General features: G+C 58.0%; 261 protein-coding genes, 10 tRNA genes and 3 pseudogenes. 99 read left to right on the forward strand and 175 right to left on the reverse strand.

Annotated features, from left to right (window positions below; all coding sequences use genetic code 11):
• Positions 1-57: 57 nt before the first annotated feature.
• The 3 genes from ACM6J5_RS08920 to ACM6J5_RS08930 form a co-directional block, all read right to left on the reverse strand.
• The gene (locus tag ACM6J5_RS08920; RefSeq protein ID WP_108217669.1) at positions 58-1,269 is read right to left on the reverse strand and encodes a M24 family metallopeptidase; all 1,212 of its coding nucleotides are present in this window, start codon (positions 1,267-1,269) and stop codon (positions 58-60) included.
• Between the two features lie 220 nt (positions 1,270-1,489).
• Positions 1,490-2,515 carry a GlxA family transcriptional regulator gene (locus ACM6J5_RS08925; protein WP_414928226.1) on the reverse strand — a complete coding sequence of 342 codons (1,026 nt, stop codon included), beginning with the start codon at positions 2,513-2,515 and terminating at the stop codon, positions 1,490-1,492.
• A 28-nt stretch (positions 2,516-2,543) separates the two neighbouring features.
• A complete protein-coding gene (locus ACM6J5_RS08930) occupies positions 2,544-3,920 on the reverse strand; it encodes an L-serine ammonia-lyase (protein ID WP_414928227.1) in 1,377 nt (458 codons plus the stop codon).
• A 91-nt stretch (positions 3,921-4,011) separates the two neighbouring features.
• On the opposite strand from ACM6J5_RS08930, the gene ACM6J5_RS08935 reads away from it, so the two are divergent.
• The 5 genes from ACM6J5_RS08935 (at position 4,012) to ACM6J5_RS08955 (ending at position 6,466) form a co-directional block, all read left to right on the forward strand.
• Entirely contained in the window at positions 4,012-4,557 is a 546-nt protein-coding gene (locus tag ACM6J5_RS08935; protein WP_414928228.1) for a RecT family recombinase, read from the forward strand.
• A gap of 21 nt (positions 4,558-4,578) precedes the next feature.
• Entirely contained in the window at positions 4,579-4,827 is a 249-nt protein-coding gene (locus tag ACM6J5_RS08940; protein WP_224790011.1) for a hypothetical protein, read from the forward strand.
• Positions 4,827-5,489 carry a lambda exonuclease family protein gene (locus tag ACM6J5_RS08945; RefSeq protein WP_150672760.1) on the forward strand — a complete coding sequence of 221 codons (663 nt, stop codon included), beginning with the start codon at positions 4,827-4,829 and terminating at the stop codon, positions 5,487-5,489. The genes ACM6J5_RS08940 and ACM6J5_RS08945 overlap by 1 nt, the downstream gene beginning before the upstream one ends.
• A 2-nt stretch (positions 5,490-5,491) precedes the next feature.
• Positions 5,492-6,085 carry a hypothetical protein gene (locus ACM6J5_RS08950; protein ID WP_150672761.1) on the forward strand — a complete coding sequence of 198 codons (594 nt, stop codon included), beginning with the start codon at positions 5,492-5,494 and terminating at the stop codon, positions 6,083-6,085.
• A gap of 69 nt (positions 6,086-6,154) precedes the next feature.
• Positions 6,155-6,466 (forward strand): hypothetical protein, encoded by a 312-nt coding sequence (locus ACM6J5_RS08955; RefSeq protein ID WP_150672762.1) that lies wholly within the window; start codon positions 6,155-6,157, stop codon positions 6,464-6,466.
• A 48-nt stretch (positions 6,467-6,514) separates the two neighbouring features.
• Here ACM6J5_RS08955 and ACM6J5_RS08960 read toward each other — a convergent pair whose 3' ends face one another.
• Both ACM6J5_RS08960 and ACM6J5_RS08965 read right to left on the reverse strand, forming a co-directional pair.
• Positions 6,515-7,024: a hypothetical protein gene (locus tag ACM6J5_RS08960; protein ID WP_414928229.1), complete on the reverse strand. Its 510-nt coding sequence runs from the start codon at positions 7,022-7,024 to the stop codon at positions 6,515-6,517.
• A gap of 477 nt (positions 7,025-7,501) precedes the next feature.
• Complete coding sequence (locus ACM6J5_RS08965; RefSeq protein ID WP_150672764.1) at positions 7,502-7,933, reverse strand: hypothetical protein; 432 nt, start codon at positions 7,931-7,933, stop codon at positions 7,502-7,504.
• Positions 7,934-8,033: 100 nt separating this feature from the next.
• On the opposite strand from ACM6J5_RS08965, the gene ACM6J5_RS08970 reads away from it, so the two are divergent.
• The gene (locus ACM6J5_RS08970; RefSeq protein WP_150672765.1) at positions 8,034-8,801 is read left to right on the forward strand and encodes a phosphoadenosine phosphosulfate reductase family protein; all 768 of its coding nucleotides are present in this window, start codon (positions 8,034-8,036) and stop codon (positions 8,799-8,801) included.
• 2 nt (positions 8,802-8,803) lie between these two features.
• Here ACM6J5_RS08970 and ACM6J5_RS08975 read toward each other — a convergent pair whose 3' ends face one another.
• Positions 8,804-9,775, reverse strand: coding sequence for an HNH endonuclease (locus tag ACM6J5_RS08975; protein ID WP_414928230.1), 972 nt, complete (start codon positions 9,773-9,775; stop codon positions 8,804-8,806).
• Positions 9,776-9,877: 102 nt separating this feature from the next.
• Between ACM6J5_RS08975 and ACM6J5_RS08980 the strand changes: the two are divergent.
• A pseudogene (locus tag ACM6J5_RS08980) lies at positions 9,878-10,799 on the forward strand (DNA cytosine methyltransferase).
• Between the two features lie 13 nt (positions 10,800-10,812).
• On the opposite strand, the gene ACM6J5_RS08985 reads toward ACM6J5_RS08980, so the two are convergent.
• Complete coding sequence (locus ACM6J5_RS08985) at positions 10,813-11,109, reverse strand: hypothetical protein (protein ID WP_414928231.1); 297 nt, start codon at positions 11,107-11,109, stop codon at positions 10,813-10,815.
• Between the two features lie 84 nt (positions 11,110-11,193).
• Between ACM6J5_RS08985 and ACM6J5_RS08990 the strand changes: the two genes are divergently transcribed.
• Positions 11,194-11,625, forward strand: coding sequence for a hypothetical protein (locus ACM6J5_RS08990; RefSeq protein ID WP_414928232.1), 432 nt, complete (start codon positions 11,194-11,196; stop codon positions 11,623-11,625).
• Positions 11,626-11,829: 204 nt separating this feature from the next.
• Here ACM6J5_RS08990 and ACM6J5_RS08995 read toward each other — a convergent pair whose 3' ends face one another.
• Positions 11,830-12,873, reverse strand: coding sequence for a putative phage abortive infection protein (locus ACM6J5_RS08995; RefSeq protein ID WP_414928233.1), 1,044 nt, complete (start codon positions 12,871-12,873; stop codon positions 11,830-11,832).
• 238 nt (positions 12,874-13,111) lie between these two features.
• Between ACM6J5_RS08995 and ACM6J5_RS09000 the strand changes: the two genes are divergently transcribed.
• The 5 genes from ACM6J5_RS09000 (at position 13,112) to ACM6J5_RS09020 (ending at position 16,010) form a co-directional block, all read left to right on the forward strand.
• Positions 13,112-13,384 (forward strand): hypothetical protein, encoded by a 273-nt coding sequence (locus ACM6J5_RS09000; protein WP_414928234.1) that lies wholly within the window; start codon positions 13,112-13,114, stop codon positions 13,382-13,384.
• 42 nt (positions 13,385-13,426) lie between these two features.
• On the forward strand, positions 13,427-13,846 hold the full coding sequence (locus ACM6J5_RS09005) for a hypothetical protein (protein ID WP_223507772.1): 420 nt from the start codon (positions 13,427-13,429) through the stop codon (positions 13,844-13,846).
• Positions 13,732-14,895: a tyrosine-type recombinase/integrase gene (locus tag ACM6J5_RS09010; RefSeq protein ID WP_414928535.1), complete on the forward strand. Its 1,164-nt coding sequence runs from the start codon at positions 13,732-13,734 to the stop codon at positions 14,893-14,895. Before ACM6J5_RS09005 ends, ACM6J5_RS09010 begins: the two co-directional genes overlap by 115 nt.
• Positions 14,896-15,228: 333 nt before the next feature.
• Positions 15,229-15,438, forward strand: a complete 210-nt coding sequence (locus tag ACM6J5_RS09015) for a hypothetical protein (protein WP_008020772.1) — start codon at positions 15,229-15,231, stop codon at positions 15,436-15,438.
• A gap of 236 nt (positions 15,439-15,674) precedes the next feature.
• The gene (locus tag ACM6J5_RS09020; protein WP_414928235.1) at positions 15,675-16,010 is read left to right on the forward strand and encodes a hypothetical protein; all 336 of its coding nucleotides are present in this window, start codon (positions 15,675-15,677) and stop codon (positions 16,008-16,010) included.
• Between the two features lie 109 nt (positions 16,011-16,119).
• On the opposite strand, the gene ACM6J5_RS09025 is transcribed toward ACM6J5_RS09020, so the two are convergent.
• From ACM6J5_RS09025 to ACM6J5_RS09150, 26 genes are all read right to left on the reverse strand, one after another.
• Positions 16,120-16,458: a hypothetical protein gene (locus tag ACM6J5_RS09025; protein ID WP_414928236.1), complete on the reverse strand. Its 339-nt coding sequence runs from the start codon at positions 16,456-16,458 to the stop codon at positions 16,120-16,122.
• Between the two features lie 96 nt (positions 16,459-16,554).
• Positions 16,555-17,070, reverse strand: coding sequence for a DUF2514 family protein (locus ACM6J5_RS09030; RefSeq protein WP_414928237.1), 516 nt, complete (start codon positions 17,068-17,070; stop codon positions 16,555-16,557).
• On the reverse strand, positions 17,067-17,489 hold the full coding sequence (locus tag ACM6J5_RS09035; protein ID WP_414928238.1) for a cell wall hydrolase: 423 nt from the start codon (positions 17,487-17,489) through the stop codon (positions 17,067-17,069). The genes ACM6J5_RS09030 and ACM6J5_RS09035 overlap by 4 nt, the downstream gene beginning before the upstream one ends.
• 62 nt (positions 17,490-17,551) lie before the next feature.
• Entirely contained in the window at positions 17,552-17,917 is a 366-nt protein-coding gene (locus tag ACM6J5_RS09040) for a phage tail protein (RefSeq protein ID WP_414928239.1), read from the reverse strand.
• Entirely contained in the window at positions 17,907-18,242 is a 336-nt protein-coding gene (locus ACM6J5_RS09045) for a hypothetical protein (protein ID WP_414928240.1), read from the reverse strand. Before ACM6J5_RS09045 ends, ACM6J5_RS09040 begins: the two co-directional genes overlap by 11 nt.
• Complete coding sequence (locus ACM6J5_RS09050) at positions 18,242-19,414, reverse strand: phage tail protein (RefSeq protein WP_414928241.1); 1,173 nt, start codon at positions 19,412-19,414, stop codon at positions 18,242-18,244. The genes ACM6J5_RS09045 and ACM6J5_RS09050 overlap by 1 nt, the downstream gene beginning before the upstream one ends.
• A 21-nt stretch (positions 19,415-19,435) precedes the next feature.
• A complete protein-coding gene (locus ACM6J5_RS09055) occupies positions 19,436-20,113 on the reverse strand; it encodes a hypothetical protein (protein ID WP_414928242.1) in 678 nt (225 codons plus the stop codon).
• A complete protein-coding gene (locus ACM6J5_RS09060) occupies positions 20,113-20,424 on the reverse strand; it encodes a hypothetical protein (RefSeq protein WP_414928536.1) in 312 nt (103 codons plus the stop codon). Before ACM6J5_RS09060 ends, ACM6J5_RS09055 begins: the two co-directional genes overlap by 1 nt.
• Before the next feature lie 15 nt (positions 20,425-20,439).
• Positions 20,440-24,042 (reverse strand): phage tail protein, encoded by a 3,603-nt coding sequence (locus tag ACM6J5_RS09065; protein ID WP_414928537.1) that lies wholly within the window; start codon positions 24,040-24,042, stop codon positions 20,440-20,442.
• A gap of 59 nt (positions 24,043-24,101) precedes the next feature.
• The gene (locus tag ACM6J5_RS09070) at positions 24,102-24,695 is read right to left on the reverse strand and encodes a tail assembly protein (protein WP_414928243.1); all 594 of its coding nucleotides are present in this window, start codon (positions 24,693-24,695) and stop codon (positions 24,102-24,104) included.
• Positions 24,696-24,750: 55 nt separating this feature from the next.
• Positions 24,751-25,173: a hypothetical protein gene (locus ACM6J5_RS09075; RefSeq protein ID WP_414928244.1), complete on the reverse strand. Its 423-nt coding sequence runs from the start codon at positions 25,171-25,173 to the stop codon at positions 24,751-24,753.
• A gap of 13 nt (positions 25,174-25,186) precedes the next feature.
• On the reverse strand, positions 25,187-26,122 hold the full coding sequence (locus tag ACM6J5_RS09080) for a hypothetical protein (RefSeq protein ID WP_414928245.1): 936 nt from the start codon (positions 26,120-26,122) through the stop codon (positions 25,187-25,189).
• A 93-nt stretch (positions 26,123-26,215) separates the two neighbouring features.
• Positions 26,216-26,983 (reverse strand): C40 family peptidase, encoded by a 768-nt coding sequence (locus ACM6J5_RS09085; RefSeq protein WP_414928246.1) that lies wholly within the window; start codon positions 26,981-26,983, stop codon positions 26,216-26,218.
• Between the two features lie 2 nt (positions 26,984-26,985).
• Positions 26,986-27,738, reverse strand: coding sequence for a phage minor tail protein L (locus ACM6J5_RS09090; protein WP_414928247.1), 753 nt, complete (start codon positions 27,736-27,738; stop codon positions 26,986-26,988).
• An 11-nt stretch (positions 27,739-27,749) separates the two neighbouring features.
• A complete protein-coding gene (locus ACM6J5_RS09095) occupies positions 27,750-28,088 on the reverse strand; it encodes a phage tail protein (protein WP_414928248.1) in 339 nt (112 codons plus the stop codon).
• A 6-nt stretch (positions 28,089-28,094) separates the two neighbouring features.
• Positions 28,095-31,112: a phage tail tape measure protein gene (locus ACM6J5_RS09100; protein WP_414928249.1), complete on the reverse strand. Its 3,018-nt coding sequence runs from the start codon at positions 31,110-31,112 to the stop codon at positions 28,095-28,097.
• A 27-nt stretch (positions 31,113-31,139) separates the two neighbouring features.
• The gene (locus ACM6J5_RS09105) at positions 31,140-31,406 is read right to left on the reverse strand and encodes a DUF1799 domain-containing protein (RefSeq protein ID WP_414928250.1); all 267 of its coding nucleotides are present in this window, start codon (positions 31,404-31,406) and stop codon (positions 31,140-31,142) included.
• Positions 31,407-31,459: 53 nt separating this feature from the next.
• Positions 31,460-31,843 (reverse strand): phage tail assembly chaperone, encoded by a 384-nt coding sequence (locus tag ACM6J5_RS09110; RefSeq protein ID WP_414928251.1) that lies wholly within the window; start codon positions 31,841-31,843, stop codon positions 31,460-31,462.
• A gap of 9 nt (positions 31,844-31,852) precedes the next feature.
• The gene (locus tag ACM6J5_RS09115; RefSeq protein ID WP_414928252.1) at positions 31,853-32,500 is read right to left on the reverse strand and encodes a phage tail protein; all 648 of its coding nucleotides are present in this window, start codon (positions 32,498-32,500) and stop codon (positions 31,853-31,855) included.
• A gap of 71 nt (positions 32,501-32,571) precedes the next feature.
• Positions 32,572-32,988 (reverse strand): phage tail terminator-like protein, encoded by a 417-nt coding sequence (locus tag ACM6J5_RS09120; protein WP_414928253.1) that lies wholly within the window; start codon positions 32,986-32,988, stop codon positions 32,572-32,574.
• Positions 32,985-33,581, reverse strand: a complete 597-nt coding sequence (locus ACM6J5_RS09125) for a hypothetical protein (protein WP_414928254.1) — start codon at positions 33,579-33,581, stop codon at positions 32,985-32,987. Before ACM6J5_RS09125 ends, ACM6J5_RS09120 begins: the two co-directional genes overlap by 4 nt.
• Positions 33,578-33,946: a hypothetical protein gene (locus tag ACM6J5_RS09130; protein ID WP_414928255.1), complete on the reverse strand. Its 369-nt coding sequence runs from the start codon at positions 33,944-33,946 to the stop codon at positions 33,578-33,580. Before ACM6J5_RS09130 ends, ACM6J5_RS09125 begins: the two co-directional genes overlap by 4 nt.
• 16 nt (positions 33,947-33,962) lie before the next feature.
• Positions 33,963-34,466: a DnaT-like ssDNA-binding protein gene (locus ACM6J5_RS09135; RefSeq protein ID WP_414928256.1), complete on the reverse strand. Its 504-nt coding sequence runs from the start codon at positions 34,464-34,466 to the stop codon at positions 33,963-33,965.
• Positions 34,467-34,524: 58 nt separating this feature from the next.
• Entirely contained in the window at positions 34,525-35,085 is a 561-nt protein-coding gene (locus ACM6J5_RS09140; protein WP_414928257.1) for a hypothetical protein, read from the reverse strand.
• A 49-nt stretch (positions 35,086-35,134) separates the two neighbouring features.
• Positions 35,135-36,082, reverse strand: coding sequence for a major capsid protein (locus ACM6J5_RS09145; RefSeq protein ID WP_414928258.1), 948 nt, complete (start codon positions 36,080-36,082; stop codon positions 35,135-35,137).
• Between the two features lie 11 nt (positions 36,083-36,093).
• A complete protein-coding gene (locus tag ACM6J5_RS09150; RefSeq protein ID WP_414928259.1) occupies positions 36,094-36,810 on the reverse strand; it encodes a hypothetical protein in 717 nt (238 codons plus the stop codon).
• Positions 36,811-36,936: 126 nt separating this feature from the next.
• Here ACM6J5_RS09150 and ACM6J5_RS09155 point away from each other — a divergent pair, with 126 nt between their 5' ends.
• A complete protein-coding gene (locus tag ACM6J5_RS09155) occupies positions 36,937-37,422 on the forward strand; it encodes a hypothetical protein (protein ID WP_414928260.1) in 486 nt (161 codons plus the stop codon).
• Between the two features lie 8 nt (positions 37,423-37,430).
• Here ACM6J5_RS09155 and ACM6J5_RS09160 read toward each other — a convergent pair whose 3' ends face one another.
• From ACM6J5_RS09160 to ACM6J5_RS09175, 4 genes are read right to left on the reverse strand one after another with little or no spacing between them, the layout of a single operon-like run.
• Positions 37,431-38,516 (reverse strand): minor capsid protein, encoded by a 1,086-nt coding sequence (locus ACM6J5_RS09160; protein WP_414928261.1) that lies wholly within the window; start codon positions 38,514-38,516, stop codon positions 37,431-37,433.
• On the reverse strand, positions 38,491-39,951 hold the full coding sequence (locus tag ACM6J5_RS09165; protein WP_414928262.1) for a DUF4055 domain-containing protein: 1,461 nt from the start codon (positions 39,949-39,951) through the stop codon (positions 38,491-38,493). Before ACM6J5_RS09165 ends, ACM6J5_RS09160 begins: the two co-directional genes overlap by 26 nt.
• On the reverse strand, positions 39,951-41,438 hold the full coding sequence (locus ACM6J5_RS09170) for a terminase (protein ID WP_414928263.1): 1,488 nt from the start codon (positions 41,436-41,438) through the stop codon (positions 39,951-39,953). Before ACM6J5_RS09170 ends, ACM6J5_RS09165 begins: the two co-directional genes overlap by 1 nt.
• 1 nt (position 41,439) lies before the next feature.
• Entirely contained in the window at positions 41,440-42,039 is a 600-nt protein-coding gene (locus ACM6J5_RS09175) for a hypothetical protein (protein WP_414928264.1), read from the reverse strand.
• Between the two features lie 76 nt (positions 42,040-42,115).
• On the opposite strand from ACM6J5_RS09175, the gene ACM6J5_RS09180 reads away from it, so the two are divergent.
• The 3 genes from ACM6J5_RS09180 to ACM6J5_RS09190 all read left to right on the forward strand — a co-directional run bounded on the left by ACM6J5_RS09180 (position 42,116) and on the right by ACM6J5_RS09190 (position 43,275).
• Positions 42,116-42,325, forward strand: a complete 210-nt coding sequence (locus tag ACM6J5_RS09180) for a hypothetical protein (RefSeq protein WP_414928265.1) — start codon at positions 42,116-42,118, stop codon at positions 42,323-42,325.
• Positions 42,322-42,561 carry a hypothetical protein gene (locus ACM6J5_RS09185; protein ID WP_414928266.1) on the forward strand — a complete coding sequence of 80 codons (240 nt, stop codon included), beginning with the start codon at positions 42,322-42,324 and terminating at the stop codon, positions 42,559-42,561. The genes ACM6J5_RS09180 and ACM6J5_RS09185 overlap by 4 nt, the downstream gene beginning before the upstream one ends.
• Before the next feature lie 351 nt (positions 42,562-42,912).
• On the forward strand, positions 42,913-43,275 hold the full coding sequence (locus ACM6J5_RS09190) for a hypothetical protein (RefSeq protein ID WP_414928267.1): 363 nt from the start codon (positions 42,913-42,915) through the stop codon (positions 43,273-43,275).
• A 94-nt stretch (positions 43,276-43,369) separates the two neighbouring features.
• Here ACM6J5_RS09190 and ACM6J5_RS09195 read toward each other — a convergent pair whose 3' ends face one another.
• The gene (locus tag ACM6J5_RS09195) at positions 43,370-43,714 is read right to left on the reverse strand and encodes a hypothetical protein (protein WP_414928268.1); all 345 of its coding nucleotides are present in this window, start codon (positions 43,712-43,714) and stop codon (positions 43,370-43,372) included.
• The gene (locus ACM6J5_RS09200; RefSeq protein WP_223507810.1) at positions 43,711-44,040 is read right to left on the reverse strand and encodes an MFS transporter; all 330 of its coding nucleotides are present in this window, start codon (positions 44,038-44,040) and stop codon (positions 43,711-43,713) included. Before ACM6J5_RS09200 ends, ACM6J5_RS09195 begins: the two co-directional genes overlap by 4 nt.
• Before the next feature lie 110 nt (positions 44,041-44,150).
• Here ACM6J5_RS09200 and ACM6J5_RS09205 point away from each other — a divergent pair, with 110 nt between their 5' ends.
• The gene (locus ACM6J5_RS09205) at positions 44,151-44,450 is read left to right on the forward strand and encodes a hypothetical protein (RefSeq protein WP_223507809.1); all 300 of its coding nucleotides are present in this window, start codon (positions 44,151-44,153) and stop codon (positions 44,448-44,450) included.
• Here ACM6J5_RS09205 and ACM6J5_RS09210 read toward each other — a convergent pair whose 3' ends face one another.
• From ACM6J5_RS09210 to ACM6J5_RS09255, 10 genes are all read right to left on the reverse strand, one after another.
• Positions 44,451-44,654, reverse strand: a complete 204-nt coding sequence (locus ACM6J5_RS09210) for a hypothetical protein (protein WP_223507808.1) — start codon at positions 44,652-44,654, stop codon at positions 44,451-44,453.
• A 324-nt stretch (positions 44,655-44,978) separates the two neighbouring features.
• Entirely contained in the window at positions 44,979-45,161 is a 183-nt protein-coding gene (locus ACM6J5_RS09215) for a hypothetical protein (protein ID WP_223507807.1), read from the reverse strand.
• 143 nt (positions 45,162-45,304) lie between these two features.
• On the reverse strand, positions 45,305-45,850 hold the full coding sequence (locus ACM6J5_RS09220; RefSeq protein WP_223507806.1) for a hypothetical protein: 546 nt from the start codon (positions 45,848-45,850) through the stop codon (positions 45,305-45,307).
• The gene (locus tag ACM6J5_RS09225; RefSeq protein WP_414928269.1) at positions 45,847-46,449 is read right to left on the reverse strand and encodes a recombination protein NinG; all 603 of its coding nucleotides are present in this window, start codon (positions 46,447-46,449) and stop codon (positions 45,847-45,849) included. The genes ACM6J5_RS09220 and ACM6J5_RS09225 overlap by 4 nt, the downstream gene beginning before the upstream one ends.
• The gene (locus ACM6J5_RS09230) at positions 46,446-46,697 is read right to left on the reverse strand and encodes a hypothetical protein (RefSeq protein ID WP_414928270.1); all 252 of its coding nucleotides are present in this window, start codon (positions 46,695-46,697) and stop codon (positions 46,446-46,448) included. The genes ACM6J5_RS09225 and ACM6J5_RS09230 overlap by 4 nt, the downstream gene beginning before the upstream one ends.
• A complete protein-coding gene (locus ACM6J5_RS09235; RefSeq protein WP_414928271.1) occupies positions 46,694-47,164 on the reverse strand; it encodes a hypothetical protein in 471 nt (156 codons plus the stop codon). The genes ACM6J5_RS09230 and ACM6J5_RS09235 overlap by 4 nt, the downstream gene beginning before the upstream one ends.
• Positions 47,161-47,958 (reverse strand): hypothetical protein, encoded by a 798-nt coding sequence (locus tag ACM6J5_RS09240; RefSeq protein WP_414928272.1) that lies wholly within the window; start codon positions 47,956-47,958, stop codon positions 47,161-47,163. Before ACM6J5_RS09240 ends, ACM6J5_RS09235 begins: the two co-directional genes overlap by 4 nt.
• The gene (locus ACM6J5_RS09245; protein WP_414928273.1) at positions 47,945-48,922 is read right to left on the reverse strand and encodes a phage replication protein; all 978 of its coding nucleotides are present in this window, start codon (positions 48,920-48,922) and stop codon (positions 47,945-47,947) included. Before ACM6J5_RS09245 ends, ACM6J5_RS09240 begins: the two co-directional genes overlap by 14 nt.
• Positions 48,923-49,102: 180 nt before the next feature.
• Positions 49,103-49,720, reverse strand: a complete 618-nt coding sequence (locus ACM6J5_RS09250; protein WP_414928274.1) for a hypothetical protein — start codon at positions 49,718-49,720, stop codon at positions 49,103-49,105.
• 272 nt (positions 49,721-49,992) lie between these two features.
• The gene (locus ACM6J5_RS09255; RefSeq protein ID WP_414928275.1) at positions 49,993-50,226 is read right to left on the reverse strand and encodes a Cro/CI family transcriptional regulator; all 234 of its coding nucleotides are present in this window, start codon (positions 50,224-50,226) and stop codon (positions 49,993-49,995) included.
• A gap of 98 nt (positions 50,227-50,324) precedes the next feature.
• Between ACM6J5_RS09255 and ACM6J5_RS09260 the strand changes: the two genes are divergently transcribed.
• From ACM6J5_RS09260 to ACM6J5_RS09275, 4 genes are all read left to right on the forward strand, one after another.
• Entirely contained in the window at positions 50,325-51,173 is an 849-nt protein-coding gene (locus tag ACM6J5_RS09260) for a S24 family peptidase (protein WP_414928276.1), read from the forward strand.
• Positions 51,174-51,229: 56 nt separating this feature from the next.
• The gene (locus ACM6J5_RS09265; protein ID WP_414928277.1) at positions 51,230-51,433 is read left to right on the forward strand and encodes a hypothetical protein; all 204 of its coding nucleotides are present in this window, start codon (positions 51,230-51,232) and stop codon (positions 51,431-51,433) included.
• 480 nt (positions 51,434-51,913) lie between these two features.
• On the forward strand, positions 51,914-52,654 hold the full coding sequence (locus tag ACM6J5_RS09270) for a hypothetical protein (RefSeq protein WP_414928278.1): 741 nt from the start codon (positions 51,914-51,916) through the stop codon (positions 52,652-52,654).
• Positions 52,655-53,152 (forward strand): type II toxin-antitoxin system VapC family toxin, encoded by a 498-nt coding sequence (locus ACM6J5_RS09275; protein WP_414928279.1) that lies wholly within the window; start codon positions 52,655-52,657, stop codon positions 53,150-53,152.
• A 45-nt stretch (positions 53,153-53,197) separates the two neighbouring features.
• Here the strand turns inward: ACM6J5_RS09275 and ACM6J5_RS09280 are convergent, their stop codons facing one another.
• A complete protein-coding gene (locus tag ACM6J5_RS09280) occupies positions 53,198-53,803 on the reverse strand; it encodes a hypothetical protein (protein ID WP_414928280.1) in 606 nt (201 codons plus the stop codon).
• 198 nt (positions 53,804-54,001) lie between these two features.
• A complete protein-coding gene (locus ACM6J5_RS09285) occupies positions 54,002-54,157 on the reverse strand; it encodes a DUF2188 domain-containing protein (RefSeq protein ID WP_414928281.1) in 156 nt (51 codons plus the stop codon).
• Between the two features lie 128 nt (positions 54,158-54,285).
• Here ACM6J5_RS09285 and ACM6J5_RS09290 point away from each other — a divergent pair, with 128 nt between their 5' ends.
• Positions 54,286-54,861, forward strand: coding sequence for a hypothetical protein (locus ACM6J5_RS09290; protein WP_414928282.1), 576 nt, complete (start codon positions 54,286-54,288; stop codon positions 54,859-54,861).
• A 48-nt stretch (positions 54,862-54,909) separates the two neighbouring features.
• Here ACM6J5_RS09290 and ACM6J5_RS09295 read toward each other — a convergent pair whose 3' ends face one another.
• Positions 54,910-55,227, reverse strand: coding sequence for a DUF1654 domain-containing protein (locus tag ACM6J5_RS09295; RefSeq protein ID WP_414928283.1), 318 nt, complete (start codon positions 55,225-55,227; stop codon positions 54,910-54,912).
• A gap of 435 nt (positions 55,228-55,662) precedes the next feature.
• Between ACM6J5_RS09295 and ACM6J5_RS09300 the strand changes: the two genes are divergently transcribed.
• The 10 genes from ACM6J5_RS09300 (at position 55,663) to ACM6J5_RS09345 (ending at position 61,162) form a co-directional block, all read left to right on the forward strand.
• Positions 55,663-55,935 (forward strand): hypothetical protein, encoded by a 273-nt coding sequence (locus tag ACM6J5_RS09300; protein ID WP_414928284.1) that lies wholly within the window; start codon positions 55,663-55,665, stop codon positions 55,933-55,935.
• Between the two features lie 576 nt (positions 55,936-56,511).
• Positions 56,512-56,907, forward strand: a complete 396-nt coding sequence (locus ACM6J5_RS09305) for a hypothetical protein (RefSeq protein ID WP_414928285.1) — start codon at positions 56,512-56,514, stop codon at positions 56,905-56,907.
• Positions 56,907-57,098: a hypothetical protein gene (locus ACM6J5_RS09310; protein ID WP_414928286.1), complete on the forward strand. Its 192-nt coding sequence runs from the start codon at positions 56,907-56,909 to the stop codon at positions 57,096-57,098. The genes ACM6J5_RS09305 and ACM6J5_RS09310 overlap by 1 nt, the downstream gene beginning before the upstream one ends.
• Positions 57,095-57,289, forward strand: coding sequence for a hypothetical protein (locus ACM6J5_RS09315; protein WP_414928287.1), 195 nt, complete (start codon positions 57,095-57,097; stop codon positions 57,287-57,289). The genes ACM6J5_RS09310 and ACM6J5_RS09315 overlap by 4 nt, the downstream gene beginning before the upstream one ends.
• Positions 57,286-57,513, forward strand: a complete 228-nt coding sequence (locus ACM6J5_RS09320) for a hypothetical protein (protein ID WP_414928288.1) — start codon at positions 57,286-57,288, stop codon at positions 57,511-57,513. Before ACM6J5_RS09315 ends, ACM6J5_RS09320 begins: the two co-directional genes overlap by 4 nt.
• Positions 57,514-57,670: 157 nt before the next feature.
• Positions 57,671-58,771: a hypothetical protein gene (locus ACM6J5_RS09325; RefSeq protein ID WP_414928289.1), complete on the forward strand. Its 1,101-nt coding sequence runs from the start codon at positions 57,671-57,673 to the stop codon at positions 58,769-58,771.
• Positions 58,772-58,778: 7 nt separating this feature from the next.
• Complete coding sequence (locus tag ACM6J5_RS09330; protein ID WP_414928290.1) at positions 58,779-59,540, forward strand: ERF family protein; 762 nt, start codon at positions 58,779-58,781, stop codon at positions 59,538-59,540.
• 3 nt (positions 59,541-59,543) lie between these two features.
• Positions 59,544-60,161, forward strand: coding sequence for a lambda exonuclease family protein (locus ACM6J5_RS09335; RefSeq protein WP_414928291.1), 618 nt, complete (start codon positions 59,544-59,546; stop codon positions 60,159-60,161).
• Positions 60,158-60,751: a hypothetical protein gene (locus ACM6J5_RS09340; protein ID WP_414928292.1), complete on the forward strand. Its 594-nt coding sequence runs from the start codon at positions 60,158-60,160 to the stop codon at positions 60,749-60,751. Before ACM6J5_RS09335 ends, ACM6J5_RS09340 begins: the two co-directional genes overlap by 4 nt.
• A 69-nt stretch (positions 60,752-60,820) precedes the next feature.
• Complete coding sequence (locus ACM6J5_RS09345) at positions 60,821-61,162, forward strand: hypothetical protein (RefSeq protein ID WP_414928293.1); 342 nt, start codon at positions 60,821-60,823, stop codon at positions 61,160-61,162.
• Here ACM6J5_RS09345 and ACM6J5_RS09350 read toward each other — a convergent pair.
• Entirely contained in the window at positions 61,140-61,439 is a 300-nt protein-coding gene (locus ACM6J5_RS09350) for a hypothetical protein (protein WP_414928294.1), read from the reverse strand. The genes ACM6J5_RS09345 and ACM6J5_RS09350 overlap by 23 nt on opposite strands.
• Positions 61,440-61,553: 114 nt before the next feature.
• Entirely contained in the window at positions 61,554-62,288 is a 735-nt protein-coding gene (locus tag ACM6J5_RS09355; RefSeq protein ID WP_414928295.1) for a DUF5677 domain-containing protein, read from the reverse strand.
• A gap of 382 nt (positions 62,289-62,670) precedes the next feature.
• Between ACM6J5_RS09355 and ACM6J5_RS09360 the strand changes: the two genes are divergently transcribed.
• Positions 62,671-63,231, forward strand: coding sequence for a hypothetical protein (locus ACM6J5_RS09360; RefSeq protein ID WP_414928296.1), 561 nt, complete (start codon positions 62,671-62,673; stop codon positions 63,229-63,231).
• Here ACM6J5_RS09360 and ACM6J5_RS09365 read toward each other — a convergent pair.
• Positions 63,213-63,413, reverse strand: coding sequence for a hypothetical protein (locus tag ACM6J5_RS09365; RefSeq protein ID WP_414928297.1), 201 nt, complete (start codon positions 63,411-63,413; stop codon positions 63,213-63,215). The two genes, ACM6J5_RS09360 and ACM6J5_RS09365, sit on opposite strands and share 19 nt — an antisense overlap.
• A gap of 75 nt (positions 63,414-63,488) precedes the next feature.
• Positions 63,489-63,650: a hypothetical protein gene (locus tag ACM6J5_RS09370; protein WP_414928298.1), complete on the reverse strand. Its 162-nt coding sequence runs from the start codon at positions 63,648-63,650 to the stop codon at positions 63,489-63,491.
• Between the two features lie 83 nt (positions 63,651-63,733).
• Between ACM6J5_RS09370 and ACM6J5_RS09375 the strand changes: the two genes are divergently transcribed.
• Positions 63,734-64,654, forward strand: coding sequence for a DNA cytosine methyltransferase (locus ACM6J5_RS09375; RefSeq protein ID WP_414928299.1), 921 nt, complete (start codon positions 63,734-63,736; stop codon positions 64,652-64,654).
• Positions 64,655-64,790: 136 nt separating this feature from the next.
• Here the strand turns inward: ACM6J5_RS09375 and ACM6J5_RS09380 are convergent, their stop codons facing one another.
• Both ACM6J5_RS09380 and ACM6J5_RS09385 read right to left on the reverse strand, forming a co-directional pair.
• Positions 64,791-65,696, reverse strand: coding sequence for a hypothetical protein (locus ACM6J5_RS09380; protein WP_414928300.1), 906 nt, complete (start codon positions 65,694-65,696; stop codon positions 64,791-64,793).
• A gap of 244 nt (positions 65,697-65,940) precedes the next feature.
• Positions 65,941-66,363: a hypothetical protein gene (locus ACM6J5_RS09385; protein WP_414928301.1), complete on the reverse strand. Its 423-nt coding sequence runs from the start codon at positions 66,361-66,363 to the stop codon at positions 65,941-65,943.
• A gap of 49 nt (positions 66,364-66,412) precedes the next feature.
• Here ACM6J5_RS09385 and ACM6J5_RS09390 point away from each other — a divergent pair, with 49 nt between their 5' ends.
• Genes ACM6J5_RS09390 through ACM6J5_RS09400 form a run of 3 tightly spaced genes read left to right on the forward strand, consistent with a single transcriptional unit; the run spans position 66,413 to position 67,329 of the window.
• Entirely contained in the window at positions 66,413-66,847 is a 435-nt protein-coding gene (locus ACM6J5_RS09390; protein ID WP_414928302.1) for a hypothetical protein, read from the forward strand.
• Positions 66,848-66,849: 2 nt separating this feature from the next.
• Positions 66,850-67,146: a hypothetical protein gene (locus ACM6J5_RS09395; RefSeq protein WP_414928303.1), complete on the forward strand. Its 297-nt coding sequence runs from the start codon at positions 66,850-66,852 to the stop codon at positions 67,144-67,146.
• A 3-nt stretch (positions 67,147-67,149) separates the two neighbouring features.
• Positions 67,150-67,329, forward strand: a complete 180-nt coding sequence (locus ACM6J5_RS09400) for a hypothetical protein (protein WP_414928304.1) — start codon at positions 67,150-67,152, stop codon at positions 67,327-67,329.
• Between the two features lie 272 nt (positions 67,330-67,601).
• On the opposite strand, the gene ACM6J5_RS09405 is transcribed toward ACM6J5_RS09400, so the two are convergent.
• A complete protein-coding gene (locus tag ACM6J5_RS09405) occupies positions 67,602-67,913 on the reverse strand; it encodes a hypothetical protein (RefSeq protein ID WP_414928305.1) in 312 nt (103 codons plus the stop codon).
• Between the two features lie 155 nt (positions 67,914-68,068).
• Here ACM6J5_RS09405 and ACM6J5_RS09410 point away from each other — a divergent pair, with 155 nt between their 5' ends.
• The 5 genes from ACM6J5_RS09410 to ACM6J5_RS09430 all read left to right on the forward strand — a co-directional run bounded on the left by ACM6J5_RS09410 (position 68,069) and on the right by ACM6J5_RS09430 (position 71,687).
• Positions 68,069-68,482 (forward strand): hypothetical protein, encoded by a 414-nt coding sequence (locus ACM6J5_RS09410; protein ID WP_414928306.1) that lies wholly within the window; start codon positions 68,069-68,071, stop codon positions 68,480-68,482.
• Entirely contained in the window at positions 68,413-69,531 is a 1,119-nt protein-coding gene (locus tag ACM6J5_RS09415) for a tyrosine-type recombinase/integrase (RefSeq protein WP_414928538.1), read from the forward strand. The genes ACM6J5_RS09410 and ACM6J5_RS09415 overlap by 70 nt, the downstream gene beginning before the upstream one ends.
• Positions 69,532-69,846: 315 nt before the next feature.
• Positions 69,847-70,404, forward strand: coding sequence for a DUF4145 domain-containing protein (locus ACM6J5_RS09420; RefSeq protein WP_414928307.1), 558 nt, complete (start codon positions 69,847-69,849; stop codon positions 70,402-70,404).
• A 294-nt stretch (positions 70,405-70,698) separates the two neighbouring features.
• Positions 70,699-70,908, forward strand: coding sequence for a hypothetical protein (locus ACM6J5_RS09425; RefSeq protein ID WP_414928308.1), 210 nt, complete (start codon positions 70,699-70,701; stop codon positions 70,906-70,908).
• 53 nt (positions 70,909-70,961) lie between these two features.
• Positions 70,962-71,687, forward strand: a complete 726-nt coding sequence (locus ACM6J5_RS09430) for a hypothetical protein (protein ID WP_414928309.1) — start codon at positions 70,962-70,964, stop codon at positions 71,685-71,687.
• 29 nt (positions 71,688-71,716) lie between these two features.
• On the opposite strand, the gene ACM6J5_RS09435 is transcribed toward ACM6J5_RS09430, so the two are convergent.
• Genes ACM6J5_RS09435 through ACM6J5_RS09445 form a run of 3 tightly spaced genes read right to left on the reverse strand, consistent with a single transcriptional unit; the run spans position 71,717 to position 72,959 of the window.
• Entirely contained in the window at positions 71,717-72,229 is a 513-nt protein-coding gene (locus tag ACM6J5_RS09435; RefSeq protein WP_414928310.1) for a DUF2514 family protein, read from the reverse strand.
• Between the two features lie 2 nt (positions 72,230-72,231).
• Complete coding sequence (locus ACM6J5_RS09440) at positions 72,232-72,537, reverse strand: DUF6527 family protein (RefSeq protein WP_414928311.1); 306 nt, start codon at positions 72,535-72,537, stop codon at positions 72,232-72,234.
• Positions 72,534-72,959: a cell wall hydrolase gene (locus ACM6J5_RS09445; protein WP_414928312.1), complete on the reverse strand. Its 426-nt coding sequence runs from the start codon at positions 72,957-72,959 to the stop codon at positions 72,534-72,536. Before ACM6J5_RS09445 ends, ACM6J5_RS09440 begins: the two co-directional genes overlap by 4 nt.
• 106 nt (positions 72,960-73,065) lie before the next feature.
• On the opposite strand from ACM6J5_RS09445, the gene ACM6J5_RS09450 reads away from it, so the two are divergent.
• Complete coding sequence (locus ACM6J5_RS09450) at positions 73,066-74,097, forward strand: acyltransferase family protein (protein WP_414928313.1); 1,032 nt, start codon at positions 73,066-73,068, stop codon at positions 74,095-74,097.
• On the opposite strand, the gene ACM6J5_RS09455 is transcribed toward ACM6J5_RS09450, so the two are convergent.
• The 24 genes from ACM6J5_RS09455 to ACM6J5_RS09570 form a co-directional block, all read right to left on the reverse strand.
• A complete protein-coding gene (locus ACM6J5_RS09455) occupies positions 74,069-74,488 on the reverse strand; it encodes a tail fiber assembly protein (protein ID WP_414928314.1) in 420 nt (139 codons plus the stop codon). The genes ACM6J5_RS09450 and ACM6J5_RS09455 overlap by 29 nt on opposite strands.
• Positions 74,485-75,975 (reverse strand): hypothetical protein, encoded by a 1,491-nt coding sequence (locus ACM6J5_RS09460; protein WP_414928315.1) that lies wholly within the window; start codon positions 75,973-75,975, stop codon positions 74,485-74,487. Before ACM6J5_RS09460 ends, ACM6J5_RS09455 begins: the two co-directional genes overlap by 4 nt.
• 3 nt (positions 75,976-75,978) lie before the next feature.
• Complete coding sequence (locus ACM6J5_RS09465) at positions 75,979-76,569, reverse strand: YmfQ family protein (protein ID WP_414928316.1); 591 nt, start codon at positions 76,567-76,569, stop codon at positions 75,979-75,981.
• A gap of 8 nt (positions 76,570-76,577) precedes the next feature.
• Positions 76,578-77,636: a baseplate J/gp47 family protein gene (locus ACM6J5_RS09470; protein ID WP_414928317.1), complete on the reverse strand. Its 1,059-nt coding sequence runs from the start codon at positions 77,634-77,636 to the stop codon at positions 76,578-76,580.
• A complete protein-coding gene (locus tag ACM6J5_RS09475) occupies positions 77,636-78,103 on the reverse strand; it encodes a phage GP46 family protein (RefSeq protein ID WP_414928318.1) in 468 nt (155 codons plus the stop codon). Before ACM6J5_RS09475 ends, ACM6J5_RS09470 begins: the two co-directional genes overlap by 1 nt.
• Positions 78,103-78,591 carry a phage baseplate assembly protein V gene (locus ACM6J5_RS09480; RefSeq protein WP_414928319.1) on the reverse strand — a complete coding sequence of 163 codons (489 nt, stop codon included), beginning with the start codon at positions 78,589-78,591 and terminating at the stop codon, positions 78,103-78,105. The genes ACM6J5_RS09475 and ACM6J5_RS09480 overlap by 1 nt, the downstream gene beginning before the upstream one ends.
• Complete coding sequence (locus ACM6J5_RS09485; protein WP_414928320.1) at positions 78,588-79,712, reverse strand: phage baseplate assembly protein; 1,125 nt, start codon at positions 79,710-79,712, stop codon at positions 78,588-78,590. Before ACM6J5_RS09485 ends, ACM6J5_RS09480 begins: the two co-directional genes overlap by 4 nt.
• Entirely contained in the window at positions 79,705-81,033 is a 1,329-nt protein-coding gene (locus ACM6J5_RS09490; protein WP_414928321.1) for a DNA circularization protein, read from the reverse strand. The genes ACM6J5_RS09485 and ACM6J5_RS09490 overlap by 8 nt, the downstream gene beginning before the upstream one ends.
• 12 nt (positions 81,034-81,045) lie before the next feature.
• Entirely contained in the window at positions 81,046-82,983 is a 1,938-nt protein-coding gene (locus ACM6J5_RS09495) for a hypothetical protein (RefSeq protein WP_414928322.1), read from the reverse strand.
• A gap of 100 nt (positions 82,984-83,083) precedes the next feature.
• The gene (locus ACM6J5_RS09500) at positions 83,084-83,386 is read right to left on the reverse strand and encodes a phage tail assembly protein (RefSeq protein ID WP_414928323.1); all 303 of its coding nucleotides are present in this window, start codon (positions 83,384-83,386) and stop codon (positions 83,084-83,086) included.
• Positions 83,386-83,754 (reverse strand): phage tail tube protein, encoded by a 369-nt coding sequence (locus tag ACM6J5_RS09505; RefSeq protein WP_414928324.1) that lies wholly within the window; start codon positions 83,752-83,754, stop codon positions 83,386-83,388. Before ACM6J5_RS09505 ends, ACM6J5_RS09500 begins: the two co-directional genes overlap by 1 nt.
• A 24-nt stretch (positions 83,755-83,778) precedes the next feature.
• A complete protein-coding gene (locus ACM6J5_RS09510; protein WP_414928325.1) occupies positions 83,779-85,251 on the reverse strand; it encodes a phage tail sheath subtilisin-like domain-containing protein in 1,473 nt (490 codons plus the stop codon).
• Complete coding sequence (locus ACM6J5_RS09515) at positions 85,251-85,445, reverse strand: DUF2635 domain-containing protein (protein ID WP_414928326.1); 195 nt, start codon at positions 85,443-85,445, stop codon at positions 85,251-85,253. The genes ACM6J5_RS09510 and ACM6J5_RS09515 overlap by 1 nt, the downstream gene beginning before the upstream one ends.
• Positions 85,442-85,996 (reverse strand): hypothetical protein, encoded by a 555-nt coding sequence (locus ACM6J5_RS09520; protein ID WP_414928327.1) that lies wholly within the window; start codon positions 85,994-85,996, stop codon positions 85,442-85,444. The genes ACM6J5_RS09515 and ACM6J5_RS09520 overlap by 4 nt, the downstream gene beginning before the upstream one ends.
• 2 nt (positions 85,997-85,998) lie before the next feature.
• On the reverse strand, positions 85,999-86,346 hold the full coding sequence (locus ACM6J5_RS09525; RefSeq protein ID WP_414928328.1) for a hypothetical protein: 348 nt from the start codon (positions 86,344-86,346) through the stop codon (positions 85,999-86,001).
• On the reverse strand, positions 86,346-86,696 hold the full coding sequence (locus ACM6J5_RS09530; protein WP_414928329.1) for a DUF2190 family protein: 351 nt from the start codon (positions 86,694-86,696) through the stop codon (positions 86,346-86,348). Before ACM6J5_RS09530 ends, ACM6J5_RS09525 begins: the two co-directional genes overlap by 1 nt.
• Before the next feature lie 62 nt (positions 86,697-86,758).
• The gene (locus tag ACM6J5_RS09535) at positions 86,759-88,843 is read right to left on the reverse strand and encodes a prohead protease/major capsid protein fusion protein (protein ID WP_414928330.1); all 2,085 of its coding nucleotides are present in this window, start codon (positions 88,841-88,843) and stop codon (positions 86,759-86,761) included.
• Complete coding sequence (locus tag ACM6J5_RS09540; RefSeq protein WP_414928331.1) at positions 88,749-90,269, reverse strand: phage portal protein; 1,521 nt, start codon at positions 90,267-90,269, stop codon at positions 88,749-88,751. Before ACM6J5_RS09540 ends, ACM6J5_RS09535 begins: the two co-directional genes overlap by 95 nt.
• Position 90,270: 1 nt before the next feature.
• On the reverse strand, positions 90,271-90,474 hold the full coding sequence (locus ACM6J5_RS09545) for a phage head-tail joining protein (protein ID WP_339500201.1): 204 nt from the start codon (positions 90,472-90,474) through the stop codon (positions 90,271-90,273).
• A complete protein-coding gene (locus ACM6J5_RS09550) occupies positions 90,474-92,420 on the reverse strand; it encodes a phage terminase large subunit family protein (RefSeq protein ID WP_414928332.1) in 1,947 nt (648 codons plus the stop codon). The genes ACM6J5_RS09545 and ACM6J5_RS09550 overlap by 1 nt, the downstream gene beginning before the upstream one ends.
• Positions 92,392-92,937, reverse strand: coding sequence for a terminase small subunit (locus ACM6J5_RS09555; protein WP_414928333.1), 546 nt, complete (start codon positions 92,935-92,937; stop codon positions 92,392-92,394). Before ACM6J5_RS09555 ends, ACM6J5_RS09550 begins: the two co-directional genes overlap by 29 nt.
• Before the next feature lie 123 nt (positions 92,938-93,060).
• Complete coding sequence (locus ACM6J5_RS09560) at positions 93,061-93,804, reverse strand: hypothetical protein (RefSeq protein WP_414928334.1); 744 nt, start codon at positions 93,802-93,804, stop codon at positions 93,061-93,063.
• 16 nt (positions 93,805-93,820) lie between these two features.
• Positions 93,821-94,171, reverse strand: a complete 351-nt coding sequence (locus ACM6J5_RS09565) for a hypothetical protein (RefSeq protein WP_414928335.1) — start codon at positions 94,169-94,171, stop codon at positions 93,821-93,823.
• Positions 94,168-94,497, reverse strand: coding sequence for an MFS transporter (locus ACM6J5_RS09570; RefSeq protein ID WP_168757708.1), 330 nt, complete (start codon positions 94,495-94,497; stop codon positions 94,168-94,170). Before ACM6J5_RS09570 ends, ACM6J5_RS09565 begins: the two co-directional genes overlap by 4 nt.
• A 184-nt stretch (positions 94,498-94,681) precedes the next feature.
• Between ACM6J5_RS09570 and ACM6J5_RS09575 the strand changes: the two genes are divergently transcribed.
• Positions 94,682-94,936 (forward strand): hypothetical protein, encoded by a 255-nt coding sequence (locus tag ACM6J5_RS09575; RefSeq protein WP_414928336.1) that lies wholly within the window; start codon positions 94,682-94,684, stop codon positions 94,934-94,936.
• A gap of 265 nt (positions 94,937-95,201) precedes the next feature.
• Here the strand turns inward: ACM6J5_RS09575 and ACM6J5_RS09580 are convergent, their stop codons facing one another.
• From ACM6J5_RS09580 to ACM6J5_RS09615, 8 genes are all read right to left on the reverse strand, one after another.
• Complete coding sequence (locus ACM6J5_RS09580) at positions 95,202-95,555, reverse strand: antiterminator Q family protein (protein ID WP_414928337.1); 354 nt, start codon at positions 95,553-95,555, stop codon at positions 95,202-95,204.
• A gap of 3 nt (positions 95,556-95,558) precedes the next feature.
• Complete coding sequence (locus tag ACM6J5_RS09585; protein WP_414928338.1) at positions 95,559-95,843, reverse strand: hypothetical protein; 285 nt, start codon at positions 95,841-95,843, stop codon at positions 95,559-95,561.
• Between the two features lie 32 nt (positions 95,844-95,875).
• Entirely contained in the window at positions 95,876-97,162 is a 1,287-nt protein-coding gene (locus tag ACM6J5_RS09590; protein WP_414928339.1) for a tyrosine-type recombinase/integrase, read from the reverse strand.
• Positions 97,159-97,590, reverse strand: a complete 432-nt coding sequence (locus ACM6J5_RS09595) for a VRR-NUC domain-containing protein (protein WP_414928340.1) — start codon at positions 97,588-97,590, stop codon at positions 97,159-97,161. The genes ACM6J5_RS09590 and ACM6J5_RS09595 overlap by 4 nt, the downstream gene beginning before the upstream one ends.
• Before the next feature lie 192 nt (positions 97,591-97,782).
• Complete coding sequence (locus ACM6J5_RS09600) at positions 97,783-98,466, reverse strand: replication protein P (protein WP_414928341.1); 684 nt, start codon at positions 98,464-98,466, stop codon at positions 97,783-97,785.
• The gene (locus ACM6J5_RS09605; RefSeq protein WP_414928342.1) at positions 98,463-99,212 is read right to left on the reverse strand and encodes a DnaT-like ssDNA-binding domain-containing protein; all 750 of its coding nucleotides are present in this window, start codon (positions 99,210-99,212) and stop codon (positions 98,463-98,465) included. Before ACM6J5_RS09605 ends, ACM6J5_RS09600 begins: the two co-directional genes overlap by 4 nt.
• Positions 99,212-99,916: a phage regulatory protein/antirepressor Ant gene (locus ACM6J5_RS09610; protein ID WP_414928343.1), complete on the reverse strand. Its 705-nt coding sequence runs from the start codon at positions 99,914-99,916 to the stop codon at positions 99,212-99,214. The genes ACM6J5_RS09605 and ACM6J5_RS09610 overlap by 1 nt, the downstream gene beginning before the upstream one ends.
• Positions 99,917-100,200: 284 nt before the next feature.
• Complete coding sequence (locus ACM6J5_RS09615; protein ID WP_414928344.1) at positions 100,201-100,437, reverse strand: hypothetical protein; 237 nt, start codon at positions 100,435-100,437, stop codon at positions 100,201-100,203.
• Between the two features lie 112 nt (positions 100,438-100,549).
• Here ACM6J5_RS09615 and ACM6J5_RS09620 point away from each other — a divergent pair, with 112 nt between their 5' ends.
• On the forward strand, positions 100,550-101,398 hold the full coding sequence (locus tag ACM6J5_RS09620; RefSeq protein ID WP_414928539.1) for a S24 family peptidase: 849 nt from the start codon (positions 100,550-100,552) through the stop codon (positions 101,396-101,398).
• Positions 101,399-101,449: 51 nt separating this feature from the next.
• Here the strand turns inward: ACM6J5_RS09620 and ACM6J5_RS09625 are convergent, their stop codons facing one another.
• Positions 101,450-101,770, reverse strand: coding sequence for a DUF1654 domain-containing protein (locus ACM6J5_RS09625; protein ID WP_414928345.1), 321 nt, complete (start codon positions 101,768-101,770; stop codon positions 101,450-101,452).
• Between the two features lie 474 nt (positions 101,771-102,244).
• Between ACM6J5_RS09625 and ACM6J5_RS09630 the strand changes: the two genes are divergently transcribed.
• From ACM6J5_RS09630 to ACM6J5_RS09660, 7 genes are all read left to right on the forward strand, one after another.
• Complete coding sequence (locus ACM6J5_RS09630) at positions 102,245-102,637, forward strand: response regulator transcription factor (RefSeq protein ID WP_077182853.1); 393 nt, start codon at positions 102,245-102,247, stop codon at positions 102,635-102,637.
• Positions 102,638-102,657: 20 nt separating this feature from the next.
• Positions 102,658-102,909, forward strand: a complete 252-nt coding sequence (locus tag ACM6J5_RS09635) for a hypothetical protein (protein WP_414928346.1) — start codon at positions 102,658-102,660, stop codon at positions 102,907-102,909.
• A gap of 69 nt (positions 102,910-102,978) precedes the next feature.
• A complete protein-coding gene (locus tag ACM6J5_RS09640; protein ID WP_414928347.1) occupies positions 102,979-103,866 on the forward strand; it encodes a TAXI family TRAP transporter solute-binding subunit in 888 nt (295 codons plus the stop codon).
• Between the two features lie 455 nt (positions 103,867-104,321).
• Complete coding sequence (locus tag ACM6J5_RS09645; protein WP_414928348.1) at positions 104,322-104,594, forward strand: hypothetical protein; 273 nt, start codon at positions 104,322-104,324, stop codon at positions 104,592-104,594.
• Positions 104,591-104,905, forward strand: coding sequence for a hypothetical protein (locus ACM6J5_RS09650; protein WP_414928349.1), 315 nt, complete (start codon positions 104,591-104,593; stop codon positions 104,903-104,905). The genes ACM6J5_RS09645 and ACM6J5_RS09650 overlap by 4 nt, the downstream gene beginning before the upstream one ends.
• A gap of 91 nt (positions 104,906-104,996) precedes the next feature.
• Positions 104,997-105,344: a hypothetical protein gene (locus ACM6J5_RS09655; protein WP_008055925.1), complete on the forward strand. Its 348-nt coding sequence runs from the start codon at positions 104,997-104,999 to the stop codon at positions 105,342-105,344.
• A 26-nt stretch (positions 105,345-105,370) separates the two neighbouring features.
• Complete coding sequence (locus ACM6J5_RS09660; RefSeq protein WP_414928350.1) at positions 105,371-106,186, forward strand: YfdQ family protein; 816 nt, start codon at positions 105,371-105,373, stop codon at positions 106,184-106,186.
• Between the two features lie 129 nt (positions 106,187-106,315).
• Here ACM6J5_RS09660 and ACM6J5_RS09665 read toward each other — a convergent pair whose 3' ends face one another.
• Positions 106,316-106,978, reverse strand: a complete 663-nt coding sequence (locus tag ACM6J5_RS09665) for a hypothetical protein (protein ID WP_414928351.1) — start codon at positions 106,976-106,978, stop codon at positions 106,316-106,318.
• 46 nt (positions 106,979-107,024) lie between these two features.
• Here ACM6J5_RS09665 and ACM6J5_RS09670 point away from each other — a divergent pair, with 46 nt between their 5' ends.
• The 9 genes from ACM6J5_RS09670 (at position 107,025) to ACM6J5_RS09710 (ending at position 113,364) form a co-directional block, all read left to right on the forward strand.
• Complete coding sequence (locus ACM6J5_RS09670; RefSeq protein ID WP_414928352.1) at positions 107,025-108,839, forward strand: DNA cytosine methyltransferase; 1,815 nt, start codon at positions 107,025-107,027, stop codon at positions 108,837-108,839.
• A gap of 320 nt (positions 108,840-109,159) precedes the next feature.
• Positions 109,160-109,717, forward strand: a complete 558-nt coding sequence (locus tag ACM6J5_RS09675) for a hypothetical protein (RefSeq protein ID WP_414928353.1) — start codon at positions 109,160-109,162, stop codon at positions 109,715-109,717.
• Between the two features lie 14 nt (positions 109,718-109,731).
• Entirely contained in the window at positions 109,732-110,376 is a 645-nt protein-coding gene (locus tag ACM6J5_RS09680; protein ID WP_414928354.1) for a hypothetical protein, read from the forward strand.
• On the forward strand, positions 110,373-110,666 hold the full coding sequence (locus tag ACM6J5_RS09685) for a hypothetical protein (RefSeq protein WP_414928355.1): 294 nt from the start codon (positions 110,373-110,375) through the stop codon (positions 110,664-110,666). Before ACM6J5_RS09680 ends, ACM6J5_RS09685 begins: the two co-directional genes overlap by 4 nt.
• A gap of 86 nt (positions 110,667-110,752) precedes the next feature.
• Positions 110,753-111,118, forward strand: a complete 366-nt coding sequence (locus tag ACM6J5_RS09690; protein WP_414928356.1) for a hypothetical protein — start codon at positions 110,753-110,755, stop codon at positions 111,116-111,118.
• Positions 111,115-111,495, forward strand: coding sequence for a hypothetical protein (locus tag ACM6J5_RS09695; RefSeq protein WP_414928357.1), 381 nt, complete (start codon positions 111,115-111,117; stop codon positions 111,493-111,495). The genes ACM6J5_RS09690 and ACM6J5_RS09695 overlap by 4 nt, the downstream gene beginning before the upstream one ends.
• A 212-nt stretch (positions 111,496-111,707) precedes the next feature.
• Complete coding sequence (locus ACM6J5_RS09700) at positions 111,708-112,001, forward strand: hypothetical protein (protein WP_414928358.1); 294 nt, start codon at positions 111,708-111,710, stop codon at positions 111,999-112,001.
• A gap of 38 nt (positions 112,002-112,039) precedes the next feature.
• Positions 112,040-112,252 (forward strand): hypothetical protein, encoded by a 213-nt coding sequence (locus ACM6J5_RS09705; protein WP_151213167.1) that lies wholly within the window; start codon positions 112,040-112,042, stop codon positions 112,250-112,252.
• The gene (locus ACM6J5_RS09710) at positions 112,252-113,364 is read left to right on the forward strand and encodes a phage integrase Arm DNA-binding domain-containing protein (RefSeq protein WP_414928540.1); all 1,113 of its coding nucleotides are present in this window, start codon (positions 112,252-112,254) and stop codon (positions 113,362-113,364) included. Before ACM6J5_RS09705 ends, ACM6J5_RS09710 begins: the two co-directional genes overlap by 1 nt.
• Before the next feature lie 89 nt (positions 113,365-113,453).
• Here ACM6J5_RS09710 and ACM6J5_RS09715 read toward each other — a convergent pair.
• From ACM6J5_RS09715 to thrS, 9 genes are all read right to left on the reverse strand, one after another.
• A tRNA-Pro gene (locus tag ACM6J5_RS09715) sits at positions 113,454-113,530 on the reverse strand.
• A gap of 89 nt (positions 113,531-113,619) precedes the next feature.
• Positions 113,620-113,976 (reverse strand): MerR family transcriptional regulator, encoded by a 357-nt coding sequence (locus tag ACM6J5_RS09720; protein ID WP_003179985.1) that lies wholly within the window; start codon positions 113,974-113,976, stop codon positions 113,620-113,622.
• A complete protein-coding gene (gene ihfA / locus ACM6J5_RS09725; protein WP_002553164.1) occupies positions 113,957-114,259 on the reverse strand; it encodes an integration host factor subunit alpha in 303 nt (100 codons plus the stop codon). Before ihfA ends, ACM6J5_RS09720 begins: the two co-directional genes overlap by 20 nt.
• Positions 114,260-114,262: 3 nt before the next feature.
• Positions 114,263-116,641: a phenylalanine--tRNA ligase subunit beta gene (gene pheT / locus ACM6J5_RS09730; protein WP_414928359.1), complete on the reverse strand. Its 2,379-nt coding sequence runs from the start codon at positions 116,639-116,641 to the stop codon at positions 114,263-114,265.
• 26 nt (positions 116,642-116,667) lie between these two features.
• Positions 116,668-117,684, reverse strand: a complete 1,017-nt coding sequence (gene pheS, locus ACM6J5_RS09735; protein ID WP_007975711.1) for a phenylalanine--tRNA ligase subunit alpha — start codon at positions 117,682-117,684, stop codon at positions 116,668-116,670.
• A 109-nt stretch (positions 117,685-117,793) separates the two neighbouring features.
• Complete coding sequence (gene rplT / locus ACM6J5_RS09740; RefSeq protein WP_007905879.1) at positions 117,794-118,150, reverse strand: 50S ribosomal protein L20; 357 nt, start codon at positions 118,148-118,150, stop codon at positions 117,794-117,796.
• 28 nt (positions 118,151-118,178) lie between these two features.
• Positions 118,179-118,373 carry a 50S ribosomal protein L35 gene (gene rpmI, locus ACM6J5_RS09745; RefSeq protein WP_002553160.1) on the reverse strand — a complete coding sequence of 65 codons (195 nt, stop codon included), beginning with the start codon at positions 118,371-118,373 and terminating at the stop codon, positions 118,179-118,181.
• Positions 118,374-118,433: 60 nt separating this feature from the next.
• Positions 118,434-118,985 (reverse strand): translation initiation factor IF-3, encoded by a 552-nt coding sequence (infC, locus tag ACM6J5_RS09750; protein ID WP_172435341.1) that lies wholly within the window; start codon positions 118,983-118,985, stop codon positions 118,434-118,436.
• Entirely contained in the window at positions 118,985-120,907 is a 1,923-nt protein-coding gene (gene thrS, locus ACM6J5_RS09755) for a threonine--tRNA ligase (protein ID WP_095943643.1), read from the reverse strand. Before thrS ends, infC begins: the two co-directional genes overlap by 1 nt.
• A 374-nt stretch (positions 120,908-121,281) precedes the next feature.
• On the opposite strand from thrS, the gene ACM6J5_RS09760 reads away from it, so the two are divergent.
• Together ACM6J5_RS09760 and ACM6J5_RS09765 are read left to right on the forward strand one after the other, a co-directional pair.
• On the forward strand, positions 121,282-121,584 hold the full coding sequence (locus ACM6J5_RS09760) for a hypothetical protein (RefSeq protein ID WP_095943644.1): 303 nt from the start codon (positions 121,282-121,284) through the stop codon (positions 121,582-121,584).
• A gap of 290 nt (positions 121,585-121,874) precedes the next feature.
• Entirely contained in the window at positions 121,875-122,087 is a 213-nt protein-coding gene (locus ACM6J5_RS09765) for a cold-shock protein (RefSeq protein ID WP_003179963.1), read from the forward strand.
• A gap of 70 nt (positions 122,088-122,157) precedes the next feature.
• Here ACM6J5_RS09765 and ACM6J5_RS09770 read toward each other — a convergent pair whose 3' ends face one another.
• Entirely contained in the window at positions 122,158-122,478 is a 321-nt protein-coding gene (locus tag ACM6J5_RS09770) for an I78 family peptidase inhibitor (RefSeq protein ID WP_095943645.1), read from the reverse strand.
• 159 nt (positions 122,479-122,637) lie between these two features.
• Positions 122,638-122,943, reverse strand: coding sequence for a hypothetical protein (locus ACM6J5_RS09775; protein WP_007975706.1), 306 nt, complete (start codon positions 122,941-122,943; stop codon positions 122,638-122,640).
• 132 nt (positions 122,944-123,075) lie between these two features.
• On the opposite strand from ACM6J5_RS09775, the gene ACM6J5_RS09780 reads away from it, so the two are divergent.
• Positions 123,076-123,288 carry a hypothetical protein gene (locus tag ACM6J5_RS09780; protein WP_095943646.1) on the forward strand — a complete coding sequence of 71 codons (213 nt, stop codon included), beginning with the start codon at positions 123,076-123,078 and terminating at the stop codon, positions 123,286-123,288.
• Between the two features lie 33 nt (positions 123,289-123,321).
• Here ACM6J5_RS09780 and ACM6J5_RS09785 read toward each other — a convergent pair whose 3' ends face one another.
• From ACM6J5_RS09785 to ACM6J5_RS09820, 8 genes are all read right to left on the reverse strand, one after another.
• Entirely contained in the window at positions 123,322-124,350 is a 1,029-nt protein-coding gene (locus tag ACM6J5_RS09785) for a nucleoside hydrolase (protein ID WP_095943647.1), read from the reverse strand.
• 44 nt (positions 124,351-124,394) lie between these two features.
• Positions 124,395-124,799, reverse strand: coding sequence for a D-ribose pyranase (gene rbsD, locus ACM6J5_RS09790; protein ID WP_414928360.1), 405 nt, complete (start codon positions 124,797-124,799; stop codon positions 124,395-124,397).
• A complete protein-coding gene (gene rbsK / locus ACM6J5_RS09795; protein ID WP_414928361.1) occupies positions 124,796-125,713 on the reverse strand; it encodes a ribokinase in 918 nt (305 codons plus the stop codon). The genes rbsD and rbsK overlap by 4 nt, the downstream gene beginning before the upstream one ends.
• A 75-nt stretch (positions 125,714-125,788) precedes the next feature.
• A complete protein-coding gene (locus tag ACM6J5_RS09800) occupies positions 125,789-126,808 on the reverse strand; it encodes a LacI family DNA-binding transcriptional regulator (RefSeq protein WP_414928362.1) in 1,020 nt (339 codons plus the stop codon).
• Between the two features lie 3 nt (positions 126,809-126,811).
• The gene (locus tag ACM6J5_RS09805; RefSeq protein WP_414928363.1) at positions 126,812-127,789 is read right to left on the reverse strand and encodes an ABC transporter permease; all 978 of its coding nucleotides are present in this window, start codon (positions 127,787-127,789) and stop codon (positions 126,812-126,814) included.
• The gene (locus tag ACM6J5_RS09810; RefSeq protein WP_095943652.1) at positions 127,786-129,339 is read right to left on the reverse strand and encodes a sugar ABC transporter ATP-binding protein; all 1,554 of its coding nucleotides are present in this window, start codon (positions 129,337-129,339) and stop codon (positions 127,786-127,788) included. The genes ACM6J5_RS09805 and ACM6J5_RS09810 overlap by 4 nt, the downstream gene beginning before the upstream one ends.
• A 55-nt stretch (positions 129,340-129,394) precedes the next feature.
• Positions 129,395-130,351, reverse strand: a complete 957-nt coding sequence (locus ACM6J5_RS09815; protein WP_095943653.1) for a sugar ABC transporter substrate-binding protein — start codon at positions 130,349-130,351, stop codon at positions 129,395-129,397.
• A 193-nt stretch (positions 130,352-130,544) separates the two neighbouring features.
• On the reverse strand, positions 130,545-131,006 hold the full coding sequence (locus ACM6J5_RS09820; protein ID WP_095943654.1) for a hypothetical protein: 462 nt from the start codon (positions 131,004-131,006) through the stop codon (positions 130,545-130,547).
• Positions 131,007-131,358: 352 nt separating this feature from the next.
• Between ACM6J5_RS09820 and ACM6J5_RS09825 the strand changes: the two genes are divergently transcribed.
• From ACM6J5_RS09825 to ACM6J5_RS09835, 3 genes are all read left to right on the forward strand, one after another.
• On the forward strand, positions 131,359-132,447 hold the full coding sequence (locus tag ACM6J5_RS09825) for an asparaginase (RefSeq protein ID WP_095943655.1): 1,089 nt from the start codon (positions 131,359-131,361) through the stop codon (positions 132,445-132,447).
• A gap of 180 nt (positions 132,448-132,627) precedes the next feature.
• The gene (locus ACM6J5_RS09830; protein WP_414928364.1) at positions 132,628-132,897 is read left to right on the forward strand and encodes a DUF1654 domain-containing protein; all 270 of its coding nucleotides are present in this window, start codon (positions 132,628-132,630) and stop codon (positions 132,895-132,897) included.
• A 4-nt stretch (positions 132,898-132,901) separates the two neighbouring features.
• Entirely contained in the window at positions 132,902-133,591 is a 690-nt protein-coding gene (locus ACM6J5_RS09835) for an endonuclease (protein WP_414928365.1), read from the forward strand.
• A gap of 84 nt (positions 133,592-133,675) precedes the next feature.
• On the opposite strand, the gene ACM6J5_RS09840 is transcribed toward ACM6J5_RS09835, so the two are convergent.
• The gene (locus tag ACM6J5_RS09840) at positions 133,676-134,041 is read right to left on the reverse strand and encodes an SPOR domain-containing protein (protein WP_150672781.1); all 366 of its coding nucleotides are present in this window, start codon (positions 134,039-134,041) and stop codon (positions 133,676-133,678) included.
• A 250-nt stretch (positions 134,042-134,291) separates the two neighbouring features.
• Here ACM6J5_RS09840 and csrA point away from each other — a divergent pair, with 250 nt between their 5' ends.
• A complete protein-coding gene (csrA, locus tag ACM6J5_RS09845) occupies positions 134,292-134,483 on the forward strand; it encodes a carbon storage regulator CsrA (RefSeq protein WP_007975691.1) in 192 nt (63 codons plus the stop codon).
• Positions 134,484-134,668: 185 nt separating this feature from the next.
• On the opposite strand, the gene ACM6J5_RS09850 is transcribed toward csrA, so the two are convergent.
• Positions 134,669-135,124, reverse strand: a complete 456-nt coding sequence (locus ACM6J5_RS09850) for a DUF2214 family protein (protein WP_414928366.1) — start codon at positions 135,122-135,124, stop codon at positions 134,669-134,671.
• Between the two features lie 203 nt (positions 135,125-135,327).
• On the opposite strand from ACM6J5_RS09850, the gene ACM6J5_RS09855 reads away from it, so the two are divergent.
• Entirely contained in the window at positions 135,328-136,080 is a 753-nt protein-coding gene (locus ACM6J5_RS09855) for a carbonic anhydrase (protein WP_095943660.1), read from the forward strand.
• Between the two features lie 77 nt (positions 136,081-136,157).
• Here the strand turns inward: ACM6J5_RS09855 and ACM6J5_RS09860 are convergent, their stop codons facing one another.
• Positions 136,158-136,352 (reverse strand): hypothetical protein, encoded by a 195-nt coding sequence (locus tag ACM6J5_RS09860; RefSeq protein ID WP_095943661.1) that lies wholly within the window; start codon positions 136,350-136,352, stop codon positions 136,158-136,160.
• A 251-nt stretch (positions 136,353-136,603) separates the two neighbouring features.
• Here ACM6J5_RS09860 and ACM6J5_RS09865 point away from each other — a divergent pair, with 251 nt between their 5' ends.
• Positions 136,604-136,816 (forward strand): hypothetical protein, encoded by a 213-nt coding sequence (locus tag ACM6J5_RS09865; RefSeq protein ID WP_095943662.1) that lies wholly within the window; start codon positions 136,604-136,606, stop codon positions 136,814-136,816.
• A 4-nt stretch (positions 136,817-136,820) separates the two neighbouring features.
• Here the strand turns inward: ACM6J5_RS09865 and ACM6J5_RS09870 are convergent, their stop codons facing one another.
• The 3 genes from ACM6J5_RS09870 to ACM6J5_RS09880 all read right to left on the reverse strand — a co-directional run bounded on the left by ACM6J5_RS09870 (position 136,821) and on the right by ACM6J5_RS09880 (position 137,892).
• Complete coding sequence (locus tag ACM6J5_RS09870) at positions 136,821-137,030, reverse strand: hypothetical protein (protein ID WP_095943663.1); 210 nt, start codon at positions 137,028-137,030, stop codon at positions 136,821-136,823.
• A 39-nt stretch (positions 137,031-137,069) separates the two neighbouring features.
• A complete protein-coding gene (locus tag ACM6J5_RS09875; protein WP_095943664.1) occupies positions 137,070-137,390 on the reverse strand; it encodes a hypothetical protein in 321 nt (106 codons plus the stop codon).
• A 425-nt stretch (positions 137,391-137,815) separates the two neighbouring features.
• Positions 137,816-137,892, reverse strand: a tRNA-Val gene (locus ACM6J5_RS09880).
• Between the two features lie 184 nt (positions 137,893-138,076).
• Here ACM6J5_RS09880 and ACM6J5_RS09885 point away from each other — a divergent pair.
• Entirely contained in the window at positions 138,077-139,360 is a 1,284-nt protein-coding gene (locus ACM6J5_RS09885) for an NAD(P)/FAD-dependent oxidoreductase (protein WP_150672783.1), read from the forward strand.
• A 131-nt stretch (positions 139,361-139,491) separates the two neighbouring features.
• On the opposite strand, the gene ACM6J5_RS09890 is transcribed toward ACM6J5_RS09885, so the two are convergent.
• From ACM6J5_RS09890 to leuC, 23 genes are all read right to left on the reverse strand, one after another.
• A complete protein-coding gene (locus ACM6J5_RS09890) occupies positions 139,492-140,463 on the reverse strand; it encodes an XdhC family protein (RefSeq protein WP_414928367.1) in 972 nt (323 codons plus the stop codon).
• A 1-nt stretch (position 140,464) separates the two neighbouring features.
• Positions 140,465-141,703 carry a cytochrome c gene (locus tag ACM6J5_RS09895; RefSeq protein ID WP_150672785.1) on the reverse strand — a complete coding sequence of 413 codons (1,239 nt, stop codon included), beginning with the start codon at positions 141,701-141,703 and terminating at the stop codon, positions 140,465-140,467.
• Positions 141,704-141,705: 2 nt separating this feature from the next.
• Entirely contained in the window at positions 141,706-142,245 is a 540-nt protein-coding gene (locus ACM6J5_RS09900; RefSeq protein ID WP_007982256.1) for a (2Fe-2S)-binding protein, read from the reverse strand.
• On the reverse strand, positions 142,238-145,069 hold the full coding sequence (locus ACM6J5_RS09905) for a xanthine dehydrogenase family protein molybdopterin-binding subunit (RefSeq protein WP_414928368.1): 2,832 nt from the start codon (positions 145,067-145,069) through the stop codon (positions 142,238-142,240). Before ACM6J5_RS09905 ends, ACM6J5_RS09900 begins: the two co-directional genes overlap by 8 nt.
• Positions 145,070-145,530: 461 nt before the next feature.
• A tRNA-Asp gene (locus ACM6J5_RS09910) sits at positions 145,531-145,607 on the reverse strand.
• Between the two features lie 92 nt (positions 145,608-145,699).
• A tRNA-Asp gene (locus ACM6J5_RS09915) sits at positions 145,700-145,776 on the reverse strand.
• Positions 145,777-145,829: 53 nt separating this feature from the next.
• Positions 145,830-145,905, reverse strand: a tRNA-Val gene (locus ACM6J5_RS09920).
• 245 nt (positions 145,906-146,150) lie between these two features.
• The gene (locus ACM6J5_RS09925) at positions 146,151-146,927 is read right to left on the reverse strand and encodes an SDR family oxidoreductase (RefSeq protein ID WP_095943669.1); all 777 of its coding nucleotides are present in this window, start codon (positions 146,925-146,927) and stop codon (positions 146,151-146,153) included.
• On the reverse strand, positions 146,924-148,135 hold the full coding sequence (locus ACM6J5_RS09930) for an O-succinylhomoserine sulfhydrylase (RefSeq protein WP_150672787.1): 1,212 nt from the start codon (positions 148,133-148,135) through the stop codon (positions 146,924-146,926). Before ACM6J5_RS09930 ends, ACM6J5_RS09925 begins: the two co-directional genes overlap by 4 nt.
• Before the next feature lie 73 nt (positions 148,136-148,208).
• Complete coding sequence (purF, locus tag ACM6J5_RS09935) at positions 148,209-149,714, reverse strand: amidophosphoribosyltransferase (RefSeq protein WP_095943671.1); 1,506 nt, start codon at positions 149,712-149,714, stop codon at positions 148,209-148,211.
• A gap of 41 nt (positions 149,715-149,755) precedes the next feature.
• Positions 149,756-150,316: a CvpA family protein gene (locus ACM6J5_RS09940; RefSeq protein ID WP_056722189.1), complete on the reverse strand. Its 561-nt coding sequence runs from the start codon at positions 150,314-150,316 to the stop codon at positions 149,756-149,758.
• A gap of 98 nt (positions 150,317-150,414) precedes the next feature.
• Positions 150,415-151,068 (reverse strand): SPOR domain-containing protein, encoded by a 654-nt coding sequence (locus tag ACM6J5_RS09945; RefSeq protein ID WP_414928369.1) that lies wholly within the window; start codon positions 151,066-151,068, stop codon positions 150,415-150,417.
• Entirely contained in the window at positions 151,052-152,359 is a 1,308-nt protein-coding gene (gene folC, locus ACM6J5_RS09950; RefSeq protein ID WP_414928370.1) for a bifunctional tetrahydrofolate synthase/dihydrofolate synthase, read from the reverse strand. The genes ACM6J5_RS09945 and folC overlap by 17 nt, the downstream gene beginning before the upstream one ends.
• Positions 152,356-153,276 (reverse strand): acetyl-CoA carboxylase, carboxyltransferase subunit beta, encoded by a 921-nt coding sequence (gene accD / locus ACM6J5_RS09955; protein WP_095943674.1) that lies wholly within the window; start codon positions 153,274-153,276, stop codon positions 152,356-152,358. Before accD ends, folC begins: the two co-directional genes overlap by 4 nt.
• 216 nt (positions 153,277-153,492) lie before the next feature.
• Entirely contained in the window at positions 153,493-154,119 is a 627-nt protein-coding gene (locus tag ACM6J5_RS09960) for a phosphoribosylanthranilate isomerase (RefSeq protein ID WP_414928371.1), read from the reverse strand.
• 63 nt (positions 154,120-154,182) lie between these two features.
• On the reverse strand, positions 154,183-155,007 hold the full coding sequence (gene truA, locus ACM6J5_RS09965; protein WP_414928541.1) for a tRNA pseudouridine(38-40) synthase TruA: 825 nt from the start codon (positions 155,005-155,007) through the stop codon (positions 154,183-154,185).
• A 299-nt stretch (positions 155,008-155,306) separates the two neighbouring features.
• Positions 155,307-157,916, reverse strand: coding sequence for a FimV/HubP family polar landmark protein (locus ACM6J5_RS09970; RefSeq protein ID WP_414928372.1), 2,610 nt, complete (start codon positions 157,914-157,916; stop codon positions 155,307-155,309).
• Between the two features lie 128 nt (positions 157,917-158,044).
• On the reverse strand, positions 158,045-159,055 hold the full coding sequence (locus tag ACM6J5_RS09975) for an aspartate-semialdehyde dehydrogenase (protein WP_150672790.1): 1,011 nt from the start codon (positions 159,053-159,055) through the stop codon (positions 158,045-158,047).
• A gap of 258 nt (positions 159,056-159,313) precedes the next feature.
• On the reverse strand, positions 159,314-160,426 hold the full coding sequence (gene asd, locus ACM6J5_RS09980; protein ID WP_007975660.1) for an aspartate-semialdehyde dehydrogenase: 1,113 nt from the start codon (positions 160,424-160,426) through the stop codon (positions 159,314-159,316).
• Positions 160,427-160,492: 66 nt separating this feature from the next.
• Positions 160,493-161,575, reverse strand: a complete 1,083-nt coding sequence (leuB, locus tag ACM6J5_RS09985) for a 3-isopropylmalate dehydrogenase (RefSeq protein ID WP_095943680.1) — start codon at positions 161,573-161,575, stop codon at positions 160,493-160,495.
• Between the two features lie 64 nt (positions 161,576-161,639).
• The gene (locus ACM6J5_RS09990; protein WP_095943681.1) at positions 161,640-162,407 is read right to left on the reverse strand and encodes a class I SAM-dependent methyltransferase; all 768 of its coding nucleotides are present in this window, start codon (positions 162,405-162,407) and stop codon (positions 161,640-161,642) included.
• Between the two features lie 156 nt (positions 162,408-162,563).
• On the reverse strand, positions 162,564-163,208 hold the full coding sequence (gene leuD / locus ACM6J5_RS09995; RefSeq protein ID WP_045057951.1) for a 3-isopropylmalate dehydratase small subunit: 645 nt from the start codon (positions 163,206-163,208) through the stop codon (positions 162,564-162,566).
• A gap of 2 nt (positions 163,209-163,210) precedes the next feature.
• Complete coding sequence (gene leuC, locus ACM6J5_RS10000) at positions 163,211-164,641, reverse strand: 3-isopropylmalate dehydratase large subunit (protein ID WP_414928373.1); 1,431 nt, start codon at positions 164,639-164,641, stop codon at positions 163,211-163,213.
• A 306-nt stretch (positions 164,642-164,947) separates the two neighbouring features.
• On the opposite strand from leuC, the gene ACM6J5_RS10005 reads away from it, so the two are divergent.
• Both ACM6J5_RS10005 and ACM6J5_RS10010 read left to right on the forward strand, forming a co-directional pair.
• Entirely contained in the window at positions 164,948-165,838 is an 891-nt protein-coding gene (locus ACM6J5_RS10005; RefSeq protein ID WP_414928374.1) for a LysR family transcriptional regulator, read from the forward strand.
• Positions 165,839-165,903: 65 nt separating this feature from the next.
• Entirely contained in the window at positions 165,904-169,182 is a 3,279-nt protein-coding gene (locus tag ACM6J5_RS10010) for an EAL and GGDEF domain-containing protein (RefSeq protein WP_414928375.1), read from the forward strand.
• Between the two features lie 46 nt (positions 169,183-169,228).
• On the opposite strand, the gene ACM6J5_RS10015 is transcribed toward ACM6J5_RS10010, so the two are convergent.
• The 10 genes from ACM6J5_RS10015 to gltX all read right to left on the reverse strand — a co-directional run bounded on the left by ACM6J5_RS10015 (position 169,229) and on the right by gltX (position 175,235).
• Positions 169,229-169,675: an Hsp20 family protein gene (locus ACM6J5_RS10015; RefSeq protein ID WP_095943686.1), complete on the reverse strand. Its 447-nt coding sequence runs from the start codon at positions 169,673-169,675 to the stop codon at positions 169,229-169,231.
• A gap of 132 nt (positions 169,676-169,807) precedes the next feature.
• Entirely contained in the window at positions 169,808-170,767 is a 960-nt protein-coding gene (locus ACM6J5_RS10020) for a tRNA dihydrouridine synthase (protein ID WP_008050845.1), read from the reverse strand.
• A 195-nt stretch (positions 170,768-170,962) separates the two neighbouring features.
• Positions 170,963-171,397: an acyl-CoA thioesterase gene (locus tag ACM6J5_RS10025; RefSeq protein WP_414928376.1), complete on the reverse strand. Its 435-nt coding sequence runs from the start codon at positions 171,395-171,397 to the stop codon at positions 170,963-170,965.
• Positions 171,398-171,446: 49 nt separating this feature from the next.
• Positions 171,447-172,280, reverse strand: coding sequence for an alpha/beta fold hydrolase (locus ACM6J5_RS10030; RefSeq protein WP_095943689.1), 834 nt, complete (start codon positions 172,278-172,280; stop codon positions 171,447-171,449).
• Positions 172,281-172,309: 29 nt separating this feature from the next.
• Positions 172,310-172,849, reverse strand: coding sequence for a TetR/AcrR family transcriptional regulator (locus ACM6J5_RS10035; RefSeq protein WP_414928377.1), 540 nt, complete (start codon positions 172,847-172,849; stop codon positions 172,310-172,312).
• Between the two features lie 186 nt (positions 172,850-173,035).
• Positions 173,036-173,111 (reverse strand) — tRNA-Glu (locus tag ACM6J5_RS10040).
• 80 nt (positions 173,112-173,191) lie between these two features.
• A tRNA-Ala gene (locus ACM6J5_RS10045) sits at positions 173,192-173,267 on the reverse strand.
• Positions 173,268-173,320: 53 nt separating this feature from the next.
• Positions 173,321-173,396: transfer RNA gene (locus tag ACM6J5_RS10050), tRNA-Glu, on the reverse strand.
• 79 nt (positions 173,397-173,475) lie between these two features.
• Positions 173,476-173,551: transfer RNA gene (locus tag ACM6J5_RS10055), tRNA-Ala, on the reverse strand.
• 202 nt (positions 173,552-173,753) lie between these two features.
• Positions 173,754-175,235: a glutamate--tRNA ligase gene (gltX, locus tag ACM6J5_RS10060; RefSeq protein WP_414928378.1), complete on the reverse strand. Its 1,482-nt coding sequence runs from the start codon at positions 175,233-175,235 to the stop codon at positions 173,754-173,756.
• A 219-nt stretch (positions 175,236-175,454) separates the two neighbouring features.
• Between gltX and ACM6J5_RS10065 the strand changes: the two genes are divergently transcribed.
• Together ACM6J5_RS10065 and ACM6J5_RS10070 are read left to right on the forward strand one after the other, a co-directional pair.
• The gene (locus ACM6J5_RS10065; protein ID WP_414928379.1) at positions 175,455-176,543 is read left to right on the forward strand and encodes an HlyD family secretion protein; all 1,089 of its coding nucleotides are present in this window, start codon (positions 175,455-175,457) and stop codon (positions 176,541-176,543) included.
• A 49-nt stretch (positions 176,544-176,592) separates the two neighbouring features.
• Positions 176,593-178,083: an MDR family MFS transporter gene (locus ACM6J5_RS10070; RefSeq protein ID WP_191628394.1), complete on the forward strand. Its 1,491-nt coding sequence runs from the start codon at positions 176,593-176,595 to the stop codon at positions 178,081-178,083.
• A gap of 103 nt (positions 178,084-178,186) precedes the next feature.
• Here ACM6J5_RS10070 and uvrB read toward each other — a convergent pair whose 3' ends face one another.
• A complete protein-coding gene (gene uvrB / locus ACM6J5_RS10075; protein WP_095943693.1) occupies positions 178,187-180,202 on the reverse strand; it encodes an excinuclease ABC subunit UvrB in 2,016 nt (671 codons plus the stop codon).
• On the opposite strand from uvrB, the gene ACM6J5_RS10080 reads away from it, so the two are divergent.
• From ACM6J5_RS10080 to ACM6J5_RS10090, 3 genes are all read left to right on the forward strand, one after another.
• Positions 180,201-180,377, forward strand: coding sequence for a hypothetical protein (locus ACM6J5_RS10080; RefSeq protein ID WP_172435339.1), 177 nt, complete (start codon positions 180,201-180,203; stop codon positions 180,375-180,377). The two genes, uvrB and ACM6J5_RS10080, sit on opposite strands and share 2 nt — an antisense overlap.
• Positions 180,378-180,538: 161 nt before the next feature.
• Entirely contained in the window at positions 180,539-181,735 is a 1,197-nt protein-coding gene (locus ACM6J5_RS10085; RefSeq protein WP_095943694.1) for an amino acid aminotransferase, read from the forward strand.
• 206 nt (positions 181,736-181,941) lie between these two features.
• The gene (locus tag ACM6J5_RS10090; protein ID WP_150672795.1) at positions 181,942-182,151 is read left to right on the forward strand and encodes a hypothetical protein; all 210 of its coding nucleotides are present in this window, start codon (positions 181,942-181,944) and stop codon (positions 182,149-182,151) included.
• Here ACM6J5_RS10090 and ACM6J5_RS10095 read toward each other — a convergent pair.
• Positions 182,148-182,378: a hypothetical protein gene (locus ACM6J5_RS10095; protein WP_414928380.1), complete on the reverse strand. Its 231-nt coding sequence runs from the start codon at positions 182,376-182,378 to the stop codon at positions 182,148-182,150. The genes ACM6J5_RS10090 and ACM6J5_RS10095 overlap by 4 nt on opposite strands.
• 227 nt (positions 182,379-182,605) lie before the next feature.
• On the opposite strand from ACM6J5_RS10095, the gene ACM6J5_RS10100 reads away from it, so the two are divergent.
• The 4 genes and pseudogenes from ACM6J5_RS10100 to ACM6J5_RS10115 form a co-directional block, all read left to right on the forward strand.
• A tRNA-Asn gene (locus ACM6J5_RS10100) sits at positions 182,606-182,681 on the forward strand.
• A gap of 545 nt (positions 182,682-183,226) precedes the next feature.
• A complete protein-coding gene (locus tag ACM6J5_RS10105) occupies positions 183,227-183,559 on the forward strand; it encodes a carboxymuconolactone decarboxylase family protein (protein WP_414928381.1) in 333 nt (110 codons plus the stop codon).
• A gap of 44 nt (positions 183,560-183,603) precedes the next feature.
• Complete coding sequence (locus tag ACM6J5_RS10110; RefSeq protein WP_414928382.1) at positions 183,604-184,710, forward strand: alkene reductase; 1,107 nt, start codon at positions 183,604-183,606, stop codon at positions 184,708-184,710.
• Positions 184,711-184,800: pseudogene (locus tag ACM6J5_RS10115) on the forward strand (4-oxalocrotonate tautomerase); the annotation flags it as partial.
• A 36-nt stretch (positions 184,801-184,836) separates the two neighbouring features.
• Here ACM6J5_RS10115 and ACM6J5_RS10120 read toward each other — a convergent pair.
• The 5 genes from ACM6J5_RS10120 to ACM6J5_RS10140 all read right to left on the reverse strand — a co-directional run bounded on the left by ACM6J5_RS10120 (position 184,837) and on the right by ACM6J5_RS10140 (position 188,508).
• A complete protein-coding gene (locus ACM6J5_RS10120; RefSeq protein WP_414928383.1) occupies positions 184,837-185,166 on the reverse strand; it encodes a thioredoxin family protein in 330 nt (109 codons plus the stop codon).
• A gap of 63 nt (positions 185,167-185,229) precedes the next feature.
• Entirely contained in the window at positions 185,230-185,928 is a 699-nt protein-coding gene (locus ACM6J5_RS10125) for a DsbA family oxidoreductase (protein ID WP_414928384.1), read from the reverse strand.
• Positions 185,929-186,148: 220 nt separating this feature from the next.
• Positions 186,149-186,922, reverse strand: a complete 774-nt coding sequence (locus tag ACM6J5_RS10130; RefSeq protein WP_414928385.1) for an SDR family NAD(P)-dependent oxidoreductase — start codon at positions 186,920-186,922, stop codon at positions 186,149-186,151.
• 98 nt (positions 186,923-187,020) lie between these two features.
• Positions 187,021-187,575 (reverse strand): OsmC family protein, encoded by a 555-nt coding sequence (locus ACM6J5_RS10135; RefSeq protein WP_414928386.1) that lies wholly within the window; start codon positions 187,573-187,575, stop codon positions 187,021-187,023.
• Positions 187,576-187,932: 357 nt separating this feature from the next.
• Complete coding sequence (locus ACM6J5_RS10140; RefSeq protein WP_414928387.1) at positions 187,933-188,508, reverse strand: TetR/AcrR family transcriptional regulator; 576 nt, start codon at positions 188,506-188,508, stop codon at positions 187,933-187,935.
• Positions 188,509-188,585: 77 nt separating this feature from the next.
• On the opposite strand from ACM6J5_RS10140, the gene ACM6J5_RS10145 reads away from it, so the two are divergent.
• Positions 188,586-188,801: a hypothetical protein gene (locus ACM6J5_RS10145; RefSeq protein WP_414928388.1), complete on the forward strand. Its 216-nt coding sequence runs from the start codon at positions 188,586-188,588 to the stop codon at positions 188,799-188,801.
• Between the two features lie 10 nt (positions 188,802-188,811).
• On the opposite strand, the gene ACM6J5_RS10150 is transcribed toward ACM6J5_RS10145, so the two are convergent.
• Positions 188,812-191,946: an efflux RND transporter permease subunit gene (locus ACM6J5_RS10150; RefSeq protein WP_414928389.1), complete on the reverse strand. Its 3,135-nt coding sequence runs from the start codon at positions 191,944-191,946 to the stop codon at positions 188,812-188,814.
• Positions 191,943-193,052 (reverse strand): efflux RND transporter periplasmic adaptor subunit, encoded by a 1,110-nt coding sequence (locus ACM6J5_RS10155; protein ID WP_414928542.1) that lies wholly within the window; start codon positions 193,050-193,052, stop codon positions 191,943-191,945. The genes ACM6J5_RS10150 and ACM6J5_RS10155 overlap by 4 nt, the downstream gene beginning before the upstream one ends.
• Positions 193,053-193,270: 218 nt before the next feature.
• Between ACM6J5_RS10155 and ACM6J5_RS10160 the strand changes: the two genes are divergently transcribed.
• Together ACM6J5_RS10160 and ACM6J5_RS10165 are read left to right on the forward strand one after the other, a co-directional pair.
• A complete protein-coding gene (locus ACM6J5_RS10160) occupies positions 193,271-194,731 on the forward strand; it encodes an efflux transporter outer membrane subunit (RefSeq protein WP_414928390.1) in 1,461 nt (486 codons plus the stop codon).
• A gap of 172 nt (positions 194,732-194,903) precedes the next feature.
• Positions 194,904-195,689, forward strand: coding sequence for an SDR family NAD(P)-dependent oxidoreductase (locus ACM6J5_RS10165; RefSeq protein WP_414928391.1), 786 nt, complete (start codon positions 194,904-194,906; stop codon positions 195,687-195,689).
• A gap of 108 nt (positions 195,690-195,797) precedes the next feature.
• Here the strand turns inward: ACM6J5_RS10165 and ACM6J5_RS10170 are convergent, their stop codons facing one another.
• The 3 genes from ACM6J5_RS10170 to ACM6J5_RS10180 form a co-directional block, all read right to left on the reverse strand.
• Positions 195,798-197,069, reverse strand: a complete 1,272-nt coding sequence (locus ACM6J5_RS10170; RefSeq protein ID WP_414928392.1) for an OmpP1/FadL family transporter — start codon at positions 197,067-197,069, stop codon at positions 195,798-195,800.
• 314 nt (positions 197,070-197,383) lie between these two features.
• Complete coding sequence (locus ACM6J5_RS10175) at positions 197,384-198,010, reverse strand: TetR/AcrR family transcriptional regulator (protein WP_414928393.1); 627 nt, start codon at positions 198,008-198,010, stop codon at positions 197,384-197,386.
• 113 nt (positions 198,011-198,123) lie between these two features.
• Positions 198,124-199,641, reverse strand: a complete 1,518-nt coding sequence (locus ACM6J5_RS10180) for a nucleobase:cation symporter-2 family protein (protein ID WP_095943699.1) — start codon at positions 199,639-199,641, stop codon at positions 198,124-198,126.
• A gap of 326 nt (positions 199,642-199,967) precedes the next feature.
• Here ACM6J5_RS10180 and ACM6J5_RS10185 point away from each other — a divergent pair, with 326 nt between their 5' ends.
• Positions 199,968-200,273 carry a BrnA antitoxin family protein gene (locus ACM6J5_RS10185; protein ID WP_150672799.1) on the forward strand — a complete coding sequence of 102 codons (306 nt, stop codon included), beginning with the start codon at positions 199,968-199,970 and terminating at the stop codon, positions 200,271-200,273.
• Positions 200,274-200,328: 55 nt separating this feature from the next.
• On the opposite strand, the gene ACM6J5_RS10190 is transcribed toward ACM6J5_RS10185, so the two are convergent.
• Positions 200,329-201,159: an arylamine N-acetyltransferase family protein gene (locus ACM6J5_RS10190; RefSeq protein WP_414928394.1), complete on the reverse strand. Its 831-nt coding sequence runs from the start codon at positions 201,157-201,159 to the stop codon at positions 200,329-200,331.
• Between the two features lie 113 nt (positions 201,160-201,272).
• Positions 201,273-202,067, reverse strand: a complete 795-nt coding sequence (locus ACM6J5_RS10195; RefSeq protein WP_414928395.1) for an exodeoxyribonuclease III — start codon at positions 202,065-202,067, stop codon at positions 201,273-201,275.
• A gap of 206 nt (positions 202,068-202,273) precedes the next feature.
• Here ACM6J5_RS10195 and ACM6J5_RS10200 point away from each other — a divergent pair, with 206 nt between their 5' ends.
• Positions 202,274-202,600 (forward strand): hypothetical protein, encoded by a 327-nt coding sequence (locus ACM6J5_RS10200; RefSeq protein ID WP_414928396.1) that lies wholly within the window; start codon positions 202,274-202,276, stop codon positions 202,598-202,600.
• 35 nt (positions 202,601-202,635) lie between these two features.
• Here the strand turns inward: ACM6J5_RS10200 and ACM6J5_RS10205 are convergent, their stop codons facing one another.
• Positions 202,636-204,042: a DUF1254 domain-containing protein gene (locus ACM6J5_RS10205; protein WP_414928397.1), complete on the reverse strand. Its 1,407-nt coding sequence runs from the start codon at positions 204,040-204,042 to the stop codon at positions 202,636-202,638.
• 112 nt (positions 204,043-204,154) lie between these two features.
• Complete coding sequence (locus ACM6J5_RS10210) at positions 204,155-205,726, reverse strand: GGDEF domain-containing protein (protein WP_150672801.1); 1,572 nt, start codon at positions 205,724-205,726, stop codon at positions 204,155-204,157.
• Positions 205,727-205,940: 214 nt separating this feature from the next.
• Here ACM6J5_RS10210 and ACM6J5_RS10215 point away from each other — a divergent pair, with 214 nt between their 5' ends.
• The gene (locus tag ACM6J5_RS10215; RefSeq protein ID WP_095943705.1) at positions 205,941-206,408 is read left to right on the forward strand and encodes a hypothetical protein; all 468 of its coding nucleotides are present in this window, start codon (positions 205,941-205,943) and stop codon (positions 206,406-206,408) included.
• A gap of 159 nt (positions 206,409-206,567) precedes the next feature.
• Here ACM6J5_RS10215 and ACM6J5_RS10220 read toward each other — a convergent pair whose 3' ends face one another.
• Complete coding sequence (locus ACM6J5_RS10220) at positions 206,568-208,322, reverse strand: L,D-transpeptidase family protein (RefSeq protein WP_414928398.1); 1,755 nt, start codon at positions 208,320-208,322, stop codon at positions 206,568-206,570.
• 85 nt (positions 208,323-208,407) lie between these two features.
• Here ACM6J5_RS10220 and ACM6J5_RS10225 point away from each other — a divergent pair, with 85 nt between their 5' ends.
• From ACM6J5_RS10225 to ACM6J5_RS10250, 6 genes are all read left to right on the forward strand, one after another.
• Positions 208,408-209,109: a murein L,D-transpeptidase catalytic domain family protein gene (locus ACM6J5_RS10225; protein ID WP_414928399.1), complete on the forward strand. Its 702-nt coding sequence runs from the start codon at positions 208,408-208,410 to the stop codon at positions 209,107-209,109.
• A gap of 107 nt (positions 209,110-209,216) precedes the next feature.
• Positions 209,217-210,923 carry a copper resistance system multicopper oxidase gene (locus tag ACM6J5_RS10230; RefSeq protein ID WP_414928400.1) on the forward strand — a complete coding sequence of 569 codons (1,707 nt, stop codon included), beginning with the start codon at positions 209,217-209,219 and terminating at the stop codon, positions 210,921-210,923.
• Positions 210,924-210,933: 10 nt separating this feature from the next.
• Positions 210,934-211,836 carry a copper resistance protein B gene (locus ACM6J5_RS10235; protein WP_414928401.1) on the forward strand — a complete coding sequence of 301 codons (903 nt, stop codon included), beginning with the start codon at positions 210,934-210,936 and terminating at the stop codon, positions 211,834-211,836.
• 52 nt (positions 211,837-211,888) lie between these two features.
• Positions 211,889-212,272, forward strand: coding sequence for a copper homeostasis periplasmic binding protein CopC (gene copC, locus ACM6J5_RS10240; protein ID WP_095946177.1), 384 nt, complete (start codon positions 211,889-211,891; stop codon positions 212,270-212,272).
• A 3-nt stretch (positions 212,273-212,275) separates the two neighbouring features.
• A complete protein-coding gene (copD, locus tag ACM6J5_RS10245) occupies positions 212,276-213,199 on the forward strand; it encodes a copper homeostasis membrane protein CopD (protein WP_414928402.1) in 924 nt (307 codons plus the stop codon).
• A 91-nt stretch (positions 213,200-213,290) separates the two neighbouring features.
• Positions 213,291-214,076 (forward strand): transporter substrate-binding domain-containing protein, encoded by a 786-nt coding sequence (locus ACM6J5_RS10250; RefSeq protein ID WP_414928403.1) that lies wholly within the window; start codon positions 213,291-213,293, stop codon positions 214,074-214,076.
• Positions 214,077-214,143: 67 nt separating this feature from the next.
• Here the strand turns inward: ACM6J5_RS10250 and ACM6J5_RS10255 are convergent, their stop codons facing one another.
• Together ACM6J5_RS10255 and ACM6J5_RS10260 are read right to left on the reverse strand one after the other, a co-directional pair.
• Positions 214,144-214,365: a hypothetical protein gene (locus ACM6J5_RS10255; RefSeq protein ID WP_414928404.1), complete on the reverse strand. Its 222-nt coding sequence runs from the start codon at positions 214,363-214,365 to the stop codon at positions 214,144-214,146.
• A 107-nt stretch (positions 214,366-214,472) separates the two neighbouring features.
• Positions 214,473-214,856 carry a DUF6124 family protein gene (locus ACM6J5_RS10260; RefSeq protein WP_414928405.1) on the reverse strand — a complete coding sequence of 128 codons (384 nt, stop codon included), beginning with the start codon at positions 214,854-214,856 and terminating at the stop codon, positions 214,473-214,475.
• Positions 214,857-214,916: 60 nt separating this feature from the next.
• Here ACM6J5_RS10260 and ACM6J5_RS10265 point away from each other — a divergent pair.
• From ACM6J5_RS10265 to ACM6J5_RS10280, 4 genes and pseudogenes are all read left to right on the forward strand, one after another.
• Positions 214,917-215,118 (forward strand): annotated as a pseudogene (locus ACM6J5_RS10265) (hypothetical protein).
• Positions 215,119-215,306: 188 nt separating this feature from the next.
• Positions 215,307-215,537: a DUF3644 domain-containing protein gene (locus ACM6J5_RS10270; protein ID WP_414928543.1), complete on the forward strand. Its 231-nt coding sequence runs from the start codon at positions 215,307-215,309 to the stop codon at positions 215,535-215,537.
• The gene (locus ACM6J5_RS10275) at positions 215,489-215,641 is read left to right on the forward strand and encodes a hypothetical protein (RefSeq protein ID WP_414928549.1); all 153 of its coding nucleotides are present in this window, start codon (positions 215,489-215,491) and stop codon (positions 215,639-215,641) included. The genes ACM6J5_RS10270 and ACM6J5_RS10275 overlap by 49 nt, the downstream gene beginning before the upstream one ends.
• Positions 215,642-215,792: 151 nt before the next feature.
• A complete protein-coding gene (locus tag ACM6J5_RS10280) occupies positions 215,793-216,578 on the forward strand; it encodes an FRG domain-containing protein (RefSeq protein WP_414928406.1) in 786 nt (261 codons plus the stop codon).
• Positions 216,579-217,102: 524 nt separating this feature from the next.
• On the opposite strand, the gene ACM6J5_RS10285 is transcribed toward ACM6J5_RS10280, so the two are convergent.
• Positions 217,103-217,666 carry a hypothetical protein gene (locus ACM6J5_RS10285; RefSeq protein WP_414928407.1) on the reverse strand — a complete coding sequence of 188 codons (564 nt, stop codon included), beginning with the start codon at positions 217,664-217,666 and terminating at the stop codon, positions 217,103-217,105.
• Between the last annotated feature and the right edge of the window lie 35 nt (positions 217,667-217,701).

The raw sequence follows: 217,701 nt of genomic DNA on the forward strand, positions 1-217,701 counted from the left end.
TACACAACCATTCCTCAAAAAGAAACGCCGCACAGGTTCACTGTGCGGCGCGGGATCTTACTTCTTGATGATGTTGTGTTCCGGGCCATACGGGAACTTGGTGATGTTTTCCCCACCCTGTTCGTTGACAATCAGGATGTCGTGTTCACGATACCCGCCGGCACCCGGAAGGCCTTCGGGCAGCATGATCATCGGTTCAATGGACACCACCATCCCTGGCTCCAGCACCGTGTCGATGTCTTCGCGCAATTCCAACCCGGCTTCGCGTCCGTAGTAATGGCTCAGCGTACCGAAGGAGTGGCCGTAGCCGAAGGTGCGGTATTGCAGCAGATCGTGTTCCAGGAAAATCTCGTTCAATTGCAGCGCGATATCGCAGCAGCGCATGCCTGGCTTGATCAGCTTCAGACCGGCCTCGTGCACTTTGACGTTAACTTCCCATAAGCGCAGATGCTCATCGGAGCAGTGGTCCAGGAACAAGGTACGTTCCAGTGCGGTGTAGTAACCGGCAATCATCGGGAAGCAGTTAAGGCTGAGGATGTCGCCCTTGTTGACCTTGCGCGACGTGACCGGGTTATGTGCACCATCGGTGTTGATACCGGACTGGAACCAGGTCCAGGTGTCCATCAGTTCGGAATCCGGGAAAGTGCGGGCAATTTCGCGCACCATCGCCTGAGTCGCATGCAGGGCTACTTCGTATTCTGGCACCTGATCACGCAAGGCTTCGACGATGGCCGCACCGCCGATGTCCGCGATGCGTGCGCCATGACGGATGATCGCGTGTTCTTCGGCGGACTTGATCATGCGCATACGCATGCACGGTGCGGCGATATCCACCAGCTCAGCCTGCGGATAGCGGCTGGCGAGTTTGTCGCGATTGAGCAAGTTCAGATGGTCGAATTCGATGCCGATGCGCCCGGCCTTGGGCAAGGCTTGCTGGATCGCGACGAAGTAATTGTCGCGCTGCCAGTCGGTGTAGACGATGTTTTCGGTGCCGACGGTACGGCGCCATGGCTGACCGCCATCAATGTTGGCGCTGATGGTCACGGCGCTGTCCTGGGTCACGACCAGCGCGTACTGACGCCCGAAGGAGCAGTACAGGAAATCGCTGTAGTAGTTGATGTTGTGATAAGACGTGAAGACTGCCGCGTCAATATTGTTCTGCGCCAGATAAGCCCGCAATTTGGCCTGGCGGTTGGCATATTCCTGAGCCGAGAACGTCGGGTTCACTTTTTCGCCGTTCTTGATCTGGATGGTTTTCGGCATTTGCATGTCATTTATCCTTGTCATTGATTGAGCAACAGAAGGCGCCAATCTGGCGGGCCGTTGAAGATCATTCGAACAGATGCAAGGTGAGGTTTTTTGTGCGAATCCGACCTGTAGTTGGTCATATCCGCTGTCTGCGAATCGGGTCCCCGAGTCCCCCGGCAGAAACAAAAATGCCCCCGGCAAGCGCAATAAAAGCCGCTTGGCGGAGGCATTGGCAACGCAGTCAGTGCGCGAGCGTGCTTGCTCGCGATGTGGCCGGTGTGTTCAACATTGCTACCCGCTGATTCTGCGCCTTCGTGAGCAAGCTCGCGCCCATATGATCGCGAGGGTGTGCTCCGAAGTATTGGCGATAGCAGCGCGAGAAATGTTGCACCGAGACGAAACCGCACTCCCCGGCGACATCTGACAAAGCATGTTCACCGGCCCGCAACAACTGGCGCGCCTGTTGCAGCCGCAAGTCCAGGTAGTGTCGGGACGGCGAACAACCCAGACTGCGCTTGAACAGCCGTTCCAGATGTCGCCGGGAAATGCCCATGGTGTCGGCCAGTTCGTCGATACCCAGCGTTCGGCGCAAATGCTCGTTCATTAATGCCAGTGTTGCTTGAAGTTTTTCCGGGGCGTCATGCAGGGGAAGTAGCGGCCGGGCCTGGCGTGCTGCATGTTTTTCCATCCGCAGTATCAGACCACGACCGTGGGTCCGGGCGAGAAGCTCGTGCATCAACCCTTGAACGGCCTGCGGGCCGACGCAGGTCAGACGCTGGCGATCGACACAGAACGGCGCTGCTACCGGCGTCAACTTGCGAAAAGCAGCAAAGGTCAGTGATGGGGTGGGCTGCGGCAAACTGCAGCGGAAACCATCCAGCGCGCCAATCTGCGCCAGCAGCCAACCGGCCTTACCCAACGCCCCCAGGCTGATCGGCTGCCTCGCCCAGTGGTTCAGTTGCTGGAGCAAGTCTGGATATTCGGTTTGAAGATGCAGGTTATCTCCACCGCAGAGGATCAATATATCGAACATTTGTGCCTGATCCAGTCGTGCAGTGGCGGTTGCGATGCCGTTGCTGGCGTTCAGTTGCTGTCCGTCCAGGCTAAGCATTTGCCATTGGCAAACATTGCACCCCGCCAACTGATTGGCCAGGCGCAATGGCTCCAGCGCATTGGCAAGGGCATACAAATCGAAGGCTTCCATCAACCAGAAACCAATACGCAGCACCGGCGGTTGTGGCCGGCCAGACTCGGTCAGTTGCAGCATGTTCCACTCCCCCGTTGGTCAAGGTAACTCAGCATTCGATGGAGTTGACCGCCAGCCCGCCACGGGAGGTCTCTTTGTATTTGTCATGCATGTCGGCACCGGTATCGCGCATGGTGCGGATGACCCGGTCAAGAGAAATGAAATGTGTTCCGTCACCGCGCAAAGCCATCTGCGCAGCATTGATCGCTTTCACCGCCGCAATAGCGTTGCGCTCAATGCACGGTACCTGCACCAGGCCCCCGACGGGATCGCAGGTCAGTCCGAGGTTGTGTTCCAGGCCAATTTCCGCAGCGTTTTCCACTTGCTCGGGACTGGCTCCGAGGATTTCCGCCAAGCCCGCAGCAGCCATTGCGCAAGCCGAGCCGACTTCGCCCTGACACCCTACTTCCGCTCCGGAAATCGAAGCGTTGCGTTTGCACAAAATGCCCACCGCGGCAGCAGCGAGGAAATAGTCCACGACGTCGCTGTCCTTGGCTTCGGGGCAGAACTTCATGTAGTACTGCAATACCGCCGGAATAATCCCTGCCGCTCCGTTCGTGGGGGCGGTCACCATACGCCCGCCGGCAGCGTTTTCTTCATTGACTGCCAGGGCAAACAGATTCACCCACTCCATGGCGCTCAAGGTCGATCCGATGACATTGGGTTTGCCGATTTCCAGCAGGCTGCGGTGCAGACGCGCCGCGCGGCGCTGCACATTCAATCCTCCGGGCAAGACACCTTCATGCCGCAGGCCCGCGTCCACGCAATTGCGCATCGCCTGCCAGATCTGCGCCAGCCCGTGGCGGATGTCTTCTTCACTGCGCCATACCCGCTCATTGGCCAGCATCAGCTGGGAAATACGTAGCCCATGAGCCTTGCACTGGCTCAGCATCTGCGCGGCAGTGCCGAAGTCGTAGGGCAGTTCGCTCTGATCCCGATCGAGCCGGCCACTGGCGGCTTGCTGTTGATCTACGACAAAGCCACCGCCGATGGAGTAGTAGGTTTCGCACAACAGCGGTTGATCCTCGGCAAATGCGCTCAAGGTCATGGCGTTGGGATGGTATGACAGGTTTTCATCCAGCAGTCGCATGTCCCGCTGCCAGATAAAAGGCACACGGAACTCGCCGGCCAATAGCAGGCATTGTGTCTCGCGCAGATCCAGCAAGCGTGGCTCGATCAGCAGCGGGTCGACTTTATCCGGCCACTCCCCCATCAACCCCATGATCACCGCTTTATCGGTGCCATGGCCGATACCCGTGGCCGACAGCGAACCATACAACCGCACTTCGATACGCTGCACTTGCGCCAGCATTTCCCGTTCGCGCAAGGCCTCGACAAATAGAGCCCCGGCACGCATCGGGCCGACGGTATGGGAGCTGGAGGGGCCGACTCCAATCTTGAACAAGTCAAAAACACTGATAGCCATCGTCGATCTCCGCGCCGCTTCAAAGGTGACAGGAACTCACCCGATTGTCGGCGTCAGGAATCATCAAGGCGTGTCAGATATCGACCCCTAAGTGCTCGCCACTACCAATGGCGAGCTGGATGTGTTGCTCGCACTAGCCTTTGCGGTTGCGCAGAAGACGTTCATCGTCAATGGCGGTGCATTGAGCTATGAGGCGCAATTCGTCAACGCAGTGATCACCGCCAAGGCTCCAGTCAAGGGTCGCTTGAACTTCGAGTGGTTCGGCGCCTGGGAAAACGTCATCGGCAAGATGCGCGAAGTCACCAGCAGGACCAAGAAGGACGAGGACACTGGCGAGTTCAAGAAGTACCGTGTTCCGGGCTGGAGCTTTGACGACGAGAAAGGCCTTGGGATTAAGGTCTGGGCAACCTTCAAGGGTGAAGACGAGCCACGCATTCTGGAGCCTCTGCTCACCCAGGTCCGCACGCGGAACTCCACACTTTGGGCGGAAGATCCCAAGCAGCAGATTGCCTACCTGGTAACTAAAAAATGGGCGCGACTCTTCTGCCCTGACGTCATCCTCGGCGTTTATACACCCGATGAATTCGAAGACTCGTACGGCGGTGAAATCGATATCACCCCTGCGAAGCAGGCTTAAAATACCACTGCCGCTGCTGGTGTGTCGTTCGGCCCGAAATCCCCGTCGCCGGAAATCGATGGAGTATTCGCAGACCTATTGGTCGTCGCGAGGCGGCAGGACATCGAAGCCTATGCGACAGCCTGGGCAGGCCTAAAGCCCAAGCAGCGCGCAGCGATCGGTCTGGAATGCCACGAAGCGCTCAAGAACATGGCGGCAACCGTTGATGGCGACTTTACCGATCTGACTGGCACCAACGACGACCTGTCTCAGGTCGAGGAAGCGGCGTAGTGAGAACGGAACTTCAGGGCACTGAAAAGTGGCGTGCAGACCGATCTGGCCGAGTGACAGCCAGTCGGTTCAAAGATGTGATTGCCTGGGGGAAGCCTGACAAAAATGGGAAGCGCGAGCCTATGGGTGCGCGCACCTCATACATGCGCGAACTGTGCTTCGAGCGATTGGCAAAGAAGTCCAAGCACAACGTCAGCAGCGCATCCATGAAGTGGGGCCACACCGAAGAACAGAAGGCTCAGGACGCCTACGAGATGCTGACCGGCAACATCGTCATACCGTCAGGGTTCATCGTCCACCCGAAGTACGACTGGCTCGGCTGCTCGCCAGACGGGCTGATCAATGACGACGGTGGCACAGAGTCGAAGTGCCCCTTCAATGAGGCGATACACGTTAGGACTTGGCTCGAAGGCATGCCCGAGGAACACATGCCGCAGGTCCAGGGCTGCATGTTCGTTACGGGACGGAAATGGTGGGACTTTCTGTCGTTCGATTCTCGTCAAGACGAAGAGTGCCAGCTCTACATCGAGACGGTTTACCGCGACGAAGACTACATCGCCAATCTGCACAAAGAGCTGGTCCAGTTCAACCTGGAGCTGAATCGCATGGTTGATGAGGTCGCGGACAAAGCGCGGGCACAAGCCCACAGATTAGGAGCTTGAGCATGATCAGCAACCATCTCAACCTGGTTGAGCAGCTTCGACCCAAGTCGAACGAACTGACGGCCCAGGTCGAGCAGTACCTAGCCGCTGGCGGCAAGATCGAAGAAGCCGCCCCCTACAACTACAAGCCCAAGCCGATCAGCTACAGTAACCAGATGCCGCCGGCACCGAAGCCATTTGTTCGGCGACGGGTTGAAGCGCCTCCCCCGCCACCAGATGCATTCGATGCCCGCCAGCAGGCACGCGAAAGGTTGGTCGATCAAATTCGTGGGTTGAGCAGTACACAAACCCAAGTGGAAGTTGCGGCAGTCGTCGGCGTCAGCAGGAAAGCTATCTACAACATCGCCAAAGAGCATGGCATCACATTCCAGCGCCCAACCCGGGGAGGCGCGAATGACGCGCTGCGCAAGGAGCAAGCAGATGCCAGAGACGCGAAATATGCCGAGCGGATCAGGGCTTTCATGGAACTGGGCATCACCCGGCGCCAGTGCTGCGGGAAGCTGGCCATCGGCAACAAAGCCTTCGAGCGGATCATTGCGGCCCACGACATCGACTACCCGAAAGCGCGCCGAGGTAGTACTTCATGCGCCGCATAGCTCGCGTCCAACAACGCAAACGACAAACCTGGTTGGCATTGCCGGCCAGCGGCATAGAAGAGGTATCCCATGGCAGCGGCGCAGAAAGATCGATTGGCAAAGACTGCGGCGAGGCGAAAGACTCGCGGCGAGGAAGAATTGCGAATGCATGTCATGGCCGGCACCCGGCAAGCGCTGGCTGACTTGATGGCCTGGCACGGCATCGAGGAACAGGGCGAGGCAATGACGCTGATGATTCATCATCTTCATGCGTTAGGGCCTCAAAAGTCCACGCCCCTGCTGGAGCCGCCGCGACACGAAATCACGATTAGCGAAAACGTGTCGCGGAAGCTGGAACTTGCCTACAACCGCGAAGCTCTGCGCATTTGTCACGACGAATAACCCAGACTTATTGGACCATTAACTTCCGAACTATTCTTGAGTTTTTTACTAAGATTTATTTCGTTGAAAAGATTCCAGCAACATTGGCACGCCGCTATATTCTGGATCATTTCCAGTGTTTTGGATTACAAACATCAAGTCCGCTTCAGCAGAATCTATATCTCCCATCATGAAACGTGCGGTCGCCCTTGAAATATAAGGCGTATAAAACTCAGGCTCATCGTTTATCATAGAGCTAGACTCTTCAATTATTGATGCCCAGTCTCGCAGCTCTGTAAGGGCCTGAATCTTTGGAAGCCAGTCTGCCAATTCATCTGAGACAATCGTCCTATTCCCCGTCACCGTAGTTTTTACACCGCGATAAGAGTATCGAGTTGAAACGTTACGTTGCGCATTAACGGCCCTCAATCTCAACTCGTCTAACTGCCTCTGCTTTTCTTCGACCTGATGCTTGTATTCATCAACGCTCTTCAATAATGCGTTCTTACCTGACACCAACTCATCTATTTTACCGTCCTTTATCTCATCGATCTTACCTTCAAAATACCCAACTCCCATTGTCGAAAAAATAACGAGAGCCGCCCCAATATAACCAACCTACTTAAATATAAAACTCCAGTTTTCAAGACTCATATCCGCTCCATCCGGCTCCATGCCGGTCACCCGTAATACCCCAACCAAAACCAAATTGCCACCATCGGTCACGTAGAGCGGTGTCATCCAGTTACTTGCTTGCGAAGCGAAGCATGATACCGCCCACACAAAGACCCGTAATTGCCTTGACGATGGCATACCCAGGCCCACCGCACTCGACGTAGCGGTATATCGAAGTGACCAGGAAAATGGTTGATACCATCAGGATGAAAATCGAGATCCCGCGCTGGACTCGAATTCTCTCTTTATTGCTATAGACGTACATCTGGCCCTCCCTGGGACTTCCGGTTCCAAGCACAACAATACCTTCCGCTGCGCATCCGGTCACGGAGGGCGGTGCCTAATCAATACCGAAATTATCACCAGCAATAGGCAGCTGGGTCAGGTTCGCGCAACGAATTCAATCCAAAAAACTAGTTCTGCTGGAATTTCTCCGCCATCAGCGGCGCGAATTGTTACTTCTTCTTCACTAGGGATCTCAGGATCTTCAGGCGAGATTGCTACAACGCCATGCAATTCAAATTTCTCGTCATCAATCCAATAAACGACGCCTTGGTTATCACCATACAAGGCGAATCGCTTTGCCACCTCGTAGGAACGTGTCGTGGAGACGGAGCATCCACCATACAACCCTGCGTCGATCTGATGTGCCGCGACTCGGTTGGCTTCTGTTGGCCCACGGGTGAAGCGACCGTTACGGCTAATGCGGCCATCGCGGAGCGCCAAAACCTCTATTTCACCGTGCATATTTCTGGGGAGGATTCTCCCATTATTAGCATCGTGTTTTGCCTTGCACTCACCACGATAAAGCATCGAATCCCCCTCGAACCGGCCCCATGCCGGGCCGAACACAAATACCCCACTTCAACGAATCACGCCAGCCGGCGAGCCCGGTGCCTGGCTGGAGATTACTATGCACGTCCTATTCTGCAGCTACGGGAACGATTCCATCGCCCTGATCCAGTGGGCGCATGAGCGCGGCTTGAAGAATGTCTTCTGCCTCTACTCGGATACTGGATGGGCAGTAAGTTGGTGGCCTGAGCGCGTGGCCGCCGGCGAGGCGCTAGCCCAGAGTTATGGTTTCACGACCGATCGCACCGAGTCGGAAGGAATGCTCGACCTAGTAAAGAGAAAGCGCGGCTGGCCTGGCGCCGGCGGTCAAGGTCAGTTATGCACCTCTGAGTTGAAGGTGCTACCCGCGCTGGCCTGGCTTGATGAGCGTGACCCTGAACGGTTGGCAACGGCCATGACCGGAGTCCGAAGGTCAGAAAGCGCCCACCGGGCGGATGCGCCAGAGCACGTCGTTGAGTCCGAGCGACACGGCGGCCGGGAGCTATGGCAGCCGCTGGTGCGGCACGACGACGCGATGCGCAATGAACTGCTGGCCCGCGCGGGCTTCGAGGTTCTACCCCACCGGTCCCGCGAATGCGATCCCTGCATCAACGCCAATATCGATGAGCTGAGACTTCTGTCCGATGACAGAATTCAGCTCATCGACATCACTGAGCGCGAACTGGGGTTCACCGCCAAGGGCAAGCCCCGTGTGATGTTCCGCGCAGCGCGCCGGAAGAACGCGGTTGGCATCCGAGCTGTGCTGCAGTGGGCAGAAGCGCCCAGGGCGCGAGATCAGATGCAGCTATTCCCAGCCAGCAAGTGCGATTCAGGCTATTGCGGAGGTTGATTCTACCGCTCTCTCAATCTCCGATGCTCCACCCTGTGGCAGTTCGCACATAGGCATTTGAGCTGGTCCAGCGTAGTAATATGCCCCTCCTGCATCTCCGCCAGGCTGGTTTCATGATGATGAACTTCAATGCAGGCCGCCCCATGCTCCCCATATGTTTGCATCGGATCTAGAAGACAGAGCTCGCAGAAGAGTTTCCCATGCCTTTTCAGAAAGTCCGATTTCTTGGCTCTTGTAAGCCCTGCGGCTCTCTCCTTGCGCAAGTGAACTACCAGCTTCTGTCGACCCTCCACCCATAAAGTTTCATCTGCATATTCTGGCAAGCGCTCAGAAGAAGGCTGGTCGCCCTTGGCAACAATTTCATACCCCGCTTCCTCCAATAACTCGAAAAAAACAGTTCCTAGACCACCCGAAAAGTCGACAGGGGTTATCGCTCTACCCAAAGCTCTAGACGCGGCAAGGCCGAACACCTGCTTTGGCGGAAGACGTATCCCTCCTTCAGCAATGAGGTCATAGTCAGTAGACGGTCCAAAACCAGGCACATCTACTCCCGCAAGAAGGTCTTGCACTGCGAACCAAACGTACTCTGCTGTAACACTCCTAAGGAGTGGTGCTGGCAAACGTTTAGCTTTCTCTGGCGGTTCCTCAAGCTGCGTACGGTACTTTAGGTCTGGCAATACAACCAACCGGCCAGCGATGTCTTTTGAATGGAGCGATCTATTGCTGCTGCTCCCTGATGGGAGCCGGCAGCGTATAGCAAAACCTTTGCCTGCATATGCAGCAAGCTCAGCTGCATCGAATACTTCGACATGGGTGCTTTTGCTATTTCCTACTGGGTATACGCGATAAGACCTGATCCCCGTAACGTCATCTCGCTGAAAGATAGGGCGTATCTTGCGACCTAGAGAGTCCTCAAAGTAAACAGCCCTTGATAACAACTGATCGCCTATCTCAATTACGTCCGCAGAACCCATCGCTCCCTCTTCCACGTCTGTCGCCATGCGAGTGCTGGCATCCCATCCAAATCTTATCTCACTTACACCAGCCCGGAAGGCTCAGGGCTGTCTGGAGTATCAATGACTACTGCAATTGATTTGTTCGCCGGTCTCGGCGGATGGTCAACCGGTGCCCGCAATGCCGGTATTGAGGTTTTATGGGCCGCCAATCACTGGCCTGTTGCGGTTGAGTGGCACAGCACCAACCACCCGGACGCCATTCACATCTGCCAGGACTTGCACCAGGCGGATTGGTCGAAGGTTCCCGCTCACGACATCATGCTGGCCTCGCCGTGCTGCCAAGGTCATTCGAAGGCGCGCGGTAAGAAATCTGGGAACGCTCAGCACGACGCATCGCGGTCAACAGCCTGGGCGGTTGTGTCGGCTACCGAGTTCCACCGGCCTGAAGTGGTGCTGGTCGAGAACGTCGAAGAATTTACGGACTGGGCCTTGTACCCTGCCTGGTCGCAGGCAATGGCAGCGTTGGGCTACATGATCGCGCCGCATGTCGTTGATTGCGCAGATCTCGGCGTACCACAACACCGCGCGCGCCTGTTTCTGGTTTGCACCCGGAGCAAGGCACCGCTGAACCTTCAACTTCACCAGCGCCGGCATGTGCCAGCCTCATCCTTCATCGATTTCAAAGCGGGCAAGTGGAGCCCGGTTGTGAAGCCGGGCCGGGCTGAATCGACCCTGCTCCGCGTGAAGAATGGCCGGGAGCGCTTCGGTGATCGTTTCATCATGCCCTATTACGGGTCCGGCTCTGGTCTGACTGGCCGCTGCCTTGAACGTCCAATTGGGACCATCACCACACTGGATCGGTGGGCCCTGGTGCGGGGGGGATGAGATGCGAATGCTTTCGGCAAACGAGGCCCTTGCCGCCATGTCGTTCCCGGCCGACACGAAACGCCCGGATAATCACCGGCTGACCATGCACATGACCGGTAATGCGGTGCCGCCACTTGCAGGCCAGCGAATCGTCGAGGCACTAATGCTGGCCTAAAATAAAAGTACTCTCATTTCAGTTTCGGCAAATCGCTGATGGTATGAGTGACGTTTGAGCCAATATCTGAAACCTCGATTTTTTGATTGCCATTTTCATCCATTACGATTTTTAGTTGCCCACCAGTGGCCCCGCTTGCAAATAGGGGGTACAGAATTGCTCCGCCCTCAATAGCGTTTACAGCCTGTTCAAAAGTAATGATTTCGTGTTGACCTGTTGCCTGGTTGTTGCCACTCACGGGGTTCCATTGAAACTCAACTACCTCACCGTTCTTGTTGATGCGAACTGCCGATACTAAATACATAGCCATAACGCCACTCCTTTCTTGAACGCTCAACTGTAGCTCATCCCTTACTACCCTTCAGCCCGGGCATGCCCCGGCATAGGACGCCCCGTGCCCAAAGAAAGCAAACTCACCTTGAAGCGCCATCGCGCCGAGCAAGTCAACCAGGTGATCCGGATCATCGCCGACCATGGCCGCCGGTTCTTCTACAGCCAAGCCGTAAATCGCTACGTCAGCATGGAAGTCGATGCTCGGGGCAAGGTCTGGTTTATCGACGACTACAGCGGCAAGCGCATCTTCACGCATGACACGGTGTGGGGCGCGAAATGGCGCGGCTTCAGCCACGGCGGCACGCTGAAGGATCTGGTCAAAGAATTTCGGGATTACATTTGCACCTGCGAGCCGCTGCATCCTGGCTTTCTTGGGCCCGAGCGTTTCAACGACAGCAACATCTGGGGTTATGACGAGGCCGGAATGATGGCTGTGAGAGAGCGGGCCGGCGCTATTCCAGTCTTCCGTCAGCCAGTCGCGGGAGCCGCATGAAGCGCATGTACCTCAGCGGCCCCTGGCCGGCTTGCCCGGCCTCAACTTCCTCGCCGATGACATCATCAGCCACTGCGCCGACGGTAAGTCTTCAACAAGAATCAGTAGGTGCGAATGTGCGCAATAGCGTCAGCCCGCGGCCGAAGGCTCACTGGTGAGATCCATGGTCCACGGTGACTGAATAAAAAAACGCAGCTTAATATCTCAAAGCCTAATCATACGGCGCACATTTTCCGCACGCTTAACCTTGTCAAATTTCATTATTAAACTTACATCAATATCTTCAGAATCCATAAATGCCATTTCATCAAATAGAGAAAACACCTTATCGCCATCAGAGACAAAAGTATCTTTATTAAGCGGCTTCAACATAGAGAACTTCTCAACATAATATTTTAACCCTTCGCCCTCAGGCGTCAGACAATTCAACAACAGCATATGCATCTCGTATGACGACAATTGCCCCCTCAATATATTTGCATAAAACCGCTTCTGCTCATAATTCATTTTTGCAACTCTTCGAATAGAGCGCCCCGTCAACCCACCCTGCGAGCTTGAAGAATGAAACTTTGCATTATCTATCATTTTGCAAATTTGATACATATTTCTAAAATAGTGCCCAAGAGCATTATCACCCCGAGACATGATTCCTGCTGCTATACGCTTAACACTGTCTTCAGTAACAATATACTGTAAGCAGAATTTTTTAAATTCGTTACTAAAATCAACGAAAACACCGCGCCCTCGGCTACTGTTCCCCGGCACCTCTGTATCAGCTAACAATCGGGCATGAACTTCGAGCATCCGAAAAAACACTGACTCGAAATTTTGTCTTTCAAAGACCTGGGTTTGTTTAATCAATGTTCTATTAGCAATTTTAGTTTCTTCTCGCGCCTCAGCGAGCTCCTTACTTTGTAGTCGAATTGTATAAAGAACTGCAAGAATCGCGACAAAGCTTAGAATAGGATTAAGTACCCCTCCAAAAAAATCCCCTAACTGCCCCCAATATTGAATGAATTCAAGCTGCTTAAACTCAACAAAAGGAATATTTTCATCACGTAAAAAACGCTTACACAAAAGCCACGTAACAAACGTGATCGCTCCACCTGCAAAAGTAAGAACTAGAACAGTAAAAGCAGCACCGTAAATCTTCTTTACAAAAAACCCTACCGCATACTTTAAGAAATAAGCAATTGAATTTACATACATTTTTGCCGCTAGCATTTTTTGCTTTATATCCGACCCCATACATCCCCTTTACGCCAGCAAACATTGCTATGCGATACAAAAAAACCCGTTGAACAGCGCGACGGCGAGCCTCATCTAGACCAGAGGGACAACTAGACCGGGAGATATTCAACTCGGTATACCACCACACGGCACCCCATTGATTGTGGAGGTAACGATACCTGCACCTAAATGAGTTTGATACACGTAACCGTCTTCCACTACCAGCCCACCAGTGAACGGCGGGCGAGGAATCGCTATGCCCCAAGTAAAATTGAAAGCCTATCAAGTGGGGGACAACGACATCGTCGCCGCCTACGACCCCGCTGGCGCTATTCAGGTGCTATGCGATTACAGCGGCTATCCGCACGCTGAGTTCAACCTGGAAGACGTCGATCTGGTAAGCGACGCCATGCTGGACAACACGGAGGCATTTGACCAGGACGAAGGCAAGTCCATGACCCTGGAAAAGTCTTTGCGACAAGAGCTTGAAGAGCTCACCGAGCCAGCCTACCTGCACGGCTGGGAATAACCCCTCCCCACCTTCTGCCGCCACGCGCGGCATGGAGCACTTATGTCTGCAGAACTGGCGCAGGCGCCCTCCCGGCCCCGGCGCGAAAGCATCCTCCCCCGCTTCATCCGCGCCGGCGCCGCACCCATTTACCTGGGAATGTGCCGCGCAGAGTTCGACAAAACGGTGCGCCCTTATGTCAGCGAATTCCCCATCGGCGAGCGCGGTGTCGGCTTCGACCGACAGGAGCTGGATGACTGGGCAACGGCGTACGTCGAGGCCAAAGCAATTGATAAAAAACGCGCCCCGGAGCAACAATTGCCCCGCAGCGAGCGCCAGAAAGGAGATAAATCATGGCGCGAAAATCGATCACAGGCCTCTCCGAGAGGAAAGGCATCTGGCATATCGACAAGAAAATCAACGGAGAACGACTTTACGAAAGCACTGGAACTGGTGACCGGGAAGAAGCGGAACGCTACCTGATCTTCAGGCTGGAGCAGATCCGCCAGCAGAAGGTGTACGGCGTAAAGAAGGTCAGGATCTGGCGGGAGCCGGCGACTCGCTTCCTGCTGGAGTTCAAAGACCAGCCTTCAATCAAGTTGTCAGCGCACCACCTTTCCCAGCTGGACCCGTTCATTGGCGACATGCCGCTGACCCACATTGACGACCAGGCTCTGGTGCCGTTCATCAAGGACAGGTTGGCGACCAAGAAACTCGAGGACGGCAAGGTAAAGAAAGGCGTCAGCAACAGAACGGTGAATATCTCGATCGAGCGTGTGGTTCGGGTTTTATCGTTGTGTGCCAGGAAGTGGCGAGACGATGAGCGCAGGCCGTGGCTGGACAGCGTGCCGATGCTCACGAAGTTGGAAGAGAAGAAGTCGAGCCGTAAGCCCTACCCGATGTCATGGCAGGAACAGTCGATTCTCTTTGCGGAATTGCCCGCCCACCTGCAAACGATGGCGCTGTTTAAGGTGAACACCGGCACCCGGGAGCAGGAAGTCTGCAAGCTTCGATGGGATTGGGAGATTTCGGTACCGGAGCTCGGGACCAGTGTTTTTCTGATCCCGGCCGATTTTGGCGGAAGACACGAACGGTCCGGGGTGAAGAACGGTGACGAGCGACTGGTCGTGCTCAACAACGTGGCAAAGTCGATCATCGACAAACAGCGGGGTCTGAGCAAGGAGTGGGTTTTTCCTTACAAGGACACCGCGATGCACCGGATGAACGACTCGGCTTGGAAGAAGGCGCGGGTGAGAGCGGCGAAACTCTGGCAGGAGGAAAACCTTCGCCCCGCTCACCTAGGTTATGCATCCATCAGGATTCATGACCTCAAACACACGTTTGGCCGTCGGCTACGCGCAGCAGGCGTCACCGAGGAAGACCGCAAGGCACTTCTGGGCCACAAGAACGGCAGCATCACCAGTCACTACTCGGGCGCTGAGCTCGGGCATCTGATTGAAGCTGCGAACATGGTATCAGCAACCGATTCGCGTGGACCGGTCCTGACCATCCTGAAGAGGAAGCAGGCGTGAAAAATCGAGAAGTCACGCAAATGTCACGCACATGAAAAAGGCCAATGCTGTGAACATTGGCCTAAGTCATTGAATTATATGGTCGGGACGGAGTGATTCGAACACTCGACCCCTAGCACCCCATGCTTGAAAAAGGCCGTAATCCCCAGCATTTGTTGAGTCTTCTACTGGCGCTCGCTGCAAACGGTGCCTTACAGAGCCAGACCAACATTGGCGAATCCCCGAAAAAGTCCCCACACCTTTTCGGCCCCTCCCCGGCATCCTGCCGACCGTACCCTTCCCTCTTTTACGATTGACCACTGCTACGCTGAAATCTCCACGGAGGATTTCGCGATGCCAAATTCTGATCTGCTCCCTTCCTTGCTGTTCAAGCTCAACGAAAACCAGCTCGCCCTTGAAGCCGCCATCCTGGAACTGTCGAACTGGGTCGAGCAGCGCGGATCGGCCGACGTCGCTGACAACGTGCGCGGAGCCCTGGAAGCCATCGACAAGAACGAAGAGTTCATCAAGATGACGCTCGCGGTGATGATGGCGCCGGAGTGACTGCAATCGACGGGACCACTCTAGCCCAAGATTGCAGCCCGGTTTTTCGCAGTTCGGCCACGAGCGATCGATCCCCCTATGGTTGAATAATTAAACCGTCGTGACGCATGGCCTCATCAGTTATGCAGGCTTTGAGCTTGGAGTGGGTAGGCATCACAGCGGCAGGCCTGCATAATACTGGCTTCTAGCCATCCCCATCTGAGAGCCTTGATGGGCAGCAAAAGAGGAAATCGCTGTTGAATAAATATGGCCTTGCAGGCTTGGTGATTGGTGGTGTTTATTGCGCTTACCTAGCAGTCGGCGCTTTGAGCACAATCGGCGGCTATGGTGCCGTTCAAGATTTGAATGAGTGCATGGAAATCTCGGCTAAAGATCCCATTTCAAAGCTCAGAGCAAAAGAGTTTTTGATTAAAATTGACAGTCGGGTGGTAGCTGAAACCACGGCAGCTAACGTCGTACAAGGAGCCGTTGCGATTGCAGACGCTGCGGCGGGACAACATAGCCAAGACCCGAGCCTTGCTCCAGCTCTAAAAGAGTGTCTTGCAAAGCTGAAGCAGGCTATCGAAAACTGACAATCCGTCTGACGGACATTGACTAGGCTTTAGTATTCCCGCCTCCAAGTTTGCCATTAAGGAATGCAGGCGAAAATAGAAGCCCCGAACCTTCGGGGCTTTGCTTTTATCAGACACAGGAAAACTGGATGTACCAGTAATTTGATTGCGCCCAAAAAGAACCTGTTCCCGAATTTATGACTGCTCCTCCTTCTGCATTCGAGCCCTCAGCATCAATATTGTATCGGCCTCCGCAGGCCGCATGCATCTGCTTATAAGCATCCTCTCGGCGCTGCTTGCGAACAATATCTGCACCATCGTTCAAATACTTCACAATCCCAGATCTGGAGCTCTCGTTCACTGGCGCATAAGCAGATCCAGAGTTTGGAGAGGAAACCATTTCAGCGGACATGCAGCCGGCCAAACTTGCAATGCTGATTACGAAGAAAAAAGATTTGATGAACTTCATGTACTGGTTCTCTCCCTGCCGAAAATTAACAAATCCCGATAGCTGCGTTGCACTAACAAACTACGTGCATTGCGACAGGATCTGTAATGGTAGTTCTCATCTTGTCATAGCTCCATACGCAGCTTCGCAGGTTAGCCCCCGGGCTCGGGTTTGGTCAGCAATTGCAGCCAAGTCGCCCGCTCGCTGGTCAACGCGCTTGAGCACGTCGGCAAGCACAGCGGCGGCGCGGGCAGCTGCCTTGCTTGCGGCGGCAGTACAGGAATTGCCGCTGGCTTCACTGGCTGCGAGTCGACGGGCAAGGTTGTCGGCGGCGAGCTGCACGCCGTCAGCAGAAGCGCGAGCGGCAGCAGCATCAGCCGTCGCTTGATCGATAATCCGTTGGCCATCTTGAACCGCCTTGTTGATTGACTGTTGGTAGGCCTGCTCCCTGGTGCGCTCAGCGGCCTCATTGAGCGCCCTCGCCTCGGCGTCCCGGGTGTCGCGGGCATTCCATTCCGACTGCCACTTTTCAACCGTGACCGTGACGCCATGGTGGTAGGCGGCAAACAACGCCCCGGCTACCAGAGTCAGTGCAGTGATGTAAGGAAGGACTCGCAACCAGACCGGTTTCATGGCACGTCCCTGAAGAAAACGTGGCCGCCCAACTTGAGAGTCTGTTTCGCTTTCGCCGCCCAGACCGGCGCCTTGATGGTGGTCGCGTAATAGTGCGTGGCGCCGCCGGTGGGATCCGGCACCTTTCCATCGATCACCTGGTCAGCGGCAATCCGCGCCTGTGCGAGCTCACGGAAAGGAATCTGCTTCGCGCCACTCAGGTAGGCGAAGTTCGGGTCGTTCCTGTTCCAGCAGCTGAACTGGTACGGCTTCTGGCACACACCGGCATAGCCCTCCCCCCACCACGACTTGTCCTTGCCGTCGTTCACGCGGTTGCGGATGGTCCAGGCCACGGCGATCTGGCCGGCCAGGGATTCGCCGCGGGCCTCGCCCCACAGCGTGCGGGCGAGGATGTCGCGGTCTCTCTCGGATACGGTCATCACTTTTCTCCAGGCAAAAAAAATCCCGCTCGATGGCGGGTGCGTTGTGCGGTGGCTACGCGTTACATCACGTCGGTGGCTGTCGCTTCGGGGTCAGCGACGATCACTGGAACCGCCGGCTCGTTCGGCAAGACCGGCGCGGCGTACCAGGTTGGCTGGACGGTGACCTTGCCCAGGGAAAACTTGTAGGTCTTCCAGGCTTTCAGGCTGACGATCAGCGCGGCCTGTTCAGCTTGGTCCTCAACGGTGGCTTCGCCGACATCGATGCCATAACCAAGCGTGTCGACGCGGTCTTGGATGCGAGCGATCTGTGTCACCGCCTTGGCGTTCTTCGCGGCTAACTCGGCTTTGGCCGCGGCTAGTTGCACGGCCTGAGCGGCGGCGTCCTTCATGTCCTTGGTGACCAACTGCGACCAATCAATGTTCATCGGTGACCTCACTCGCATCGGCAGGTTCTGGAAGGGGCTGGGGCAACTGGACAAGGCCGTCTGGCACATCTACCAAGTCGGCGGGAAAGGCTTGTTCCGGGCTGAAGTTGGCGGGGATAGGCAAGAACATGGCCAGCCTGATTTCGCCGCTGGTTTTTTCGATATCACCAATGAACCACTTACTGGTGATGGCGGTGCCGGGCAGCGTGCTGCCTTCGGTCAAAGGCGAGAAATCGAACACCTCGCCGTTCACAATCAAAGTTTCCCCGCGTTTCTCAATCTCCAAAACATCATCGCAGCGTGTCGGCCACAGCTTGATCCGCATTAGAACCACCTCCCTATGCAAATAATTCGAATATTGGTAACTGTTTGAGCTGTTGGGCCATTGCGATAAACAAGAGACACGCTGGACGTCGAGACGGCGTATCCATAAGAGAACCCAAACTGATCATTGGATGCCGAAGGTGCACCGCTCCCCGCCACATAAAAAGATGCATCAATGAACGTAGCCGGCAATGCGAGGGGACCTACCACGGTGAAAGTGTTCGCCGCCACAGCAGGTGAGCCGACTGGTTTTGCAACACAGATAAGCGTGCCGTCTGCAAACTTGGTGTAGGAGCCCGCCGCGTTTGTACCCGCTTCGATAATAGAACCTGTCGGCACTCCACCCGATTGCGAAACCGTGCCGAGAATGGCGGCCGCAGCGAGCCTTGTGGCCATACCGATGGTGTTGCCCGTACCGCCCTGAGCAGTACTCAGCGCCGTAGTCAGGCCCGTAAGGCTGGTGATATCAGTATTGGCACCATTCAATGCAAGGCCACGCCAGCCGCCCCAAGTGGTGGCTCCAAGGCGTTTGCGAACAGAAACAACTGGAACGGCTGTGCCTTCTTGGAAGGCCAGCTGAGCAACCTCTTGATTGTACCGAGTAACGATCATCGAATAAGGCGCCCCCGGGATTGGCGCGCTGAGTGCAGTCCCGATGATACGTGCAAACCCCGGAATGATTGCCAAGTTGGCGTCGGCAAAACCCATCCCTCCGTTGATACCGCCGATACCAAAGTCGCCGACCCTGAGCAGGCGCCCCGCCGTCGTATCAACGTCACTGGTCATGACGTCCGATGAAATGGCGGTCCCAACGGCAGTTAGCCCGGTGCCACCTTTACTTTGCGGCAGAACATCGTAGTTACCGGTCGTACCCAGTGCCGCGAGCTTTGCCCCGTAGGTATTGACCAAGGCTCGCAGCGCATCCGCCGAGTCCTTCACGTAACCCTGCATCGGCGCGAGGGCGTAACCTCCGGCGGCGTTGGTCGCGCCCTTGTAGTTAGGCGAAATCGACATCGCCGTGTCGCTGGCAATGTTGGTCACCTCATACCAGGCGCCGTCGGGGCCGCGAAAGGCATCGCCCACACGCGCGTTCGCAATGAAGGCAGTGTTCGAACCAATCACGGCGCTCGAATTTAGGGTGACAGAGACCGTTCCTGATTTGTACCAGGGCATGGCAACTTCCTATTTTATTGGTTAAACCGCGAGCTTTGCGAAAACAGCAGGCATAAAGAAGGCGAACGGATTGCTAAATCCGTCCGTAATGGCGTACAGCACCCCGGCATTGAAATCCCAAAGGGTTTTAACGAGACGACCGGTAGCTGACCCCGTCAGCATGTTCATGCCGAATGTGTTGATCAGCAGGTACTCGTTTTCGGGAAAGTTGAATGGCACGGTGTAATAGTTCCGCGAGGAACCTGTTGGAGTGGTTTCGTACCGCTGATAAGTCCAATTCTGAAACGCCCTCGTGAACAGCGCCGTCGGCGTGGCGGAGTCAAACAGCAACTTTGAAGACCCGTCCCAGAGCCGCATCCCATAAGTGGCAACAGGTTGTGCACCGAATGTCGCCGCGAAGTACCGTCCGTTCGGCTGGTTGCTATTCACGTCGTAGGCCCGAACGTAAAAGCCTGTCCAATTGCCGGCCGATCCGATCACCTGCATGGCGGTGAGCCCTGCAATCCCTCCCGTATCTGGACGGCAAAACACCAACGGCGGCTCCTGACTGGTGATGACACGAGGAAAAGAAGTGGACGATCCGAGCCCTGACTCCTGCGTCGGCGCATAACGACCGCTGCAGATCACGTTGAGCCGGGCAAACTCCGAGTCGATAACCACCTGATTGCTGTTGTTGATGAAACTGAGCCCATAAGTCATTAGGCAAACCTTATGACCATCAAACGCATGGTCCCGCTGGTGGAAAGACTGGCCGCGAAGGTGCGCGTGTAGTTGTAAACACGCGCAACCCCCGAGAGCATTTCAGTTTCGAACTGGAAAGATAAGTCCGCGTTGTAAGGGCCTACCGGAATAACGATCGCCACCGAGTTGGACGCATCGCAACCTGGCACCGAGAAGTCCTGATTCGCTTTCGCGGCGGTTGCAAAGCTGACCTGGGTCGACAACACAATCCGCATGGTGAAAGAGTTCTCATCGAGCTGCAGCGCGCCATCGGGTCCCCAAACCCGCATTCCATAAGCCATTTTTCACCCCAGATAGCCGAGTCGGACACGCAACACGTTGTTGCCGTCGTAGACCGAGACGTTCAGCGAGTTGATCACCAGCCGCCCCTGACCAGGGACAATGCCGTTGATCTCCAGCGTTCCGTCCTTATTCAAGATCCAGCCTTGCTGGCCGGCGATGTAGTTGGTCGAGCTGATATAGCTGCCGATCTTGGCGTTGGTGATGGTGCCGTCAGCGATGAACGCTGAGTTCATAAACACTTGGCCGCCCTGCACCGCAAACGGAACAGACGCAGCGCCGCCGGCTATGGTGTTGACGATGGCGAAGCGATCCGCGCTGACCAGAAACTGGCTTTGCAATCCGGCTGCTGTGTTCTCAATGCCCAGCCCAATCCCGGCGGCGATGTACTGCCCGGTGGAGGTGCTGTATTGCATCTTCACCGACCAAGTCGCAGCCAGCTTGCCGTTCACGTCGTTGATGATCGAGGCGTTGGTCTCGATCATCGTCTTCTGTTTGCCGATATCCACACCCTGACTGTCGAGCTGCGAACCCTGCCCATCGACCGTCGTACTCAGTTGGGTGATCTGCTGAGTAGTGGCTTGCTGGTTGTTAACCACCACCTGTTCAAGGGTGGTGATGCTGGCCACGTTGTCGCCGATCTTGGCTTCTAGCGTTGTCTGCCTTCTCGCCGAAGCCTCAGTTTCTGACGCGCGAACTTTCTCCTCCGTGGCAATTGCGGCGGTGCTGGTCCAGCTCTTGAGTGCGTCCGCCAGTTCCCCTTCGCCGTTGTCGTCTCGAAATGAGGCCCGCAGCGCATCGAACGCCGTAGCTTGCGCAGTGATCTCATCATCGAGGTCGATTATGTCGGCAGTGTTTGTCGAAACCTGCTGGGCCAGTCCATTGACCGTTTCCACCGACTGCCCCACATCCAACCAATAGGTCCCGTTCGGTGGTGGCGTGTTGATCGGCACCGGCACCTTGGCCTGATACAGCAACTGGCCAGAACGAACGATCGCATTCTTGATGTAGGTTTTGGTCGGGTCGTAGGTTTCGTCGAGCGCATTGATCTGCGTTTGAAGCCCGGGGATTTTATCGATCTCGCTTAGCAGGTCTTGGCCGAGTTCTGTCTCGGTGATCTGCCCCTTTATCATCTCCAAGATCGGAGCAGCGTTCGAGCTCGACTGGCCCAACACCCCGTTCACCACCGGATAGAAAGGACCGAGGTTGCCGATCCGGTCTACCAGGCGTGCCCAGAAAAAGAACGAGGTGCCCGCCAGCAAACTTTGCATGGTGTAGTCGCTTTGCGGGTAGGCCAGATCTGCCAGCTTGGTGGCTACGGCCAGGTTGTTGACCGGGCCATACCAGAGCTCGGTACGCTGGGTGTCCTCGGCTCCCGCTGGAAAACCCCATTTGAGGCGAATGCCGAATAGCAACGAGGTGGCCGTCAGGGATGACACAGCTGGCGGCAGTCCCGCTTTGCCCTTGAGGTTGGTCAGGATCGAGTTACGCCAGATCGACGAGATGTCGAAAGCACTGACGGCCCGCACACGCGCCACGTACGCACCAGCGTAGATCCCAGTGACGTCGACGCTGGTCATCCCGGTGCGTTGCACTTTGATCCAGTTGCCGCTGTCCTTGCGCCATTCCACGTCATAGCCGACCGCGCCGGGCACCGCCGGCCAGGTGATCGTCATGGTGGCGACGGCAATGCCCTGGGAGACAACCGAACTCGATGTGAGTGTCACGCTGGCCGGCGCCGGTACTACGGTGATCGGTATCACGCTGATCGGCCGTTCTTCCAAGCGGGCGCCAGTGTCGATGTGCGCGAACTTGCTCGGGTCGTACTGAACGGCCGAAATTTCGAATACACCCGGCTCCGGCCGCGACACGGCAGTCACCCGGTACAGCGGCACAGCCAGGTCATCCGCGTCGAGCGCCCAGACCAACTCGCGCTCTGGCAACGCCGAATACGCGACAGTGAGGGTCACCGCCCGCCCTGCCACCGACTGCACGGTGCGCCCCTCGCACTTGCCATTGGGCAGGTTCAGGATCAGTCGGTCGCCGGCCTTGGCTTGAGTATCGCGGTCAAGGGTGATGGTGCGACCAGCAACTGCGGAGATTCGCCCGCCGATTGCGCGGCCCGCCAGTAGCTCGTCGGCCACCGGGATGACGTACCCAGGCAGAGGGATGCGACCATCGAGACCCACCTTAAAACTGACGGCCCGGTCTTTGGCGTTGGTCAGCAATGCCCACTTACCGCGGCGTTGTGCCTCCGACTCGCGGGTGCAGCCAATGGCGCTGATCTCCAGTGGGTTGTCGCCGTAACGCCGTTGCAGCTTCGGATCGGTCACCGAGGTGACGTCGGTGTCGTAGTTGTTCGCCGGGTTGTCGTAGCTGATCAGGGCTCGACTGTAGCGGGTGCGCTCCGAAGCGCTCGAGTAAGTGAACTTGCCGTCGATGACGTTCGCCCGGGTGTAGGCAAAGTCGAAGTCGGTTGCGCGCGGCATGTCGGACAAGCTGAACAATTGCCCTTGTGCCCAATAGGTCATGCCGCGGTAAATCGCCGAGATATCGCGCAGCAGCGACCAGGCGTCAGCCTTGCCCTGCAGGTTGAGGTTGCAGATAAAGCGCGGCTCTTGCCCGCCCTTTCCGTCTGGTACCAGTTGATCGCAGTATTGGGCGATCCGGTACAACTCCCACTTATCGACCTGCCATGGTTTGATCCGACGGCCGAGGCCAAAGCGGTCATTTACCGTGATCCCGTAAGTTACCCATGCAGGATTATCGGTCCAGGCGAGCTTGAACGTGCCATCCCAGATGCCGGTATAAGTGCGGGTGTCCGGATCGTAGTTGCTGGGCACTTGCCATTTACGGGCCCGGCAATCAACGGTCACCGCCGGGATATTGCGGAACTGCTCAGCCGAGAACTCGATGTAAAGCAGTGCGGTGTTCGGATAGCTCAGCTTCGCGTCGATGACTTCAGTGAAGCCAGCGATCTGCATGGTGTCGACGATTTTGTTGTTGTTCTGGTTCAGGGTCACTCGGGTGACACGAATCAGCCAGCCGCTGTTCGCCACCGGCAGATCAATACGGCGAGTGCGCTCGTAGGTGCTGGTGGTCTTGCCGTCGACAGCCTCGCTCAGCACTTGCTGATAAGCGCCGCCATCGGTGGCCAGCTCAACCTTGTACTCGATCCGGTAGCCGTTTACGTTTCCGCTGGCATCGACCGATTGCAGGGCGGGCCACGCGAAGCGCAGGCGCACGGCCGACAACTCGGTATTGCTGATTGCTCGCACATAGGGCGTACCGCTGCGCAGCTCGATGCCGAGTGAGGTTTCGTTCTCGATCGACGGAATGCCTTGGATGTAGCCCTGTTCGACGGAGCCACTGCGGTACTCCCACTTCACGTTCGGGAAGTTCATGTTGCCCTGGGGATCTTGCAGGGGCGTGTTGTCGAGATAGATGTCCTTGGCGATCGGATTGCCAGCGAACTCACCCTCTCCCATGGCGATAAGGATCTTGGCCATGGCCACCGAGCGCAGGCTATCGGGCGCCTCAGTCGGCGTCTTTGGCTTATCCGATCCGCCCTTGGCGCCGTAAATTTCAACCTGCTGTGCTGCGCCCATGCGTTTCTCCAGGCAATAAAAAACCGCCTCATGGGCGGCTGCGGTATTCGACGGTTCGGCTACATCTGGTCTTCGGCGTAGATCGCGGCACTGATGATCGCCCCGCCCCATCGACGTTTGCCGATGCAGAGCGGGACCGGATTGCCGGACGCTGTCGTGTTCTTTGCGCTACCGAAGGCATAGCCGGGGGTGTTCTCGGGCGCGGCGCTGGTCTTGAGGCCCTGGGCCTGTGGGCTGAGCATCTGGATGACGCCGCCGGCGACTAGGCCGATACCCGCGCCAATTAACGGCGCGCCAAACGGCGTGACTGAGGCAAATACGCCTGCGACGATCAAGACTGCGCCAACAATTGTCTGAAGAACTCCGTCGCGCTTGCTGCCGACGATAATTGGCGCAATGCGGATGTCACCGGAGCCGCTGTACGCGATCTCGCTCTCGCCGATATTCTTTCCCTTGCGAAATACAGCGAACTCTAGCCCCCTAGATTTCGCGTTCGAGATAAAGCGCTCGAATCCCGGAATCTGTACGCAGAGCGCTTTTATCGCTTCCGCGGGTGACTTAACAGAAAGCCGGAAGGACTTTCCAAACTGTCGAAGCTGACCGTGCAAACGAATAGTGGTCATAGGCTGGTAGTTGATCGCTGATGCCTGCATTACTTTCTCCGGGCATAAAAAAACCGCCCGGAGGCGGCTTCATGAAATTGGTTTTTCAGTTGTAGTCGACATAGGGGCCGATGTAAAAACCTGCCAAATCACCACTGATCCTATAGATACTTTCCTTTCCAGACTGGACGCTCGCCGAAATAGTACGGATAGCAGCGCCAGCACATAGACCTGATCCAGCCAAGCCTACGCCCAGGTTCGAGCTGCCAGGAGGAAGGTAAAAGGTTGCTCGCTGTCCAGTGCCTATTTTTGCTGCCTTGCGTCCGTCAACGTAAACAACGATGTCGCAGCCAGATCCGACCGCGCCGGAATCTCGCACGACCGTAATTTTCCCACTATCACCTGACGGTTTGGATTGGAACGCGTAAACCTCATCGGCCGGGACAAGCTTGGCATCCTTTACCGAAATTGCCGTTGAGGCGCACCCCGCCAGCAGCATCACCGCCATCGTCCCTATCAAAATCTGCATGACTCCTCCCTAATCAATCAAATCTTTTAACTACACCATATTCCCCGCTTGTGAAGTCGTTGAGACTTAATTCCGTCGGTAAAGACTGGCAAGAATACGTCACATACTTCACAGGAGGACGTCCGAAACGATCTTCATCCCGGTTCGCACATCCTTTCTTAGCAGCAATAATGTATAGAGGTTTCACTACTTCATCATTCTGAACTTGCACTCCCATCGAGAAGCGAATCTTTTCGGAGTGAGCAAAGTCATTACCCGAATCATGGTAATTACCTAAAAACGTCGCGAAACTCTCCCACTTTACAAACTCGAAACCCATTTCACCCAAGCGTTTCAGTTTTCCATCCCGTGGAGCATAAACAGCCATAGCCATCAGGCTTGGATCTTTTTCTTTAGAGGAATATGTCACCTGCGCCGTAACATACTGTGCACCGCGCTCTGCGTCGCGGTACTCATACTCGTCCCCGTGATCATTGAACTGCCATCTGCCTCCTAGCTTGGCGGAAAGCAGGTTAATGGCGGATGAGGTTCCTGTGAACGTGTTCTGCACTGGGATCCCCTTGAAACCTAAAGCGGCCAATTTCTCGGTCTCTTTTTCTTTAGCTTGTCGCTCAGAAATCATGTTATTCAGGAGCTTGCTGGCTTGTGCGGTTTCTGGCGAATCAGGATATTTGCTCTTTAAGGCATTAACAGCAGCACCCACTTCAGTCTCGTTTTTTCGATCTAGTGCTTCGCGAACATTTGCAAAGAGGAGATGAGGGGTTTGCTTTAATCGTAAGTTTTCAGACTCCAACTCCTTCACTCGATTACTAGCTAGCGAAAGCTGTGTGCGGAGGTCTTCTATTCCGGAGCGAAGTTCGGCGGCTTCTTTCCTATATTTCTCTCCACCATCGCCACAACCAGAAAGTAGAACCACTCCTGTTATCCCTGCCACTATCAGACGCTTCATGCAGCCCCTCCTCATTGAGACCCACAATCTAGCACCATCAAAGCCCTACAAGAAACAGCTCGCAGCGCCGCCAGAACTACCCACGGGTACGCCTCAACAAATAGTTGATTGTGAATCTTTGTGCCTAAGGATCAGCCGTGTGCGGTCTAGCCATGGTCCGCCAAACACAATGACCTCCGATGGCTTTCCGTACAGGTGGTGCAACAGGAAAGGCCCAGGACCGAAGGTGTTCGCCTCTTCCTCTGGTAGTGCTGGATCGGTACCGAGGTAGATCCCGGCATGGTTCGGGTGAGCCGTCCGCCCCACCTCCATCACGATCATGTCACCACGCTGCGGCTGGTCGACCCTGTAGAAGCCAGCAGACTCGTAGTTGGCTTCGTACAAGCTGGTGTTGTCCTCGCTCTCCCACCAGCCATCGATACGATTGAAGGCTTCGAACTCCAGACCCCACTCCCGCTTGTACCAATCGGCGCAGACCTGCCAGCAGTCCCACGCGCCGTGCACAAAGGGGCGATTGAGCAGCGGCGTGTTACCGCCCGGGGTGATGCTGCGCAGATCGCCTTCCGGCCAGCTGAGGATGTGCCAGGGCAGCTCGGTAGCCTCGCACATGGCCAGGTCGTGTGCGGACGGCCGACTGGTTGCGTCAGGATGCGAATGAACGATGCCGATCACCTCGCCCAGGTCCTCCGCCGCGGCGTAGTCCTCCGGATCAATCCGGAACTCTTCGCTAGGCGTGGCCGCGATGTTCCGGCACGGGAAGTACTGCTGCTTTCGCCCAACCGCCAGCAGCAGGCCGCAGCACTCTTTCGGGTACTCGGCAGCCGCGTGCGCCTGGACCGCCAACAGGATGTGCTTGCGCATGGTCAGCTCCGGGCGATCAGGGAAACAGCGGGGAAACCGCCGTGTGGAAGTTGGTCGTTGTCGCCGAAGCGCAATTTGCAGGACTTGAGCCCACCTTTGCACTCGTCCTTGCTCGGGTCGCTGGTCGGGTTGTCGTCATCGTCGAACATGCCCCCGCCGGTGTAGCCGCAGTTCGGCCCGCGGTATCCACCGGTCATGGCCCAGTGGCAAAAGGTGGTCATTTGGCGCCCGGGCAGCCCGTGATTGTCGATTTCGCCCGGGGATGAAAGCTCCCACTGCACGGCCTCGCCGTCCTCGCCGGTTTTCTGGTCGATGTACCAGATTTCCAGCGCCTCTTGCGTTGGGTCGGCAATCGGGTTGCCATCCTGGAAGTTCACCGCGTCCAGGTACTGCGCCATGGTCTCGCGCACGGTCAGCTGAAACTTGAGCAGATCGTCGAACGCCAGGCACAACGCCGTGATTCGTCCATTGACGTTGCCAGCGCTAAATACGGGTCGAGTTGCGCTGCCGTTGCTGTCTGCGCCGATGCCTTCAATCTGCACCGGCCAGGCCGCGTATTCGTTGCCCTGCCACCAGATCGACTTCGCCGGCAGTGCATCGACTGAGCCCTCGTAGGCCAGCAGCTCGGCGGGCGTGTGCGGGATTGCGTGACCATGGAAGCGCAGCACGTCGGCGCCGTATTCCGTGCCGTCAATTTCAAACAGCCGCACTTCCCCGCCGGGCTCCAGCTTCTGGATGTCCGTTATCAATGCCATGCGGCAGTTCCTTATGGGTGAAAGGTTTGTTCGAGGGTGCCGGTCAGCGCGTAGACGTCGCCGCCTTTATGCGCAGACTTGTAGCCCGCGCACTTGTAGAGGCCGAGTTCGCCGAGTGGCGGTGTCCACAGAAAGGCTTTCGCCCCTGCGTGACGGTCGAGGAAGGCGATGATCTGTTTGATCGTGACGGCCTTGCCGGTGTAGCTGAACGGCCAGGACTGCGATTTGTTGTTGATGCCGTCCGACACCGATTGGCTGTAGCCGTCGCCAAATTGCTTGGAGCGCACCCGCTGACTGATGTCGCCCTCGGCCCCTTTTTCGATCTGCCAGGTGAATCGCTCAAGCGCCATAACTCGTCACCCTTTGATTGCTCTGGTAATGCTGCCGCCCTGACCCAGATCCTTGCGCAGCAGCTGTCGATACTTCTGCTCGACGAAGTCGCCGAGCTCTTTGCCGAACTGCTGATACGACGGATCGCTGGACGTTGCGCTGGTGCTGCCGTCGCTGGCGACACTCACTTGCACGTTGATTTGCGTGGCCCCGCCACCACCGCCCATGGCTTGAATGCCTGCCCCTCCGCCTCTGGTCAACGGGGTTACGCTGCCACCATTCGCGCCAGTCATGAGGAAGGATCGGCCGCCTTCGTTGTACAGCTCAGGCCCCAGCTCGTTGACCTCATACAGCGAGTTCGCCGCGACCGGGCCGCCAGACGCTCGGTAGCCTGAAAAGTCGACATTGGAGTATCCCGCCTGCAAGGCACCAAGATTCGACGACGTCGCGCCGGCAGAACCAGCAGCCATCCCATTACCGGAGCCACTGCCAGTGAAATAGTTGGTAGCTGCACTGACCAGGCTGCTGAGCAATGCCGAACTCGCCTGCCGCGTGGCGATCCGCGCCATGTCGGCCAGAATCGACTTGGTGAAGTCAGCAAACGATAGCTTGCCGGTCATGGCGAAGTTGACGACTGCGTCTTCCATCGAGCTGAAGGCATTGCCGAATAGGGTTTTCGTCTGGCCGGCAATGTTGCTTGCCGAATCCAGGTAATTGGCCCAAGCCGAAGTCGCGCCTTTGGTCCAGTCTCCCTGCGCTTTTTCCACGTCCGCATAGTTCTGCCGGATTTGGTCGGTGGCAGCCTTATTCGCGTCGGCGAGAGCCTGTGATTTGCGGGTGAACTCCTCTTCCGACATGTTCCGCGACGGATCGGACTTCTGGTTTGCCAACTCCAACGACTGCTGAGCGAACCGATCTTGCTGGCTGTTCAGTTCGTTGTTGAGTGCGTTCTGGCGATCACCCTGGCCGACGCCGAGGACGGCACGCTGCCCTGCCAGTTCCAGTGCTCGCTGCTGCTGGGCCAAGGCCTGAACATAGGTCGTGATTGCCCGCTCTTGCCGGGCGAGGCGCCCTGTCTCGTTCGTGGCCAAGACCTCGAGCTGACTATCCGCATCCTTCTGAGCTTTAACCATCCCGGCGCGCGCATCGGCGATCTTTTGGTCCAGCTGGATGCTTTGCGCAGCAGTGGTGGTCCTCTTCGCTTTGGTGGCTTCCAGTGCGGCGATCTCTGCCTCGTAGGCGGAGGTGATTTCGTCTCGCTCGTTGCCGATCAGGGCTTCGCGCTTCAGGGCATAGTTGTCCTGAGAAAAAAGCCCTGCCTTCTGCGCTGCTTCCAGTTCCTTCTGGGCGTTTTTGTACTCCTCGCTGATGGCTGCCAGGTTGTTCTTCGCGTTGTTGAACCCGGTCAGATCGACCTGCGAACCGGCCGCTTTCGGATCCTTGAACTGGTCGTTGATGTTCGCGAGATTCTTGTCGATCGCCGCCCGATCCAGGCGCGGGTCGTTCGGCGCCACCTTTCGGATGTCTTCGAGCTGCCGCTTGTACTCCTTGATCGCCTCAGTGCGTTTCTGCTCATTGGTCAGTGATGACTTGGTGAGCGCGTCGACTTTGGCCATCGACGAGACAGCATCACCCTGGGCTTTCGCCTGCTCTCCTTCCCATTTGGCGATATCTGCTTCCGCGGCCTTCTGATCCTCCAGCATGTTGAGGCGATTCTGATAGAGATCGACCATCTCCTGCTTGTTTTGGAACAGGCCAACATCACCGGATTGTGCGCGGGCCAAATCCCGTCGCGCTTGTTCGATATCGGCGCCGATATCACTGCGTCCGATGTTCTTCAGGCCATCAGCAGCACGGGCAACTGCGTTGTAGCCCTTCTCCCAGAAACTCAGGTTTTCCAGGATTCGCGGAGTGCGCTCGTTGATCGCGTCGGCAAACGACTCGGTAGCCAGCTTCACGGCGCCAGCATGGTCGCCCTGCTTCTCCAGAGCGGTGATCTGAGAGTAAACCGAAGCGGTTAGGTAGTGATATTGCTCATTCAGCGCGGCAGATGCTTTGACCGGATCGTCGGCGAGTTTGGAAAACTCGGCAACCGTCTCGCTTACAGCCTTGCCGGTCGCTTCCTGCATCGACACAGCGGCCTGGGTGATGCCGGTGAAACTCTCGCCCGCGATCTTGCCGTTGCCGGCGAGCAGCGCGAGAACTGCAGCAGCTTGTCCAGAGGTGCCCACGGTTGCGCTGACCTGGCGCGTCATATCGCCCAACTGCCCAGCACTCACACCGGCGTAGTTGCCGGTCAGGATCAGTGACTTGTTGTAGCTGTCCTGCTCCTCGCTACCTTTGTAAAACGCGTATGCGAGACCGCCCACCGCCGCAGTTGCCAGCGCGAGCGGCCCGAGGATAGCAAGCAACCCTGCAGCGCCTTCGCCTGCACCGGCGCCCAACTGAGCGACCGCACGAACACCGCTACCCCAGTCACCCGAGGACAGCGCATTTCCCAACTGAACGACGTTTTCCTGTGCTTGCCGTGTCCCGAGGCGCAGCTTGTCGAAGCCGGTGGTGGTTTTGTTGAGCTTGTCGTAGTCCTTATCGATCTTGCTCAGGGCTGAGTTGTACTCGTCCTGGCTGATCCGGCCGGCATCGAGGTGTTTGCCCAATTGCTCGACCTGAGTATCCAGTTTCGCCACTGCGGCGCGGGCCGGGTCGATGGCGCCCAGCAGGCTGTTTAGCGCCTTCTGTTCATCCATTGTCGACTTGACCAGAGCCACCTGCTGCTTATCCAGCTGCGCGGTGATCTTGGTGAATTCAGCTTCACCGTAAGCACCGGTCTTGGTCAGTTTCGCCAGCGCATCACGTTGCTTGGACAGTTCCTGCGTGGTGGTCGCGCCTTTCGACAACGACTTCTCCAACGCCTCCATCTCTTTCATCAGGCCGACAGCGGATTGCTCTGCCCGCTCGCCGGATTTCGTCAGTTTGTCGAGATCGGTCGCAGCGTTAGCAGCATCAGCCGAATCGACCTTGATGCCGAGTTCTGCAATGTTCATCGACTCACCTTGAATAAGTGCCCGTCTTCACGGGCTGTTGTCGCGGGCTTCGGCCATAACCGCGATGGCTTCCGACTCCATTACGCGGATGTCCTGAAACACGCCGGGGCGGTCCTTCGCCGGAACACCGACGAGCTTCATCACCTTCGGCAGCACGCCGTAATCGAGGCCGGTCGCGCCGCATGCGCCTGTGCGCCACTGAGTCCCCATCGAATCCATGACGAGAAACGCTTGCCAGTTGTCCGGCCAGACTTCGAAGGCGTCATCGACATCCGACGAAGAAAGGCCGAACACCGAAAGGACTTGGGAATCAGTGGTCGGCTCGTAAAGTGCGCGTGCGACGTCGGTCAGTTTCCCAGGCGGGCCTTACCAAACGCTTCGCTATAGGCCTTCACGACAGCGTCCGACACGCCAACACAGCTCTTCACCAGGGCAGTGATCGACTCGTCACTGAGTTTGTCACCGAAGCCCCAAGACACGACCAGATCCTTGATTTGTTCGACGCCTTGCTCGACTTCGGCTGCAGTGATTTCCACAAGGGTTGGCTCCGTCCCTTTGAAGCGCTCGCCAAGGTCGCTTGCCTTCTGCTTCCAACTGTCGAAAAGCTCAGCCAAAGCAGTGCGGTCGCGATACTTGAACGTGAACGGAACCATTGCCGGGTTGCCACCTACCTGCGGAATGGGGACATCGACGGTGAACGTCGGTTTGGGTGCAATGGAGAACTTTGCCATGAGGAGCCCTTACGACAGGTAGCGGGTTGGAGTGGACTGCAAGGCCAGGGAGACAGTGCGAGTCAGGATGTTGCTTCGGGACACGGACGGCTGAAGCGAGAACGACGTGTAGGCGCCGTAGTACAGCTTGTCGGTACCTGGCAGGTTCAGGCGTGCCGCCTGCACGGTTTGAGCAACGTCAGCAGCGGTCACGATCGGCACGTAGGCCAGAGTCGGGTCATCGGCAACGGTCAGTACCATGCGAGCAGCGGCCTTGTCGGTTGGGATTTGTCGGCCTTGGGCATCCTCGAGGAACACCACGTCCTGGTAGTTCTGGTCGCCGCCGGAGAAGGCGACGTCAGTAATCTGCGGGATCTGTGCCCAAGTCAGGACTTTCTTCAGGCTGCCCGCGCCGGATCCGGCTGGGAAGATCTGAGTGCTGGTGGTGTCGATCGCTTCCAAGGTGATCGCGGTTGCGGTCGCGGCCTTCACGCGGACGACCTTGTTGTTCAGCGCGGTCCAGCCAGAAGTGACCAGTAGAATGTCACCGACTGCCAAAGTGGCGCCGACTACGGTGCAAGCGGCTTCAGAGGCGTTGGATATGGCCGAGAAAGCGAGTGGAGCGGCGTAGGTGGCGGCGTGTTCAAACGTCGCACCGTTGGGTAGCTTGTATCCCATGGGGGTTTCCTCTTTGCAGAAATGACAAAACCCGCTCTATGGCGGGTTCTGGGTTTGCCCAATGGGCGGATTTAGTTGGTGTCGGCCCGGTAAAGGAACGACACAGGAACAGTGAAGGTGGTGTCGTCAGGAATGCCGGGGCCGGGGTCTACTGGGCTCATGGTTACTACCGTAAGCGCGCCTTTCGTGTTTCGCTCGTACAGAGGGAACAGCGCGGCGATCTGGTCGGCCAGCGCGCCGGCCGCACCGCGGTACTCGCCCGAGGGCGTCACGATGCTGACCTGAAATACGCCGGTGTACAGCTTGTGGTCGCCGCCGAGCGTGTTGGTCGCGGTATCGGCCGGCAGCGTGAATGCCTTCAGGTACGTGGCGCCGTCGACTGGCGTGTAGGCCTCGTTCTCGACCACTACTTTGAGCGGCACCGGCAAAGCCTTCGCCCAGTTGATCAGCTTGGCTTCGTAAATCGAGGCGATGATGTGGTGACTCATACTTGGTTGTTCCTGATGGCCTCCTGCACGATCTGCTGGAAGCGAGCCACGGTAATGCGGACCATGCCGCCGGGTGCCTGACTCGAGTGACCGAACTCAAGCGGGATCGCGTATGGCAGGTTGTTGATGAGGTACGCAGTCTGGCCCGCGGTGAAGTCGCTGACCGCTGAGATCAGCGCGGCGACTGTCTCGCCCCCGCTTGGATCTACCTCGTCAAAGGTGACGTTCTCGACGACATCAATCGAAAGGTGCCAGTTGGCCCGGAACCGCCCGCCTACGTATCCCTCTGGCGCAACGATATCCATTCCATCGTTCAGCTTGCGGCCTGGCTTGAGCCTACCTGCTTTCGTCAGGTTGGCTGGGTCGCTGCGTAGGTTGCTGTTGTGATCGTCGACGGCATTGTTGTACTGGCGGGCCACGGTGTTCTGCGCCCATAGTTCGGGATTGCCCACGGGTGACATGCGGATCACGCTGCTGCCGACCTCGATGATGATCTCGCGCAGGCTCGCGTCGATGGCTTCCGTCGCCTGGGCCGCGAACTCGGCTAGGCTCAGGGCGAAGCTGCCGGACTGGCCGGAGCCCGCTCGGCTCACGATCGCACCTGCAATTCATAGAGGATCGGCGTACCGGCCGGATTGATTTCTTTCAGCGGAGGAACGATTGACCAGGTGCGACCTTGAATGATGACCTTGTTCAGCAGGTCAGGCACCCACGCCAGCCCCTGCGCGGCAATCTTGAGTTTCTTGTCGCCCTGCTTGATGAGGCTGTTGTTCTGGAACTCTTGGCCGGTGAAGTCGAGCAGGATGCCTTGTGCGGTCTGCTCCGTGATGGTGTCAGGTGGTGCGGTACCGGTTTCCGGATCGTACTCACCGACTGTGATTGCCCGGATGGTCACGGGCCGGCCGAACTCTGTGATCATATCCAGAGCCATCACGGCCATTTCGTCGTAGAAGGCCATGGTGGCTCCGTTTCAGCTATGCGCGGACGGCAAAGAGCCCCCGCTTCTGGAGGTAGTCAGCAAACTGCGTGGCACTCGGCCGATCTGGCGCCGCCGGCAACAGTCGACCACTGGTGTTCGGGATCGTGGCGTACTCCCGAGTCACCGCACCTTCGACACGCTCCAGCGTCACGGCGCCTTTGCGCTTTTCGATTGGGTCGACGTCGTCCTGATGAATCTCGGCGGCCAAGGCCATCTGCCCGTACTGGATCCGCGCCGGCAGGTAGTTGTCGGGCTTGATCTCGCAATCTAGCTCAACACTGCGGCGCGGCCAAGACAGGGCCTGCTCGCTGTTGGACTTGCGCCCTTTCCACTTCATGCCATCCATCGCCAAAGCGGCCCGGCGCAGCAGCGCTTCTTGCGCCGGCTCATCCGCCGGGATGGCCACACCGAACTTGCCAGCGTAGAGGAGCAGATCCTCTGCAGATGCGTAGCTTTCGGCGTCTGGCTTGCCGGTGCCATCCTCAACGATGAGAGCCATGAATCATCTCGCTGTGTGTTTCAAAGGTCGGGCGTCGGACAACCCGAAGCCCGAATTATTACGCCTTGGGTAGCTCGGCGACGAGCTTTTCCAGGGATTCTTTCGATGCATTGGCGCGGTAGGTCACGCCGGCCGCATCGAGCTTGGCCTTCAGCTCTTCAACTTCCGGCCCTTGGCCCGCTTTCAGTGCGTCGAGCTCCTCGCGCAACTTCCCGTTGTCCGCTGCGAGTTCATCACGCTTGCCGGCCAACTCGCTCATCTGGATGCGAAAGTGATCAAGCGCATCGTACAGTCGAATTGCCAGTTCGCCGACTTCTGGCTTCTGAATCTCGCCGGTTTCCAAACCATCGACCAACAAACGGATCGTATCGCTTTCAACGCGCAGCTTGCCGATCAACTCTTCCAGTTCAACTTGGCTGTTACCAGCCACCTGGCGCGGCGCCGTCTCCCCCTGCGTCACTTCGACGCCGACATTCTCGTAGGCATCAACCACGTTCGGCCAGTCGCCAACCACCAGCACGCTGGTCACGCCGGCTTCTGGTCGTTCGAAGTGCTCTGGGTTTCGGTAGCGCTTTTGCGGATCGAAATCCGACTTCTGAGCGGAATAGATGAGTTCCATGAATATCTCCAGGGCGACCATTAAAGGCCGCCCGTTGCGAGTAAGCCGATTAAGGTGCAGACAGATCGATCAGCACGCCGGCCGTGACCTTGTCGCTGGTCGCGTACTTGGTCCAGTTGGCACCAGCACCGATTGCAGCCAAGTTCGGGTTCACACCACCGGTGGAGTCCTTCCAGCTATAGCCCAGCAGGTCCAGGTTGAAGGTGCCTTCGGCACGGAAGCCCATCGCCAAGTTTTCCTGGTTGTCGATATTGTACGAACGGAAGCCTGGCGCCTGGGACTCAGTGATTTTGATCGCACCCGCCTGCAAGCCGAAGATGGTTTCCGCAGGGATAGTGTCCGACACCAGGACAGGCTTGCCCATGGTGCCCGGCTGGCCACCGTAGATGACCACGCCGGCTTCTTCGTAGACCTTCTCGGTGATGGCCTGATCGACCATATCGAAGTAGGTCGCCGAATCCATGGTCCACAATGCGATGCGACCGAAGCGGTCACCAAACTTGCGCATACCCTTGGTCAACGCCTTCTTGCCGTCGGTGGCAAAGCTGGCCGTAGCCACCATATTTGCGTTGGCGCCGATGGCTGCCTTCAACGCTGCCATGGCGTACTGGATGTAACCTTCCAGCACAGCATCGGCGTAGTCCTGACCCACCAACTCGGAGAACTCTTCCGGCGAGCGAGCGCGGCGTTTGAAGGCCTCTTCAGTGGTTTCGTAAGGACCGTACTTGAACGGAACCTTCACACCGACCATTTCGCCGGAGCCAATCTTCTGGCCGGTAACAGCTGCGACCGAGTTGACATCACGGTGAGCGATGGCGCCGCCGAGCTTGTAGAAAGCACGCTTGCGCAGATCGCCTTCGATCAGTTCGTTGTCCAGAATCAGCGCGCCGTTGGAAGAGGCGTTGAAAACGTCGATCACGTCCTGGATTCGCTCCAGGTAGGCGGTTTGGGCAAGGTCGTTGTAAACGATCATGTCCGAGGTGACGGTAGTCGCCATGGGTTACTCCATTATTTGGGCAATTTCAGGTAAGCGTCCTGGCCGTTCTTCGTGATGAACTCACGCTTGGCCACAGACGTCATTTCAGAGCGTTTCAGAGCGGCCCCACCGCCGTTTCCAGCACCTCCGGCCCCGCCGCCAGATGCCTTGCTACCCGCGATCAACGGCGCGAAGGCGGTGTTGTTTGCAAATTCTGCTTTCAGCTCGTCCAGCGAAGCTGCCGAGAGCTTGCCTTGCTTATCGAGCACGACAACCACAGGCTTCCCGTCACGCTGCTCGACACTCAGGCGGCGCTCAATGTGGGGCAGAAGAGCTTCTGCGCTACCTGGGATTGCTAGGGCAGACGCGATATCGGTAGCGGTACGGCCAACAGTCAGATCCCGGATCTGCCCGCTCAACGTTTGGCGCTCCTGCTCCAGCGTGCCGTTTAGCTCAGCTTCACGGCGGTTGTACTTTTCAGACCAGGACCGCTCGAGTTCTTCGACGTTGCCGGATTTGCGAGCGAGCTCTTCACGCTCAAGACGCGCCGCCTCTTCGGCTTCCCGCGCCTTCTTCTCGGCTGCTTTCTTCTCGCCGAGCAGTTCGTCGACCTTTGCCTTCAGGCCAGATACATCTTCTTGCTGTGGCAGACCTTCAATACCGAGTACGAACTTGCCGTCCTTCTCGGTGTAAAGCGCGCGCACGGCTTCGTCGACACCATCAAGGCTGTCAATTTGAAATTTGAGCATTTTCGTTCCCCTGGAACTTGAGAGAGAGGCCCTGCCTCTATTTTTACAACGAAGGGTTTACAGCGAATCATATTGTAGATAGCATTCTTCTACAGCGAAGCCACAACAACGAAAAGGAACACAACAATGAACAGCGTACAATTCCTGCACGACGCCCTAGGGAATCCAGTATTTGCAGTACTTTCGATTGATCACTACCGCCAACTGACCGAGCAAAACCAATCCGTCATTGATGTCCAACCGCTCAATCTCCTTGTAGATGGAGAATTTACAGTTAAGCTTCCATATGGTGGCGCGGACGCATACCTCGATATACGCGCCTTGGTTCGCCACCTACTGAAGAATGGGATTTCTGACCTGGCGATTAATCAGCGTGCGCAGTCCTTGGATCAATACCCAGCAGAGCAACGCATGACTCTTGACCCCATCATTCGCCACGACTTCTTGCCCGCATCGTCGCCTTACAAAAACACCATGCAAGCAACAGGAGAGGTGGTTGAAGCACTCGTAAAGTCGGGTTACTTCGTACGCATCAAAAAGAAATACCCGTACCTGAGCCGCACAGTAAATGCTCTCGCAATTGTTCCTGAGAAAGCTGCCGATCTCGGTTAATGCTCAAGTCACATACTGGCGTGCTCAAAAGCCAACGGCTCAAGAGCGCGCATCTGTACAAGAGTCAGCGGTGAGAAGTTGCGATCAAGCTGCAGCTCGGAGAACCGTTCGATGCTCAGGCCTCCTTCACGGAAAAGCTTGCCGCGGATCGGGCCGATGGCCTTGTCCTGAAACGCTGCCGGCTGCTGCTTGAGCCAATCGTAATAGCTGAGGTCCGCCCTCACCTGCTGGGCTCCAGCATCACCGATGGATGCCCGTGTGGCGTCCTTGGCGAACAGAGCGCTGAAGCGCGTCACGGCAACAACGGTCGATCGGCAGTTGATGTGGATCGGCGGACGTGGCCCCTCAGTCAACTTGAACCGACGTTTGTCGAGCGTCCGGCACTGAGCGGTAGTCTTCGTGTCCAGCGTGCTGACCCACTCCACCGACTGCACAACATCTGAGTTCTCTTTCAGCGTCTCCATACGCGCCTGGGTGGCGACATGCTGCACCGCCGTCCGCACCACGGCGCCAGCATTCCGGTTGGTCGTGGCCAACATGCCGTCGTTGTACTGGAGCGCCTTGGTTCCACGGATGTTCTTGATGATCTGGAAGTTCGTCTGGCCTTCAAAGAAGCCCTGCCGAATCGCGCCAGTGAGGCGTTGTCGCTCGGTGGCGGTGAAACCATCAATGAACGACTTGAGCAGCTTGCCGCCGTCCGCACCGCGCACGCTGAGCGGGTTGGCGAGGATGGCCGCCCTGATCGCGGCAGCACCCGGCACTGCCGCATCAAACGAGACACCCACCGGCGCCGCTCGGGTCAGGCTCGTTGCTTCGAACTCAGCCTCATAGTTCGCAATGTCGATCAGGTCGAGGTTCAGCTTGTCGCTGTACCGGTTAAAGATGCCCAGCAGCAGACTGTCGACTTCGCTGAGCAGGCGCTCCAGCCGCGCGACGGTGTAATCCGTCAGGTCAGCCCGAGTCAGCCGCTCACGGATCAAGCGATCAATCTCCTTGAGGAAAGGCCCGAACTTCGCAACCTCGCCGGATTTCAGTTGCTCGAGGAATACCGCGTGTCTGATCGTGGCATCAAGGATCGCTTGGTTTGCGGCCATTCGGGATTACCTCCTCGTCATCCAGATCAGGCCCGGGGTTCTCGGTATCCAGTTCGTCACGGATTTGGTCGTCGGTCTTCTCCGGATCAATGACCCCGCGATCGCGCAGGTACTGCCAGAAGTCGCCCGTCGGCAGCTTGCCGCCCTGCACTGCGTTGAACAGCGCTGAAAGGATCGTCGCGTCCAGAGTGATCTGGCTAAAGTCCTGATTGAGCTTGTAGAGCGTTTCACCCGTGGCATTCACGAACTCAGCCATCCAAACCAGACACTGGCTGTAGGCCTCGCTGACGTTGCTCACCACCAGCGACAGGACGCTATGTTCAGCGGCGCTATCGTTGTCAGCCTGGGTTGCGGTCTTTACTGCGCTGCCGCGTTCGATCAGCCGGGCGCCGAGGGACACCATGTCCTCTTTCTTGGCGTCCATGGCCTCTTTGACAAGCGTGTTCGGCTCAGGCTGAGCAAAGCCGCACGAACCGTTGGCCGGAAGTGTCAGCGGAGCACGAGAGCCGACATAAATGCCGTTCGCCTCCAAGTGATCGCGCCAGGCCTCATCAAGCCCGGAAATCCAGAACTGTGGCTGACCAGAGAACCACACCGAATCCTCGTAGTCCGCGCTGTTGCAATAATGGCCGATGTTGAGCACGGCCATGTCGTAGAGCGGCGAATCGTCGATGCTGGTGTCGTTGTTCTCGCTGCCCAAGAACTGAAATGGGATCAGCTTCCACGGTTGCCCAAGACCATTCAGCGGCGTGAAAGGCGGAGTGATCATCGATGTCTCGCTGCTGCCTTCTTGCCAGACTTCCTGCGTGTATACGCCGGCATCATCCAGGCGCAGCACTCGATACTGCACAACCTGTTCACTACCGAAGCCATCATCGGTGTCGATGTCCACTTCTTCGCGCAAGACAACTAGGCTCAGCAGATGTTGACCACCGACCTTGCAAGTTTTCCAGTTCCTGATTGCCTCTGCTGGGTAGCTGGCAACACTCGCCCGGGCACGTCCCGCCTGTTCGTCTGCCTTACTCACAGTGCCGGCCTTCACGGCGGCGTAGTCCACGAGGAGCCCGTGGCGGCCGACTTCGAGCAAATGCCCGATGACCGATTGCGACTGCTGGTAGATGCTCACGCCCTGCCCGTCGATGTCCTTCGACACGTAGTCGAGAGCGCCTGGAGCAGTCAGCGTTGGCCAGGTGCGGAACACCGCGCCTACCAGACTGTGTTTCGTCCGTCCGGTGGCGTTGTAGAACACAGCGCGTTGCTTGTACCCCTTGTACCGCTCGACGTTCTCCTGGCTGATATCGTGCGGATTCGGCTTCGGCAGATAGACATCGCCTCGGGATTTGACCGTTTCGGAGCCCTTGCACACGTCGCGCACCAGCCGCCAACGGGACTGTGCCGCGTCGTATTCCGGGCGGGTGTAGGTGACGTCTGCCATTAGCGTGCGAATCCCATTTTGATTGATTTGACCGGCTTCCTTGCGCTCTGGGCGACAGCGAAATACCGGAATGCATCGGCTGGGTGAGACGACCAATCGTGTAGAGGCTTGTCCTTCCAGCACCCACGTTTGTCGTCCCATTCCTTGCGGTAACTCTCCAAGGCGGTGATGCCCTCCTCGCACTTGGCTTCATCGAAAGCGCATTTTGGAAGGATTTCGCGAGCCTGCTCGATGCCCTCGTCGATACCGAGCTTCGGCACCACTTGAAAGGTCATCGAATAACGCTGTCCGTCGATCTCGTAGCCCTCTCGGGCGAGTTCTCGCCGAGTTTTGCCATCGCTGCCGAATTCCCGGTTGTCGATGTCGTGCGGCCCCCAGTGCTCACCGTAGGTGTAACCTCGATCCTTGAGCACCTTCATGTAGTGCCGCAGGCCTTCCCCGCTGTTCTGGTAGAAGTCGATGACGTGGTATTCGTCGCCAACGAACCGGACGAACCAGATTGCCGTGGAGTCGCCGACACCGATGTCCCAGAACGTGTGAACCGGCAAGTGGCTGTTGTCTGGCAGCTTGCCGATGCGCTGGGCTGCATACAGCTTGGTGAACTGCTTGGCGTAGTAGGCACCCTCGATCGTCTGCTGGAATGCTTCGGCAGGTATCGATGGGTATTCGCGCTTCATGTCTTCGCCGAGGGTCTTTTCCTTGGCGCTATACCAGGCGCGCTGGCCTGGGTTTGTGGCGACGCCATGCTTGGCGGCCAGGTCGTCGAAGTACTTGGTCAGCCGGTCCGGGATGACGATGTCGGTCGAATCCAGCCAGTACAGCGGGTTCCGCCACCAGCTGAAGAAAAAGAACTTCCAGTCCAGCAGGCCCAGCGGCACGCCGGCCATCTGCTGCTTCTCGGCAGACTGGCTGTAGTCGAAGAAATATCCGGCCCGACCTTCTGCTGTCGACTCAATGGTGACGAAGCATTCAGCGGCCACGGCCTCGAAAGCGCCGGTGACGATCTCCCGCGCCTTATGCGGGAATTTGGCGCATATCTTCCCGAACTCGGAAACGTGCAGGTAACGCAGCGTGCCGCCCCGGAATGAGGTCGAGACGTAGAGCGAGCCGCCCTTGCTGAACACCAACTCTCCGGCAGCGTCGTTGCGTGCCGGGTTGGCTGCCCTAATCTCCTTGGGCAAATTGTCGTAGGCGTACTTGACCTTCTCTCGGAACAGCCGCTTGGCGTCGTTCAGCGTGTGGGCAATCAGTGCGCACTTCGCAGCTTCGAACAGAGCTGCATCCAGCTGGACGATGCAGACCAGGGTCGTAAAGCCGAGCTGCCGCGCCTTGAGGATAATGTTCCGGGTATGCATCCCCTGGAAGTAATCGATCTGCTCCTGCGTCATGCGGAAGCGGACCTTCTTCCCGTGCTTGTCGGTGATGAAGTAGAGGTTGTTCAGTCGCCAGAATCGACCCCGGAGCAGCTTCATGTGCTCGGGTTTCATGTCAGGCGTCCTTCGATAGTTCGTCCATCAGTTGCGAGAGCTCGTCGGAGTCTTTCGACTGCTCCTTGTCATCAAGGCCGAATGCAGTGCGTTCGAGCACCTGCAGGTTCTTCATGGCCGAGGACAATTGGAAAAGGGTTTTGGCGTTGCTGGGCAGGGCGACAGCTGCGAGCATCGAGCCACGACGGAAGCCGCTCTCATCGTCGGCAGTTTCGTCAGCAATGGCGTTTTCGATTTCCTCGCGTCGCTTGATCGTGGTGAGCAGATCATCCATCAGCAGGTTCGCAAGGTTCGTGGCTTTGCGAATGTCCCGGCGATGACTGCGAACAACCGTCGCTCCCTCTTCCGCGGCCTCTTCGATGATCTCGGCGTCCCGCTCAGGGTTCGCACATTGATCATCGCGAACCTCACCGCGAACCAGCTTGTTGCGAACCTCTTTGCGGACCTGCTCGGAAAGGTCTCTCGCCCATCCTAAGGCCTTGGCCTTCTTGCGAATCGCGGTGTCACTGACACCGTTACGCTCTGCGATGGTTCGGATGGAAAGCGCACCAGCCCGGTAGGCTCGTTCGATCGCCTCCCAGTCGGGTTGCTTGGTTGTCATGATTTAACTCTGATACTTGAAATTGTGGCGGGTTGCCGGTAATCGTGACGATCAACTCAACGCAAGGAAGTCATTCGTGGAACCTCAATACGAAGTCAGGAAAGTCCCGAAAGTTGTTGTCCAGGGGATCAAGCCGGGAGAAATCGTTCGGCCAGTCCCGATCAATCAATACTGGTTTGTGGTAGAGCACATTAAAAACGGCGACCGTTATAGCGAGCACGACGACGAGGTGGACGCTGATGCCGTATGCGAGAAGCTCAATTCACAGCAAGGGGATAGACCATGAAGATCAACGTAACGATCGATACAGATGCCAATGCTATCGACATTCCATCCATGCATAAGATGCCAATCAACGAGTACGCATCGTATGTGGATGGCGGACTTTTCTTCGTTGATCATCATGAAGTGCTGAGAGCAGTTCTTGGCGAATATCCAATCGCTACAACCTCAAAGCAGGTCGAACACCTGATCAGCTATCTCAAAGGGGTAGCGGAGAAAATGCGAGGCGGCGAGCAGTAAAATCGATCGTGCCGCACTCACCTGCGGCACACCTACCCTTCAGCGTCCTCCAGAATAATCTCGATCAGCCTCTGCTCACCCAGTCGGAACAGGGCAAGCGACTGCATGTCATCGACCTTAGGGCCAAAGCCGGTTATCTCGACACGACCAGCATCTGAGCACATAGCAAGTACACCAGCCGACCACGGCCCAAGCTCACCCCCGACTGTCATCGCCCAACTATCCTAGTCGACTTTGCGTGAGCCTAACCGTGTAGCGGCTCTAAGGGGGCTGTTGACACAGGCAAAATTCTGAATCAAGATCATAAAACCCTAAATCAGGGTTAAAATAAACCAATTCAGGAATTCGCCCATGCTTCGCTCTGCCGACGATACCGCCACGCTACTAGCCCTCATGTTCGAGCGTTCAGGGCAAACACGAATTCGAGTCAGCCAAAAAACCATCAAGTTCCTTGGCTACAGAATGAAGCTACGCGCGTCCTTCGTGCTTGCCGTCAGCGAAGTTTTGAGCAACTACTACGACATCACTATGATCGAACTCGATAACGGCGCCTTCGGTCTGTTCCGCACAAGCAGTTTGGAGGGGGCAAAAGCATTCACAGCTAAGCGATTACTCGAAGATATGTTGCCAGACCTCAAGAAAGGTAAGCATATTGACTATGAGAAACTGGATAAAGAAATCACTGCGGCAGACCACCTAGAGCTGGATGAATAAACCTTCAGGTAATTTGCTATACGCTGCGCGAAGGGTTGCCAGCGAATGTCAAATGTCGCGACACAATTTGCTGATTCGCGAATTGTGTCGCGGTTTACTTACTTCGGCGATCGATCCCACCCGGCGCCTTGTCACAGCGCATGCAGTGTTCACAGTTCAGCGTGCGGCAGAGCCAGGCTTTCACCCGCTGCCACCAGGTAACCATGAAGATGTGGCGAATGCCGGCGAGAGCCAGGGAAGCATGCAGCGTCACACCTGCGGCGGTGGGCGGCAGGATGAAGTGATCGTTGCGAGCCAGGATCGCGTAGCCGCTGATGGCGATCGCGGCGTAGATGATCTTGCCCACCACCCCATCACGAACCTTCCCGCTCAGCACGCACCAGGTCGCCCACAAACCGATCAGCCCGCAAGTGACTGCGTTCAACGTTTCGTAGTTCATGGCGGGTTGCCTCCCCCGAACCGCTGGCGGATGAACGCCCAGAGGTCAGCGGCTTTGATGGCCCGGGTGATGGCGGCAATGAGTGACCCGCCGAACGTGCCGAGCAGGAAGCCGACCCCCGCCACACTCCGCGGCTCGACCACGCCGAAGTAGGAACTGATCAGACCTGTCAGGTAATGCGCGCAAACAGCTCCCGAGAAAATGAAGATGGCCCAGGCCTTTCGGTCGACCAGGTCATCACGGTGCCAGAAGCTGGCGGCGATAGCGCCCAACAGTCCGGCCAATGCCCAGTCGAGCTTATCGAACAGGCGCTGTAGAAACTCCATGCGCTCGACTCCGTGGTGGGCATGACTGGAATAAAAAAGCCCGCTTAGTGGCGGGCATATGGCACCGTGCTATCGTCGAGATCCCTACAACCGCAACAACGGATGGAACCATGGCAAATTTTATTGTGACTTTTGAGTTTAAATCTGATGACTCGCGCCAAGCTCGATATGACTCGTTCGTGAAGAAAGTCAACGAACTCACGAGCCGCAAAAACTGGGACGAAACAACATCCTTTTACTGCTTCGAACTGGATACAACAGCAGAAGCCCTTTGCTCATCCCTGTATGTTGGCAGCGATTTCAATTCAACCAAAGACATCATGGTGGTTATCGATGTCACCAACAAACAGAAGGCCACTAAAGGTCCGCTTAAATATCCAAGTCTATTGGAGTCATACCTTGGGTTTTGACTAAGCCTGAGGATAAACGGTCATCTGCGACTCAAGCTCAGACACATCCGCCTCGTATCGAGCAAGCGTCTGTTGATTGAGTCTCAGAGCCTCCGCAAGTTCTTTCTCGCGAACAGCGGCTCCGGCGTGCAAGTGAGTGACTTCGGCCAGCTTCGCCTCTTGCGCAATCACTGACTCGACAGCCTGGCGATATTTACTCTTCATGCTGTGCTCCTGAAATGAAAAAGCCCCTGCGAATGCAGAGGCCCTGAATAGGTGCGCACGTCTCTCCGTGCTGTCCGCCAAAGACTCTCCCAGCGTCAACGCCCCATTGCATCAATCTCGCTGATCCAGCCTCGCGCCACCCTGGAGCATGTACGGCCAGGGTGCGCGGGCTGCCGGTGTTTTCTCGTAGCACTGCACTACCGGCTTATCAGTGTCCAGGCCTTCCCGAAGGCTGCCCTGGCTACAGGTAAATTCGAGGTAATAAAAAACCCGCACAGGGCGGGTTTAAAAGAAACCCCGCACTAGGCGGGGCTCTGTGAGCCGTTAGGCTCGAATCAGACCGGCAATGATGAGGCTGGAGACGAGACCGGCACCGACAGCGTGAATCGTGTTAAGGAACGCCATGTCAGTTTTTTTCACCATCTCGTTATCCTCCTTCGTAGTCGAGGCCGCTACGGTCGGCTCTTGCACCTTGAGATACAGCATGTTTACAGCTACCAATGCCATGAATCCTACGGTGCCGGCTACGACTCCAGCCACAACAACGGATGCCGCTGCTCCAGGGAGAAGTTTTGTCGATCCCTAACGCGCAAGATCGACAGGATGGGGGAATACTCTCTCACTTTCTCACTCGATGCAATGGCTATTTGCTACGCCGCGCAACTTTCGATCAGACCCTCTGTATCGAGCAGCTCCTGAGCAGCAGTAAGCGCTTCGTTCACCTGGTCATCCAGTGCCTTGCGGATGTTCGATCGCCACCTGTACCGAGTCGATTCCGGCTTGCCGTCGTTGTCCCAGTTGGTGATGTCGTACCAGGCAGCAGGCAGGACCGCGGCGGACCGCTTGCCCTCTGTACCAGCCACTTGCGGGATTGCCCAGGTCAGCACTGCACATTCCCGGAAGCGTTGCGGTGCTGGAGACTGCGCCGTCTTGATCAGCTCAAGGATCGCCCCATGCTTGCGCTCGTCATGCGTTGAGTACTTCGCCACCAACGCGCGCCAATGCGCCGCCGACAGCGACTTGTGCAACCGGCCGAACACCCAGCAATCGATGAGGAACGCTGCCTCCTTGCCGACGATCTCCCCCTTCTGCTTGGCGCACTGCACCTTGGGCTCAAAGTCGCAGCCACCGGCAGAGTTGATGGTTTCGGCCGCCAGCGCCCGAACTACTGCGGATACCACGTTGCGATAGGTCATGCTGCTCTCCCCTTCAGCTCTCTTGTCTTTGCCCGGTAATCGGCCTTGATGGTCTTGATCTCGTCCACGGTGTACTTGCGGGCCGAATGAGGCCCTTCTATCCAGGCAACCTTGTCGGCGCCGATGCGCTGCACCAGGCGAATGCGGTACTCGACCGCGTTGCCGGACAGGTTCCGGTTGCACTTCACGCACTGGCGGTGGATGTTCAGCGGCTCAAAGCGAAGCTCGGGGCACGCGCCAACCGATCGGTAGTGCCCGGCGTCCCAGCGGCTGCCCGTGATCAGGTCGTAATCGTTGGGCGTCGAGTCGCAGCTGATGCACGGCAGATGAGCGTCACGCAGGCGCACGTACTCGTTTACCGCCGCCTGGGCTTCGCGCAAATGATCCGCCCTGCTCTTCAACTTTTCCTTGCGGACCTTGATCTCCCTGCGCTCTACCTGGGCCAACTCTTTGCGCTTTTTCTCCTGCCTGCCTCTGACAATCACGACGGCACAGTCCGGCGAGCACCAGCTCTGAAAGCTCTCCTTCGGGACGAATACGGCCCGGCACGACGTGACGCTGCACTTCTTCGGTCGCGGAGGCTTGGTGGTGAAGCTCATCGGCGATCCTCCCGCTTTTCGCGCATGTAGAAACTCGTGACCACCTCAGCAAGGAACCGGCAGCCGAACTCGGATAGCCCACCTGCAAATGCGCTAGCAGCATCCGCTCTGGCTGCGTATTCGCCATCCAGACGAAGTGCGATCGCGCTGCAAAAGCTCCCAATGTCTTCTGCGTCCATTTCCTTGACCAGCTTGTCGACGGACAAAAACACTGTTGTCTCCGTCGTAATTCCGAGACTGTCGCTCATGCAGCCACCTCGCCCAGCAGATCCGTGAACACCACGCCGCGCTCCGTGAAGTCGGCCACGATGCGATCCGTGTAGGCGATGCCCTGGGCGCGACTGAACAACCGAGTCACCGGGAATCCGTCCGGGCCAAACAGCGGGCAGGCCCCCATCAGGTCGAGCTTCTGTCCGTAGGTCAGGTGACGCATGGTTTGGTACCAACCGTTGCGGAAGTCGTCGTCCTCGTTCAGCAGGATCTGGACGCCGAAGTGCAGCTTGCAGTACCGGCGTGCATCGTCGACATCGCCGATCTGCGTCATCGCCGCGATTCGCTGGTACAGGGAGAACCACAGGGCGTTCTGGTCGAGTGTGCGATCCTTGCCCGGGCGCAAAGACACCACCACAAACTTCTTGTCCCGGTACATGGTGTTCAGCTTCATGATGGCCTCGGTGAGCTTGGCCTGGCTGTTGACGCTGATCTTGTCAGTCATTGCGCCGCCCTCTTCGCTTCCAGCTCCTGGGCCTGCTGAATCAGCAGTGCCCGGCGATCCGCCAATTCGTTCGCCGCTTCAATCCGCATTTCGGTTTTCCTCTCAGCACTGGCCTTCCGCATTTCCAGCATTGACGTTTTCACCAGCTGGAGCTTTTCGCGAATCGCCGGTGCCGGCCGGGTGACTGCGCCGGTGAGCAAACCAGCCAGGGCGCGACCGTCCTCGGTGACCGGCTCAACGCTCAGATCGGCCAGGTACTTCTGTCCGTGTTCCCGCGAGATGCGCTGCATCTGCAACGCCCTAGTGACGGCCTGGATACGACGGTTGGCGTCGAACCCGACAGAGATGTGCCAGTTGACCTGCTTCGCATCTTCTCGGGCCTGGCCTACGAACCGCTCGTAAGCGCTGATGAATGCCATGCGAGCACCGACCTTGTCGCCGGCGTCGAGAACTGGTTTCGCAGCGGCGAGAGCCAGCTGGATTTCGTCGGTCAGCACCACGGTCTCGAACTCATCGTTTGTGGTCATCGCGATTGCCCAGGCTTCATCCTTGCCCGGGCGGCCATCGGCAGCCTGAACACGCTGCAGGATGTCAGCCATGGTCAGCTTGCCCTTCACTTCGAAACGGCAGGCCTTCAGTGCAGCGCGGATGTCCGATACGGGATAGGCGCAGAGGTCCTCAGCCATGATTGCCGCAGTACCGGGGCTCATCTCCTGCCCCATGGCTTCGGCTGTTGCGATGATAGCGGCGGACAGACCAGCAACTTGGGCGTCGTTCATTTCAGAGGTATTCATTGCGCTCTCCCGACTGGCGTCTGGCCAGAACCAATTGAGCGGCTTGCTCGGCGGCAGAAAGGTTCGCTTCGGTGCGTTCCATCTGACGAGCAGTGGCGCCGTTGACACGCTGACCGGTCACCCATTGGGTGTGGTAGCTCTCAGCATTCGCCAGCAGTTCGTTGAGGCTGTGGCACTTGCGCAGCACGGCGGCATCGCTGGTTTTCAGGAAGTGGGCTGCGACGTGGTGGGCGACGTCGGTACCGAGGCGATCGACGAGTTGGCCGAGCTGGCCACCGACCTTCGCGTTCCACACCGGCCAAGTGTTGTAGCGTTTGCGGTAAGCCATGGCGTAATTCGCCCAGACCTTGAAGGTTTTGCAGGACTGGTCTTTGGGGCCTGGCATGTCCGCCGGGATTTCAACCCGTGGAGTGTCGGTGCGATCAACGACCAGCACTAAACCGTGGGACTGGGCCGGCTTGTCCGGGCCATCCTGCAAGTCCTGACTGGTATCCTGATTAGTACCCTGATGATTGGTATCCTGATTTGTCGGAGATTTTTCCGACCCTTGCTCGGATTTTTCTCCGACCTTGCTCGGATTTTTTTCCGAGGCAGATCGGATTTTTTTCCGACCTTTGTTTTGTGGTGGGGTCGGATATTTTTCCGACCCATCAAGCTTCTGGTTCCACTCAACTGACTTCTCGGTCAGGCGAAACAGCGTAATGTTCGAGGTGCTGGATAGCTCAATCAAACCGGCCTCTTCCAGGGCCTTCAACATGCGGTAAGCGGTGTCTGGCTTATCGGTGAGCAGCGGCAGCTCCTCAATGATCTTGGCCTTGCTCAGCGCGAAGAAGATCCCGTCATCAGTCTTGATTGGCTTGGTCCAACTCGGGCAGCCATAGACGAAGGCAAACAGCAGAGCTTGCTGAGAATTCAACCCCCACTCGAGTGCCTTCACCTGGTTGATCGTGACGGTGTATTGCATGTCAGGTATTCCTGACCAAGTGAGAAAGCGCAGAAGTACGCGACACGCTTTTCGAGTTCTGAAAACGTGTCGCGACATTGGAAGGGGTATTGCTTGAATTGGGTTGGCTCTGCATAATCGGCCTCATCAAGTGGTAATGAATTAGCCGGGGCGCAATCCCGGCTTTTTTGTGCCCGGGATTCAGGCGATGGATTTCAAATTCGGGCGATGCTTCACAAGCAAGGCTTCCGCCTTTCGGCCCAACTCCCCTGCCCGCGCCTCAACCTGACGGCATTGCTTGGCGAAAGCCGGTAAGTGCGGAAGGTCCTCTTCGCACATCACTTGGTCGTCGAACACCTCGCTTCCGGTGTCGATCACATCACCCAAGGCGCGGATCAATGCGCCGAAGCTTTTGTTCGCGCACTGCTCGCTCTGCATCCGTCGGGCACCAATAAGCCCATGGCGACCGGCTAGTTCGTTAATGCAGTGGTCTCGAAACTCAGGCTCCAGTGCATTGACCCAGGACTCCTCAAGCCACGACGGCATGTCTTGTTCGCCCGACAACCAACGCTGAACCCGCTTCAACCAGCGTCCGGTCGCCTTAACGAACTCGCCGACGTCGTTCTGTGTGGTGAGTGCGGCAAAGTCCGGCACCTCTTTGGCTGTCGCTTTGTCTGGACACGACAAATGCAGTTCGCGACTCAGGGCTTGGGCGAAATCGTCCTGGCTCAAGCTGGTACGCGCGATCTGGTTCGCTGCGTGCGCGACCAGCACCTGGTCACGGGTTTGCGCGTTGTGTCTTGGACTGGACGTTTGCATGGGGCTGTCTCGCTCGTAGTCTGGGTACATTGAAAATCTGCTCAGATCAGGGATCGCCCCATGACCAATCAATCCGAATTACAAGGCGAGATAGCCGCCCTTTGCTGCTTGGTGATCGCCTTGACGTCCACCCTGCCCTTGTCGTCTCAACTCCGGCTTTGGCCTACGTTTGAGCGAGTTGCAGCTCCGTTGCGTGATCGACTGGGTGGTGATGAGTTGCGCGGGTTTGAGCGCACAACTGTCTCGCTCGCCTCGAATCGAAAGGTGGTTGGTTAGGCGGCGGATTTTTGTGATGGGAACGGGCGCTGCTCCTTCGCCTGAAAGCTTCCATCTGGGAGCTCAAGCACTCGGATATCTCGTTTCGCGGACAAAGCTTTGTGAATGGCTGGCGCAGTTACCCGAAGAAGCCGTGCGGCTTCGGACTGCCCTTTGTCAGCCACGAACTTGTCGAGGGGAGTCTCATTCATGGTCGTGCCTCTGTTGTTGATGAGACGGATATTAACCATCTGTTAATTTATAATCAATACCGATGGTTTCTTCTATTTTTTAACCATTGGTTTACATTCGCGCGATGACGAAAAAACGAATCCTCCCGCCTGACCGAATGGCTGAATGCGAAGCGGCACATGCTTTGTTCCTGTCCAAAAAGAACGAGCTGAAGCTAAGTCAGAAGAAAATCGCTGATGCGGCCGGCATGACACCGGCCGCCGTTAACCTGTATTTCAAAGGGATAAACCCGCTCAACGCACAGTTCGCAGCGGTATTGGCTCGCATGATTCAGGAGCCGGTCGAGTCCTTCAGTCCGCGCCTGGCCGAAGAGATTCGCAATCTGACCGGCGCTCCCGCTGTGAAAGCGGACGGTAATGGCGATTTGTTGGGCGCCACAGCAGCTGACGTCGTCCGGGACATGCTAAGTCGAAGCGGGAAAAACCTTACTGAGGATGCTCGCAGGCGACTGCTCGCCGTCGCCCAAGCAGAAGATGGTGGCGGCGCGATCGAGTTGGATTACTACCGTCCGGGTGCCATGGGTGATGAAGTGTGGATTGCGCACTACGACGTCCGCGCCGCGATGGGCGGAGGTCAGATCCCACACGACTATCCCGAGATGTTTCAAGACGTACGTGTCAGCCCGCAGCATTTGCGAGAAATGGGCATTGAATTCAAAGAACACTTTCACTTGAAGATGGTGACCGGCTGGGGCCAGTCGATGGCGCCCACGATCAAGCACCGAGACCCACTGCTCGTCGACGTCAGTATTCGGGAATTCGTTGGGGACGGGATTTACATGTTCTCTTGGGAAGGTCACCTCTACATCAAGCGGCTCCAATGGGTAGGCGATGATCAGATCAAAATGATTTCTGATAATACGATGCACCCACCGCAAACGATCAGAGCGGATGAAACCTATATTCAGGCTCGCGTGCTCCTGGTGTGGAACGCTCACCTGGTGTAACTGGGTTATGGGCTGAGCATCTGACCCGTAGTACGGGCTCTGCAGAGGTTCTGACAATGCCGAAGAAAAAGCCGGAAAGTCAGGCTGTGGTGACTGCTGCTGAAATCGAGCGTTCTATTCAGGCCTTGAATAAAATGGCTGAACGCCTTTGGGGAGATGGCCGGGAAGCTGAGGCTAAAGCCCTCCTCGATGCCTTGAATGCATTGAACCGGGCGCTAGACCGGATCAGGATTGGCGAAAGCCGCAAGACTCTTCATTGAAGGTAGCTATAAATTCATTGAAACGGCGCCTGGCGCAGCGGGGATTTATAGGTGCATCGAGTTGAGGGTTAACCCGGTTAACAGTTGTCGCGACAACCATTTGAGACACGGCGGATCACCTAGCGCATGGGGATCACAACCGATCTGGAACGAGGGCTGACGGCATGGCGCACTCACTTCAATACCAGATAGGCGAGTCCGCCCGTGCCATCGAGTCAGAGGTGGGAAAGCTGCTCAATTTGGCCGCAACGCTTAGAGATACGGGGAATAATGACTTGGCTGCAGTTGTCTCGATGCAAGCGCACAAGCTGCTTGAGGCAGCAGTAGCACTGAGGATCGCGATGTCAGACTGACTGCTTACGCTGATGAGGTGAAGGTGGGAAGCATTGTGCGGGGGAAGGCTGTATAGCACCAAGTCTTGTGGTTCGCAGAGACGGAAAGACATCGAATTCGGCAAGGATGCATGCCTATAATTAGCCTATGAAAAAGCCCAACGTTTACACTCTCAGGATAGTCGGTTCGCACCCGAGCAAGCTTACGCTTGAGCGGATGGCCACCTATCTGGCTGAATTGGCCAAGTTGATGGGCGAGAAAGAAAAGGTCCACTTCGACAAGCTCTCAACCGGCAGCGCCGCCCTTAGAGCATGGGCAGAACAGGATGTGGCGGACAGTGTATCGAAACGTCTATCCCTTGCGACCAACCGAAGTGACAAGGCCGCAAAAGAGGCCGTCAGCGCCCTTGACCGAATCAATGAGTTATTGGCTCAAGACGGCACAAGGGGGGAACTGAAAAACCCCAGCGGCGCAGTGATCTATCCATTCCCGGGCGGAAAGAAAACGGCCCTAGCCAAAGAACTACTTGTTGATCAAGACAGCACTATTACCGGGCAAGTAATTAAGATCGGAGGCCGAGACGATACAATCCCGGTGCTGGTGAAAGATGCCGACGGTCGCGAGTACAACTGCACAATTGTAGGTGCCCATTTGGCGAAAGAAATTTCAGCCTACTACTTGGGCGATCCTATTGAGCTGAACGGCAAGGGCAAGTGGAAGCGAACCGTCGCAGGTAGCTGGGAGCTGGTGCAACTTAATGTGAAGTCTTGGTCCCCACTGTCAGGAGACTGGGACGAGTCTTACGCATCCATGGAGGCTCTTGGCCTCAGCTGGAGCAATGTGCCTGACCTGGAAGATTACCTGTCTGGGCTAAGGAAGGGTCATTAATTGGTAATTCTGGACACCAATGCGCTGGTCCTATTCTTTGGAAAACACCTCAATCCGGACGACCATATCCGTATGCAGGGTCTTTTCTTGGATCTACGTAAGAAAAGAGAAAGTGTTGGAATTCCCGCTCAGGTTTGGGCTGAATTTCTCGATCAAGCAAGTCAGCCGGAAATTAACGCCACACAAAATATTTTCAGAACGGCTGCCTTCCGACTTTTGCCTTATGATCTTAGAGCAGCTATGGAGACTGTCGAAGTTGTAAGGTTGGGGCGCAGCGCCAGAAAATCAGACAAGAGCGCTAAACGTCCGAGGCAGGCGGTGAAAGTGGATTGGCAAATTATTGCGATTGCCAAAGTGCACGGCGCAAGATTGCTAATTACAAACGATGGCGACATGCGCTCTGAGGCTGAGCGATCCGGAGTTCGCTGTATTCAGATCAGTGATCTGCCGATACCGGATGGACTGCGTCAGCATGATTTGGATCTTGAAAAGAATTAACTCCCGTACAAGCCCGGCCAAGCGCCGGGCTTTCTCATTCTGGACTCAGATCGTCGATGGATTGATACCGATCAATTTCAGCGACTGACGCAAGGAATCGTCCAGTTCGATTTCGCCTGTAGTTGAAGCCGCTTGGTTGATTCCGACTGTGCGATAGATAAGGGTTTTACCTGTCACCATCTGCCGCAGAATCTCCTTCGCTTTGTCACCGCCCGTGACAGTGTAGGGGCTCATCATTTTGTAAATACTGTCCATGCTTTGGGCCTGGGCCTTCTTGATCATCTCTGCTTGTTCGGCCGGCAACCCAAGCGCAATTTCCGGCGCCGCAGGGACCATTGAGATTGGTGTTTCCTGAGGGGTGATCGTCCACGCGTCGTTCTGATCAATCCTTAGCTGAATGGTGCCGACGGGGATTTTGAAACGGCCGCCTGACATAAGCCCCACATAGATTTCACCGCCCTCCTTCCTTACCACCGGATAAAACTTGAGCGAGCTGGTGATGATTGAAGTTCCTGCTGAATAGTCCCCGGTGGTCACCATGGTCGTGGTTTGGTCAGTAAACTTGTCCGTACTGCCAGTGGCTTTCCATACAGACCCTGCACACCCACTCAGCATCACGGTGGCGATAGCAAGAACAGCAATTCCTTTCATAACCTTCTCCAATGCAATAGTGGAACGACTTTAGCAGAGTCATTGGTTTTCGAATGCCAATCTCCACCTCGTCAATCGTGGCCCAACACTGTTTTTTTGTATCTGCCCCGTCATGCCTTCGTCACACCAGACAAGCACAATGCATTCAGCCAAAGGGATTTGGCCCTTCTACAGAGAGCCCGGCGTTTCTGGCCTTCCCTACCCCTTCGGCGACAACGCCTTTGCAGCCTCTACTGCGTCCTCTTCACGATCGAACGGACCAGCCAGGCGGTCATCGCTATTCGCCACCTCCCAGCCGTCGCCCACCTTCATGACGGTGTATCCATTGACCTTGTAGCTTTCGGGTGGCTTCATTGCAGGCGCTCCTTTGCGTAGTGGAGTTCACCGTATCCTGGCGCCCAGAACATCCCTCTGTACCTTCGGATCAATGGTGGCTGTGCGCCACGAATGGTAAAGTGCCAGCTCAATTACGGGAGGGGCCAATGAAAGGATTTGGAACTTTTGCGATGATCATCGGCATCTGCTGGCTGGTTTTCGCACTGAGCATGGATGTATCTGTCGCTACCGGCTCCGGTGGCAGAGTTAACAATCTAGGCCTTATGGCTGATCGCCAGGTGCACACCATCGTAGGCGGCATGATTACGCTGGCGGGATTGCTGATAGTTTTGCTCGGAGGTAAGCCTGTTGCAGTCCAGGGCCATGTCGAAACCGATGTTCGTCCCTGCCCTCTGTGTGCCGAATCCATTAAAAACGCTGCTGTGAAGTGCAAGCACTGCGGCGCCGATGTAGAGCCCGTCAAGCCTCCCCTCCTGAAGAACGGCTGGGTTGCTTCAACGGCCTGCCGCGACGCCGAGGAACAGGAGCGGACAATAAACTCGATTGCCGCGATTGGCCTGCCAGTGGTTTCGATGATCGGCTTGAGCGTCGGTGCAGGGCCATTCAAGACAAAGGATGAGGCCAAGAATGCCTTGGTACTGATGCGCGACGGCCCCAGACTATTCAGCCAAATAGTCTACAGGGACTCAGTCAGCGGCAAGTACCCGCCGATCACCGACTGAAAAACAATTAATTGCGGAGCCCGCCACTGAGCGGGCTTTTTTGCGTACTCAGAAAGGCGCGACCTCCTCCACCTCCAACGCATCCTCCACTTCGATCACGCGATTTTCTTCGGCCAGGGCCTCCCACCTCAGCGTCACCGACTCATCGTCGTTGAACGTCATATCTATGCCGTCCGTTTCGGATAGCAAGCCCATAACCTCCTCCCACTCCCTCTCCCCGTCCGTGTCCAAGCGGTGAATCGTTACCCAGCGCTGAATCTGTGCGACCGGGTGATTGATCATCGAGGAAACGCGCAGGCCGAGCCGCTCTATTCCGCTTATTTCTTTTTTTGCTTCCGGTTTTGACTGCTTCTTCGCCTTTGCCATTACATCCCCCTATAGCTGTATATATATCCAGTTGTTGCGGAGCATATATCACGACAGAAGAAAATAAATTAACCATCGGTATTGACGTTAAAATATACCGATGGTTAACTATATCCATTGCAGCGACGCACAGCCACTGCGAAGGGCCTCAAAGGGCCTGACCGCTCTTTACACAATCTGACGTGACCCAACGACTTACCGGCTTGCCGGTGGTGAGAAAGCTAAACAGTCGTCCATGCCAGCTCTGGAACTGGCCGGACTCCCTACAAGGTAGAACGCCAAACCATGCAAGCCAGCCGGCGAAGAACACCGAACACGAAATGTGTGACGCCGGCCAGGTGGGGAAACCGAGGCGCCGAGCATGGGGCGGACAACAGATTTCACTGGCTGGCCTTGGCGACAGGGCCAGACGGGAAATCAACCGGAGACAGCAGCATGGAAATCAACCAGCAGAAAACGGTGAAGGTCGATGTGACCGAGCTGCACCTGCACATCAAGGTGCGTGACGGCTTCGCGGCCGGCCTGAAGGATGCACAGGGCGAAGAAGTGGGCAGCTACGAAGGCTACGTGCCGGACTTCTTCCCGGGTGACCACTACGGCGATTACCTGATCCTCACCATCGATCTGGAATCCGGTCAGATCAAGAACTGGAGGAAGCCCACCGCTGGCGACATCGAAAAGATGCTCGCCCAGGGCGAAGACGACTGAACAACCAGCGCCACGTCAGCCTGACGAAAACTGCCCTATACCGGTGATGGTTGAGGTCCTGGGTGGTCAGGACGAAGCCGGTTAACCCACCCGATGCCTTGGTACTCCCCAGCACCAGGCCGCATCGGAGTGTGATCTGAGTACCGCCAGCCAGCGCGAGAGCAACGGCCGACAAACGTCATGCAGATCACACCCCAATGCGGACGAATTCTGCACCGCGCAACGCGGCCCCCTGCATTCTCACACCCACACAACACGGAGGATTGGCAGCCATGCACCAGTAAGCGATTCACCCGCGTGGCGCAGTAAGCCTGAAGGCTGCGCCCAACACCTGACAGGCAGCGGAAAGCAGGGCCGAGGATGTGACCGCGCATCAACCGGGGACCGGTAGGCCCAACCGAACGACATCGCACATTGCTGATGCTGCACACCCAGGCCGTCGCCAGTAGCGGGCCTGGGCAACTCTCCCCCGACACCACCCGCATGCACTTACTTCCGCGCCCAACGGCAACCAGCGGAATGGATGAGTGCAGCCGAGTTTTGTTGGATCAACACCCCGCCACTCTGGAGGCGACCATGAACGCAATCGCAGCAGCACAGTCCCGCTGGGACCACATAACCCCTTGCGATACCTCGGCGCGTGATGAGGCCGCAGACAATTGGTCCTACAACGCCGCAGAGCAACTGGTGCTGGGCTGTGACGTTGTGATTCGCACTCGCCGCCAGACGAAGGTCATCGGGTACGCGGAGTTTCTCGGCAAGATTCAGGCGCAGCTGAATCAGCGGCAGATCGACGGCGAGGACGACGAAGACCTCTTTGCTCAGTTGGTGGTCGCTGCGATCAAGGGCGGCAACGTCAGGGGCTTCGCGGAAAAGCTGCTCGGCCCGCACGTCCTTCAGGACATTGCCCTAGAGCTGATCGAACCTTGGTTTGATCTGGCCGTGGAGCAAGCCCGGGAGGATGTCGACTAATGAGCCCGCACATCCTCATCGACGAAGCGCTGGATAGTCTTGAGCATCCAGATAGCCCGCCCGGCAACAGCATTCTGGTTCAGCAGGTCATCACCAACCTGATGACGGACCAGTTGATCACCCTCGAAGAATTCAGCCACTACTGCCAGCGCCTGCTGAAGCAATGCAGGCAGCGCAAGGAGTTCGCATGAGTACGCCACCGGTAAAAACGCTGATCGACGAACAGCTCGACGACATCGAGCGGCGCATCGCCATTCTCGGCTTCGGCCTGCCCTTCAATGAAGTGATTGGCCGCCAGCGTGACGAGCTGGTCGCCAACTTGCCCCAGCGCCTGGCTGCGACCATGAAGGGCAGACGGATCGCGGTGAGGGTTCGGCCATGACCGCCGCACAACTTGCCGCGAAGGCAAAGCGCGAACGACGCCAAGAGCGCAACTACCGTAATGAGGCGGCCCAAGGACGAGATCCAGAAGGCCTCGATCTGGTCGGCGGTACGTGGATGGCTGAGTGCCGTTCGTGTGGGAATGACTACGTGGTTGATTGCGATGTTCGCGAGTTTCACCCCGACTACAGCTATTGCGGTGGTAGCGAGCGGTGCATCCCATGACCGACCACCAACGCGCCCGCCGCGCGCTCATCTGGCGCGGCTCATTCCCGGTCATCGCCATCTTCACCTTCCTGATGTTGCTCAGCGCTCTGGCTGATCGCGTCACTCAATAACTCACACCTTCGAACGCTGCGTGTATCGCGGCAAGGATTCTGTCGTGTCCGCAAATACCGAACTGGCCGTAGTGCCGCCGCAAGAAACCGCCCTCACCGTCTACAGCACCGAAAAGGGACTTGAGCCTTGGCTACAGAAGATCCGCACCGAGATCGACGGCTTCACGCCGGACATCAGCACCCGAAAGGGCCGCGATGCGATCGCCTCGATGGCCTACAAGGTCGCCCGCTCCAAGACTGCTCTGGACGACGTCGGCAAGAAGCTGGTCGCCGACCTGAAGGAAGTCCCGAAGAAGATCGACGCCGAGCGCAAGCGCGTCAGGGACACACTGGAAGCATGGCAGGAAGAGGTGCGCCGCCCGCTGAATGAATGGCAAGCCGCCGAGGACGCCCGGGTCGACAAGCACAACGATGCGATCGAGCACATCCGGTTGCTGACCGTAGATCTGGACGGCATCACCGCCGAAGACCTGGTCGACCGATTCGCACAGCTTGAAACGGTTGCCCTGGGAGACGACTGGGAAGAGTTCGAGCCGGAGGCTGCTCGCGCCAAGGACAAGGCAATGGGGGTGCTTCGCGCTGCCCTCGCCGCCCGCCAGCAGTACGAAGCCGAACAGGCTGAACTGGTCCGCCTGCGCGAAGAGAAGGAAGCCCGGGACAAGAAGGACAACGAGGACCGCATCGCCCGTGAAGCCGCTGAGCGTGCCACACGGGAGGCTGAGGAAAAGGCTCAGCGTGAGCGTGACGCTGAAGCTCAGCGCGTCCGTGACGAGCAGGCAGCCGCCGAGAAGCGCGAGAACGACCTGAAGTTGCAGACCGTTGAAGCAGAACGTCGCGCCGAGCAGGCAAAACGCGAGCAGCTTGAGGCAGAGCAGAAGGCTGAGCGTGACCGCCTGGAAGCGGTTGAGCGCCAGAAACAAGCCGTCGAGCAGGCGCGACTGGATGAAAAAGCCCGAGCGGACGCAGCAGCAGACGAAATCCTGCGCCAGGAGCGGCTGCGCGAGGCCGACAAGGAACACAAGAAGACCATCTGCCTCGCCGCACAGAAAGCCCTAATAGCTGGTGGCATTGATGAAGAAGTAGCGAAGGCCGTCATCATCCTGATTCACCAGCGCAAGATCCCCGCCATTTCAATTCAGTACTGAGGTCGCCATGAGCAATCTTGCAGTGACAGAAAAGGTTGAGCGAGTGCCGGCCGTGCAAACCGAATCGGCAACGATCATGTCGATCATTCAGCAGGTGGCTATGTCGCCAGATGCTGACATCGACAAGATGGAACGCTTGATGGCAATGCACGAACGCTATCAGGCGCAGCAAGCGAAACAGCAGTACGACGAAGCGCTGGCCCAGATGCAGGAGGAAATGCCTGTGATCGGCGAGCGCGGAGCAATCCGCGACAAATTCAAGAATGTCCAATCCACCTATGCGTTGTGGGAGGACATCAACGAAGAGATCAAACCCGTTCTCGCCAAGCACGGGTTTGGCTTGTCGTTCCGCATTCCACGCACCCAGGGTGGTGTTGAGGTCGAAGGCGTCCTCAGTCATCGTGCTGGTCACCGCGAGGTTACGTCGATCTTTCTGCCTGCGGATGTCAGCGGCAACAAGAATGCCGTCCAGGCCGTGGCCAGCTCAGTCAGTTACGGAAAACGGTACACCGCCGGCGCTTTGCTCAACTTCACCACCACCGGTGAAGACGATGACGGCCAAGGGGCAAACAAGAAACCTGACCCGCCAGCAGAGCCGGTCATCACCGCCGGCCAAGCCGCCCAGCTCGATGCGTTGCTGAAGAAATGCAGTCAGGTGCTGCAGGACAACTTCACGGTCAAGTACGGCTGTGCTGCCAACGTCTTCAAATCTGAGTTCGATGCTGTTCTCGCTCGCGTCACTAAATCAGCCAGCAGGCCTCAGGAGTAAGCTATGCAAATCATTACTGAAGTCCAGCAAGGCACGCCTGAATGGCTCGCCCTGCGCCTCGGCATCGTCACCTGTTCTGAACTGGATAGCCTGCTGGTGAATGGCAAAGGTGAAGCCGGGTTTGGCGCCGGCGCCTTCACCTACATGAACACCCTAATCGGTGAGCGCATCACCGGAGAGCTGGCCGACCCATTCACCGGCAATCGCCACACTGAGCGCGGCCATGAGTTGGAAGGCGCGGCGCGCATCCTGTACGAAGACCGCGAAGAGGTGAAAACCACCCAGGTCGGCATCATCCTCAACCATGGCATCGGTTACTCGCCCGACTCTCTGGTGCTCGAAGAAGGCCTGACAGAGATCAAAACCAAGTTGCCGAAGTTGCAGGTCGAAGTAATCCTCGGCGGCGAGATTCCAAAGGAGCACGTCGCACAGTGCCAGGGCGGGCTGTGGGTGTCGGAACGCGAGTGGATCGACTTCGTGTGCTACTGGCCCGGAATGCCATTGTTCATCAAGCGTGCCTACCGTGACGAAGTGATGATTCGCAAGTTGAGCGAGCGGGTGAAAACCTTCTACGAAATCCTCGACGAGCGCATGAACAAGGTCTTGGGGTTAGCAGCATGATCAGCAACCACCTCAGTCTGGTCGAAGCCCTTCGGCCGATATCCAACGAGCTGACGGCCCAGGTCGAGCAGTACCTGGCCGCTGGCGGCAAGATCGAAGAAGCCGCCCCCTACAACTACAAACCCAAGCCGATCAGCTACAGCAACCAGATGCCGCCGGCACCGAAGCCATTTGTTCGGCGCCGGGTTGACGCGACTCCCCCGCCACCAGATGCATTCGATGCCCGCCAGCAGGCGCGTGAAAGGTTGGTCGATCAAGTTCGTGGGTTGAGCAGCACGCATACCCAGGTGGAAGTTGCGGCGGCCGTCGGCGTCAGCAGGAAGTCTATCTACAACATCGCCAAAGAGCACGGCATCACATTCCAGCGCCCAACCCGGGGAGGCGCGAATGACGCGCTGCGCAAGGAGCAAGCAGATGCCAGAGACGCGAAATATGCCGAGCGGATCAGGGCTTTCATGGAACTGGGCATCACCCGGCGCCGGTGCTGCGGGAAGCTGGCCATCGGCAACAAAGCCTTCGAGCGAATCATTGCCGCCCACAGCATTGACTACCCGAAAGCGCGCCAAGGTAGTAATTCATGCGCCGCATAGCTCGCGTGCAACAGCGCAAACGACAGACCTGGTTAGACCTACCAGCCAGCGATTTAAAGGAGTGCAGCAATGGCAGCGGCGCAGAAAGATCGATCGGCAAAGACTGCGGCGAGGCGAAAGACTCGCGGCGAGGAGGAGTTGCGAATGCATGCCATGGCCGGCACCCGGCAAGCGCTGGCTGAATTAATGGCCTGGCACGGCATCGAGGAACAGGGCGAGGCAATGACGCTGATGATTCATCATCTTCATGCGTTAGGGCCTCAAAAGTCCGCGCCCCTGCTGACACCGCCGCGACACGTTATTGAGGTCTCCCAAAACGTGTCGCTGGCTTTTCACAGGAAGAGCCTGCTGATGCTTCAGCAGGATCCGGGAGATGAAATCTTACCGCCTAGCGCTCAACTTTCAGCGTGAGGGTAATCGACTCCGGCTCATCTTCTGGGGTTAGGTCAGGCATCTGGGTGATTACGTATCCACAGAGGCTTCCGCCAACCGAAAGGGTGATCTCAAACGATCCCTCTTTGAGTTCCTGACCATTATGACCGTAGGTCCCCTCTCGAAGGGTTACTTTGTACACATCAAGCTCGTCCGTATCCTCTAAAAAGAGTTCCTCTGGGCTTTGCTTGCGGTCGTAGATCGCCGTGCTCGATCCAGCACCTATGGTCAAATGATCGATCTTTTGCTTGCCCACAATTTCTCTCCTAGACCCGGCCACGTGCCGGGCCGAACACAAATACCCCATTTCAACGAATCACGCCAGCTGACGAAAGTCATAGAGTCTGCATAAAGATGCCAAGCCGAAACCTCATTCTTCAAAGATAAAATTCTCTCGCAGTCTGCTACTTGAAATATCTAGGCAAGTCTTCAAGATTCCGAGTGTAAATTCCAAGTGATATTCGCTTGGACCGGTAACGAGCACGGGCTCACCATCCCTGATCATGAGAGACGAGTCCATCGACCTAAAAGTAGCGTGACTAGCTACCGATGAAAGGCCGCGATACATGGTTTCGTAAAGAGGTATCAGGCCAGCAATACGGGCGGCATCAAAAGTCGAAAATCCTGCACTATCGCCTTCTGCTCGACTGATAACTTCGTTCAAGTCCTGAACATTTTTAGCCGTTAACCCTAATTCTGCTAGCGTTCTGATCATCGCTTCGGCTTGCTTCCTGTCTTCGATATCGCCAGCCCTACCCATGCGAGAAAACACCGTCGGATCATTGATCAGAGCTGCTGCATGAAACAGGGCCTCAACCGCAGAACGACCCAGCGTTTGGGCATCCACAACAAGCCCTCTTTCACAAAGTAGTATCGCCGCTTGGCAGCTTCTTACCGTTTTATGAAAAAAAACAAGTGATGCCATCATATGGGGCGCGTTTCGATCGGCACCAGCACCCATTACCAAAGTCTGAGCGACACCAGAAGCAGCCTCTGCCTCCTCGAAAAATTTTTGGTAGGTCGATTTCAGCTTCACTCTGACTACTTCAATCGTCGGAGATAAGAAGCCTTTCTCATTTAGGTCATCGACTGAGGCCTGATCCATATCCTGCTTTTCCTTGGCTTGCTATTGAGCCGCAATATCAAACACTACCACCAACTAGAATGCCACCACCGGTCACGGAGGGCGGTGCCATCCAGTTACTTGCTTGCGAAGCGAAGCATGATACCGCCCACACAAAGACCCGTAATTGCCTTGACGATGGCATACCCAGGCCCACCGCACTCGACGTAGCGGTATATCGAAGTGACCAGGAAAATGGTTGATACCATCAGGATGAAAATCGATATCCCGCACTGGACTCGAATTCTCTCTTTATTGCTATAGACGTACATCTAGCCTTCCCTGGGACTTCCGGTTCCAAGCACAACAATACCTTCCGCTGCGCATCCGGTCACGGAGGGCGGCGCCTGCAATGGAGATTGCCATGAGCAGCTACTTCTACAAAACCAACGCCGCGCCGGCGCTGGCCGCCATCGATGCATGGGACGCCAAGCGCGCCGAATTTGACCGCAAGCGCGAGGCGCTCAAGGACGTGTTCGGCGGCCCAGGCTCTCCGATGTATTCGGGCAGTGACAGCTATGTCGGCGGAGTGAAGATAAGCGATAGCCGGGATCTGGATGTGCATTGGCGGCGCCCGGACGAATACGGCTATCGCGCCCTGCGACATGCAGCCAAGCCAGAGAAAGGCGTCAAGAAAGAAGCGCGAGTTGCCTACAAGGCTGAACACGAGCGCCTGGTAGCACTGTGGCAAGAGCACTGCCCTGATCGCATCAGCAAGGATGACGTATGGAAAGCGATCGGCGTGGACTGGGGCAGCGTGTGGTTGAGTGGCGGCGTGTTTTTCAAGCATGAAGGCGTCGTTTATCTCAACCTCGGGTTCCAGCTAAAGGAAGGCGGCGAGCACATCGAAGGCGCCGCCGAGATTGTGGCAAGCGAGTTTGAAGCTGCACGCCTGCAGGTGCTGAATCAGCGCAAGGCCGCCTGACCCATCGCCTGTCGATGGACTGGCTCTGGCCCGTAGGCAAGATCACGCCACTGCGCGAGATCAGCAATCAGCCGAAGTCCTGCGCGAGCATCTGCCTCCAGCCTTTCAGGCGGAAGGCTGAGCAACCGAACAACCTCTTCACCGATCAGCCGAATCGCTTCCACATCGGTTTTTGTACTCATCGCAGCCACCGTCAGGTTTGCGCCAGGTGCAAATCATCATCCCAATTTACGAATCACGCCAGCCGGCGAGGATACTTAGTCATCTTCATCCTCCAGCCAGCCAACTCTTTGCCGGAGTTCTTTTACTTCATCCTTCAAGCTTTGGTAGTCACTTTTCAAGCCGTTTACGTGCTTCGCAACTCGAAAAAACTCATGCCAAACCAGACCGAACAGCGCGACTGATACCCACCATTCCATAAGCACCTCCGTCGGTAACAACACGACTGTAGCTGAAGCCCATCCACTCCACCGCCCGGGCATGCCCCGGCATAGGACGCCCCATGCCCACAGCAATCGATTTGTTCGCCGGTCTCGGCGGATGGTCTACCGGTGCACGCAATGCCGGTATCGAAGTTTTATGGGCCGCCAACCACTGGCCCGTTGCGGTTGAGTGGCACAGCGCCAATCACCCGGACGCCATTCACATCTGCCAGGACCTGCACCAGGCGGACTGGTCGAAGGTTCCGGCCCACGACATCATGCTGGCCTCGCCGTGCTGCCAAGGGCATTCGAAGGCGCGCGGTAAGAAGTCCGGGAACGCTCAGCACGACGCATCGCGTTCTACGGCTTGGGCGGTTGTGTCGGCTGCCGAGTTCCACCGGCCAGAAGTGGTGCTGGTCGAGAACGTCGAAGAATTCACGGACTGGGCTTTGTATCCAGCCTGGTCGCAGGCAATGGCAGCGCTCGGCTACATGATCGCGCCGCATGTCGTTGATTGCGCAGATCTCGGCGTACCACAACACCGCGTGCGCCTGTTTCTGGTTTGCACCCGAAGCAAGGCACCGCTGAACCTTCAACTTCACCAGCGCCGGCATGTGCCAGCCTCATCCTTCATCGATTTCGAAGCGGGCAAGTGGAGCCCGGTTGTGAAGCCGGGCCGGGCTGAATCGACCCTGCTCCGCGTGAAGAATGGCCGGGAGCGCTTCGGTGATCGTTTCATCATGCCCTATTACGGGTCCGGCTCTGGTCTGACTGGTCGCAGCCTAGAACGCCCAATTGGGACCATCACCACATTGGATCGGTGGGCCTTGGTGCGCGGGGATGAGATGCGGATGCTCTCGGCCAACGAGGCGCTTGCAGCCATGTCGTTTCCGGCCGACACGAAACGCCCGGACAATCATCGACTGACAATGCACATGGCCGGCAACGCGGTACCTCCTCTGGCCGGGCAGCGAGTGATCGAAGCGATGCTCGCCGCCTAACCCGCCCTCACCTATTGGACTGAACCAAACAAAAAAGGCACCCGCTAAGCAGGTGCCTCTCACCGGATTAAGCAGGGGTAGGGCCCCGCTCCGGCAGTTCAGTAATACCCCACTTCAACGAATCACGCCAGCACGCTTATCGTCGCTTCATCTCAGTGCGAGCGGCAATTTCTGGAACGCTCTCTGATGGAGATATAATCGTTTCAATGCTTATGTTTTTGTCGTCCTCATAAAATTTTCGAGAAATGCTGGCTATTGATTTCCCCGTGTGCCTGCTTTCTTGGATCATCTTATAGAGATCATCCCCATTGATCGTACCGTTAGCTGACATGATCATAGTTGAGAAGCCAAACCCTGCTTGCTCTTCATCTTCAGAAACAACCGTATTTTCAATAATTAACTCCGGATCAAGTTGCATAGCATCGGCCATACCAGCGCCATGCACTCCAAAATCGAAGTTAAAGCCAGGCTGCTCGCGAAGTTTGAAAGCAAACAAATCCATATCACTGAACGGCAAATGATAGTCGTTGAAATTTATAAACTGACGCCCATCAATCCTCATCTGAAAGTGATAATGCGGAAAGTTTGAGTGTGCGCCGCCGTGCCCGGAAAGGTCATTAGCTGAGCAATCAAAGGTCCATTCGATGCCTTTCCACCGAATTGTTGAGCTTAAAAACTTCCCCTTTGGCGCCTCGTCTTCTAAATCATTTATGTTCGCTAATGGTTTTTCCTCGTTAGCGCACCATCGCAAATAAGCTGCGACTTGAACATATCCAAATTTACTAGCGATTAAATTGATATCTTTTGGCTTAAACTTCCCAAGCCTCAGCAACCAATGTAAACAGGGATCATCTTTACTTAAAGTTTTAAAATCCTTTCCGCAGAGATAGCACTCACCCTGCTGATAACCATTACGAAACCTGGCATGCTGTTCACGATGCTCTTCATCATTCTCAGCCTGCAATCGCTGAAGATCATTATCAGTCATAGAGTCAAAATGTGTTTTTGCTTTTTCAACGGCGCGATCAAAGTCAACTGGCATTTAAAACTCCTACTAACACGACGGCCACCCAGATAATTTACCCCTATCCTGAGCTTCTGATTCCTCAGCTTCAAGCAGTTGCTTATTTAATTGTGGCTGACCGTTCGTCATTTCACTTGCTGCTCTGCTAAGAAAAAAACTCTTACCCACACACCACCGCCCGGGCATGACCCGGCATAGGGCGGTATATGAATCACGACCAGCTACGAAATGTTCGCCGAGTGCATTTAGGTCATCGCATTGATTACTTGAATGCAGAGATCAGGCCGGCAACTGACCCGATGAGACCTACGGCTATAGCAAACCAGTAACTCACTCGGTCTCGTCGGTGCTTTTCTTCCCCCCTTATAGCCGTGCGAATCGCTCGCAGCCCGTCATCGGTTAGATACCTTGGCTCCATAACATCCTTATCCCACTCCACTCGAGCATACATTTTCGGATCATCGAATGAAGGCATGGGCACTAGGAGGCGGTCGGCTTTACTGCGGTAGTAGCCTGTCTGGATCAGACGTTTCCATTCATACAAATCGTCTGACTCGCGGATGTAACCTGCAATCTCTCCAGACTCATTGGCCTCGACAGAGTTAGGAGGCCGGTGCTTCTCAAGCTCAAGCTCGGCTTTTGCGATCTTTCGTAGCGCGATTTTGTAGTTCAGGTAACTGAGCACGAATCCAACTCCATTCCATTTCCAGCGACTATAGTCGCGAGGTATCCCCATGCCCACAGAAAACAAACCGGCCGAGCCGCTGCCGAAAGTAAAGCGCTGGCAATTGAAAGGTTTCATCCCCGGCGTCGAAGGCGAGAGCGAGGCTGTATTCCGGCCTGTCGTGGTTCTGGCAGATGACTTCGACCGCATCACCGCCGAGCGTGACGCTCTGCAGCTGCGCCTTAACGAAGCAGATTGCGCCATGGACAAGGCTGATGATGACTTTGCCCTGTTAAGCCTGGAGGCTGGGCAGCGGATTGACCTTTTGGAGGGGTTGCTGCGGGAGTGCCTTGATTGCGTTCGCAACGGCGAAGACTTCGACCTACCGGTAACGACGATGGCTCGAATCGATGCCGCACTCAAGCCGGTAGAGCGTGAACGAAACCACCAAATCCCAGGCACGTCGGGCATGCGCCTGAACATGCTGGCCAATCAGGGCGAATGACAATGACGCATAAATGCTACCGGCGTGACCCAAGCGTCAACGCCATCACCGACCTTGTGACCGACGAGCAGATGCAGGGCGCATTCCAAGGTACCAACTTCGGCCACACCGATTACCGTGGCTTGCTAGCCCAAGGCTGCATCAAGGCGCTGGCCGCCTGGCACCAGGGCCACACGCTGACCACGATCCTCCAAGAGCTTCGCCTGATCAGCTGGAACAAGCAGACCGGCAAGATCAAGGTGACCGCCAAAGGGCGACACTACATTTGGCTCGCCTTCAAAGGTCGCCCGGGGGTGTAGGCCATGAAACGATTCCTCCGCCGCAAGTTTGAGTCCGGGTTGATCCTGCTGGCCGCCAAGATCCTGATCGACCGCAACGTCCAGCGCGCCGCAGTCGTATCGCGCCGCGACAACAACGACATGTGGGGCATGGCCGAGCAGCTCGAAGCCATCGCCAAGCGCCTCAGCAAAAACTACCTGTAACTCCCTCCCCCTTCAAAGTCAGCCGCTATAGCGGCAAGGAACGGTGTTGCCGATGAAAGCACTTTCAATCCGCCAGCCGTGGACGGCGATAACGCCGAAAATTTAGTTCCGACTACGCTCTTTGACAATGCCGGAGCGCCCAAAAAGAGCACGTGGTGTTTATATCGATTTGAAATTGCCACGCTTACCGACACTTCAAACGAGATACCAAACTTAAAGTGCGAGCGCCAAGTTATCTGACGCTCTGCCTTTATCGCGACCAGCTATCTGCGCTAACACATATTGCACGGACCTCCCGGAACAGGTGTTACACAAGCTTTACCAAAAATTGTGTCTAAACAAACCAAACAGCAGAGTCCATCTATCGCCGCTGTCTTTGGATCATCAATGTAACGTTGGATAAACTCATCCGCAGCATAGGTTATCTTCGCCTCAAGACCTAACCGCTTGAAATCTAATGACTTATCAGAATATTCAGCGCTGACTCCAGCGCTACTAAGCTCAGGAACAACAATATATTTCTCAATATTGTTACGTATTTCGCTTTCAATTTGAGCCTTCCATTGCTCCACAGTAGTAGACATTTCTATTCTCCCTACGCAGTGCAAATATCCGCCAACTTTCGCTGGGTGAATAAACAAAACTAGTTCAGGCACTTTATATAGTCAATTAAACCATTAACTTTCTTTTTAACAGGTGAATCAATATCTGCCGCCACGCGCGGCATGGAGCATTTCCCATGGCAAACGCTACAGCGGCCAAGGCCAGCAGCATCCCGCCGCGGTTCATCCGATTCATGGATGCCCCGGGTTATCTCGGCATGTGCCGGGACGAATTCAACAAAACGGTCAGGCCGAACGTACGTGAATTCCCTATCGGGAAACAGGGCGTGGCGTTTGATCGTATCGAGCTGGATGAGTGGGCAGACGCCTACATCGAGAGCAAGTCGATTGAAAAGACCGTGAATCAGGACAACAATCGCCCTCGCAGCGAGCGCCAGGGTGAAGCCAAAGGAGGTAAACCATGGCGAGAAAAGCGATCTCTGGCCTCTACCAGAAAGGTGGAGTCTGGCAAATCGACAAAGTGTTCCGAGGCGAGCGCCTTCGAGAGAGCACTGGAACTGGTGACCGGCAAGAAGCCGAGCAGTACCTGATTCACCGGCTGGAGCAACTTCGACAGCAGAAGGTATACGGCGTACGCCGCATCCGAACCTGGGAGGAAGCGGCGACAAGGTTTCTGATCGAGAGCAAGGACCAGCCCTCGATCAAGTTGACGGCGCACCACCTGAAGCAGCTCAACCCTTATCTCAAGGATCTGCCATTGACGCACATCGATGACCAGGCGCTTGAGCCGTTCGTGAGGGATCGCTTGAAGGGAATGGTGACGCCAGACGGGAAGCAGTTGAAGCCGGTGGCACCTCGCACGATCAACATCTCAATCGAGCGGGTGATACGGGTTCTATCGCTTTGTGCAAGGAAGTGGCGGGATGAAGAGCGCAGGCCCTGGCTTGATTCGGTGCCAATGCTGGCCAAGCTGGACCTAAAGAAAAAGGTTCGCGAGCCCTACCCCATGACATGGGAAGAGCAATCGATCCTTTTCGGGGAGTTACCGGCACACCTGCAGACGATGGCCCTGTTCAAGGTGAACACGGGTTGCCGCGAGCAGGAGGTCTGCAAATTGAGGTGGGATTGGGAAATCTCGGTCCCGGAACTCGGCACCAGCGTATTCCTGATCCCGTCCGACTTTGGCGGCCGAAACGAGCGGTCAGGTGTTAAAAATGGCGATGAGCGACTGGTCGTGCTGAATAGCGTGGCGAAATCGATCATCGACAAGCAGCGCGGCCAGAGCAAGGACTGGGTGTTCCCTTTCAACGGCAACGCGATGCACCGGATGAATGACTCAGCCTGGAAGAAAGCACGGGTGAGAGCGGCGAAACTCTGGCAGGAGGAAAACCTTCGCCCCGCTCACCCTGGATATGCATCCATAAGGGTGCACGACTTGAAGCATACGTTTGGCCGTCGCCTTCGGGCGGCAGGTGTCACACAGGAAGATCGAAAGGCCTTGCTGGGACACAAGAACGGCAGCATCACCAGTCACTACTCGGGCGCTGAGCTCGGGCATCTGATTGAGGCTGCGAACATGGTATCAGCAACCGACTCGCGGGGGCCGGTGCTGACGATCTTGAAGAGGAAAGCTGGATGAAGTCCCGAAAAACTCCCCACCAATGAAAAAGCCCAACTCGTGAAAGTTGGGCTAAGTCATTGAAAAATATGGTCGGGACGGAGTGATTCGAACACTCGACCCCTAGCACCCCATGCTGGGGACTGTAGCGAGATAACCTATTGTTTTATAACAAATACATATCTTTTTAGGGGTGGCAAAAAATCCAGCTTTTTGTACTTTTGCAAACGGAAACACGCGGCCTCCATAGGGGGTTTTGCGCACGATTGGGAACAAGATGGTTGATAGACAACGGAAAGGCAACTGGCTAGCATCCCCAGAAAAAGGAGCTGGCCAATGCACTGGTATGACCCCCAACGATTGAATTCAAAAAGCTACACCTGTGGCTACTGCTCAAATACTGTTGCAAGCGCCTTAGGATATTCTTCGGCCTCAAACCAGCACCTATACGTTTGCCCCCATTGTCACAATCCAAGCTACTGGGGCAACGGTATCTACCAGGTTCCCGGAATTGCCCCTGGGCGATCTGTCGCACATTTACCTGCGGACATTAGTGGGCTTTATGACGAGGCAAGGAAGTGCGCAGGTGCCGGCTCATACACTGGCTCTGTGTTGCTCTGTCGCAAATTGCTGATGAATATCGGTGTGCAGGAAGGGGCAGATGAGGGGAAATCATTTATTTTTTACATTGATTTCCTCGCAGACAAAGGATTCATCCCTCCGAATGGTCGAGCCTGGGTTGACCACATACGCAAAAAAGGCAATGAAGCGACACATGAGATAGCGCTGATGACTGGTACGGATGCCACGGAACTCATCACTTTCACTGAAATGCTTTTAAAGTTTATTTACGAATTTCCGAACGCTATTGCCACGCCGCCAAGCACTCGATAGAGCACCACCGCGAGTGACACAAATCCTCGAAGGGCTTTACCAACTTGGGTCGTGCCAAATTGTAAAGCCCGCCACCATGTCAAGGTGACCGGGAAACGCTCATAACCCCCTGATCTACAAGAGAAAATAGGTACGCTACAGCCGCCTCAAAACCACTACATAACTCTATAAAAGTCAATAACTTAGCGTTGTATATTCCTACAGTAGTGCCACCCTTCTCCGGCGTTCTGCCGACCTGAATTCCCAGCCCATAGCTCGTCCCTGCTACGCTGAAAACTCCACGGAGGATTCGCGATGCCAAACTCTGATCTGCTCCCTTCCCTGCTGTTCAAGCTCAACGAAAACCAGCTCGCCTTGGAGGCCGCCATCCTGGAACTGTCGAACTGGGTCGAGCAACGCGGATCGGCCGATGTTGCCGACAACGTTCGTTGCGCCCTAGAAGCCATCGACAAGAACGAGGATTTCATCAAGATGACGCTCGCGGTGATGATGACCTCGGAGTAATCCGCTTTGCATTTCCTCGCCAACACTGACACTGAAAAACTTTAAGGCCACCAATGTCGACCAATAGCCATACACCTGAAAACCACCTTCACGCCATCGATACATCAATCGCTGAGCTTAAAGATTTAGAACGACGCACTATTGCGCCCGCCTCTATACCCCATCAGTTTATCGGAACTATGGTGGACAACACCATGGTTCTACTTACCACACCTGCGAACATACTGGATCAAGGCGGGCGCAGCTTCTCATGCACAGGGTTTGAAACTTGGATTTCACTTATGCAAGCAGTGCACCGTAGCTTTTACTCTTCTATTCTTTTAGCTACTGAACGCGCTCTAAAATTTATCTGCGACGAACAGAACTTAGAGGTGAATAGCCGCCGAAAACTGAAACACGATGTCCTACTAGATATTATTCAGGCCAATATTCAAAACTCACCCGCTGCAAGCAAAGCTGTGGCCGAACTAAAGAAACAAAACAAACATAACCGACCTGATTTTTCCGATTACCTAGAATGCGCACTCGATGCGACAAATCTAGACAAAGAAACAATAGTTAAATGGCGAAAATTTTTCAGAGCGCTTTCAATAGCCAGGAATAAAGCTTCGCACTCGAATACAGCTCTTACAGAGGCAGAGAAGGCCGATCTGCGCGACGGTGGATTCGCCTTACTAATTTCAGATACAGGTATATTTGTTACAAACCCCCGTAATTACGCACAAGCCTCCATCCTTGTTCTTGATTTCTTTGATGAATTACAAAAAGGCAGACACTAGTCTCCAAGTCGATTTTCTTTATTTAAAAACTAACGACCCACCCCGACATACGCCTGCTCACACGTCAGTCCCCGGGCTCGAGCTTGGTCAGCAACTGCAGCCAGGTCGCCCGCTCTCTGATCAGCGCGCTTGAACACGTCGGCAAGCACAGCGGCGACGCGGGCAGCTGCCTGGCTTGCGGCGGCAGTGCAGGAATGCCCGCTGGCTTCACTGGCTGCGAGTCGACGGGCAAGGTTGTCCGCGGCAAGCTGCACGCCGTCAGCAGAAGCGCGAGCGGCAGCAACATCAGCCGTCGCTTGATCGATAATGCGTTGACCATCTTGAACCGCCTTGTTGATTGACTGTTGGTAGGCCTGCTCCCTGGTGCGCTCGGCGGCCTCATTGAGCGCCCTCGCCTCGCCGTCCCGGGTGTCACGGGCATTCCACTTCGACTGCCACTTTTCATCCGTAACCTTCACGCCGTGGTGATAGGCGCCGAACAGCACGCCCAGCACCAGGGTGGTTAGCAGCAGAACAGCACCTGCTTTCAGGTAGGTCGTCATGCTCAGTCCTCCCACTCCGACAGATCGACCGTTTGTCCGGCTAGCGCATGAGTGCAATCGCCCAGGAACTGGATACGGCCATCAGTGACGAACGAGTGACAGACACGATCACCATCAGACCAGGGATATTGCACCAGCACCGAAGGGGTGAAGGTCGGCTTATCGACGCTCCCATTCCATCCCCAGCGCGGACCTGCCCCGGGGCCGTACATGACTCGATGCATCATCGAGCAGCCCGGGCACTCAAACCAAAGGCTGCCTTCCTCGGCAGTGGCCAATACACGAGACAATCTGCTGAAGGCGGTCATGGCACATCCTTGAAGAACACGTGGTGACCGAGCCTCAACATTTCCTTGGCGCCTTTCACCCAGGCCGGTGGCTTGGGCATGCTGGTCGCGTAGTAATGGGTCGCGCCGCTGGTGGGATCCGCCACCTTTCCATCGATCACCTGGTCAGCGGCAATCCGCGCCTGCGCGAGCTCACGGAACGGGATCTGCCTCGCGCCAGCCAGGTAGGCGAAGTTCGGGTCGTTCCTGTTCCAGCAGCTGAACTGGTACGGCTTCTGGCACACACCGGCATAGCCCTCCCCCCACCACGACTTGTCCTTGCCGTCGTTCACGCGGTTGCGGATGGTCCAGGCCACGGCGATCTGGCCGGCCAGGGATTCGCCGCGGGCCTCGCCCCACAGCGTGCGGGCGAGGATGTCGCGGTCTCTCTCGGATACGGTCATCACTTTTCTCCAGGCAAAAAAATACCCACTCAAGGGCGGGCTCTGTCTCTGTGGTAGATCAGGTACAGCGGATGTAGAATCGATTTCTTTTTGATACCGACAACCAATGCTCAACTCAATCCAAATACTTAGGGCCTTAGCAGCATGGCTGGTTGTCGGCCATCACTACATGCAGCTTTTTTATAACCACAAGTTAGGCGGGATCGCACCTGATCTGCTTCGAGACTTCGGTGCCATCGGTGTTGATTTATTCTTTGTGATCAGCGGATTTGTTATTTACGGATCCACAGTTTCAAAACCAACAACACCAAAATCATTCGCAGCCAACAGAATAGCTAGGGTTGCTCCGGCCTACTGGCTATTCTCGTCAGTTACCGCCATTACTCTAATATATGCACCAGACTCAATCCCTCTTACTGCATTTGACCCAGTATTTTTCCTGAAAAGCCTTTTGTTCATTCCAGCACAAAACCCTTCAGGCGTGGGTCTGTACCCTCTAATGACAGTAGGCTGGACATTGAACTATGAGGCATCCTTTTACTTAGTGTTTTTTTCGGTATTATTTCTACCTGCCGCATATCGAGCCATCGGGTTATTTCTTGGCGTAATTGCCTTACAGCTAGTCGCAAAAAAAGTGAATGGGGCGATTTCCTTTTACGGAAACACAATGGTTTGGGAGTTTTTGTTTGGAGTTGCACTGTCGATTGCCTACAAGCGCGGACTGGTAACTCGGATTCCTCCAATCGCAGGATTACTCATGATGCTCGGGGCCCTTTCCGCAATCGTCTATTTTGGGCCGGTGACACACAATCCCCTGCGCAGCGGCCTACCGTGTGCCGTCATTCTGTGTGCTTGCTTGTCTCAAGAAAGGCTATTCCCAAAACACAACTTTATCGCCCGGCTTGGTGATTGGTCTTACTCAACGTATTTGTGCCACATACTGATCATCTGCGCCGCAATAAAGGTCAACGAGCACTTCGTAACTAATCATGTATTGCTTGCCTTCGGAGTCATCGCTGCAATTGGCTTAACGTCCTATGCAAGCTTCACGTTGGTAGAAATGCCAATTTCCCGTGCAGCGAAGAGAATACAAGCGAGGATGGAAAAAACTAAAGCGGTACCTCAGGCCAATCAATAACCTGAGGAAACCCAGGCTGCTCAACGACTTTATTAAGCTTCAACTTATACGCGGCGAAGGCTTTGAATCGATCAACGTCTTCTGGACTCAATAGTCCTGCCAAGAAAGCATCGCCCATACCGGCAGTAACTTCATTTGCGGCAGCAATCAGAAAGTCCCTGCGGTAGATCGCATCTCTTTTTAACTCACCCTCGGATGGTTCAGGCTCCAATTTTTCAGAGAATGACCACTCCCCCTCATTATTTTTAGCGACCCACCCTTCTGATGGTCGCGAAGTGCCTTCAGGTATTTCAGCCCACACCAAATCCGGGTGAAAAAGCTGCGTAATATCCAACTCGGTACTGAAAAGTTCAACGACCAATCCATTATCAATACGTGCGTAATCCATCATGCGTACTCCCAGATTGTAACGATCCCTGCCTTGCCGAGGGCTCCGGTAATAGCGGTACCACCAGATCCGCACACGCACCCTGCCCCGCCCGCACCGTAGTTCGGCGATGGATTGCCGACCGAGTTGATTGCGCTTCCGAGTCCGCCACTTCCGAATGCTGAAGGTCCACCGATACCACCAATGCCGCTGCCTGCCAAAGGTGCGGCAGAAGGTGCGCCAGCCACGCCTAACGAAAAGCTTATGGATGCTCCCGTTGGATTGCCCGATGCAGTTCCGTTGCCGTTGTACTGAGGCGGCACTTGATTGTTCAGGACGCTTCCGCCAACCCCGCCTGGCGCAGAAACCAGCGCACCTACCGATGTAGTTCCGCCATTTCCGCCCGCCACTCCAGATCCAGCGGACCCTGGGGCCCCGATCGTCACGGCTTGGCTTGCACCTATGGACGCTGCAAAAAGCCTCCACTTACCATAGGATCCGGCGCCACCTGGCGCACCGAGACTAACGTTGCCTGCGGAAGGAACGGCTGCACCACCACCTGAACCGCCCCCCCCTTGGGCTTCAACTATCACGCTGGCCATCCCCGGTGTTGGGGTGTATGTGCCGGAAGCAACAAAGGTCTGAACCCCAATCAGCCGGCCAGACGACCGGCAGTAGGCTGTCGTGTACCAGCTAGCGCCGTTGGTTGTGATAACCAGTTGCTCACCGGCCTGCATAGACAGTGTGTTTGCCGTCACGCCCAAATTGTTTTCGATAAGTTCCGCGCCATTACCCTTAATGGTGACCGGCAGATGCGCGCTAAAAATGTATGTACTGCCGGGCGTCAGACTAGCGGCTGGTGGCAAAGTCTGGGTAGTACCACCGGCCTCGATGACTAGCGGCCGTCCGCACTGGGCGTCGGTAAGCGTGGAAGTTGCTGTGAGCGAAGCAATCGAATTGTAGTTGCCGAGCTGCGACAGGTTCACCGCATGGAGAGACTTGAGCCCCTTTGACACCTGCGCGGCACCGTTGCTGCTAGCCAAGATGATCCAGGCACCTGAGTTGCATTCCATCCAAACATTACTGTTCGGCACCAACTCTCCACCCTGCAGCGCAGCGTGCCCCGCGCCTACCAATTGTAAGGCTGGGAGTCCATTGGGGCTAAAGGTGCTTGGACCTGTGTTGGCATTGGTCACTCGAATTTTGAGGACCATACCCTCAACCAATGTCGTGACAGGTGGAACGAAATCAGCCGCATAGGCGTTAGCGGTGCCGTTGTCGACGGCATACGAACTGGCCGAAAACTGATTAATGCGTCTGATCGCGGTAAGAATCTGGTTCTGCGTCCCCTTCACTGGAGTAATCGCAGCCGCCGTCAGAATGCTCATCAGCTCTTCCTGGACGTCGTTTAACCAGTCGTCCGTGACTACCGTTGCCTGGACTCCGCCAACCGGATCACCATCAGTAAATTTGTTAGTCCCTGTAGCCCCCGGGCCATCAATTCTGTGCATGCTTCAACCTCCGTAAGCGAAGAGCGCGATCGTGTGCGCCGGCTTCAGCTGATTAATTTTGCATTCAAGGGTGTCGTTCCCCCATGTTCGAAGACGCTCACCAGCGGCCGAACGGCCCGCGCGAAAGTCGGTGATGCTCGACTGGGGTGCCATGACCAACCAGGTGTGGACCCATGGTCCGTTGGTCAACGCATTACCAGCCACCGATCTCCCGGCTCGAAATGGTCTGAACTCTTCGATGGTCACCGTGTAGCCAAGCGACGCCGCAAGCTCAATGAAGTACGCAGGGGACTGGCCACCGGTGCTGGTGAGTTTGGTCAGCAATGCATTGCGGCGACCCTGGAGGGTTTCCTCTAGGACACCCGAGCATTTATCAGGCAACCCTGCCACACGCTCCCAATCAGGCAGTAGTTCGGCGGCCGTTGCCGGGTTTACCTCTTGCGGCAGAACACTTCCTCGGGCGTCGAGGCGCGCTAGCTCGACCGACATCCCATCTAGAAGGTCGTGGAGTGTGGTGCCGGGGTCACGCGGGAAAGCTTGGCCCGGTGGCAGCAGCGCGTTCAGCTGCTCCCTGTATTCAGCAGCTGTTGGCATTGCGCCTCCTACAGGCTGGAAAAGGTGAGTGTCCCGAGAGTCGCCATTTGACCCGTGGCGTACGCCACATCGGCCGTTGGCGAGACGATCTGGTTGTTGTCCTCGCCAGCAGCCAGAGACACCGACTCACGCAGCCGGCTAACAAGAATCGTCCCGCCAGGTGCCGAGTCACGGGCTATGAGGTCTGCCAGTTCCGCTCGCACCGCGTTTTGAACAGCGGTGGTGTTTGGAGAAAGTTTGATGTTCATGTTCAGCGGACCCGCGACTGGAGCCGCGACATAGACTTCCGCAGTTACCGGTCGGCGTGCATTGATGTAGGCCTGCACTGCGGCGACCTTGGCCGGCGGCGGGATGATGGACACTTCCTCGTCACAGACGAACAGCACCGTCACGGTACCGGCCCCCATTTGCAGTGGGTACACCCAGACCCGGGTAACTCCCGAAACTTCAAGCGCCCATAATTCATAATCAGATTTAGCGCCTCCGTGCGGTGGTTGTTGGATCCGTGCAAGCAGGCGCGCGAGCAGCCTTTCGTCAGACTCAACATCAACACCGCCTTCGAGCTTGGTCGCAGTCGTGGCTGTGGATTGAACGCCGGCGATTGGCGATAGCAGAAAGATCGGCAAACCGGTACCGAAGTTACCGGCCTCTCCCGCCTCAAGAGCCAGGACAGGAACGATCAGCGGCCCACTGCCAAACACCGCATTACCGAGTACCTTGTATTGAACGCCGTCCTGGCGCTGCACAATGGTTCCATTGGGGATGGTGGAGCCGGTGTTTCCGGAAAGCGCGACCTGACCACCAGCAAAGCCGGCAGTCTTGCGAATCACCTTCCAGATTGCGGCCCAGCGCTCTAGATGTTCCTTCTCGGCGGTGTCGATGATCGACTGCTTGGCGATCCAGTCCAGGTAGCCATACAGCATGTGCACGGCACCGGCCTCGGATTGACCAATGACCCCGAGCAGTGAGCGCCGAAGCACCGCGCTATCGACGCCGGTCACCCGGCTACTGATATCTGTAATTACGCGGTTGATCAGTTCGGTCAGTGTGGGTCTTGCGAATGGCATCAGGCAGACCTCTTCGCGGCTTGAGCCGCCCATTCGTAGTTGAATTGATAGCGAACCGGGGATCCGGTTGGCCGGAAAATATCGACGACGATCAGCATCCAGCCTTGGGCAATGAATTGCGCAGTGACCTCGACGTGGGTTGCGACGAGGTCCTCTACCATCCAGGCCAATGCTTCTCGGCAATACTGCTGGGCACGGCCAAGGACCTGCGGCAACTGCTTCTCGCGAGCCAACAGCCACAACAGTGAACCGGTTTGATCAGAGGGTGTAGCGTTGGCGATGTCACCCCAGTAGCCGCGCAGGTCATCCTGCGGAAGCTCGACAGGGATCTGCTCGGAGCTGGCCCGGCGATCAGTAAAGAGGCTAATGATTACCGCCGTCCCCAGGCCGTCATCGCGCTGCAGGTCGAAGCCGGACACAACCAGTGCCCCGCCGTTCTCAGTCATTACCATCGCGGCATCGGCCATCAGACAGGCACTCCTGATCCACCAGCGCTATGGGTATGGGTGCTGTCGACTCGCTTGCCGTTGTTCGTAATGGTGCCAGTGGTGGTGATGTTGCCGACCACCTCGAGGTTACCGATCATTTTGATAGTCGGCGCCACCACTTCAACGTGCTGAACGGCCGTGACCTTCACCATTTCGCGTAGCAGTTCGATCTTGTTGCCAAGGTCGTCGTAGATGGCCACTTCGCCGGCTAGCAAAGGGATTCGATACCGACGGTCATCGACCACCAGCACAATCCCTTGCTCACGGTTACCCCCATTGAATGCGACAGCGCAGTCACCGCCCAGCGGGTGGCTGGTGAACCCATAGTTCTGCATATGCTCCAGCCCGTCGCGCAGTTCGCCCTTGAGCAACTCGACCTGCACTTGCTGCCGCGGGCCAGTGTCGGTCACCGCGCGCAAAACCCCACGGCCGAACATCATCATGACCCGGTTTAAAACATCGTTCATTTCGGCGGTTCCTCTTCCCCAATGGCCTCAGCCCAGATGTTCCGTTTACCGGTTTTTCCGGACTTACCCTTTTTCGCCTCTTTCCCATCTGGTGGCTCGGGATCGAATGCCTGAGGGCTAACGATTTCGAGTTTGGAGGTGGTACCGCCCTCGCCTCGTTCATAGGTCACTTGGCGGATGAGCATCCAACCATCCATTCGAAGCCAGGACGACCGCACATAGACCAGCAACCCCGGCTCCCACAATGGCCCGCCTGGACTCTGTCGCCAGCCCTGTACGGAAATGCTCGCGGCTGCAGCCTTGCCTATCCGGGTATTCGCTTCCCAAGTCGCACGCGCGTGGAGACTCGAGGATGTCCCGCCTGTTTCCGCAACCAGCAGCATTGGCCGATAGCGTTTGATTCCGCTGTCGGTGACAGCCCCCTCGATGTGAGCTTCCGTTTCGCCAGTGCTGTCGGGGCTATAACTGGCTTGGCCCTTCACCAGGTAGTTGCTGAAGCGCTGGCTGTGGTCGAGCGTACCGCTCGCGTTCAGGATGTTCTCGCCTTGAACAAGCGAAGCGGATGCCCGACGAACCCCAGCTCGGGTGATCAGTAGCCCGCCAGCCCCGTCTGGCATTAACAAGGCCTTGCGTTGCCGTGCATACCGCTCGATTGCCTTGAACGCCGTCTCACCCTGTTGCAGCTTGCACACTGCAAATGGCTCGCCTACATCGATATCGGCGATAACGCTCACACCGAAGGGGGCGGCGAGGATCTGGGCGAACTTCAGCAGGTTGACGTTCTTCCATTCGTCTGGCGTATGTACGGCGCTGCAATCGACCAGGTCGGCAACTTTGTCGCGACCTTGGATATTGATGGTGTGGTCCGAGGCGCTGTAGGACGGTTTGAAGATATCGACATAGCCAACGACCATCCGAAAGCTGGCCAACCGCACTTCACAGGCATCGCCTGGGAGAATCGGCCAAGGCTCGACCTGCGCGGCAGCGCCCTCGTTACCCTCCCACCTTTCCGTGAGTGTCGCGGTGAACGCTGTGGTCGCCGCGTCGATTGCCCGAGTGACGCCAATGGACGTCCATCCGGAGTAGTTCATTCCGTTTACCAGCAGTTCGAGGTCATCCATCTGCAAGCACCTCAAGCTGATTGCCCCCCATCAAAAAGCCAGGATGCCGGGGCTCATTGCGTTTCGTGATCTCATCGGCCCGACCTGCATCACCATAAATCTGATACGCGACCAGCAGCGAGGGCAGCGTCTCCCGTGGCACATACTGGACAATGCGGGCAAGGTCCTGCTCCGGATTTGGCACCGCCTGAACAACGCTGGTGCGCAAGTCCGATAGCGCTACGTACACCTGGTCGTTCGGTGTCGCCTCGCTTTCAGTATCAATTCGATCGACTAGTTCCTCGCGGACCTTGATCGCCGCCTGATAGCTGTCGTAGACAGTTGGTGTGCTGAATGTTTGGGTCGGTGTGCTTGCTGTTCGACCCGGTGTGATTGATGTTTGGGTCGGTGCGCCTGCTGTTTGGGTCGATGTACCTGCTGTTTGGGTCAACCCGCTGGCAGCAGTCACCGTTGTTTGAGTGACGACGGCGGCCTTTGAGGCCTCAGCAACTGCCACCTGGCGCACCAAGGCATTCACAGCCAAAGCATTCGTCGCCTGTTGCTGGCGGCTCGGTGTTGTGGTGCTTCCCGAGTAACTGGATGGCGATCGATCAAACAGGCTCGTCAGCATGCTGAACGCATTGCTGCCGAAGGCTGAGCGGATCGAACCGATCAGCCCTGTAATCCTGCTGACCATTTGCAAAGGCTGCTGCACCAGACTGAACGCGTCGGAAGCAAGTCCTTTGGCTTGCTGGTAAAAATCCGATGCGGCCTGAAGGTCGTCAGAAAAACTCAAGCCTGGAGCCGCCATGAACTCACCGAGTTCCGCCAAGCCTTCGGCCGCTGACTGTGCGACGTACGCGGGAAAACCAGTGGTTAGAAAGTCCGAAACAAAACCTCTCTCGGCAGCATCCGTCACGGCGTTACCCTTTGAGCTGATCGCGTTGACGGTATCGGTCTTGGCCGACGGATAAGAGGCCTCTCCCGCCTCCAGGAAGGTCAGTTTAACCAGGCACATCCCACCGTCATTGGTGCTCTCGCTGACGCCAAGCCCCCGGCACTCGACGGTCATCTCACCACGATACGGATGCACCAGGACCCCGGGGCCGGCAGTTTCGCAAGCCTTGATCAGTTCATCGCGCTGAGTCTGGTATTCCAGCCCGATCAGGTACCCGGAAACTGAAAATTCCCGCGCCTTTCGACCGAGGTCCTCGGTGTAAGGAACATCGCGCTGAGCATGCTCGTGCACCGCCTGGCGGCGGCCATGGGTGCTATCTGCAGACTCCACAAAAAAAGGAACGCCGCGAAAGCTCGCGGCGCGGTAGTTGTCTCTCCAGCCCATGAGTGGCTCCGATTAATTGGCCATTGAGTAACCCAAATTCATGTCGAACTGGGCGCCCTGGCTGCCCTCGGTTTTGACTTTGGTGCCGGGAGGCGTGTTTACAAAATCGACCTTCACCCGAACTTCAGAAGGCTGTTGTTGCACCTGAGTGATCTTGGCCGACTCGTTGCCGACCCGTGCAGCTCGACGGCCGATATCGGACATATCCTTTTCAGGGCCTGGAAGGAGCTGGGCGGACTCGTTGCCAATCTGCGCTGCACGGCGACCGACATCAGATAGGTCCTTTTCTGAGGTCGAAGCATTATTGGCCAGCTGGCGGCCAGCATCAGACGGGGCCTTTTCTTGGGCTGAAGCGAGATTGGCCGCCTGGCGGCCGATGTCGGACGGGTCCTTTTCAGAACCAGGCGCAGTAGCACTGGTTTCGGACGGCATCTGAGGTGATGGTTGATTTGGAGCCGCGGCCTCTCTGCCGTCCGTTCCATCTGCCCCAGCCTCGCCTGCGTTACCGGAAACCTCGATCCCCAGCAGCTTCGCCGCCCAGTCGGGAATGGCGGCTTTCATCGCGCTGACGGCGTCCTTGATTTTGGAACCGAGGATCGCGCTGAGGTCCCAACCAGTGAGGTATTTCACCAGGCCGTTGAAAGCTTCCATGATCAACGTGACCGGGTTGTACTCCTGCCAAACTTTCACGATGCCATTGATGATTCCGTCGCTGAAGGCGGCTTTCACCCCGGCCCACTTTTCTTCGAAGAAGGCTACGATTTGGTCCCAGTTTTCGTAGATGATGTAGGCTGCGGCGCCAATAGCTGCAATGGCCGCAAGGAACCAGCCCACCGGCGTCGTGGCAATGGCGATGCCCACCCCCTTGAATGCCAGCGCCAGATTGAAAAGGCTGACGACAAGCCCTCCGCCGATGTACGCGCCCACCGCCGCAAACACCACATTGGCCCCCCCGAAGGTATCGGAAAGCCAGCCAACGGCACTGATCACTGGCTGGATACCTTCGTACAAATCACCCAGAAACCCGACTACCTTCTCGATGTTTCCCGGGAGGTTCTGCGCGAAGGCTGTGGCAAACGCTTCGATCTGCGGTCGGTATTTGACGATTGACTCAGTGAGCCACGTGGACATCTTGCTCAACTGTGGAACGAGCGCGGTACCGATAATGTTGCCTACGCCACCGACCGCAAACTTGAGCGTGTCCAGGATATCGCCGAACGCTTCCCCATCCCGGACGGCATCATCGGAAAGGACAATCCCGAGCCGACGAGCCTCATCGGACATTTCCTTGAGTCCGGCGCTGCCGCCCCTGATGAGCGGCAAAAGCTCTGTCGCACTTTTGCCGAAGATTTTCACGGCGGCCTGAGCCTGAAGCGACGGGTTTTTGATCTTCGAAATTCGGTCAACGAAAATTGCGAACTGCTCGTCGGTGCTTTTCAAGCTACCGTCGGTGTTCTTCAATTTGATCCCGAGGCCGGCAAACATGTCAGTGAGCTCTTTCGAGCCCTTGGCGGCGGCACCGACATTGATGTTCATTTTTTGTAGCGCGCCAGCCAGTACCTCGGACGACGAACCGGTGAGCTTTGCGGCGAAGCCCAGCTCCTGGAACCGTTCACGGCTGATGCCTGTTCGCTCTGCCGTATCACCGATCGCGCCGGTCGCATCCGCATAGCCGTTCACAAACACGCCTATGGCCGCCGAAGTAATGCCCAGAGTTGCACCAAGCCCAAGCAACCGATCCCGGCTCTGGCCAACGGCAGAGCCCACACCACCGATTGCGCTTCCTACGTTCTTCAAACTGTTCGTGAAAATAGGAAGCCCTGCACGATCCAGGGCACTGCTGACACCAGCACTGGCCGCCTGTACCTTGCCAATTATCCCGCGCAAAGGAGCGGTAACCTGGTCGACAGCCCTGATGATTACGTTTAATCCGTAGCCCTTGTCTGCCATTCCGTCCACTCCTCTGCCCGCTCAAGCCACCAATTCAACTCTTCGAAGTCCATTTCCATGACTTCGGAAGGCTGCACGCCCATCACCTTGACGACAGCAGTCACGCCTGACTGCCACCCCCCAGGTGCTTGAGCAAAAAATCACGCGCCTCTTGAAGCAATACAGCCTGATCGTCTTCATCCATTTCATCGATGAAGGCCGGTGTACGGCCGGACATCTTCGCGCTCAGATCAATGAGCGTGGAAAAGTCGAGATCGACCGCACCATTACCTTTGCCATCGGAGGTCACTCGCAACGTGTGCCCGCGCAAGTACTTCAGCTTGCGGGCAAGCGTCAACTCACCGACCGACTCCGAGCCGAACTGAACCGGCTGCTTGAGCGTGATTTGTTTTTCCGTTGCCATTACTTGACCTCCTCGGCCGACATGCCTTCAAAGCGCACTGGGATATTGCCCTCGCCCGTGTTGCCGGTACCTTCATTGGCGTACCAAGCCTCACGCAGAACGATGACTTTGCCGTTCGCCAGTTCCAGGGTGATCGTGGCATCGACCGTATCGAGCAGCGCCTCGAGACTCATTTCTTGACGGTCAGTGATCTCCCCTTCGACAAAAGGGATCTGCGGCGTTTCCTTGTAGCCGTGGACACGATCGCTACCGACAATGCCTTCTTTTTTCGGGCGACCGATGTTGTAGGTGAAGTCGCCCTTGGCGAAGTACATATCGCCGTCGATCTTCAAGCTGATGATGCCGCCAACGCGTTTATTGCCAGCCATGTGATGGTTCTCCTGAAGCCCGCCTTACAGACGGAACTGAATTTTGTTGGCAACGACGCGCAGTTGGTTGACCAGGTCCGGCGGCAACAGCATGTCGAGCCGGTTTGGGTCACTGGCATTGCGCTCGGCAATGAGGTTGGCCTTGAAGTCGTCGATGTTCTCGACCAACCCCAAGTCTTCCCATTCGCGAAACTTGGCGATGGCTTCAGCCTTCATCACGACTGGCGTAACTACGGCCTGGCCAACGCCGTAACGAGTGCCGTTGTCGGCCAGCTTGTGGCGCGGATACTTGCGCAGGATGTAGTCGCGCCAGTCGTGGCGGATGAACATCAGGGTGAACAGCGTTTCGCTGTCCAGGTAGCTGATGTCCGACGCGCCAGCGGTGTTGGTTTTGTAGGTGGTGATCAGGCGCTCGACCAACATAGTGCCGTCGGTGGCGACCTTGCTGGTGGCGATACCGTCGAACAGCAGCAGGTTGCGTTCTTCATTGGTGAAACGATTAGCGGCTACCGGTGGCAGGCACCACTTGTAGGCCAGGTTCTGGATCGGGCGAGCCGGGTCGATGGCCGCGTAGTAAGCAGCGATTGCCATGGTTTCGGCGGCCTTCTCGTAAGCCGGCATTGGCTCATCGTTGGCCATCATGATGCTGAGGTGCTGGCTGTTGTGGCTGTCACCGATCGCACCCAGAGTGCCTTGTGTGCCGCGAGCGGCAGCAAACGCGTGTGCTTCGATCTCGCGATTCCAGGCGAATCGGCTGGTCAATTCTGTTTTGATACTGGCCAGGCTCGCGGCGTCAGAGTACGGAACAGCCCAGGCATGCAGCCATTCATCACCGAGCGCGGCGAGAGCAGTAGCCAACGTCGGGTTGCCTGCACCGTTTGCAAATGCACTGATGGTGACGCCCACGCCTGCGGGTAAAGCCTGGCCGGCGTAATAGTTCACCCGGGCGCTCAGGCTGTTGCCCGCTTCGCCTTTGTGCCGGCTGGTAAGCGTGACCGTGCCCGTTACGGCAGCGGCAGTTACCGGCATGTCAGCGGTTGCAGTGATCGCTGCTGCCGCGGCGGTGCCAATAGCGGTTGCAGTATCACCGCTGATGACACCCACCGAAACACGGCGTCCAGCGATCATCAACTCGACAGTACCAGATGCTGTGGCCGGACCGGTAAACGCGATGGTTGCGGTGGCAGCAACGCCGGCGGCGTTATCGATCACCGGCATCACCTGCAACTCGGTATACGTGTCGATGGCCAGGGCCGCGCGCACCATACCGGCGAGCATGGAGCCGGCGCCGAACTGGGTATCCGCTTGGGCGGCACTGGTCACGCGAATCAAGGTGTTGGCCACGGCGAGGCCGGCAGTCAGCTTCTGCCCGATCAGCAGGCGGCGATAGGTGACCGACTGCGGGCCGCGAACGGCCTGGCTGTTATCGATCTCGCTGTAGACGCCCGGCTTGCGCAGCGATCCAGGCCCAGGGATGGTGTCGAATCCGATAGCCATTATTTCTCACCTTTTGGGGTTGGGGCCTGGACTTCAGGCTGTTCAGTTTCAAGCACGACATCGCCGGCCGCGGCCTTGCGGATCCAGTAACTGTCGATTTCCAGCGGCTTGCCATCGGCAGGCAGCGCCTCATAGGTGCCGGGGATCCGCACCAGGCGACCCTCGACGGGTTTAACCAGCATTCGGGTGGTCATGTGTTCAAGTCCTCAATGATCGTTTTGGCACGATCCGCCGGATTCGGTTGGGCGTTGTCCAGGCTGTAATCGGCCGTGACCGTGTTCAGATCCGGCAGGCTTTGGTTGAAGAGGTCGTCGGGGTGACGGTCGAAGTACTCAGCCTCGAAGATCAGCCGGCAGGCGCCGGTCAACTGTTCAGACTGATCGAGCAAAACCATGCGAGAGCGCTGTAGCTGCAAGTCGTTCGCCGTTCCGCCGAGGGTGTCATCCATAAGCAACAGCCTTTCGGCCTGCCGGGCCAAGGTGTCCAGCGTGTCGTCCAGCGCGTCGTTACCTTCAGCGTGGATCTCCACGACCAACTCAACCCGACGCCGGTATTCGCGAGGCGCCTGATTAAAGATCTCGCTCAGTTCGTCCATCGTGTACACGATGATTGCGGGAAGTTCGCTCTGCCATCCGTTGGAAATGAGCGGCTTCACGCGGCTGGCATAAACACTGGCACCTGCATTGGTGGCACCCAGCAGCACCGCAACGGCTTGTTTGCGGATCAGTTCTCGAGGATGGGCCATGTTCAAGCCTTTCGGAGAATGATCGTCACGCCAGCCACACCATCGGGCTGCACGTCGCTGATCGTGAACAGTTCGCCCCGGGCCCTGATTCGGTCACGGTTCGTGGGTTTGTTCGGCAGATCGATCAAGCGAACGCCGAGGACTGGGTTTTGGCTCGACACTGGCGCGCCGGTCTCCGGATCAACGGAAACGTGAGCGGTATCGAACACGGCTTGGGCCAGAGGCACACCGGGCTCGACACCATCGGTCAGCCAGTACACGGCGCCATCAGGATCGATGGTCGCCGATGGCTCGCTGAAGGTACGGATCGAAACCCCAAGCATGCGCTGGGCCATTGAGGCCCAGCCCATTACACCGGTGCCGGAGCGGAGACGCCGTTGAGTCGGCAGGCACCGGTCGAACTCGGGTTGACCGCGACCTCAGTGGCCACACCCACCAGCACCAGGCCGGTAGCGGACACGTTGCTGAGCGAACGGCTGGTAGTGTTCATGTACAGCAGATCGCCAACTGCCCAGGCTTGGGCGCTTGTTTTGGTCAGGTCAAATACACCGTCAATCTTGAGAACAACGGGATCACCCGCAACTTCAGTGGTCGTGGCCACGCCGACAATTGCGCCGACTTTATACAGGCCGCCAGAAACGGTACCGCCGCTTGGGGCGATAACAGTCAGGTTGCCACCCGCTTGAATGTAATTTTTCATGCTTCACCTATTGAGGCTGGAGAAAGAAAAGGGAACCGGGCGCTGCACTGCGCCCGGAGGGATCAAGCGCCCGGGTTCTTGTAGCCCGCGCGGTAGTCGATCCAGCCAGCGCCGAATACCAGGCGAGCCTTGATCTCCATGCCGTCCACTTCGAAGCCTTCGCGGGTCTCGGTGAACACGCCCTGCTCGCCTTCCAGGTACGCGTATTCGAAGGTGTCGACGACACCCGGCGATGCGTACAGGTACCACTGGTTACCAGTGATGCGAGCATCAACGATAACTGTCAGCGCGGCATTGCGGCTGTCGTTGATGTCCGAGTTTTTGGCTGGCACATAGTTGGAGCTGGTGAACTGGTAAGCCTCCAACTCTTTGTCCGGTCCCACCACCAGGAACTCGGGGGCCAGGTTCAGGAAAGCGCCGCCTTTGGTTTTCTGTTTACGCATCGCGGCACGAGCAGCAGCCAGCGTGGTGGTGTTGATCGCACCACCACTGGCCGCGAGGTTGCCGTGATTGGCGTGGAAGATTGCGGTGGCATCGGTGTAGTTCGGGTTACCCAAAAGCAGCGACCACACCACATCCGATTCGGTTTGCGCGGCGGCATTACCCAGAGCCTGTGGAACGCGAGTGAATGCGCCCAGGTCGTCGTTGACGATCGCTTCCCAGGTGATAGCGATGATCTTGCCGAACTTGGCGACCTTGATCGGCGCGCCATCTTCCTCGAGAGTGCCGTACTGGTACTCACCGTGCTCCTTGATCTGTTCCAGCGCGGCGATATCACCGAGCGCGGCTCGGGTTACAGCGCGGAAATCCGGCACCGTGGTTTGGCGACCGAGCGGGCGCCAAGTCTGCGGGGCAACTTCGTATGCAGCGCGGAGCGTACGGTTGACAGTATTGCCCAATAGCAGCGGGAAGTCGCTGGTGGAGTGCATGCCTGCCGAGCGCATTGCCTGACGATCGCAGCCCAGTGCGGCCTTGGCGATTTCCGCCGGCATCAGGCCGCGGGTATTACCGCCGACCATCTCGACGCACTCGCGGGCCATGTCCACCAGACGCATGCCGCGGAACTCACGACCAGCTTCTTCCAGCTTGATGGTGGTGGGTGCGCAACGGTGATCGAGTGCGTTCATCATCGCGGAACGCTTGGCCACCAGTACGGCGGTGTCGACACCACCAATGACGGTTGGTTGGCTGTTACGGGTTTCTGGCTGACTACCAGCCTGGCGCTCGGCAACCTTGTCAATCAGTGCCGAGCTTGCATCAGCCACCGAAACACCACGTTCAATCAAGTCTTCGACAACAGCATCGTCACCCAGGCCAACCTTGCGGGCCATGGTGCGAATGGTCATGCTGCGCTTGCGCTCTGCTTCAGCGGATTCGCGGCGCAGAGTTTCGTCGGCCGCGCGTTTCGCTTCTTCCGCCGCGCGCTTCTCTTCTTCGGTCATTGGATCTTCCTCTTGGGTCGTAGGCACGGCGGCCGTTGTTCCGGTTGGCTGGTTTGCCTCCCGAACTTCAAAAATTGTTTTGAATCGATCACCGGTGTAATCGGCAGGTGTTTTGGCGCTACGCACTTTGGCGCCGTCGTCAAAGCCGATCGGCACCAGCGAGATTTCCAGAGGCTCCCAGTCAACAGCTCGGTAAGTTGGTAGCTTGTCGTCTTCCTCTTCGATCAGTTCGTACCGGTGAACCGCGTATCCGACGCTCACGTTTCGAAGGATCCCGTCGATCACGTCCTTGAAAACAATGTCCGCGTCTTCCCGCTTGCTGAAACGGACCAGCGCATGGCCCACGCCGTCGGCAATCCAAGCTCGCTCTACGACCGCTAGCACCGCGCCAAGCTCGTACTGGTTGTGAACCCCAAGCAAAGGAGCGCCGTTGTTCAGTCGATCCAGGCGCACCGCTGTATCGCTGACTTCTAGCTCTTCCATGTAGCTGCCGACATCCCAAGACCAGCGGCGTCCTTTAGCCCCGGTGGTCCATATCAGCTCAACCGTGCGGTTTTCGATATCGACCGAATCAGGCCGAACCGCCGCGCGAAAATTGAACGCCGGCGTCTCATGTGTCTTGCGCGTCATCACCTGATTCGGAGTTGGCATCGTCTGGTTTCTCTTCTGTGGCTGGTGGCTGGCTCGGAGAACCGGCAGCGGCAACTCGGCGCGGGTCGCAATCCAGCACCAACCCGTACTCGTCGATCATTTCGTTTGCTTTCTGTATTTGCTCGGCGTGGCGTTTTGGGTCCGTGATGCCGAGCTCGCGCAAGGCGTCTGGCCAAGTGGTCAAGCCGTTGCGTACGCGGGTGATGACGTTTTCCGTTTCTGCTTTCGGGTCGACCATGTCTCGGCGCGGCGGCACCCAATAGGCCTTGACGTCGTCGGTCACACCGCCAGGTAGGAGAACCTGAGCTTCCATGAACCAGCGCCAGACCTGATCGCAAAGCTGGGGGATCAACATCCGCCATTGCCACACGTCTACCCGGCGAGCGAAGTTCAGCCAGCCCATTCGCCCACTCGAAAAGTTGACCCCCTTGAGGTCGCCAGTAAGCAGTTCGTATGGGACACCCAGGCCGACTGCCATTGCGTGCAGTTGTTGCCAGGAGTAAGTCGTATAGCCGTTGAATGTCGGTGGTGTGCCGAAGCTCACGCTTTCGCCAAACCCGAGTTCCTGAACGATTCCAGGCTCAACTCGATCAATCAGCGCGGGCTTTTTCCCGCCATGCGCACCGCTGTTCTCATCCTTGGTGACGAACGCCGCGAAGCAAGAGGCGATCTTCGCCTGCTCCATCACCGCGTCTTCCATCTCGTCAAAGTTGCGCATGCGCTGGATGACCGGTGCCAGCCAGCTGTAACCGCGAGCCTGTCCCGGACGTTTGCGCAGGAAAACGTGAATCACATCTTCTGCTGGGACCCTTCGCGACTGCAGGGAACCCCAAGAGGCGTTCGCGCCCGGGTGCTCATCGAACAACCAATACGCGACCCGTCGGCCAAGAGCGTCAAACTCAACGCCCTGAATGATTCGGTTGAGCCCGACTATCTCCGCCTTCGACTCGTCGAGGAAGTCGGCCTCCAGAACCTGAAGCTGCACCGGAACGGGCAGACCGTCAGAACTGAAGCGACGGCGCCGGCGGACCAAGCACTCGCCACTTTCGGCTACCGCCTCCATGATCATGTGTTGCAAGCCGTAGAAATTATCCAAACCGTCGGCATCGCAATCGGTTGTCTCAGCCCAGGCCTTCCACAAATCCATCAGCCGCAAACCATCACGATCGCGTTTTGCCAATGGCAGCGGAACAATGCCGGCGCCGACGGCGTTGTCTGCAATTCCCGTGATGCCGCGCTCACCGAACGGATTGTTACGGCGCTGATCCCGGGCCCGGTTGCGAAGCTTGGCCAGCGCCGGAGCGTTCTCAACGTTGGCGTCAGCACCAGTTGCGCGCCAACCATCATTACGACGGCCACCAGCTGCGCCTTCAAAACGGCGCTTGATCATGTCCAGCGCCAACTCGGTACGCGCTTTCTTCAACCGTTGCTCCGAACGCTTGGCCGCAAACCCGGGGAACAGATCATCAATCATCCCCATGTCAGTACCCCTTGGAGAACGAAGCGTACCGGCGGCCGCCGTCGTTGCAGGCATTCAATCCAAGCTCGGTGGCCATCAGCTTGAGGATCCGCATCATCTCGTCGAGTGACCGGTAGGTGACGCTCTTGTCGGCATAGCGGACCGACAACGCCCCTTCGGCGATGGCCGCCTGCAGGGCGTTGTATTGCTCGATCGTGTAGGCCATCAGTTTTTATTCCAGTGAGAGGATTTCTTCCGCGGCCGTTCTTCAGCGTCCGGTTCATTGCCGCCGACTACAGCTGCTACCAGCAGATCGAGGTCAAGCCCAAATCGCTGCTGGCAGATGCGCAGTGCGGCGAGCGCGTACACGAAGCAGTCGAGCGCCTCGTTTCGACGGCCGCCGCTGTCCCAACGCATCACGCGCTTGCCTTTGGATATGGCTGCTTTTTTCTTTTCTGAGGTGAGTTGCTTCACCTCAGACTCGTCGCAGATCGCGTCGTTGGCCGGAAGGTGAACAACCCCTGGCTGAGACACGCCCACCTGGGATGCAGCCGTATCGACGGGAAGCCCCATCCGGCTGTACAGCAGCTCTTTGGCGTTGTCGGTACCAACCTCGGTGAGGAAGACCTTGTGCACCTTGTTCTTTGTGCGCGGGAAGTTCGCGATCGGCTTGCCGTAGATGGTCGCGCCGCGGATTGGAACAACCCAGTGCACGCCGTGCTTGCGGCTCTCGGCATAGACCTCGTCCGCATAGTGGCCGCCGGCGTCCCACGTCCAGCGCTCCACCTTCATGACAGTGCCGTCCACGCGGGTGAACTGCCGGTGCAACTCGAGGCCAACCTTGCGGCGCAGTTCTTCGCTCGCCGGGTCACCCATCAGGATAAAGCGATGGACCAGCCAAGCTTCCTCGCCTGGACCGAAGGCCCAGACACGACCCTCGAAACGGTCGTCCTGCGTATCGATGCCGCCGACCAGGACCAGGCCAAGGGCCGGGACCTGCGGATAAACCTCACGGCGCCCGTACAGAACTTCGTGATCGAGCTTCTCGCCTTGGTCGTCGTCCCACGTTTCGCCGCGGGTGGTGTTGATGAAGGTGATCAGCTTCGACACATCGCCTTTGATCTTCAGCCACTCCTCGGCCAGGCTGAGCCACGTGCTCCAGGTACTGTAGATCGCCCAGATGCTGAAGCTGACCGAGCGCGGTGTGCGGATGATTTCGTCGTCAGCGCCAAACCAGTCCATCCCGTCGCGGGTCCAGATGCCGGTGTGCTCGCAGATCCAGCGGCCGGCTTTGGACGCCTCGACCATCTCGTTGTGCCAGATGACGCAGGCGGCGTGTTCGCACACGTACCAGGCTTTCTCTGCCTCGCCGAGCGCGTTCTTTTCCCACTTCAAGCCAAATTCGCAGTCCTTGCCGCCCCACTTGAGTGTCTGCTCCTGCCGGCAATGCGGGCAGTCGATGTGAAACTTGAGTAGGTAAGGCGACTCTTCGACGGCCTTGGTGATCTGGCAGGAACCGACACGCTTCGGTGTAGAGCCCCGGATCGACTTCGGGTAGATCGCGCCGTTCAGTCGCTTGTCACCCAGGGTGATCGGCGCGCCCTCGCCTTCGACGCTTTCGTCAAAGTTTGAGAGCTCGTCGTAGATCACCTCGTCGGCGGATTTCTCACGATAGTTGCGCGAGGCCTTGCCGCCCCGGATCCAGAGTGTCCGCCGGTTGGCGAATATCTTTTGGTCGAGGGTGTTGTCGCTGTGCTTACGGCCGAACCACGGAGCCAAATCGCCCAGCACCGGTACGTCACGGATCATGCCGTTGACGTGGCTCTTGCTGATGTCCTCGGCGTCCGGGTCAGTCGGGCTCCACATCACGACGTTGCGGCGCTTGTGCTGGATCTTGTAGCCGATGTTGGCCATCAACAGCTTGGTGTAACCGATCCGCGCCGACTTGATGAAGTTGACGACGTTGATCAGGTCGTTGCCCATGCTGTTCAGGATCGCAACCTGGAACGGCTCGGTCGTCCACTTGCCCTCGTTGTAGGAGGACTCCGCGGACATGTAGAAATTTGCATCCGCCCATTCGACGGCGGTTTGCGGTGGTTCTTTGTAGAGCGCCTGGAGTCCTAGCTTGATCGACTTACGCAGATCATTCAGCCATGGACTCAACGTACTCATCTAATAATTCCGGAAGTTGCTCACCAAAGCTGGCGGCAATATTTCGAGCAAGCGCGATCTCCCGCTCCACCGACTCGATGATCCGAGGGTCAACCTCCGGGTGACGCCGAGTGACGGTCTTACCGACGGTGTCCAGTTTCGAGCCGATCTGTGCGGCGATTTTGGCAAGGGCAAATGTGGCGAATGGGACCGGCACCAGTTGCTTATCCAGCACCAGGTTCTTTTTCTCCTGGGCGATCCGTTGCGCGGCGGTGAGACCACGACGCTCTTCGAGCAGCTTGTACTCGATCAGCGGATCGAGACCTTCGGTTCCCTCACCCGCCGGTTGTTGTTTCCGCTGCGAGTGTTCGACACGATTTTCGACGACATTCTGCACGGTGTAGAACGCCTCTCGACCGATGCGTGCGACAGGCGCAACTCCCCATTTGTCAAAGGCTTGCGGGGAAATCCCCAGGCTCGAAGCCATCTCGGATTTGTTCAACCACCCGCGCTGTTTGGTTGTTTCGTTTTTGGCCATGATTAAACAACAACCAACCCCTGAAAAAAGGTCATACATATTTGATGGGCGGGGCCCGAATTACCCGCAAGGGGTCGGGGCTCCGGGAAGGACCCAAAGGGGGGGTACCCCCTGCCCTGACCGTCAGCCCCGGGCTGTCGACAGTGCCTGATCCATCGCGCTGGCGAACTCTCTGGCTCGGTTCGCCTTCACGATGTTGTCTGCGATCTTGTAGAACGGAACGATCACCCGATACCCAGGCTCGCTCTCACTGAAGATAAAGACAGGGCGAACGGCATCACCGAATGCGGTCTTTCTCTTCTCCCAGATACCCTGCGTGCCATCGACATCGCCAGCGAAATACTTGTCGGCATTGCCTTTGCGCTTACTGCGCTTGCTGCTTGAGGCATTGGCCTGCACACCACTGACGGTCTCGGCAGCACCCAAGCCCGACAAGATCTTCATGATCGTGCCGCGCGGGACGTTGCCGAATTGGTTGAGCGCTGATGGTGCCGGGATTGCGTACTGCCCTGACTTCATGAGTCCTTTCGCAATCAGGGCTTTCTCGAAGCGTTTATGGGGGCGGCGACCACCCTTCACTACCTGTTGAAGGTAGGTGTCAGCGGGTACGCCAGAGGTCCATGCGTCCTTGAAAAAGGTTCTCGCCTCGGGCTTTTCCTTCTTGGCGCCCTTCACATAGAGACTGTTCATAGTGGTGGCAGTCGGTTGATCCAAGCGTTGCCGCATGACCGAAAGCTCGCCTTTCTTCACCAGCACAGCCAATCGAGTAGTCATCAGCGCAAACGCAAATGGAAGCTGTTTGCTACCCAATGTGCGCAAGGCCTTCGACAGCTCTTCCACATTGGTACTGGCATCGATCTTGACCATGCCTCACCCCATCGATTCAGTGCTTACCGCGATCTACCTCGTCCGACACATGCTGATTGTCACAGCCCATGCAGTGCTCACAGTTCAGCGTGCGGCAGAGCCAGGCTTTCACCCGCTGCCACCAGATGACCATGAATATATGGCGGAGGCCGGCCAGGGCCAGGGCTACATGCAGAGTCAGCCCCGCTGTCGTCGGCCCGATGAAGATGTTCTGGTTAGGGGTCATCACGACAAAACCGCTGATAGCGATCGCCGAGTAAATCAGCTTACCGAGGATGCCGTCCCGTACTCGACCGCTCAGGACGCACCAGGTCGCCCACAAGGCAATCACGCCACAGGCGATTGAGTTGATCAGTTCAAAATTCATGGTGGATTACCTCCGCCGAACCTCTGGCGGATGAGTGCCCAAAGGTCCGCGGCCTTGATGGCGCGATTGATCGCTGCCAGGAGTGAGCCGCCGAAGGTGCCAAGTAGAAAACCGATGCCGGCGACGATGCTCGGCTCAGTCACACCGAGGTATGCGCTGACCATGCCTGTCAGGTACAGAGAGCAGGCCACTCCAGTGACCAGGAAGATTGCCCAGGCTCGCCAATCAGTGAGGTCGTCCTTGTGCCACCAGCTTGCAACGATGGCACCAATCAAGCCCGCGACGAGCCACTCAGCTTTGTCGAACAGGCGATGCAGAAGATCCATGCGCTCGACTCCGACTGCATGACAGAATTTGAATCGGCTCCAACAGCACTCCGAGCTCGGAGCAATGGGTGTGGTGGAGCCGAAAACGAAAAAGCCCCGGCAAATGCCAGGGCTCAAGAGAGAATTGTGGTATGAATCGCAAGTGGCGGATGCCACTCAAATGACACTACTTAAGGAGTTACAAATGAAAGCCGATGTTTACATGACCAAACCGCGTCAGAAAATACTGCTGCTTACGGCGGGAAAGGAAATTGCTTCGCTTCCTGAGAAAGTCCAAGAGTTCGCAAAGGACATGACGCCACACGGCCAATGGGAAATTGACCCAGCAACTCCACGCATTGGTCTCGACCAAAAAGCAGCGCTCTACGCGCTTCAAAATACAGGCTTCTACACCGCTACCGCCGAAATTAATTTGGAAATCGTAGAGAATCCAAATTAAAAAGTACGGCCGGATCGAGAGCCTTTGAATTGATCTAGATGGCCGGTGCTGATCGCCGGCTTTCCGTGAGTGACGAGCGTTTACGCAGCAGCAGACTGGTCTAGCCTGATCCGAAAAAAAGGTCAGTGAGCGACACCTTTATGGTTACGCATCAGCCCGCGCATTCATCTGCATTGTATAAAGCAAAAAGCCCAACTTTAGAGTCGGGCTTTGCTCGCGGAAAAACCGCAAAGTAACTGAAATCTATATACTGGCCCCGGTCCTGTCAAGCAGCCTCTCGACGAATATCTAAAGCCCCATCAATCCACGCAATTCCGGCCTTCCAGAGCTGCCTGGTCTTCTCTTCCCCAAAGCCCAGTTTCTTGCCCACATCGACCAGCGCTTTGTCGCGTGAGGTGTAGTACTTCATCAGCACATTCCCGCATTCCGGGTAGCGCTTGAGCAGGCGCCCCATCAAGCCATCGATCATCAGCGCATCGTCATCAGTGATCATCGGCGTGTGCAGCGTGTTTTCCCTGGACGCGCAGCAGGACACACCTGACCCCAAGACCACCCAACGCCCCCAATGCTCCAGCAGATCCTCGACAGTTCGCTCGGTAAAGCTTTTTGTTCTCGCCATGATTCAATCCCCCTTGAAAGACGAGCGGCCAGCGCCGCGACTGTTGCACTGCTGGTACTGCTCGGCGATGTCGTTCGCCGCGGGAGCCATGGTTGCGAGGTGACGCTCCCGGCGCAGCAGCATGCCCAACTGAACTACCAACTCTTCCACCAGCAACGGCTCCAAGGTGATCGCATGGACCAAGCCCGAGGCATGGCAACCGATGCAGTCGAACTGATGGAACACGCCTTGAATGATCCCCTTCCCGACGCAGGACGGGCATTCGGTGAGTGGGACCAGAGAGCGCACAAAGGCGGGTCCATGAGTCCTTTTATCCATTTTTAAACCTCGCCTATGGTTGATTCTTGAATGGCCTCGCAGCCCTTGTGTTCCGTGGCTTTCAGCGAATTACCCGAATTTTCGTTTCTACCGTCCTTCAACCCGTGAATCAGGGAAAAACCCTTGCCGTCTAAATGGCCGTGCCACAGTTCAAGGGCAGCACGCTTGCGCTCCTCGACGGTGGTGTGGATATAGGCCTGCACGTTGTGGCCCATGGCGTGGTTGATCAGCATCTCGCCAATCAGGAAGTCGATACCGAGGTCCGCCCACCCGGTCCGGGCTAGCTTGCGCAGGTCGTGACTACTCCACTCCCCCTTCCCCAACCCGGTGAATACGGCGCTGGCCTGCCCTTCGCTCATGCCCTTTCCGCTGTGGGAGCGAAACAGGCAATCGCCGTCGTAATGGCTCGCCTGTTGCGCCGCGCGGTACCGGATTAGAAGGTTGCAGACCTGTTCCGTCAGTGGGAGCGAATGTTCGACGCGGGTTTTGGTGTTGCCCACCGGCAGATACCAGGTGCGCTCGGCGAGGCTGATGTGCGACCACTGCGCCTTACGGGTTTCGCCGATCCGGGTGCCATGGCACAGCATCATCAGCGCGAGCATGGCTGGCTGAGGATCGAACTCGAAAAGCTCATGCAGTTGGCCCAGCAGCCCCTCGATCTGCACACCACGAAGGCGCGCCGACTTGGCCTTGATCTTGGTCTTGGAGAAGTCGCTGAACTTGATGCCTGCCATCGGGTTGACCGGGATCAGACCCAGCGTGTGCGCCTGGCGGCAGGCGACCACCAGCAGGCCGAAAATCAGCCGGACAAACTCCAGCGACAGTGTTTCCTGCAGTGGCCACATCAGTTGGGTGTCGAGGGTGGCGTGGCGCACATCGGCAAGCGGCAAACCACCCACGCGCGGAATCAGGTGGCAGGCGATGGCTGACTTGCCGGTGGCTTTGCGCTTGTCGGAGAGGTTGCGGTCGCGACTCATGCGGTCGGCGTACCAGTTCAGCAGCTCGCCCAGCGTTGCCCACGGCGAAACGGCGGCACCGGCTTCCGGGTTGGCGCTCAGCCGCATGCGCAGGTCTGGTAAGGCCGCCAGCACGGCTTTCGCCGACAGGTCCGGATAGGCGCCGATGCGATTCCACTTCTTGCGCACCACCAGGCTCCAGGTCCCACGCGGTCTGGCCTCGGTGAATCGGAAGTACAGCCCCGGGTGGCGAGGATCACGCATCAGCACCGCGGCCGGATCATCGGCACGCCGACGAATCTCGGCATCGGAGAAGGCCACGGTCATTGTCATGCGGCCACCACTGTGGGAGCGAGTCGCAGGTAGGCGCGGATTTGCTCCATCGCGTCGAAGTGCCCACGGCACACCACCGCCAAATACCCCTGCTCATTCAGCTTGCGGATGCGCTCGTGCTGGCTGGGCGAGATGGCCGCATCGTTCGGCGGTGTGGCCTTGAATTCGATGTACAGACCAAAGAACCCGCCGCGCGCCATGGTCAGCACCAGGTCGGGAATACCGGCCTTCACACCCTGGGCTTTCAATTTGCTGGCAACCGCCTTCACGCGGTGCCCGCCGTTGGGCACGTGATAGATCAACTCAAACACCGCCGGGTAGCGCAGCTCAAGCTCACGCATCAGCGCGGCCTGTTCCTGCCCTTCACGGTCGACCGACTTGGCGCGGACGGGCCTCTCTTTGAACAGCCTGGGTTTGGCGGGAGTCATACTGTTTCTCCAGTAAATCGGTCGATGACTTCAAAGGTCGAAGGCCACATCCGTACACCGTAGGTTTTGGCCATCTCGATGGATCTGAAAATGGCCACAGCGTGGTCCTGCTCGAAGGTGAGGTCCCACTTGTAGCCGCAGCAGTGCACGGCGTAGCGGTAGTCAGACGGGTCCGTTGGAGCGAGATATTGGTTAGGCACGGGCACCGCCAAGCGTGGCGCGCAGCTGTGCAAGGGCACCCTTGCCGACTTCAGGAGTCACCTTCGCTTCAGCCCGGGCAGGCAATGCCTTGGGCATCGCCTGAAGCGGCAACCCAGCCAGCACGCGGCGGATGGTGATGGTGTAATTGCGTTCGAACAGCTTCAGGCTGAGCGAGGTATCGAGCTTGTTCAGGCTTTCGAACCCGCACTCCTTGGCGGTGTGCCACACCGCGTCATGCGACCACTTACCCTGCCCTGCCATACCAGGATGAGCGTTGCGGCAAGCCTCGCGATGCGCAGCAGCGAGCGGTGGCAGCCCTAGCATTTCTGGGGTTGGCTTGCACCATTCGATGAACTGGCCAGGGCTTGGGATGAAGTCGCCGGGCTGTTTGCGAACCTGGGTCATACCGAAATCGATCTGACCCTGGGTGCAAATGCCTTCCTCGAGAAAAGCCTGAAACCATTGGCGCTTCGAAGCCTGATAGGTTTCCTTGTCCGGCCAAGCTTGGCGCCACGCCGAGCGAATGGAGCGCAGCTCTTTGAACAACTCGTTAATGGCTGTCACCAACGTGCTGTGGGCTTCATTCGCTACCGGAGCTGCATCCCCCGCTGCGATGAATTCACCGGACTGGGCTTTGGCCCAAAGGTCCTGAGCGATCACGGAGACGGTCTTCATGACGTCACCCCGTTAGGCCATTCGGTGTCGCTATCATCGAAATCGGAGGCAGGTGCATGCTTCGGCTTGAACTGCTTCACATTCGAAGCCGCTGCCCGGGCATTGTCGCTGAGCACCCACTTAACCAGCATCTGTACCCATTCGGCCTGGGTGTTCACCTGCCCGCGGGATTCGTAGTGAGCGGTGAATGCGCGGCGCGCCTCTTCGGTGAACATGGTGAGGGCCACGCCAGAATGAGTGGCATAGGTCTTCAGCAGCTTGGAATCGGGCTGCCAATCGAGGGTCATCTCACTGGGCATCCGAGGATCAACAGGCTCATGCGCAGAGAGAGGTTCTTTATTCTTCTCTTTCTCTTCTTTAGGTAACGCACCGCTAACGCTCGCAGCGTTACTTTTACCGTTACTGGCCTTGTGATTCGCAACACGTTTTGCCGTGAGAAGCCTATTTTTAGCGGTCTTCCCGTTGTGCCGCTCGAAATGCGGAAGACTGATCACACCCTCGGCCTCAATCATCCAGGCCACCGATTTCATGTGTTCGCAGAAACCGATAACACCCACGAGACGATCAAGTAACTTTTTGCTAACGCTCGGAGCGTTACCGTTTTCGGTTTGTTGGTCGAACCATCCCCACACGCGCATCAGCTTGCCGACGACAGCGTCGGGGTCAATATCGGCCAAGTCAGCGATCTGGCAAACCTCTGGTTTGTCCAGGGTGGTGAGTTCGAATTTGATCCAATCGCCGGCCATTACGCGGCCTCCTGCAGAAGTTCAGCAAGGCGGGTAAGGCCTTTGGGGGTGACCATTGGGTCGAATGCAGCTCGCTCGATGCCGGTTTCCGGATCAGGCTTCAGGGCTGTTACTTTGTGGGTCATGTGACCCGAGGTGATGCGCGGCTGATAGGCAACCCAGCGTTTGCAGCCGTGACGGCGGAAGATCCACCGATGCTGCTCCAGCCATGCAAACAAACGTGCCGGAGCCATTCCAAGCTGCTTGGCTGCGTCTGTGATGCAGATGGCACCACCGGCAGCGGCGAGCCGATTGATGGCGGCAATCTTTGGCGCTTGCTTAGAAATGACACGCTGTAGCTCGCCATTCTTGTCCGCCAGGTCGGCAGCCAAACGAAGAGCTTCAGGCAGAGACTGAGGAATCGAGACAACCTGTCGTGACACGTTTTCTAGTTCGCTCAAACGTGTCACGACACGATGGCGAAGAGGAATGCTGTACCCGGTCAAAAGGGTTTCGGTCAGGATCCGGTCGAGGCGAAACTCGGCGGTGTAATCCCGACCATCTTTGACCTCGTGGAGATGGCGCAGATCTGCGCCATCATCAGCCAAGGCTTTGCACATCACACGGATATCGCGAATGACATCCTTGTGTTGCTTGCCGGTGAGTTCGGCGATCTCCCGACTCGACATGGTGACTGTATTGCTTGGAGCGACGATCGTGTTCATAATGGTCCCTCAAGTGTTTTGTGTTTTGAAGAAGCCGGGTTGCAGCCCGGTTTTTTTGTGCCTGCGATTCAGGCGATTACTTTTCAGTAGACGCGACCAATCCCGCCGACTGAGCTGCCGCTCTCAGCGTTCAATGTCCCCACACGTCCTGATGTATTGCCGTCCATCTCCTTTCCCCTAATGGTCTTCCTGGCAGTTCTTTTTTACTGGATAGATCAACAGCTAATCCGGTGTTCTGCTGTTACTTGTTCCGGTCATCGATAATTGTGCTCACGGGATGGCGGTCAGGCCGCGCCGCGAAGCACCTTGTGGGCGAGCTCGACAAGGTCAGGCCGTAAACCAGCGATAGTGATCTCGCCGTCCGAGGCGTCTTGAAGACGCTCGGCAAGTTCGGCAGATGCTTTCCGATGACCGCCTGCAAGCTGCCAAAGATGTCCGACGGTGGTCTTCGCAGCTTCAGCAACCAGCTGACGGCGGTCGGCTGTTGCGTTGGCGAGCCAATCGCGCAAATGGTCATTCATAGGGGTTCTCCTAAAACGTAGGAGAAATTTAGCTTAGGGCTAATATCAGAGCAAGGAATATTTAGCTGTGAGCACATTTAGCATTGAGCTAAAGAATGGCATTCTTGCTCGCATGGATATCTATGCGATTCGCAAGCGCCAATTGGTCAAGTTGATCGGCGATCAAAAAAAAGGCGCCTGCGCCGAGCGCTGGGGGATGGCGCCTGCGCACTTGAGCCAAATCCTTTCGGAAAGGACCGCCAAGAACTTGGGCGATGACGTAGCTCGGCGGATTGAGTTGGTTGAGAAGTTGCCAAGAGGGTGGTTTGACTCTCTACCGACCGACGAGGAGTCGGTCAGTCCTGATTCGAAAGAAATTACGACGGCACCAACCGCCGAATCAAATTCATCGGCCGCTGACCAAGTAAAGCGAATGCTTGGAAAGGTAAAGGGCCTTTCGATTGAGGCGCGAGATCGAATTGTCGCCGCTGCCGAAGAACCTGACGATGGGCTGCCCCATCAACTCTCGGTGACCCTCGCAAGCCTACGCCCCACCAATGACGAGATCGTCATTCCTCAGTACGACATTCGAGCTGCAATGGGCCATGGCCAGGTTCCGCCTGACTATACGGAGGTTGTCCGAAATCTGGTGGTGCGCGAGGAAATCCTGCGCGAGAAAGGCATCACCTACACGTCGAAGACATCTCTGGGGATGATCAACGGGTGGGGCCAGAGCATGGAAGGCACCATTAATGACAAGGATTTGGTCATTGTTGATAAGGGTGTACAGGATTTCATCGGAGAAGGGATCTACGTTTTGACCTGGCATCACGAGCTTTATATCAAACGGATCATGCGCCTCGACGAGAATCATTACCGGTTGATTTCTGACAACCCGCACTACGAAAACCAGACAGCCCGGATCGATGACGTAACCATTCATGCGAAGGTGCTGCTGATCTGGAACGCCAGAAAAGCCTGACCGATCGAAACAAGTCAAAGCCCGCCATTTCAGCGGGCTTTTTTGTGCCCGTCAGAAAGGCGCTAGCTCTTCCACCGCATCGAACTCTTCGTGAGCTTCTACACGCGGATCTTCATCCGCTGGAGCTTCCCATCGGAGCGTAACCGAATCGTCCTCGTCGTTGAAGGTCATCTCGATGCTATCCACATCGGCGAGCGCGCCCATCACCTCCTCCCATTCTCTATCCCCATCGGTGTCGAGCCGATGGATCGTCGCCCACTTCCGATCCTGGGCAATTGGGTGATTGATCATGTTCGAAACTCTAAGAGTCAGGCGCTCCACTCCCGACATCGGCTTTGACTCTTGCGGTTTTTTCTTCTGCGGGCTTGCCATCAGCTACTCCTTTATTACTGTATGTATGTACAGCCTTTCCGAATATTAGCTTGATGCTAATACCCGCGTAAAGACCGATGGCGAATTACCTTCAACAACTATTCCGAACCAAATAATTTCACTCAAAGCTAAAATATTTAGCTTCAGGCTATTGACTGATCTTTAGCTCGTGGCTAAATTCACCTCAACGCCAGTGAACATGGTGCCAGAGCAAAACCAGCTCGCCGCTCTTTAACAGTCAGCGCAATAAACAACAGACCGCATTGCCTCTACCGGCGACCGGCGAGCAGACAGGCCCGAAAGCCTGCCAACGACAGGAACACCCTGGACGGCTACTCGATGGTGAAACGCCTTAACCGTGTGAATGACCCGGTAAGCAATGCGCCCCGCCCCTCCGGCGGCAATAGGACGGAAGGTTTCACTGATGCACCTGGTTGGCCGGGTGCATTGGGAAAACAACCGGGAGTCACGACGATGGAAACAGAAATCGTAAATGGCGCATGGAAGGGTCACCTCGGTCGTGGCCTGGCACCTCGAGAGCTTCAGTTCCTGCTGTGGGTGGCCCTCGGGCTAACCGCCAAGGAGATCGCTAGGGAAGCAGGTATCTCCCCTGCCACCGTGGCGAAGCGACTCACCAATGCAATGTTCAAACTCGGCGTCACCCGCCGCGCCGCCATGGTCGCCGAAGCCATGCGCCGCCAGATCATCTCCCCGATGTGCTTCGTCCTGGCCACGCTGATGACCATGAACGCGGTCAGCAACATCCAGTCAGTCGAACCAGCTCGCCGCGACCGCCGTCCACCTTCGGTTCGGATCGCCCAAATACGCATCACACGCCGCGCCGAAACGTTAGAGCGCGCCGCCTAATCAGCCCAAAAGGAAAAATCATGATCGAACTCGGACAGAAAGCAGAAGACAAGATCACCGGCTTCTACGGAACCATCACCGGCCGGGCGCAGTACCTCACTGGTTGCGATCAGTACTGCCTAGCGCCACCCATTCGCCAAGGCATCAACGAGGTTCAGAAATCAGAGTGGTTCGATGAAGGCCGCATAAAGATTCTCGGCCCGGGTGTGACCGCTGCTGATGTGGCTGGTCCTCGTCCTGATGGGCCGCAGCGAGACGCGCCTCGAGGGTAAAGGACGGCATCACTGCTGCACCTTGGTGACAGGGTGCATCGGGATGTAACCCAACCCAGAGGAACGCCCATGAAATCGAAAGCGTTATTGCTGGCCATGCTGATGAGCGTTTCAGCAGCGGCCAGTGCAGCACCACCAACCCTTCGCTTCTGCACCGGTGGTGAAGGTGGCTTCTACGAGAAGCTCGGCTCAGCCATTGGCCCCGTGATAACCAAGCAGACCGGTAGCGATCTGAAGGTCATCAACACCGGCGGCAGCGTCGAGAACGCTGAAAAATTGAAGGACGGCGCCTGTGACATTGCCGTCATTCAAAACGACGCGGTGATCAGCCTGCCGATGCCAGCCGACATCAAGGTCACCGACGCTCACGAGGAAGTCGTTTACTGGTTGCACGGCAAGGCCGGCATTGACGACTTCGGCAAGATGGAAGACGACGACGTAGCGAAGAAGTACGCCTTCGCCGCGGTGTCCGGATCCGGGGCGCTGGTCACAGTGCGCAACTGGATCAAGACCGACAAGGACTACGAGGGTGCGCGCATTGTCGAGTTCGACAGTTGGTACAGCGCCGCCGAAGCGGTCAGCCAGGGCTACGTCAGCAAAGCTGGTGTCCGGATCGAAATCGCCGGGATGTTGTACATCGGCAGGGCTGGGGCGATCAGCAGCGACATCACCGAGGACTTCGGAAAGCAGATCCTGATTGGCGAAGTCAACGACAGCTCATTCGAAGATTCGAAGGACGCCAACAACAACCCGCTGTACCGACATTGTGCGATCCCCAAGGAATCCCGCAGCGGGCTGGACACCTCGAACTCGTTCAAAGACCCGAAGACCTACTGCCTGCGCGCCCAGATCGTTTTCAACAACGACTACCTGGCAAGCCTGCAACCGGATGAGGCGAAGAAAGTCCGCCGCGCCGTGGACAAGGGCATCAACAGCGTCGTGAAGGTGGTGCGGTGATCAGCCGCTTGCTCACTGCAATCCTGCTGGGCCTTGCCCTACTTGTGGGAGCGAGCTTTCTGCACATCATTTCCGTTGCCTACCTGGCCGGCGTTGTGTCTGGTCTCGCCTTGGGCATGGTGATGTGGTTTCGCTTCGCTCGATAGCATCACTTCTGCCCATTCACTGAGTGGGCAGCGGGATGCGGACGATTCTGCACCGCGCAACGCGGCCCCCTGCATATCAACCAACCCAGCACGGAGGATTGGCAGCCATGTAACCAACAGATATCGAAGCCCGCCCAATGGCGGCACCTGCGACACGTAGGGAGGTCTTCGTGACGCAAACAAAAGCCCGGTTCCGATCGGGCTTTTTTTCACCTGCCTTTATCCGTCAGCACTCTCCCTTGCGCCCAACGGCAAAAAGCAGGCGGCCAGAGTGCTGACGAATACACGCAACCCCACCAAGGAATCGCCATGCATCCTTCAATTCAACAGCGAGTCGACGGGGTTGCCGCCCTGCGTGCTCGTGCAAGCATCGCCACTGCCGCGTTCTACTCATTGATCGGCCAGGCATCACCCACGCAGAAAGTTCGCTTCCAGGTTAAGACCGTCGGGACGAAGGCGTACCACATCGTTGACCTGATCACAGGCAAGACCTGCGGCTTTCGCTTCGAACACGCGGCCGCCGTCGACTACGCCATTCAGCTCGAGGAAAAGGCCAACCGCCTGCCGGGAGGTGCGAAATGATCGGAGCACCAATGCCCCACCCTCGCGACTCGATCATCGCGAACCTGAACCAGCAGTTGGATCGCTACTTCGGCGCCGGCAAGAAGGTGCAGGAAATCGCCCCGGGCGTCAGCGGCGAAAAGGACGCCATGTTTGGCACCTCCCACAGCAACAAGTTGCGGATCGAGCGCAACAAGCAAGCGCCGCGGCTGAAGGAACTGGCCGACGCCGGCAAGACCGTCATTGAAGCAGCGAAAGAGATGGACATGGAAGCCAAGCGCGCCAGGCTCATCGCCCGCGAGAACAACATCAAGTTCCCGGGGCCGCCGTGAGACGAATCAGTAACCAGGTGCGCCAGCGCCTTCGTCAGTCGCAATTCAACCTACCACCCAGCGGCCTATTGGCCATCCCGGAGCAACAGCCATGCCCACTCCTACCGATACCGCAGAGTTCCTCGAAGAGCTCAACGGCGGCGCTTTCGCCAGCCAAATCGGCCATGCCCTTTCCGAAGTAGCCTCCGGGGTCGTTGACCACGGCAAGGCCGGCAAGTTGGTGATCACGCTGGACTTCAGCCAGATCGGTGAGTCGAGCCAGGTGAAGATCAAGCACAAGCTCGATTACAAGGTGCCGACCAAGCGCGGCACCCGCAGCGAGAACACCAGCCTGGACACGCCAATGCATGTTGGTTCCGGCGGAAAGATCACCCTCTTCGCGGAGAAGCACGACCAGCTCTTCAGCCGAGAACAAGCCCCCATCACTCCTCGCACCTAACCGATAGACCATCAAGGAACTGACCAATGTCTCTGACCAAAGAAGCGATCCAGCTCATCACCGACACCGCGCTCGAAGCGAGCGGTAAAGCGCTGGCCACCCAAACGCCAACGATCGTGCTGCCCGAAGGTTGCCAAGTGGTCACCTTGGAAAAATGGCAGGCCGGCCGCAGCCGTTTCCGTGGCATCTACTCCACCCATTCGCTGGCTGACTTCAGCGCCTATGTTGCTGACCGGGCGGTAGCGAACGCCAAGGGCTTCATCGATCAGGACGAAATGACTTGCACGCTTCTGTTCAACCTTGGCACTGACGCGTTGCCAGGCCATGCCGATGACCGTGCAGTACTTCGACTGAAAGCCTCGGCTGGTTATAAGGCTGCCCAGGCAATCGGCGGGCGGGCGATGTCGCAGAAGGACCTCAGCGACTGGATTGAAGACTGGAACCAGTTCCTGTCAGCCACCGATGAAAGCGGGCAATCGATGACCATCGCCAAGGCCATCGCAGCGGTGCGGACTATCACCATCAAAGCCGCGTCCGAGTCGGACCACACCGTCGGTGAAACCAGCGCCAGCCGAAGCACACTCGACCAGATCGAAGCCCGCAGCAAAGAAACTCTGCCAGCCACGCTGCTGTTCAACGTGATCCCCTTCGAAGGCTTGACCGAACAGCAGATCATGCTGCGCGTTTCAGTAATCACCAGCGGTGCGCAACCGGCGTTGAAACTGCGTTGGGTTGGGGAAGAGGTCCAGCGCGAGGATATCGCGCAGGAGTTCAAGACGGTCCTGCAGGACAAGATCGGAGATGCTGCAGCTTTGTCTTTGGGTGCCTTCGATCCGAAGTAAGCGATACAGGCCGGCAACCGGCCTGTTCTCTATCTACAACGCCGCCAAGGCAATCATGACGAAAAAGGCATCGGCCCAAGCTGCCGCTTGAGTTCCCTAACCATCACGATCTATCTAAACAGGCCAAAGCTACTTTATTGCCTCAAGTTCTATCTTGAATTCATAGAGTCTCGAGTACTCCTCAAGAGCAAGCCTTATTTCGTCCTTAAAGTTATCCGGCTTAGGACTTCTAACCGCCAACGCCTCTTCAATACCAGTCTCATCGAATGCAATTGATGCCAGTTCGAAAGGCGGCAAAAAAACTTCAGAGACAACTATACGAGCATCTCTATTTCTTGTTTTAATGCTATACAGTTGCGATGCCAAAAGTATTTTTACACACAATAGAAGCTCATCTTTTAACTCTTTCTGACAAGAGTACTCTTTCGAAAGCCGAAATAATGGCCAGATATCACGTGCCCTAGGGTCCACTGGTGTTTCACTGCCAAATCCCCCGCCATGCTTCAACGCCAACCCCAAGAAAACTCGCAGCATTTCTATACGCGACTTGTTTAAGCTTTCAATTGCCTTTAGGGCTTCAGCTTTAATTTCCTTCAACTTAACAACATTCCCCACAATTGAAATCTCTTGGACTTCAGGGGCGTAACCAACAACCATTCCAATCACAGCGAACGCAACAACAAATGCGGTGAACTCCGCACCAGAGAACTTTCCTAGAGCAAGTAAATACAACGCCAACCCAGTTGCAAATACAAATATCAAAAAACCAGCTATTGCCAAAAAAGCCCTCATAACTGACCTCCGCAAAACCAAAGACTATACCTCCCAAGGATCCCCTATGTCCGCACAACAGAAGAAACCCCAGTTCATCCACGGCCAGCCAAGCATGGGCTTGCCATTTCAGAAAGAGCTGGTGGTGGACCTGTTCGCCGGTGGTGGTGGCGCCAGCACCGGGATTGCCCGGGCATATCGGGAGCCAGATGTCGCTGTAAACCACAACCCGATCGCCCTGGCCGTGCACCGCGCCAACCACCCACTGACCGCCCACTATGTCGCGGACGTGTTCGAGGTCGATCCGGTACGCGCCACTGGTGGTCAGCCGGTCGGTATTCTCTGGGCCTCGCCGGACTGCCGCCACCACAGCAAAGCCAAGGGTGGCGCACCACGTGATCGTGGTGTTCGAGGGCTGGCCTGGGTTGTGGTGCGCTGGGCACACGCCACCCGGCCGCGCCTGATGTTTCTGGAGAACGTCGAAGAGTTCTGCGACTGGGGGCCGATCGATGAGGAAGGTCAGCCAATCAAGGCCGAGCGCGGGCGAACCTTCAAGTCATTCATCGCCGCACTCAGCACCGGCCTCTCCGCCGATCACCCGGACATGCCGGAAATCCTGCATTCGATCGGCGAATTCGTGCCGGTGGGAAGCCTGGTGCGTGGCCTCGGCTACAACGTCGAATGGCGCGAGCGCATCGCGGCCAACGCCGGCACGCCTACCATCCGCAAGCGTCTGTACTTGGTGGCCCGCAGCGACGGAAAGCCGATTGTCTGGCCAGCACCAAAACGCCACAAGGTGCCAACGGCAAAGCAGGAGCCTTGGCGAACCGCCGCAGAGTGCATCGACTGGAGCAACCTGGGCCGCACGATTTTCCGTGACAAGCCGATGGCGGTGAACACCAGACGCCGCGTGGCCAAAGGTTGCTGGCGACATGTGCTGACCAGCGCGAAGCCATTCATTGTGCCGATGCGCGGAACATCGGAAGCACATACCAGCACCCACGGCGTCGACGAGGCGCTATCGACCATCAGCGCCGGCGGTACGCATCACGCATTGGTGCAGCCAGTGACGGCGCCGTTCCTCACCGAATGTGCCAACGGCTCATCTCAACGCAACTTCGACGTGCAAGAGCCACTGCGCACGCAGGTCGCCCAGGTCAAAGGCGGACACTTCGCGATGGTCGCCGGGCATCTAACCCACCTGACGCATCACGGAGACCGAAGCGGGTACTCACTGGACGAGCCGGCGCGCACGGTCACCGGCGCCAACCGCGGCGAACAGGCCGTTGTCGCTGCGTTCTTCGAACAGGCGAATGGCGGTTTCTATAACGGTGACGGCCGCGCCGCCGACTCGCCTCTCTCAACCATCTGCCAATCCGGCGCCAATCAGCGCCTAGTCAACGCCTACCTGGTGAAGTACTACGGCAACGAGAAGGACGGCATATCGCTCACCGAGCCGATGCACACCCTGCCGACAAAGGACCGCGTTGCATTGGTCGAGGTGGTGCAGGTGCCGGACACACTGACGCCGGAGCAACTGGAAGGCGCCCGTCGCTGCGCCGCGTTCATGCATGAGCATCTGCCGGAGCACTTCAAAGACCCGGCGGACCTGGTCATGGTCGGCGGCTATGTGCTGGTGGATATCACCCTACGCATGTTGCAGCCACCTGAGCTGAAAGCTGCTCAGGGCTTCGACAAGGACTACATCATCGACCGCGGCCTGTTCGTCGACCCGGTAACCGGTGCCGAAGAGTGGCGCGACATCAACAAAACGGACCAAGTCCGGCTGATCGGCAACAGCGTGTGTCCGGATGAGGCTGAAGCACTGGTCAGAGCCAACGCCGCCGACATCATCGAGCTTTACCAGCGGTTAGCGGCCTAATCAAAGGCCCCAGAAAACAAAAGCTTCTGAGATAACCGGAAGCTGGTCGGGGAATGCTACTCGCCTCCGCTCTAACCACCACCGTGTTTGATCGACATCAAAGTTCCTGCCCCGCCGTACAGCAATAAGACTTCCCGACACTCCGAAGTGCCCGCAATCCGGACATCTAAGTTCAGTTCCATCCAGACCGGATTCCAGTTCTATCGCATCGATTCCGCAAACCAAGCAATCCATAGAGCTCTCCATTGGCTGATCGCTGAACTGTAGCTGATCCCTCACCACTCTCCACAGCCCGGGCATGCCCCGGTATAGGACTCCCCATGCCCACAATAATCTGGCGACTCATCGCCAAGCTGCTCGCACGCCCGGCCATCGCTGACTGGCTCATCGCCCGCGCCCAGCGCACCCCATACCTGCACATCATGTCCGCCGATGGCTCCGAGATGTACATGGGCCGCTGGTGGCTGTTCAACCCCTACGACCGCGATAGTCACCGATCCAGGCTCTGGTGGTGCCCATGGTCTGTGCGGATCCACCACATCAAGCGGCCAGACAGCGATCGCGACCTACACGACCATCCATGGAACGCTCGAACGATAATCCTTCGCGGCGGTTACACGGAGCAGCGGCTTCTCGATCACGATGATGCGGCGCTGGCTGGCCTGAACGTTCCAGTTTCAGCCCAGGCTACCGAATACATCGACCGGTGCCCGGGCGGCACAGCGTCACTGAGCTATGGCGAGTACCACCGGATCGACTCCGTTACCGAGGGCGGCGCCTTCACCCTGTTCATCAGCGGCCCATACCAAGGCACTTGGGGGTTTCTGGTCAACGGCATAAAGGTGCCATGGCGCACCTACACGGGTACGGACAACTGAAGAGGTCCTTCAAAGTGAGCGAGCTAAAAGTGATTTACCTCGGTCCTGCCTGTGAGGCTGAGACCGGTGACGGCAGGACCTGGGCAGAGGATAACCCTTGGCCTGATTGCGAATGCGGCCACCGGCCGGTGCAGTACGTGCTGGGCGAAACCTTCGACCTGGTGGTTGCCGAGCGTGATGCCCTGCAGCTGCGACTGAACGCAGCGGATCAGCGGATTGATGAGCTGGAACGAGACAAGGCTCGGTTGGATGCCATCGAGGCGAACTTCTGGGACGTGCGTCACCACAGCAACTCACTTGCCGATACGGGTGACTACAACTCGGGTATCGAGCTCATCGGCCACTGGATGGATAAGCCGACTGAGCGCGTGATTGGTGAGAACTACAGCGAGAACCTTCGCGCCGCCATTGATCAGGCTATGGCGTCACCAGCCTATCCACCGGCCCGGCCGGAATACCCGGACAACGAATCAGCCCAGAATGATGACTGGCATATGAACCCCTGCAAGCAAGGTCATCGCGATGTCGGTGCGTCCGGTGGAGTCGCCCACTGTTACACCTGCAGCGAAGAGATTACAGCCGCCACTACGCAGGAGGCATTCGAACAGTGGAATGCAACGCACGCGGCAGTCGACGCAGCGCCCGAGGCTAAGCCATGAGCGGCGCCGAGCTCTGGATGGTCAACGTCCGGATGCGGCGAGTTGAGGAAATCAAGCTGCACCAACGGGCCAGCTTCAGCAACCGGCCGTGGCCGAAGTGCTACCAAGGCCCAGGCCGGACCTACATGCTCCATGAAAGCCAGGTTCACACTTCGCGCCAGTCGGCGCTGGCCGCTTTGAATCGCAGCCTGCAAGCAATCTATGAAGAGCGAAACCTGAAGCAGCAAAAGCTGTTTGCTGAAATGCAGTCCATCGCCTCCGAGCTGGAGCATGGACAGAAGTCAGCCTGAACCCGACAGGAGCACATCTGTACTCCAATCGCAAAATTACTTCCTCCCCCTTCAAAGTCGGCCGCTATAGCGGCAAGGACGAAGTCATGCCAGAAGAAACAGTTCTGATCCAGCCATTGCCCGTTGAGCGCGACATTGACGGCTGGTGGTCACACCCCGACTACCTGTCGGAATTCGACGACGAAATCACTGAAGCGCAGTTTCAGGAATGGTGCCTGCGCCACCAGGTGGAAACGAAAGTCACCCACATGGAAAGCGACGTTCCTGTCGATGTGTTCGATGCCTATATGGATGACGGCCAGTGCGATTGCTCAGCGTGGGAAATCCAGCATCCAATCGAACCTGGCTGGTTCATCCTGTCGATTCATGACGCAGAAGATGGCCCGGTCTGCATCTGGGGGCGCCGAGCAGTGCCGGTGCCGAAACTCCCTGCTGCGCGGGTGACGTCATGACCAACAACCACGGCCTCGACGTCGATTACTTCAGCCGAAAGATGGAACGCATGCTCAATGGGGCGGCGAGTTACACCCGCAGCGAGTGGGCTCGCGAATGCGCACGCATGGCCCGCGTCGCCGATGCGGCTGTGCTGCTGGAGGATGAGTTTGTCGGCGATCTGCGCAAGAGCGCAGAACTTCACGCGGAAATTCAACGCGCCGCCGGCGAGCTGCCGGGCGCCTGGAGCATTGAAATCATGGTGGAGCGTCATTGTGGAGCGGTTTCGCTCTTCGACGACGATGGCAATGAAGTCGAGTTCGACGGGCAAGGCCCCCTTAGCGAACAGGTCTCGGATGCGCTTGCGCTGGCACTGGGCCAAGAGGTGACCCCATGATCTTCGCCCCGCTCTACATGCTCTGGCTCATCTACAAGGGGCCGCGGCGGTAAGGGTCCACCCCGCCAGTCACCTCAGGGGAGAAAGCGTGTACGCAACTGGCGAGGAGAACCAATAAACCGTAGCTCACCCGTTCAATTCGCCTGACGCCCCTCATCTGATTTCACAATCCACCTACCAGCCTGCCGATGAACGGCGGGCGAGGAATACCTGTGTCTGAACTGAAAGTAATGGCGGCCGAGGCCGCGCTCAAGAAGATGGTGCAGAGCTCGCACTTCAGCATCTGCACGCTCGACACCATCATAAAAATGATGGATGTGAAGCCAGACAGGGAGGCTTATAGCATCCTGCACACCCTGCACTGCGTCGACTACAACCAGATGCGCCCCGAGCTGCTCCAGGCTCTTCCCGATCTGATTGCCACGGTTTTGCGCTCCCCCTCGTTCGAGGCAAGCCGGATCAACATCGTTGCCGCCGGCGGCGGCCTGCGCCTCATCAAACACTGACACCACCTTCTACCGCCACGCGCGGCATGGAGCATCCAATGAAGAAAGAACTGATCAAGATCAGCGAGTTTCAGCGTCGGCGCTGGGGCGAAAACGGCACCCCACAATGCCCCCAAGCGATTCGCAACCATATCCGCAACGGCGTAGTCCCGGGCGAGCAGATCGGAAAACTCTGGTACGTTGACTGGACCGCATTCACCCGCTCGGACGGTAACGACCTGGTGGCGATGGTATTGAAAGGAGCTGCATGATGGTCCCACGGCCGCGCAACAAGGCGAACAAGAGCCTTCCGCAGAACCTGTACTTCGATGCGCGGCGCTCGACCTATCGCTACCGCCGGCCAACCGACGGTAAGTGGTTTCAGTTCGGTACTGATCGCATCAAGGCCATCGACGCAGCGAAGCAATTGAACCTGGAGTTCATGCGCGGCGCGGACTTGATTGGCGCCGTGCTGGGCAACTCATCCGAATCTTTCGCAGGCTTCCTCGACACCTACGAGCGCGAAGTTTTACCGCCGCGCGAACTGGCCAAGGGAACTCTGGGGCTGTACGCAGTGCATTTCCGGCGATTCCGTAAGCAATTCGAGGACAAAGCCGTCGACCAGATCACGATCCGCATGGTCGCGGAGATGCTGGATGCCCTCACCTCCCGGACGGCAAACCAATGCCGGGCACTGCTGATCGATGTTTTCAATCACGCTGCCGCCAAAGGCCTGTGCCCAGACAACCCGGCGGCGAGCACAATCAACCGCATTGAGAAGAAACAACGCAAACGCCATACCGTCGAAGGCTTGAAAGCCATCCGGGAGAAAGCTCCAGCCTGGCTACAGAATGCAATTGACCTCGCCCTCATCACCGCCCAGCGCCGGACGGACATCCTGGACATGCGATTCGACGGTGTTCGAGAGGGCTTCCTGTACTTGGTGCAGAAGAAGACGGCAAAGGCTAGTGACGCGGCGTGGATCCGCTTCCGGGTGACACCTGAGTTGCAGGCTGTGATTAGCCGCTGCCGTGACGACACTGCTTCCCCGTACCTGGTACACCGCAAGCCCGATCGCCTGAAACAGAAACAGGCACAGACCAAGGACCATTGGACGAAGATTGAAGAGCGATATTTGACGCGAGCATTCAAGGACGCCAGGGAGGCGGCAAACTGCTACGCGGGATGGAAGGAAGAAGAGATGCCGGGCTTCCACGAAGTGCGAGCGTTGTCACTGCACCTGTACAAGAAAGCCGGAAGGGATGGGCAGAAAATCGCGGGGCATGCGAGCGAAGGCATGACCAAAAACTACCAACGTGACCATGAGGAAATCATTTGGTCAGAGGCGATTCCGGACCTAAATATCAGCGAAATCACCGGCTAGTTTTGCGCCAGTTTTGCGCGGGTTTTGCGCAGACACAAAAAAGCCGATCTATCTGATCGGCTTAAGTGTCTGATTTTACTCAGGAATAATGGTCGGGACGGAGTGATTCGAACACTCGACCCCTAGCACCCCATGCTAGTGCGCTACCGGACTGCGCTACGCCCCGACTAGGCGTGAAACCTGTTCCTCACCTCGAGGAACACTCAAGAATATATCGCAAGCTTTTGAAAACTGGAAGTATTTAAAAGCGAGAATTTATTTCTTGAGTACCACCAGAACATCTTCGAGCTCGGCGATCATCTGGCGGATCATTTGCTTGTATTGGGTGGTGTCGTCTTTGGCTTCATCACCGGACAAACGCAAGCGTGCGCCGCCGATGGTGAACCCCTGATCGTAAAGAAGCGCGCGGATCTGCCGGATCATCAGCACGTCCTGGCGCTGATAATACCGGCGGTTTCCGCGGCGTTTGACAGGGTTGAGTTGAGGAAACTCCTGCTCCCAGTAGCGCAGCACGTGCGGTTTTACCGCACACAGCTCGCTGACTTCACCAATGGTGAAGTAGCGTTTGCCCGGGATGACGGGGAGCTCGTCGTTATGACTTGGTTCCAGCATAAGCCTCAACTCGGGCCTTCAACTTCTGCCCTGGACGAAAGGTGACCACACGGCGAGCCGTGATCGGGATTTCTTCCCCCGTTTTCGGATTGCGGCCAGGCCGCTGGCGTTTGTCCCGAAGGTCGAAATTGCCGAAACCGGACAATTTGACTTGTTCGTTGTCTTCGAGAGCGTGCCTGATTTCTTCAAAAAACAGTTCGACCAATTCCTTGGCCTCCCGTTTATTCAGGCCCAGCTCCTCATACAGACGTTCCGCCATCTCAGCTTTCGTCAGAGCCCCCATACGTCACTTCCTTAACGTGGCGTTCAACCTTTGTTCGAGCGAGGTGAGGATGTTTTGCGTTGCGGTATTCACCTCATCGTCATTAAGAGTGCGCGATGGATGCTGCCAGGTCAAGCCGACTGCGAGGCTTTTTCTATCAGGATCAATGCCTTTACCCTGATACACGTCAAATAGCCTGAGGTCTGTCAGCCATTCGCCTGCATTTTCACGGATTACGTCCAGTACAGCCGTGGCTGCAACGTCTTTATGCGCAATCAGTGCAAGGTCACGACGCACTTCAGGAAAGCGCGATAACTCGTGGAATTTTGGCATTTTGCCCGACGCCACTTCCGCCAGAACCAGCTCGAAGACGAAGACCGGACGGTCGAGACCGAGGGTTTTCGACAATTCAGGGTGGATCGCGCCAATGAAGCCGACCAGACGACCGTCACGCTCTATGCGCGCGGTTTGACCCGGGTGCAGCGCTGGGTGCTTGCCCGGCACGAAAGTGAACGCATCCAGGGCACCGGCGAAGCCCAGCACCGCTTCCACGTCAGCCTTGACGTCGAAGAAGTCGACGGTATCGCGCCCCTGCGCCCAGCCTTCCGGCAGGCGACTGCCGCAAACAACACCCGCCAACATCGGCTCTTGCTTCAGACCTTCAAGCTGACCCACGAAACGCAGGCCGCTTTCGAACAGGCGCACGCGATCCTGCTGACGGTTCAGGTTGTGCTGAAGCGCCTTGACCAGACCCGGCCACAGCGACGAACGCATGGCAGCCATGTCATTGGAAATCGGATTGGCCAGCAACAACGGCTCCACACCCGGATTAAACAGTTCGAACTGTTTCGGATCGATGAAGCTGTAGGTAATTGCTTCCTGATAACCACGGGCAACCAGCAGGCGACGCAGTTCAGGCAGGTCGCTACGCGCCTCTGCCTTGGCTTGCGGCGCCAGACGCGCTTGCGGATAACGAACCGGCAAACGGTTGTAGCCATACAGGCGTGCCAGCTCTTCGATCAGGTCGACTTCCAGGCTGATGTCGAAGCGATGGCTTGGCACGTCCACACGCCACTGCCCTGCCCCGTCGGCAGCAATGGTCAGGCCCAAGGCATTGAGCAGACGCTCCACTTCGGCCGAATCCATTTCCATACCCAGCATCTGGGTAATGCGCTGGGCACGCAGGGTGATCGGAGCAATTTTCGGCAGGTGCTGTTCGCTGACGGTCTCGATGATCGGACCCGCTTCACCACCGGTGATGTCCAGCAGCAAGCCAGTCGCGCGCTCCATGGCTTCGCGGGCCAGTTGCCAGTCCACGCCACGCTCATAGCGATGGGACGCATCGGTATGCAGGCCATAGGAACGGGCCTTGCCTGCTACGGCGATCTGATCGAAGAAGGCACTTTCCAGGAACACATCACGGGTGGTCGCGCTAACACCGCTGTGCTCGCCACCCATGACGCCGGCGATGGCCAGTGCGCGGGAGTGGTCGGCAATCACCAGCGTATCGCTACGCAGGCTGACTTCCTGACCGTCGAGCAGCACCAGCTTCTCGCCGTCTTCGGCCATGCGCACACGGATGCCACCGTTGATTTCGGCGAGATCGAAGGCGTGCAGCGGCTGACCCAGTTCCAGCATCACGTAGTTGGTGATGTCGACGGCAGCATCGATGCTGCGCACATCTGCACGACGCAGGCGCTCAACCATCCACAGCGGCGTAGGCCTGGACAGGTCGACGTTACGAATCACACGACCGAGGTAGCGCGGGCACGCGGCGGGCGCCAGTACTTCTACCGAACGCACTTCGTCGTGGGCGGCAGGAACCGAAGCCACCACCGGACGGACCACAGGAGCGGCGTACAGTGCACCGACTTCACGGGCCAGACCGGCCAGGGACAGGCAGTCACCACGGTTCGGGGTCAGGTCGACCTCGATGCTGGCATCTTCCAGGTCCAGATAAACACGAAAATCCTTACCTACCGGCGCATCGGCCGGCAGTTCCATCAGACCGTCATTGCCTTCACCGATCTGCAGCTCGGATTGCGAGCACAGCATGCCGTTGGACTCAACGCCGCGCAGCTTGGCCTTCTTGATCTTGAAGTCACCTGGCAGCTCGGCACCGATCATGGCGAAAGGAATCTTCAGGCCCGGGCGCACGTTTGGCGCACCGCAAACAACCTGGAAGGTTTCCGAACCGTTGCTGACCTGGCACACGCGCAGCTTGTCGGCGTCCGGGTGCTGCTCGGTGCTGAGCACCTCGCCAACGACCACGCCACTGAAAACACCGGCGGCCGGCGTAACGCTATCGACCTCAAGACCGGCCATCGACAGACGAGCAACCAGCTCATCGCGACTTACCTGCGGGCTAACCCAGCCACGCAGCCATTGTTCACTGAATTTCATCCTGCTCTCCTAAGAATTCGTTACGACTAGCGAAATTGCGCGAGGAACCGCAAGTCGTTGTCGAAGAACAGACGCAAGTCGTTCACGCCGTAACGCAGCATGGCCAGACGCTCTACGCCCATGCCGAAGGCAAAGCCCGAGAACTCTTCCGGGTCGATCCCGGACATGCGCAGCACGTTCGGGTGAACCATGCCGCAGCCCATCACTTCCAGCCAGCCGGTCTGCTTGCAGACGCGGCAGCCTTTACCGCTGCACATCACGCATTCCATGTCGACTTCAGCGGATGGCTCGGTAAACGGGAAGTAAGAAGGACGGAAACGCACCGCCAGTTCCTTTTCGAAGAACACCCGCAGGAATTCTTCGATGGTGCCTTTGAGGTCGGCGAAATTGATGTCGCGATCGATCAGCAGGCCTTCGACCTGGTGGAACATCGGCGAGTGGGTAATATCGGAGTCGCTGCGGTATACACGGCCTGGGCAGACGATGCGGATCGGCGGCTGTTTCGACTCCATGGTGCGGACCTGTACCGGCGAGGTATGGGTGCGCAACAGCATGTTCGCATTGAAATAGAAGGTGTCATGCATCGACCGGGCCGGGTGGTGGCCTGGGATGTTGAGCGCTTCGAAGTTGTGATAGTCGTCTTCGACCTCAGGGCCTTCGGCGATGCCGTAGCCAATACGGGTGAAGAACTGTTCGACGCGTTCCAGAGTGCGGGTAACCGGATGCAGACCACCGGAGGTCTGACCACGGCCAGGCAGGGTCACGTCAATGGACTCGGCGGAGAGTTTGGCAGCCAGATCGGCTTCTTCAAACAATGCCTTGCGCGCATTAAGGACCTCTGTGACACGCTCCTTGGCAACGTTGATCAGCGCACCGACCTGCGGACGCTCTTCTGCCGGCAAATTCCCCAGGGTCTTCATCACCTGAGTCAATTCACCCTTCTTGCCAAGGTAGTGAACCCGGATTTGCTCCAGGGCATTGATATCTTCAGCGCTTTGCACAGCCTCTAGTGCTTGAGAGACGAGCGCATCCAGGTTTTCCATGTACAGACTCCAGATACAAAATAGGGGAAGAGCTTGAAGGCTCTTCCCCTATTTATGACGTTTAACACCTGGCCCCACAGATGCGAGGCCGGGTGACTGTCGGGGGTACTTAAGCCAAGGTGGCTTTAGCTTTCTCGACAATCGCAGCAAACGCCGCTTTTTCGTTCACTGCCAGATCAGCCAGAACCTTACGGTCGATCTCGATGGACGCTTTTTTCAGGCCGGCGATGAAACGGCTGTAGGACAGACCGTTGATACGAGCACCAGCGTTGATACGAGCGATCCACAGAGCGCGGAACTGACGTTTTTTCTGACGACGGTCACGGTAGGCGTATTGGCCTGCCTTGATTACCGCTTGCTTGGCAACACGGAATACGCGGGAGCGTGCGCCGTAGTAGCCTTTAGCAAGTTTCAGAATTTTTTTGTGACGCTTACGGGCAATGACGCCACGCTTTACACGAGCCATGAGTTACTTCCTCTATTCTTGACTAAAATTAACGAAGGCGCAGCATGCGCTCGACTTTTGCCACGTCAGACGGATGCAGCAAGCTGCTACCGCGCAGTTGACGCTTACGCTTGGTCGACATTTTGGTCAGGATGTGGCTCTTGAAAGCGTGCTTGTGCTTGATACCGTTAGCAGTTTTCAGAAACCGCTTAGCAGCACCACTTTTGGTCTTCATTTTTGGCATGTTCGGATACTCCGCATTCAGTTGATAAACATAATCAGAAGGCCTGCCGTGCCCTGTTGATTACTTCTTCTTTTTCGGGGCGATGACCATGATCAGCTGGCGTCCTTCCATCTTAGGATGCTGTTCGACCGAACCGTACTCGAGCAAGTCACCTTCAACTCGCTTGAGGAGTTCCATCCCCAGCTCCTGGTGGGCCATCTCACGGCCGCGGAATCGCAAGGATACCTTGGCCCTGTCCCCATCACTCAGGAAACGTACCAGGTTGCGCAGTTTTACCTGGTAATCCCCTTCCTCCGTCCCTGGACGAAACTTGATTTCTTTAACCTGGATCTGCTTCTGGTTTTTCTTGGCCGCAGCAATCTGCTTCTTCTTTTCGAAGATCGATTTGCCGTAGTCCATCAGTTTGCAAACAGGTGGTACTGCATCGGCGGAAATCTCCACCAGATCCAGCTTGGCCTCTTCAGCCTTAAGAAGCGCGTCTTCAATTGACACAATCCCGAGCTGTTCACCTTCAGCTCCAATTAACCGAACCTCGCGTGCCGAGATATTCTCGTTGATCGGGGCTTTCGGTGCAGCTCGTTTATCTTGTCTCATTTCACGCTTAATAATAATTACTCCGAATCTGGGCGACCACGCCGGGAAACCGCTTGCGCGAGGAACTCAGCGAACTGGGCGACGGGCATCGAGCCCAGGTCAGCACCTTCACGAGTACGCACAGCGACAGTCTGCATCTCGACTTCCCGATCTCCGATAACCAGGAGATAAGGAACCTTGAGCAACGTATGCTCGCGGATTTTAAAGCCGATCTTTTCATTTCTCAAGTCAGACTTGGCACGAAACCCGCTTTCGTTGAGAGTTTTTTCCACTTCGGCGGCAAAATCAGCCTGTTTATCAGTGATATTCATCACCACTGCCTGGGTCGGAGCCAGCCACGCGGGGAACGCGCCCTCGTAGTGCTCGATCAGGATTCCGACGAAACGTTCGAAGGACCCCAGGATCGCCCGGTGCAACATGACCGGGTGCTTGCGGCTGTTGTCTTCGGAGACGTATTCGGCTCCCAGACGGACAGGCAGGTTAAAATCGAGCTGCAGGGTACCACATTGCCAGACGCGACCGAGGCAATCTTTCAGCGAGAATTCGATCTTCGGACCGTAGAACGCACCCTCGCCCGGTTGCAGATCGTACGGCAGGCCCGCGCTATCAAGGGCTGCGGCCAGTGCAGCTTCGGCGCGATCCCAAAGCTCGTCGGAACCGACGCGTTTTTCCGGACGAGTGGACAGCTTCATCTCGACATCTTTAAAGCCGAAATCGGCGTAGACGTCCATGGTCAGCTTGATGAACGCGGCGGACTCGGCCTGCATCTGCTCTTCGGTGCAGAAGATGTGGGCGTCGTCCTGAGTGAACGCACGCACGCGCATGATGCCGTGCAAGGCGCCCGATGGCTCGTTACGGTGGCATGCACCGAATTCGGCCAGGCGCATCGGCAACTCGCGGTAGCTTTTCAGACCCTGGTTGAACACCTGCACGTGGCAAGGGCAGTTCATTGGCTTGATCGCGTAGTCACGGTTTTCCGACTGGGTAGTGAACATGTTGTCGGCGTAGTTGGCCCAGTGCCCGGATTTCTCCCACAGGCTGCGGTCAACGACTTGCGGCGTTTTGATCTCCAGGTAGCCGTTGTCACGCTGAACCTTGCGCATGTACTGCTCGAGCACCTGGTACAAAGTCCAGCCGTTCGGGTGCCAGAACACCATGCCCGGCGCTTCTTCCTGGGTGTGGAACAGGCCCAGGCGCTTGCCGATCTTGCGGTGGTCGCGCTTTTCAGCTTCTTCGATGCGCTGGATGTAAGCCGCCAGCTGCTTCTTGTCCGCCCATGCGGTGCCGTAGACGCGCTGCAACTGCTCGTTCTTGGCATCACCGCGCCAGTAGGCGCCGGACAGCTTGGTCAGCTTGAAGGATTTCAGGAAACGCGTGTTCGGCACGTGCGGACCGCGACACATGTCGACGTATTCTTCGTGATAGTACAGGCCCATGGCCTGCTCGTTCGGCATGTCTTCGACCAGGCGCAACTTGTAGTCTTCGCCACGGGCCTTGAACACTTCAATCACTTCGGCGCGCGGAGTGACTTTCTTGATCACGTCGTAATCTTTCTCGATCAGCTGCTGCATGCGCTGTTCGATGGCGGCCAGGTCGTCCGGGGTGAAAGGACGTTCGAAGGCGATGTCGTAATAGAAACCTTCATCGATGACCGGACCGATGACCATCCTGGCGGTCGGGTACAACTGCTTGACCGCGTGGCCAACCAGGTGGGCGCAAGAGTGGCGAATGATCTCCAGCCCCTCTTCATCCTTTGGCGTGATGATTTGCAGCGACGCGTCGCTGTCGATGATGTCACTGGCGTCGACCAGCTTGCCATCGACCTTGCCGGCAACGGTGGCCTTGGCCAGGCCTGCACCGATGGATGCGGCGACCTCGGCTACGGAAACCGGGTGATCGAATGAACGTTGACTGCCGTCGGGAAGAGTAATAGTTGGCATGGCGCCTCCTCTCCTAGTGGTGACCCCTACCAAAGGTCACGTGGGTTGGGATGAGCCAGTACAAGATCCGGTCCAGGCCATTCAATGACGAACGCCTGCCTTACAGCGGCAGGAGCCTTGCGGCCAACCGGAAAACCGAACCAGAGTGACTGGGATTCAAATCAGGGTTAATCGTGCATCTGCCGCCACCGGGACTGAAGGTCCGTCGGAGCCTGCAAACGCCCGAGCGAGGCATGCTAGCACAGATGAACGGTCGTCGATGCACGCAGACTCCGTGCGGGGGCAAATCGGGCATTTTTATGCCAGAGTGCTGAACTTGAACACCGCTTCGCCCCTCAGATAACACGTCATTGACCCACAAGGAGCATCCCAGCATGCGTCTGAACCGTTTGTTCGCCGTAGTCGCACCCATCGTTCTGCTGCTGCCACTGGCCGCCCATGCCGATTGGCCAAAGGGTGAGCGCGAGAAATACATGGCGCAATGCGTCCCTGCAGCGGCACAAAAGATCGGTGATGCGAAGGCAAAAGCCGTCTGTGGTTGCGGCGCCGATCAGCTCAAATCCTATCCTGCCAAAGACCTTCAGGCATTGATGGACGGCACGGCAAGTCAAGAACTGGGAAATAAGGCGATGCAGAAAATCGCCACTTGCAGGGTGGATGCCGGGGCGAAGAAATAAGCTTCTCGCATTGATTTTTTCACCTGCAATGACCGAAAAACAGGCCGAATGTCGCTTTGCCTGACATTTTTTGAAGGTTTTACAGCTTTTTTTTCGTCTTTTCTTTCGGCTGAAAGCCTTTTAAAACGGGGCTTCCAGCGATAAGAAGCACCAAAGACCGCTCAACAGCAAGGCAAACAGCTCGCCCGGGGGGCTCCCAAAGCGAACATTTCGACTATGATACCCGGGTGTGCCCAGTTGGCCTGAGCAGCACAGTACTACTGAAAATATATGTTTCTTGGAGATACACCATGTCTAATCGCCAAACCGGCACCGTTAAATGGTTCAACGATGAAAAAGGCTTCGGCTTCATCACTCCTCAAGGTGGCGGTGACGACCTGTTCGTACACTTCAAAGCTATCGAAAGCGACGGTTTCAAAAGCCTGAAAGAAGGCCAGACTGTTTCCTTCGTGGCTGAGAAAGGCCAAAAGGGTATGCAAGCTGCTCAAGTTCGCCCAGAGTAATTTCCAGGCGCACTAAAAAAACCCCGTCCATGTGACGGGGTTTTTTATGGGTGAAACAAAAACCGGGCGATCAGCCGCAGTTGACGCGGGTCACTACCCGGCCGGCATCGGTGTTCAGGTTCAGGCGATCGGAGCGGTACTCCAGCGTCACCATATCGGTTGGCAGCAGGAACCTTGCGCTTTGCGCCCCTGCGCGGGTACGCGCCTGCTCGAGCAGTTGCGGCGACGCCTGTTTGCCGATGGTGAATTCGGCAGCCTTTGCCTCACAGCGACTGTGACCCGTGTCAGTCGTCGCAACATCCGTTGTTGCCGACTCCGTAGAGGGAGTGCTGCAACCGGCCAGCGTGGCAACGGCCAACAAAGTACCCAATGACGCGCGCTTCCAAGGCATGAAGCCTCCTTTTTCAATGATTAAGCTGAGATCGTGCGACAACCAGACTGGCGTTTGGTTTCACAGGCAGCACCCTGCCCATGATCCGGACGAGCCGCGATTCTGCCTGAGCGTCGCCCTGCCCTTAATCACTGAATCGTGACTGAATATGAACGACGCTCAATAGACGTCGATATAGTCGTAAGGCGGATTGGGCCAGTTCTCTTTCAAGGCATTGAAGATTTGCATGACCCAGACTTCATCGCTGGCCGCGACCCGCCCGACATAACCGGAGCCCTTGGCCCAGGTTTCGAGCCGGAACAACAACCCGTCGATATCGGTACCGCCCACGACACCCGAGGAGATGTAGGCAATGCCGCCTTTGGTGACCCGCAACTGGGTGTGCTCATCGTCACTGGCGCCGGCCAGCAACTGACGCACCGCCTCGAGGGTCAGGCCATCCGGGGAGTTCAAATCGATCTGCACAGCGCGTTCCTTGAATATTCGTCAGAGACCAAGTGTCGCACAGCCCTCCTTTCATGCCTAAGTCGACGTGTCAAAAGCCCCGCAAAATGGTTAACTCGGCACTCAGACTTCCCCGACCTCACGAGCGCCATCATGACCACCGTAAGCATCGACGCCGACATCAAGGCCAAGTGGCAAGACGGCCACAGCTCCTACAGCCCAAGCAGCACGGAAGAGCTCGCCATTATCGGTATCGACCTTCTGGTCAGGGACCTTGGAACCGAAGCCGCCCAATCGTTCATCGAGCAGATTTTCGAGAAACACCTATCGGACCAAAAGACCGAAGCGGTTAGCGCGAGGGAGTGAAGCCCGCAGGCAAGCACCTGCGGGAGATGATGCTTACTTCAGACGGGCCAGACGCTCGGTCAGCAGATCGAAGAAGCCCTGTGCGTCGCCGCCTTCTACCCAGAAAGCGTTCTTTGGCGCGTTCAAGCCGTCATACCAGTCGACGATGGTTTGTCCAAAGGTCGGTCCTTCGCGGCTGTCGACCACCACGTTGACCGAACGACCGCTGAACAATTGCGGCTTGAGCAGGTAAGCGACAACCGTAGCGTCATGCACCGGGCCGCCTGGAATGCCGTAGTGCTCCATGTCGCCCTTGATGTATTCATTGAGAATATCGCCCACCAGACGGCTGGCATTGTTATTCAGCGCGGCAATCTGTTGCAGGCGCGCTTCGCTGGTAAGGATCTTGTGGGTCACATCCAGCGGCAGGTAGGTCAGCTTCACGCCACTCTTGAGCACCACTTCGGCTGCTTGCGGGTCGGCGAACAGGTTGAACTCGGCCACCGGCGTGATATTGCCGCCGTTGAAATGCGCTCCGCCCATGACCACCACTTCCTTGATCCCCCGGACGATGCCCGGCTCCTGGATCAGCGCCAGGGCCAGGTTGGTCTGCGGGCCCAGCATGGCGATGGTAATGCTGTGGGGCTCGGCAGATTTCAGGGTGTCGATCAGATAAGTGATAGCGCTGCCCTTGGCCAGACCTTTCCTGGGCTCATGCACGGCAATGCCCGACAACCCTTCCTTGCCATGTATGTCCTCGGCGTAGATGGGGGTGCGCATCAGGGGCCTCGACGCCCCCGCATAGACCGGCACCTCTTCGCGCCCCGCCCACTCTCGGGCCAGTCGCGCATTGCGCGAGGTCTTGTCCAGGCGAACGTTGCCGGCAACGGTGGTCAATGCCCGAACGTTCAGTTCGTCTGGCGACGCCAGGGCGAACAACAGGGCAACAACGTCGTCAGCCCCCGGATCGGTGTCGATGATCAGATCAATCTTTGGCGCCGCATGGGCGTTGGTTACGGTCATCAGGGACAAAAGCAGCAGGCTCCGGAGCAGTGGATGCAGTTTCTGAGCATAGCGATACATGGCGCACTCCTTGTGCATGGGACATCAAAAACGCGGACAGCCCGTCAAAACGTAACGCCGGCGACCAGCACAATGTTGCAGTACGGCTGGCATTCGCCTGTACGAACAATCGCCTTCGCTTGTCGGCTCAGGACCTTGAATTGTTCATGGGTGAGCAACTCACGCCGCCCCAACGCGCCTTCGCCGTCCAGGTCTTCGAGCGCGACCAGGGCCGACGGCTTTTTATCGAAGATTTCCTGAGCCAGCACATGGCTTTCGACCTGCATCTCACTGAGTACGACTTTCAAGGTGCTGACAAAATCCGGAATGCCATGGGTCAAGGCCAGGTCGATCAATTCAACGCCCGGTGGAACCGGTAATCCGGCGTCTGCGATGACGACCAAGTCGCCATGTCCCAATGAAGCGATCAGTCGCGACAGCGCAATGTTGAGCAGGGGTGTCTTTTTCATGGGGTTTTAAACGCCTGTACATCGCTCAGGGCGGGAATCGAAGGTTGTGCGCCAGCTCGGGTGACCGACAGCGCCGCGGCCACCTGTCCGAAGCGAATCGCCTGCGCCTCATCCTTACCCGCAGCCAAGGCCGCAGCGAAACCGCCGACAAACGTATCGCCGGCCGCCGTGGTATCGACAGCCTTCACCACGGGCGCGGGAAAATGCTCGAAGCCTTGGCCATCGGCAAACAGCGAACCTTGCGCGCCGAGGGTGATGATCACCTTGCCGGCGCCCAGGGCAATCAGGCGGGTCGCCGCGGCTTGTGCGGTGTCCAGGGAGTCCACCGACAGACCGCTCAGGGCCGATGCTTCGCTTTCGTTGGGAATCAGGTAATCGATGGACGCGTACCAGTCCGGTGGCAACGGGCGGCTGACCGGTGCCGGGTTGAGGATGACCGTCTTGCCCAGCTCGCGGCCGCGCTTGAGCGCATGGCCAACAGAAGCATCGGGCACTTCCAGCTGACAGATGAGCACGTCCGCCGCCTGTATCACCGAATCAAAACGGTCGATGGCTTCAGCGGTCAATTCACCGTTGGCGCCGGGGACGATCACGATGGTGTTCTGACTGCTGTCGTCGACCACAATCAATGCCACGCCGCTGGAGCCGTCAACGGTGCTCACCGCCTGGCAATCGATCTGCTCGGCCAACAACGCCCCGCGCAGCGCCTCACCATAAGCGTCATTGCCCACGCAGCCGATCATCGACACCCGGGCTCCCAGCCGCGCCGCAGCCACGGCCTGATTGGCGCCCTTGCCGCCGGAGACGGTGGTAAACGACTGACCTATCAGCGTTTCGCCACCCTTGGGCAAGCGTGGTGCCCGGGTCACCAGGTCCATGTTCAAACTGCCTATTACCACTACTTTTGCTGGCATACATTGCTACTCATCGAGTCTGTTTCGGCGGCGCTGTGGATTCAGCGGCTTTCTGCTTTCAACGGCTTTCTATTTTCAACGGAAGTGGTCAAACACGCCGGCCAGCGGCGCCGTCGATTCACGGATGACGATACTCGGCGTCACGATCCGCTGATCGGTCGCCAGGCCCGGCGTGGCGATTCGCCGTAAAAGCACTTCGGCGGCCATTTCGCCGAGTTGCAGGATCGATTGCCCGACCGTGGTCAACGACGGATAGACATACCGACTCATCTGGATATCGTCGAAGCCGATCACCGACAACTCGCTCGGTACGCGAATATTGCGCTCGGCGGCCGCCCGCAGCACGCCGATGCCGATCATGTCGTTGGCCGCAAAAATGGCACTAGGCGGATTGCTCTCCAGCAGAATCGCGGCGGCGCTGTAACCGCCGGTGCTGGTGAAGTCGCTTTCCAGCATGCGCTCGGGAGAGACTTCGATGCCCGCCTCCTTCAACGCCCGGCGATAACCCGCCAGCCGCATCTGCGCCACACTGGTGTTTTCCGGCCCGCTGATCGTGGCGATGTCCCGGTGCCCCAACTCCAACAGGTGCCGGGTCGCCAGATACGCGCCGTATTCATGGTCGATGCGCACCAGGTCCGCATCGATACCGTCCAGTCCGCGGTCGACGATCACCATGGGTGTGCGGACGCCTTTGAGCCCTTGTACCAGGCCACTGTCACCACCGGCCGAGGCGACAATCAGGCCGTCGATGCGTTTTTCCAGCAGCACACGCAGGTAGCTGCGCTGCTTGTCCGGATTGTCGTCGGAGTTGCACAGGATGACGCAGTAACCGTTTCGCTCGCAGTAATCCTCGATACCCCGGGCCAGTTCGGCGAAATACGGGTTGAGGCTGTTGGGGACAAGCAGGCCGATGGTCGCCGTGGTCTTGGCCTTGAGCGAACGGGCCACCGCGCTGGGAACGTAGTCGAGGGTCTGGATGGCCGCTTCGACTTTGATCCGGACTTCTTCACTGACCGGGCGGGTCTTGTTCACCACATGGGAAACCGTGGTGTAGGAAATGCCGGCAAGGGCTGCCACATCTTTGATCGTCGCCATGACTCAGGTCCGCCGGCTTGCGCGTTGACTGCGATAGGTGTCCAGCACCACCGCCACCACGATCACCGCGCCGGTGATGATGCGTTTGGTCGGCTCGGTTGCGCCGATCTGCGCCAGCCCCGCGGCCAGCACGGAAATAATCAGCACGCCAAAAAACGTGCTGATCACCGAGCCGCGCCCGCCCATCAGGCTGGTGCCGCCGATCACGACGGCCGCGATCACTTGCAATTCAAGACCGGAGCCGGCATTCGGGTCGGCGGCTTCCAGGCGGGAAATCTGAAACAACGCGGCAACACCGGCCAGCAACCCCATCAGGCTGAAGACCAGGATTTTGTAAGGCTTGGGATTGATCCCCGCCAACCGCACCGCCTCTTCGTTGGTGCCGATACCGATCAGGTAGCGACCGAACACCGTGCGGGTCAACACGGCCTGGGCGATGAAAATGATCAGCAACGCGATGATGAACGACGGTGAAATGCCGAAGGCGATCGGGTTGGACAACCAGGCGAACGCATCGCCGATGTAGGCCGTACGCGAACCGGTCATCTGGTACGCCACCCCGCGAGCCATTTCCAGCACGCCCAGGGACACGATGAACGACGGAATCCGCCAGGCCACAGTGATCGAGCCGGTGATGGTACCGGCGAGCGCCGCGACGGCCATGCCCAGCAGCGCCGCCGGCAACACGCCCCAGCCCCAGCCAAGCATCGCCACGCTCACGGTCGAGGCCGCCAGCGCCAGCACCGAGCCTACCGACAGGTCGATGCCACCGATGATCAACACAAAGGTCATGCCGACCGCCAGCACCATCAGGTCCGGAATCTGGTTGGCCAGGGTGCTGAAGGTATCGTAGGACAGAAAGTGACTGCTCAGCACCGAGAACAGCACGATCATCGCCAACAAGGCACCCGCCAGGCCCAGATAGGTGCCCAGGCCGTAGAAGTTGCCACTGCGTTTGCCGGCGTAAGAAGCGGTATTCATGGAAGATCCCTAGGCGCGGCTTCGTTAAGCAGCGCATCACGTTTTTGGTAGCCCGCAAAAGCAGCGGCGAGCAACTCATCCTGGGTCCAGCTGTCGCGATCGAATGTATCGATCAGGCGCCCGGCCGACAGCACGCCGATCCGGTCGCAGATCAGCATCAGCTCACGCAAGTCGCTGGAGACCACCACCAGCGCCTTGCCCTGGCGGGTCAATTCGCCGAGCAGGTTGTAGATATCGAACTTGGCGCCGACGTCGATGCCGCGTGTCGGCTCGTCGAACAGCAGCACCGAGCAATCGCGCTCCAGCCAACGGCCGATGACGACTTTCTGCTGATTACCGCCGGACAACTCGGACACCAACTGTGCCGGACCGGAGCTGCGAATGCGCATGGCATCGATCTGACGCTGGGCCAGGGCGTTTTCGCCATCGTTGTCGACAAAGCCCGCTCTGGAGATGCCGGGCATGTTGCCCAAGGCGATATTGGCGCCGATCGACTGCGTCAACAAAAGGCCTTCGCCCTTGCGATCTTCAGTGATCAACGCGATGCCATGCCCGACCGCATCCACCGGCGAGCGCACATTGATGACCTGCGCCGGCGCCCCCAGGGCAATCGTGCCGCTGTCGGCGATATCGGCACCGAAGATCAGACGCAGCAACTCGGTGCGCCCCGCGCCGATCAAACCGGAAATGCCGAAAATCTCTCCGGCACGGACTTCGAACGACACGTCGCGAACCTTGTCGGCACGGCTCAGGCCCTTGACCGTCAACACCGGAGCGCCGATCTTGCGCGCCCCCATATCGATGTGTTCGCCGAGCTCGCGGCCGACCATCAGCGTGACCAGTTGCTCGCTGTTGTAGTTGGCCATCGGCTCGACGCAGACCAGGTTGCCATCGCGCAGCACGGCAATGCGCTGCGCGACTCGCGCCAGCTCTTCGAGGCGATGGGAGATGTAGATGATCGATACGCCGCGAGCCTGCAGACGGGTAATCTGCTCGAACAGCATTTCGACTTCGCGGGCAGTGAGCATCGCGGTCGGCTCATCGAGAATCAGCACATGACAATCGCCAATCAGGTTACGGGCGATCTCGACCATTTGCTGGTGGCCGATACCCAGTTCGCCGACCAGGGTGTCCGGGTCAATGGCGTCGAGCCCGACATGCGCCATGGCCTCGATGGCGGCCTTGCGCAACTGCTTGCGACTGATCCAGCCGCCCTTGCTGGGCAGGTTGTCGAGAAACAGGTTTTCCGCCACCGACAGGGTCGGTAGCAGATTGAGCTCCTGCATGACCATGCGGATACCCAGCGCCTCAGCCTGAGCCCGGCTACCCGGACGATAGTCCTGCCCCTGAAACCGCATCTGGCCGGTGGTCGGCGTGACCAGCCCGCCAATAATCTTCGAAAGCGTGCTTTTGCCCGCACCGTTCTCGCCGGTCAACGCCAGCACTTCCCCGCGCATGAGCGTCAGGTCGATGCCGGCCAGGACCGGTTGGGCGTAGGTCTTGCCGATACCGCTGACCGAAAGGACAGCGTTCGGAGCGCAAACTGACATAAAAACTCTCCATGCGCTCGTCCGGCTGGACGAGCGCCGTTGCGTCGCCAGAAGGTTACTTGGTGACCAGTTCAACCGGCGTTTCGATCACGCCATTGGCGCCGCCTTCGACCTTCTCGCCCTTGAGAATCTTCAATGCAGTCTCGATGCCGAACACCGCCTGCCTGGCCGCAAACTGGTCCGCGGTGGCCAGCACACGGCCATCCTTGAGCATTGGCTGGATGGCATTGATGTTGTCGTAGCCGACCACTTGCACCTTGCCGGCCTTGCCCGCGGCGCGCACCGCAGACACCGCACCGACCGCCATGCTGTCGTTGCCGGCCAACAGGGCCTTGGTTTGCGGATATTCGCTGAGAATCGATGCAGCGACCTTGTTGCCCTTGTCGATCTCCCAGTCACCGGATTGCAGGGACACGACCTTGATCTGCGCCGCCTCCATCGCATCCTTGAAACCCGCGGTCCGCTGTTGGGCATTGGTGGTGGTGGACACACCTTCGATGATGCCGACTTCGTCACCGGCCTTCAGCTGTTTGGCCAGGTAATCGCCCACCAGCCGTGCGCCCTTGCGGTTGTCCGGGCCTACGAACGGAACATTGATGTTTTTGCTTTTGACGACAGCGGGGTCCAACTGGTTGTCGATGTTGATCACGGTGATACCGGCATCGATGGCTTTCTTGATCACCGGGACCATGGCCTTGGAGTCTGCCGGTGCAATCACCAAGGCATTGACCTTGGCCAGGATCATCTGCTCGACGATGCGCGTCTGGCCCGCGGTGTCGGTTTCATCCTTGATGCCGTTGGAGATGAGGTCGAATTCGCCGGAGTGATCTTTCTGGTAGGCCTTGGCGCCGTCCTCCATGGTCAGGAAGAACTCGTTGGCCAGGGATTTCATGACCAGAGCGACTTTCGGTTTTTCAGCGGTTTCAGCAAAGGCCGAAGAGACAGGCAGTGCAGCGGATGCGGCAGCCAGCATAGCGACAGCGAGAAGACGTCCAGCGAATGGCAGCTTCATGGGTTCACTCCGATCTTATGATTATTGTGAGCAACGCTTGCGCTGGCGTAAGCTTCACGGCCCACCGCGATGAAAAGCCATCATTGGAGCCGCGCAAACGTTTGCGTTAACCAAACTATGCGAACCCTGCCGGTATTTGTCAACGACCTGAAATGCGCTTTCAGAGATGCCTGGCAAAAAAACGGCATTCAATTCATGCCGTGGTGTTGACCACCGTTCCCGTGCCGGAACCCTTGGCCAGCTCCTTGATCAGGCTTGCGCTCACTTGCAGGATGGCGCCGTTGGTGTCGGCAACCTGCCCCTGAATGGCCGCTACCGCGGTGGTCTTGGCTTCCGGGGTTGGATAGGACGCTGCCTGGGTTTGCGCCAGTTGCTGCTGTTGCTCGCGCAATTGCTGCTGCAACTCCTTCAGACGCTTGAGCAAGACCTTCACCGCAACGCTGGTGTTATCGCTGGTTTGCGATTCAGCCTGTGCGCCGGCGCTCTCCCCCAGACCTACCGGGCCCGTCTTGACCTGAGTGCCATCGCTTTTCTTTGTACCCAGCGCTTGGGCGGCCGCATCAGCTGCTGCGTCGCTCAAGGCGCGAAGGGTAGTGGCCGATTTGCCACCGATGGTGACGCCGGCGGCATTGGGTATGCCAACAGATAACGACATGTGAACTCCTGAAGAAAAAGATCCCTTGAAGGAGCATCGACCGGCGCGGGCGTTTCTTGAGTCGTCAGTGATGATTTGATCCGTTGAAATCTTAAACAAGACCGCGATCCGTTTCGGAGAGCCGAACGCGAAAGTTAAACATGTTCGGCATTCCGGACGCCCCGCCCCCGAAACCGGGTTGGCCACAAACATAAATATCGTTACAAATCATTAACTTAAACGAGTTTTTCGATTCAAGGCATTACTGGTACAGATCCTGCTCTTCCTCTCGCACCTCCGGCATTCAGATTCGCCCGGGGCGTATCTAGATGAACCTGCATCTGCACCGTCTCACAACTAGAAGAGAAAAATAATGACATCTGCACTCAAGACCTTTGTTCCGGGCGCCTTGGCCCTGCTGCTGCTTCTGCCCACCGCCCTTCAGGCCAAAGAAGCCGAAACCCAACAGAAACTGGCCAACGTGGTGATCCTGGCCACGGGCGGCACCATTGCCGGCGCGGGGGCCAGCGCCGCCAACAGCGCGACCTATCAAGCGGCGAAAGTCGGCATTGAACAGTTGATCGCCGGCGTTCCTGAACTGAGCCAATTGGCTAATGTTCGCGGCGAACAGGTCATGCAAATCGCCTCCGAAAGCATCACCAACGAAAACCTGCTGCAACTGGGTCGCCGCGTAGCCGAACTGGCCGACAGCAAAGACGTCGATGGCATCGTGATCACCCATGGCACCGACACCCTGGAAGAAACGGCGTACTTCCTGAACCTGGTGGAAAAAACCGAGAAGCCGATCATCGTCGTGGGCTCCATGCGCCCAGGTACCGCGATGTCCGCCGATGGCATGTTGAACCTGTACAACGCGGTGGCCGTGGCCAGCAGCAAGGACGCGCGAGGCAAAGGCGTGCTGGTGACCATGAACGATGAAATCCAGTCGGGTCGCGACGTCAGCAAAATGATCAACATCAAGACCGAAGCGTTTAAAAGCGCCTGGGGTCCGCTGGGCATGGTGGTAGAAGGCAAATCCTACTGGTTCCGCTTGCCAGCCAAGCGCCACACCATGGATTCCGAGTTCGACATCAAGACCATCAAGAGCCTGCCTGACGTCGAGATCGCCTATTCCTACGGCAATGTCAGCGACACTGCTTACAAGGCCCTGGCTCAATCCGGCGCCAAAGCCATCATCCACGCAGGCACCGGCAATGGCTCGGTATCGTCGCGGGTAGTTCCATCCCTGCAAGCCTTGCGCAAGGACGGCGTGCAGATCATTCGCTCCTCCCACGTCAACGCCGGCGGCTTTGTATTGCGCAACGCCGAACAGCCTGACGATAAATACGACTGGGTCGTGGCTCACGATCTGAACCCGCAAAAGGCCCGGATCCTGGCAATGGTCGCGCTGACCAAAACCAATGACAGCAAAGAGCTGCAACGGATGTTCTGGGAATACTGATTCGCCCTCGCCCGACCGACCGGTCGGGCACCCCGTGCGCCACTCGCCAGCCTTGGCGAGTGGCTGCCGCTGGATCTTACAAAAAAACTTCCTTCGCCTTACGCCAAACGGAACAAATCGCTGTCAGAGGATTTTCTTGGTTTTTAAGCAGTTGCGAAATGGCCTACAGTTAAATACTGTATGCACGTACAGCTTAATAAGGATAATTCTGTGGACACCACCTCTGACTCTCCTGACACCTATGTACGCATGGGCCTGCGCGTTCAGAAAATCATCAACTCTCCCACCGCACAAAAGGCCAGGGCGGCACTGATCTTCCGCCTGCCTGACGAACCGGTGGATGAATGGGAACGCTTGCTGGAAGAAATCGACGAGAACGACAACGTCACCCTCGCTTATCGCGACGATGGCGGCGTGCAGATTTTCTGGGCTGTGCCGAAGGAAGATTGAGTCGATGAGTGTCCGCTGGTTTGCTTTGCTGTTTCTGTTTTTTGTCATGGGCGCGCAAGCCGACGCGCCGCGCACCTTCACCGAAGCGAAAAAGGTCGCCTGGACGCTCTACGCGCCTCAGTCCACCGAGTTTTACTGTGGCTGCAAGTACACCGGCAACCGGGTGAACCTTGCCGCCTGCGGTTATGTGCCCCGTAAAAATGCCAAACGTGCAGCCCGCATCGAGTGGGAGCATATTGTTCCGGCCTGGCAAATCGGCCATCAACGCCAATGCTGGCAACAGGGCGGCCGCAAGAACTGCACCCGCTACGACCCGGTTTACCAGAAGGCCGAGGCTGATTTGCACAACCTGGTGCCCAGCATTGGCGAAGTCAATGGCGATCGCAGCAACTTCAGCTTCGGCTGGCTGCCCGAGCAGTCGGGGCAATATGGTTCCTGCCTGACCCAGGTCGACTTCAAGGCCAGGAAAGTCATGCCCCGCCCTTCCATTCGCGGCATGATCGCCAGGACCTACTTCTACATGAGCAAGCAATACGGCTTGCGTCTGTCGAAACAGGATCGGCAACTGTATGAAGCCTGGGACAAGACCTATCCGGTACAGGCCTGGGAGCGCCAACGCAACCAGAGCGTGGGGTGCGTCATGGGACGCGGCAACGAGTTCGTCGGCCCGGTAGACATGAAGGCCTGCGGCTGAATCCGGAACGGGACACCTGAAACGACAAAGGCCTCGAGGTTAAACACCCGAGGCCTTTTTTGTATCTCCAGCGTCTGCGCTACGTTATTGAGCGGCTGGACGCTCAAGCACCAGCAATTCGATATTTTGTTTCTTCGAGCGAGTGAGCGCCGCGCGAACTTCATCCTGTTTGGCTTCGGCCTCGGCTTTCGAATTGAACGGCCCCATCAGGATTCGGGTATTGCCATTCTCCTTGACGACGCTGGACATGAAGCTGTGCTCGATCAGCCAGCCACTCAAATCGCTGACCGCCTGAGGGGTTTCACCTCGCACTTCAAGATCCCATTGCGGGCCGGACACTGGCGCAGGCACGACAGCCATGGCCGGCTTGGGCTTTGGCGCATCCACACTGCTGCCCTCGCCACATCCCGCCAGTGCCAATATCGCGATGACCAAAACCATTTTGCGCACGACGCTTCCCTCCAAATGCATAAAGCGGCGATTTTAACACCCATGAATACTTCACGAGTGCCGTAAAATGGGCTTAAAACAACGAGAATGATGGTTGCGGCCTCTGTATAGTTACGCCTTGGGAATTAATGCCGCATCTGCGCGTCAGAATGAGGCACCCAAACCGCGAGACTTCGCACTAATCTATACATAACACCGACCTCTGCACTGTCCGAATCAGGTGCCCCACAAAGCAATCAAGGAGAAGACCATGCTGATACTCACCCGCAAAGTCGGTGAAAGCATAAACATAGGTGATGACATTACGATCACCATCCTCGGCGTAAGCGGCCAGCAAGTCAGGATCGGCATCAACGCTCCGAAGGACGTTGCAGTGCATCGTGAAGAGATTTACCAGCGTATTCAGGCCGGCCTGACCGCCCCGGAAAAGCCGCAATCCTGAATCCTGTTGCAGTCAGTAGCCAGCCCGTTCAGTCCGGAATCACGGCTGGCTAAAGATTCAGTACCCCATCGCCCTGCACTTTCGCCCCCACCCAAACCCCAGGGGCTGATACTAGCGGCAAGCCTCACTCCATTGCTGTCAGACTTTTCTGGTTTACCCCAGGGAAGGATGCGTTCACTGCGCGATCAACCCAGCATCACGCCTCGCGCCATGCCCGTCGCCGCCACCACCATCAGCAGCACCAGCAGCGCCTCGATATGACTGATCCGTGCAAACAGCTTCGCACGGCCGGTATCGATCGCCATTTTACGGGCAAGCGCTATTCGCCACTTGATCAGCGTCACCATGGGTGCGATTTCCAGCAGCAAGATCAGGACGAACAGCGTCATCTTCAGATGAAACAGCGGCTGATGCAGGTAATAGTCCGTGCCTTTCTCGTACCCGCCAAACGCTCGCACCCCCCCACTGATCAATAAAAGGACAGCTGAGATACCCCATATATTGTCCGCCATCAGAACACTGCGCACCTCTGCGGCTCCATCGGCCAAACGCCGAAAAGCCGTGCCTCGAACCAACACGGCCCAAAACCCCAGGGCAAATGCCAGAAGATGAACCGCCGCCAGAAACCAGTGAGTCAGCATCGAGAAACTCCTGCCAGGTCGAAGTTGTTTGAGCCTGTCAGTAGTAGCCCATGAAATGACTGCGTGCACGGCATCCGCGGACAATGCCCGAAACAGAATATGACAGACCAACTAGACTCCACTGCGCTGGTACTGAGCGTCCGCGGCAATACCCGCCCCAACAGCAACTCACTCCCACCGCATTGAACTGAGTAAACAAAATCATGTGTGAATCATGTGATTCAAGCTCTGCTTCAAACACAACAGGCCGTCGTCGTTTTCTTCAATTTGCCGGATTGAGCGCAGGCGCCCTGCTGCTGACCGGCACACTGCCCGGCAAGATCATCCAGGCAGCCGAAAAAGCGTCAGCCCCACCCAAACCTCAAAACGTAATCAATCCCGACATGGCGTTGCAAAGACTGATGGAGGGCAATGCACGATATGTAGGCGGTACTTCCACAACGCACGATTTCAAGGCAGAGCGAGAGGCCCTGGTGTCCGGTCAAAATCCGTTCGTGGCCGTGCTGAGTTGCTCTGACTCGAGGATCGCCCCGGAATATGCGTTCGACACCGCGCGCGGCGATCTTTTCTCCATTCGCGTCGCGGGCAACTTCGTTACCCCGGAAGGCTTGGCCAGTCTTGAATACGGAGTTGCCGTATTGGGCGCCCCGCTGATTCTCGTACTCGGGCATGAGAGCTGCGGCGCCATCGAGGCCGGTATCAAGGCCGTCAAGGATCAGACGATTTTCCCCGGGCATATCCCGAAACTGACTGAGGCACTCAAGTCGGCAGTCGAGGCAGTACTCAAGCAGCCCGGGAACCTGATGGAAAACGCCACCGCGCAAAACGTCAAGAATTCGGTCAACAGCCTGAAGCAGGCCTCACCATTGCTGACCGATGCGCAGAGCAAAGGCGTGCTGAAGATCGTAGGCGGTATCTATCGCCTGGCGAGCGGCAAGGTAGAGCTGATCGCTTGATCCACGAAGCGCACCTCGCCGGCATCGGTGCATGACCCCGCATCGGCAAAGAGCCCAGCGCGACGGCTGGGCTCTGGTTATCTTCGGTTTTGCATCATTTTATCCGCGAGGGTTCTGGCCCTCTCGATCAACAGGTTCTGCCTGTCCTCGTGGGTAGCCCCACCCACAATCGGAGCAGTCAGATTGCTTTCGGCAATCAATGCAGCGCAGAAATATCGATCCCAGACAGCCGTGTCCACAGGTGCCTGCTTGCTCATTTGATCGGCGTTCATAGACGGCTCCTTTTGATGAGGTCGCATCGCTAGTTTACGCCTGAATAACAAAAAATCCGGGCCATCATTCACAGTGGCTCGCCATTCGTCGCCTGCCAGAACACCACGAGGAATTCGCCCCTATCTGTGGCTTGAGGCTTGCTAAGATCGCCCGTAGCAGCGCCGTAACGACAGGATTCTGACGCCGCAGCCCTTCAATCAATGCTTAAGGACGCCAGCGATACGCTTGGTCAGTCACCGGGAGATGTAACGTGTCAACGCTCAACGAAATCGCAATGAACCACGCGAGAATGGCCAGGGAAAAAGCAGAAAAGTCGATCGAACTGAGCGAGCAACACTTCCAGATCGTAGCAAGCTTCGAAGTACCGTCCATTGAAGTACAGCAGAACATCCCAATGCACCTGATCGCGGGAGTACAGGAAGGCCACCACAACTCCCGCCAGTCAACGCCTTCTGGTCGGTGACGATTTACGACGGGTCAACGACAGGATCATCGACGCGGCCGCTTTTTCCAGCTTCCGGATACTCACTCGTCACCGAGTTAGCGGCATCTACATCTACCATTTCTTCATCGACAGGTGCTTCGTCGTCCGCGGGCAGCGGAACTTCAGATTCTTCACGCCCGGAATCATCGCTCTGCCGGGAAGTGTTTATAGGAGCGCTCTCATCAATGTGCATGCTGACTCTCCATACTGATTCGCGGATGTTTAGCCCGAACTAACCGCCCTGGGTATCTATATCAGCATCTTGAACCGGTTTATGTTCAGGCTCGGATTTGAAATCGGGGCTGTAAGAGTTTCCTTTAGCTACGGGATCGTGCTTTGGATTATTAGGCGCAGTGGCTGAACCAAACGGATCAGACACGTATGTCGAATCCTGATCATTCCCCAGCTCATTTTTCCCACTGCCGGGGTTGATCCGGGATTTCTTCAGCGGCACATCAGGCCGCCTTGGATCATGGCCTGTTTCGTTATCCGCACTGCTGCCCGCGCCACCCTGTTGCGATATGTTTCCTGGAGCATTCTCATCAATATCCATGCTGGCTCTCCGTATGGTTACGTGAAATGTCCGTGCTTGAACATGAGAGACGCTGAAGCGCTGGTAAGTGCAAAGCAGTGGACGAATGGCGAGAACGAAAAACCCGGCTCACTGGCCATATTGCTGTTCAGTTGAGGAAATTGTAGGAGCGAGCTTGCTCGCGATGGACCTGAGAACACCGCGGGGTATCAGGTTTGCAGCGTCATCGTTAACGACCATCGCGAGCAGGCTCGCGCCTACAGGGGACCACATTCGCTTAAGTGAACAGCAGAAATTCCCGCAGGAGTACATTCAGGCGCTGATGAGGCATGCAGACGAGAGGCCAGGTTGGCGTTTTGAGTGAGGGCTTTGAAAATCTCAGCCAACAAAAAAGGGCCCACCTTTCGGTGAGCCCTTCTAGACCGCCCAGCAGAGCGGATTTTGTTTGGTAGGCGCGATTGGACTCGAACCAACGACCCCCACCATGTCAAGGTGGTGCTCTAACCAACTGAGCTACGTGCCTGCTGTGAGGCGGCATTCTACGGAATTCCGGAGGGGTGTCAACACCTTTTTTCGCGCTAACCCTATGAATATGCAAAATATTTAATTTTGCCGGTTCAAAGAAGATTTTCCGGGTGGCTGGCGGGCGATTTTCAACTCGGGTAGGATCAATGCACTCGTAAAATATATTAAACAGAGGCTACCGGATGGCTAACACTCCCTACCCCGAGTCCTATTACGCCGCATCGGCCAATGCGGTTCCGCCGCGCCCGGCGTTGCAGGATGACGTCGAGACCGATGTCTGTGTGATTGGCGCCGGTTATACGGGGCTGTCCTCTGCCCTGTTTCTGCTGGAGAACGGCTTCAAGGTCACGGTGCTCGAAGCCGCCAGGGTGGGTTTCGGGGCGTCCGGGCGTAATGGCGGGCAGATCGTTAACAGCTATAGCCGCGATATCGATGTCATCGAACGCACGGTCGGTCCCAAGCAGGCCCAGTTGCTGGGGCAGATGGCGTTCGAGGGCGGACGAATCATTCGTGAACGGGTCGCCAGGTACAACATTCAGTGCGACTTGAAGGACGGTGGCGTGTTCGCCGCGATGACCGCCAAGCAGATGGGGCATCTCGAATCCCAGAAGCGATTGTGGGAGCGTTTCGGCCATACCCAACTTGAGTTGATGGATCAACGTCGCATCCGCGAAGTAGTGGCCTGCGATCAATACGTCGGCGGGATGCTCGACATGAGTGGCGGCCACATCCATCCGCTTAACCTGGCGCTGGGTGAAGCGGCGGCGGTCGAGTCCCTGGGGGGGACGATTTATGAGCAGTCGCCGGCGGTGCGCATTGTGCGTGGCGCGAATCCGGTGGTGCACACGCCGCAGGGTAAGGTCCGGGCCAAATTCATCATCGTCGCCGGCAACGCTTATCTGGGCAACCTGGTGCCGGAACTGGCCGCCAAGTCGATGCCTTGCGGCACGCAGGTGATTACCACCGAGCCATTGGGCGAAGAACTGGCCAAGACCCTGTTGCCTCAGGATTACTGTGTCGAAGACTGCAATTACCTGCTCGACTACTACCGACTCAGCGGCGACAAGCGTCTGATTTTCGGTGGTGGCGTGGTGTATGGCGCGCGGGATCCGGCGAACATCGAAGCGATCATCCGGCCGAAGATGCTCAAGGCATTTCCGCAGCTCAAGGACGTGAAGATCGATTACGCGTGGACAGGCAATTTCCTGCTGACCCTGTCGCGCCTGCCCCAGGTCGGACGGCTGGGCGACAACATCTACTATTCCCAAGGCTGCAGCGGCCATGGCGTGACTTACACGCATCTGGCGGGCAAGGTGCTGGCCGAGGCATTACGCGGTCAGGCAGAGCGTTTTGATGCGTTTGCCGACCTGCCCCACTACCCGTTCCCCGGCGGGCAAATGCTGCGCACACCGTTTGCGGCATTGGGTGCGTGGTATTACGGATTGCGGGATAAGTTCGGGTACTAAGCGGCACGCAATACATTGTAGGAGCGAGCCGGCTCCGGGCGGCGATCCGACGATATCGGTCTAGCAGCCAACGAATATGTTGGATGCTACGACCTCATCGCGAGCAGGCTCGCTCCCACAGGGGTTTTGGGTTAGAGACAATCCCGCGCGATACCGCTGCGAATCCGCAGGATGTCCGCCAACACCGACAAGGCAATCTCTGCAGGCGTCTTGCTGCCCAGGTTCAAACCGATCGGCGCATGAATCCGCCCCAACTCGACATCTCCCAACCCACCAATGCGCCGCAAGCGCTCGAAGCGCTTTTGCGAAGTTTGCATGGAGCCCATCACACCGATGTAGAACGCCTCGGTGCGAACTGCCTCCATCATCGCCAGGTCATCGATACGTGGATCGTGGGTTAATGCCACCACCGCCGTGTCGCTGTGACAGCCACCGTCAGCGATAAACACCGACGGCAGTTGGCGACGAATCTCCACGTTTTCCAGCACGACGCCTTCCAACACTTCGTCCCGCGGGTCACACAGAATCACCTCGAACCCCAGGCCCACGGCAAACTCCGCACAGGCCTGGGCGACACTGGAATACCCCGCCAGCAGCAAGCGCTGGGCCGCGCCGACGCGCACACGCACCCGGTCGATTTCACGCTCGATACGCACACCCTGCTCACGATCATCGAACAGACTGCGCGCACCGCTGAGCAAATCAACCTCGCGGATCAACCGACGTCGGCCCAACAGCGCCGACTCCAGTTCCCGCAGATGCGCCTGCACCTCGCAATCGGCCTCAAGCTTCTCGACCAGCACATCCAGCACCCCGCCACACGGCAGGCTGACGCGTGAGCGGGGGTCGTCGCCTTCGCCGTAACGAACAACGCTGACCGGCTCCAGAAACGCGCCCTCGGCGACTCGCTCGAGAAAGTCTTCCTCGACACAGCCACCGGACAGCGAGCCAATCCAGTGCCCCTGCGTGTTCACCGCCAACAGCGAACCCGGTGCGCGCGGTGCCGAGCCGTAAGTGGCCAGCACCGTACACAGCCAGATGCGCTGTCCGGCCGCCGACCACTCCAGCGCCCGGCGTATCACTTGCAGATCCAGATGCTGCATGTCAGTGGGCCTTGTGCTCGAGCGGCGGCGCATCGGCACGCAACTTCTGCACGTCATTCACAGCCAGATCATTCGGCTGACCGCCCCAACCCTGACGCAGGTAGTTCAGCAGATCCGTGAGTTGCGCATCGCTCAACTTGTCGACAAATCCCGGCATCGGTTGCATGTGTTCGAAACCGGAGAACTTCTGCTCACCGATACCGTCGTCGATCACCCGTACCAGGTTGCGCGGATCTTCCAGGCGCAGCGTGGTGTTGCCGCGCATGGCCACCGCGATGTGCGGCTTGCCCTCACCGCCCGGTGCATGGCAACCGGCGCAGACATTCAAATATTCCTGACGGCCGCGCTGGGCACTTGGGCTCAGCTTGTCCAACGGCACTTCGGTGAGCACTTTCGCCGCAGGTGGCTGATCGCCGAGCAGGAAAGTCGCCATCGCCGCCAGATCCGGATCGCTGAGGCCCTGGGTGCTGTTGTGAAACACCGGGAACATCTCGTTGAACATCGTGCCCTGGGCGCTCATGCCGTGCTTGAGGAACGAGCTCAGGTCCTGATGATTCCAGCCACGGGCCGCCAGGTCAGTGGCCAGCAGGCTCGGTGCCAGATAACCATTGAGAATGCCACCGGTCATGCGCTTGTCCATCTGCATCGCACCGGGCAGGCCGCGAGGCGTGTGGCACTCGCCACAGTGCCCCAGCACGTCGACCATGTACTGGCCGCGCTTCCAGGCTTCGCTTTTGCCTTCGGCAGGCTCCAGCTTCACATCCTTGCCGTACACCATGTTCCAGCCCATCAGGCCCAGGCGCACGTTGAACGGGAAGCTCAGGCTGGTAACCGGTGCTGCACGCTCGATCGGCTCGACGGTTTTCAGGTAGGCATGAATCGCGTCGGAATCTGCACGCGGGATCAAGTGATACGAGGTGTAGGGCATCGCCGGATACAGGTTCGCGCCGTCGCGGCGCTTGCCTTCGGTCAGCGCGGCGAAGAACTCGTCATCGTTGTACTGGCCGATGCCGTGCTCTTTACTCGGGGTGATGTTGGTGCCGTAGATCGTGCCGAACGGCGACACGATCGGCAGGCCGCCCGCGTATGGGGCGCCACCCGGTGCGGTGTGGCACGCCATGCAGTCGGCGGCGCGGGCGAGGTACTCGCCTTGCTTGACCTGCGCATCATCCGCGTGAGCCGCCACCACAGGCGCAACCAGACCAACCGCCAACGCCAGGCGGCTAAGTAGAAGCTTCATGCTTAACCCTCCTTGACCAGGCCGAGATCGGTCAGCACGTTGCGGGTGGCGCTGTAGTAGCGCACGTACCCGGTGCAACGGCAGATGTGATGACCGAGGCTGTCCTCGATGACTTTTTCCAGCTGGCTTTTGACGATCGGCTGGCGCTGCAGCTTTTCCACCAGCACGGTCGCGGCATTGACGAAGCCTGGCGCGCAATAGCTGCACTGGAAGGCGAACTCGTCGACGAAGCGCTGCTGGATCGGGTTCAGTTCGGTGACCTTGCCCTGCTCGTCGCGGGTCGCATGGCCTTCGATGGTCCGAACCTTCTTGCCTTCGAAATAGTGTGCGCCGGTGATGCAGGTGCGCACTTCTTCGCTGGTGCCGTCCGGGTTGTCGACGATCACCACGCAAGCGTGGCAGATACCCTGGCCGCAACCCAGGCGCGAACCGGTGAGGTTCTTGTACTCGTGCAGGTAGTCGATCATCGGCAGGTCATCAGGGATGTCCACCGGGCCGACGGATTGACCGTTGAGGGTCAGTTGAAGCGGACGGTTAGCCATTGAGGGCCTCCTTGATGCGTGCAGAAGTGATAGGCAGGTCGCGGACACGTTTACCGATGGCATGGGCCACGGCGTTGCCGATGGCACCGACCACCGGGATCATCACCACCTCGGCGATGCCCTTGGACGGGTCGCTCGGCGACAATGGCGGCAGGATGTCCGCCGTCTGCTTCCACACCGCGACGTGACGCGCCATCGGCAAACGGTAACGGTTGAAGTTCCAGTCACCCTCCCCCGGCCCGCCTTCGTACAGCGGCATCTCTTCCATCAGCGCGTGGCCGATGCCCATGGCGATACCGCCTTCGAGCTGGCCCCTGACCAGTTCTTCCACCAGCACCCGACCGCACTCGACCCACGAGTGATGGTTGAGTACCGACACTTCGTTCGAACCCTTGTTGACCTTCACTTCCACCAGCGTCGCAACCGGGCTGTAGTAAGTCACCGCCGCGTTGTTCAACTGGGTCGCCGGGTAGGCGATGCCCTGCCGATCCAGCAGATGGAAACCGGCGCTGTTCATCTGCGCCTTCTTCGCCTTCGGTGCACCGTCGCCGTACTTCACGGCCAGGCCGTCGAGCGGCAAGCGCTCACGCACGCCGTCGATGCTGAACTCGGCCTCGGCCCAGCTCCAGCGATTGAAACCGTGCACGGTGGCACCGCTCACCAGGCCACGTTCGTGAACGCGCCTGGCCAGCATGGCGAATGGCAGTGGCTCCATGCCGTTGGCCGTGAGCTTGCCGTCGACCCAGTGGGCGTCTTCGCGGCGCACCACGTAAGGGTTGGCCTGGCCGCCGTAAGGGCCCTGGCGCCAGATCTCCAGCGCCGCCGGCCACAGGCCGTGGTTGAACAGCACGCGCGCCGCTTCACGGGTGGCGTGGCTGAAGTAGTACGCCGAGTTGGTGGCCGACGAAGCCGAAGCCACCTTGCCGACCCAGCGTGGATTGCGCAGGAAATTGTCCTGCTCCGCCTGGCTCATGATGTACGGGTTGCCGCCACTGATCAGCTGCAACTCTTTCCATTCGGTTTCGCCGGTCTTCACTTCGTGCGCCGGGATACCGAGGAAATCGGCCACGACCATGGCCTGGGAGGTGGACATGCCGGTGCCGATTTCGATACCGATGTGGCGCAGGCTGATGCGACCTTCGGCAGTGAATTCAATGCTGGCCATCGGCGCTTCGGAACCGGTGCCGAAGTCTTTCTGGCAGATGGCGAAACCCACCCCGTACCAGTTGTCCGGGTCGGCGGCTTCGCGCTGCTTCTTGATCGCCTCGCGGTTTTTCCAGGTGTCGTGGACCGCCGCCTTGTCGAGAATCTCGTGCAGGCGCAAGGCACCGGCCGGGATCGCGCCCTGGGTGTTTTTCATGCCCGAGCGCAGTGCGTTCTTGCGGCGCAGTTCGATAGCATCGACACCGAGGCGACCGGCGATTTCGTCAACCATCATCTCGGTCGCCGCCATGCTCTGCAGGGTGCCATAGCCACGCATCGACCCGGCTTCAACGGCGCGGGAGTGGTAGGCCGTGACCTGCAGATCGTTCTGCGGCATGTAGTAGATCGACTGTGCCGCCGTGGCGCCCACCGCCGCCACCGAAGGGCTGTAGTTGATTCGCCCGCCACCGTCGACGCTCATCTCGCAGCGGAAAATCTTGAAGCTGTGGTCGGTCTTGTCCACCGCCAATTGGTAGCGGATGTCGAACGGGTGACGCTTGATCCCGCTCTGGAACTGCTCGTAACGGTCGTTGGCCAGGCGAACCGGCACACCGGCGCCGTACAACGCCGCCAGCGCTGCGTAGTAGACGAAAATGTTGTGGTCTTTCGAGCCATAACCGACGGTGTAACCCGGGTGCATGTTCAGGTTGGCCAGGCCGAAACGCGACGGCGCGATCATCTTCGCGGTTTCGGTCGCCGCTTCCAGCGGACACTGGGTGGCGACGACGAAATGCAGGGTCTTGGTCGCCGGGTCATACCAGCCGTTGCCGTTGTCCGGCTCCAGGGCAGCCGGTTCGATCGACGGGGTCTTGTAGCGCTCGTCGAAAACCAGCCAGTTGTCCGGTGGCGTATCGATCTGCTGCTTCATGCACTCGGCGTAGAACAACCCGCGCTCGGTCAGGTTGCCGTGCAGGTTCGGCTGGGCGTTCCACACCGGACGACGGTTTTTCAGCATCGGGAACAGGATCGAATCCTTGAGGCTGGCGAACTCGTCTTCATCCGCCGAGGTCGCGCCGCCAACACGCACGTAGCGGAAGCTGCCGTACGGATCGCCTTCGTAGAACGGCACCTGGGTACCGTAACGAATCGCCTTGTCATTGAACTTGAGTTGGTTCTTGGCCTGACGGAAGCGCTCGAAATCGTTCCAGATCAGGATCGCCACCGGGTGCCCGATGAACATCGGCACCTTGCCGGCCGGCAGCAACGGATCCGGGGCGTGCTCCTCAGGGAACACGATGCCGTCCTTGACCAGGTCTTCGGCAGTAACGATGCGGTCCGGCTGCAACCCGGCATCGAGCCACGACAGGTCGATGCCTGCAAAGATGTGGTCGGCCTTGATGGTTTTGAGCAGCATGGCGTGGCCTTGCTGCTGCGGCCAGCCCGGCATGTCCTTGGCGCGGATGTCGCGGGCAAAGACCTTGCTGCCGCAGACCTTGGACAAGGCATCGTTACGGGCGCGCGCCTTGCCATTGTTGCCGAGCCACTGCTCGGACGGCACGGTCACGCTGTTTTCCATCAAGGCGGCCAGCGCCTGGCTGCTCAACGGCGTGAGCGTCACGCTCACGCCCGCTACCAGCCCGCCCTGAAGGAACGAGCGCCGGGATATATCACGGTTGGACATGGATCATCCTCTGGGCGGTTATGGGGTCCGCCCTTCTGGTTATGTTCTGGAAAATCTCGAGTCTTGCAGAAGCCCTTTTCGACGATGCAAAGGGCTGTTGTTGACAGTGCAAAGCTGACCGAAAGGTTAAGTTTATAGGCTTATGGCCTTACGGAAAACCAAAAACTGACCAGAAAATCAAAAAAACGCGACTATTCGACGCAGCACAGTAATAGTAGACGTGAATCTCGGTAGCGCGAGGTCAGGGGGGGGCGCTGAACGACGGCGTCGTCAGCTCCAATCGGCCATTCATGCAAAGGGGCATGCAGAAAGGTCCGCCTGGAAAAAGGCGAGAGGAGAAAAACCTGAATTTCAGATACAAAAAACCCCGGCCTTTCGACCAGGGTCTTTGCTATCGACTCGAAGTAAACCTGCGGTTTTCTTCGTAGCTCCAAGGCGTTCAGTGGGCCTCGGGGCAGATATGGCGCAGCGGACGGGACTCGAACCCGCGACCCCCGGCGTGACAGGCCGGTATTCTAACCGACTGAACTACCGCTGCGTATCGCTTTGGACTTTCGCCCAAGTAACTCGTCTGATTGAAAACTCAGTAGCTTTTCAATCTCGAGCCAGGCATGCCTGACTCGGAAAATATGGCGCAGCGGACGGGACTCGAACCCGCGACCCCCGGCGTGACAGGCCGGTATTCTAACCGACTGAACTACCGCTGCGCGTCGGTGGAGGCATTTCAGCCTACCTCTTGCTTTCGCAAGTATCTCGGAAGTGGTGGGTGATGACGGGATCGAACCGCCGACATTCTGCTTGTAAGGCAGACGCTCTCCCAGCTGAGCTAATCACCCGTTTGCATCTCCGAGGCCGCGAAATTTACGCAGGTAGCGAACCTAAGTCAATAGCAGGATTGAAGTTTTTCTGAAAAAGACAAAATCATTTCATTCCGGCCAGTGTCGGCAACCATCAGTCCGCCTTCGCGAGCAAGCTCGCTCCCACAGTTAAAAGCATGCTCTCTCCCTCTGTGGGAGCGAGCTTGCTCGCGATGAGGGCAGCACATTCAACATCAAATGCTGAAGACCGCACCCTGCCCCCATCACTCGCTGTAAATCATCTTCTTGGTCATGCCGCCATCGACCACGAATTCCTGGCCGGTGACAAACCCGGCATTCCTCGACAGCAGCCAGGCCACCATCGCCGCTACGTCCTCGACCGTCCCTACCCTGCCCGCCGGATGCTGGGCATGATCGGCTTCGGTCAAGGGCTCGGCACGCCGCACCGAGGGGTCGCGTGCATCGATCCAGCCCGGGCTGACGGCATTGACCCGGATCTCCGGACCCAGGCTGATGGCCAACGCATGGGTCAGGGCCAACAAACCGCCCTTGCTCGCCGCATAGGCCTCTGTGTCGGGTTCCGACTGCCCGGCGCGGGTCGAGGCCAAATTGACGATGGCACCGCTGTGAGCGCGCAGGTACGGCGCACAGTGTTTGGCCAGCAACATCGGCCCGCTGAGGTTCACCGCCAACACCCGATTCCAGTGGGCCAGATCAAGGCTTTCCAGGGTGATATTGTGCGGATCGGCAACCGCTGCGTTGCATACCAGCGCATCCAGTCGCCCGAACTGGCCGAGCACCTCGGCCACGCCAAGTGCGACTTGCCCTTCATTCGAGACATCCATGGCGATGAACCAGGCGTTGTCGCCCAGCACTTTCGCCACCTTCGAACCGCGCTCCCGGTCCAGGTCCGTCAGCACGACTTGCCAGCCTTCGCTGATCAGCCAGGCCGAGATCCCCAGGCCAATGCCCCGCGCAGCACCGGTCACCAGCGCTACGCGGCCATTCGAGCCGGTGGTCGGCGCAGACAACTCGATCACAACGCAGCCAGACCGCGCGCCAGATCGGCTTGCAGGTCCGCCACGTCTTCCAGACCGACCGCAACGCGGATCAGGCTGTCACGAATGCCCGCCGCTTCGCGCTCCTGAGGCGCCAGACGACCATGGGAGGTGGTGCTCGGGTGGGTAATGGTGGTCTTGCTGTCGCCCAGGTTGGCAGTGATCGAAATCAGACGCGTGGCATCGATAAAGCGCCAGGCGCCCTCTTTGCCGCCCTTGACCTCAAAACTGACGACCGCACCGAAGCCCTTCTGCTGGCGCAGCGCCAGTTCGTGCTGCGGATGGCTCTTGAGGCCGGCGTAATGGACCTTCTCGATGCCGTCCTGCTGCTCCAGCCACTCGGCCAGTTGCTGGGCGTTGGCGCAATGGGCCTTCATCCGCAGGTTGAGGGTTTCCAGGCCCTTGAGGAAGATCCAGGCGTTGAACGGGCTCAGGGTCGGCCCGGCGGTACGCAGGAAGCCGACCACCTCTTTCATCTGCTCGCTACGACCGGCGACCACGCCACCCATGCAACGGCCCTGGCCGTCGATGAACTTGGTGGCCGAGTGCACGACGATGTCCGCGCCCATTTTCAGCGGCTGCTGCAACGCCGGAGTGCAGAAGCAGTTGTCGACCACCAGCATCGCGCCTTTGGCGTGAGCGATTTTCGACAGCTCAGCGATGTCGACCAACTCGGCCAGCGGGTTGGACGGCGACTCGACAAACAGCAATTTGGTGTTGGCCTTGATTGCCGCATCCCAGCCGGACAAGTCCGCCAGGGCCACGTAATCGACTTCAATGCCAAAACGCTTGAAGTACTTCTCGAACAGGCTGATGGTCGAGCCGAATACGCTGCGCGATACCAGAACGTGGTCGCCAGCGCTGCACAGGCTCATCACCACCGCCATGATCGCGGCCATGCCGGTGGCGGTGGCCACGGCCTGCTCGGCGCTTTCCAGGGCGGCAATGCGCTCTTCGAAGGCGCGTACGGTCGGGTTGGTGTAGCGCGAGTAAACGTTGCCCGGCACTTCCCCGGCAAAACGCGCGGCGGCGTCGGCAGCGGTGCGGAATACATAGCTGGAAGTGAAGAACATCGGATCACCGTGTTCGCCTTCCGGCGTACGGTGCTGACCGGCACGTACGGCCAGGGTATCGAACGCTACGCCTTCGAGGTCGCTGTCCAGCCGACCGGCATCCCAATCCTGACTCATGCTGTCACTCCTTTCCTTATTCTCGTAAATAAAAAGCCAGATACAAAACCGGCCCCTCAGGGCCGGTAGAAACTCAGTTGTTGTACAGATCGATGATCGCACTGACTGCCTGCGTCTTGACCTTGGAGGCATCGTTGCGTGCCTGCTCGATCTTGTTCAGGTAAGCCTCGTCGACGTCGCCGGTGACGTACTGGCCGTCGAACACCGCGCAATCGAACTTGTCGATCTTGATCTTGCCGCCACCGACCGCTTCGATCAAGTCAGGCAGGTCCTGATAGATCAGCCAGTCGGCGCCGATCAGGTCAGCCACGTCCTGGGTCGAACGGTTGTGGGCGATCAGCTCGTGAGCGCTCGGCATGTCGATGCCGTAGACGTTCGGGTAGCGAACCGCTGGCGCCGCGGAGCAGAAGTAGACGTTCTTGGCGCCGGCTTCGCGGGCCATCTGGATGATCTGCTTGCAAGTAGTGCCACGAACGATGGAGTCGTCCACCAGCATCACGTTCTTGCCACGGAATTCCAGTTCGATGGCGTTGAGCTTCTGGCGTACGGATTTTTTCCGCGCGGCCTGGCCTGGCATGATGAAAGTCCGGCCGATGTAGCGGTTCTTCACGAAGCCTTCGCGGAACTTCACGCCCAGATGGTTCGCCAGCTCCAGCGCCGCGGTGCGACTGGTATCCGGAATCGGGATGACCACGTCGATGTCGTGATCCGGACGCTCGCGCTGGATCTTCTCGGCCAGCTTCTCACCCATGCGCAGGCGGGCCTTGTAGACCGATACGCCGTCGATGATCGAGTCCGGACGCGCCAGGTAGACGTGCTCGAAGATGCACGGCGTCAGGGACGGGTTGGTCGCGCACTGACGGGTGTACAGCTTGCCCTCTTCAGTGATGTAGACCGCTTCGCCCGGTGCCAGGTCGCGAATCAGGGTGAAGCCCAGTACGTCCAGGGAAACGCTTTCCGAGGCGATCATGTACTCGACGCCTTCATCGGTGTGACGCTGGCCGAACACGATCGGGCGGATGCCGTGCGGGTCGCGGAAGCCGACGATGCCGTAGCCGGTGATCATCGCCACGACGGCGTAACCACCGACGCAACGGTTGTGCACGTCGGTGACCGCGGCGAAAACGTCTTCTTCGGTCGGCTGCAACTTGCCGCGCTGGGCCAGTTCGTGCGCGAACACGTTGAGCAGCACTTCCGAATCGGAACTGGTGTTGACGTGGCGCAGGTCAGATTCGTAAATCTCCTTGGCCAGTTGTTCAACGTTGGTCAGGTTACCGTTGTGCGCCAGGGTGATGCCGTAAGGCGAGTTGACGTAAAACGGTTGAGCTTCAGCCGACGTCGAGCTGCCCGCGGTTGGATAACGCACATGGCCAATGCCCATGTGACCGACCAGGCGCTGCATGTGACGCTGCTGGAACACGTCACGCACCAGGCCGTTGTCCTTGCGCAGGAATAACCGGCCATCATGGCTGGTCACGATACCGGCAGCGTCCTGGCCGCGGTGCTGGAGGACGGTTAGCGCGTCATACAGCGCCTGATTGACGTTCGACTTACCGACGATACCGACGATGCCACACATGCGACGCAACCCCTACTTAATGGATCTGAACTGAGCACTACTCACTGAGGCGTTTTGGCCGTCGGCAAGAGTTGCTCCTTGAACGGAATATCAGCGGGTACGCTGATTCCGCTGGCAAGCCACTGACTGCTCCACCCGAGAATCAGGTTTTTGGACCAGTCTGCGACCAATAGAAATTTTGGCACGAGCTGTGACTCTTTCCACCACCCGTCCTGCTGTACCGGCCCCAGGCTCAACAGCCCGACGGCGATAACCACCAGCAACCCGCCACGCGCGGCGCCGAAGGCCATGCCGAGGAATCGGTCGGTCCCGGAGAGCCCGGTGACGCGAACCAGTTCGCCGATAAGATAATTGATCATTGCGCCTACGATTAAAGTGGCGACGAACATGATGGCACAGCCCGTGATTATACGTGCCGATGGCGTTTGAATGTACCCGCCGAGGTACTCGGACAGTGAGCCACCGAACATCCAGGCTACGACTCCTGCGATGATCCAGGTCAACAGCGACAGAGCTTCTTTGACGAAGCCGCGGCTCAGACTGATCAATGCGGAGATGGCGACGATTGCTACGATCGCCCAGTCAACCCAGGTAAATGGCACAGTGCAGCCTACAGACGGATAAGGCGGCGCATTTTAGCAGAGCCCATGCTTATCGGTAAGCTGCGATTGTCAGTGCATTTCATATCGGGGCGATAGTTTTAGCCACGTTCCGGCTGAAAGCGCACCACAAACCCCTTGAGGTTCTGCTGGCGGTTCAGCAAGTCACGCAGCCGGTCGGCTTCAGCGCGTTCGATCAGCGGCCCGACAAACACCCGGTTTTTGCCGTCGGCGGTGCGGATGTAGGCGTTGTAGCCCTGGCTGCGCAGGGTTTTCTGAAGCTTTTCCGCGCTTTCACGGCTAGACAGGCTGGCCAGTTGCACCGACCAGCTGACAGACAAGCCATTGGCATCGACACGGCTTGGCGTGGTGTCCGGCTTGCCCGGTGCCGCAGTGATGGGCTGGGCAGGCGCTGTCGCAGGTTTGGCCGCCAAAGCCGGGACCGGCGCAGGTGCAGCCGGCTTGGCTGCCGGCGCTGGAGCCGCAGGCGCAGCTGGCACCGCCGATTCCTGCTGGGCGATTTCGTCATCGCTCGGCACGGGTTCCTGAGGCAAGGCTTGCGGCTCAGGCACCACCACGGGCTCGACCTGCACCTGGGGCAACGCCGGCGCCTGTGGAGCCGCAGGCGCTTCGACCGTCACCTGGCGCTGTTCGTCCTGGCGGGAAAACAGCATCGGCAGAAAAATCACCGCCAGCGCGACCAACACCAGGGCGCCAACCATGCGCTGTTTGTATGCCTTATCCAGCAATGCCATTTGCCGCTTCCTCCGTGGAGCGCCGGGCCAGCCACTCAAGGGCCTCGGCGACACAATAAAATGATCCGAACAACAGGATTTCGTCGTCGTTCGTGGCCTGCGCGCACTGCCCTTCCAGGGCGGCCGCTACGCTGCCGTATGACGTGACCGACGCACCAAGACCTTGCAACGCATCGTGCAAATCCGCAACCGGACGCGCCCGAGGCGAGTCCAGCGGTGCGACAGCCCAGTGCTGGACACTAGCATTCAATTCGCCGACAACACCACCCAGGTCTTTGTCCGCCAGCAGCCCGAACACCGCCAGGCGCCTGCCGACCGGCGGGCGACTGGCCAGGCGACGAGCCAGATACTCCGCCGCATGGGGGTTGTGTCCCACATCCAGCAATAGATTCAAGCGCTTGCCTTGCCACTCGATCTCACGGCGATCCAGACGACCGACCACCTTCGTTGCCTGCAGCGCCTCGACAATCTGCGCATCCACCCAAGGCAAACCGAGCAGCTGGTACGCCTGCAACGCCAGCGCAGCGTTTTCCATCGGCAGATCGAGCAGCGGCAAATCGCGCAGTTCAACCGCGCGCCCTTGCCCATCGACACCGCACCATTGCCAGTTGTGATCGGTGATGCCGAGGTCGAAATCGCGTCCACGCAGGAAAAACGGGCAATTGAGCTCGCGCGCCTTGTCCAGCAGAGGTTGTGGAGGATTCAGGTCGCCGCAGAGCGCAGGCGCGCCCTGACGGAAAATACCGGCCTTCTCGAAGGCCACGGACTCTCGGGTATCACCCAGGTAATCCGCATGATCGACACCAATACTGGTGACCAGCGCCATGTCGGCGTCCACCACGTTGACCGTGTCCAGCCGACCGCCCAGACCGACTTCCAGCACCACCGCATCGAGCCCGGAGCGCTGGAACAGCCAGAATGCCGCCAGGGTGCCCATTTCGAAGTAAGTCAGGGAAGTGTCGCCGCGCCCGGCCTCTACCGCGGCAAAGGCCTCGCACAACTCGGCATCCGTGGCTTCGACGCCATTGACCGTTACCCGCTCGTTGTAACGCAGCAGGTGCGGGGAGTTGTAGACCCCCACTTTCAAGCCCTGTGCCCGCAGCAGGGACGCCACGAACGCACAGGTGGAACCCTTGCCGTTGGTCCCGGTGACCGTGATCACCCGAGGCGCCGGCTTGCCCAGTCCCATGCGGGACGCTACCTGTTGCGACCGCTCCAGGCCCATGTCGATGGCCGAAGGGTGCAACTGCTCAAGGTAGGCGAGCCATTCGCCAAGGGTTCGTTGGGTCATAGGTTGGCAGGTACCGGTGGAACCACGATCGGCTCGATGGGTGCAGCCACGAACTTCGGCGTCGGCAGGCCCATCATTTGCGCCAGCAGGTTGCCCAGGCGCGGACGCAGTTCCTGACGGTCGATGATCATGTCGATGGCACCGTGTTCCAGCAGGAACTCGCTGCGCTGGAAGCCTTCCGGCAGTTTTTCACGCACGGTCTGCTCGATCACACGTGGACCGGCAAAACCGATCAACGCCTTCGGCTCGCCGACAATCACATCGCCCAGCATCGCCAGACTGGCGGAAACGCCGCCGTAGACCGGATCGGTCAACACGGAGATGAACGGGATGCCTTCTTCACGCAGACGAGCCAGCACCGCGGAGGTCTTGGCCATTTGCATCAGGGAAATCAGCGCTTCCTGCATCCGCGCACCGCCGGAAGCGGAGAAGCAGATCATCGGGCAACGTTTTTCCAGGGCGTAGTTGGCGGCGCGCACGAAACGCTCACCGACGATGGCGCCCATCGAGCCACCCATGAAGGAAAACTCGAACGCCGAAACCACCACCGGCATCCCCAGCAAAGTACCGCTCATGGAAACCAGCGCGTCTTTTTCGCCGGTCTGCTTTTGGGCAGCGGTCAGGCGATCCTTGTACTTCTTGCCGTCGCGAAACTTCAGACGGTCGACCGGCTCCAGGTCCGCACCCAGTTCGGCACGGCCTTCAACATCGAGGAAGATGTCGATACGGGCGCGGGCGCCGATACGCATGTGATGGTTGCACTTGGGGCAAACGTCCAGGGTCTTTTCCAGCTCCGGACGATACAGCACAGCCTCGCAAGACGGGCATTTGTGCCAAAGACCTTCAGGCACCGAGCTCTTCTTGACCTCGGAACGCATGATCGAAGGGATCAGTTTGTCTACTAACCAGTTGCTCATGCTTTCTTTCTCCAGTACCGGCGGCCCGAACGCTCTGGTTCGCGGCCCCGTGTATGCCCTAGCGCTAAATTCATGTGTGCGAAGAGGGTCGAGGACTGCCACGGTCAGCGCGAAACATGACCTGCGTGCAACCAAAAACCCTCGGATCTGCCTGCTGTGTGCAGTGCATCCGCTTTGTACAGTGCAGTGGACGGCGGCAGTCTGCCAGCCGTCACATCAACAGGTGCTACCGCGTACCGCTTTGATAAATGCCTGGATCCTTGCGTGATCCTTGATGCCCTTGCTCGCCTCTACCCCACCGCTGACATCCACGGCATAAGGCCGGACGCGGGCAATCGCTTCGGCGACGTTATCCGGCGTCAGACCACCCGCCAGAATGATCGGCTTGCTCAAGCCTTGCGGTATCAGTGACCAGTCAAATGCCTCGCCGGTTCCTCCGGGAACGCCTTCGACATAGGTATCGAGCAAGATGCCGCTGGCACTGGCATAGGCATCACAGGCCGCGGCGATATCATCCCCCGCCTTGACCCGCAGCGCCTTGATGTACGGGCGGTGCCAACCCTCACAATCCTCTGCGCTTTCATCGCCGTGAAATTGCAGCAGGTCCAGGGGCACAGCGTCGAGGAGCTCACCCAACTCGCAACGGCTCGCATTGACGAACAGGCCCACGGTGGTCACGAACGGCGGCAGCGCCTTGATGATCGAGCGCGCCTGCTGGAACGTCACCGCACGGGGGCTTTTGGCGTAGAACACGAATCCGATGGCATCCGCCCCGGCCTCGACGGCCGCCAACGCATCCTCTATGCGGGTAATCCCACAAATCTTGCTGCGAACGGCTGACATGTCGACACAACTCCAAGACAAATCCGGGAAAGTCCCGGATGGTAACAAAAGCATTCGAGGGCGTCAGCCGCCAAGTTCCGAGAACCCGGTCAGGAAGTGTGGACCGATGTAACGCTCGGGCAATTGGAACTCGTCACGGTACTCGACCTGAACCAGATACAAACCGAATGGATGCGCGGTCACGCCACCGGTCCGTCGAATCCGACTCTCCAGCACCTCTTTCATCCAATCCACCGGACGCTCTCCGGCGCCAATGGTCATCAGCACGCCGGCAATATTGCGCACCATGTGATGCAGGAAGGCGCTGGCGCGGATATCCAGTACGATCATCTTGCCGTGACGGGTGACGCGCAGGTGATGCAGTTCCTTGATCGGCGACTTGGCCTGGCACTGGCCGGCACGAAAAGCGCTGAAATCATGGGTGCCGAGCAGGTATTGAGCGGCCTCGGCCATGCGCTCGACGTCCAGCGGACGGTGGTTCCAGGTCACTTCTTCGTTCAGGTGCGCCGGGCGGATCTGATCGTTGTAGATCACGTAGCGATAACGCCGGGCAATGGCCTTGAAGCGCGCATGGAAGTGCGCCGGCATGACCTTGGCCCAACTGACACTGACGTCGTGGGGCAAGTTGATGTTGGCGCCCATGGTCCAGGCCTTCATCGAACGATCGACCTGGGTGTCGAAATGCACCACCTGTCCGCAGGCATGCACCCCGGCGTCGGTACGCCCGGCGCACATCAGCGAAACGGGTGAGTCGGCGACTTTGGACAAGGCGTTTTCGAGGGTTTCCTGCACGGTGAGGACGCCGGAGGCCTGGCGCTGCCAGCCGCGGTAGCGCGAGCCTTTGTATTCGACGCCCAGCGCGATCCGGAAAAAGCCGTCGGCAGCCATTTCGGCGGCCGGGTTATCTATATTTGCCAAGGAGGGACAGCCTGATGATGTACCAAAGGCGGGCATTATAAGGCCGACTGGAGGGGATGCCAGTACAACTGAGGGCCTGGAGTGAATGTCAGGGCCTCTTCGCGAGCAGGCTCGCTCCCACAGGGGATGGGTGCAGAGCCCAACATTGCGGAAGACATTGATCCAATGCGGGAGCGAGCCTGCTCGCGAAAATCCCAGGGAACACGGGGACTCACTGCAAAAACGGCAGCCTCTATGGGCTGCCGCTTTTCTTACAACCTACCGATCACTCAAGCCAGGCGCGACAGCATTTCCTCGGCTTCACCCTTCTGCTCGGCATTGCCTTCGCTTACGACCTCTTTGAGGATGTCACGAGCACCGTCGCTGTCGCCCATGTCGATATAGGCCTGAGCCAGATCGAGCTTGGTAGCGGCCTCGTCAGTGCCCGAAAGGAAGTCGAAGTCATCATCGTCGCCCAGTGCGGCATCTGCTTCGGTGAAGGTCGGTTCGCCAATGCTGCTGGACAGGCTCTCCAGTTCAGCATTGACATCATCCAGCTCTGCCGCGAACGCATCCGGTGCGTCCAGCTCGTCGGCCAGCGACAGATCGAAATCGGCCGGCAATTCCAGGTCATCCAGCGCGACCTCAGGAACAGACGGTGTTTCGGCAACCGGAAAATCCTTCACGCCCTCATCCAGGTCCAGCAGGAAGTCGTCTTCAGCCAGCATCGCCGGCGACGGTTGCGCACCGAGATCCAGGTCAAGGTCAAGGTCGAAGTCCGACAGATCGTCGAGGTTTTCCTTGATGTCAGTCTGCTGCTGCAACACCGACTCAAAACTCAGGTCGTCGTCCAGCGGGAACTCTTCCAGGTCTGCCAGCCCCGCCACTTCGGGCTCCGGTGCAGGTGCAGGTGCAGGCGCCACAGGTGTAATCGAGTCCAGATCATCCAGGCTCAGGTCGAAGGCGCTGTCGAGGTCATCCTCGAACGGCGCAGGCGCAAGCTCTGATTCTGGCGCTGGTGCTTGCGGCTCATCGAGCAACAGGTCCTTGACGTATTGCGCGTCCAGCTCGGCGGCAACGGCGGCTGCGGCGATACCACCGGCAGCGACCAGCGCCATGGCCGGGAAGCGGCTTTTGAGCTTTTCAACCTGGGCGAAGTTGTCGCCATTGGCCACCAACTGACGCTCCTGGCCGACGAATGCATCGCGGTCGCCTTGCTGGCCGTAGACTTCCATCAGTTTCAAGCGCAAGTCGCTGCGCTTGGGCTCTTGCTTGACGCCGTCCTCCAGCAATGCGGCAGCCTGGTTCAGGCGACCGGCATCGATGTGCGACTGAGCCTGGCCCAGCACGTCGTCGGAACGCTCGGCAGCGGGTGCCACCAATGGCGCGGCGATCGGCGTGGTCATCACCACCGGAGCAACTACCGGCGCTGGCGCGGGAGCAGGCGTCGGGGCTGTCGCCAGTTTCACGCTCGGCGGCGGAACTTCCAGGCCATCGAAGCTACTTTCCGGCAAGTCGAAATCGGCCGAGAACGGCTGTTCTTCGGCCAGGGCACGGGCCATGCGCAGATGTTTTTCGGCTTCTTGCCGGGCTTTGCGGCGACGCGCCAGCAACAGCAGCAGGAGCAGCAGAATCACCGCACCGCCACCGACCAGGCCCAGCAACACCGGATTGGTCAGCAATTCATTGAATTTCTGATCGTCGGATGCGGCCGGTGTCGCCTCAACAGGTTTTTCGGCGGGTGTCGGAGTTGCCCCGGGCGCTGGCGCAGTGTCAGCCGGAGCAGGCGTTGCCCCCGGGTTGGCAACCAGTTCGGCCGACATTGCCGGCGCTGTCGCGGCCGCAGCGCCCTCGGTTTGCAACTTGGCCAACTGGTTGTTCTTCAACTCGATCAGGCGCTGCAGCTTGTCCACCTGGCTTTGCAGGTCGGCCATGCGGCTTTTCAGTTCGGCGTTATCACGACGGCTGGTGTCGAGGCTTTCCTGAGTCACCGCCAGCTTGTTGCTGAGGGCCTTGGCATCTCCGACAGCTCCTTTGCCTGGGTTCTTGCCGGATTCGGCCGACACCAGGCTCAGCTTGTCGGTGGCCGCTTGCGCCGGCGCGCCATCAGTACGCGCGCGATAGGTAGCGTCGAGCTGTTGCTGCCCTGCCCCGGGTTTGGCCACATAACGGCGACCCTGGCGCCAGGCCTTGTTCTGTGCGGCCACTTCGGCAATCGCCTTGGCTTGCGGCAGGTCCGTGCTCTGCGCCTGGCCCGGCAGGCGCAGCACCTGGCCGGTTTTCAGGCGGTTGATGTTGCCGTCGATAAAGGCATCCGGGTTCAGCGCCTGGATGGCCAGCATGGTTTGCTGGATCGAACCACCATTACGCGCCTTCGCGGCGATTTCCCACAGGGTATCGCGCGCCGTGGTGGTGTATTGGGACGGTTTGGTCGCACCGGTGACGGGCGCGGCAACCGTTGACGCCGGTTGTGCGGCCGCTTCAGCGGTTTGCGGCGAGAATTTGGACGGATCGAGCAGCACACTGTAGTCGCGCAGCAAACGGCCGTTCGGCCACATGACCTGAACCAGGAATTTCACCATGGGTTCGGAAAGCGGCTTGCTGGAGGTCACGCGCAGGATGCTTTTGCCGCCGGCGTTGAGCACAGGGGTGAAGGTCAAGTCATTGAGAAACGCCTGGCGGTCGACACCGGCCTTGGCGAAATCTTCCGGCGAAGCCAGGCTCGGCACTACTTCGGCGGCGGTGAGTTCCTTGACATCGAGCAGCTCGATTTCCGCTACCAGCGGCTGGTTGAGCGTCGATTTCAGGGTCAACTCCCCGAGCCCGAGGGCATGCGCCATACCGGAGGACAGCGCCGAGGCGGCCGCTATTGCTAACACCAGTTTGCGAACTTGAACCATTAGCTCATCCTTAGTTTGAACATTCCTCGGCCAGCGAGAAGGTATTGACAGTCGCTGCCGTAAGGCATTACGCGCAACGGCGAGGGTCGTCGCGCGGAATTATTCGACAAATAGTTGCAAAGTATCTTTTACAGCAGGTCTTTTATCAACAACTCGGCCAGCTGCACAGCGTTGAGCGCCGCGCCTTTGCGTACGTTATCTGACGTCAGCCACAGATTAAGTTCCGACGGGTCGTCGATACCCTGGCGAACCCGACCCACGTAGACCACATCCTGCCCTACCGCATCGCCCACCGGGGTCGGGTAATCGCCGGCTTCCACCAGCTCGATGCCGGGCGCGTCTTCCAGGGCCGCATTGATTTTCCCCAGGTCGATCTCACTCGCGGACTGCAGGGTCACGCTATAGCTATCGCCAAAAAACACCGGGGCTTGAATGCAAGTGACGGAAATTTTCAATGAAGGCCGCGCCATGACCTGGCGCAGCTCACGCACCAGGCGTTTTTCCAGCAGCGTATGACCTTGCTCATCCGGTTTGCCGACCTGGGCCAACAGGTTGAAGGCCATCTGCCGATCAAAGAATTTCGGCTCCAGCGGCCGCACATTCAGCAGCTCGGCGGTCTGCCGGGCGAGCTCGCTCACGGCTTCGCGCCCCTGGGCCGATACCGCGAGGCTGGCGGTCAGGCTGATGCGCTGCAAATCGAGCAAATCCATCAGCGGCGCGAGTACCACCGCCAGCGTGGTGGCCGATGGGCTTGGACTGCTGACCTGAAAGGGTTTTTTCAAGCCGGCCAACACTTGGGCGTTGGCCTCAGGCACGACCTGTGGCGCCTTTTCGGCCAGCAGGGCACCGGAGAGATCGATCACCGAGCAACCGGCGTCTGTCGCCCGGGAAGCAAAACTCAACGAGACCGCCGGGCCGGCGGCAAAGAATGCCAACTGCACCTTGCTGAAGTCGAACTCATCGACCTCTCGCACCCGCACGTTCTTGCCGCGAAACGGCACCGAACTGCCGGCCGATTCGCTGCTGGCCAGCAGGTGAAGGGTGCCGATCGGGAAATCGCGCTCTTCGAGAATCTGCACGAGTGTTTCGCCGACAGTACCGGTGGCGCCGATCACGGCAATATCAATGGACTGGCTCATGGTTTGACCTCTGGCGAAACGGGGGGAGCGGCACTTTACCGGGTGGGTGGGATACAGGCAATTCCGTGGTGCCCGGCCCGGCCCCATCGCGAGCAGGCTCGCTCCCACAGGGGTTGATGGTGTACACAAATTTCCTATTCAACTGCAACTCTCTGTGGGAGCGAGCCTGCTCGCGATGAGGCCAGCACTGACGACGCTACTTCCATAAAAAAACCCGCGCCTCTTGCAAGGCGCGGGTTCTTTCATTTCATCAATCGATCAACGCTCGAGCAGGATCCGCAGCATGCGGCGCAGCGGTTCGGCCGCACCCCACAGCAACTGGTCGCCGACGGTGAACGCGCCGACAAACTGCGAACCCATGTTCAGCTTGCGCAGACGGCCAACCGGGATGTTCAGGGTGCCGGTGACCTTGTTCGGGCTCAGCTCCTGAATGCTGGTTTCGCGGCTGTTCGGCACCAGCTTGACCCAAGGGTTGTGCTGGCTGATCAGCCCTTCGATATCAGCGATCGGTACGTCTTTGTTCAACTTGATGGTCAGCGCCTGGCTGTGGCAGCGCATGGCGCCGATGCGCACGCAGATGCCATCGACCGGGATCGGGCTCTTGAAGCGACCGAGGATCTTGTTGGTCTCGGCCTGGGCCTTCCACTCTTCGCGGCTCTGGCCGTTCGGCAGTTCCTTGTCGATCCACGGGATCAGGCTGCCGGCCAGCGGTACGCCGAAGTTTTCGGTCGGGTACGCGTCGCTGCGCATGGCTTCGGCCACTCGGCGGTCGATGTCGAGGATCGCGCTGGCCGGATCGGCCAGTTGATCGGCAACAGCGGCGTGGGTCGCGCCCATTTGCTTGATCAGTTCACGCATGTTCTGCGCGCCGGCACCGGAGGCCGCCTGATAGGTCATGGCGCTCATCCACTCCACCAGCCCAGCCTCGAACAGACCACCGAGGCCCATCAGCATCAGGCTGACGGTGCAGTTGCCGCCGATGTAGTTCTTGGTGCCTGCATCCAGCTGCTGGTCGATGACCTTGCGGTTGACCGGATCCAGAACGATCACCGCGTCATCCTGCATGCGCAGGCTGGAAGCGGCATCGATCCAGTAACCCTGCCAGCCGGCTTCGCGCAGCTTGGGGAAGACTTCGCTGGTGTAGTCGCCACCCTGGCAGGTCAGAATCACGTCGAGGGTCTTCAGCTCTTCAATGCTGTAAGCGTCCTTGAGCGGAGCAATGTCCTTGCCCACGGACGGGCCTTGGCCACCGACATTGGAAGTGGTGAAAAACACCGGCTCGATAAGATCGAAATCCTGCTCTTCCAGCATCCGCTGCATGAGCACGGAACCGACCATGCCGCGCCAACCGATCAGACCTACACGTTTCATCGCAACTACACCTTCTTGAAATGTGGACCGCTACCTTGTCTTGAATTTGGCAGCGGGCCCGAGAGATTACAGATTCCGCAGCGCGGCGACTACTGCGTCACCCATTTCCTGCGTACCGACTTTAGTACAACCGGCCGACCAGATGTCGCCGGTGCGCAAGCCCTGATCCAGCACCAGGCTGACGGCTTTCTCGATGGCATCGGCCGCGGCTTGCTGGCTGAAGCTGTAGCGCAGCATCATCGACACCGACAAAATGGTCGCCAACGGGTTGGCGATGCCCTTGCCCGCGATGTCCGGCGCCGAACCGTGGCACGGCTCGTACATGCCCTTGTTGTGGGTGTCCAGAGACGCCGACGGCAGCATGCCGATCGAACCGGTAAGCATCGAGGCCTGGTCGGACAGGATGTCGCCGAACATGTTGTCGGTGACGATCACGTCGAACTGCTTCGGTGCGCGCACCAACTGCATCGCGGCGTTGTCGACGTACATGTGGCTCAGTTCGACTTCAGGATAATCCTTGGCCACTTGTTCGACCACTTCACGCCACAGTTGGCTGGAGGCCAGTACGTTGGCCTTGTCCACGGAGCACAGCTTCTTGCCACGGACCATGGCCATGTCGAAACCGACACGGGCGATACGACGGATTTCGCTTTCGCTGTACGGCAGGGTGTCATAAGACTGACGCTCGCCGTTTTCCAGGGTGCGGGTACCGCGTGGCGCGCCAAAGTAGATACCGCCGGTCAGCTCACGCACGATCAGGATGTCCAGCCCGGAAACGATTTCCGGCTTCAGGCTGGAAGCCTCGGCCAGTTGCGGGTACAGGATCGCCGGGCGCAGGTTGCCGAACAGGCCCAGTTGCGCACGGATCTTCAACAGGCCGCGCTCAGGGCGGATGTCACGTTCGATGGCATCCCATTTCGGACCGCCAACGGCGCCCAGCAATACGGCGTCGGCCGCGCGGGCACGTTCCAGAGTCTCGTCGGCCAGGGGCACGCCGTGCTTGTCGATGGCAGCACCACCGATCACGTCATGGCTCAGCTCGAAGCCCAGGGCGAACTTGTCGCTGGCCAACTCCAGCACCTTGACCGCTTCGGCCATGATTTCCGGGCCAATACCGTCGCCTGGGAGAATCAGAATCTGCTTGCTCATGCTTTCCTCATGTCATCAGTCGGTGCGCCTTTGGCGCACCCGGAAAAATTCTATCGATCGGTGCCTATCTTTCTACAAACAGCACCAATACATCGGTACTGAACGAACCATCGGCTTCAATCTCGAAATATTCGCGTACTTCGTTGCCCATCGACTGCTGCAATTCGCGGATCGCCGCGCGCATCACTTCAGGCGTGCGCATGCGCTCGACCCAGCTGTTGTACTCCAGGCGCAAACGCTGACGCGTGGTACTGCGGGTGTGCAGCCCCGCCTCGCTGACCTGGCGCAACCACTCGCCGGCGGAATAATCGCGCACATGGCTGGTGTCGCGCAGCACTTCGACGCTTTGCAGGTAAGTGTCGAACAGCGGGCTACCCGGTGACAATACGTCGACGAATGCCGCCACACCGCCCGGCTTCAGGACTCGACGCACCTCCCGCAGGGCCACGCCCAGATCGCTCCAATGGTGCGCCGAATAGCGGCTGAAGACGAAATCGAATTCGCCATCGGCGAACGGCAGGCGCTCAGCGGCACCGTTGACCGTGGACACGTTGCTCAAGCCACGATCGACAGCGGCAGCGGTCACCACGTCGAGCATCTGTTGGGACAGGTCGTAAGCCACCACTTCTTTCACCAATGAGGCTACGTGAAAACTTACGTGACCGGCGCCGCAGCCAAGATCCAGGACCCGGGCATCGCCCTGCCCCGCCAGCTCGGCCTGTAGCAGCGCAAATTCAGTGCCTTGAGCGTGTACGGCGCTGCTCAGGTAGGCCGAGGCCTGTTCACCGAATTGCTTCTGGACTACCTGGGTGTGCTGGGCGGTGCTGGTCATGGGGACTTCCTTTTGGGGCTTAGTCTTGGGGTGCCTCTACTGCCGCCATCGCTAGCAGGCTAGCTCCCACATTGGATCTATGGCGTACACAAGTCCCCTGTGGGAGCTAGCCTGCTAGCGATGAGGCCAGAGTGGCCTACATCAATGTCGGATCAATCAAGCGTCGCGAAACAACCACGGCTGGCTAGCCCGGTGCTTGGCCTCAAACGTCGCAATCGCCTCATGGTCCTGCAACGTCAGGCCGATATCGTCCAGGCCGTTGAGCAGACAATGTTTGCGGAAGGCATCGATTTCGAAGCTCAACACCTTGCCGTCAGGGCGGGTCACGGTCTGGGCTTGCAGATCGACCTGCAACTGGTAGCCCGGATTGGCCTCGACCTGCTGGAACAGCTCATCGACTTCGGCATCGCTCAAAATGATCGGCAGCAAGCCGTTCTTGAAGCTGTTGTTGAAGAAGATGTCGGCATAGCTCGGCGCGATGATGCTGCGGAAACCGTACTCTTCCAGGGCCCACGGCGCGTGTTCACGGCTGGATCCGCAACCGAAGTTCTCCCGGGCCAGCAACACGCTGGCGCCTTGGTAACGTTCGGCGTTGAGGACGAAGTCCTTGTTCAGCGGACGCTTGGAGTTGTCCTGGTAAGGCTGGCCCACATCCAGGTAGCGCCATTCATCGAACAGGTTCGGGCCAAAACCCGTGCGCTTGATCGACTTCAAGAATTGCTTCGGGATGATCTGGTCGGTGTCGACGTTGGCACGATCCAAAGGCGCGACAAGACCAGTATGTTGGGTAAATGCTCTCATGCTTACTGCGCTCCCTGAATCAATTCACGGACGTCGATGAAACGACCGTTCACAGCGGCTGCGGCGGCCATGGCCGGGCTGACGAGGTGGGTACGACCACCGGCGCCCTGACGGCCTTCGAAGTTACGGTTGGAGGTCGAGGCGCAATGCTCGCCGGACTCCAAACGGTCCGGGTTCATCGCCAGGCACATCGAGCAACCCGGCTCACGCCATTCGAAACCGGCTTCGAGGAAAATCTTGTCCAGGCCTTCCGATTCAGCCTGGGCTTTGACCAGACCCGAGCCCGGCACGACGATGGCCTGCTTGATGGTCGAGGCCACTTTGCGGCCCTTGGCGATCACGGCCGCAGCGCGCAGGTCCTCGATCCGCGAGTTGGTGCACGAACCGATGAACACGCGATCCAACTGAATGTCGGTGATCGCCTGGTTGGCGGTCAAACCCATGTACTTCAAGGCACGGACGATGGAGTCGCGCTTGACCAGGTCCATTTCCTTCGCGGGATCCGGCACGTTCTGATCCACCGCCAACACCATCTCAGGCGAAGTGCCCCAGCTGACTTGCGGCTTGATGTCGGCTGCATCGAGTTCAACAACGGTGTCGAAGACGGCGTCGGCATCGGAAACCAGGTCTTTCCAGGCTTCGACGGCCAGGTCCCATTCGGCGCCTTTCGGAGCAAATGGACGGCCCTTGACGTAGGCCACGGTTTTTTCGTCAGCCGCTACCAGGCCTACGCGAGCGCCGGCCTCGATGGACATGTTGCAAATGGTCATGCGGCCTTCGACGGACAGGTCGCGTATCGCGCTGCCAGCGAATTCGATGGCGTGGCCGTTGCCGCCGGCGGTGCCGATCTTGCCGATCACCGCGAGCACGATGTCCTTGGCGGTCACGCCGAACGGCAATTGGCCTTCGACGCTCACCAGCATGTTTTTCATTTTCTTGGCGACCAGGCACTGGGTGGCGAGCACATGCTCGACCTCGGAAGTGCCGATACCGTGAGCCAATGCGCCGAATGCGCCGTGGGTCGAGGTGTGGGAGTCGCCGCAGACCACGGTCATGCCCGGCAAGGTCGCGCCCTGCTCCGGGCCGATGACGTGGACGATGCCCTGGCGAACGTCGTTCATCTTGAACTCGACGATGCCGTATTCATCGCAGTTGTCATCGAGGGTCTGGACTTGCAGGCGCGAGACCTGGTCAACGATGGCGTCGATGCCGCCCTTGCGCTCCGGCGTGGTCGGTACGTTGTGGTCCGGGGTCGCGATGTTGGCATCGATGCGCCATGGCTTGCGCCCGGCCAGACGCAGGCCTTCGAAGGCTTGCGGCGAGGTCACTTCGTGGATGATGTGACGATCGATGTAGATCAGCGCGGAGCCATCGTCGCGCTGCTTGACCAAATGCGAATCCCAGAGCTTGTCGTAGAGCGTTTTGCCGGCCATCAGACGGTTCCTCATCAGCTTTTTCTATGCCAGAGAGGTCTGTATAGCGAGTTTCGTTAGTCAACTTCGGCGCCAGAAGCCCATATCCTGCGTTGCTGCTCCTCGCCATAGCGCGCTATGACTCGTCGCAGCGCCTTGGCTATGGACTTCTGGCATCCGAATTTGAACTAACAAACTCGCTACACAGACCTCTGGGTCTTGAAAGACTCAATAACCCTTTGGCTTGTGAGGCTGATCCTATGGGGTTACATTAAATAACTCAAATTCATATTTTTTATGCTTTGGATAACCAATTGGAATGCGACTATGGATCTGGCCAACCTCAATGCTTTTATTGCCATCGCCGAGACCGGAAGCTTCTCCGGCGCCGGCGAACGGCTGCACCTGACCCAGCCTGCCATCAGCAAACGCATCGCCGGGCTGGAGCAGCAATTGAAGGTGCGGCTGTTCGATCGCCTGGGGCGTGAAGTGGGCCTGACCGAGGCCGGGAGCGCCCTGCTGCCGCGGGCCTACCAGATTCTCAATGTCCTCGATGATACGCGCCGCGCCCTGACCAACCTCACCGGCGAAGTGACCGGCCGTCTGACCCTGGCCACCAGTCACCACATCGGCCTGCACCGTTTGCCGCCCTTATTAAGGGAGTTCACCCGGCGCTACCCACAGGTGGCACTGGATATTCAGTTCCTCGATTCGGAAGTGGCCTACGAGGAAATTCTCCACGGCCGCGCCGAACTGGCGGTCATTACCCTGGCACCGGAACCCCACGCGCTGGTCAAGGCCACCCCGGTGTGGGACGACCCGCTGGATTTCGTGGTTGCCCCGGAGCATTCGCTGCTCAATAACGGCCAGGTCAGCCTGGCGGACATCGCCCGTCACCCGGCGGTCTTCCCCGGCGGCAACACCTTTACCCACCACATCGTGCAGCGGCTGTTTGAAGCCCAGGGCCTGACGCCAAACATCGCGATGAGCACCAACTACCTGGAAACCATCAAGATGATGGTCTCGATCGGCCTGGCCTGGAGCGTTTTGCCGCGCACCATGCTCGATGACCAGGTGGCGCGCATACCTTTGCCGGGCATACAGCTCACTCGCCAGCTAGGCTATATCCTGCACACGGAAAGGACACTGTCGAACGCCGCGCGGGCCTTCATGGCCCTGCTGGATGCTCAACTCGATCCGCCAGGGACTCAAGGCTAAGTTGTGCTACTCCTATAGAGCCGCGAATTCCCGTGCCAAACGCCCATTCAGCCTAAGGCTTGCCAATGCCCAAATCTGTTGACCGTATTCCGCCAATGCCGCGCATACAGGCACTTGACCCGAAAAACTCCGAACAGAGCTGGGAAAGTGCCTCGCAACTGTTGGCCGCGCTCAACGGCGCACGCCTGGGTGCCTGGTATTGGGACATCGAGCGCGGGCAGATCAGTTGGTCTCGGGGTACGCAGGCGCTGTTCGGCTTCGATCCCCGGCAACCGCTGCCACGGGATCTGGAATACCTTGACCTGCTGCCCCCGGAAGATCGCGCGAAAACCCTTCGCGCATTCCACGCGGTCATCGCTGGCGCACCACTGGAGCAAGCGATGCATCACCGCATCCGCTGGCCCGATGGCAGCCTGCACTGGCTGGAGATCAACGGCAGCCTGTTGCCGGACAAACACGGCCGGCCACGGATGATCGGTGTGATCCGCGAGATTACCCACCAGCGTCAGCGCGAACAGGCGTTGAGCAGCTCGGAAAAGCGCTTCGCCACCCTGTTCCACCTGTGCCCGAACATGGTCCTGCTGACCCGCCAGGAAGACGGCCTGATCTCCGAAGCCAACCAGTATTTCGAAAGCCTGTTCGGCTGGCCGGTGCAAAACGCGATCGGCCGCACCACCCTGGAGCTGGGCCTGTGGGTACACCCCGAGCAACGGGACGAACTGGTCAAGGCCACCAAAGCCAAAGGCGACCTGGTCAGCATGGAAGTGCAGTTTCGCGCCAGCAATGGGCAAATCCATGATGGCATCCTCAGTGCGCAAAAGGTCGAGCTCGAAGGCCAGCCCTATCTACTGAGCACCTTCCTTGACACCACCGAACGCAAAGTCGCCGAACAGGCCCTCAAGGACAGCCAGGAACGTCTCGATCTGGCCCTGGACTCGGCGCAACTCGGCACCTGGGACTGGCACATTCCCAGCGGCATGCTCTACGGATCGGCACGGGCCGCCCAACTGCACGGCCTGGACGCCAAACCCTTTCACGAGTCCTTCGACGAGTTCTTCGAAGGCGTGCCCGGCGAAGAACGCGACACCATGCGCGACGCTTACCGCAGCCTGCGTGAAGGCCCGGCCGGCAACTACCAATTGACCTACCGCGTGCAATTGCCCGACGGCAGCTCGCGCTACCTGGAAAGCCGTGCCCGCCTCTACCGTGATGACAGCGGCGTGCCGGTGCGCATGGCCGGTACATTGCTCGACATCACCGACCAGGTGGAGCGCGAACAACGGCTGGTGGCCTCCGAAGAAAAATTCGCCACGCTGTTCCAGGTCAGCCCCGATCCGATCTGCGTCACCCACCAGGACACCGGCCAGTTCATTGAAATCAACTCCAGCTTCACCCAGACCTTCGGCTGGAGCACCGCCGATGTGATCGGCCGCAGCGCCGACGAAATCGGCCTGTGGGACGCTTCGGCGAAAAGCCTGCGACGGATCGAACAAGTGATCCGCGAACAAGGCCTGAACAACGTGGCCATTCTCGTCCAGCACAAGGACGGACAGGTCCTGACCTGCGTGATTTCCAGCCGCCAGATCAGCGTCGGCGACCAGGCCTGCATCGTCACCACGCTGCGCGATATCACCCAGCAACAGCGCTCGGAAGCGGCGCTCAAGGCCAGTGAAGAGAAATTCGCCAAGGCCTTCCACTCCAGCCCCGACGCCATAACCATCACCGAGCGCGACACCGGACGCTATCTGGAGGTCAACGACGGTTTCTGCCGCCTGACCGGTTACCGCGCCGAGGAAGTGGTGGGCCGCACGGTGTATCAGGTCGGGATCTGGGCTGAAGAAAAACAACGCTCGGCGCTGCTGGCCGAATTGCAGATCAAGGGTCGGGTTCATCACCAGGAAATGCTCGGGCGCAACAAGCGCGGCGAACTGCTCACCGTCGAAGTCTCGGTGGAACCGATCACCCTCAACGAAACCGCCTGCCTGTTATTGACCGCACGCGACGTCAGCCTGCTGAAAAACGCCGAAGCGCAGATCCGCCACCTGGCCTACCACGACCCACTGACCAACCTGCCCAATCGTGCCTTGCTGATGGACCGTCTGAGCCAGCAGATCGCCCTGCTCAAACGCCACAACCTGCGCGGCGCGCTGATGTTCCTCGACCTCGACCACTTCAAGCACATCAACGACTCCCTCGGGCACCCGGTGGGCGACACGGTGCTGAAAATCATCACCGCGCGCCTGGAAGCCAGCGTGCGCATGGAGGACACCGTTGCGCGCCTGGGCGGTGACGAGTTCGTGATACTGCTCAGTGGCCTCGAAGGCTCGCGCAGCGAGGTCAGCGATCAGGTTCGCGAAGTGGCCGACACCATTCGCGAGCTGCTTTCCGAACCAATGTTCCTCGACGGCCAGCGCCTGCAGGTGACCCCAAGCATCGGCATCGCCCTGATCCCCGATCACGGCTCGACCCCGACCGACCTGCTCAAGCGCGCGGACATCGCGCTTTATCGCGCCAAGGACTCGGGGCGCAATACCGCGCAGATGTACCACAACACCATGCAGAAGGCCGCGAGTGAACGCCTGCGCATGGAAACCGACCTGCGCCTGGCGCTTTCCCGGGGTGAATTTCGCGTACATTACCAACCTCAGGTCGACGCCCGGGGCGACCGCATCGTCGGCGCCGAGGCCCTGGTACGCTGGAATCATCCGGAGCTCGGCCCGCAGTCACCCAACGAATTCATCAAGGTACTGGAAGACAGCGGACTGATTCTGGAGGTCGGCACCTGGATCCTCGACGAAGCCTGCCAGGCCTTCAAGCAATTGATCGAAAACGGCCTGATAGACCCGCTGAGATTCAGCCTGTGCGTGAACATCAGCCCGCGCCAGTTCCGCCAGAACGACTTCGTCGAACGCGTCGAAAACAGCCTGTCCAGCCATGGCCTGCCCTGCTCCCTGTTGAAGCTGGAAATCACCGAAGGCATCGTCATCCAGAACCTGGAAGACACCATCAGCAAAATGCGCCGCCTGAAAAAACTCGGCGTGAGCTTCGCCATGGACGACTTCGGCACCGGCTATTCCTCGCTGACCTACCTCAAGCGCCTGCCAGTCGATACCCTGAAAATCGACAAGTCGTTCATCCGCGACGCCACCAGCGACCCGAACGACGCCGAGATCATCCGCGCCATCGTCGCCATGGCCCGCAGCCTGGATTTGAAGGTGATTGCCGAAGGGGTGGAAACGGCGGAGCAGCTTGAGTTCTTGCAGGGGTTGGACTGTCACTTCTACCAAGGGTATTTGCACAGCCAGCCGTTGCCGGTGGAGGAGTTTCAAAAACTGCTGAAGTGACGAGCACAAAAAAGGGCGCCAATGGCGCCCTTCTTCTTGCTCTGACTTAGTGTTGCAGAGCCTTCTTCTGCGTGCCGTTGATCGGGATGCGCTTGGCTTTCGCCTCTTCCGGTACCACCCGCAGCAGGTCGATGCTCAACAGACCATTACTCAGGCCGGCAGCCTTGATCTCGATGTGATCAGCCAGACGGAAGGACAGCTTGAAGGCACGTTGCGCAATGCCCTGATACAGATAAGTGACGTCTTCGTCCGCGTCGCGTTTACCGCCACTGATGGTCAGCACACCTTTCTCGACTTCGAGCTCCAAGTCTTCTTCCTGGAAACCGGCCGCGGCAATCACGATACGGTATTGATCGTCGCCGTGTTTCTCCACGTTATAGGGTGGATAGCTGCTGCCTGGCTCGTTGCGCAGGGCGGTCTCGAACAGGTCGTTGAAACGGTCGAAACCTACCGAGGAACGGAACAGTGGGGCCATGGAAAATGTAGTAGCCATGATGCAAATCTCCTGAAAACAATCAGCAAGGTTTTTTGTCTCCGCGACCCGAATTCGGCATCGCGTAATCCTTAGATAGGGACCGCTGATTGCATTTCAAGAGATTGTTTTCTGCTTTTTTCATAAAAAGTTTCAGGCCGCTTCCGCCACCGGCAGCCCCAGCAAACGCGAGACGTTATCCAGCTCGGTCTCACGACGCAGCACGGTGAACAGCTCTACCGCCTCGGGATAATTGCGGGTCAGCATCGCCAGCCATTGCTTCAGGCGGCCCGGCGACTGGCGTGGCGTCATCTGTGCCTTGGCTTGCAGCCAGAAGTCCTGGATCAGCGGCAGCAACTCGGCCCACGTCATCTCGACCACTTCTTCACCGGCCCGCGCTGCGGCGATCTGCCGGGCAAGGTCCGGACGCGAAACCAGGCCGCGACCAAGCATGATGTCTTCAACGCCGCTGATCTCGCGGCAGCGACGCCAGTCTTCGACGCTCCAGATGTCGCCGTTGGCGAACACCGGAACCTTGACCACGTCCTGCACCCGCGGAATCCACTCCCAGTGCGCCGGCGGCTTGTAGCCGTCGACCTTGGTCCGCGCGTGCACCACGATGTGTTCGGCGCCGCCTTCGGCCAGGGCCGTGGCACATACCAGCGAACCGTCCGGGCTGTCGAAGCCCAGGCGCATCTTGGCGGTGACCGGAATGTGCGCGGGGACGGCACGACGGACATGCTCGACGATCTGGTTGAGCAGCTCGGGCTCCTTGAGCAATACCGCGCCACCACGGGATTTGTTGACGGTCTTGGCTGGACAGCCGAAATTCAGGTCAATCACTTCGGAACCCAGCTCGCAGGCCAGCGCGGCATTTTCCGCCAGGCACACCGGATCGGAACCGAGCAGTTGCACACGCAGCGGCACGCCGGAGGCCGTCCGGGCACCGTTGAGCAACTCCGGGCCGAACTTGTGGAAATAGGCAGGTGTCAGCAACTGGTCGTTGACCCGAATGAACTCGGTCACGCACCAGTCAATACCACCCACGCGGGTCAACACATCGCGCAGGATGTCGTCGACCAACCCCTCCATGGGCGCCAAAGCAATTTGCATGAAAAACACACTCGAGGAAAAACGTGCGGCAGTTTACTGGATTGCGCGAAGAATCTGCAGAACATCACAAATCCCCCCTGTAGGAGCAGCCGGTCGACGCTCGATTGCTCGCGAAAAACCTGAGACCACCGTGGGGAGCCAGGCTGGTCGCGTTATCGTTGACGACCATCGCGAGCGAGCTCGCTCCTACATTGGTTAGAGCGATAGCAACGCCGGGCCATAGCCTTCAATGAACTCCCCCGGCATGCGCTTGGGCTTGCCGGTGGACAGCTCGATGCAGACGAACGTGGTCTGCGCGCGCAATAGCGTGGTGTTGTCACTGGGGCGGATCAACTGGAAGTGCCGAGTCATTTTCAGGCGTTGGTCCCAATCCACGATCCAGGTCGCCAATTGCAATTCATCGTCCTCATAGGCAGCCGCCAGGTAATCGATCTCGTGCCGCACCACCGCCATCGCCCGGTCCAGCCGACGATATTCGACCAGGTCCAGGCCCAGGCGCTGGGAGTGGCGCCAGGCACAGCGTTCGAGCCAGGTCACGTAAACCGCATTGTTCGCGTGCCCCAACCCGTCAATGTCCTCGGCGCTCACTTGCAGATCAATGATGAACGGCGTTTCCCGATCCCAGCCCATGCCCGACTCCCTGGTCAGATAATTTCGACCAGGGCAGTGTAACGGAAGCTCAGGCGGATTGGCGTGATTGCAGGCTGCGCCCGGCCAGCAGTGATAACACGCCATCAATCACCCGAGGGTCGGCCAGGACTCGCTGATGACCACCTTCCTTCAAACGCAACAAGCGGCTATCGAACCAGGCTTCGTGAATCAGCTGGGATTCCTTCACCAAGACGAAGTTGTCGTCTTCGGCGTGGACAATCAGGCCCGGCATGTCGAGTTGATAGTGCGCGACATCCAGTGTCGCGGCTCGCATGCCGACGTCTTGCTCGACCTGGCGAATGAACGCCGAGCGGGCCTTCGGTGGCAGCCCGACATAGCGGGCAAAGCCACGCAGCACGCCGAGAATCCGCGCCGGAGCGGCAATGGTGACCAGGGTTTCGGTGCGCAAGCCCAACTGGACCGCGAGCATGGCGCTGGCGCCCCCCATGGAGTGGCCGATGACCGCTTGCAGGGGCGGCAGTTCGGAAGCCGCTTCAAGCATGGCGCGGGCGAACAGCACCACATTCGCTTCGCTGCCCGGCGAGCGACCGTGGGCCGGACCATCCAGGGCCACGACCGAGTAACCGGCATCGACCAGCGCAGTGATGAGGCTGGCGAACTGCGTCGGCCGCCCTTCCCAACCATGCATCAGCAAGACTGCCGGGCCTTGGCCCCAGCGCAAGGCCGAGAGACCAAAACGCAGGGTGATCCGCTCGGACTTGGCCAGCAGTGGCAGCTCCCAGTCACGCAGCGGCAGATCCCTTGGCGTCATGAACGCCTGTCGCATTTTGCTTGCGACCAGTTTCGGGGCAAACCAGCCCAAGGTGCCATTAACGCCACGAACCCACTTTAACGCGCTCATCGCATTCTCCTCAGGCCGCAGCCTTCAGGTCAACGCACTGCCGATTTGGCGGCACGCAGTAATCGATCGGACAACTCTCCAGGCCCCAGCGCCCGCGCCAGAGCCAACCCACCCACCATCAAGGCCATGTCGGCCAGGGCTTTTTCGGTTTCTTCAGGGCTGGCCGCCAACTGCGCGACCATCAATTCCACATGCTCATTGAGCGCAACACGAAACGCTTCCGGCAGCCGCCCCAGTTCGCCGACCGATGCCGGGATCGGACAGGCCGATTCGGAGGAATCACGGTGCTTGCGCGACAGATAGAACGCTGCCACCAGCGCGCGGCGCTCTTCGCCGGTCAACTGCTCGTCCATGTCGGCAATCAGGTCGCGGCGGTGACCGAGCAATTGCCTGAACGCCTCGAGCATCATCGCGTCCTTGCTTTCGAAGTGTGCGTAGAAGCCGCCGACCGTCAGGCCCGCCGCACCCATCACTTCGCCCACGCTTGGCTCGGCCGGGCCGCGCTGAATCAGCGCTGCGCTGGCGGCCTTGAGGATGCGTTCGCGGGTTTGAGCTTTTTTATCGTTCATCGTCGCCTCCGAATATTACGATTGAAATATTATTCCCATAATAAATTTTAGCAAGTCATGGACATGACCGCTGGTCTGAAGAACAGTTTTTTTGGAAATGGGAGGATTTTTGTCAAACGCCAGACAAACAAAAGGGCCATTCAATAATTGAATGACCCTTATAAAATCCCGCAGAGCGGGTAATCGTGGCGTCCCCTAGGGGACTCGAACCCCTGTTACCGCCGTGAAAGGGCGGTGTCCTAGGCCACTAGACGAAGGGGACACAAACCCTTCTATACAACTGATCAGTGCTGAGTGCTGATCGATTCAAGGCCGGTGTGGCCAGACCTTGAACTGTAAAATTGGTGGAGCTAAGCGGGATCGAACCGCTGACCTCCTGCATGCCATGCAGGCGCTCTCCCAGCTGAGCTATAGCCCCGGATTTTTCGCCTCGCGGCGGAGCGACATCTTGCAACATCGCTTCTGTAAAACTGGCGTCCCCTAGGGGACTCGAACCCCTGTTACCGCCGTGAAAGGGCGGTGTCCTAGGCCACTAGACGAAGGGGACGCAAACCCTTCTATACAACTGATCAGTGCTGAGTGCTGATCGCTTCAAGACCGGTGTGGCCAAGTCTTGAAGTGTAAATTGGTGGAGCTAGACGGGATCGAACCGTCGACCTCTTGCATGCCATGCAAGCGCTCTCCCAGCTGAGCTATAGCCCCTCATCGTTGATGTCATCGCTGAGGACGGGGCGAATCTTAAGGGCGTATCGAAAGTCTGTCAAACTTATTTTTGAAAAATTTCAAAATTTTTTGCCGACATAACAACCACTTACCGCCCTCCCCCTCGTAAATTCAGGGGAAGCGCCGAAGAACGGGAGCAAAAGATCCCGGCCTTCGGCCATTACCGCAGAGGCAAACGCAATCAGGCGATAGCGCCCAACAGCTTTTCCCACTCTTTGTTTTCTTTCTTCGACACGCCGCCCAGCAGGTCAATGGCCTGGCGCAGACGGAAACGGGTCAGGTCCGGCCCGAGGATTTCCATCGCATCGAGCACCGACACCGAGCTGGCCTGGCCGGTGATCGCAGCGAACATCAGCGGCATGGCATCACGCAGCTTCAGCTCCAGGGACTCGACCACAGCCTGAATGGTTGCGGTGATGCTGTCCTTCTCCCACTGACGCAGGCTTTCGAGCTTCCACAGGATCAACTGCATCAACTGGCGGACCTGATCGCCCGACAGCTTCTTGGATTCGAACAGCTTGGCATCGGGGTTCACGCCACCGGCAAAGAAGAACCCGGCCAGTGGTGCCACCTGGCTGAAGGTTTCGACCCGGCCCTGCACGTGCGGCGCGATCTTCATCATGTATTCGGAGTTGAACGCCCACTTCTGCACGCGCGCGGCGAACTCTTCCACCGGCAGGTCGCGCAGCCACTGGCCGTTGAGCCACGACAGCTTCTCGATGTCGAAGATCGGCCCGCCGAGGGACACGCGCTTGAGGTCGAAGTTGTCGACCATTTCCTGCAGCGAGAACTTCTCGCGCTCGTCCGGCATCGACCAGCCCATGCGCCCCAGGTAGTTGAGCATCGCTTCGGGCATGAAGCCCATGCGCTCGTAGAAAGTCACCGAGGTCGGGTTTTTGCGCTTGGAAAGCTTGCTCTTGTCCGGGTTACGCAGCAGCGGCATGTAGCACAGCTCCGGTTGTTCCCAGCCGAAGTATTCGTAAAGCAGGATCAGCTTCGGTGCCGATGGCAGCCACTCTTCGCCACGCAATACGTGGGTGATGCCCATCAGATGGTCATCGACCACGTTGGCCAGGAAGTACGTCGGCAGGCCGTCGGTCTTCATCAGGACTTGCATGTCCATGCGGTCCCACGGGATCTCGACGTCGCCACGCAGCATGTCCGGCACCACGCAGACGCCTTCGCCTGGTACTTTCATCCGGATAACGTGGGGCTCGCCAGCCGCCAGGCGACGGGCGACCTCTTCCTTCGACAGCAGCAGCGCGCGGCCGTCGTAGCGCGGGGTTTCACCACGGGCCATCTGCTCGGCGCGCATCTGATCCAGCTCTTCGGCAGTGCAGAAGCACGGGAAAGCATGACCGAGCTCTACAAGCTGCTGGCAATACTTCTGATAAATATCGCCGCGCTCGCTTTGACGGTACGGACCGTGCGGGCCGCCGACGTCCGGGCCTTCGCTCCAGTCGATCCCGAGCCAGCGCAAGGCGTCGAAAATCTGCTGTTCGGACTCACGAGTCGAACGCAGTTGGTCGGTGTCTTCGATCCGCAGGATGAACTCACCGCCGTGTTGCTTGGCAAAGCAGTAGTTGAACAAGGCGATGTAAGCGGTACCTACGTGGGGATCCCCGGTAGGCGATGGCGCGATGCGAGTGCGGACGGTGGTCATGGCATGTCTCGAAAAGAAAAAAAGCAAAGTTCAAACAAGGCGCGAATGGTAACAGGCGATACCCGCCCGGCTCCAGCGAACAGGGCATTTAAGCCAAGGTTGCGGCTGTAACGCCCGTATGTCGCGGATATCGGCCGACGGCATTTACCGCTTATCGGCTGTATGCCAGATTTGCCTGCTGATAACTTCCCTTACAATTTCTCGACTACAGTTTGCCTCATGCCTGCCCAACTCAAGCGTCGCCTCTTCACGTTCCTGCTGATTGTCCTGCTGATTGCCGGGGGCCTGTTTGCCCATTGGTTCTTCAAGGGGCGCTTTTATGAAAGCACCGACAACGCCTATGTCCAGGGCGAGATCACCCGCGTGTCGAGCCAATTGGGCGCGCGTATCGATCAGGTACTGGTGCAGGACAACCAGCATGTCGAGAAAGGCCAGTTGCTGGTCAAACTCGAAGGCGACGACTTCCGCCTCGCTGTCGACCGCGCCAATGCCGCCCTGGCCACCCGCGAGGCCGAGCGCCTGCAAGCCCAGAGCAAACTGACCCAGCAGGCCAGCCTGATTGCCGCCAGCGAAGCGCAAGTCGCGTCCAGCCAGGCCAGCCTGGGTCGCTCGCAGATCGACCTGACCCGCGCCGAGACCTTGCGCAAACCCGGTTATGTCTCGGAAGAACGGGTGACCACCCTCTCCGCCGAATCCCACATTGCCCGCTCCCAACTGGCCAAGGCCCAGGCCGACGCACAAAGTCAGCGCCAGCAAGTCAACGCACTCACCGCAGAGATCAAACGCCTCGACGCGCAGATCGCCAACGCTAAAACCGATTTGGCCCAGGCCGAACTGAACCTGACCCGCAGCGAAATCCACGCCCCCATCAGCGGCCTGATCGGCCAGCGTGCGGCCCGCGAAGGCCAATACGTGCAGGCCGGCGCTTACCTGTTGTCGATCGTGCCGGACGAAGACATCTGGATTCAGGCCAATTTCAAGGAAACCCAGATTGGCCACATGCAGCCCGGCCAGGAAGCCGAACTGACCTTCGATGCCTACAGCGATACCCCGATCAAAGCCCGGGTCGACAGCCTGTTCGCCGCCTCGGGTGCGCAGTTCAGCCTGTTGCCGCCGGACAATGCCACGGGCAACTTCACCAAAGTCGTACAACGGATTCCGGTAAAACTGACGTTCTCCGCGGACAATCCACTACGCGGCAAGATCCGCCCGGGCATGTCGGTCACCGCCAAAGTGAACATCAAGGACGCGCCTGAAGAAATCACCCCCAAAGTGAGCCACAAAGACGCCCCTGACGATGGCCGGTGATCAACTGATCCGCCCGGTCGGCGAACCGACCCGGCGGGACTGGATTGCGGTGATGAGCGTGATGCTCGGTGCGTTCATGGCGGTGCTGGACATTCAGATCACCAACTCCTCGCTCAAGGACATCCAGGGCGCGCTGTCGGCGACCCTGGAAGAAGGCTCATGGATCTCCACCTCGTACCTGGTGGCGGAAATCATCATGATCCCCCTCACCGCCTGGCTCGTGCAGTTGCTGTCGGCGCGGCGCCTGGCGGTGTGGGTATCCCTCGGGTTCCTGGCCGCATCCCTGCTCTGCTCCATGGCGTGGAGCCTGGAAAGCATGATCGTGTTCCGCGCCCTGCAAGGCTTTACCGGTGGCGCGCTGATTCCGCTGGCGTTCACCCTGACCCTGATCAAGCTGCCGGAACACCACCGCGCCAAGGGCATGGCCATGTTCGCCATGACCGCCACCTTCGCCCCTTCCATCGGCCCTACCCTCGGCGGCTGGCTGACGGAGAACTGGGGCTGGGAATACATTTTCTATATCAACATCCCGCCTGGCCTGATCATGATCGCCGGCCTGATGTACGGCCTGGAGAAGAAAGAAGCCCACTGGGAATTGCTGAAAAGCACCGACTACGCCGGCATTCTCACCCTCGGCGTCGGGCTCGGTTGCTTGCAGGTGTTCCTGGAGGAAGGCCATCGCAAGGACTGGCTGGAATCGAGCCTGATCGTGACCCTGGGCAGCATCGCGCTGGTCAGCCTGATCAGCTTTGTGATCGTGCAGTTCTCCAAACCCAATCCGCTGATCAATCTCGGTATCCTCGGCAACCGCAACTTCGGGTTATCCAGTATTTCCAGCGTCGGGATGGGGGTCGGTTTGTACGGCTCGATCTACCTGTTGCCGCTGTACCTGGCGCAGATCCAGAACTACAACGCCCTGCAGATCGGTGAAGTGATCATGTGGATGGGCGTGCCGCAGCTGTTTCTGATCCCGCTGGTGCCCAAGCTGATGAAATACATCTCGCCCAAATGGCTGTGCACCCTGGGGTTCGGGCTGTTCGGGTTGGCGAGTTTTTCCTCGGGCGTGCTGAACCCGGACTTTGCCGGGCCGCAGTTCAATCAGATCCAGATCATCCGCGCCCTGGGCCAACCGCTGATCATGGTCACCATCTCGCTGATCGCCACCGCCTACATCCTGCCCCAGGATGCGGGATCGGCCTCGAGCCTGTTCAACATCCTGCGCAACCTCGGCGGCGCCATCGGCATCGCCCTGCTCGCCACGCTGCTGGATGCGCGGACCAAGGTTTACTTTGACTACTTGCGTGAATCCATCGTGCCGAGCAATCCGCAGGTGGCAGAACGGATCGCCTCGCTGGCTGACCGGCTGGGCAATGAAACGGCAGCACTGGGCAAACTCAGCGAGATCGCCCACCAACAGGCGTCGATCATGGCCTACAACGATGCGTTTCATTTTGTCGGGATTGCGCTGGGGATCAGCATGCTGGCGGTGTTGCTGACCAGGAAATTGCCGGAGGGGTTGAAGGCTGGGGAAGCGCACTGAGACCGAGTTGCCCCAATCGCGAGCAGGCTCACTCCTACAGGGATCACATTGAACCCTGTAGGAGCGAGCCTGCTCGCGATGAGGCCAGTTCAGACACTACAAATCAAACAGTGATCAACCGCTCGCGCAACTTGGCAATCTCGTCGCGCATCTGCGCCGCCGCTTCGAACTCCAGATCACGAGCAAGCTGATACATCTTCTCTTCCAGGGCCTTGATGCGCTTGGCGATCTCGCCCGGCGAGCGCAACTCGGCTTCGTATCGGGCGTTTTCCTCGGCGGCCTTGGCCATGCCCTTGCGCTTCTTGCTGCGCGAACCGGGCACGGTGGCACCTTCCATGATGTCGGCGACGTCCTTGAACACGCCTTTGGGGGTAATGCCATTGGCCAGGTTGAAGGCGATCTGCTTGTCGCGACGGCGCTCGGTTTCGCCGATGGCCCGCTCCATGGAACCGGTGATCCGGTCGGCATACAGAATCGCCCGACCGTTGAGGTTACGCGCCGCGCGGCCGATGGTCTGGATCAGCGAGCGCTCGGAACGCAGGAAGCCCTCCTTGTCGGCGTCGAGAATCGCCACCAGCGACACTTCCGGCATGTCCAGGCCTTCACGCAACAGGTTGATCCCCACCAGCACATCGAAGGTGCCCAGACGCAGGTCGCGGATGATCTCGACCCGCTCCACGGTGTCGATGTCCGAGTGCAGATAACGCACACGCACACCGTGGTCGGCCAGGTAATCGGTCAAATCCTCGGCCATGCGCTTGGTCAGCGTGGTGACGAGCACCCGCTCTTCCAGAGCGACACGCTTGGTGATTTCCGACAGCAAGTCGTCGACCTGGGTCAGTGCCGGGCGGATCTCGATTTGTGGGTCCACCAGCCCGGTCGGACGCACCACCATGTCAATGACGCGCCCGGCGTGCTCGGCTTCATAGTTGCCCGGGGTCGCCGAGACGAAAATCGTCTGCGGGCTGATGCTTTCCCACTCATCGAAACGCATCGGCCGGTTGTCCAGCGCCGACGGCAGACGGAATCCATATTCCACCAGCGTCTCTTTACGCGAACGGTCGCCTTTGTACATCGCACCGACCTGCGGAACGCTGACGTGGGACTCGTCGATCACCAACAAGGCATCGGCCGGCAGGTAATCGTAAAGCGTCGGTGGCGCCGCGCCGGCTTCGCGGCCGGACAGATAACGCGAGTAGTTTTCGATGCCGTTGCAATAACCCAGCTCGAGGATCATCTCCAGATCGAAACGGGTGCGCTGCTCCAGGCGCTGGGCTTCCACCAGTTTGTTGTTGGAGCGCAGGTATTCCAGGCGCTCCTGCAACTCGACCTTGATGCCTTCGACCGCGCCCATCAGGGTTTCCCGTGGCGTCACGTAGTGGCTCTTCGGATAGAAGGTGAAGCGCGGCAGTTTGCGAATGACTTCGCCGGTCAGCGGATCGAATGCCGACAGGCTTTCCACCTCATCGTCGAACAGCTCGATGCGGATCGCCTCGAAATCGGATTCCGCCGGGTGAATATCGATCACATCGCCACGCACGCGAAAGGTCGCACGGGCAAAATCCATGTCGTTGCGGGTGTACTGCAGGTCGGCCAGGCGTCGCAGCAGTTCACGCTGATCGAGCCGGTCGCCGCGATCCACGTGCAACACCATTTTCAGATAGGTTTCCGGGCTGCCCAGACCGTAGATGCAGGACACCGTGGTGACGATGATCGCGTCCTTGCGTTCCAGCAATGCCTTGGTCGCCGACAGACGCATCTGCTCGATGTGGTCGTTGATCGACGCATCCTTCTCAATGAAGGTGTCCGAGGACGGCACGTAGGCTTCCGGCTGGTAGTAGTCGTAGTAGGAAACGAAATATTCAACCGCGTTGTTCGGGAAGAACGCCTTGAACTCACCGTACAACTGCGCCGCCAGGGTCTTGTTCGGCGCCAGCACCAGCGTCGGGCGCTGCACCTGGGCGATCACGTTGGCGATGCTGAAGGTCTTGCCCGAGCCGGTCACACCGAGCAGCGTCTGGTGCGCCAGCCCGGCTTCGATGCCTTCGACCATCAGGCGGATGGCTTCCGGCTGATCGCCGGCGGGCTCGAAACGGGTGACTAGCTGGAATTCAGACATGAAATACCTCTGGATCACTCTTGCCGGTATAACCGACACGAACGAGAAAGACCGTAAACGACCGACTGTCGCCCGAAGAAAAAACTGGATTGTGCTCAATGTGGAGCCGATTGCCAGCGCTTTCAAGGCAAACGTCCTACATCGCGCAAAACCTTTGCCGACGCCATTCGACTAACGGTCGAAAAATAATCGGAAAAACTTAACCGAAAAGCCGAATCGCCTGTCGCCATTGATCGCGGATGGCCTCTATACTAGCTCCCCGTTTGTGCACCGCTCTAGTGCATTCGGCTGGAGCGCGACACGTCCCTCCACTCTCCATTCAGAGCCGCCGCAATAATGAGCCTGTTCTCCGCTGTCGAAATGGCACCACGCGATCCAATCCTGGGCCTCAACGAAGCATTCAACGCCGATACCCGGACCAACAAAGTCAACCTGGGGGTCGGTGTTTACTGCAACGAGGAGGGGCGAATTCCACTCCTGCGCGCCGTTGTCGAAGCCGAAACGATTCGCGCCGCTCAACACCTTTCCCGTGGCTACCTGCCAATCGACGGCATCGCCGCCTACGACCAGGCTGTGCAGAAATTGCTGTTCGGCAATGACTCGCCGCTGATCGCCGCTGGCCGCGTGATCACCACCCAGGCCGTTGGCGGTACTGGTGCTCTGAAAATCGGTGCCGACTTCCTCAAGCAACTGCTGCCAAACGCCGTTGTGGCGATCAGTGACCCGAGCTGGGAAAACCACCGCGCCCTGTTCGAAACCGCCGGTTTCCCGGTGCAGAACTACCGTTACTACGACGCCGCGACCCACGACGTGAACCGTACCGGCATGCTGGAAGACTTGAACGCGCTGCCAAACGGCTCGATCATTGTGCTGCACGCTTGCTGCCACAACCCGACTGGCGTGGACCTGAGCCCGGCGGACTGGAAAAACGTCCTGGACGTCGTTAAAGCCAAAGGCCACGTGCCGTTCCTCGACATGGCGTATCAGGGCTTTGGCGATGGCATCGACGAAGATGCCGCTGCCGTACGCCTGTTCGCTGAATCGGGCCTGACTTTCTTCGCCTCCAGCTCGTTCTCCAAGTCGTTCTCGCTGTACGGCGAGCGCGTGGGCGCCCTGTCGATCGTCAGCGAATCGAAAGAAGAAAGCGCGCGCGTGTTGTCGCAAGTCAAACGCGTGATCCGCACCAACTACTCCAACCCGCCGACCCACGGTGCCAGCGTTGTCGCTGCTGTGCTGAACAGCCCGGAACTGCGCGCCCATTGGGAAGCCGAACTGGCCGAAATGCGCTTGCGCATTCGTGGCATGCGCACCCAGATGGTCGACCTGCTGGCCAAAAAAGCGCCTCAGCGCGATTTCAGCTTCGTCGGTCGTCAGAGCGGCATGTTCTCCTACTCCGGTTTGACCGTTGAGCAGGTTCACCGCCTGCGCAACGAGTTCGGCATCTACGCCCTGGACACCGGCCGCATCTGCGTGGCCGCGTTGAACCAGAGCAACATCGAGGTGGTGACGGACGCTATCGTCCAGGTCATCTGATTACGCCTTGAAATGAAAAACGGGAAGCCATGTGGCTTCCCGTTTTTTTATTTGTCGCCTCTAAACTCCACACAATCCAAAATGTGGGAGCGAGCCTGCTCGCGATAGCGATGTACCACCACTAATGGTGAATGTGCTGTTGCCATCGCGAGCAGGCTCGCTCCTACAGGTTTTGTGTACACCCTGGAATTCCTGCGAGAACCCACATGAAAAACGATGACCTGCGCGCCGACCGCGATGACCTGGATGACCTGGATCACTTCACCCCCCGCGCCCCGACAAAACGCGGCAACAACCTGGTGATGCAAGTGGCCGCCGGTGTGTTTCTCGGCGGCCTGGCCCTGTGGCTGGTGCAATTGGGTGCCACGGCGCTCTACGCCAAGCTGATGCTTGCCACGATCACCTTCGGCGGTTAAGCCAGTTCGATCGCACGCTGGCTGGCAGCATCGTCGTAGGCGACATACAGCGATTCCGCGACCTGGCTCTTGATCGCTTTAGTGCTTTCCAGGCCGAGGACAAACCCTTCGGCCTTGCCGCCAGCACGGTTCAATGCTTCAGCGGTGCTGGCTTGAGTGATGGCGTCGAACAACTTTTCGGCGTGGGGGCCGACACCTTTGGGCAGGCTGATCTGAGAGATGCTCATGAGTGCACCCCGTGGTATCGAGGTGTGAGGGTCAAATGATTCATGGCGCGTACCTTTTCGGCGAATGGCCGGCAGCGCGTGTCACCACTTCCGGGCGGCCATGGTAGACCTCTGGTGCGATTCTGGTAACCGCCAATGACCGCGAAACCACCATCCGCCACCACGAATCCGTCCAATTGCCATTCGGTGCTTGACTTCTCTTTTTGAATCAGTAACATAGGCGCCATTCCGCGATAGCTCAGTTGGTAGAGCAAGTGACTGTTAATCACTGGGTCCCTGGTTCGAGTCCAGGTCGTGGAGCCATACAAGGTTCCAGAGAAGGCTTTCAAAATCTCTGAAACCACCGAAAAACCCGCCTTCTCAGGCGGGTTTTTTCGTTTTGGCGTTCCGTGGAATCCCGGTGGGCGATGGTACGACCCGCAAGGCTTTGATCGATGCCCACTTCAGATCATTGCCATCCCCCTACCCAACTGCCCTGCAGCAACCTATCCAAACGTGGCCATTTCCTTGCGCCAACCTGCGCAGCCTCCACCCGCCCACGTCTTCGGAAGTGTTCAGGAGGCCAGATCATGAGATGCCCAAGCTCCCGGTCGTAAGGAGCCGAAAGTCCCGCGTTAGTGGACAACCCTCACAGGTCGCAGGGGCCTTGATCCCTGATAGCACTCAACAGTCCAGTAATCGTCATCCCATGAAGCGATTTTCCTATTGTTCGGGAGCAAATTATCAATACCTTCGATTGCGTTGATAGTGAAAATCAGTACGAGCACTTTGTCTGCCTACCAACTGGATGGTAGTTTATTAGCAAGTTTTTAGATAACTGCAATCAACACCATCCCTGTGAGAATCCCATGCAAGATTGGAAGCAAACCCGCAAAGACATCAATACTCGCCTGGTAGAACTAAACGGCCTGTCTCCGGAAACAATGAAAGGCATGGCGGCGCTCGGCGCTGCTGGCGGCAAGACCAACCATCTGGATGCAAAAACTCGGGAGCTGATCTCCCTCGCCGTGGCCGTGACCACCCGCTGCGACGGCTGCATCGCCTTCCACGCCGCCGAAGCCAGGAAACTTGGCGTCACCAGTGAAGAAGTCGCCGAAGCACTCGGCGTGGTAATCAACATGAACGCCGGTGCCGCGTTGGTGTACAGCACACATGTGCTGGACGCATTCGATAAGTCGTAAATCAAACACTGACTTTCAACCTGTTAACGACTTCGAGACTCATCATGAATAAGCTGCTCACCCCTTACGATCTGTCCGGTACTGCGCTAAAAAACCGGGTCGTCATGGCCCCCATGACCCGCACCCGGACCCTGGACAACATCCCTAACGAGTTCACCACGCTGTATTACGCACAGCGTGCTTCTGCTGGTCTGCTGATCACCGAAGGCCTGCCGATTTCCGACGAAGCCCGTGGCTACTTGTACACCCCAGGTATTTATGCCGACGAACACTTGCCAGGCTGGCGTCAGGTCACCGACGCGGTGCATGCCAAGGGCGGGAAGATCTTCGCGCAGTTATGGCACGTTGGCCGCATGTCCCATATTTCGGTGCATGGCATGGTGCCGGTTTCTTCGGGCACTCAGCCGGCGGTCGATACCACGGTATATGCCTGGATCGAGCCAGGCGAATCCGGTCCTGTGCAACCCAGCGTGCCCCGTGCGCTGGAAACGGATGAAGTGAAACGTGTCATCGCTGACTTTGTGAAGTCTGCGCGTATGGCGATGGAGGCCGGTTTTGACGGTGTCGAAATCATGGCCGCCAACGGGTTCCTGTTCGATCAGTTCCTCAGCAGCGCCTTGAACACCCGTACCGACCAGTACGGTGGCTCGATCGCCAATCGCCAGCGCTTTGTGCTGGAAACCATTGACGCGATTTCTGCCGAAATCGGCGGCTCGAAGATTGGCGTACGGTTCTCGCCGTTTGGCCGCCTGTATGACTTTGGCGTGTACGAAGGTGAAGCACAAACCTGGATGAGCATGGCGGCAGCGCTTAATGAACGCGAACTGGCCTACGTCCACCTGAACTACCAACCGACCATCGTCGCCGCTGAAACGCCGCCGGGGTTCGGCGCCGCGTTCCGTGAAGCCTACAAGGGCACCTTGATGGCCGCCGGCGGGTTTAACCAGGCCCTCGCCGAGTCGGAACTGGTTAAAGGTGAACTCGACTTGATCGCCTTCGGTACGGCCTACATCGCCAACCCCGATCTGGTGGAGCGCATGCAGAACGGCTGGCCACTGGCAGAGGGCGACCGCGCGACTTACTACGGTGTCAGCGATCGCATTGCCAAGGGTTACACCGACTACCCGCAATACGTTGCAGCCAAAGCCTGATTATTCGAAGAGGTCAAAAGCGGAGATTGGGGAATCGCTGGCGAACCCGTGACTGCGAAGGATGTATTGAAACTGCAAGCATGTGAGTAAAGGGTTTCATCCCCACCGCAGATGGAGGAGGCTCAGTTAGATCGCCTCTTCCAACTCCGCAAGAATGGCTTTTTTCATGGCTCCGACTGAACGGGATCCGGGCATGACCCGCAGCAACCGCCCCTCATGGAACACCGCCAGGGATGGCACCGCCCGGATACCGTACATTTGCGCGATCGTCGGGGACACCGCCACATCAATCTTTGCAAAAGCCGCCAGGGAGTGAAGCTTTTCTTCCAAGGCATGGAAGACCGGCTTCATCTCCTGACAAGGCTTGCACCAGGACGCTGAAAACAGCAAGACGCTGCTGCCTTTGGCCACAAAGCGGGCGAACTGCTGAGCACTCAACTCAACGATACGGCTCATTTGGATCTCGCTCTCAATATGGATGGAGGGCGGCACAACCCAGTGCCGCACCGCGTCTGCCGATCAAATTTTGCAGCCATCCATGCCGCAGACTTGACTGCTGAATGTGTCATCTTCGACTTTCGACTTCTCCTGCATCTTGTTCAGCGCTTCAAGAAAAACAGCCTCAGGCTGAGCACCGGACAATGAGAAGGCATTATCGAATACAAACAAGGGCACGCCCGAACCTAGTTGCGCGGCGATATGTTCGTCTTCCTCCATCTCTTCGCGCAATTCAACGGATGACCACGCCAGTTGGATTAACGCGTCCAAAACGCCTGCGGCCTTGGCTATGGCCTCCAGGCTGCCGCGATCAAACAGCGACTGACCATGGGCGGTGCTTTGCTCATACAGCGCCTCGACCAGGCGTTTTTTGACGGCTTCGTCCGCAACCGCCTTGACCAGTACATGGGCATCTGCGGTATCGCCAAACAGCATGCTGTCAAAGCGGTAATCAAGCCCATCGGCCCGACCATATTTACTGACGGTGTTCATCATCGCGACAGCGGAATCCGGATTGCCGAGCTTGCGTTCAAGGGCTGCGATCATAGGCTCTGGCGCGTGATTCGCCGCCAGGCGATAGGCCCTGACGTTGACTTGTACATTGTCTTTTTCAGCAAATTTATCGAGCGCCTGCTCGAATCGACGCTTGGCTATCCAGCACCAAGGGCAAACAAAATCAGACCAGATATCCACTGCATATTTTTTCGAATAAGTTTGCATGACTCGTCCTGTGCTCAAAGAAATCAAGACCGCGTTGCCAGCATTCAGCCTGCTTTCACCTGTACTGAGTGAAGGCGTGAAAGCTCCCGCGATGGGTAATGTTGTTCAGTTAAGGACGTTGTAGGAGCGAGCTTGCTCGCGATGGACTCAAGAGCGCCCCGTTCAGCCAGTCAATACGCGTTATCGTTAACGACCATCGCGAGCAAGCTCGCTCCTACCATCAGGCCCGAACAGCCATAATTCCAGCATCCACGTCCCAGATTGCGCCGGTCACCCAGGACGTCCTGTCCGACAGCAGGAACAGGATGGTGTTGGCGACGTCTTCGGGAACGCCGACTCGTCCCAACGGGTGGAAATCGTTCAGCGACTTCATCGCTTCCGGGATCGCCTCTTTGTCCATGAACCCTTCATAGATCGAGGTGTGAACGATCCCTGGCGAGACGGCGTTGACCCGGATACCCGAGGGAGCCAATTCAATGGCCAGGTTGCGTGTCAGCGCATGCAGACCTGCCTTTGCCATGGAGTAGGCAGAGGCCGGCGAACCTGCCAATGCGGCCTGTGCACCGATGGAGCCGACGTTGACAATTGCCCCCTCAAGCCTGGCGGCCAGCATGTTCTTGACCACGGCCTGAGTGATGAAGAAGGTCGCACGATTGAGAGACAGGTACATGTCGTACTCAGCCTCATCGTGCTCGGTGAACGGCTTGGGAATAAAGATCCCGGCGGCGTTCACCATCAGGCTGATATCGCTATGGTTGGCATTGATTTCGTTGCGAACGAAATTCATGCCCTCTTCAGTCATCAGGTTGGCGACGATCACCGACACAGGGCCCAGCGGACTCAGCTCGTTACACACTGCATCGGCCTTGTCTTGCTTGCTGCCGGTGAGCACCACGCTGCCGCCTGCCTTGAGCACCATGCGGGCCGTTTCCAGGCCCATGCCACTGGTGCCACCGACAACCAGCAGTTTTTTACCTTTGAAAAAATCGTTCATTGCAGACTCCGGTTATCCAGATTTCGTAAGGGCCGGCACCAGGGCAACTAGCCGCCTACCGGTGCGAGCCAGGTTTGAATCTGTTTGAAACAGGCGAATCAGCCCTCACGCACTTCCAGGGTCGGCACCATGCGGATGGCTTTCGAGAAGTTGGCGTAGTTGACCGAGGTTTTGAGCACCACGTTGTGCAGCTCTTCAACACGCTCACGGGAGGCGTCGGTATGCAGGCGAATCACTACACTCACTTCGTCGTAGCCCGGGTTGACGCTTTCGTCGATACCCAGAAAACCACGCAGGTCGAGGGTGCCGTCAGTCTCGATTTCCAGGCTGTGAATCTTGATCCCCATCATCGCGGCGTTGGCGGCATAACCGACCGACATGCAGGCGTTGAGAGCGGCCATCAGCAGCTCTTGAGGGTTAGGCGCAGTGTTTTGGCCCAGCAATTCATCAGGCTCATCGGCGACGATTTCGAAATCCCGCGAATAGGTTTCACCGGCCAGACTGTAGCGATTGACTTTGGCCACTGTGCGAGTCTGGCCTTTCCACTGAGTCTTGACGTTGAAGCTCGCGTGGCGCTTGGTCGCATCCTCAGCAACGCCTTGGGCAAACTGCTGGAGTGCGGCGACATCGATACCATTCAGGTTGTTGCTCATGTGTTCGATCCTCTTCGGATGGACCGGGCGGCTGGCCCGAAAGAGAAATAAGCCTACCAACTAGTAGGTCGACCATCAACAGATTATTCTTCTTATAACCCATCGCCCAAAAAACAGCTTCGGCAGAGTTTTCCTGAATAGGGATAACTGCGGGTCACACACCGCAAGTTCAGACATGGGCAGGTATCCGCAACCCAAACGCGAGACTAGACGTACGCTCGTCAGATTGAGTGCGCGCAAAAAGAATTCAGAGAGTGTGAGCCAGACGGCTGAAACCACTTACGAGGCAGGAAAACGGACCGAGCCAGCAGGCGCAGAATCGGTCGTTTTATGACGCAGTAAAAAGCTGATCAAGTCTCAGTGATGCGTTTCGGTAACCCGAAGCCCATCCAAAATGAAAGCAAATCCGGAAGACTGTTCGTAATTGTCGTTCAGCGCCCAAGATACAAAGCTGCCACCTTCCAACGTATTCAAGATGAACCTGGCAACCTTCACGCCGTCCAGCTCAGCCTTGAGCTCCCCTGCCGCTTGGCCCAGTGCGATATTGGCCTGAAGCCAATTGAGATGGATCTCGAAAAAGTCCCGCGTCAATGCCTTCAGGCTTTCAGGCAAAGCCAGCAATTCCGCCGCCAGGGCGCCGCAGAGCGGAAGCATCGCGTTTTTACTGCTTTGTGCGAACATCAAGGCGAAGGCATTGAGCCGATCGATAATGCCGGTATTTTCATCATTGATGCATTCCAGCTGAATCTTGAACCGGAACAGATAACTCTCAACGATGGCAATCGCCAGACTTTCCTTGGTGGGAAAGTGGTGGTGAATACTCGCCTTCCTGATACCGATGTCTTCCGCCAGATCGGCATAACTGAAAGCTGCGTAGCCCTTGGTACGCAACAGAATCTCAGCGCTGGTCAGGAGGTCGGTGCGTGTACTCATGATGCCGTTTCCAGATTTATCAATGCGGCATCATAAATTAGTACTTCTTCATAAGACAGCGCTCAGCGTGCGCACCTATGACTCCCCCCGAAAAACCCGCCTTCTGGCGTAATGCTGTTCAGTGTAGGAGCGAGCTTGCTCGCGATGGACTCAAGAGCGCCGCGTTTAGCCAGCAAATACGCGTCATCGTTGACGACCATCGCGAGCAAGCTCGCTCCTACAAAGAATCAGCATTGGCCTTCTCAGGTGGTTTTTTTCGTTTTGGCGTTCCGTCGAATATGACCTACGACTAAAATTTTGTGGTCAGGTCAGCGGCGAGAGGACGGGGGGCGCCCTATTCACCAGGCTTGCCTGCTTATTCGCTGCTTCAGTTTGCCCCGTATGGTCAGGACGGATCTTGAACCAGATGGCGTACATCGCCGGCAGGAACACCAGCGTCATGATGGTGCCGACGAAGGTGCCTCCGATCAGCGTGTAGGCCAGCGTCCCCCAGAAGACGGAGTGTGTCAGCGGAATGAATGCCAGGATGGCCGCAAGCGCTGTCAGCAGTACCGGGCGGGCACGTTGCACCGTGGCTTCGACCACTGCGTGAAACGGGTCCAGCCCTTCTTGCGCGTTGTGATGGATTTGCCCGATCAGAATCAGCGTATTGCGCATCAAAATGCCCGACAGCGCGATCAGACCGACCAGAGCGTTGATACCAAACGGCTGCTGGAAGATAAGCAGTGTCGGCACCACACCAATCAACCCCAGTGGCGAGGTGAGGAACACCATGATCATCGCCGAGATCGAACGGACCTGCACAATGATGACCAGCAGCGTCAGGGCAATCATGATCGGGAATAACGGCAACATCGCTTTACCGGCCTTGCCCGACTCCTCGATTGCACCCGCCTGCTCGATCCGGTATCCGCCAGGCAGCTTGTCGATGACTGGTTGCAGCTCCTTCATGATCACGCTCGAGACGTCCGGTGGCTGCAAGCCTTCGGCGATGTCGCCACGCACGGTGATGGTCGGCGTGCGGTCACGACGCCGCAGGATCGGATCTTCCATACGCACATCGACCGCTCCCACCTGGGACAACGGAATCCGCTGCCCCGCCGCACCGACCAGCGTAAAGCCTTCTATCCTGGCGGGATCGAGCCGGATATCACCCGCTGCGCGACCCACCACCTGCACCGAACGAATGTCCTCACGAACCGCGGTGATCGGTACTCCGGTCAGCAGGAACTGCAATTGCTGCGCGACTGAATTTGACGTCAACCCCACCGCCTCCAGGCGATCCTGATCCAGAGCAAAATGCAGCGTCGGCGTCAGCGGTCCCCAATCGGTGTTGACGGTTCTCATCATCGGGCTCGACTGCAACACGTCCTGTACCTGGCCCGCAATCTCGCGCAACTTTGACGGATCAGGCCCCATCACCCGGTAGGCAACAGGGAATGGCGAGTACGGACCAAACACAAGCTGAGTCACCCTGACCCGCGCTTCCGGGGCAAGTCCGTCAGCCGTCGCTTCGCGGATACGGAACTTGAGGGCCTCACGCGCCTCCTGGCTGTCCGTCAGCACCACAATCTTCGCGAACGACGGATCAGGGAGCTCCGGCGCCATTGCCAGATAGAAGCGCGGCGCGCCTTGCCCGATATAGGCCGTGACAATTTTTGCCTCAGCCTGCTTTTGCAGCCAGGCCTCTATCCTGGCGGTGGTCGCGCTGGTCTGCTCAATGGAGGCCCCATAAGGCATTTGCACTTCAATCAATACCTCGGGACGGTCCGAGGTCGGGAAGAACTGCTTCTTGACCAGGCTCATCCCGAGGATCGCCACGACAAACGAAGCGATGACAGTGCCGGCCACCAGCCATTTGCGAGCGATGACTCGCGTCAAAACCCGGCGGAAGCGGTTGTAGCCGGGAGTGTTGTAGATGGCCGCATGACCACCCTCGACTTTCTTGATGTTCGGCAACAGCTTCACCCCCAGGTATGGGGTAAAAGCGACCGCAACCACCCAGGAGGCAATCAGGGCAATGCCCACGATCCAGAACATGTTGCTGGTGTACTCGCCGGCTGTCGATTGCGCGAAGCCGTTGGGCATAAAGCCGATAGCCGTCACCAGCGTGCCGGAAAGCATCGGCGCGGCCGTATGACTCCAGGCGTACGCGGAGGCTTTGATGCGGTCGTAGCCCTCTTCCATTTTCACCACCATCATTTCGATGGCGATGATGGCGTCGTCCACCAGCAATCCGAGCGCCAGAATCAACGAGCCAAGGGTGATACGGTCAAAGTTCTTTCCAGTGGCCGCCATCACCACAAACACCACGGCCAACGTCAACGGCACAGCCGCAGCGACCACAACGCCTACCCGCCAGCCCATGCTGAGAAAGCAGACCAGCATCACCACAAGCAGCGCGACGAAGAACTTGACCATGAACTCGCCGACGGCCGAGTCGATGTTCACAGATTGATCGGTGACCTTCCCAAGCGTCATGCCCAGCGGCATGCCTTCATTGATTTTGCTGGTTTCTGCGTCCAGCGCCTTGCCCAGGTCCAGACCGTTCCAGCCCTCACGCATCACGACCCCCAGCAACAAGGCTTCTTCACCGTCATTGCGCACGAGAAAGGTTGCCGGATCTTCATACCCACGTTCGATCGTCGCCACGTCGGCGAGCTTGAGCGTGCGCCCCTGAACCGCAATGGGCGTGTCACGAATCTTTTGCACCTTATCGAAGGCGCCATCCAGCCGGAGGAAGACCTGTGGCCCATTGGTTTCGATCGAACCGGCGGGCGTGAGCACGTTTTGATTATTCAGCGCGGCAAAGATGTCCTGAGGAGATACACCCAAGGTGGCCAACCGATCATGGGAAAAGGAAACAAAGATACGTTCGGGCTGCTCCCCAATAATGTTGACCTTCTTCACGCCCGGCACATGCAACAGTTGTTGGCGCAACGACTCTGCATCACGCACCAACAGTCGCTGCGGCTCGCCTTTGGCTTTCAGGGCGAAAAGCGCAAATGTCACGTCCGAAAACTCGTCGTTGACCATTGGCCCGATGACACCCGCCGGCAGCTTCCTGGCCTCGTCGTCGAGTTTTTTACGCGCCTGATAGAACTCCTCCTGCACTTGCGAGGGCGGCGTACTATCGAGCAGCGACACCATCGTGAAAGCAAGGCCAGGACGGGTGTAGGTTTCCGTGCGGTCATACCATTTCAGTTCTTGCAGGCGTTTTTCAAGTGGCTCTGCTACCTGGTCCTGCATCTCCTGCGCCGTGGCGCCCGGCCACGCGGTAATGACCGTCAACTGCTTGACCGTAAACGGAGGATCTTCCGCACGCCCCAGCTGAAAGAATGCCAGGATGCCCGCAACGGCAATCAGGAAGATCAGAAACACCGTGATAGAGCGCTCACGAACGGCGATCGCGGAAAGATTGAAACGCCCCTCGCTCATGGACGACCCCCGGCAAACTTGACGTCATCCTGTTGAGGCAATCTCACCTCTTCACCTTCGCGCAACAGATGTGCGCCTAACGCTACGATCTGTTCGCCGACCTTGAGGTCGCCCGCGACTCGCACTGTGTCGTCGCTCAAGCCCAGGATTTGTACAGGTCGCCAGGCCACCTTCGCCGGTGTACCGGCGATGACCCACACGCCAGTGCCTTGGCCTGGGTCATAAACGGCAGCGATCGGTACTTGCAGCCCCTGCCCTTGCGTGGAGCCTTCAGCGATCCGAAGCGTGACGGTCGAACCTATCGGTGCATTGGCCAGCGCGCCTTCAAGCACATACCGCGCCTCGAAGGTACGTGTCATTCGGTCGGCCGAGTCAGACAGCAGCCTCAGCTTCGCTGTAACAGCATCCGTGGCATTGCCATAAAGCGTCGCCTGCGCGGCGGATCCGGCTGCAGGGCGCAACGTCTCGGGCAGGTGCACGATCGCTTCGCGCTGCCCCGCCCGCGCCAGCCGAACCACGGGCTGTCCCGGGCTGACGACCTGTCCGGGCTCGGCGAGCGTCTCCACCACAACGCCGTCGGAATCCGCCAACAGCACCGCATAACCAGAAGCATTGCGGGCTACATCAGCCTGCGCTTCAGCGGCGCCAAGCTGCGCCTTTGCGGTATCCGCTGCGGCTTTGATCTGGTCATAGGCCGATGCGGAAATAGCACCTGCGGCAACCAGGTTGCGATATCGCGCCTCGTCATCTGCTGTCTGTTTGGCTCGGGCCCGAGCTGCCATCACCGACTCTTGCTGTGCTCGCGCCTGCAACCCCAGGTCGATCGGGTCGAGGCGCATGAGTGGCTGACCACGTTTAACGGTCTGACCAGTGTCAACCAGACGCTCGAGTACCTTGCCTGATACCCGAAAGCCAAGGTCGCCCTGGACGCGGGCCACCACAACACCCGTGAAAGAGCGCGAGACGTCGGACGAAGCCTGAACAGCAGCGGACCTCACCAAAGGGGTATGCGTGCGTGGATCCTCAACGGTGGATGAGTCGCCACATGCCGTCAGGACGAGAGGCAACAAGCAAGCGGCAATGGGGAAAGGTCGAAGCCGGCGCATAGGTTCCCTTACTTGAAAATAGGACGAATGCCACATTCTCATCCTAGTGACCATAAGTGTCAATGGTCACTAATCGTGAAACATCCAGCCTCTCAAACCCAATACAAAAACCGCCGTCCCCATTGAATGAATCCAAGAATTCGCTCAAAGCACCTCAATTGACAGCGTGTGACTATTGCGCAATATGGTCACAAATATCCTCTATTGAAGGACTCTCAATGCCTCCCCTCCGCCCCATTGCTCTTTTGGTCAGCGCCGGCTTATTGGCAGGTTGCGCGGTCGGTCCGGACTACCATCGTCCAGACGCTCCGCTTCCGGATCGTTACCTGGGTCAGCCTTCTGTCGAACAGCGGCGTGGAGCGACGCCGACCAGCCTTGTAGCCTGGTGGGAAGGCTTTGGTGATCCAGTGCTGACCGACTTCATCTCCAGGGCGCTTGAGCAGAATCTGGACCTGGCGCAGGCGTCGGCGCGAGTCACGCAGGCGCGGGCCGGACTAGGTGCTGCAAATGCCGCTTTACTCCCCTCAGGGAACGTCAGCGCACAGGCCGCGCGCTCCTACCAGTCAATCGAGACGCCGCTCGGCCAGGTGTTGAACTCAACGCCTGGCAACGATCGGTACGCAAGTTCCTACGAGGCCAACCTCGATGCCACCTGGGAGGCCGATGTCTTTGGCGGATTGCGCCGTGGACGCGAGGCTGCTCTGGCCGAATACCAGGCTTCCCGGGCGGGCGTCGTTGCCACAAGGCTGGCCATCGCCGCGCAGACCGCTGATATCTACATCACTGTCCGCGGACTGCAGACCCGACTGGACATTGCGAATCGGCAAGTCAAAACGCAGCAGGAGTTGCTGGAGAAAGTCCAATTGCTCTACAGCAAGGGGCTCGCCGCCAACTATCAGGTTCGCCAGACCGAGGGGGAGCTAGCGCAGGTCCGAGCGACAGTGCCGGTCCTGCAGACCGGTCTGGATGCTGCCATGAATTCGCTGGATGTAATGCTCGGCACGCCGCCAGGCACTCACCGCACGCAACTGGCAAGTGCGGGGAGCATTCCTGTAGCGCCGCAGTTAAAGGCGATGGGAACGCCGGCCGATTTGCTGCGCCGCAGGCCGGATCTCATTGTGGCTGAGCGCCATCTTGCAGCCTCAAACGCACGCATCGGCGAGGCGATTGCCGAGTACTACCCGAAATTCTCCCTTAGCGCATTGCTGGGCAGTGCCACGGCTGTATCCGCAGGCAACCTTTTTACCGGCGGCGCCAGCCAGTCGGCGGGCGTATTGGGACTGCGCTGGAGACTCTTCGACTTCGGTCGCATAAACGCCCAAATCGACCAGGCCAAGGGACAGGAAGCCGAAACCCTGGCCGCTTACCGTCAGTCTGTGCTGCGCGCCACCGAGGATGTCGAGAACGCGTTGTCCTCACTGGTGAATCGGGAAGCTCAGGCAACCATCCTCACCGCTGGAGAGGCGTCTCTGACACAGGCTCGCCAATCGTCGTTCATCGCCTATGAGAAAGGCACGGCCAGCCTGATCGATGTCCTGCACGCTGACGAGACGATGCTGCAGGCTTCTGATGCCCGGGCTCAAGCACGAACGGAATCGGCACGAGCGGCGGTTGCGGCATTCAAGTCGCTAGGTGGTGGCTGGCAACCTCCTGAAGCCCAGCCTGTTGCGACACGATGAGCTGATAAGCTGACGTAGCACTTGATGAACGTACCTCCACGCCCTCTCTTCGCTACTACCCAACCCGAGAGCGGGATTCGCTCATCGACTCACGACCATTGCTCTCGGGCCGCGCTGTTGCGATGCGCTCAGCAACCCATTGCTCAATAGAAACCAACCGGAGTACAGCGAAATGAAATCGAACGAGAATTCCTGGGTGCTCATCACCGGAGCATCAGGCGGATTTGGCGAAGAGTTTGCCCGGCAGTATGCAGCGCAGGGAAAATCGCTCGTTCTGGTAGCAAGAAGGCTGAGTAAACTCCAAGCGCTATCGGCGCAGTTGCGCGAACGCTTCGGCGTTGATGTGATCGTCGAACAAGTAGACCTGTCTTCGATCTCGGCAATTATCGATCTGCATGAGCGACTCAGCGCGCGCAATATAGTGATCGATGTCCTCATCAACAATGCAGGGCATGGATTGCAGGGGCCTTTCCTGGATCAACCTCTGGACCAGTCACTGACCATGATCGATCTGGATATCGCCAGCCTTACAGCCCTGACACGCCTTTTCGGGGCCGACATGCGAGCCCGCAAACGGGGGCACATCCTGATGGTCTCAAGCTTGCTGTCCTTCCAGGGCGTGAAGAACTTCGCCGTTTACTCTGCCGCGAAAGCCTATGTTCTTCGCTTCTCTGACGCGCTGCATCGCGAGCTGAAAAATGACGGTGTCGTCGTTACCGCACTTTGCCCAGGGTTGTCGGACACCGGATTTGCAGAAAGCGCCAGGCAAAAGATCACGCCGATCTTGAAATGGGTGATGATGCAGCCACAACCCGTCGTGCGTGCAGGAATCCGTGCACTGCAAGCCGGACGCATGAGTGTCGTGCCAGGTTTTGGCAACAAGGCCATCACTGTCTTGACGTGGGCCACGCCACGTCGGTTTCATCAGAGCCTGATGGCGCAGGTGATGGGAGTCTGAGGGAGGACGACAAAGAGGCCTTTTACCTGAGGGGAAAGGCTCGATATATGCTCTTGAAGGTCGGGAGGCGCGCTCCCGACCGGACAGCTATCGCGTGACAGCACTCAACTAGAAGCGGTAACTGACAGAAGTACCGAGCCCGTTCGCACTGTTCTTGTATTTGGCACTGTATGCACCTCTGGTCGGCGAGGTTTCGTTGACCTGCACGCTCTCCTCCCACAGGTAGGAATAAGCAACATCGATCGTGACGTTGTCCGCCGGAGTCCAGCCGGCACCGACGCTGATAACCTTCCGGTCGCCTGTAGGAATGCGTGGTCCCCGGTTGGTGTTGTTGGTGGGCGACTGATCAACCGAAAAACCTGCGCGCAGTACCCATTGGTTGTTCAGTTGGTACGCCGTACCAATAGCGTGTGCCCATGTATCGTGCCAATTCTGTTCTTCGGTAATGGTGCCCAGCGCGCCGCTCAACACGGGGGGTAATCCTGTGTTCTCGATGGTTAATTCCTTGAAGCGACTCCAGCGAAACCAGGTGCTCCCCAAGTAGAGAGTCCAGTCGTTATCAAGCTGATGAGTCACCGAGAAATCCACTGACTCTGGTGTATTCACATCCAGCGAAGCGTCATAACTCTGGCCGCTGACCCCCAACACGCTAAAGATGCCGTTAGTGACCTTGGTCTTGGCATCCAATTGATAACTGACTTTGGAATGGTAGGTCATGCCCAAACGGGTTCGGTCTGTAGCCTGCACCAGGATACCGGCGTTGAAACCGAGGGCCGTGTCGTCGCCAGTGCTTTTGAGTTTTCCGTCGTTGCGACCAGGGCTGAGTGGGTTGGGCACCATCCCGGATATCTCACCGCCGATACGGTTGATGGTGGGACCGAACCCGATCGAAACTTTGTCGTTGAAGGCATAGCTGATGGTGGGCTGGAACGTAAGTGTCGTGACCTCGCTTTTATTGGCGTAGTAACGCCCGGCATAACCGCTGCCATAGTCCGTCATCAGACCGAAAGGTACATAAAAACCCACACCAAACGCCCAATGCTCATCGATGGGTTTGACGTAGTAACCCATCGGCACCGTGGTCGTGGGCACCATGTCACCATCTTCCTGACCTCCGAATGTACTGCGGGTCTGGCTTATGTCGGACTTCGCGAAAAGCGTCGCCGCCCCCCCGCTGACCTGCTCCCTTTTCAAGCGAGACATCCCCGCGGGATTACCGAAGACCGTGCTCGCATCTTCAGCAGAGGAGGAGCGACCGGCAAACCCGGATCCCATCCCACTGATGCTTTGTTCATTGAGAGCGAAGCCGCTTGCAAAAACGTTTGAGGATGCGAGCACGACAGCAAGGCCTAATGGGCTCTTGAGCAATATTGTTTTCATTGTTTGAACTCTATGGGTATCACGGAGATGAAGCAGTAGAAGCGACGCAGTCCCATATTTATTCATGTGACCAATTCAGTCAATAGTCACAAAGCAGATAAATAAAATGCCCTTCGACGGATGGGAAGAAGGGCAAAGTGAGAAGCCGTTTTGATGATCTGGTGCTGACCCGGGTATGCCGTAATGCCGATCAGTTAAGCCGAGACACTGAACCCGTGGCGAGGGAGCTTGCTCCCTCGCCACAGGTTAGTCAGCGCTGGTCGATCCCTTAACTGACTGGCATTAGCGTATTCCGTAATACCTTTAGCCGAAGGTCAAGGCATGAGGCTACGCAAGATGAGATTGGAGGTGAGCGTGGGCGCCTCCTCGATGAAATCGAGGTTGTACTGCAGCAGCAAAGGATTGACGAATGGCCGTAGCGCGAGATGTATCGCTTCTACTGTCTCGTCCAGCGGAGTCTTGCGTTCAAATTCGCCAATCTCTCGCCCCTCTCGCACTATTTGCGCCACGAAGCGTTTGATCTGTGCGTCATAAGCCTGCGTACTGGGCCAGCTTTCCGACGCCGCGAACGCTGCAATGTCATAGAGTTTTCGGTCGTTGAAGAACAGATTCACACCTGTGGCGATCACCGTTTTGACCAAGCGTCGAAAGCGCTCCGTCGGCGACAAGTCTTCTACATTGATAGCCTGCTCCACAGCCGCGACGATTTCTGCCAGACAATTTGCGCAGATGGCTTCACCGATCGCCTGCTTGGAATCAAAAAATTTGTAGATGTAGGCCTTTGAAAATCCGATGGCCTTGGCCAGGTCGGAAACCGTGGTTTTGCCGTAGCCGTACTGACTGAAATGCTCATTGGCCGCCGCGACAATCTGGTCTCGAATGTCGTGATCGGCTGGGCCACGGGGGCTGGGCGAAGATGAAGATATTGATGGCTGATTCATGAGTACAGCTTACTCACCCAATCGAAGACTGACAACTTGTGACCGATTAGTTTTATAGTCACAAAGCCGATCTGTCTATTCGACAGATCGGCCCTTTTCAGTCGCCGCGAACGTCAGACATGCTCACTGCTTTTCGCATGCACTGCATGTGGCTCGCCATGTCCGTGGTCCACCTCAACCACCGGAATTTCCTTGCCATCGCAGTCGTGAAGCTTTCCGTCGCTGAAGTAGTCCCCCTCACGCAGCGCCGCCAGATCCTGATAACGCAGCACTCGCTCGGTACCGGCCGCAAACACCGATTGCTGGTCGGAGTTACCGGCGGTGAGGTGGTTGAAGGTCAGGTTCAGCACGATGGCCATGATCGCCGAGGAACTGATGCCCGAATGGAAAATGGTCGCGAACCAGCTTGGGAAGTGATCGTAGAAGCTTGGTGCCGCGATCGGGATCATGCCGAAGCCAATCGAGGTGGCAACGATGATCAGGTTGACGTTGTTGCGGTAGTCGACCTTGGACAAGGTGCGAATACCGCTGGCGGCGACGGTACCGAACAGCACGATGCCGGCGCCACCCAGTACCGAGGTCGGCACGGCGGCGATGACCCGGCCCATGAAGGGCAGCAGACCGAGGATCACCAGGAACAGGCCGCCAGTGGCCACTACATAGCGGCTCTTGATGCCGGTGACCGCCACCAGCCCGACGTTCTGGGCAAAGGCGCTCTGGGTGAAGGAACCGAAGATCGGCGCGAACATGCTCGACAGCATGTCGGCGCGCAGGCCGTTGCCCAGGCGTTTGGAGTCAACCTTGGTACCGATGATTTCACCGACAGCCAGAATGTCCGCCGAGGTCTCCACCAGCGTCACCATCACCACGATGCACATCGACAGGATCGCCGCGAAGTGGAAGGTCGGCATGCCGAAGTGGAACGGCGTCGGGAAGCCGAACATCGGGCCCTGGGTTACGGACGAGAAGTCCGCCATGCCGAGGAACACCGCGATGATCGTCCCGATGACCATGGCCAGCAGAATCGACAGGCGGGAGATGGTCGCACTGCCGATTTTGCTCAGCAGCAGCACCAGCACCAGCGTTACCGCCGCCAGACCGATGTTCGCCATGCTGCCGAAGTCCGGCGCATGGCTGTTGCCGCCCATTGCCCAGCGCGCGGCGACCGGCATCAGCGTCAGGCCGATGGTGGTAATCACGATGCCGGTCACCAGCGGCGGGAAGAACCTGGTGATGCGTGAGAACACCGGGGTTATCAGCAAACCGATCAGGGATGCCGCTATGACCGCGCCCAATACCGATTGAAACCCGCCCTCCCCGCCACTACTGACAATCGCCACCATGGTCGCGACGCCGGAGAAGGACACGCCCTGCACCAGCGGCAACTGACAACCAAAAAACGGTAAGCCCAGGGTTTGCAGCAACGTTGCCAGCCCCCCTGCAAACAATGAAGCAGCAATCAACAAACCGATGTCCGCCGGCGAGAGCCCGGCCGCTTGGCCGATGATCAGTGGCACAGCGACGATACCGCCATACATGGTCAGAACATGTTGCAGGCCATAAGCCATATTCGCGCCGATCCCAAGATTTTCGTCCTCGGGCCGTTGGTGTGAAACATGGGGCGTTTTCATGGTAGGGGGTTCCCTGGTTTTTGTTATTCGCACACTGTATTCAATAGTCAGGACAAATGTCTATAGAGTTGTATACAACTTATCGGTCACAAAATGGATACATGTCCATTTCACCCTGCTACCCATCCTCCTGGCCCTGCCAAAAAACCTTGAAATACACCCCTCCCTGTCCAACCCCTGGTGCTGACCAGTCTTTCGAATTCCGGGCGACCATCGGTAAGGGTTGCCTTTTTTATACATATAAAATATGCATAATTAAGTCATTCGAAATGCAGTTCCGCATCGCCACCAAAAGCGAGCGCCGTCAGTACCTGGAGGCATGACCGATGAAAGACGAATACGATTTCAGCAACGCCAGGCGCGGGGCCGTGGTGCCCGCCAAAGGCAAGACCCGCATTACCATCATGCTCGATGACGCGGTCATCGAAGCGGCCCGCGCACTGGCAGAACACGAGGGGTACGGCTACCAGACGGCGATCAACAATACGTTGCGCCGAGCCCTGCTCAACGAAGGCAGAACCGCGCACTTGAAACACCCCCTCACCCCTGCCGAACTCAAGGACCTGGAGCAGAAACTGGCAGAGGCCTTGCGCGAAATCCAGCGGGTGATGGAGCCGGGAGTCCGGCCCTGAAACACAAAAGGCCAATCAATCGGATCAGCCCATTGTGATGCCTGTGATCAGCCGGCTATTGCGGCGCTGCGATCAATCGCTCCAGCGTCCGCGCCAATTGCGCCTGTTCCGGCACGCGAATGCCGAACTCGCTGCCCAGCAGGCCAATCAGTTCCAGCACATCCGTCACCTCCCGCCGTTCGCTGTCATGGCCAATCCGGTGAATCGCGAAACTGCCGTTGTTGAGCGTGCGCCGCCACCCCTCTCCGGTACGCGCCACCATCAACTGCTTGACGAAAGACGACTCGGGGTGGGTCGAGACGTACCAGTTGCCCACAGCAAAATCGATATCTTCCTGGCGTTGCAGGTCGAAGATGTACATCGCTCGCCACTCGCCCGCAACGTTGGCGCGCAGGGTAAAGCCGTCGACGTTCAGGTCGATGCGATACGGCTCGTGCGGGGTGAGTTGTTCGGCGCGAGTATCGAGTAACAGGGGCGCGGTCGGCACCATGCCGCCGAAGCCGACGTCGGTGATGTAGCGCACGTCATCGATGATGACCAGGCTCAGGCGGTGGGTTCGGGCCGTCCATGCACCCTCCGGCTGGCCCATCACCACCCGGCCGCTGATGGCACGGGCGTCGAAACCCAAATCCTGAAGCAAGGCCAGGAACAGGTTGTTGAGTTCGTAGCAGTAACCGCCACGACCCTCGTGCAAGACCTTCTGCTCGATGGACGGCAGGTCGATCAGCACCGGCTCGCCGGATAAAGTGGTGAGGTTCTCAAACGGGAAAACGCCGGTATGGCGCAGTTGCAGTTGGCGCAAGGTTTCCAGGGTCGGTGCCGCAGGTGCATCGAAGCCCAGGCGTCGCAGATACAAAGCTAGGTCGGTCAGGCGTGGCTCGCTCATCGTTCAATCCTTTTGCACGCAAGCGGCGGATTGCTCCGCCAGTGGCCGTTATGTATACGGGATCAAGCACTGTCGCCGACAATTGATTTAGCCAATCAACCGGCATGAAAAACTCAACGCCGCTTGTGCGGGCCCAATTGAATCCAGGTCGGCGCGTGGTCGCTGGCATGAGGCTCGTTACGCACCCAGGCATCCACCCCGGCGTCTTGCAGATACGGACTCAGGGCCGGGTTGAGCAACAAATGATCAATGCGCAGCCCGGAGTTTTTCTGCCAGTGCTGACGGAAATAATCCCAAAACGTGTAGAGCCGATTCTGCGGATGCAAGTGCCGCAATGAATCGGTCCAGCCCTGATCCAGCAATCGCTGGTAACACTCGCGACTTTCCGGTTGCAGCAAGGCGTCCTTGAGCCAGGAACGCGGGTTGTAGATGTCCAGGTCGGTGGGCACCACGTTGTAGTCTCCCGCCAACACCACCGGATGTTCGCTGCCTTGAAGTGTCTGCGCATGACGGATAAGCCGTTCGAACCACGCCAGCTTGTAATCGAATTTCGGCCCCGGTTGCGGATTGCCGTTGGGCAGATACAAACAACCCACCAGAACCCCGTGGACAGCGGCTTCCAGATAACGACTGTGGTTATCGCTGTCATCGCCGGGCAACCCGCGTCGGCTTTCCAGTGGCTGCGCATCCCGCGCCAGGATCGCCACGCCGTTCCAGGAAGCCTGCCCCTGCCAGATGGCGCCGTAGCCGGCCGCTTCAAGCTCGGCAGCCGGGAATGCGCTGTCCACCGCCTTCAATTCCTGCAGGCAGGCGATATCCGGTTTTTCCCGCTCAAGCCAGGCCAGCAGATTCGGCAGCCGTGCGCGCAGGCCATTGACGTTGAACGTGGCGATCCGCAGTTTCTTCATGAATGGACACTCCTGAGGACGAGGTGCCTGACTTGTGACACCAGCACGTTTCGCAGGTTGCGTCAGCAATCTCGGGTGCGGTAGTACCTTGAGCGTAAACTGGACGATGATGGCCGGCGTTGAGACAGCCACTCCTCAACCGAATGGCACCCACCGCGTGCCCCTTCACACCAACATCAGGTAACGACTCATCCCGGGAGACGACCATGATGAACATCAAAATGACTTCGCTGCTCATGGCCGGATGGTTGTCGGCAGCGTCCCTGGCCACCTTTGCGGCGTCCGGCGATGGCCCTGGCGCGCCCGGTACGGCACCCGGCGCAACCCGCAACTCAAACCTGCTGCCAGACAACAACCGCCCCAGCGATCCCTCGGGCAACAACAGCCGCGGTCAGCGCCCCAGCTCGTCAAGCGGCAGCACCGGCGTCAATGGTCCGGGCAGTGGCGCGGGCGGCGGCACCGGTGCGCCCGGTGGCGGAACCGGCGGTGCTGGCGGCGGGACAGGTAGCTGGACAGGCCAAGGCCGCCAATGACCTGCCGTCATTGGCGGCTTCAGATCACCTGAGACTTACATCGGCTTGACCGCCGGCGGGTTCCATTTGCCATTCAACGCCTCGGTTTTCGGGCCGTACAGACGCATGGTCAGGTTGAACGGCCCTTTGGGTGCCGGCAGCCAGTTGGCCTCCAGATCCTTGCCGGGGCTTTCGTTCTGGACATAGAGGTCCAGCGAGCCATCGGCGTTGTCCTTGAACGGCATCCAGCTACTGACCGCAAAACGATCGAGTGAGTTGGCGACCTGGAACCCTTCCGGGTCATACAGGGTGATCGACCAGAAGGCGTTCACCGGCGGCGCCTCGCCCTTGTTGAAATGCAGCATGTACTTGTTTGCACCCTCGAGCGGCTTGCCGTTGCTGTCGCCGATGTTCAATGGATAAATCGCGTCCTCGGGCAGGTTGGCACCGAGCCCCACCTGAGTAACGATGGCGCGTTTGAGGTAGTAATTGCCGTAGACGCCCATGGTGTCGGTGTTCATCGACCAGCCGTTGACCTCCCGCGCCAGGGTCGGCACTTTCCAGGTCATCAAGGCCTGCGCATCCTGGGGCACCCTTTGTAGCGCTGCCTGGATTTGCGGATCCAGCGTGTCCATGCTGAACGGCTTGCCGGCTTCGATGCCGATCCGTTTGATCTGCGCCAACATGGGCTGGTCGGTGCTGTGCGGCGGGTTCACCTTCAGCAGTTCGGCAGCGTAAGTGAAGTAATTGGCGGCCGACATGGAATCGACCTGAATCTTCGGCGGCGTTTTCATGTCCACCGCCGGGTCGACCTTCACGGTGACGGCTTCAGGTTCCTTGCCCAACCGGGACAACGGCGTCACCGTGTAGCCGGCCTGGATCTTGTGCACCGCAGCGTAATCCGCCGCACCGTCGGTCTTGGTGCGGCCGATGACCCAGACAAAGGGAGTTGGCGCCGGCAGGTGACTCATCCCGACGGGCACCGTGCCGCTCCACCCCGGCGGCGTCACCAGAAATTGCCCGGCCTCGGTGCCCGTGGTGCGCCAGCCCGGCGAAGCGAACACGTCAGTCCACATATCCAGCATCGGCAACAGGTAGAAACGCCCGTCGGTATCCGGCGCGGCGATCACCAGCGGTTCCTTGGTCAAGTCCAGCCAGGCAATCGAATACAAGGTGTCGAAATTGGAGCGCACCACCCCTTTGAAATTGGCGGGCGGGTACTGCGGCACGCTCACAAACATGTTCATCGGGCCTTTGCCGAACTCCTTGCCCGGCTCGATGTTGGTGAATTGCTTGCGGGTGATGTCCATGCTCAGCAGCGGGTAAAAATAGATGTAGGCATCCACGCCGATCGAGTGAGCTTCTTCGGCGGTGATTTTCGATTGCGCGTGGCTGGCCAGCGGGAAGATGGCAGCGGCTGCGACGGTCAGAGCAACGGCTGTCAACGTTTGGAGTATCAACATGTTGGCGATCGTCCGTGCGAGGGGGAGCCTGCCGGGTTCGGCAGCGCTAACGGAACTCTAGACGATCAATCCAGCCAGGCCCGGGAGACGGACCACCGGCAACAAAAGCGCGTCAGCGGTCAGAGCGCATCAATGCCTCGACGCCACCGGCCATCGACAACGTTGCCACGCGGTTTCGCCCCGAATGCTTGGCCTGATACAACGCCGCATCCGCCCGCTCGACGAACACGTCCATGCTGTCACGCCCCGACGGCACAAACGCATAGCAACCCAGACTGACCGTCACGTAACCGTTGGGCGAGCCGGTGTGACTGATGTGCCTGTCGATGACGCTGCGGCGGATCTGCTCGGCAATCGTCATGGCGCCGTGGATGTCGGTGTCCGGCAGCAACACCGCAAACTCTTCGCCGCCGTAACGCACCGCCAGATCGGCCTTGCGTTGGCAGCAACCCTTCAGTGCCCGTGCCACCTCGGCCAGGCAGTGATCGCCCACCACGTGCCCGTAGGTGTCGTTGTAGCGCTTGAAGTAATCGATATCGAGCATGATCAGGCTCAAGGGGTTCGCCTGCCTGGCGCCGCGCCCGAACTCGATGTCCAGCGCCCGCTCGAATAATCGTCGGTTGGCCAGCCCGGTCAGGCTGTCGTGGGTGGCGATCAGCTCCAGCGCTTGCTGGGCCCTGCGCAAATCCGACTCGACTCGCTCGCCGACACGCACCTGATGCAGGAACACCCACCCGAACAGCCCCACGCCCACCAGCACCAGGGCAACGATGAGACTGGAGCGAAACGCCGTGTCGTACCAGCCCGCGAGAATGGACTCCGTGGACGACGCCGCGGCGACCACCAGCGGATACCCCTCCAGCTGTCGGTAACCGTACATGCGTGTCACACCGTCGATGATGGACGTGAACATCGCATTGCCGGAGGTGGCCAGCGGCAGGAACTTCTGGAAGATCTCGCTCTGGGCCAGCGACACGCCGATCTGCGCCTCTACAAAAGGTCGACGCGCCAACAAGGTGCCATCGGTCAGGCCGAGAAACATCGAGCCGTTGTCGTCGAGGCTGAAGCTTTTGAAAAACTGGTCGAAGTACGACATCTTGATGCCGGCCAGCAACACGCCCTGGAAATGCCCGTTCCTGTCGTTGATCCGCCTGGATATCGGAATGATCCACTCACCGTTTTCCCGGCTGCGGATGGCCGGGCCGATATGCGCCACCGACGATACGTTTTGCTGGTGATACTTGAAGTACTCGCGATCCGCGACACCGGCACCCCGGGGCAGATTTTCAAACGAGGTCACCACCCACTGGCCCTTCTGATCGAACAGCAGGATGCCGTGCAACTGATCCAGCGCCAGCACTCGCCGGGCGAAGGTTTGCTGCAAGCGTGGCCGTTGATCCGGGCCGAAACCGTCGACCTGAATCCAGTCCACCAGGCTGGTCAACACCAGGTCGGCCTTCATGAAGGTGTCTTCGGCTTGCTGCGCCATGGCCCGCGTCAGGTTCGAAGACGCCACTTGCGCCAGGCTCAGGTCATGGCGACGGGACTGTTCCAGTTGCAGATAAAGCAAACCACACAGGCACAGGCACACCGTGGCAATGAACAATACCGCGGCCTTGCGCAGCGGTATGCGTTTCAATGCGACGCCAGGGGCGTGGTCCGGGTCGTTAAAGCGCGTGGGCAAAAATTCATCCTGTCGGGGGGGCAAGGCATGGGCAACAACCCAAAGCCCTCAGTCTTTGTGGGGCGTAGTTTACGGGGTTATCCAGGACAAATGGGTGGCCACTTGCCCGGCGGTATCACACCTGTCCGGCCTAAGCTGCAAACATGACCCAGGGCAAGCGCTGCCTGTGCGTCAACGAGCTACGATTAGACTGACTTCAATAAAGGGAATCGACATGAGCAAAGCAGACGAGCTCGCCGCAAAATTGAAACAGGCACGGCTGACCAGTGCGGATCAGGCGATCGATGGCTGGCCGGGCCAGGTCTACGAACTGTATCAACGCATAGAGACCTGGCTGCTGCCCTTGACCGAAGCGGGCCTGGTCCTGCGGCGCAACCCCACCCACGTGTTCGAGAGCCACCCCAATGGCGACGCTTACGACTACGCCATCGACCAGTTGGTCATCTCCGGCAACGAGCACAGCATTACCTTTGACCCGGTTGCACGCTTCACCGCCGATGGCGAGGGACGGGTCGAGATCCACACGACAGGCAACGAACTCGCCCTGTTGCGCACCGTGGACGAGCACGGTGAAACACACTGGTGGCTGCAGACGATCGAACAGGCCACCGCGCAGCCGGATGCGGTGGCGCTGACGGAAACCGATCTGCTTGTGGTGGTGCAACAAGGGTTGGCGCTTTAGGGGATTGGCTGAATACCAGTTTGTTGAATGCCACAAACCCTGTAGGAGCGAGCCTGCTCGCGATGGTCGTTAACGATAACGCGTACTTACTGGCTAAACGCGGCGTTCTTGAGTCCATCGCGAGCAGGCTCGCTCCCACAAGGTCCGGGGTGTGATTCATTACTGTTTGCCCTGCCCCGTCACCACCAGCGGCACCTCTGCAAGACGCAAGTCCAGGGCGGGTAATTTCACAGGCTGACTCAAGCCCTGCAACACCCTGGCATCGTAATCATAAATGTCAGGCTTGAACGTCACCCGCCCGTCCTTGCTCAGGTCCACGGTCCAGTAAGCCAACAACACCGGCACTTTCACCGGTAGCAGGACGTTCTCGGTCCGGCCATTGGCCAACTGCTTCTGGATGCCGGCGCTGTTCCAGCGCACCGGGTCGTTGAACAACAGTTCGACCAGTTGCAGCGGGTTTTCCACACGGATGCAGCCTGAGCTGGTGGCCCGGACCGTTTTGGCGAACAGCTCGCGGTGCGGTGTGTCGTGCAGGTAAATCGCATAGTCGTTGGGGAAACGGATCACCACCTGCCCCAGCGAACTGTCGGGGCCGGCATCCTGACGCAGATGGATGCCTCGCGGATTGCTCCAGTCAACGTCCGACGGGTCGAGCACATTGCCTTCGCGATCAAGCACACGAATCCGGTTCGCCGCCAGGTAGCCCGGATCGTTCTGGACTTTCGGAATCACGTCCTGCTTGAGGATGGTCGGCGGCACGGTCCAGGTCGGGTTGAAGGTGATGTAGGTGATTTCGGCCTGGAACACCGGCGTACTGCGCACCGGTTTACCGACTTGCACCCGCGAATGCCAGATCGGCAGACCGTCGCGATACATCGCCACCTTGTAGCCGGCGATATCGACGATCACAAACGTGCCCTGAAGCTTGTACAACAGCCAGCGGGCACGCTCCATGTTGACCCGCACCTGATCGATCCGCGCCTCGACAGGCACGTTCAGGGCCGCCAGCGTCGTCGCCCCCGCCACACCATCGGCCCCCAGGTATTGCTCGGCCTGATATTTCTTCACCGCGGCAATGACCTTGTCGTCATAACCGGCTTTTTTCGACAAGTGCGGGTCCAGGTAACCGCCCGCCACCAGACGCGCACGCAATTGTGCGACCGCCACCCCGTCCATGCCCGGCTTGAGCGATTGACCTTCGGCGACTTTCGGCCAGCCGCCCGCATCACGGACCTGGCGCAACCGGGCCAGGCCCTCACGCAAGTTGCGGTAAATTTCTTCCTGAGGAGGTGCCTCGGCAAAGGCACGCGCCACGTCATGGTCATCGAGGGCGGCGAACAGATTGTTCATGTCCTCGCGGGCATTGCCGCCGGCAGGTTCGAAATTCCAGTGAATGTCCAGCCGCGACGGATCGACTTTGCCGCGCCGCAATTGCAACAGCGCGGTGATGAAGGTGCGGGTCGCCGCCATGTCGAACATTGCCCGTTGCGCCGTGGAAGGCATGGCCGCCGCCAGCGACTCATGGGCCTGGGCCAGTTCGGTGATGCGAAAATCCGCCGGGTTCAGGCCGTCGATCCGGGTGTCTTCGAGGCTCTTGAGTAATTGCGCCACGTCACGATCATCCGTCCACGCGGCGCGATAGTTGCGATGCATATAGAAATCGAGCACCACCCGGCTGACATCCACCCGCTGATGGCGCCTGGAGGTGAGCAACGGCGGAAAAGCCGACCGCAGCGGTTCCAGCGTCGCCTGAATCACATGGCCGACCGCATCGCCGGGCACGGCGGCATCGATTGTGCTGCTCGCCACCGATACCGGCTCAATCGGCGAAATTTGCCCAACCGCCGCACCGCTGATCAGAAAGCCCATAAAAAACATGCGGCTTATGACGAATGACCTTGTTAATTGCACCATGGATAATCCTTAATCCCCCGTTTCAAACGGCTAGCTTTCCACTCGCCGCCAGCTAGACTCGAAATTATCATGATGAGACCCGACTATGGCGCTAAACCGCTTTGGCCTTTTATTTGCCATTTTACTGACGTGCCTTTCAGTAACGTCAGCCTACGCCGATTCGCTTGAAAACGCGCTGGTCAAAGCAGCCCCCGGCGCCGACGCCAAAGTGATTGCCCTGGCCGTTCGGGCCACCCAATGCATCCGCGCCCAAGGCGTTGCCCCCGCCCAAAGACTGGCGGTGATCGATTACTCCCTGCCCTCGACCGAACAACGCCTGTGGGTCTTTGATCTCAAGCGGCGCAAGTTGCTGTTTCACGAGCTGGTCGCCCATGGCCGCAACAGCGGTGAAAACATGGCCACGCTGTTCTCCAACCGCAATGAAAGCCACGCCACCAGCCTCGGCCTGTTCCGCACCCAGCAAAGCTACCTCGGCCAGAACGGTTACTCGTTGCGCATGGAAGGCCTGGAGCCCGGCTTCAACGATAACGCCTTTGACCGGGCCATCGTCATTCACGGCGCGCCCTATGTCAGCCCGGTGCTGGCTCGCGCCAATGGCCGCATCGGCCGCAGCCTCGGTTGCCCGGCCGTCAGACCGGCGATTGCCCATCGGTTGATTGATTCGATGAAGGACGGGCAATTGTTGTTTTCCTACTACCCGGACCAACGCTGGCTGAAGTCGTCGTCCTATATCAACTGCGGCGGCGACACCGTGGCCTCAAGGGAAAAACCCACTTCACGCCAGTAAGCAATGCCCCAACCTGTCAAAAATGTAATCTTCGCCTCAGCCTGCTGAAAGCACCGCCCGCTAGACTCATCGGCAAGTTCAACAGGCTGACGGGCGGAACACACGGCATGCACTCCCACACTTCAAGACGCACCTTCGTCAAAGGCCTGGCCATCGGCGGGCTCTTCGGCGGCCTCGGGTTATGGCGCACGCCGGTCTGGGCGATCAGCAGCCCCGGCGAACCGCAGGTGTTGGCGGGTAGCGACTTCGACCTGTTCGTCGGCGAATCCCCGGTCAACTTCACCGGCAACCCGCGCACCGCCATGACCATCAACGGCGGCATTCCCGGCCCGCTGCTGCGCTGGCGTGAAGGCGATACGGTGACGCTGCGGGTGCGCAACAGACTCAAGGACAGCACCTCCATTCACTGGCACGGCATCTTGCTGCCAGCCAACATGGACGGCGTGCCGGGGCTGAGCTTCAAGGGCATCGAGCCCGGCGGCCTGTACGTCTACCAGTTCACCGTGCGGCAGAACGGCACCTACTGGTATCACAGCCACTCAGGGTTCCAGGAACAATCCGGCGTCTACGGCCCGCTGGTGATCGACGCCAAAGACCCGGAGCCGTTCCAGTACGACCGCGATTACGTGGTGATGCTCAGCGACTGGACCGACGAAGACCCGGTCGGCCTGATGAAGACCCTGAAAAAGCAGTCCGATTACTACAACTTCAACAAACGCACCGTGGGCGACTTCATCCACGACGTCAGCGAAAAAGGCTGGGGGCCGGCCGTCGCCGATCGCAAGATGTGGGCCGAGATGAAGATGAACCCCACCGACCTGGCGGACGTCGGCGGCGCTACCTACACCTACCTGTTGAACGGCCAGGCGCCCGATTCGAACTGGACCGGGGTGTTCCGCCCGGGGGAAAAGCTGCGGCTGCGCTTCATCAACGGCTCGTCCATGACCTACTTCGACGTGCGCATCCCCGGCCTGAAAATGACCGTGGTCGCTGCCGACGGCCTGCACGTCAAACCGGTGAGCGTCGACGAATTTCGCATTGCCGTGGCGGAGACCTTCGACGTTATCGTCGAGCCGACCGAAGCGGTCTACACCCTGTTCGCCCAGGCGATGGATCGCACCGGCTACGCACGGGGCACCCTGGCGGTGAAGGCGGGACAGGTTGCACCACTGCCGCCACTGGACCCGCGCCCGCTGGTGACCATGGAAGACATGGGCATGGGCGGCATGGACCACGGCAGCATGGCGGGCATGGATCACAGCAACATGGACATGGGCGACATGCCCGGCATGCAGTCCCACCCGGCCTCGGAAACCGACAACCCGCTGGTGGACATGCAAGCCATGTCCACCTCACCGAAACTCGACGACCCCGGTATGGGCCTGCGCAACAACGGTCGCCGCGTGCTCACCTATTCCGACCTGCGCAGCACCTTCGAAGACCCGGACGGCCGCGAGCCAGGCCGCAGCATCGAGTTGCACCTGACCGGCCACATGGAAAAATTCGCCTGGTCGTTCAACGGCGTGAAGTTCTCTGATGCAGAGCCCCTGCGCCTCAAGTACGGCGAGCGGCTGCGGATCGTGCTGGTCAACGACACGATGATGATGCACCCCATCCACCTGCACGGAATGTGGAGCGACCTCGAAGACGAGAATGGCCAGTTCATGGTGCGCAAACACACCATCGACATGCCGCCGGGCTCCCGGCGCAGCTATCGGGTCACCGCCGATGCGCTCGGCCGCTGGGCCTATCACTGCCATCTCCTGTACCACATGGAAATGGGCATGTTCCGTGAAGTTCGCGTGGAAGAATGAGGTGCACCCCATGATTCGATTCACCCCGTTTTTTTTGGCACTCGCGACCTCGACGGCGATGGCCGCCAGCGATGACATGCAAGGCATGGATCACAGCCAGATGGACCATGGTCAGATGCAAGGCATGGACCACAGTCAGATGGACCACACCCAGATGCAAGGCATGGACGACGGCCAGATGCAGCCCGCCGCGCCCAGCGAAAGTCGCACACCGATCCCGGTGCTCACCGATGCCGATCGCGCTGCTGTGTATAGCGATCCCGCCGGCCACCACGTACACGACAGCACGCTCAATTCATTCTTCCTCGCCGACAAACTGGAGTGGCAGGACGCCGATGACGGCAGCACCCTGGCCTGGGATTTGTCCGGTTGGGTCGGCGGTGACATCGATCGCCTGTGGCTGCGCTCCGAAGGTGAACGCACCAACGGCGTGACCGAAGACGCGGAAATCCAGGCCCTGTGGGGCCACGCCATTTCCCCGTGGTGGGACGTCGTCAGCGGCGTGCGCCAGGACTTCAAACCCGGCGCCCCGCAAACCTGGGCCGCGTTCGGCGTGCAGGGCATGGCGCTGTACAACTTCGAGGCCGAAGCCACGGCCTTCATCGGCGAAGGCGGCCAGAGCGCCGTGCGGCTGGAAGGCGACTACGACATCCTGCTGACCAACCGGCTGATCCTGCAGCCGACCGTCGAACTCAACGCCTACGGCAAAAACGATCCACAACGGGGCATCGGCTCGGGGCTGTCCAACACCGAGGCGGGTTTGCGTCTGCGCTACGAAATCCGCCGGGAATTCGCGCCTTACGTCGGCGTAACCTGGAACCGCACCTACGGCAACACCGCCGACTTTGCCAACGACGAAGGCGAGGACCGCAGCGAAACCCGCCTGGTGCTCGGTGTTCGGCTGTGGTTCTGAACAGACTCACCCAAAACCAACAACAACCGCTTCAAGCGGTAAAGGACCTTGCATGCGCCTCATCAAACCCACCGCTATCGCAGTCGCGTTGCTCAGCGGCCTGCTTGTCAGCACCCTCGCTCAAGCGCACCCCAAACTACTCTCTTCCACCCCGGCGCAAGGCGTAGAAGGTGCATCGCCGGACAAGATCGAACTGCACTTTTCCGAAAACCTCGTCACCCAGTTTTCCGGCGCCAAACTGCTGATGACCGAAATGGCCGGCATGGCCCACGCCCCGATGCCGGTCAAGGCCAAAGTCAGTGGCGGCAGTGACCCGAAGACCATGTTCATCATCCCGGCAGCACCCCTGACTGCCGGCACCTACAAGGTCGAATGGCGCGCGGTGTCGTCGGACACCCACCCGATCACCGGCAACGTCACCTTCAAAGTGAAATGATCGATGAGCGACTCGGCCAACGTCGTGCTGCGGTTTGTGTTGTATGCGGATCTGATGCTGTTGTTTGGTGTGGCACTGTTCGGGCTGTATAGCCTCAAAGGACGGGACCGGCGTTCGGGGACCGTGCTGCCCTTTCGCGGGTTATTGGCGGGTTTTGTCGGACTCGGGGCATTGTTGTCGAGCGCCGGCATGGTGCTGATGGCGAGCAACATGAGCGGCGAATCAGACGTTGCCGAGTTGCGTCCTCACATCGAGATGATGCTGTTCGAGACAGACGTCGGGTTGGCCTGGGCTGTACGGATGATTGCATTAGCGGTCGTGGGGCTGGCGTTGATACTGAACCCACGCGCCCCCGGTATCAGCCTGGTGATCGCTGCCACGGCCGGCGGCATCGCCCTCGCCAGCGTGGCCTGGAGCGGGCATGGCGCCATGGACGAAGGCAGTCACCGCTACTGGCACTTTACGGCAGACATCCTGCACCTGTTGGTGGCCGGCGTCTGGTTCGGCGCGTTGCTCGCGTTTGCCCTGATGGCTCAACCCCGGGCCCTGCAAACCGAAGCACACATTCGCTTGCTGGCCGACGCGGTCAAGCGATTCGAACTTGTCGGTGCGCTGATCGTTGTGATCATCACCGTGACGGGCTTGGTGAACTACCTGTACATCGTCGGGCCGAAGCTCGATGAGGTTTTACTCAGCCACTACGGAATTCTGCTGGCGATCAAAGTGCTGCTGTTTGCCGGGATGCTGGCGTTGGCGGCGTTGAACCGCTTCCATCTTGGCCCCTTGCTGGAGCAGTCGTTGCGCGACGGCCAATATCGCGCGGCAGCCCATGCACTTCGGCGCAGTGTGGTGGTGGAAATGGCCGCGGCGGTATTGATTGTGGGGCTAGTGGCGTGGTTGGGGACGTTGAGTCCGGAAGTGGAATGAGGCATCTTCAGGGGGCGTTGATTTTTCCCACCGGTGAAAGTTTCACTACACTCTCCCTTCAAAACCACTCCAGCACAAAAGCCCGATAACAATGACGAAAATCAAAAGAGCAATGATGCTCGGCGGCTTGCTCGCACTCACCCTTGGCGCTCAGGCAGAACCTTCGCATCTGGATAGCGTCATGCAACAGGGACAGCTGCGCGTGTGCACCACCGGCGACTACAAGCCCTACACCCTCAAAGCAGCGGACGGCGAATATTCCGGCATCGACATCGCCATGGCCCGCGCACTGGCCGACAGCCTTGGCGTCAAGGTCGAATGGGTGCCCACCACCTGGAAAACCCTGATGCCCGACATGCTCGCTGGCAAGTGCGACATCGCCATGGGCGGCATTTCGGTTACCCTGGAACGGCAGAAAAAAGCCTTCTTCAGCAGCATCCTCGACGTCGACGGCAAAATCCCCCTGGTGCGCTGCGAAGACCAGGCGCGGTACCAGACCGTCGAACAGATCAACCAGCCAACGGTTCGCCTGGTCGAACCCGCCGGCGGCACCAACGAAGCCTTCGTCCACGCCTACCTGCCCAAGGCGCACTTGCGACTGCACGACAACGTGAGCATCTTTCAGGAACTGCTGGATAAAAAAGCCGACGTGATGATCACCGACGCCTCGGAAGCGCTGTACCAGCAGAAACTCAAACCGGGCCTGTGCGCGGTCAACCCCACGCACTACATGCAGTACGGCGAAAAAGCCTACCTGCTGCCCCGCGACGACATCACCTGGAAGCTGTACATCGATCAGTGGTTGCACTTGGCCAAGGCGACAGGCACCTACCAGAAGATCCTGCGCCAGTGGCTGGCGGTGCCTGACGCCAAGTAACGGATCTTTTTTTCGCACATAGAAGGGCGCCCCCAAAGGAGCGCCCTTCTTCATTGCGGACCGCGTATCAGTCGTCGTGCAGCAAACCTGAACCGTATTCGCCAAAGCTGTTGCCGAGCGCGCTGCCGTGGAAATTCATCTTGTCGGGAGTACGGCTGGTCGGTCCCGGGCCGAAGCCGGCAGGTTGCACCGAGTCGGTCGAATAATCGTTGTGGGAGCTCACACCCGAACAGGCACTCAACAACAAAGCACCGGCCATCAGCGAGACTTTGACGAGGTTTGCGATCATTTTTTGATTCCTGTGGGTTGAGGCGCGGGGGGGCATGATCTTTGGTGGACATGCTATGCCTCACCTCAACGAAACATCGTGAAACTTTTCGGCAAGTCAGCGTTGGTTCAGGAACCGTGATCACCTGGAGATCTGTCATCCCAACTGCCTTGGGGATCGACATTGTCCAAAGCTCGATTCACCAACAACTCCCCCACCACCGCCAGTTGCTGAATCGACAGCGCCAAACTGCGTGTTGAACCTTCGAGCTTGCAAGCGAGGTCAGTGGTCAAGACGTTCAACGATGCCAGGGTTTCGCAGGCGTGGCACAGGAGCGTTTCAGTATCGACGTTGGGCAGAATGGTGCACACATGGCAGACGGGATCAGCGTGATTCGGGTTTCGCAGACGTTTGCTGACCACCCGCTGAGACTCAGCGGAGAGCTGACCAAGATCGAGAGAATCGGAAGCCGTTGCGGGTTGACATACCCGATCAGTATCCGGAACATCCATCTCCTTCGTTCCGCGACCTAAAACTCCCTGCTACGCTGACCTCAATACCGAAGATTCGCGATGCCACATGCAGACCTTATCCCCTCCCTACTATTCAAGATCTGCGAAAACCAGCTCGCCCTCGAAGCCGCCATTCTAGAGCTTTCTAGTTGGGTTGAGCAGCTGCCACGTCGCTGATAACGTGCGCAGCGCCTTGGATGCGATCGACCAAAATGAGGAATTCATCAAGATGGCTCTCGCGGTAATGATGACCCCGGAGTGACGCTATCAGCCAGCAGCAGTCAGCTGCGGCCCTGACAGGCAAATAACGGCAAAGTGCGGTCAGTAGACCGCATGTCGGCGAAAAATTAGCTATCGTTATAAATCGTAAAAATTAGATAAAGAGGGACGATCTTGAAGCTAAGGAAAGGCAAGACGAAATCTATACTTTATGCATCAATTGATTCAGCGTTGCTTGCCGTCGAAATTTATAATAAACCTAGAACAACCTTTCGCAGTGAAGGGTTTATAACCATGATAATCATGGCATGGACGCGGCTATTTCATGCTCATTTCAATGCCACGATTGAGGACAAGTACTATTACAAGAATAAAAATGGCCGATTCGATTTTATTGATGGAGAGAAAAGAGCATGGGAGCTATCCCGCATAATGATTATGTTTATCAGGATTCATGGATAAATTTCTTGATTCATTTTATGCAGGCAGATGGATTCTCACCTGCTGAAATTCGAAAAATGGCTGCAGAAGGCAAGAAGCTTGAGATAAGCGACTATAAGCCGTGAGCAATTTTCGAATGCCGACATTAGGGCGGTCATCCCCACGCGGCACTCGTGAGTCTTCTATCGAAGCAGGCAGATATCGACTACGGAAGGTAGGACCGACGGGACTTTCCGAAGCGGACGGTAAATTTTACGGAAATTTTTGAGATAAAAAATGCATATTTACCATGACCTTGAACAGTTCTGGACGCACTATTTAACTTCATCCTTCAATACAAATGGAGGTGGACCAGAGATAATTTTTCGTGGTGTTACAGATAAAGATCACGCTCTCGTACCTTCCATTGGACGTCATGCGCGGAAAAATACAGGGAACGATATTCTAAATCTCGAAGATGACCTAATGACGGAGTTCAAAAGGTTAGCTATTCCTGAGTTAGAAGCAACCCCTAATAGTGACTTTGAATGGTTATTCCTGGCCCAACACTACGGTTTACCCACACGACTTCTCGATTGGTCAACAAACCCTCTCGTAGCTTTATTTTTTGCCGTTGAGAAAGAAGATGACAAAGATGGCGCAATTTACATGATTCAGCAAATGGTTACAGATCAGTATGATCTTTTTGATTTTAGAACTGCCAATTATACTAAAGACAGAAAAAAAGAACCATCCAGCCTAATTGCGATCCAATCGAACCAAGGAGAGGTTATTTTCATCAGACCTAAATATAAAGATCGCCGATACCAAAATCAAAGATCCGTGTTTTCATGCCCTCAAGACCCGTATACTCCATTGCATCTAGAAGGAGTAACTCAGATAGTTTTTGATAAGAATCTCAAGCCAAAATTAAGGGAGCGCCTCAAAAAAATGGGTGTATCCGCCTCGTTTATTTACCCAGGCCTTAATGGCATTGCATCTGAAGTAAAGAGCCTAAAATATGATCCGATTCAGTCAGGAAAGACTCAAATTATTTCAGTAAGATGCGAAATAAATTTGTGACCTAGTAGAATAGCGGCAGATTTTATTTCGCCTTCTCTAAATCCTGATCCGAGGGGTAGCGCCTGCTGTGGTCTATCTCTCTGGACCGGAGAGGCTGCAATGGGTCCAGGCTGTATGAAAACGCATGCACTGTTTTGAAGTATGGGTTGCTACGTAAAATATGCCATCACTTGGCTAACCAGCGGACCTGAATTTGCGCAGGAGTTCGATTTTCGTACCGGTTCTGACTTTCAAACGTGTTCTAAAACGTTCTCACACAGCCTCGGTCGATTGCGGTCGCTAGCAACTGTGTCAGCAGATATGGCATAGACAGGGGTCCGATCCCCTTCTCGAGTCCATCAGGGCCGCTCCAGACTAATAAAAACTGTGTTTCCAAGCTTCGTATCTGGCGTACTACGGTCTATTGCGGTCCTGAATTTTCCCTAATTTTTCTCTAAAGCTCGGAAAATAAAAAGCTATAAGGCTCAATTGACAATTCGAAAATCTCGTTCATTTAGCATTGATTGGCGGACGGTTTGCAATAATCACGGATTTTGGGTCAGAACAGCTTCCAAAAAGAAATCCTCTGTGATTTTTTTGAAAGATAGCTTAAGGTTATAACTCTGCCCCTCATACCTAAATTTGTAAACACGAGAGTTACTTAAAGGTGAAATTGTGTAAGAGCTGATTTCCGCATCAGGCAGTTTGGTTGATACCGTACCACTAAAAACGCCATTAACATTCACCATGTAATCTTCGAACTTCACAGCGAATTCTGGATTTTTAGGGTGCCATACCTCTCTATAAGAAAGCAGTTGCTTATCGGATTTCAGAGCTGAATTAGCAACCCGCACTTTTGAATTAAGTTCTGCAAGCTCTTTTTCAATCAGAGAAAATTGATTTTTTTGAATATAATCATCCATTACAACTTTTTTTGGCAGATAGTTATCCTCTACATATTTCTTCGAAAAATAGCCACCCTCAAGCTCCGTCAATTTTATGTACGAGCCCTTTGCTACCACTTCTTCCTTACTATCTACGAGCCACCTACGCTGTGTCTCAAGCCCTAACTTAAACGCAGCTCCAACAGCTGTCAGGAGCACCAACACTATACCCCTCTCGATTTTCGAGCTAAACATGCAAT

The sequence above is a fragment of the Pseudomonas sp. IT-P74 genome, assembly GCF_949768175.1.
In the GTDB taxonomy this organism is placed as follows: Bacteria; Pseudomonadota; Gammaproteobacteria; order Pseudomonadales; family Pseudomonadaceae; genus Aquipseudomonas.

Coding starts and splice junctions, on each gene's coding strand:
- ACM6J5_RS08920 (WP_108217669.1), bottom strand. CDS start 1,269: ATGCAAATGCCGAAAACCATCCAGATCAAGAACGGCGAAAAAGTGAAC.
- ACM6J5_RS08925 (WP_414928226.1), bottom strand. CDS start 2,515: ATGCTGCAACTGACCGAGTCTGGCCGGCCACAACCGCCGGTGCTGCGT.
- ACM6J5_RS08930 (WP_414928227.1), bottom strand. CDS start 3,920: ATGGCTATCAGTGTTTTTGACTTGTTCAAGATTGGAGTCGGCCCCTCC.
- ACM6J5_RS08950 (WP_150672761.1), top strand. CDS start 5,492: ATGATCAGCAACCATCTCAACCTGGTTGAGCAGCTTCGACCCAAGTCG.
- ACM6J5_RS08955 (WP_150672762.1), top strand. CDS start 6,155: ATGGCAGCGGCGCAGAAAGATCGATTGGCAAAGACTGCGGCGAGGCGA.
- ACM6J5_RS08960 (WP_414928229.1), bottom strand. CDS start 7,024: ATGGGAGTTGGGTATTTTGAAGGTAAGATCGATGAGATAAAGGACGGT.
- ACM6J5_RS08965 (WP_150672764.1), bottom strand. CDS start 7,933: ATGCTTTATCGTGGTGAGTGCAAGGCAAAACACGATGCTAATAATGGG.
- ACM6J5_RS08970 (WP_150672765.1), top strand. CDS start 8,034: ATGCACGTCCTATTCTGCAGCTACGGGAACGATTCCATCGCCCTGATC.
- ACM6J5_RS08975 (WP_414928230.1), bottom strand. CDS start 9,775: ATGGGTTCTGCGGACGTAATTGAGATAGGCGATCAGTTGTTATCAAGG.
- ACM6J5_RS08985 (WP_414928231.1), bottom strand. CDS start 11,109: ATGGCTATGTATTTAGTATCGGCAGTTCGCATCAACAAGAACGGTGAG.
- ACM6J5_RS08995 (WP_414928233.1), bottom strand. CDS start 12,873: ATGGGGTCGGATATAAAGCAAAAAATGCTAGCGGCAAAAATGTATGTA.
- ACM6J5_RS09000 (WP_414928234.1), top strand. CDS start 13,112: ATGCCCCAAGTAAAATTGAAAGCCTATCAAGTGGGGGACAACGACATC.
- ACM6J5_RS09005 (WP_223507772.1), top strand. CDS start 13,427: ATGTCTGCAGAACTGGCGCAGGCGCCCTCCCGGCCCCGGCGCGAAAGC.
- ACM6J5_RS09015 (WP_008020772.1), top strand. CDS start 15,229: ATGCCAAATTCTGATCTGCTCCCTTCCTTGCTGTTCAAGCTCAACGAA.
- ACM6J5_RS09025 (WP_414928236.1), bottom strand. CDS start 16,458: ATGAAGTTCATCAAATCTTTTTTCTTCGTAATCAGCATTGCAAGTTTG.
- ACM6J5_RS09030 (WP_414928237.1), bottom strand. CDS start 17,070: ATGAAACCGGTCTGGTTGCGAGTCCTTCCTTACATCACTGCACTGACT.
- ACM6J5_RS09035 (WP_414928238.1), bottom strand. CDS start 17,489: ATGACCGTATCCGAGAGAGACCGCGACATCCTCGCCCGCACGCTGTGG.
- ACM6J5_RS09040 (WP_414928239.1), bottom strand. CDS start 17,917: ATGAACATTGATTGGTCGCAGTTGGTCACCAAGGACATGAAGGACGCC.
- ACM6J5_RS09045 (WP_414928240.1), bottom strand. CDS start 18,242: ATGCGGATCAAGCTGTGGCCGACACGCTGCGATGATGTTTTGGAGATT.
- ACM6J5_RS09050 (WP_414928241.1), bottom strand. CDS start 19,414: ATGCCCTGGTACAAATCAGGAACGGTCTCTGTCACCCTAAATTCGAGC.
- ACM6J5_RS09055 (WP_414928242.1), bottom strand. CDS start 20,113: ATGACTTATGGGCTCAGTTTCATCAACAACAGCAATCAGGTGGTTATC.
- ACM6J5_RS09060 (WP_414928536.1), bottom strand. CDS start 20,424: ATGCGGGTTTGGGGACCCGATGGCGCGCTGCAGCTCGATGAGAACTCT.
- ACM6J5_RS09065 (WP_414928537.1), bottom strand. CDS start 24,042: ATGGGCGCAGCACAGCAGGTTGAAATTTACGGCGCCAAGGGCGGATCG.
- ACM6J5_RS09070 (WP_414928243.1), bottom strand. CDS start 24,695: ATGCAGGCATCAGCGATCAACTACCAGCCTATGACCACTATTCGTTTG.
- ACM6J5_RS09075 (WP_414928244.1), bottom strand. CDS start 25,173: ATGCAGATTTTGATAGGGACGATGGCGGTGATGCTGCTGGCGGGGTGC.
- ACM6J5_RS09080 (WP_414928245.1), bottom strand. CDS start 26,122: ATGAAGCGTCTGATAGTGGCAGGGATAACAGGAGTGGTTCTACTTTCT.
- ACM6J5_RS09085 (WP_414928246.1), bottom strand. CDS start 26,983: ATGCGCAAGCACATCCTGTTGGCGGTCCAGGCGCACGCGGCTGCCGAG.
- ACM6J5_RS09090 (WP_414928247.1), bottom strand. CDS start 27,738: ATGGCATTGATAACGGACATCCAGAAGCTGGAGCCCGGCGGGGAAGTG.
- ACM6J5_RS09095 (WP_414928248.1), bottom strand. CDS start 28,088: ATGGCGCTTGAGCGATTCACCTGGCAGATCGAAAAAGGGGCCGAGGGC.
- ACM6J5_RS09100 (WP_414928249.1), bottom strand. CDS start 31,112: ATGAACATTGCAGAACTCGGCATCAAGGTCGATTCGGCTGATGCTGCT.
- ACM6J5_RS09110 (WP_414928251.1), bottom strand. CDS start 31,843: ATGGCAAAGTTCTCCATTGCACCCAAACCGACGTTCACCGTCGATGTC.
- ACM6J5_RS09115 (WP_414928252.1), bottom strand. CDS start 32,500: ATGGGATACAAGCTACCCAACGGTGCGACGTTTGAACACGCCGCCACC.
- ACM6J5_RS09120 (WP_414928253.1), bottom strand. CDS start 32,988: ATGAGTCACCACATCATCGCCTCGATTTACGAAGCCAAGCTGATCAAC.
- ACM6J5_RS09130 (WP_414928255.1), bottom strand. CDS start 33,946: ATGGCCTTCTACGACGAAATGGCCGTGATGGCTCTGGATATGATCACA.
- ACM6J5_RS09135 (WP_414928256.1), bottom strand. CDS start 34,466: ATGGCTCTCATCGTTGAGGATGGCACCGGCAAGCCAGACGCCGAAAGC.
- ACM6J5_RS09140 (WP_414928257.1), bottom strand. CDS start 35,085: ATGGAACTCATCTATTCCGCTCAGAAGTCGGATTTCGATCCGCAAAAG.
- ACM6J5_RS09145 (WP_414928258.1), bottom strand. CDS start 36,082: ATGGCGACTACCGTCACCTCGGACATGATCGTTTACAACGACCTTGCC.
- ACM6J5_RS09150 (WP_414928259.1), bottom strand. CDS start 36,810: ATGCTCAAATTTCAAATTGACAGCCTTGATGGTGTCGACGAAGCCGTG.
- ACM6J5_RS09155 (WP_414928260.1), top strand. CDS start 36,937: ATGAACAGCGTACAATTCCTGCACGACGCCCTAGGGAATCCAGTATTT.
- ACM6J5_RS09160 (WP_414928261.1), bottom strand. CDS start 38,516: ATGGCCGCAAACCAAGCGATCCTTGATGCCACGATCAGACACGCGGTA.
- ACM6J5_RS09165 (WP_414928262.1), bottom strand. CDS start 39,951: ATGGCAGACGTCACCTACACCCGCCCGGAATACGACGCGGCACAGTCC.
- ACM6J5_RS09170 (WP_414928263.1), bottom strand. CDS start 41,438: ATGAAACCCGAGCACATGAAGCTGCTCCGGGGTCGATTCTGGCGACTG.
- ACM6J5_RS09175 (WP_414928264.1), bottom strand. CDS start 42,039: ATGACAACCAAGCAACCCGACTGGGAGGCGATCGAACGAGCCTACCGG.
- ACM6J5_RS09185 (WP_414928266.1), top strand. CDS start 42,322: ATGAAGATCAACGTAACGATCGATACAGATGCCAATGCTATCGACATT.
- ACM6J5_RS09190 (WP_414928267.1), top strand. CDS start 42,913: ATGCTTCGCTCTGCCGACGATACCGCCACGCTACTAGCCCTCATGTTC.
- ACM6J5_RS09195 (WP_414928268.1), bottom strand. CDS start 43,714: ATGAACTACGAAACGTTGAACGCAGTCACTTGCGGGCTGATCGGTTTG.
- ACM6J5_RS09200 (WP_223507810.1), bottom strand. CDS start 44,040: ATGGAGTTTCTACAGCGCCTGTTCGATAAGCTCGACTGGGCATTGGCC.
- ACM6J5_RS09205 (WP_223507809.1), top strand. CDS start 44,151: ATGGCAAATTTTATTGTGACTTTTGAGTTTAAATCTGATGACTCGCGC.
- ACM6J5_RS09210 (WP_223507808.1), bottom strand. CDS start 44,654: ATGAAGAGTAAATATCGCCAGGCTGTCGAGTCAGTGATTGCGCAAGAG.
- ACM6J5_RS09215 (WP_223507807.1), bottom strand. CDS start 45,161: ATGGCATTGGTAGCTGTAAACATGCTGTATCTCAAGGTGCAAGAGCCG.
- ACM6J5_RS09220 (WP_223507806.1), bottom strand. CDS start 45,850: ATGACCTATCGCAACGTGGTATCCGCAGTAGTTCGGGCGCTGGCGGCC.
- ACM6J5_RS09225 (WP_414928269.1), bottom strand. CDS start 46,449: ATGAGCTTCACCACCAAGCCTCCGCGACCGAAGAAGTGCAGCGTCACG.
- ACM6J5_RS09230 (WP_414928270.1), bottom strand. CDS start 46,697: ATGAGCGACAGTCTCGGAATTACGACGGAGACAACAGTGTTTTTGTCC.
- ACM6J5_RS09235 (WP_414928271.1), bottom strand. CDS start 47,164: ATGACTGACAAGATCAGCGTCAACAGCCAGGCCAAGCTCACCGAGGCC.
- ACM6J5_RS09240 (WP_414928272.1), bottom strand. CDS start 47,958: ATGAATACCTCTGAAATGAACGACGCCCAAGTTGCTGGTCTGTCCGCC.
- ACM6J5_RS09245 (WP_414928273.1), bottom strand. CDS start 48,922: ATGCAATACACCGTCACGATCAACCAGGTGAAGGCACTCGAGTGGGGG.
- ACM6J5_RS09250 (WP_414928274.1), bottom strand. CDS start 49,720: ATGCAAACGTCCAGTCCAAGACACAACGCGCAAACCCGTGACCAGGTG.
- ACM6J5_RS09255 (WP_414928275.1), bottom strand. CDS start 50,226: ATGGTTAATATCCGTCTCATCAACAACAGAGGCACGACCATGAATGAG.
- ACM6J5_RS09260 (WP_414928276.1), top strand. CDS start 50,325: ATGGCTGAATGCGAAGCGGCACATGCTTTGTTCCTGTCCAAAAAGAAC.
- ACM6J5_RS09265 (WP_414928277.1), top strand. CDS start 51,230: ATGCCGAAGAAAAAGCCGGAAAGTCAGGCTGTGGTGACTGCTGCTGAA.
- ACM6J5_RS09270 (WP_414928278.1), top strand. CDS start 51,914: ATGAAAAAGCCCAACGTTTACACTCTCAGGATAGTCGGTTCGCACCCG.
- ACM6J5_RS09280 (WP_414928280.1), bottom strand. CDS start 53,803: ATGAAAGGAATTGCTGTTCTTGCTATCGCCACCGTGATGCTGAGTGGG.
- ACM6J5_RS09285 (WP_414928281.1), bottom strand. CDS start 54,157: ATGAAGCCACCCGAAAGCTACAAGGTCAATGGATACACCGTCATGAAG.
- ACM6J5_RS09290 (WP_414928282.1), top strand. CDS start 54,286: ATGAAAGGATTTGGAACTTTTGCGATGATCATCGGCATCTGCTGGCTG.
- ACM6J5_RS09295 (WP_414928283.1), bottom strand. CDS start 55,227: ATGGCAAAGGCGAAGAAGCAGTCAAAACCGGAAGCAAAAAAAGAAATA.
- ACM6J5_RS09300 (WP_414928284.1), top strand. CDS start 55,663: ATGGAAATCAACCAGCAGAAAACGGTGAAGGTCGATGTGACCGAGCTG.
- ACM6J5_RS09305 (WP_414928285.1), top strand. CDS start 56,512: ATGAACGCAATCGCAGCAGCACAGTCCCGCTGGGACCACATAACCCCT.
- ACM6J5_RS09310 (WP_414928286.1), top strand. CDS start 56,907: ATGAGCCCGCACATCCTCATCGACGAAGCGCTGGATAGTCTTGAGCAT.
- ACM6J5_RS09315 (WP_414928287.1), top strand. CDS start 57,095: ATGAGTACGCCACCGGTAAAAACGCTGATCGACGAACAGCTCGACGAC.
- ACM6J5_RS09320 (WP_414928288.1), top strand. CDS start 57,286: ATGACCGCCGCACAACTTGCCGCGAAGGCAAAGCGCGAACGACGCCAA.
- ACM6J5_RS09330 (WP_414928290.1), top strand. CDS start 58,779: ATGAGCAATCTTGCAGTGACAGAAAAGGTTGAGCGAGTGCCGGCCGTG.
- ACM6J5_RS09335 (WP_414928291.1), top strand. CDS start 59,544: ATGCAAATCATTACTGAAGTCCAGCAAGGCACGCCTGAATGGCTCGCC.
- ACM6J5_RS09340 (WP_414928292.1), top strand. CDS start 60,158: ATGATCAGCAACCACCTCAGTCTGGTCGAAGCCCTTCGGCCGATATCC.
- ACM6J5_RS09345 (WP_414928293.1), top strand. CDS start 60,821: ATGGCAGCGGCGCAGAAAGATCGATCGGCAAAGACTGCGGCGAGGCGA.
- ACM6J5_RS09355 (WP_414928295.1), bottom strand. CDS start 62,288: ATGGATCAGGCCTCAGTCGATGACCTAAATGAGAAAGGCTTCTTATCT.
- ACM6J5_RS09360 (WP_414928296.1), top strand. CDS start 62,671: ATGAGCAGCTACTTCTACAAAACCAACGCCGCGCCGGCGCTGGCCGCC.
- ACM6J5_RS09365 (WP_414928297.1), bottom strand. CDS start 63,413: ATGAGTACAAAAACCGATGTGGAAGCGATTCGGCTGATCGGTGAAGAG.
- ACM6J5_RS09370 (WP_414928298.1), bottom strand. CDS start 63,650: ATGGAATGGTGGGTATCAGTCGCGCTGTTCGGTCTGGTTTGGCATGAG.
- ACM6J5_RS09375 (WP_414928299.1), top strand. CDS start 63,734: ATGCCCACAGCAATCGATTTGTTCGCCGGTCTCGGCGGATGGTCTACC.
- ACM6J5_RS09380 (WP_414928300.1), bottom strand. CDS start 65,696: ATGCCAGTTGACTTTGATCGCGCCGTTGAAAAAGCAAAAACACATTTT.
- ACM6J5_RS09390 (WP_414928302.1), top strand. CDS start 66,413: ATGCCCACAGAAAACAAACCGGCCGAGCCGCTGCCGAAAGTAAAGCGC.
- ACM6J5_RS09395 (WP_414928303.1), top strand. CDS start 66,850: ATGACGCATAAATGCTACCGGCGTGACCCAAGCGTCAACGCCATCACC.
- ACM6J5_RS09400 (WP_414928304.1), top strand. CDS start 67,150: ATGAAACGATTCCTCCGCCGCAAGTTTGAGTCCGGGTTGATCCTGCTG.
- ACM6J5_RS09405 (WP_414928305.1), bottom strand. CDS start 67,913: ATGTCTACTACTGTGGAGCAATGGAAGGCTCAAATTGAAAGCGAAATA.
- ACM6J5_RS09410 (WP_414928306.1), top strand. CDS start 68,069: ATGGCAAACGCTACAGCGGCCAAGGCCAGCAGCATCCCGCCGCGGTTC.
- ACM6J5_RS09420 (WP_414928307.1), top strand. CDS start 69,847: ATGCACTGGTATGACCCCCAACGATTGAATTCAAAAAGCTACACCTGT.
- ACM6J5_RS09425 (WP_414928308.1), top strand. CDS start 70,699: ATGCCAAACTCTGATCTGCTCCCTTCCCTGCTGTTCAAGCTCAACGAA.
- ACM6J5_RS09430 (WP_414928309.1), top strand. CDS start 70,962: ATGTCGACCAATAGCCATACACCTGAAAACCACCTTCACGCCATCGAT.
- ACM6J5_RS09435 (WP_414928310.1), bottom strand. CDS start 72,229: ATGACGACCTACCTGAAAGCAGGTGCTGTTCTGCTGCTAACCACCCTG.
- ACM6J5_RS09440 (WP_414928311.1), bottom strand. CDS start 72,537: ATGACCGCCTTCAGCAGATTGTCTCGTGTATTGGCCACTGCCGAGGAA.
- ACM6J5_RS09445 (WP_414928312.1), bottom strand. CDS start 72,959: ATGACCGTATCCGAGAGAGACCGCGACATCCTCGCCCGCACGCTGTGG.
- ACM6J5_RS09450 (WP_414928313.1), top strand. CDS start 73,066: ATGCTCAACTCAATCCAAATACTTAGGGCCTTAGCAGCATGGCTGGTT.
- ACM6J5_RS09455 (WP_414928314.1), bottom strand. CDS start 74,488: ATGATGGATTACGCACGTATTGATAATGGATTGGTCGTTGAACTTTTC.
- ACM6J5_RS09460 (WP_414928315.1), bottom strand. CDS start 75,975: ATGCACAGAATTGATGGCCCGGGGGCTACAGGGACTAACAAATTTACT.
- ACM6J5_RS09465 (WP_414928316.1), bottom strand. CDS start 76,569: ATGCCAACAGCTGCTGAATACAGGGAGCAGCTGAACGCGCTGCTGCCA.
- ACM6J5_RS09470 (WP_414928317.1), bottom strand. CDS start 77,636: ATGCCATTCGCAAGACCCACACTGACCGAACTGATCAACCGCGTAATT.
- ACM6J5_RS09475 (WP_414928318.1), bottom strand. CDS start 78,103: ATGGCCGATGCCGCGATGGTAATGACTGAGAACGGCGGGGCACTGGTT.
- ACM6J5_RS09480 (WP_414928319.1), bottom strand. CDS start 78,591: ATGAACGATGTTTTAAACCGGGTCATGATGATGTTCGGCCGTGGGGTT.
- ACM6J5_RS09485 (WP_414928320.1), bottom strand. CDS start 79,712: ATGGATGACCTCGAACTGCTGGTAAACGGAATGAACTACTCCGGATGG.
- ACM6J5_RS09490 (WP_414928321.1), bottom strand. CDS start 81,033: ATGGGCTGGAGAGACAACTACCGCGCCGCGAGCTTTCGCGGCGTTCCT.
- ACM6J5_RS09495 (WP_414928322.1), bottom strand. CDS start 82,983: ATGGCAGACAAGGGCTACGGATTAAACGTAATCATCAGGGCTGTCGAC.
- ACM6J5_RS09500 (WP_414928323.1), bottom strand. CDS start 83,386: ATGGCAACGGAAAAACAAATCACGCTCAAGCAGCCGGTTCAGTTCGGC.
- ACM6J5_RS09505 (WP_414928324.1), bottom strand. CDS start 83,754: ATGGCTGGCAATAAACGCGTTGGCGGCATCATCAGCTTGAAGATCGAC.
- ACM6J5_RS09510 (WP_414928325.1), bottom strand. CDS start 85,251: ATGGCTATCGGATTCGACACCATCCCTGGGCCTGGATCGCTGCGCAAG.
- ACM6J5_RS09515 (WP_414928326.1), bottom strand. CDS start 85,445: ATGACCACCCGAATGCTGGTTAAACCCGTCGAGGGTCGCCTGGTGCGG.
- ACM6J5_RS09520 (WP_414928327.1), bottom strand. CDS start 85,996: ATGGCCCATCCTCGAGAACTGATCCGCAAACAAGCCGTTGCGGTGCTG.
- ACM6J5_RS09525 (WP_414928328.1), bottom strand. CDS start 86,346: ATGGGCTGGGCCTCAATGGCCCAGCGCATGCTTGGGGTTTCGATCCGT.
- ACM6J5_RS09530 (WP_414928329.1), bottom strand. CDS start 86,696: ATGAAAAATTACATTCAAGCGGGTGGCAACCTGACTGTTATCGCCCCA.
- ACM6J5_RS09540 (WP_414928331.1), bottom strand. CDS start 90,269: ATGGGGATGATTGATGATCTGTTCCCCGGGTTTGCGGCCAAGCGTTCG.
- ACM6J5_RS09545 (WP_339500201.1), bottom strand. CDS start 90,474: ATGGCCTACACGATCGAGCAATACAACGCCCTGCAGGCGGCCATCGCC.
- ACM6J5_RS09550 (WP_414928332.1), bottom strand. CDS start 92,420: ATGAGTACGTTGAGTCCATGGCTGAATGATCTGCGTAAGTCGATCAAG.
- ACM6J5_RS09555 (WP_414928333.1), bottom strand. CDS start 92,937: ATGGCCAAAAACGAAACAACCAAACAGCGCGGGTGGTTGAACAAATCC.
- ACM6J5_RS09560 (WP_414928334.1), bottom strand. CDS start 93,804: ATGGTCAAGATCGATGCCAGTACCAATGTGGAAGAGCTGTCGAAGGCC.
- ACM6J5_RS09565 (WP_414928335.1), bottom strand. CDS start 94,171: ATGAATTTTGAACTGATCAACTCAATCGCCTGTGGCGTGATTGCCTTG.
- ACM6J5_RS09570 (WP_168757708.1), bottom strand. CDS start 94,497: ATGGATCTTCTGCATCGCCTGTTCGACAAAGCTGAGTGGCTCGTCGCG.
- ACM6J5_RS09575 (WP_414928336.1), top strand. CDS start 94,682: ATGAAAGCCGATGTTTACATGACCAAACCGCGTCAGAAAATACTGCTG.
- ACM6J5_RS09580 (WP_414928337.1), bottom strand. CDS start 95,555: ATGGCGAGAACAAAAAGCTTTACCGAGCGAACTGTCGAGGATCTGCTG.
- ACM6J5_RS09590 (WP_414928339.1), bottom strand. CDS start 97,162: ATGACAATGACCGTGGCCTTCTCCGATGCCGAGATTCGTCGGCGTGCC.
- ACM6J5_RS09595 (WP_414928340.1), bottom strand. CDS start 97,590: ATGACTCCCGCCAAACCCAGGCTGTTCAAAGAGAGGCCCGTCCGCGCC.
- ACM6J5_RS09600 (WP_414928341.1), bottom strand. CDS start 98,466: ATGAAGACCGTCTCCGTGATCGCTCAGGACCTTTGGGCCAAAGCCCAG.
- ACM6J5_RS09605 (WP_414928342.1), bottom strand. CDS start 99,212: ATGGCCGGCGATTGGATCAAATTCGAACTCACCACCCTGGACAAACCA.
- ACM6J5_RS09610 (WP_414928343.1), bottom strand. CDS start 99,916: ATGAACACGATCGTCGCTCCAAGCAATACAGTCACCATGTCGAGTCGG.
- ACM6J5_RS09615 (WP_414928344.1), bottom strand. CDS start 100,437: ATGAATGACCATTTGCGCGATTGGCTCGCCAACGCAACAGCCGACCGC.
- ACM6J5_RS09620 (WP_414928539.1), top strand. CDS start 100,550: ATGGATATCTATGCGATTCGCAAGCGCCAATTGGTCAAGTTGATCGGC.
- ACM6J5_RS09625 (WP_414928345.1), bottom strand. CDS start 101,770: ATGGCAAGCCCGCAGAAGAAAAAACCGCAAGAGTCAAAGCCGATGTCG.
- ACM6J5_RS09630 (WP_077182853.1), top strand. CDS start 102,245: ATGGAAACAGAAATCGTAAATGGCGCATGGAAGGGTCACCTCGGTCGT.
- ACM6J5_RS09635 (WP_414928346.1), top strand. CDS start 102,658: ATGATCGAACTCGGACAGAAAGCAGAAGACAAGATCACCGGCTTCTAC.
- ACM6J5_RS09640 (WP_414928347.1), top strand. CDS start 102,979: ATGAAATCGAAAGCGTTATTGCTGGCCATGCTGATGAGCGTTTCAGCA.
- ACM6J5_RS09645 (WP_414928348.1), top strand. CDS start 104,322: ATGCATCCTTCAATTCAACAGCGAGTCGACGGGGTTGCCGCCCTGCGT.
- ACM6J5_RS09650 (WP_414928349.1), top strand. CDS start 104,591: ATGATCGGAGCACCAATGCCCCACCCTCGCGACTCGATCATCGCGAAC.
- ACM6J5_RS09655 (WP_008055925.1), top strand. CDS start 104,997: ATGCCCACTCCTACCGATACCGCAGAGTTCCTCGAAGAGCTCAACGGC.
- ACM6J5_RS09660 (WP_414928350.1), top strand. CDS start 105,371: ATGTCTCTGACCAAAGAAGCGATCCAGCTCATCACCGACACCGCGCTC.
- ACM6J5_RS09665 (WP_414928351.1), bottom strand. CDS start 106,978: ATGAGGGCTTTTTTGGCAATAGCTGGTTTTTTGATATTTGTATTTGCA.
- ACM6J5_RS09670 (WP_414928352.1), top strand. CDS start 107,025: ATGTCCGCACAACAGAAGAAACCCCAGTTCATCCACGGCCAGCCAAGC.
- ACM6J5_RS09675 (WP_414928353.1), top strand. CDS start 109,160: ATGCCCACAATAATCTGGCGACTCATCGCCAAGCTGCTCGCACGCCCG.
- ACM6J5_RS09685 (WP_414928355.1), top strand. CDS start 110,373: ATGAGCGGCGCCGAGCTCTGGATGGTCAACGTCCGGATGCGGCGAGTT.
- ACM6J5_RS09690 (WP_414928356.1), top strand. CDS start 110,753: ATGCCAGAAGAAACAGTTCTGATCCAGCCATTGCCCGTTGAGCGCGAC.
- ACM6J5_RS09695 (WP_414928357.1), top strand. CDS start 111,115: ATGACCAACAACCACGGCCTCGACGTCGATTACTTCAGCCGAAAGATG.
- ACM6J5_RS09705 (WP_151213167.1), top strand. CDS start 112,040: ATGAAGAAAGAACTGATCAAGATCAGCGAGTTTCAGCGTCGGCGCTGG.
- ACM6J5_RS09710 (WP_414928540.1), top strand. CDS start 112,252: ATGGTCCCACGGCCGCGCAACAAGGCGAACAAGAGCCTTCCGCAGAAC.
- ACM6J5_RS09720 (WP_003179985.1), bottom strand. CDS start 113,976: ATGCTGGAACCAAGTCATAACGACGAGCTCCCCGTCATCCCGGGCAAA.
- ihfA (WP_002553164.1), bottom strand. CDS start 114,259: ATGGGGGCTCTGACGAAAGCTGAGATGGCGGAACGTCTGTATGAGGAG.
- pheT (WP_414928359.1), bottom strand. CDS start 116,641: ATGAAATTCAGTGAACAATGGCTGCGTGGCTGGGTTAGCCCGCAGGTA.
- pheS (WP_007975711.1), bottom strand. CDS start 117,684: ATGGAAAACCTGGATGCGCTCGTCTCTCAAGCACTAGAGGCTGTGCAA.
- rplT (WP_007905879.1), bottom strand. CDS start 118,150: ATGGCTCGTGTAAAGCGTGGCGTCATTGCCCGTAAGCGTCACAAAAAA.
- rpmI (WP_002553160.1), bottom strand. CDS start 118,373: ATGCCAAAAATGAAGACCAAAAGTGGTGCTGCTAAGCGGTTTCTGAAA.
- thrS (WP_095943643.1), bottom strand. CDS start 120,907: ATGCCAACTATTACTCTTCCCGACGGCAGTCAACGTTCATTCGATCAC.
- ACM6J5_RS09760 (WP_095943644.1), top strand. CDS start 121,282: ATGCGTCTGAACCGTTTGTTCGCCGTAGTCGCACCCATCGTTCTGCTG.
- ACM6J5_RS09765 (WP_003179963.1), top strand. CDS start 121,875: ATGTCTAATCGCCAAACCGGCACCGTTAAATGGTTCAACGATGAAAAA.
- ACM6J5_RS09770 (WP_095943645.1), bottom strand. CDS start 122,478: ATGCCTTGGAAGCGCGCGTCATTGGGTACTTTGTTGGCCGTTGCCACG.
- ACM6J5_RS09780 (WP_095943646.1), top strand. CDS start 123,076: ATGACCACCGTAAGCATCGACGCCGACATCAAGGCCAAGTGGCAAGAC.
- ACM6J5_RS09785 (WP_095943647.1), bottom strand. CDS start 124,350: ATGTATCGCTATGCTCAGAAACTGCATCCACTGCTCCGGAGCCTGCTG.
- rbsD (WP_414928360.1), bottom strand. CDS start 124,799: ATGAAAAAGACACCCCTGCTCAACATTGCGCTGTCGCGACTGATCGCT.
- rbsK (WP_414928361.1), bottom strand. CDS start 125,713: ATGCCAGCAAAAGTAGTGGTAATAGGCAGTTTGAACATGGACCTGGTG.
- ACM6J5_RS09800 (WP_414928362.1), bottom strand. CDS start 126,808: ATGGCGACGATCAAAGATGTGGCAGCCCTTGCCGGCATTTCCTACACC.
- ACM6J5_RS09805 (WP_414928363.1), bottom strand. CDS start 127,789: ATGAATACCGCTTCTTACGCCGGCAAACGCAGTGGCAACTTCTACGGC.
- ACM6J5_RS09810 (WP_095943652.1), bottom strand. CDS start 129,339: ATGTCAGTTTGCGCTCCGAACGCTGTCCTTTCGGTCAGCGGTATCGGC.
- ACM6J5_RS09815 (WP_095943653.1), bottom strand. CDS start 130,351: ATGAAGCTGCCATTCGCTGGACGTCTTCTCGCTGTCGCTATGCTGGCT.
- ACM6J5_RS09820 (WP_095943654.1), bottom strand. CDS start 131,006: ATGTCGTTATCTGTTGGCATACCCAATGCCGCCGGCGTCACCATCGGT.
- ACM6J5_RS09825 (WP_095943655.1), top strand. CDS start 131,359: ATGACATCTGCACTCAAGACCTTTGTTCCGGGCGCCTTGGCCCTGCTG.
- ACM6J5_RS09830 (WP_414928364.1), top strand. CDS start 132,628: ATGCACGTACAGCTTAATAAGGATAATTCTGTGGACACCACCTCTGAC.
- ACM6J5_RS09835 (WP_414928365.1), top strand. CDS start 132,902: ATGAGTGTCCGCTGGTTTGCTTTGCTGTTTCTGTTTTTTGTCATGGGC.
- csrA (WP_007975691.1), top strand. CDS start 134,292: ATGCTGATACTCACCCGCAAAGTCGGTGAAAGCATAAACATAGGTGAT.
- ACM6J5_RS09850 (WP_414928366.1), bottom strand. CDS start 135,124: ATGCTGACTCACTGGTTTCTGGCGGCGGTTCATCTTCTGGCATTTGCC.
- ACM6J5_RS09855 (WP_095943660.1), top strand. CDS start 135,328: ATGTGTGAATCATGTGATTCAAGCTCTGCTTCAAACACAACAGGCCGT.
- ACM6J5_RS09860 (WP_095943661.1), bottom strand. CDS start 136,352: ATGAACGCCGATCAAATGAGCAAGCAGGCACCTGTGGACACGGCTGTC.
- ACM6J5_RS09870 (WP_095943663.1), bottom strand. CDS start 137,030: ATGCACATTGATGAGAGCGCTCCTATAAACACTTCCCGGCAGAGCGAT.
- ACM6J5_RS09875 (WP_095943664.1), bottom strand. CDS start 137,390: ATGGATATTGATGAGAATGCTCCAGGAAACATATCGCAACAGGGTGGC.
- ACM6J5_RS09885 (WP_150672783.1), top strand. CDS start 138,077: ATGGCTAACACTCCCTACCCCGAGTCCTATTACGCCGCATCGGCCAAT.
- ACM6J5_RS09890 (WP_414928367.1), bottom strand. CDS start 140,463: ATGCAGCATCTGGATCTGCAAGTGATACGCCGGGCGCTGGAGTGGTCG.
- ACM6J5_RS09895 (WP_150672785.1), bottom strand. CDS start 141,703: ATGAAGCTTCTACTTAGCCGCCTGGCGTTGGCGGTTGGTCTGGTTGCG.
- ACM6J5_RS09900 (WP_007982256.1), bottom strand. CDS start 142,245: ATGGCTAACCGTCCGCTTCAACTGACCCTCAACGGTCAATCCGTCGGC.
- ACM6J5_RS09905 (WP_414928368.1), bottom strand. CDS start 145,069: ATGTCCAACCGTGATATATCCCGGCGCTCGTTCCTTCAGGGCGGGCTG.
- ACM6J5_RS09930 (WP_150672787.1), bottom strand. CDS start 148,135: ATGAGTCAGGATTGGGATGCCGGTCGGCTGGACAGCGACCTCGAAGGC.
- purF (WP_095943671.1), bottom strand. CDS start 149,714: ATGTGTGGCATCGTCGGTATCGTCGGTAAGTCGAACGTCAATCAGGCG.
- ACM6J5_RS09945 (WP_414928369.1), bottom strand. CDS start 151,068: ATGGCATTGCTGGATAAGGCATACAAACAGCGCATGGTTGGCGCCCTG.
- folC (WP_414928370.1), bottom strand. CDS start 152,359: ATGACCCAACGAACCCTTGGCGAATGGCTCGCCTACCTTGAGCAGTTG.
- accD (WP_095943674.1), bottom strand. CDS start 153,276: ATGAGCAACTGGTTAGTAGACAAACTGATCCCTTCGATCATGCGTTCC.
- ACM6J5_RS09960 (WP_414928371.1), bottom strand. CDS start 154,119: ATGTCAGCCGTTCGCAGCAAGATTTGTGGGATTACCCGCATAGAGGAT.
- truA (WP_414928541.1), bottom strand. CDS start 155,007: ATGGCTGCCGACGGCTTTTTCCGGATCGCGCTGGGCGTCGAATACAAA.
- ACM6J5_RS09970 (WP_414928372.1), bottom strand. CDS start 157,916: ATGGTTCAAGTTCGCAAACTGGTGTTAGCAATAGCGGCCGCCTCGGCG.
- ACM6J5_RS09975 (WP_150672790.1), bottom strand. CDS start 159,055: ATGAGCCAGTCCATTGATATTGCCGTGATCGGCGCCACCGGTACTGTC.
- asd (WP_007975660.1), bottom strand. CDS start 160,426: ATGAAACGTGTAGGTCTGATCGGTTGGCGCGGCATGGTCGGTTCCGTG.
- leuB (WP_095943680.1), bottom strand. CDS start 161,575: ATGAGCAAGCAGATTCTGATTCTCCCAGGCGACGGTATTGGCCCGGAA.
- ACM6J5_RS09990 (WP_095943681.1), bottom strand. CDS start 162,407: ATGACCAGCACCGCCCAGCACACCCAGGTAGTCCAGAAGCAATTCGGT.
- leuD (WP_045057951.1), bottom strand. CDS start 163,208: ATGAGAGCATTTACCCAACATACTGGTCTTGTCGCGCCTTTGGATCGT.
- leuC (WP_414928373.1), bottom strand. CDS start 164,641: ATGGCCGGCAAAACGCTCTACGACAAGCTCTGGGATTCGCATTTGGTC.
- ACM6J5_RS10005 (WP_414928374.1), top strand. CDS start 164,948: ATGGATCTGGCCAACCTCAATGCTTTTATTGCCATCGCCGAGACCGGA.
- ACM6J5_RS10010 (WP_414928375.1), top strand. CDS start 165,904: ATGCCCAAATCTGTTGACCGTATTCCGCCAATGCCGCGCATACAGGCA.
- ACM6J5_RS10015 (WP_095943686.1), bottom strand. CDS start 169,675: ATGGCTACTACATTTTCCATGGCCCCACTGTTCCGTTCCTCGGTAGGT.
- ACM6J5_RS10020 (WP_008050845.1), bottom strand. CDS start 170,767: ATGCAAATTGCTTTGGCGCCCATGGAGGGGTTGGTCGACGACATCCTG.
- ACM6J5_RS10025 (WP_414928376.1), bottom strand. CDS start 171,397: ATGGGCTGGGATCGGGAAACGCCGTTCATCATTGATCTGCAAGTGAGC.
- ACM6J5_RS10030 (WP_095943689.1), bottom strand. CDS start 172,280: ATGAGCGCGTTAAAGTGGGTTCGTGGCGTTAATGGCACCTTGGGCTGG.
- ACM6J5_RS10035 (WP_414928377.1), bottom strand. CDS start 172,849: ATGAACGATAAAAAAGCTCAAACCCGCGAACGCATCCTCAAGGCCGCC.
- gltX (WP_414928378.1), bottom strand. CDS start 175,235: ATGACCACCGTCCGCACTCGCATCGCGCCATCGCCTACCGGGGATCCC.
- ACM6J5_RS10065 (WP_414928379.1), top strand. CDS start 175,455: ATGCCTGCCCAACTCAAGCGTCGCCTCTTCACGTTCCTGCTGATTGTC.
- ACM6J5_RS10080 (WP_172435339.1), top strand. CDS start 180,201: ATGAAATACCTCTGGATCACTCTTGCCGGTATAACCGACACGAACGAG.
- uvrB (WP_095943693.1), bottom strand. CDS start 180,202: ATGTCTGAATTCCAGCTAGTCACCCGTTTCGAGCCCGCCGGCGATCAG.
- ACM6J5_RS10085 (WP_095943694.1), top strand. CDS start 180,539: ATGAGCCTGTTCTCCGCTGTCGAAATGGCACCACGCGATCCAATCCTG.
- ACM6J5_RS10090 (WP_150672795.1), top strand. CDS start 181,942: ATGAAAAACGATGACCTGCGCGCCGACCGCGATGACCTGGATGACCTG.
- ACM6J5_RS10095 (WP_414928380.1), bottom strand. CDS start 182,378: ATGAGCATCTCTCAGATCAGCCTGCCCAAAGGTGTCGGCCCCCACGCC.
- ACM6J5_RS10105 (WP_414928381.1), top strand. CDS start 183,227: ATGCAAGATTGGAAGCAAACCCGCAAAGACATCAATACTCGCCTGGTA.
- ACM6J5_RS10110 (WP_414928382.1), top strand. CDS start 183,604: ATGAATAAGCTGCTCACCCCTTACGATCTGTCCGGTACTGCGCTAAAA.
- ACM6J5_RS10120 (WP_414928383.1), bottom strand. CDS start 185,166: ATGAGCCGTATCGTTGAGTTGAGTGCTCAGCAGTTCGCCCGCTTTGTG.
- ACM6J5_RS10125 (WP_414928384.1), bottom strand. CDS start 185,928: ATGCAAACTTATTCGAAAAAATATGCAGTGGATATCTGGTCTGATTTT.
- ACM6J5_RS10130 (WP_414928385.1), bottom strand. CDS start 186,922: ATGAACGATTTTTTCAAAGGTAAAAAACTGCTGGTTGTCGGTGGCACC.
- ACM6J5_RS10135 (WP_414928386.1), bottom strand. CDS start 187,575: ATGAGCAACAACCTGAATGGTATCGATGTCGCCGCACTCCAGCAGTTT.
- ACM6J5_RS10140 (WP_414928387.1), bottom strand. CDS start 188,508: ATGAGTACACGCACCGACCTCCTGACCAGCGCTGAGATTCTGTTGCGT.
- ACM6J5_RS10145 (WP_414928388.1), top strand. CDS start 188,586: ATGACTCCCCCCGAAAAACCCGCCTTCTGGCGTAATGCTGTTCAGTGT.
- ACM6J5_RS10150 (WP_414928389.1), bottom strand. CDS start 191,946: ATGAGCGAGGGGCGTTTCAATCTTTCCGCGATCGCCGTTCGTGAGCGC.
- ACM6J5_RS10155 (WP_414928542.1), bottom strand. CDS start 193,052: ATGCGCCGGCTTCGACCTTTCCCCATTGCCGCTTGCTTGTTGCCTCTC.
- ACM6J5_RS10160 (WP_414928390.1), top strand. CDS start 193,271: ATGCCTCCCCTCCGCCCCATTGCTCTTTTGGTCAGCGCCGGCTTATTG.
- ACM6J5_RS10165 (WP_414928391.1), top strand. CDS start 194,904: ATGAAATCGAACGAGAATTCCTGGGTGCTCATCACCGGAGCATCAGGC.
- ACM6J5_RS10170 (WP_414928392.1), bottom strand. CDS start 197,069: ATGAAAACAATATTGCTCAAGAGCCCATTAGGCCTTGCTGTCGTGCTC.
- ACM6J5_RS10175 (WP_414928393.1), bottom strand. CDS start 198,010: ATGAATCAGCCATCAATATCTTCATCTTCGCCCAGCCCCCGTGGCCCA.
- ACM6J5_RS10180 (WP_095943699.1), bottom strand. CDS start 199,641: ATGAAAACGCCCCATGTTTCACACCAACGGCCCGAGGACGAAAATCTT.
- ACM6J5_RS10185 (WP_150672799.1), top strand. CDS start 199,968: ATGAAAGACGAATACGATTTCAGCAACGCCAGGCGCGGGGCCGTGGTG.
- ACM6J5_RS10190 (WP_414928394.1), bottom strand. CDS start 201,159: ATGAGCGAGCCACGCCTGACCGACCTAGCTTTGTATCTGCGACGCCTG.
- ACM6J5_RS10195 (WP_414928395.1), bottom strand. CDS start 202,067: ATGAAGAAACTGCGGATCGCCACGTTCAACGTCAATGGCCTGCGCGCA.
- ACM6J5_RS10200 (WP_414928396.1), top strand. CDS start 202,274: ATGATGAACATCAAAATGACTTCGCTGCTCATGGCCGGATGGTTGTCG.
- ACM6J5_RS10205 (WP_414928397.1), bottom strand. CDS start 204,042: ATGTTGATACTCCAAACGTTGACAGCCGTTGCTCTGACCGTCGCAGCC.
- ACM6J5_RS10215 (WP_095943705.1), top strand. CDS start 205,941: ATGAGCAAAGCAGACGAGCTCGCCGCAAAATTGAAACAGGCACGGCTG.
- ACM6J5_RS10220 (WP_414928398.1), bottom strand. CDS start 208,322: ATGGTGCAATTAACAAGGTCATTCGTCATAAGCCGCATGTTTTTTATG.
- ACM6J5_RS10225 (WP_414928399.1), top strand. CDS start 208,408: ATGGCGCTAAACCGCTTTGGCCTTTTATTTGCCATTTTACTGACGTGC.
- ACM6J5_RS10230 (WP_414928400.1), top strand. CDS start 209,217: ATGCACTCCCACACTTCAAGACGCACCTTCGTCAAAGGCCTGGCCATC.
- ACM6J5_RS10235 (WP_414928401.1), top strand. CDS start 210,934: ATGATTCGATTCACCCCGTTTTTTTTGGCACTCGCGACCTCGACGGCG.
- copC (WP_095946177.1), top strand. CDS start 211,889: ATGCGCCTCATCAAACCCACCGCTATCGCAGTCGCGTTGCTCAGCGGC.
- copD (WP_414928402.1), top strand. CDS start 212,276: ATGAGCGACTCGGCCAACGTCGTGCTGCGGTTTGTGTTGTATGCGGAT.
- ACM6J5_RS10250 (WP_414928403.1), top strand. CDS start 213,291: ATGACGAAAATCAAAAGAGCAATGATGCTCGGCGGCTTGCTCGCACTC.
- ACM6J5_RS10255 (WP_414928404.1), bottom strand. CDS start 214,365: ATGATCGCAAACCTCGTCAAAGTCTCGCTGATGGCCGGTGCTTTGTTG.
- ACM6J5_RS10260 (WP_414928405.1), bottom strand. CDS start 214,856: ATGGATGTTCCGGATACTGATCGGGTATGTCAACCCGCAACGGCTTCC.
- ACM6J5_RS10275 (WP_414928549.1), top strand. CDS start 215,489: ATGGGAGCTATCCCGCATAATGATTATGTTTATCAGGATTCATGGATA.
- ACM6J5_RS10280 (WP_414928406.1), top strand. CDS start 215,793: ATGCATATTTACCATGACCTTGAACAGTTCTGGACGCACTATTTAACT.